The organism is Kitasatospora sp. NPDC053057, assembly GCF_044546945.1.
GTDB lineage: Bacteria > Actinomycetota > Actinomycetes > Streptomycetales > Streptomycetaceae > Kitasatospora.
Genome location: NZ_JBITZP010000013.1, coordinates 1 through 197294, shown reverse-complemented (window position 1 = coordinate 197294; position 197294 = coordinate 1). Strand labels below are relative to the sequence as shown.

Sequence of the window (197294 nt, the reverse complement as noted above, 5' to 3'; positions counted from 1 at the left end):
TGGACCGCATGCGCCGCTTCGACGCCAAGGGCCGCACCAGCTGACACCCGGCCCACGAGCCCGACGCCCACGAACCTCCCCAGGACACCTCATGTATCGCACCGCACTGCGCAATGTGCTGGCCCACAAGGGCCGACTGCTGATGACGGCGCTGGCCGTCATGCTCGGCACCGCGTTCGTCGCCGGCACCATGGTCTTCTCCGACACCTTCGGCAAGGCCCTGCGGGACAGCAACTCCAAGAGCTACTCGGACGTCGCCGTCCAGGTCGTCGACCGCTCGGCCGGCTCCGGGGCCTCCGCCAAGCAGAAGAGCGAGGGCGGCTCCGCCACGCTCACCGACGACACCGTCCAGCAGCTGGCCTCGCTGCCGGGCGCGGCCGGTGCCCGCGGCGTGGCCGGCGGCTTCACCGGGGTCGCCGACAAGAAGGGCAACCTGATCGGCCAGGTCTGGGCCGCCAAGGGCGCCAACTTCGCGCCGGGCCAGGACGGCCGGGACCCGCGCTACCCGATGGCCGAGGGCCAGGGCCCGAAGAACGCCCAGGAGATCGCCCTCGACCGCAAGACCGCCGACAAGGGTGGCTACAAGGTCGGTGACACGGTGCGGGTGGCTGCCAACGGGCCGGTGATCGAGGCGAAGCTCACCGGCGTCTTCACCACCGACGACCCGGTGGTGAACACCGGCGGCACGCTCACCCTGTTCGACAAGGCCACCGCCCAGCAGACGCTGCTGGAGCCCGGCCGCTACAGCAGCATCGTGCTCACCGCGAAGCCCGGCACCTCCCAGGACGCGCTGCTCGCCGAGGTCCAGCCCAAGGTGTCCGGCCACCAGTTCGACGTCGAGACCGGCGCCCAGCTGCAGGCTGACGAGCAGGCACAGATCACCAAGGGCACCGACAGCATGCGCACCATGCTGCTGGTCTTCGCCTTCATCTCGCTCTTCGTCGGCATCTTCATCATCGCCAACACCTTCACCATGCTGGTCGCCCAGCGCACCAGGGAGCTCGCGCTGCTGCGGGCGATCGGCGCCAGCCGCAAGCAGGTGACCCGCTCGGTGCTGATCGAGGCGCTGGTGATCGGCACCGTCTCCGCGGCGGCCGGTCTGCTGGCGGGCGTCGGGATCGGCGCCGGGATGCAGTCCCTGATCGGCTCGCTGGACGAGAACATGCCGAACGGCTCGCTTGTGGTCAAGCCGCTCACCATCGTGGTGACCCTCGTGGTCGGCGTCCTGGTGACGGTCATGTCCGCCCTGCTGCCGGCGATGCGCGCCGCCCGGATCGCGCCGGTGGCGGCGATGAGCAGCGGCGACCAGCCGGCCAGTCAGAAGAGCCTGGTGGTCCGCAACACCATCGGCTCGGTGCTCGCCGGCGGCGGCCTGGCGCTGATCGGCTACGGCGCCTCCACCGGCGACGACAGCGGCCGGCTGCCGGTCGGCGCGGGTGCCTTCCTGGCCCTGATCGGCGTGTTCGTCCTGCTGCCGCTGCTCTCCCGCCCGGTGGTCGCCCTGGTCGGCCCGCTGCTGCGGCTGCTGGGCGGCACCCCGGGCAAGCTCGCCCAGCAGAACGCGGTGCGCAACCCGCGCCGCACCGCGGCCACCGCCGCCGCGCTCACCATCGGGCTGACCCTGGTCACCGGCCTGACCGTGATCGGCACCTCGGTCGGCGACACCATCGACCGGGCCGTCACCAAGTCGATGAAGGCCGACTACATCGTCTCGACCGCCGACGGCATGAACCTGTCCGGGCAGGTGCCCGCCCAGATCGCCAAGACCCCCGGGGTGGCGGCCTCCTCGCCGATGGTCGCCGCCTACTGGAAGCTCGACGGCACCTCCAAGGCGATCACCGGCCTGGACCCGGCCGCCTTCGAGCAGATCGCCGAGATCAAGCTGACCAGCGGTTCCGTCGACGCGCTCGGCAAGGGCCAGCTGCTGGTGGACCAGGACGTCGCCACGAAGTTCAACGTCACCACCGGCTCGACGATGACCGCGACCTTCCCGGACGGGTCCACCGGCCCGCTCGCCGTGGGCGGGGTGTACGAGAAGGGCGGCATGCTCGGCCCGGTCCTGCTGGCCAACAGCGAGATCACCAAGCACGACCCGAAGCCGTACGTCGCCGACGTCCTGGTCAAGGGCAAGGACGGCGCCACCGCCGAGCTCAAGCAGGCGCTCAAGGACGCCACCGGCGCCAACCCGGTGATCGAGGTCAAGTCCAAGCAGGACGTCCGGGACGACTTCAGCCAGGTCATCACCTTCGCGCTGAACCTGATGTACGGCCTGCTGGGCATGGCGGTCCTGATCGCCGTCCTCGGCGTGATCAACACGCTGGCCATGTCGGTCTTCGAGCGCAAGCGCGAGATCGGGATGCTGCGGGCGATCGGCCTGGACCGCAGGGGCATCAAGCGGATGGTCCGGCTGGAGTCGGTGGTGATCTCGCTCTTCGGCGCCGGGATCGGCCTGCTGCTCGGCTGCTTCATCGCCTGGGCGATCAACGGGACGCTGAAGTCCAGCCTGGCCGGGCTGACCACCGTCCTGCCGTACGGCCAGCTGGCGCTGTTCCTGGGCCTGGCCGGGCTGGTCGGCCTGGTGGCCGCGATCTGGCCGGCCCGCCGAGCGGCCAAGCTGGACATCCTGGCGAGCATCAAGACGGACTGACGTCCCGACACAGCGAGAGCCCCTGCCGGAGGGTTTCGGCAGGGGCTCTTCTACTGCTGTACTCCGCCCGGTCGCACGGCCGGCTGAGCACCACGGAGGTCGTGGTCCGGCGACACTGCCGGGCGGAGGGCCTCCGACTCATACCCCGGCGCTCCCACACCGGGGTCCAGTCGCTTACTTGCTGGCGAGCTCCTTGTCGGCGGCCGGCTTGGCGGCCTCGACGGGCTTGGTGGGCGGCGTGACCTCCTGGATCGGGAGCTGCGGCTTCTCCATCTGGGAGAGGCCGACCATCTCGCGCTTCAGGAACATCGCGAGGGTCCAGTCGGTGAAGACCCGGACCTTGCGGTTGAAGGTCGGCACCATCGCGCCGTGGTACAGGCGGTGGAACCACCAGGCCGGACGGCCCTTCAGCTTGTACTTGCCGAAGAGGATCGCCACGCCCTTGTGCAGGCCGAGACCGGCGACCGCACCCAGGTTCTTGTGCTTGTACTCCTTCTGCGGGAAGCCCCGCATGCCGGAGATGACGTTGTCACCGAGGACGACGGCCTGACGGCAGGCGTGCTGGGCGTTCGGCGGGCACCAGGCGCCCTCGCCGGCGGCGAGGTCCGGAACCTGGGCGTTGTCGCCGGCGGACCAGACGTAGTCGAAGCCCTGGACCTGCAGGGTCGGCGCGGTGTCGACGTGGCCGCGCGGGCCCAGCGGCAGGCCGAAGTCGGCCAGCACCGGGTTCGGCTTCACGCCGGCCGTCCACACGATGGTGGCGGCGTCCATCTCCATGCCGTTCTTCAGCATGACGTGGCCGTCGATGCAGGAGTCCATCGAGGTCTCGATGTAGACCTCGATCTTCCGCTCCTCGAGCTTCTCCTTGGTCCACAGACCGAGGTCCGGGCCCATCTCGGGGAGGATGCGGTTGGCGGCCTCGACCACGACGAAGCGCATGTCGTCGCGGCTGACGGTCTTGTACAGCTTCGACGCGTCGCGCGCCATGTCCTCGATCTCGGCGATCGTCTCGATGCCGGCGAAGCCACCGCCGATGACGACGAAGGTCAGGGCCTTGCGGCGGACCTCCGCGTCCGTGGTGGACTCGGCCTTGTCGAGCTGGGCCATGACGTGGTTGCGGAGGCCGATGGCCTCCTCGACCGTCTTCATGCCGATGCCGTTCTCCGCCAGACCCGGGATCGGGAAGGTGCGGGAGACCGAGCCGGTCGCGACGACCAGGTACTCGAAGGGCAGCTCGTAGCTGTCGCCGGCCGCCGGCTGGATGGTGGCGACCTTGCGGGCGTGGTCGATGCCGGTGACGGACCCGGTCAGCACCTCCGCCTGCTTGAGGGTCTTGCGCAGCGGCGCGACGAGGTTGCGAGGCGCGACGTTGCCGCCGGCCGCCTCGGGAAGGAAGGGCAGGTACGTCATGTACGACCGCGGGTCCACGACCGTGACGGTCGCTTCGCCGTAGCGCATCTTCTTGAGGATGCGCATCGCGGCATACAGGCCGACGTAACCACCGCCGACAATGAGGATGCGAGGACGCTCCGTGGTGCTCATATCCGAAAGTATCCAGCACCGTCCGGAGCAGCCTCCGTGAGCCCGGTCACAAGCTCATGGACACCCCGTGCTACACTCCGCGGCCACAAAAACGGCACCGGCGCACCGGCTCACGGGCGCCGGCAGCCCCTCCTGAACGCACGCCGGAGCACTACCCGGCTGAGCAGCAACGATCCGTACAGTGCCCGGGTTCCCGCTTGTGATTTCGATTTTCAAACCTCAGTGGAGGCCTGGCCTGCGATCCAGCGGGCCGCACCGGCGGCGGGCCTTCGGTCCCACATTTCGGACGTAGCGGGCGGCGGGGTGGGGCGAATGACTGGATCGCCATGTGAAGAAATTCACGAACTTTTCCGCCCGCGCCCGGGCGCGCCCCGGCCCCGGCGCCCGGAACGGGGCGCCGGGGCCGGTGAGGTAAGCCGTGCGGACCGTCAGGAGGCCGTACTCCAGGCGATGCCGTCCAGGATGTCGTGCTCGCTCACGACCAGCTCGGTGGCGCCGGTCCGGTCCATGATCTCCAGCAGCTCCAGCGCGCCGGCCGCGATCACGTCCACCCGACCCGGGTGCATCGACGGGATGGCCGCGCGCTCGGCGTGGGTGGCGGCCAGCAGCTCGCGGGCGATCTCCGCGACCCGCTCGCGGCTGAGCCGGGAGTGGTGGATCCGCGCCGAGTCGTACTCGGGCAGGTCCTGGGCGATCGCGGACACCGTGGTGACCGTCCCCGCCAGGCCGACCAGGGTGGCCGCGCCGGTCAGCGGGACGACCTCCTCGGCCTTGTCCAGCTCGGCCCGCACATGCGCCCGGGCCTCCGCGATCTGCTCCTCGGAGGGCAGCTCGGCGCCGCCGAAGTGCCGTTCGGTCAGCCGCACGCAGCCGATGTCCACCGAGCGCGCCGCCTGCACGTCCGCCCCGCCGAGCACGAACTCGGTGGAGCCGCCGCCGAGGTCGAAGACCAGGTAGGGGGCGGGGAACTGGCCGCCGGTCAGCTCCTTGGTGGCGCCCACGAAGGACAGGTGCGCCTCCTCCTCGCCGCTCACCACCTCCGGCTCGACGCCCAGGATGTCGCGCACGCCCTTGACGTACTCGTCGCTGTTCTCGGCGTCCCGGGAGGCGCTGGTGGCGACGAAGCGGGTGCGCTCCGGGCCGACGCCGAAGCCGGTGATGATCTCCCGGTACTCCCGGCAGGCCGCGAAGGTGCGGGCCAGCGCGTCCGGGTGCAGCCGGCCGGTCCGGTCCACGCCCTGGCCCAGCCGGTTGATGATCATCCGGCGGTCGAGGTCGGTGATCTCACCGGTCTCCGGGTCGAGGTCGGCGACCAGCAGCCGGATCGAGTTGGTGCCGCAGTCGATCGCGGCCACGCGGGTCGTGGTCACTCGGACTCCTGCTCCGCCGCGGACTCCGCGGACTCCTCGGCGGCGCGCTTGGCGGCCCGCTCCGCGGTCTTCTGCCGCTTGGCCGCGATCACGGCCTCGTGGTCCTGCTCCTTGGCGCGGTTGCGGGCGACCCGCTCACCGGCCGCCTGGACCTCGGCCGGGGAGACGCACGGGCCCTTGGCCCACCAGTCCTCCAGCATGCCGATCGCCTCGTCACCGAGCGGGTTGACGCCCTCGCCGGCCGCCAGCGAGTGGCCGACCAGCACGTGCAGGCACTTCACCCGGTCCGGCATGCCGCCGGCGCTCGGGAAGCCCTCCAGCACCTCGATCGCGTCGCGCCGGGCGATGTAGTCCTCGTGCGCCTTCTGGTAGGCGGCGGCCAGCTCCGGGTCCTCGGCGAGCCGGGCGGTCTGGTCCTTCATCACGCCCTCCGCCTCCAGGGTGCCGATCAGCGAGGCGGCCTTGGGGCAGGTCAGGTAGTACAGCGTCGGGAACGGCGTGCCGTCCGGCAGGCGGGGGGCCGTCTCCACGACGTCGGGGTTGCCGCAGGGGCAGCGGTGCGCCACACCGCGCAGGCCGCGCGGCACCCGGCCGAGCTGGGCGGCGATGGCCGCGACGTCGGCGTCGGAGACGGCGGGGTGGTTCTCAGTGGTCATGGGGGGTGGGGTCTCCAACGGGGGACGGTGGGAGCGGACGGGGGGTCGCGGGGGCCAGCGCGGCGGTGTCGGCGGCGTCCACCGAGTCCCAGATGCTGGCGTACCAGGGCTTGGCGGCCTTCGGCCGGTCGGCCGCCGCGTCGGCGGACGGGGTGGCCGGGGTGGCGGAGGCGGAGGCGGACGGCTGGGCGGGCGCACCGGACGGGTCCGCCGCGATGTACGGGGTCTCCCCCGGCACCGCGTAGTGCAGCCGGGCGCGGGCCTGCGCCTTGACGTACTCCGGATCCTGCCAGCGGGCCTTGTCCCGGCGCAGCTGCTCGACCTGCTGGCGCGCGTGGTCGGCCTTCGCCCGCTGGGCGGAGATCTCGGCGCGCTGGGAGATGAACTGCCGCGTCGGGTAGGCCAGGATCGCCACCAGCGAGCAGAGCACCAGGACGAGGACGGTCGCCCGGCTCGTGAACCGAGGCCGGGCCGCCAAGCCCGGGATCCTCCAGCCAGCCATCTCCCGTATCCCCTCCTGGTCGCGACGGTGCCCCGCCGTCCACCCTACGGGGTGTGCGGCGGGGCACCGGTCAGGCGTGCGCTACCGGGGACCTCCGGCCCCCGGGTTTTCGGCCCGCGTGTTCTCAGCCCTCGTGCTTGCCGTGCTCACCGGTCCGCGGAGCGACCGTGCTCATCACTCCGCAGCGCGGAAGCGCGGGAAGGCGCCGCGGCCGGCGTACTCGGCGGCGTCGTCGAGGATCTCCTCGATGCGCAGCAGCTGGTTGTACTTGGCGACGCGCTCGGAGCGGGCCGGGGCACCGGTCTTGATCTGGCCGCAGTTGGTGGCGACGGCCAGGTCGGCGATGGTGACGTCCTCGGTCTCGCCGGAGCGGTGCGACATCATGCAGCGGTAGCCGTTGCGCTGGGCCAGCTCGACGGCGTCCAGGGTCTCGGTCAGCGAGCCGATCTGGTTCACCTTCACCAGCAGCGCGTTGGCGGTGCCGGTCTCGATGCCCTTGGCCAGGCGGGCCGGGTTGGTGACGAACAGGTCGTCGCCGACCAGCTGGACCTTGTCGCCCAGCTTGACGGTCATGGCCTTCCAGCCGTCCCAGTCCGACTCGTCCAGCGGGTCCTCGATGGAGACCAGCGGGTAGGCGTCGACCAGCTCGGCGTAGTACTCGATGAGCTCGGCGGCCGAGAGGGCCTTGCCCTCGAACTGGTAGGCGCCGTCCTTGTAGAACTCGGAGGCGGCGACGTCCAGGGCGAGCGCGACGTCGCGGCCGGGCACGTAGCCGGCCTTCTGGATGGCCTCGGTGATGAGGTCCAGGGCCTCGCGGTTGCTGTCCAGGTTCGGCGCGAAGCCGCCCTCGTCGCCGAGGCCGGTGGACAGACCGCGCTCCTTCAGCACGCCCTTGAGGGTGTGGTAGACCTCGACGCCCCAGCGGACGGCCTCGGAGAAGGACTCCGCGCCGATCGGGGCGATCATGAACTCCTGGATGTCGACGTTGGAGTCCGCGTGCGAGCCGCCGTTGAGGATGTTCATCATCGGGACGGGCAGGACGTGCGCGTTCGGGCCGCCCAGGTAGCGGAACAGCGGCAGGTCGCTGGCCTCGGAGGCGGCGTGCGCGACGGCCAGCGAGACGCCCAGGATGGCGTTGGCGCCGAGCGAGGACTTGTCCGGGGTGGCGTCCAGGTCGAGCATGGCCTGGTCGATCAGGCGCTGCTCGGTGGCGTCGTAGCCGACCAGCTCCGGGCCGATCTGCTCGATGACGGCCAGGACGGCCTTCTCCACGCCCTTGCCGAAGTAGCGGTTCTTGTCACCGTCGCGCAGCTCCAGCGCCTCGAAGGCACCGGTCGAGGCACCCGACGGAACAGCGGCACGACCCGTGCTGCCGTCGTCGAGGCCGACCTCGACCTCGACCGTGGGGTTGCCGCGGGAGTCGAGGATCTCACGGGCTACGACGACATCGATGGACGGCACGAGGCATCTCCTTGCGGAAGCAGGGTCCGGCTGACGGTGGTGCTGTCGGCCGGAGGATTGCGGAGTCGTTACGACCAGAGCCTAACCGCCCGGGCTCCCGGGACCACGTCGACCTCGGCTCCGTCTCAGCGTGTGGCCCCACTACCCACCGGTAGTTCACCTGCTTGTCCCAGCTTGTCCCACCGGGATGGGCGAAGGCGGACGAAGGGGGCCGACCGGTCGGTCGGCCCCTCGTCAGGTCTCAGCCGTCAGGGTCCCAGCCGTCAGGTCTCAGCCGAGGTGCAGGACCTGGCCGGGCACGATCAGGTTCGGGTCGCCGCCGACGGTGCCGCGGTTGCCGTCGTACAGCGCCTGCCAGCCGCCGGACACGCCCTGGGTGGCGGCGATGCCCGACAGGGTGTCACCGGAGCGGACGGTGTAGTCGTGGCCGGTCTGCGCGGCCGGGGCCGGCTGGGCGGCGCGCGGGGCGGCGTGCTTCGGGGTGTACTGCTGGGCGGCCGGCTGCTCGGCGGGCTGCTCGGCCCGCTTCGGGGCGGCGTGCTTCGGCGCGTACTGCTGGACCGGCTTCGCGGCGGCCTTGGGGGCCTGCTGCTTCGGGGCCTGCTGCTTGGGGGCGGACTGCGCCCTGGTGTCCGTGGAGGTGTCCACGGCCGCCGGGGCGCCGCCCTTGCTCAGGCCGGCCTTCTGGGAGCAGACCGGCCAGGCGCCCGGGCCCTGCGAGGCGAGCACCTTCTCGGCGACCGAGATCTGCTGCGCCCGGCTGGCCTGGTTGGCCTGCGGCGCGAAGGCGGTGCCGCCGTACGCCTTCCAGGTGCTGGAGGTGAACTGCAGGCCGCCGTAGAAGCCGTTGCCGGTGTTGATGCCCCAGTCGCCGCCGCTCTCGCACTGGGCGACGGAGTCCCAGGAGGAGGCCGGCGCGGCGGAGGCGCCGGTGGCGGTGAGGAGCGGCAGCGCGAGTCCGACGCCGGCCACACCGGCGACGGCGATGGCCTTCTCGGCCTGGGTGCGACGACGATGACGGCCAGTTCCAACGAGCAGCATGAAGAGGTCCCTCTCCGCACGCCTGCGAGGTGAGCTGTCGGGTTCGGACCGGGAGGTGGCCCGGCCGCCGTCGGCGGAAACGGTTCCGCTTGGGCGGCTTCACCCCAAGCCGTGGAGGAACGGCAACAAACCTGGTTCCCCCGCCCCTGCCCAGGGTCTGGTCGGTTTCCCGTGGCGCGGCGGGCAGGACTCGGCGTTCCGCGCACGGGGTCCGCAGCTGCGAACTCCAGGGAGACTAGACAGATCCTCAGACTAATCACAAGCTCATATCGCCGACATCACACAGAAATTACGGCGCGTGTTCGATCGCCCACCGACGGCGGGGCTTTGTCCGGTTTGATGGGCGTTCACACCACCGTCAGAGGCCGAAAGACGACGCCAAGTCAGTGTGCCGATGGCTCAGTACGGGCGTGCGGCGACCGGATCTCCGGACTGAATTCGACCGGAAGTTCGCGCAATCCACGCATGATCAGACCGCCTCGCCAGCGCAGATTCTCCGGACTTTCGGCCAGCCGGAGATCGGGCAGCCGGGACAGCAGCGTGGCCAGCGCGGACCGCCCTTCGAGCCGGGCCAACGGGGCGCCGATGCAGTAGTGGATGCCGTGCCCGAAGCCCAGATGGGGGTTGTCGCTCCGGGCCAGGTCCAGGGTGTTCTCGTCGGCGAACCGGGCCGGGTCGCGGTCCGCCGCCGCCAGCACCACCAGCACCGGGTCGCCGACCGGGATCTCCACCCCGCCGATGGTCAGCGGCGCGGTCGCGAACCGCCAGGTCGCCAGCTCCACCGGCCCGTCGTAGCGCAGGAGTTCCTCGATCCCGGTCTCCAGCAGCGCCGTCTCGCCGCGGACCACCGACTCCTGCAGCCGCGCCCGCTGGTCCGGGTTGCGCAGCAGCGCGTACGTCCCGTTGCCGATCAGGTTGACCGTCGTCTCGAACCCGGCGAAGAGCAGGATGAAGGCCATCGCGGCGGCCTCGTTCTCGGTCAGGTGCTCGCCGTGGTCGCTCGCCCGGATCAGACCGGAGATCAGGTCGTCGCCGAGGTCCGCCCGCTTGCGGTGGATCAGCTCCAGCAGGTAGGCCCGCATCCGCTTCACGGCCCGCCCCACGCCGCCGCGTTGGCTGCCGCCCTGGCCCGGCTTCGTGTGTCGCAGCATCATTCCGGCCCAGTCGCGAAAGTCGTCCTGATCCTCGGCCGGCACGCCCAGCATGTCGCAGATCGCGTAGATGGGGAGCGGGAAGGCGAACTCGTGGATGAGGTCCGCCGAACCGCGCTGCGCGAAGCCGTCGATCAGCCGGTCGGTCAGCTGCTGCACCCGCGGCTCGAACTCGGCCACCCGGCGCGGGGTGAACGCCTTCGACACCAGCCGGCGCAGCCGGGTGTGGTCCGGCGGGTCGATGTTCAGCAGGTGGGTCATCAGGTCGGCCTGCCGCTCCCCCGGGATGCCCACCCGGCCGGTGCGGTGCGCCTGCTCGCTGTGGTGCGCCGGGTTCTTCGACAGCCGGCTGTCCGCGAGCGCCTGCCGGGCGTCCGCGTACCTGGTCACCAGCCAGGCCTCCACGCCGCTCGGCAGCTTGGTGCGGTGCACCGGGGCGTGCTCGCGCAGCCAGGCGTAGGCGGGGTACGGGTCGGCCGCGAACTCCCAGGTGAAGAGCTGCGGGGCGGGCTGGGCGGCGGGCTGGGCGCCGTCGGGCTGAGCTGGCATGGGTCGACCGTAACCGCTGGACCGGACGCGCCCGGACGGCCTCCGGGGCGCCGCCGCCGCGTCACCGGCTCGCGAACCGTTCGTGAGCGGCACGCGAGCAGCACACCAACACTCCGTGGACGCCCCGTGGACGGTCCGTGGACAGCCCTTGGACAGCTCTTGGCCGGGTGGCAGGCGTGAGCCTGGTCACCTGCGGGGTAATCCCTGTTGCGGAGGGTCAGGACGTGCCTACGATCCTCCGCAGTACGCGTGGGCGCCGGTGCGGTGTCGCCCACAGGGAGGAGCAGGCCATGCGGGTCAGCGGAGCAGTCGTCGTCATCGCGGTACTCGACGGCGGTTCGGGAGCCGACCTCGCCCGCCGGTTCACCGCGGCCGGCGCCGCCGGGATGCTGATCGCCGACCAGCACGTCGGGATCGCCGAGGACCTCGCCGCCGAACTCGACCAGCCGGGCTGCCCCGTGGTGGGCGTCTGCGGCGACATCCGCCGGCCCAGCGACGTCGCCGCCCTGGTCGACACCGCCGAGAAGCACCTCGGGCCGATCGACCTCTTCTGCGTCGCCGGCCCGAAGGGCGAGCGGATCGTCTCCCTCGCCGACCTGCCCGACCACCTCGACCTGGAGCGCCTCGCCGAACTGGTCGCCCTGATCGGCGAGGCCATCGGCGAACTCGTGCCGCCGCAGCGGCGTCCCGTCGAGAGCACCGCCACGGCCGCCTGAGCCGCTACTCGGACTTGAGCCCCTCGGCCGCGCGCACCGCGTCCCGGTAACCGCGCGCGGCCGAGCGCAGCGCCGCGTCCACGTCCACCCCGGCGTCGTGCGCCCGCTGCGCCACCGCGAGCAGCAGCCGGCCCGCCGACTCCGCGGTCAGCTCGGCCGGCAGCTCGTACGGCTCGTCCGGCACCTCCGCGAAGCCCGCCCGGCGCACCCGGGACACCAGCTTCGCCGCGTACGCCAGCGCGGGCAGCCCGGCCGGCACGCCGTCCAGGACGGACTCCCGGTCCGCCTTCTCGGCCGCCTTCAGCTGCTCCCAGTTCGCCTCCACCTCGGCGGCGCCCTCGGCCTCGACGTCCCCGAACACGTGCGGGTGCCGGTACACCAGCTTCTCCACGATGTCCCCGGCCACGTCGTCGATGGTGAACGGCTCGGTGGGGTGCTCCTCGGCGATCCGGGAGTGGAAGAACACCTGCAGCAGCACGTCGCCCAACTCCTCGCGCAGCGTGTCCCGGTCCCCCTCCTCGATCGCCTCGACCAGCTCGTAGGCCTCCTCGACCAGGTACTTCACCAGGCTCTCGTGGGTCTGCTCGGCGTCCCACGGGCAGCCGCCGGGCGAGCGCAGCCGGTCCATCACCGAGGCGAGGTCCAGCAGCCGGGCCCCCGGCAGGTCGTACGAGCCCGGCAGCACCTCGATCTCCGGCACCTCGCCGGCGTGCTCCACCGCGAGGCGGGCCAGCGCGTCCGTCAGCCCCGGGTCCCCGTCCGGGCTACCCAGCCACACCGTCGGCCCGGCCTCGGCCGGCTGCCCGGTCAGCAGCCGCGCCAGGGCCGGCGCCGACCCGGCCGGCACCGCCTCGACCGTCACCCCGGCCTGCCGCACCGCCGCCACCTGCGGATGCCCCTCGTCGGCCACCAGCACCCGCCCCGCGGAGCGCAACGCCTCCCAGGCCGGCCACGCCAGCAGCCCGGGGGCCACCCGGTGGGTGGTGGTGAGCAGGATCAGCTTCGCGCCCGGAGCGTTCGTCGGCACAGCATTCGTCGTCACACCCCGAACCTACCCGCCGCGCCCGCCCCCGGCCCTGCCGATCCCGGTACGGCAACGGCGGCCCCGGGCCGCAGCCCGGGACCGCCGATCGACGGGTGTTACTTCTTCGCCCCCGCCAGGTCGTCGAACATCGCCGACAGGAACTCGGTGCACCAGCCCAGCAGCTCCCGCCCGACCAGCGGCTTGCCGCCGATCCGCCCGGTGCTCGGCCGCGGTACCAGCAGCTGCTGGGCCGCCGCCTTGACCTGGCTGCGCGGGTAGAGCCGGTTCAGCCGCAGCTGCTGGGACTCGCGCAGCTCCACCGGGCCGAAGCGGACGTTCGAGCCCTGCAGGGTGATGTCCGAGATCCCGCACCTGCGGGCGTACAGCCGCAGTGCGGCGACCATCAGCAGGTTCTCCACCGGCTCGGGCAGCTTCCCGTAGCGGTCCACGAGCTCGTCCCGGACCTGCTGGATGTCCGCCTCCGAGTTGACCGCCGCGATCGAACGGTAGGCCTGCAGCCGCAGCCGCTCGCCGGGCGCGTAGTCGTGCGGCACGTGGGCGTCGACCGGCAGCTCGATCTTCACCTCCAGCGGCTCCTCCTCCGGCTCCGCGCCGCCGTTGGCCAGCGACTCGCGGAACTCGGCCACCGCCTCGCCGACCATCCGCATGTAGAGGTCGAAGCCGACCCCCGCGATGTGCCCGGACTGCTCGCCGCCGAGCAGGTTGCCGGCGCCGCGGATCTCCAGGTCCTTCATCGCGACGTACATGCCGGCGCCCATCTCGGTGTGCTGGGCGATGGTGGCCAGGCGCTCGTGCGCGGTCTCGGTGAGCGGCTTCTCCGGCGGGTACAGCATGTACGCGTAGCCGCGCTCGCGGCCACGGCCGACCCGGCCGCGCAGCTGGTGCAGCTGGGAGAGGCCGAAGGTGTCGCCGCGCTCGACGATCAGGGTGTTGGCGTTGGAGATGTCGATGCCGGACTCCACGATCGTGGTCGACACCAGGACGTCGAACTCCTTCTCCCAGAAGTCGACGACGACCTTCTCCAGCTGGGTCTCCCCCATCTGCCCGTGCGCGGTGGCGATCCGCGCCTCGGGCACCAGGTCCTTCAGCCGGGCGGCCGCCTTGTCGATCGACTCCACCCGGTTGTGGATGTAGAACACCTGGCCCTCGCGCAGGAGTTCACGCCGGATCGCGGCCGAGATCTGCTTCTCGTCGTACGGGCCGACGAAGGTCAGCACCGGGTGCCGCTCCTCCGGCGGGGTGGTGATGGTGGACATCTCGCGGATGCCGGTGACGGCCATCTCCAGGGTGCGCGGGATCGGGGTCGCGGACATGGTGAGCACGTCCACGTTGGCGCGCAGCTTCTTCAGCTGCTCCTTGTGCTCGACGCCGAAGCGCTGCTCCTCGTCGACGATGACCAGGCCGAGGTCCTTGAACCTGGTCTCGGAGGAGAACAGCCGGTGGGTGCCGATGACGACGTCCACCGAGCCCTCGAACAGCCCCTCCAGGACGGCCTTGGCCTCGCTGTCGGTCTGGAAGCGGGACAGCGCCTTCACGGTGACCGGGAAGTTGGCGTAGCGCTCGGCGAAGGTGGAGAAGTGCTGCTGCACCAGCAGCGTGGTCGGCACCAGCACCGCCACCTGCTTGCCGTCCTGCACGGCCTTGAACGCCGCGCGCACCGCGATCTCGGTCTTGCCGTAGCCGACGTCGCCGCAGATCAGCCGGTCCATCGGGACGGACTTCTCCATGTCGGACTTGACCTCGGCGATGGTGGTCAGCTGGTCCGGCGTCTCCGCGTACGGGAAGGCGTCCTCCAGCTCGCGCTGCCACGGGGTGTCCGGGCCGAAGGTGTGGCCGGGCGCGGCCATCCGCGCCGAGTACAGCCTGATCAGGTCGGCGGCGATCTCCTTGACCGCCTTCTTGGCCCGCTGCTTGGTCTTCGCCCAGTCCGCGCCGCCGAGCCGGTGCAGCGTCGGGGCCTCGCCGCCGACGTACTTGGTGACCTGGTCGAGCTGGTCGGTCGGCACGAACAGCCGGTCGCCGGGGTGGCCGCGCTTGGCGGGGGCGTACTCCAGCACCAGGTACTCGCGGGTGGCGCCCTGGACGGTGCGCTGCACCATCTCCACGTACCGGCCGACACCGTGCGCCTCGTGCACCACGTAGTCGCCGGCCACCAGGGCCAGCGGGTCGATCGCGTTGCGGCGCCGGGACGGCATCCGGCGCATGTCCTTGGTGGAGGACTTCTGGCCGGACAGATCGGTCTCGGTGATGACGGTGAGCTTGAGGGCCTCGTCGACGAAGCCGTGCTCGATGGAGCCGCAGGAGACGTAGACGACGTCCCGGGTGGGCGCCTCGGCGAGGTCGGCGACCAGCCGGGCCGGGATGCCCTCGTTGCCGAGCACCTCGGCCAGGCGGGAGGCGGGCCCGTGGCCCTCCGTCACCATGACGACCCGCCAGTCGGCGGCCAGCCGCTCCTTGGCGTCGGCGATCGCCCGGGCGGTGTCTCCCCGGTAGGCCTCGACGGCGTGCATGCCGAGGGTCAGCGTGTTGGCGTCGAACTCCAGCACCTCGTTCACCGAGGACTCGCTGGTCGCGAACGGGCTGACGGACCACCAGGGCAGCCCGATCTCGGCGGCGTGCTCGCGCACCTCGGCGAGCGAGCGCAGCGAGGCGGCGGAGACGTCGATGGTCTCCAGGTCGATCGGCCGGTCACCGCCGGCCGCCGCGGCGACCCAGGAGGCCTGCAGGAACTCCTGGCTGGTCGCCACCAGGTCGGCGGCCCGGGTGCGGACCCGCTCCGGGTCGCAGACCACCGCGACCGAGCCGAGCGGCAGCACGTCGAGCAGCAGCTCCATGTCGTCCACCAGCACCGGCGCCAGCGACTCCATGCCCTCGACCGCGATGCCCTGGGCGATCTTGTCCAGGATCTCGGCCAACCCGGGCTGCTCGGCGGACAGTTCGGCGGCCCGGGCGCGCACCTCGTCGGTCAGCAGCAGCTCGCGGCAGGGCGGCGCCCACAGGCCGTGCTCGGCGATCTCCAGCGAGCGCTGATCGGCGACCTTGAAGTAGCGGACCTCCTCGACGTCGTCGCCCCAGAACTCCACCCGCAGCGGGTGCTCCTCGGTCGGCGGGAAGACGTCCAGGATGCCGCCGCGGACGGCGAACTCGCCGCGCTTCTCGACCAGTTCGACCCGCGCGTAGGCGGCCGCGGCGAGCCGGCGGGCCACCTCCTCCAGGTCGTGCGACTCCCCGCGCCGAACGGCCACCGGCTCCAGCTCGGCCAGCCCCTTGACCTGTGGCTGGAGCACCGAGCGGACCGGGGCCACGATCACCTGCACCGGCCCGGCCGCCGGGTCGTCGGCCCGCGGGTGCACGATCCGGCGCAGCACGGCCAGCCGGCGGCCGACGGTGTCCGAACGGGGCGACAGCCGCTCGTGCGGCAGGGTCTCCCACGCCGGGTACTCGGCGACCGCGTCGGGGGGCAGCAGCGAGCGCAGCGAGGCGGCCAGGTCCTCGGCCTCCCGCCCGGTGGCGGTGACGGCGAGCACCGGGCGGCCCCGGTCGCCGGCGGCCCGCCCGGCCAGCGCGCGGGCCAGCGCGGCGATCGCGAACGGCCGGGCGGCGGGCGGTCCGACCAGGTCAAGGTGGCGGCGGCCGCCGGCCGCGGCTCCGGTGGCGGTGGCCGCCTCGATCGCCTCGGCGAGCGCCGCGTCCCGCGCGACGACATCGAGAAGTCCGGTCAGGCTCATCTGGGTCTCTTCTTCGTCCCGTGGCTGGTGCTGCCTCCGGGCGGCGAGAAGCCCGCCGGGGCAACGCGAACGGCCCGGCGCGCCGAGCGGCCGGGGGTCTCCAGCCTACGCCGCGGCACGGACGGGCACGCGGCGTACGAGCCCGGCGGGGCCACGCCGTCCGGGCGGCGGACCGCGCGGGGACGAACCGACGGGAGGGCCCGCCGCGCTGTCAGGGACGCGACCGCAGGCGAACCACTGGACGGAACACCGGCCGGCCGGTGGACGAACCGGTCGGGCACCGGTCCGGGCCCGGCTCCGCCATCCGCCACGAACTGGCCATACTCCTGTCACTGGCCGTCCATGGAGATCGCGCACCATGGTGAACGTGCCCGCCGCACCCAACCGTGGGGGATGGCTGTGGCGGCACTGTCGCACCCCCGATGGGGGTCGGAGGTGCGAGGCCGGGCGACCCTGGGTGGGGGCGCCCGCCCAAGCGCCGGGAACCGTGGCGCCCTTTCCTGGAGGGCGCCACGGGTCTCGGCCTCTTCGCTTCGTCCACCCGCTCCGCCAGCCGGTCGGGGTCTAGCGGCGGCGGTAGGTCACCGTGTTGGGGGCCGCGTAACCGGCGCCGTCGTCGACGATGACGATCTTCGGGATGATCCGGGTCTCCTCGACGCCGTCCGCGCCCTCCGCGCCGTTCCCGTTCTCCGCGCCGTCCCGCTCGGCCACGCCGTCCCGCTCGGCCACGCCGTCCCGCTCGGCCGCCGGCAGGGGCGGCGCGGCCGGCCTCGGCGGCACCACGGCCGGGGCGACCGGGCCGGTCACCACCTCGGTGTCCTCGGAGCCCTTGGCGTCCTTCAGCTCAGCGACCCTGGAGGCCGAGGACCCGCCGAGCACCGGCTGCCGCACCGCCGTCGTCCTCTCCCGCGCCGGGGCGTCCGCCTCGGTGTCGGCCGGCACCGCCTTCCGCAGGTTCGCCACCGGGATCTCCCCGGTGTCCGCCTCCGGGTCCGCCGGCGCCGCGTCGGACACCGCGTCCGCCGGAGCGGCCGCGGCACCGGCGGAGGCGAGCACCTCCGGCTCGATCTGCCCGACCGCCGCGCCGGTGAGCGAGGCCAGGGTGGCCTTGATGTGGTCCAGGTGGTGTTGCACGGTCTCCAGCCGGGCGTCGAACGCTTGCTGCTCGCGCTCGCTCTCCGCGTTGATCTTCTCGGCCTCCCGGCGGGCCTGCTCGATCAGCTGGTCGGCCTTGGCCTGGGCGTCCGTCTCCAGCTGCTTGATCCGGTTCAGCACCGTCTCCCGGTGCTGCTCGGCCTCCTTGACCCGGCGCTCGGCGGTCGCGGAGACCTCGGCCTCCTCGGTGTCGGCCTTGGCCTGGGCCGCGGCGAAGGCCTCGTCGGCCTGGCGCCGCTTGGCGGCGAGCTCGGCCTCGGCGTGCTCGCTGGCCTCGGCGGCGGCCACCCGGACCTTGGCGGCGTAGGCGGTGGCCGCGTCGCGGGCGGCGCGGCTCTCCCGGTCGGCGTCCGAGCGGATGCCCTCGGCCTCGGCGCGGGTGCGCTCGTCGATGCGGCGGGCGGCCGCGTCGGCCTCGGCGCGGGTGGTGGCGGCGTACTCCTTGGCCGCCTTGTCGAGCGCCTGCCCCTGCTCGTAGACCTCGTCCCGGAGGTCCTCGGCGAAGCGCTCGGCCTTCTCCTTGACGGCGCGCGCCTCGTTCCGGGCCATCTCGGCCAGTCCGGCGGCCTGCTCGCTGAGCACCTGGTAGTCCGGCTCCGGGGCCTCGTCGGCGGCTCGGCGGATGTCGTCCAGCCGGGTCTCCATCTGCCGGATCCCGGCTCCCAGGACGCTCAACCGTTCCCACGCCTCGTCGCGCTGGGCGGTCAGGGCGGCGAGCGCCCGGTCGACCTGCTCGGGCGCGTAGCCGCGCCGGGCCTGGGTGAAGCCGTACTGGGGGACGGCGTCGCTCATGGGCTCTTCCCCTCGTTCGCGGGCTGCGGAGCCCATGATCGGACGGAACGGCCGGATCCGGAACCGGTTGGGAGACCGGGGCCGGATTCGGCCGTCGTGCGGACCGGAATACGTCGAGGACCGGACGAATAGACCCATCCTCTTGACCTATTTTGCGCAGATCCGGACGAAACCCCAACGAGGCACAGCTACCGGGGCATGCCGAAGGGGTCGTTCCGGACACCGGAACGACCCCTCCCCACCTGCGAGGATCCGCGACGGTCCGCTACAGCAGACCGTCCCAGAACTGCTCCAGCAGCACGGCCCACCAAGTGTCCGTGGACTGCAGGGCCGCCGGGTCGATCGCGGCGAGCTCCGCCTGGAAGTCGGTCGTCCAGCGACCGGCCTGCTCCGGCGTCAGCCCGTACCGCAGCCGCCACATCCGGCCCAGCAGGGCCAGCGCGCGGACGAACTCCGGTACACCGCTGTTGACGAAGCGCGGCGGCTGGCCGGTTCCGTCGACGTCCACGGCGACCACGTTCGCGGTGCCGTACTGGACGCACAGCTGACGGCCGTAGTCGTTGCCGAGCACCAGGTAGCCGCCGAAGTCCGCGGCCGTGGGCAGGCCGCGCTCGGCGGCCAGCTCGGCCAGCGTCGGGATCGGCCGGCCCTCCTGCGCCTGGGCCCAGAAGAACGGCCCGAAGTCGCGCGGCAGCCCGGCCCACATCAGCGTCTGCGACACCGGCTCGGGCACACCCTGGCGGGAGACGGCGCGCTGCTCGTAGCGGAACAGGTTCTGCCCGAAGGCCGTCCCGAGCTCCTGGGCGAGCTGCTGGGGCGGCAGCGGGGGCAGCGGCTGGACCGATCCGGGCGCGGGCAGCGGGGCCCGGAACGGGCGGACCCGCTGGGCGCCGGAGGCCAGCTGGTGCAGCTCGTCCAGGTGGTCCAGCAGCTCCGCCATCCCGGCCTGCCGGGAGGCGTGGTCACGGCCGTACGGGGCGGTGTGGGTCAGCCGCACGTTCGGCCAGGAGGCCGCGATCATGCGGTTGCAGTAGCCGCCGGGCAGATCGCAGGACTCCAGCTCGGTGTAGAGCTCCAGCACCTGCTCCGGGGGCACGTTCAGCCGGCGCAGGTCCTGCAGGATCTTCCACTCCGGGTGCGGGGTGCCGGGCTCGCTGCGGTGCAGCAGCTTCTGCTCCGAACCGTCCGGGCCCCGGTAGCTGAGCGCGGCGAAGTAGCCCGGGCCGACCGCGGGCACCCCGGGCGGCACCGGCGCGCCCGGCGGCGGGCCGGTGACCGGAGTCGGCGGGACGACCCCGGGCGCGGCGCCGGCGTTCGGGTAGCCGTACCCGGCCGCGGGCGCGGCGGGGGCGGCCGGTCCGCCGGGCGGCGGCGGGACGGCGGGGCCGCCGGACGGCGGCGTGCCCGGGTCCGCCGGGCCGCCGAGCAGCGCCGGGTCGATCGCGCTCGCCAGCTGGGTCGCCTCGTACGCCATCCCGGCGGCGGCCGGGGCGGGCGCGCCCTGCGGGGCCGGGGCCGGGGCGGCACCGGCGCGCAGGCCGGCCGGGGGCGGAGGCGGCGGGGTCGAACCGGCCGAACGGCCGCCGGAGCCGGCGGCGGGCGTGCCGGAGCCCGGCGTGTGCCGCAGCTCGGCGGGCGCGGGCGGCGGCGGGACGGACCCGGCGGTGCGGCCCAGCCCGCCCGCGCCGGACGAACCGGACGGGCCGGCCGAACCGCCGCGCAGCGCACCCGGTGGGGGCGGCGGCGGGGCCGAGCCCGGGGCGCGGCCGAGGCCGCCCTGGCCCGTGGCGGAGGGCGGGGCGGCCGGGCCCGGGGCACCGGGCAGGCCGGCCAGCCCGCCGGGCGAGGCCAGCATGGTGGGCGCCTGCTCCACCGGGGCTCCGCCGACCGGCGGACCGGGCGGGATGCCGGGCGTGGCGAGCATGGTCGGTGCCTGCTCCACCGGAGCGCCGGGCGGGGTCGCCGGGGCACCGGGCAGGCCCATCAGGCCGGGCATGGCGTCCGGCGGCGCGAGCAGCGTCGGCGCCGGTTCGACGGCCGCGGCGGGAGCCGGGGCCGGCGGGGCGACGGGCGGCGCGGCCGGGGGCTGGGCGGCCGGGGGCTGGGCGGCCGGGGGCTGGGCGCCGATCGGCGGGACCGGGGGCATGCCGTAGCCGCCGCTGCCCGGGGGCATCAGCATGGTCGCGGCCTCGGCCCCGGCGGGGGCGGGCGCGTCGGGCAGGTCCGAACCGGAGGTGCGCAGGCCCTCGGACATCAGGACGGTCGCCGCCTCGGCACCGACCGGGGCGGCCGGCGGCACGGGGGCGGCCGGCGGGATCGGCGCGACCGGTGCCGGCGCCGGCACCGGTGCGGCGGCCGGCGGCTGCGCGGCGCCGAGCGGCTCCTCGCCGGGCGGCGGGGCCAGCATGGTCGGCGCGTCCCCGGCGGGCCGGTCGGAGACCGGCGGCTCGGTCAGCACGGCGGGCGCGGACGGCACGGCGGGCGCGGGCACCGGCGCGGGCGGCTCGTCGGCGGGCACCGGAGCAGGCACGGCGGGAGCCGGAGCAGGCGCAGCGGCCGGAGCGGCGGCAGCGCCACCCAGCTTCTCCGCCTCCGCCGCGATCGCCGCCGCCCCCGCCTCCTGCAGCCACTGCGGCGGGCTGAGCAGGAAGGAGGTGGCCTCCACCGGCCCCGGAGCGGGCTTGGCCGCCCCGGCCGGGTTGGCCGCGACCGGCCGCCCGTACACCTCCTCGTACTGTCGGACCACCTCGTTGACGGGCAGCGCGGGCCACAGCGTGCTGGCGCCCGAGTCGCGGGCGATCACCAGCCGCGCCTCGCCCGAACCCGAGCCCGACCCCGACCCGCCGTCGCCGTCGGCACCGGCGCCCGCGGGGCCGGCCGCCGCCTCCGCGGGCGACACCGCCCAGCAGACGAAGCCGAGGTCGAACTCCCGGACCCGCACCTCGCGCTGCTGCGCGTGCGGCACGCCGCCGTTGATCCACTCCTCGGCGAGCTCCTGCGCCTGCGCGTACGTCACCACGCCCGGTTCACCCCTGTCCCCGTCGTCCCCACTCGTTCCCTCAACGCCGTTCCCGCGGTCACGTCAGTCCACCGGGACGGCCCGGGCGAACCCGCCGTCCACCATCAGCTCCGCCACCGTCTCCAGCTCCGGCGGGCTGCCGGCCAGCCGCAGCAGGAAGGCGTCGAAGTCGTCCCCGCAGGGCAGCAGCAGCCGGGCGCAACGCTCCTCCGGGGACTCCGGCGCGCCGGAGTCCCGGGCGTCGTCGTACAGGTGGAACCAGACCGAGCCGGTCCGGTCGCCGCGCACCTTGAGCGCGATGATGCCGCCCTGCGCGTAGGCGATGCCCAGGTAGTCCTTGGTGAAGTGGTCGCGCAGGCACTTGTTGGCGTACACGACGTCCTCGGTGCCGTACTCCTCGGTGAGGGTCAGGAACGGCTGGTCGAGCAGCATGCCGAGCTCGGTGTCCAGCGCCACCCCGACCGGGCCGCGGCCGCCGCCCAGCTTGAGGAAGGTGCGGTAGGCGCCGGGCAGCCGGTAGCCGAGGCGCTCCTCGGCGCGCTGCACCAGGTCCTCGGGGACACCGATCGGGTCCCCGCCGTCCTTGGCCAGCGAGAAGTGGACGGGCCGGCGCTCCTGCAGCGGGCGGGTGCCGCGGCGGGAGTGGTCGGCGGGCGAGGTGGCCAGGCCGCCGTGGTGCCGCAGCAGGGCCTTGACCTCGACCGGGACGAGCTCCATCCGGCGCCAGCCGGGGGCGGCCCGGCCGACCGCGTGGTGCCAGGTCCAGCCGGGCGGGGTGGCCACCGCGGTCTCCAGGTCGGCCCAGAGCGGGTGGCCCTGGGTGAACAGCGCGACGTTGGCCGAGACGTAGTCGGTCAGCCGCAGTTCGTCCACGCCGAAGCCCTCCGGCGGGTCGGCGACCTCGGCCGCCGCGGCGGCGTAGGGGCCGAAGTCCGGGTAGCCGGACTCGTCCACCTGGACCCCGGCCGGGTGCCGCTCCGCGCGGACCGGATCCGGGAACTGCACCACCTGACCTGCGTACGCCGCGTTCGGTGCGGCGGCGACGCCGGGCCGACCTGTCGTCATCTGGGAGCCCCCACTGGCTGCTGCAAATTCTTCGGTGCGCTTGCTGGGCACCAGCCTATTGGTTCACCCGCCCGGCCGATCCCCCGCACCCAGAGCCCGTTCCAACACCTCCACGACCCGCAGCTGCTGTGCCTCCGTGAGGTGCGGATGCAGCGGCAGGCCGAGCAGTTCGCGGGCGGCCCGCTCGGCGACCGGGAAGGAGCCTCGCCGTGACCGAGCGGACGCGACGCCGGCTGCAGGGCGTCCATCGGCGCGAACTGGCCGAACAGGTGGACGGGCAGCAGCGCCACGGCTCCGGCGCCGAAGGGGCCGCGCCCGCCTCGGTGGCCTCAACGTCCGGCGCTGGCAACGGAGTCGGCCGGGCCGGTACGCGTCCCCTTCGGCTCGCCGCCGGAACGGTACCGGCCGGCGTCCGGACCCGGGGACGGTTTCGGTAGATCGGTGGACAAGTCATGACGACGCTGTGCGGATCCGGCCCGGGTGCGGCCAGGATGCGGGTGGGGCGCGGTCGCGATCCGCCGGGAACCGCACGGGTGTTCGCCTGGCCCGCACCCCGGTTGTGCGGTTGTCGGTGTCAAATGACAGGCTTGCCCCGGACCCCACGGGGACCTACAGGAACCGGACCGCCAGGAACGAGGAGGAGGACGCCGCATGACCACCGGTGAGCCGGCGGGCCCGCCCGTGCTGCGCCACCACCGCGACAGCCTGCTGCCCGCCGTCGCCGCCGCGCTGTCGCTCAAGGGAGGCGAGGTGCACACCCTGGCGGGCGACAAGGACGACCGGCGCCCGGTCCTCCACCCGCTGGTCGGCGAGTTCCTGGACACCCTGCCGGTCGAGGCCCGCGAGCGGTTCACCGGCCGCTGCCCGGAGGCCGTCCTGCTCTCCCAGTACCTGACCACGGTCGACGGGAAGCGCTCCAAGCGCGCGGCCCGCAAGCCGATGAGCCTCCACGAGGCCCGCAAGGCGCTCAAGGGAGCCCGGATGACGACCCTCCGGATACGCGAGGAGGGCGACCCGGCGCACGGCACCCACGCCCCGCCGTGCCGCTCCTGCGCCCCGATGCTGGAGCACTTCACTGTGCTGAGCGTCGCCGTCGGGCCGCCGGCGCGCTGAGCCGTCCGCACGCCGGACTCCCGCCCTGCCGCCCCTCGTACGCCCCCGTCCCCGAGCCTCCGGAGCACGCCCTGAATCCGCCCAGCCCGCCCCCGCCCGCACCGGCCACGCTCGCCCCGGGCACGCTCGCCCCGGGCACCCGGCCCCCGGCCGGCGCCGGGCGGACCCGCCCACGCTTCCCCGCCGACGTCGCCGCCGAGCTCAAGGCCTCCGGCTGGCACCCCGGCCGCTGGCAGATCCGGCAGGCCGAGGAGTGGGCCGACGCCTTGGTCGGGCACGGCGGTCCCGGCGGCGTCCCGCACGCGGTGTTCCCGGCGGCCGTGGAGGCCTGGGCCGAGTTCGGCGGCCTCGCCTTCGACCTGTCCGGGCCGGGCCGCCAGCTGGCCCGCACCCCCTTCCTGATCGACCCGATGTGCGGCCTGCACCAGCCGCGCACCCTGTTCGACCTCGGCCGGGCGCTGGGCACCCAGCTCGCCCCGCTCGGCGAGGAGGCGTACGGGCAGGCGCTGCTGGCAATCGACGAGGAGGGCCGGGTCTACAGCCTGGACCACACCGGCGAGTGGTTCCTCGGCCACGGCATCGACCAGGCGATCAGCGCCCTCGTCCTGGGCACCGCCCCCGAACGGCTGCGCACCGACGAGGGGTAGGACTGAACCCCTACCCGAGCCGGTCGCTCCGGACGGCCAGCCGGGACGGCAGCACCGCCTCCACCCGGAACCCGCCGTCCGCCTCCGGCCCGGACGAGAAGGTGCCGCCCAGCGCGATCACCCGCTCCCGCATCCCGACCAGCCCGTTGCCACCGCTGGGCAGCTTCGCCGCGCCCCGCTCCCCGCCCGGACAGGCGTTCACCACGCTCACCCGCACCCCGTTCGGCGCGTACGCCAGCAGCACCGACACCTGGGCGCCGTCCGCGTGCTTGTGGGCGTTGGTCAGCCCCTCCTGGACGACCCGGTAGGCGGTCTGCTCGGCCTCGCCGGTGAACTCCTGCCGGCTGCCGCTGACCGTCAGCGTCACCGCCATCCCGGCCGCCCGAGACTGGTCCACCAGCCGGGGCAGCCCGGCCAGCGAGTCCGGCTCCGGCTGCCGCTCGTCGTCCATCCGCAGCACGCCGAGGATCTCGCGCAGCTCGTTGAGCGCCTGCCGGCCCACCTCACCCATCAGCCTGGCGCTCTGCGCGGCCTTCTCCGGGTCCTTGACGACTATTCGCTCCAGCGCCCCGGCGTGCACCACCATCAGCGAGACCCGGTGCGCCACCACGTCGTGCATCTCCCGGGCGATCCGGGTGCGCTCCTCCAGCCGGGCCCGGCGGGCGCGCTCCTGGGCCTGCTCGGCCAGCAGGTCCAGTTCGGTCTCCAGGCCGTGCGCGCGGTCCTTGAGCGACTCGATCAGCCGCCGCCGCGCCCCCACGTACAGGCCGGTCACCACCGGGGCGACGGTCAGCCCGACCGCCACCAGCAACGAGAACAGGATCTGGATCCACAGCGGCGGCTGCTCCACCGGCGAGTCTCCTGGCACGATCAGCGTCACCGCGATCACGGCCGCCGCCTCGGCGAAGGCCAGCCCGGCCAGCGCCACCACCCGGCGGCGCCGGGAGGGCCACTCCCAGGTTTCCGCCAGCGTGTACAGCGACACCACCAGCAGCACCACGCCCAGCATCCCGGGCGTCACCAGCAGGGTCGCCAGCACCGGTACGGCCGGCCAGCGCCGGCGCACCACCAGCGAACCGCCGGCCAGCGTGCCGAGCAGCGCGATCCCGACCGCACCCACGGTGCTCACATGGATCCGGGCGGACAGGAAGGCGATCGTGCTGGCCGAGCACTCGACCGCGGCGAGCAGCGCCAGCCCGATGTCGAGGAGGGCGCTGCGCCGCCGCTTCCACCACCAGAACGACCGGACCGGCACGCGCTCCCCAGGCGACTTGCTCATGCCTGACAGAGTAAGCGGCAACCCCTTCCCTTCCCCACCGGGATTGGCCGGTACGCCCCCCGCACCCCTTAAGTGGTCCAGACCACAGGTGGTTTTCGGCGGCTCTGTCCGCCATCCGGCCAGGTCTCGGACAGCAACCGCCCCGACACCTATGCTGGTCGCGTCGGACAGCGCGGTCCGCACGCGTCACACCCGCCACACTGCGCGTGGACCTGTGACGATGAGCCGTTGCCGAACCCCACCACCACAGGGAGCCAGCCGTGACCGCTCCGGTCCCCACCCCGGCGGACAGCCCCACCGTTCTCGCCGCCGGCGCAGCCGCAGACAACTCGGCCCTGCGCGCGGACATCCGCCGCCTCGGCGACCTGCTCGGCGAGACGCTGGTCCGCCAGGAGGGCCCCCAGCTGCTGGGCCTGGTCGAACAGGTCCGCCTGCTCAGCCGCACCGACGGCGAGGCCACCGCCGAACTCCTCTCCGACATCGACCTGGACACCGCGGCGAAGCTGGTCCGCGCCTTCTCCACCTACTTCCACCTCGCCAACGTCACCGAGCAGGTGCACCGCGGCCGGGAGTTCGCCACCCGTCGCGCCCGCGAGGGCTCGCTGCTCGCGCAGACCGCCGACCAGCTCGCCGACGCCGACCCCAAGCACCTCGAGGACACCCTGGCCCACCTCGCGGTCCGCCCGGTCTTCACCGCCCACCCCACCGAGGCCGCCCGCCGCAGCGTGCTCAACAAGCTGCGCCGGATCGGCGAACTCCTCGACCGCATCCACCGCGAGGAGCTCACCTCCGGCCTGGCCGCCGCCGACCCGGCCCGCACCAGCAGCGCCAAGCGCTCGGCCGACCGCCGCCTCGCCGAGGTCATCGACCTGCTCTGGCAGACCGACGAACTGCGCATCGCCCGCCCCGAGCCCACCGACGAGGCCCGCAACGCCGTCTACTACCTGGACGAGCTCTACCGCGAGGCCGTCCCCGAGGTCCTGGAGGAGCTGCACGAGGAGCTCGCCCGGGTCGGCCTCGGCCTGCCCGACGGCGTGCGCCCGCTCACCTTCGGCACCTGGATCGGCGGCGACCGCGACGGCAACCCCAACGTCACCCCGCAGGTCACCTGGGACGTCCTCAACCTCCAGCACGAGTACGGCATCAAGGACGCCCTCGCCGCGATCGACGAGCTGCGCAACACCCTCTCCACCTCCGAGCGGCTGGCCGGCGCCTCGGTCGAACTGCTCGCCTCGCTCAACACCGACCTGCACCTGCTCCCCGAACTCAGCCCCCGCTACAAGCGGATGAACGCCGAGGAGCCCTACCGCCTCAAGGCCACCTGCATCCGGCTCAAGCTGGAGAACACCCGCGAGCGCCTGGCCGGCGGCACCCCGCACGTCGAGGGCCGCGACTACGTCGGCACCCGCGAGCTGATCGCCGACCTGCGGCTGATCCAGGACTCGCTGCGCGCCCACCGCGGCGAGCTGATCGCCGACGGCCGCCTCGCCCGCGCCATCCGCACCATCGAGGCCTTCGGCCTCCAGCTCGCCACCATGGACGTGCGCGAGCACGCCGAGGCCCACCACCACGCCCTCGGCCAGCTCTTCGACCGGCTCGGCGAGGAGGCCTGGCGCTACGCCGACATGCCCCGCGAGTACCGGCAGAAGCTGCTCGCCAAGGAGCTGCGCTCGCGCCGCCCGCTCGCCCCCACCCCGGCCCCGCTGGACGAGGCCGGCACCAAGACCCTGGGCGTCTTCAACACCATCCGCGAGGGCTTCGAGCGCTTCGGCGACGAGATCGTCGAGAGCTACATCATCTCGATGTGCCAGGGCGCCGACGACGTCTTCGCCGCCACGGTGCTGGCCCGCGAGGCCGGCCTGATCGACCTGCACTCCGGGATCGCCAAGATCGGCATCGTGCCGCTGCTGGAGACCACCGAGGAGCTCCAGCAGGCCGACCGCATCCTGGACGAGATGCTCTCCGACCCCTCCTACCGGCTGCTCGTCTCGCTGCGCGGCGACATCCAGGAGGTCATGCTCGGCTACTCCGACTCCTCCAAGTTCGGCGGCATCACCACCTCCCAGTGGGAGATCCACCGCGCCCAGCGCCGGCTGCGCGACGTCGCCCACCGCTACGGCATCCGGCTGCGCCTGTTCCACGGCCGCGGCGGCACCGTCGGCCGCGGCGGCGGCCCCTCGCACGAGGCCATCCTGGCCCAGCCCTGGGGCACCCTGGAGGGCGAGATCAAGGTCACCGAGCAGGGCGAGGTCATCTCCGACAAGTACCTGCTCCCCTCCCTCGCCCGGGAGAACCTGGAGCTGACCATCTCCGCCACCCTCGCCGCCTCCGCGCTGCACACCGCCCCGCGCCAGGCCCCCGAGGAACTGGCCCGCTGGGACGCCGCGATGGACCGGGTCTCCGAGGCCGCCCACACCTCCTACCGCGCCCTGGTCGACCAGGAGGACCTGCCGAAGTACTTCTTCGCCGCCACCCCGGTCGACCAGCTCGCCTCGCTGCACCTGGGCTCCCGCCCGTCCCGCCGCCCCGACTCCGGCGCCGGGCTGGACGGCCTGCGGGCCATCCCGTGGGTGTTCGGCTGGACCCAGTCCCGCCAGATCGTCCCCGGCTGGTACGGCGTCGGCTCCGGCCTCGCCGCCGCCCGCGCGGCCGGCCTCGGCGACGTGCTGGACGAGATGTACGGCCAGTGGCACTTCTTCCGCAACTTCCTGTCCAACGTCGCCATGACGCTGGCCAAGACCGACCTGCGGATCGCCCGCCACTACGTCGAGCAGCTGGTGCCCGCCGAGCTGCGGCACATCTTCGACCAGATCGTCACCGAGCACGAGCTCACCCTGCGCGAGGTGCTGCGGCTCACCGGCGAGAGCGAACTGCTGGAGCACAACCCGGTGCTGAAGCAGACCTTCACCGTCCGCGACGCCTACCTCGACCCGATCTCCTACCTCCAGGTCGCGCTGCTGCGCCGCCAGCGCGAGGAGGTCGCGGCCGGCCGCCACGAGGACCCGCTGCGCGCCCGCGCGCTGCTGCTCACCGTCAACGGCATCGCCGCCGGCCTGCGCAACACCGGCTGACGACCGCTCGGACACGCGTCGGGGCCGGTGCTCTCCACGAGCACCGGCCCCACGCCGTTTCAGAGGCTGACCGAGACCAGGTTCCCGTACTCCCGGACGATCTCCGCCCGGGCGGTCTCCGGCTCCGGGGTGTGGACGATCACCCCCTTGCCGTCCAGGGCGATCTCCACCCACGCGATGTACACGCCCTTCGACGCCGCCCAGTCCCCGGCCTCCGCGCGGATCTCCTTGGCGAGGGTCAGCTGCGAGGGGTACGAGGGCGCGGCGACGAACCGCGGCTTCACCTCGGGCCACTGGGACACGGCCCGCGACACGGCGGCGTCCAGGCCCGTCGGGCCCGGGCTGCGCATCACGACCAGCGTGGCCGCGGCCGTGTCCAGGCAGGTCGCGAAGTAGTGGTCCCCGTACTCCTGCCGCGCCATCCGCTCGACCGCCTGGCCCGCCGCCACCAGGTCCGCCCTCCCCTGCTGGTACGACGCCGGTGCCGAGGACGGCCCGCTCTGGCAGCTCAGGACGGTCTTCACCCGCTCGTCGGTCTCCGCCCCCCGCGACGACGACGACGTCCTGCTCTGGGTCACGGACGGCTTCACGATCGGGGCCCCCGCCGGCCCGGTACCCGAACCCGCACCCCCTCCGCCGCCCAGCTGTGTCAGCGCCCCCGCGCCGACCGCCAGCACCGCCACCGCCGTGACCGCCCGTACGACTCCCTGCCGCCGCGCCCGCCGGCGCCCCGCCTCGCGCAGCTCGGCCAGCGGCGGGCTGCCGCCGATCCCCGCCGCACGTGCCCCGAGCCGGACGGTCAGCTCCTCCTCGAACCCGTCCTCAGCGCTCACGCCCCACCAACTCCCTCGCCGGTTCCAGTTCCTGTCGAAGCGCCTTGATCCCCCGCGCCAGGTGGGTCTTCGCCGTGGTCACCGAGCACCCCAGCTCCACCGCCACCTGGGCGACGGACAGGTCCAGGTAGTAGCGCAGCACCACCGCCGCCCGCTGCCGCCGCGGCAGCCCGGCCAGCGCCGCCACCAACTGCCCGTCCCGCTCGGCCTCCTGGACCGCGGGCCCGTCCGGCAGGGCGGCCGTCAGCACCTCGCGCCTGGTCCGGCGCCACCGCGAGACGTGGGTGCGGACCATCGTCCTGCGGACGTACCCCTCGGCCGCCCCGGGCTCCCGGATCGCCGACCGTTTCGGGTACACCCGTGCCAGGGCGTCGTGCAACAGGTCCCGGGCGTCGTGAACATCCCCGGTGATCAGGTACGCCCCCCGCAGGAGGGCCTGGTACCGCGCCGCGACGAACTCGTCGAACGGGTCGGATCCGGAACCCCCCGGGCGCATCGATTCGCGCTTCATACCCTCATGACGCCCCACCCGCCAGAAACGGATGACAAGACGGCGAGGGGCCGGTGCCCACTCCCGTGGACACCGGCCCCTCACCTCACGTTCCTACTCCGCGGGCTCGCCCGTGCGCCGGCGCTTCAGCCACAGCGCCGCTCCGCCGGCCGCGACCACCAGGCCCCCGCCGACCGCCAGCAGCCCGGCGTCCGGGCCGACCGGATCGCCCAGCACCGGCCCGAACTGCGCCGCCGCGGGCTCCGGCGTGACCCCCGGATCCGGCTCGGCCACCGGATCGGCGTGTGCCACCGCACCGCTGGACAGCAGCATCCCGGCCGCCCCCAGCGCACCGGCGGTGCCCACCCGTCGTCCGAGCTGCTTCAGCCGGACCACCCGGAGCCGCCGAAGTCGGCGGACCGGACGCAATCTCCGCATCGAGAACTCCCCAGGACCCGTTCGCGTACCAGGCCGACGCTATCCGATCCCGCACAGGCTTCTCACACGGATTCAGGTTTGGCGGGGCAAGCGTTGTACGACTGTTGTGTACCCGGCACACCGTGCACATGACGAGACGTCAGGAGTTGTACGTGCCCTGCGCCCGCTCCAGCCCCTCGGACAGCAGCGCCTCCACGGCGTCCGCCGAGCGGTCCACGAACCACTCCAGCTCCTTGCGCTCGGTCGAGGAGAAGTCCTTCAGCACGAAGTCCGCGACCTCCATCCGGCCCGGCGGACGGCCGATCCCGCAGCGCACCCGGTGGTAGTCCGGGCCCAGCGACTTGGTGATCGACTTCAGCCCGTTGTGGCCGTTGTCCCCGCCGCCCAGCTTCAGCCGCAGCGCCGCGTAGTCGATGTCCAGCTCGTCGTGGACGGCGATCAGCGCCGAGGCCGGCACCTTGTAGAAGTCCCGCAGCGCCGTCACCGGCCCGCCCGAGAGGTTCATGAAGGACATCGGCTTGGCCAGCACCACCCGCTTGCCCGCCAGCCGGCCCTCGGCCACCTGCGCCCGGCTCTTGTGCGCCTTGAACTTGGCGCCCATCCGCTGCGCCAGCAGGTCCACCACCATGAAGCCGATGTTGTGCCGGTTCCTGGCGTACTGCTCCCCCGGGTTGCCCAGCCCGACCACCAGCCAGGGCCCGTCGTAATCCTCGGCCATGCCTCTCTCCTTCGCGCTCGAATCCGCGCTCGACGTCATCATCCCGGACACACCGCTGCCCCGGCCGCTCCAGGGGAGCGACCGGGGCAGCGGTCAAAAGCCGTGAAGGCTACGAGGCTCAGGCCTCGGCGCCCTCGGCCTCGGCGCCCTCTTCCTCGGCCGGGGCGGCCTGGGCGGCGATGACCTGCAGCACGACGGCGTCGGCGTCGACGGCCAGCGAGACGTTGGCCGGCAGGACGATGTCCTTGGCGAGAACGGAGGCACCGGCCTCCAGGCCCTCGACGGAGACGGTGACGGCCTCGGGCAGGTGGGTGGCCTCGGCCTCGATCGGCAGGGCCTGCAGGACGTGCTCCAGCAGGTTGCCACCGGCGGCCAGCTCGCCCTCGGTGTGGACCGGAATCTCGACGGTGACCTTCTCGCCACGCTTGACCAGCAGCAGGTCGACGTGCTCGATGGTGCGCTTGATGGCCTCGCGCTGGACGGCCTTCGGCAGGACGTACTCGTCCTTGCCCTCGATCGGAACGACCAGCAGGGCGTTCGGGGTCTTGAGGGCCATCATCAGGTCGTGGCCGGGCAGGTTCAGGTGAACCGGGGTGTGGCCGTGGCCGTAGACGACACCGGGGACGAAGCCGGCGCGGCGGGCGCGACGGGCGGCACCCTTGCCGAACTCGGTACGGGTCTCAGCGGCAAGGCGGATCTCGGACACGACTGCACTCCTCGGGAAGACTGGCGCGGGGGTGCAGGCAACGCGAAAAACCGCCGGGACCACACCCTCAGTACGTTCGGGGGTCACTCGGCGGTAACGGCCTCTGCCGGCGGACGGAATCCGCTACCGGCAGCGCGTCGATCACGGTGTCGGTGCCCGTCGAGCAGGCACACGGCATCCCTCGCCGAGCAGTTTCACGAGTCTAACCGCACCGACCCCCTCCCGCGAAATCGGCGCCCTCCCGCGAAACGGCGGCGGCCCCGGACCGTCGATGGTCCGGGGCCGCCTGCGCGGGGCTTCGTCAGTGCACGCCCTCGAAGAGGCTGGTGACCGAGCCCTCCTCGAACACCTCGCGGATGGCGGCGGCGATCGACGGGGCGATGGACAGCGTGGTGATCTTGTCCAGCTGGAGCTCCGCCGGGGTGGGCAGCGTGTTGGTGAAGACGAACTCGCTCACCCGCGAGTTCTTCAGCCGGTCCGCGGCCGGGCCGGAGAGCACGCCGTGGGTGGCGGCGACCAGGACGTCCGCGGCGCCGTTCTCGAACAGCGCGTCGGCGGCGGCGCAGATCGTGCCGGCGGTGTCGATCATGTCGTCGACCAGGACGCAGACCCGGTCCTTGACGTCACCGACGACGTCGGCCGACAGGATGGTGTTGGCCTGGGTGATGTCGCGGCGCTTGTGGATGATCGCCAGCGGGGCGTCCAGCCGGTCGCACCACTGGTCGGCGACCTTGACCCGGCCGGCGTCCGGCGAGACGACGGTCAGCTTCGAGCGGTCCACCTTCTCGCCGATGTAGTCGGCCAGCAGCGGCAGCGCGAACAGGTGGTCCACCGGGCCCTCGAAGAAGCCCTGGATCTGCGCGGTGTGCAGGTCCACGGCCATCAGGCGGTCGGCACCGGCCTGGCGCAGCAGGTCGGCGATCAGGCGGGCCGAGATCGGCTCGCGGCCCAGGTGCTTCTTGTCCTGGCGGGCATAGCCGTAGAACGGCAGGATCGCGGTGATGCTCCGGGCGGAGGCCCGCTTCAGAGCATCGATCATGATCAGCTGCTCCATGATCCACTGGTTGATGGGAGCCGTGTGGCTCTGCATCACGAAGCAGTCCGCGCCGCGGGCCGACTCCAGGAAGCGGACGTAGATCTCGCCGTTGGCGAAGTCCAGGGCCTTGGTCGGGACCAGCTCGGTCCCCAGCGCCTCGGCAACCTCCCTCGCCAGTTCCGGGTGGGCACGGCCGGAGAAGAGCTTGAGCTTCTTCTCACCCGACGTCGTGATCCCGCTCACTGCACCGTCTCCTCGCGTTGCGGACGCTGAATCCCACTCCCGAGGAGGGCAGGCGCAGCCGGCACCCACGGGGGATCAGGGAATTGTCGGTACGCCTGGACACGGGCGGTAGGCCCAGTGGCGCACGTATGTCCCCAAGGTTACGCGCCCGCGCGGAAACCGTCCGCCCCGGGACCGTCCGGCCGGCCCGCGGCCGGACGGTCAGACCTCCCCGGCGCCGTCCACCGCGGCCTTCGCGGCCTGCGCGGACACCGTCCCGGGGCGCTTGCGCTCGACCCAGCCCTCGATGTTGCGCTGCTGCGCGCGGTTCACGCCGAGTGCGCCGGGCGGAACGTCGGTGGTGATCACCGAGCCCGCGCCGGTGTAAGCACCGTCACCGACGGTGACCGGGGCGATGAACATGTTGTCCGAGCCGGTGCGGCAGTGCGCGCCGATGACCGTGCGGTGCTTGTTGACCCCGTCGTAGTTCACGGTGACCGAGGCCGCGCCGACGTTGGTGCCCTCGCCGATGGTGGCGTCGCCGATGTAGGAGAGGTGCGGCACCTTGGCGCCCTCGCCCAGTTCGGAGTTCTTGATCTCGACGTAGGTGCCGACCTTCGCCTTGCGGGCCAGCTTGGCCCCCGGCCGCAGGTAGGCGTACGGGCCGGTGGCGGCCAGCTCGCCGATCTCGGCGCGGTCGGCCGTGGTGTTGCTCACACGGGCGCCGGCGCCGACCAGGGTGTCCTTCAGGGTGGAGTTCGGGCCCACCTCGCAGCCCTCGCCCAGGTGGGTCGCGCCCTGCAGCTGGGTGTTCGGCAGCACGACGGCGTCCGGCTCGTACGTCACCTGGACGTCGACCCAGGTGGTGGCCGGGTCCACCACGGTGACGCCGGCGCGCATCGCCCGCTCCAGCAGGCGGTCGTTCAGCAGCCGGCGGGCCTGCGCCAGCTGGACCCGGTCGTTGATGCCCAGGATGTCCCGGTGGTCCTCGGCGACCACGGCGCCGACCCGGTGCCCGGCCTTGCGCAGGATCTCCAGGGTGTCGGTCAGGTACTCCTCGCCCTGCGAGTTGTCCGTGGTGAGCTCGGCCAGCGCCTCGGCGAGCAGCTTGGCGTCGAAGGCGAAGACGCCCGAGTTGATCTCGGCGATCGCGCGCTGGGTGTCGGTGGCGTCCCGCTCCTCGACGATCGCGGCGACCGTGCCGTCCTCGTCGCGCAGGATCCGGCCGTAGCCGAAGGGCTCCGGGACGACGGCGGTCAGCACGGTGACGCCGTTCTGCTGCGCCTCGTGCGACTTCGCCAGCCGGCGCAGGGTGTCGCCGGTCAGCAGCGGGGAGTCCCCGGCGGTGACGATCACCGTGCCGTCCAGCGTCACGCCGTCGGCGGCCAGCGCCTCCAGCGCGGTGCGCACCGCGTGGCCGGTGCCGTTCTGCTCCTCCTGCACCACCGGGCGCACGCCCGGGTAGTGCGCCGCCAGGTGCTCCTCGACCTGCTCGCGCTGGTGCCCGACGACCACGACGAGCTGCCCCGGCATCAGTTCCCCGGCCGCCGACACCGCGTGCCCCACCAGCGAGCGCCCGCACACCTCGTGCAGCACCTTGGGCAGCTTGTTCGACTTCATCCGGGTCCCACCACCGGCGGCGAGCACGACAACGGCGGCAAGCGAATTGGCACCCATGCGGGGAGGCTCCTCATTAAGGTTCGCGAGAGAGGGCAGAGCAGGCCCGGCCCGGACCCAGGCCGGTCACCAACCGCACAGTCCGCCGAGCAGCACCGACAATACCGGCGCCCAGTCGATAGGCCCGGCTCAGAGGGGCCGCTGGCTCCGCCGCTAGGATTCGAACCCAGACAAAGGCCTCCAAAGGGCCCTGTGCTGCCATTACACCACGGCGGATAGTTGCTCAGACACTACCCGAGTGACCCCCGCTCTGGGTATCGGCTATACCGATCCACCATCCCTCAATTCGGCGGTACAGGTCCGCTCCGCCGAGCACGCCGACCACCAGACAGCCGCGATACCCGTCGCCGGTGTTCCGCCGGGCGGTCTTGGCCGAGTGGCGCTTGAGAGTCATGCGCCCGAAGCGCTCCGCCGCGATGCCCGTGACCTCCACCCAGTGGCGCTGGGCTGCGGCAACGTCCGCACTGTCATGGATCATGATCCTCAACCGCCACCGCTCGCGGGGGACCCCTCTGTGACTGCTCTCGGCGAGTGACCGGCCGCGGCAGATCCCGCACCCAAAGGGAGATCGAGCTCTTCGACACCCCTAGCTCGGCCTGGATCTCGTCGTAGGTCCGTCCCTCGCAGCAGAGGCGGCGGGCGGCTTCGCGCTGTTCGATCTTCGGTCGCATGCGATGAGTCTGTGTGCGAGTCGTCCCATCGTGGGACGGATCCAGGGTTCATCCATCCGGTCGGGTGAATTCACCCGAGCGCCGCGCTGCGGTGTGTTCCCCTGGACACGGAGCGCAACCTACGATGCCGTAGGTTACGCAAACGTAGGCTCCGCCTGTCCCGGGTCCGGGACGCCGCGAAGGGACGCCCATGACCATCCAGGCCGGCGAGGAGCGCTCGGGGGCCACCGCGCTTCCCGATCCTTCCTCCGATCCCTCCGCCGACGCCGCCACCCGGCTATCCGCCACCCGCGGCGGCGAGAAACAGGGCCTCGCCGAACGGATCGCGCTCGCCCTGTTCATCCTCGTGCCGTTCGCCGCCCTGGTCGCCGCGGTACCCGTGGCCTGGGGGTGGGGGCTCGGCTGGACGGACGCGGCGGTCACCGTCGCCATGTACTTCCTCACCTGTCACGGCATCACCGTCGGCTACCACCGCTACTTCACCCACGGTGCCTTCAAGGCCTCCCGCCCGATGCGGCTGGTCCTGGCGGTCGTCGGCAGCCTGGCGGTCGAGGGCCCGCTGGTGCGCTGGGTGGCCGACCACCGCAAGCACCACCGGTTCAGCGACAAGGACGGCGACCCGCACTCGCCGTGGCGCTACGGCGAGAGCGTCCCCGCACTGATCAAGGGCCTGTGGTGGGCGCACATGGGCTGGATGTTCGACGAGGAGCAGACCTCGCAGCTCAAGTACGCGCCGGACCTGGTCGGCGATCCGGCCATGCGGCGGATCTCCCGGCTGTTCTGGCTCTGGACCACCATCTCGCTGCTGCTGCCCGCGCTGGTCGGCGGCCTGGTGAGCCTGGACTGGGAGGGCGCGCTGTCCGCCTTCTTCTGGGGTTCGCTGGTCCGGGTCGCGCTGCTGCACCACGTCACCTGGTCGATCAACTCGATCTGCCACGCGATCGGCCGGCGCCCGTTCCGCTCCCGGGACCGCTCCGGCAACGTCTGGTGGCTCGCGGTGCTCTCCTGCGGCGAGTCCTGGCACAACCTGCACCACGCCGACCCGACCTCGGCCCGGCACGGGGTGCTGCGCGGACAGATCGACTCCTCGGCCCGGCTGATCCGCTGGTTCGAGCTGGCCGGCTGGGTCCGGGACGTCCGCTGGCCTGACGCGCAGCGGATCGCCGCCCGCCGCGCAGCATGAGGCGGCGCTTCCAGCATGATGTAGGGGTGAACGGGAGCAGCGCAGACAGCACAGGCGGTCACCACAGCACGCGGACGGACGCGGCGCCCGGAACGGCGTCGGCCCGTCCGCTGGCCGCCGCTGCGGCGGGCGCGGCCTCCGTCGGCGGCGGTGAAGGCCCCGCGGACGCGGTGCCCGGAACGGCGCCCGCCCCGCGCCGGCGGGGCGGCCGCGTCCGGATGACCGGCAAGCAGCGCCGGGAACAGCTGCTGGAGATCGGCCGGACGGTCTTCGCGGAGCGCGGCTACGACGGCACCTCGGTGGAGGAGATCGCCGAGCGCGCCGGCGTCTCCAAGCCCGTGGTGTACGAGCACTTCGGGGGCAAGGAGGGGCTCTACGCGGTGGTGGTGGACCGCGAGATGCAGCTGCTGCTGGACATGGTGACGGGGGCGCTCACCGGCGGGCACTCGCGCGAGTTGCTGGAGCAAGCGGCGTTCGCGCTGATGGACTACATCGACACCTCGACGGACGGCTTCCGGATCCTGGTCCGGGACTCGCCGGTGGCCCAGTCGACCGGCACCTTCGCCTCGCTGATCAGCGACATCGCGACCCAGGTCGAGGACATCCTCGGCCTGGAGTTCAAGTCCCGGGGCTTCGACGCCCGGCTGGCCCCGATGTACTCGCAGATGCTGGTCGGGATGGTCGCGCTGACCGGCCAGTGGTGGCTGGAGGTCCGCAAGCCGGACAAGGCGACGGTGGCGGCGCACCTGGTGAACCTGGCCTGGCACGGGCTGGAGGGCCTGGAGCGGCACCCGAGGCTGGTCGGCGACCGCAAGGCCTGAGCCCGGCTGCTGTCGTTCCCCCCGCTGCTCCGTTCTTGCTGCTCCGCCTTTGCCGCTCCGTCCTTACTGCTCCGTCCTTACTGTTCCGCTTTTACTGCTTCACCCCGACCGCGAAGATCCGCCGGAACGGGAAGACCGTCCCGTACGGCCCGGCCGGGTAGGCCTCGCGCAGCAGCTGCCCGTACTCGGCGAGGAAGGCGGCCCGGTCGGCGGGGTCGGTGAGCCGGCCGAGGACCGGGCGCAGCGCGGTCCCCTTGACCCACTCCAGCACCGGGTCCGGCCCGGGCAGCAGGGTGCTGTAGGTGGTCTCCCAGACGTCGACGGCGCAGCCGGCCCCGGCGAGGGCGTCCAGGTACTGCCCCGGCTGGTGGACGCCGCCCCGGACGGCGTCGGTGCCGAGGGCGTCACGCCAGCGGGGGCTGCGGCGCAGTTCGGCGAGCAGGGTGTGGCTGGGGGCCTCGAAGTTGCCGGGCACCTGGAAGGCGACGACCCCGCCGGGCTTGAGGGCGTCCGCCCAGCGCGCCAGCACCGCCAGGTGCCCGTCCACCCACTGGAGGGTCGCGTTCGAGGCGATCAGGTCGGGCCCGGCCGGGGCCGGGTCGTAGTCGCGGGCGTCGGCGAGCAGGTAGTCGGCGGTGGGCTCGCCCTCGGTGCGGGCGGTCTCCAGCATCGGTGCGGAGTTGTCGACTCCGGTGATCCGGGCCTGCGGCCAGCGTTCGCGCAGGACGGCGGTGGAGTTGCCGGGGCCGCAGCCGATGTCGAGGATCGTCGCGGCGGGCTCGTTCGGCAGGGCGGGGACGCGGGCGAGCAGGTCGCGCAGCGGGCGGGTGCGTTCGTCGGCGAAGCGCAGGTACTGCGCCGGGTCCCAGACGGGGCTGGTCATGATTCACCTCGCAGGTATCTCGACATCAAGATATCTCCTGTAGCCTCGCTTGCACATTTCTCGATGTCAAGAGACTTCACATCGACACATCCACCGATACACTGATCGTCATGGAGGACGAGGTCGACAGGCTGGTCGCAGCATGGCGCCGGGAGCGCCCCGACCTCGACGTGGAGCCGCTGGAGGTGCTCAGCCGGGTCAGCCGGCTCGCCCGCCATCTCGACCGCGCCCGCCGCACCGCCTTCGCCGAGCACGGCCTGGAGCCCTGGGAGTTCGACGTCCTGACCGCCCTGCGGCGGGCCGGCTCCCCCTACCAGCTCTCCCCCGGCCAGCTGCTCACCCAGACGCTGGTCACCTCCGGCACCATGACCAACCGGATCGACCGCCTCACCGGCAAGGGCCTGGTCAAGCGCCTGCCCGACCCGGACGACCGCCGCGGCGTGCTCGTCCGGCTCACCGACGACGGCCGCGACCGCGCCGACCAGGCGCTGGCCGGCCTGCTGACGCACGAGCGCGAACTGCTGGCCCAGCTCAGCTCCGGCCAGCAGGGCGAACTCGCCGCCCTGCTGCGGCTGCTGGTCGCACCGTTCGACAACATCCCGGGCTGAGTTCCCTCGGACTGAGTTCCCTCGGACTGAGTTCCCTCGGGCTGAGTTCCCCCGGGCTCCGGCTACGGGGCGGAGGCGATGGACGGCGGCACGGCCGGCTCCGCGGGACTGACCCCGGCCCGGCGGGCCACCGCGACGGCGGCCAGCGTGGAGTGCACCCCCAGCTTCCCCAGCACGTTCTGCATGTGGGTGCGAACGGTGTGCGGCGACAGGTACAGCCGCTCCGCGACCGCCTGCCGGCCCAGGCCCGCCACCATGCAGCGCAGGATCTGCCTCTCCCGCGGCGTCAGGGTGTCGACCAACCGCTCGCTCTCCGTACGGTCCCGCCGGGCGGTGGTGAGCTCGCGGATCACCCCGGTGAGCAGCGCGGGCGGCAGGTGCGTCTCGTCCCGCAGCACCCCCCGGACCACCGCGAGCAGCCGGGCCAGCGAACTCTCCTTCGCCACCCAGCCGGTGGCACCCGCGTGCAGCGCCCGGGCGGCGCGGTGCGGGTCGTCGGCGGTGGCCAGCACCACCGCGCGCAGCCCCGGGTGGGCCCGGCGGAGCCGGCCGAGCAGGGTGATGCCGTCCGGCGGCGGGGCGGCGGGCCTGAGCTGGTCGGCACGGAGCTGGTCGGCGCGCATCTGCTCGGTGGGGCGGGCGCCGGCCGCCGGGACCGCGGGCGCGGCGCCCGGTCGTCGCGGCGGCGGTACGGCCGGGGGCGGGCGGCGCCGGACCTCCTCGGCCGGTTCGCCACCGGGCCTGGCCCGGGCACCCGGCCCGGCGGCCTCGGCCCCCAGGTCGGCGTCGATCAGAGCCACGTCGTAGGCCCGGCCCTCGGCGGCGGCGCGCTCCAGCGCCCGCTCGGCGGCGGCCGCGCTGCCGGCCGCGCCCACCTCCACGTCGGGCTCGGCGGCCAGGGCCGCGGCCAGCGCCTCGGCGAAGATCCGGTGGCCGTCGACCACCAGGACCCGGATCCGCCCCATCGTCACTACCCCCTGCTCAGAGCACCCCGAGCCCGGGAGGCGGGGACCGGTCCGGCGTCCGCGTTCCGGACCCTCCGCTCCGCCCGCCCACCGGTGGCCGGTGAGGCCGAAAGGGCGCCGGCCCCCACCGGTACCGCACTCAGCGTACGGGCCGGGAAACGCTCCCGTGGCGGTTCGGTGAGTTTCGCCAGGAGTGGCGCGAGTGGCGGGCCGGGCAGTCGGGCGGCTCGGGGAACCGTCCAACTGACCGGCCGCGACGGGCGGTTGGCCGCTGCAGGCCGACCGGCCCTAGTTGCCGCTCTTCTCCAGGGCGAACTTCCAGGCGTCGGCGACGATGTCGTCCAGGTTCGGGCGGCGCGGCGTCCAGCCCAGCGCCTCGTGGGCGCGCTCGGCGGAGGCCACCAGCACGGCCGGGTCGCCGGCCCGGCGACCGGCGACCTGCACCGGGATCTCCCGGCCGGTGACGCGCTTGACCGACTCGATCACCTCGCGCACCGAGAAACCGCTGCCGTTGCCCAGGTTGCAGATCAGGTGCTCGCCCGGCTTGGCGGCGTCCAGCGCCAGCAGGTGGGCGTCGGCCAGGTCGGCGACGTGGATGTAGTCGCGGATGCAGGTGCCGTCCGGGGTCGGGTAGTCGTCGCCGAACACCGCGATGTGCGGGCGCTGCCCGAGCGCGGCCTGGAAGACCAGCGGGATCAGGTGCGACTCGGGGTCGTGGCGCTCGCCGTAGGCGCCGTACGCGCCGGCCACGTTGAAGTAGCGCAGCGAGACGGCGGCCAGGCCGTGCGCGACGGCCTCGCTGGTGATCATGTGGTCCATGGCGAGCTTGCTGGCGCCGTAGGTGTTGGTCGGCGAGGTCCGGGCGGTCTCGGCGATCGGCACGACCTCCGGCTCGCCGTACACGGCGGCGGTGGAGGAGAACACCAGCTTGCGCACGCCCGCCGCGCGCATCGCGGTGATCAGCTCCAGCGAACCGGCCACGTTGTTGCGCCAGTACTTCTCCGGGTCCACGACCGACTCGCCGACCTGCGAGGAGGCGGCGAAGTGCAGCACGCCGTCGAAGGAGCCGTCCAGCACCTTGTCGGCCTCCTGGATCCGGCCCTCGACGAACTCGGCACCCGTCGGGACGCCCTCGCGGAAGCCGGTCGAGAGGTCGTCCAGGACGGTCACCTGGTGACCCGCCTCCAGCAGGTGGGCGGCCACCACACTGCCGACGTAGCCGGCGCCACCCGTGACCAGGTACTTACTCATGATGAGACCTCCAGCGGGCGATGGTCCGCCCGGTCGGCGGCGCCATCGACGGAATGCGAACGACTGGGGTCAATTGTCCCTGCCCGGCGGTGTGCTCCCGACCACCCGGGCGGTCGCTCCCGCGCATTCTCACCCAGTCCTCAGCCGACCTCCACAGGCGCCCGCGGCCGTCCTCGCGGGCCGCTCTCCTCGGCGATCTTCCCGGCGCTCTTCGCGGCTGCTCTTCCCGGCTGCTCTTCCTGGTCGCTCTGCTCAGCCGCTCTTCCCCGCCGCTCTGCTCAGCCGCCGGCCATCCGCTCCAGCAGACCGGTGCGCGCGGCCACCGCGGCCGCCTCCAGCCGGGTGCGCGCGCCGAGCTTCATCAGCACGCGCTGCACGTGGGTCCGGGCGGTGCTCGCGGCGATCCGCATCCCGGCGGCGATCGCCGCGGTGTCCTCGCCGTCCGCGATCCGGGCCAGCACCTGCACCTCACGGCGGGTCAGCAGCCGCAGCAACCGGACCGCCTCGTCGTCCGGTTCGGCCACCGGGCGCAGCAGTTGGTCGAAGGCCCCGCGCAGGACGTCCACCGCCACCGCGGCCTCGCCCGCCCGGGCCCGTCCGATCGCCCGCTCGACCACCTCGATCCGCTCGTCGCTCGGCACGTACCCCGCCGCTCCGGCCGCGAACGCGCAGGCCACACCGCGGAGTTCGCCGACCGGCCCGAGAACGATCACGGCCACCTCGGGGCGCTCCCGGCGGATCCGGCGCAGCCCGTCGAAGGCGCCCGGCTCCCCCGGCGCGGACACCCCCAGCAGGCACACCTCGGGCCGCCGCCCGGCGACCAGGTCGGCGGCGACGCCGGCCGGGGAGCCGACCGCGAGCACCCGGTGGCCGCGCAGTTGGAGCGCGGTGGCCAGCGCCTCGGCCAGCAGCCGGTGGTCGTCGACCACCACGAGTCGAACACCCATGACGCCCTCCCGGTCGGGGCCCGGCTCGCGCCCGCACCCCTTGGGCGGACGGCCGATGACGCACCATCACAGCGCATTCCGTACCCGACTCGCTAGGCCACCGCGTGTCGCCGGTCCCGGGGCGGGCCTGGGGGCGGACCTGGTGCGGGTCCGAGCCGGGGGAACGCGAAAGACCCCCGCCGAGAGGCGAGGGTCTTTCAGTGGAGCCCCCATGCGGAATCGAACCGCAGACCTTCTCCTTACCATGGAGACGCTCTACCGACTGAGCTATAGGGGCTTGCCGGGTTTGTTTTCCCGGGCCGGTCGAACAAGGAAGACATTACACGGCCGTCGACCCGAAAGGGAAATCGGCTCCGAGCCGCCCCGCGGCCGCCACCTGCCCGCCCGCTACCGGCCCCCTTCGGCGCGCGCCGCGTCGAACTCCTCGCGGGCCGCGAGCATCTGCCGGGCGCGCCGCTCCGTCCAGTGGCCGAGCGGGGAGACCAGCTCGGCCAGCTCCCGGCCGAGCGGGCGCAGGTCGTAGACCACCCGGGGCGGCGTCTCCGGGAAGACCGTACGGAGCACCAGCCCGCTGCGCTCCAGGTTGCGCAGCGACTGAGTGAGCATCTTGCGGCTGACCCCGCCGATCCCGCGCTGGAGTTCGGAGAAGCGCTGGGGTCCGCAGGCGGAGAGGCTCATCAGGATCAGCAACGACCACTTGTCGGCGAGCTCGGCGAACATCTCGCGGCTGGGGCAGAGCTGGGCGAAGACGTCGAGCTCCTGCTCCCCCTGCCCCCCGGTCCCGGTCAGGGCCGTTTCCTCCGTCGTCATGCCGTCCAGGGTAGTCCCGCGGTCTCCGATCCATCCCTGGTCTCGAATTCACTCTTGGTCTCCAGTAGAGACCTGGTCTATATTGGAGACCGTTCGACCGGCCGTACCCCCGCCCGGGCCTCGACCCGTTCCACCGCCCTTCCTCCGCCCGTTCCTCGCCCGCACAGGAGTGCCCCGCATGACCGCCATCCGCCCGACCGTCGCCCTCGCCTACCACTCCGGCTACGGCCACACCGCCGTGATAGCCGAGGCCGTCGCCCGCGGCGCCGCCGCCGCAGGTGCCGAGGTCGTCTCGATCGCCGTCGACACCATCACCGAGGAGCAGTGGGCCCAGCTGGACGCCGCCGACGCGATCGTCTTCGGCTCCCCCACCTACATGGGCACCGCCTCCGGCGCCTTCCACGTCTTCGCCGAGGCCACCAGCAAGCGCTGGTTCACCGACGCCTGGAAGGACAAGGTCGCGGCTGGCTTCACCAACTCCGCCTCCAAGAGCGGCGACAAGGCCAGCACCCTTAGCTACTTCCAGACTCTCGCCGCCCAGCACGGCATGAACTGGGTCAACCTCGGCCTCAAGCCGGGCTGGAACGCCACCACCGCCAGCGAGAACGACCTCAACCGCCTCGGCTTCTTCAGCGGCGCCGCCGCCTCCTCCCCGTCCGACGCCGGCGCCGAGGCCGTCCACAAGGCCGACATCGCCACCGCCGAGCACCTGGGCGAGCGCGTCGCCCGGCACACCGCGATCGTGCTGGCCGGCCGCGCCGCCCTGGCCGGCTGACCGCCCGGCCCACACGTACGTCTACGCCGCCGGGTCCGCCCCCAGAACGGGCGCCCGGCGGCGTCCGCCGTCCACCGCCGCCAACTCCGCACCCGTGGTGTCCGGCAGCAGCCACAGACAGCCCAGGGCCAGCACGCCCAGGGCCGCCAGGTACCAGCCGACCGGCTGTGCCGTCCCGTACACCGCGGTCAGCCTGGTCGCCACCAGCGGCGTCGTCGCCCCGCCGACCACCCCGCCCAGGTTGTACGTCAGCGCGGCACCCGTGTAGCGCACCCGGGTCGGGAACAGCTCCGGCAGGAACGCCGCCAACGGGCCCATCAGACAGCCCAGCACCACCATCGCCCCGGCCAGCCCCAGGAACATCAGCGGCCGGCGCACCGTCTCCAGCAGCGGGAACAGCACCAGCGACCACCCCGTCGCCAGGCCCGCCGCCCACCGCAACGTCCGCCGCCGGCCCCACCGGTCACTGTGCGAGGCGCTCAACCACACCGTCCCGGCGCCACCCACCGCCCCGACCAGCAGCATCGCCAGCACCAGCGTGCTCGCCACCCCGAGGCCGGACGTCGCGTACGCCAGCGCGTACGTGGTGGTCAGGTAGAACAGTGCGTACCCGACCGTGATCGCCCCACCCCCCGCCAGCACCGGCCGCCAGTGCTCGCGCAACACCTCCACCACCGGCGGACGGTCCCGCCGCACGTCCGCCCGGAACAGCGGCGACTCCGCCAGCCGCAACCGCACGAACAGCCCCACCGCCACCAGCGCCAGCGAGGCCAGGAACGGCACCCGCCAGCCCCACTCCCGGAACGACCGCTCGTCCAGCCCCAGTTGGAGCGCCAGGAACCCCCCGTTCGCCAGCACGAACCCCGCCGACGGCCCCAACTGCAGGAACCCCCCGTACCGCCCGCGCCGCCCGGCCGGCGCGTTCTCCGCGATCAGCAGCGCCGCCCCACCCCACTCCCCGCCCAACCCGACGCCCTGGCACACCCGCAACACCACCAGCAGCACCGGCGACCACCACCCCCACACCGCGAACCCCGGCAACAACCCGACGGCCGCCGTCGCCAACCCCATCAACAGCAACGACACCACCAGCGTCGCCTTCCGGCCCACCCGGTCCCCGAAGTGCCCGAACACCACCGCCCCCAACGGCCGGGCCAGGAACGCCACCGCATACACCGAGAACGCCGCCAACAGCGCCCCCACCGTGCCCAGTTCGGGAAAGAACACCGGCCCGAACACCAACGCGGCCGCCGTCCCGTACAGGAAGAAGTCGTAGAACTCGATCGCCGTCCCGAGCAACGCCGCAGCCGCCGCCCGCCGCAACTGCCCAACCCGCCAAGCACCCTCCGCATCCATACCACCCACCCTCACCACGGGCCGGGCCCCCCACCAGCCCCCACCCGAGTGACCCCGGCGCACACCCCTAACCCCCACGCCCCGGAGCGCGCCGGTCCACCAACGACCTGGGCATGCGTTCTCAGTGAAGACATTCCCGAGCCCAGCCAGCGCACCGCCGGCCGGGCTCCGCGATTCTTCGAGGTCGGAGGCCGAGTTCAGCCCCCGTAGCGCGACGCGTACGCGTCGTCGTACAGGGAGGGCGGGAACTCGGGGCGGTTCACCCAGACCGAGATGCCCTCGACCACGATGGCCCATGACTGCGCGGCTTGCTCGAGGTCGCCGTTGCTCATCGCCACCCAGGTTCGGGCCAGGTTCTTGTCCATGAGCTGAGACCACGCGTCGAACGCCGCAGCGACATCGGCGGCGCATGATGCCAGCCCGGAATGATTACGCCGCTGGCATTTGATGACGAATGCCCGCGCGTCATGATATTGCTCCTCCGTGGGAATTCTTTCAGCGGTATTCAATTTCCATTCCCATCGCTTACCGTGGATTCCATGATCTCCCGCAGGCTTTCCATGGGAATGGTCACGGTTACCCGACTGCCGGGATTGATGCGCAAGTCTATTGGGCCCGGGACCTCGGCCAGCAGGCGCACTGGCATCGGCACGGCGCCTGGCCAGTTCCGTGGAACATATTCGAGTGATGTGCAGCCGTCAATGATGTTTCTGCCGTCTTCTCCGGGTACGGCGGCGGGCCCCTTCCAGGTTGATCCGGTATAGACGAGCAGCTCCGCGTCGAGGAGTGTCGCCGCGAACCGCTTCTCGCTATAGTATCCAGTTGCCGTCAGTTGCAGCTTGTTCTCCAGATCGTTAGTGGGTCGGGTCAATCCGAGCGCCATCGGCGAGGGCCTGTAGTTCGGATTATGTACAAATTCAGCCACGTCGCCGGTGCGGTCGATCTGCCAGGCCCCAACGATTCCCTGTGAGGGCACGTCCTCGTTCGGGTCGAATCCAGGGTCTACCGAGTAGAGCCACTGGCCCGGACGTTTCCGCGCCTCGACACGCATGGCACTGGTCAGGGTTGGTTCCTTGCCGCCAGCCATCACCCGCCACCTACCTTTTCAGAGATTCTTGCGCCATATTATCGCAATGGTCTGATCGCTAGGGTGCGTGACTGCCCGGGTTTCTACCCGCCTCGGGTCTGTAGTACGGGTTCTCTACGTACTGGACCGGTTCGCCGTCCTTCATTTGCCAGGCGCCCTTGATGTTCTCGAGGTTGACCCCGCCCGGAAAGGCTACTTCCACCTCTTCTGGATAAGGACTGTTCTTGCGGAGGGACGCGTTGACATCAACGCCGCCCTCGGCATCGATGTCATAGCGCCAAGGTTTGCTCGCCCCGATGTCGTTCACCGGGTCGCGAGTCGTCCCGACAAAGATGGAATGCCTGTTACTGTCCGCGTAGCCGTAGAGATTGTTGTAGTTCTCGTCCCGCGGATGGAATCCCCCATCGGGGGTGAATATTTCGCTAGGGCTCCTGTTGTCGAAGCGATAGAGATCCTCATGTGTCGTTCGCCATTTCGGGGCATACTGCATGTCGGAAAGATCGACATCCTTATTGGCCGCCGATTTCAAGGGATCGTTCGGCCATTCGGCGACGCTCTGACCCTCAAGCTCCCGGAGCTTCCGCGCCTCCGGCGGGAGATCTGCCAACTCCTTTTCCCAGTCGGCCTTCTCGGCCGCGTCCTTAGCCGCCTTCTCGGCAGCCTCCTTCGCTGCCTTCTCGGCCGCTTCCTTGGCCGCCTTCTCGGCAGCCTCCTTCGCAGCGTTTTCAGCGGCTTCCTTGGCGGTGTTCTTGGCCGCGTCTTCGGCTACAGCAGTGGCTCCGCGTTCGGCGGCGGTGGCGGCGACGCCGCTGCCTCCGGTTTCGGGGACGAGCAACAGGTTGCCGAAGAGTTTGCCGCCGGCCTCGGCGGGGTCGGAGCCCCAGCCGCTGCCGACGAGACCCTTGACTGCCTCGGTCGGGTTGTTGGCGGTGCTGGACAGGCCGGCCAGGAGGCCGGAGAGGCCGGTTGCGTACTCCGCGGGGTGCGTGGCGTTGTAGGGGTCGATCGGGTTCACGCTGCGCAGGAGCTTGTTCAGGTCGACGGCGCTCTTGATGACGCCGCCGCCGAAGTGGACGGCGAGCTGCGGGACGGACGTGGCGGTGTCCATCAGGTCGGCCTTGAGGATCTCCGTCTGGCTCGGCATCGCCGGGGCGGACTCCACGAGCGCCTTGACCGTCGCGAGTGCCGTTCGGGCGGCTGAGTCCCGCTGGGTGCGGGCGGCGCTCAGCTTGTCCTCGGCCTCCTTGAACTGGGCTACCGCGTCCGCGGGAGGCGTGAACTCGCCGGGCTTGGCCGGCGGGTCGCCCTGGCGCTGGTCGGCCGGCGTCGCGTTGTACGCCTTGAGCCGCAGGTCGTACGTCATCGCGTCGTTCATGTAGGTCTTGGCGGCGGCGTCCGTCTTCTTCTGCGCCTCCTTCCAGATCCTGACGGCCTCCTTCGCCTGGTCCTGCGCCCAGCTGACGGTGTGGGCGTAGGCGGTCAGAGCGGTGCCGGCCTTCGCGAAGGCGTCCGCCGCCGCCAGCCACTGCTTGGGCTGGGGGTCGAACTCCCCGCGGAACTTCTCGGCGGCCTCTCCGGTCCAGTGGTCGGTGTCCAGGCGGGTCAGGCCCTGGCCGGCCTTGTCGAACGCGTCGTGGAACTTCTGCAGATGGCCGGCGACCTCGTTCAGCTTCTTGGCGTCGCCGTGCAGCAGTTCCTTCGGGTCGTCGCTCTGGTCGAGGTTGCGTTCGGCGACCTTGACGCCGGCGTCGTCGGCGATGTCGTCGCCCCAACCGCTGACGGTCTGTCCGGCGCCGTGCAGACCGGCTGCGTCGAGTGCCTCCCCGGCCAGGTGCCCGCCCTTGCGCAGGCCCTTGGCGACGAACTTCGTCCCGCTGTCGACGGCATCGTCGACGAAGTCCAGGGCGTCTCCGAGAAATCCCATGCCGTCACTTCTCCGGGGCCGGCGGGACGGGGCCGACCGTCGCGGTCAGCGTCATGTTGACCATGCCGGGTTTCTGGACCGCGTCCTGGGCCGCCTTCTGCCACTGCTGCTTGATGTCGCCTTCGGCCTTGTCGAAGGACTTGCCGGAGTAGTCGGGGTGCATGACGTCGTTGATCGGGTTGTCGGCCCACACCTGCGACCACGACTCGTGTTCGACCTGTTCCTCGGTCAGGTGGGGATTGCCGATGATGCCGGCCACGACGTCCTTCGTCAGCCCGCTCGCGTACTGCTCCTGCTCGTGGTAGGTGCCGGCCGCCAGACCGATCTTGCTTGCCATGTTCGAGCCCTTCACCACCAGCGACCTGACCGCCCAGCTCCAGCGCTCGCAGAACTCCCCGAACGACGTGGACAGTTCGAAGTCACCGGCGTCCATCCCGCCCAGTTCCAGCTCGGTGAAGCCGCGCCCGCCCTCCGCGATCCCGGCTATGCCGATCGACTTCAACTCGGCGATCACTCCGTTGAGGCCGTCCGCCACCAGCTTCAACGCCTCCGGATCCGCCTGATAGCCCTCACCCAACGCCCAAACCCCCCATGCTTCCTGGCCCGTCCAGAGCCACCTCGTCCGGCACGATCCCCCGCACCGGAGGAAAGAGCATCGGCTCCTTCCCCACCACATCCAGCGCGATCCCCCCGGGCACACCCAGACCCGGCACCGCGACATCCAGCAACCGGCTCCCCAGCACCGTCATGTACGGAAACCCGTCCAACGACAGCCCCTTCGACCGCACGAACGCCGCCAACTCCTCCTCGGACGAGAACGCGAAGATCCACCGCAGACCCCCCTCGTCCCCCGTCCACACCGCCTCGTCGCCCCACAACGGCACCAACACCGCGCTCAATCGAAACTGCGCCAGCATCACCGACGGATCCCCGACCCCAGCCCGCAGCATCCGCACCTGGTGCACCAGGCCCGCGTTACCCACCGTTACCCCCCATTTACGCCCACTTGGCACCTTAGCGCAAATGCGTTCGAACGGAGCGTCACCGGCCCAGGCGGGCTCCTCGGGCCGCCCCGCCTCCCTCACCCGGTTCGGCTTCGCCCGCCGGCCGCTCTCGCTGTTCCGGTCCGTGCCCGTATGCCGCGTAGGTAGCGTGCTGACCCTCTGCCGGAGAGAGGTTCATGTACCAAGGTTCACAGGGGACGCTCTGTCGTTCTCGACGCGGCAAGCGGAGGGGCCGTTGTCGATCGGAAGTCTGGAAGGGCCGGACAGCCGCCGCTGAGTCGCCGCCCACTTGCTGCGCCCCTAGTCAGCGCCGCGCTGCGCTTGGAGGCACTTACCTGCAGGAGTACGGCTCGGGGCGGCCGGTTGGCGGACGCTCCCTCGCTTCCGCGAAAAACCTTCGAGGTGCGATCACGCGTTGAGTTCGCCGCGGTAGTCGAATTCACCTGCCTTGATGCCCCGGATGAACATCGCGAACTTGGCGGGAGTAGTGCGCATGACTATGTCGCCGTCATCGGACTCGCGCAATTCAACGACGCCATCCACCGTCCGCACCTCGACGCACTCGTTTGTCGCGCCACTCGACTTCTGCCACTTGGGCGCAGGCATACCTGTCCTCAACTTCCTTCTTGACGGACCAGATCAGGTCTCGCGACGCATCCTCGGACAGCGCCATGGAGTCCATCCGGGCGAAGACGGCCCGATGCTTGGCCAGGTTTGCCGGGGCGTCGAAGAACAGTCCGCCATGGGCAACGTCCAGCTGGACGGTGCCCAGCTCAGGGACGGGCCCCTCAGCGAAGGTGAGGTTCTCGGAGGCGCCAGGGAACGTATCGACGGCGAAACGGATCAGTCGGACGGAGATGCTGGCCTGCTCCGCGTCTTCGATGAGGGGATCGAGCTGATCGACAAGCACCTTGGGGCCGCCGAACTGCATCCGCAGTGCGGCCTCATGGATGAAGGCCCGGAGAGGCGTCTTGCCCGAGCGGACGAGCTGTTGGCGTTGCGACACGGCCCTCGACGGGCGAGTCCTCGTCCGCTTCAACACCACCCTGGTCACAACTCTGCTCAACCTTCTCAACCTCCTCCTCGACGCCGAGCGAGGTGACCCGTGCGAACCGTGACCGAGCGAACCACCGTCCACTACCTCACTGCCGAGTCCGTTCCCGACGCGGCTCTCCAACTGCGGCTCGCCGTCGACTTCGGCATCTACGCCGCGCCCGGCGACCACCTCGCCTTCCCCCTCACCCGCAGCCAGGCGGAAGAGCTTCCTCTTCTTCCTCTCCGCCCACCTCGGGGCCCACCGATGAGACCCGGAACCGCCAACTTCCTGATCGGCACCGCGTTCGCGGTCCTCATCGCCCTTCGCGATCGCCACCGTCGCCCTTGGCGTCCTCACGGCCCTCAGGACGCCGCCCCGCGACGACCGGGCCGCCGACGCGGTCACGAATCCACCCGAGGCGTAACCATCCGCGCACCGACTCACGCTGAACCGCTTCGCCTCAGCCGAAGCGGTTCAGACCAGAACGCGACTGCCCGACCGCCAGGCACACACCTGCGGCCGGGCAGCCAACCGACTTCCGACTACCGCGCGTACGGGTTGTCCTCCGGCGGCGCTGGCGGCTCATACGACGGTGGAAGCGGCGGGGTCCCCGCGCTCATCGGCTGCTGTGGAATCACCGGCGGCACGGCCACCTTCCGCCGCCTCACCACGGCGAACACCAGCCCAGCCACCACCAACAGACCGGCCACCACTCCACCAACGATCGGCAGTGCGCTGCTCGACCCGGACGACGCCTCAGCCTTCGGCTGCGCAGACGGCGCGCCTACCGCCACGTCGCTGGGGATTCCAATAGGGCTCGGCGCCGACGAAGCGGGAGCGGACGAACTTGCAGGCGCAGACGGACTCGCCGTCGGCACTGGATTTGCCGCCGGAACAGGAGACACATCCGCCGGGCCAGGGTCCCCCGGGTCCGTCAACGCAACCCGGGGGCGCACGGAGCCGTAGCCGCCGAGATCATTACGAACAGTCCCGTCATGCGGCTTCCCCGCCGTATTGATGAGAACTCGCAAGACCTGATTCGCAGTCCATTCCTTGTGCACCGACCACACCAACGCAGCCGAAGCAGAAACCAGAGCAGCCGCATCGGATGTGCCGTGGCTCTTGCAATATCCAGTATCAGCAGCACAGGCCGCGACGATGTCCATGCCCGGCGCAGTAAGGATCACCTGCGGCCCCTGCTCGGATTCCGATGTCACTACAGCGTCCTGATCGAGCGCTCCGACGCCTACAACGTTTGGCAAACCTCCCGGGTAGGAGACGGGGTTTCCCGACTGCGCCTGGTTCCCGACGCTTGCCACGACCAGCGCCCCCTTGACCCTCGCCTGCGCGAGGACACCACTCAGCTTTACCACATCATCCGATGCGAATCTGGCCGCATCCATACCTTGCGAGATATTGATGACCTTTGCACCGTGATCGACCGCATAATTCACCGCCTGGCCGATCTGGTCAAGAAAGTCGGTTGGAGAAGCCCCAGAAACTGAACCATTATTGATCTTGAGTGGAAGGATCTTGGCGCCAGGCGCCAGGCCGTAAGCTCCCGTCCCTCCGACACTCTCGCCGGTCCCGGCAATCAGGCTCGCCATTTCCGTACCGTGTCCGTCGCCATAGGACCCCACGCCACCAGAGCTGCCACTGAAGTCTTTGCCCGGCAGGAACTGCCCCACCAGGTCTGGATGATCCAGCTTGAATCCACCATCGATCACCGCAACAGTGATCCCCTGCCCCTTGGACACTTTCCACATCTCCGACGCATGCATGGCGTCCAGGTGCCACTGCTTCTCTCGAATCGACCCGTCCGCAGCCGCCGACGCTGCAATCGGGCCGACTACGACTCCCGCCGCCAGAAGTGCCGCAATTGCAGCCCGCCAACGCATTCGCACGTTTGTCCGCCCCATCACAACTCCTCCTCGTCCTCCCCCGCGACCAGGGAAGCATGCCCGAACAGGTCTGCCCGGCCACTGGGCGAGCCAGTGGCCGGGCAGACATTGCCGTCTTACTCAACCACGTCCGGGTTGCTGTGCGGCGTACCGCTGGTCCAGGTCTCCTCGTCCTCGTGGAGGTAGTCCGCGCGGTTTCGGCGGTCGCGGTCCTTCTTGCCGCCGTGGCCGCCCGCGCCCGGGGCCATCATGCCGTTCTGCCCGGACCGGGAACCGCCTTCGGCGGCTTCGGCGGCAACCGCACGGTTGCGCAGGCCCGTACCGCCCGGGGTGAACTCCCCACCTGCGGCAGGGCCCTTGCGGCCGCCGACCGTTCCACCGGCGGTGGAGGTCAGGCCCCGACCACGCGAGCCGCCGACACCTTGGCCGCCACCCATGCCGGGGTGCATGCCCATTCCGCTGCCCATCGACGATCCGCTGACCCGGCCGCCGCTCGCGGCGCCCTCCCGGCCGATAACCGTTCCACTGGGCAGGCCCGGGGTGCCGGCCTTGCCGGGAATCGAGCCGCCGCTGAACGGGCCGGTGCGGAGGGGAACCGAGCCGCCGCTCTTGCCGGGGATGCTGCCGATGCCCTTGGTCGGGACGGAGCCACCGCTGGTCCCGCCGGGGAAGCCGCCGATGGGCCCGCCGCCCGGCAGGCCGGGCACGCTTCCGGGGCCACCGGGCCCGCCCGGGTAGGCGGGCGTTCCGCCCGGGCCGCTCGGCAGCACGGGGCCGCTACCGGGGCCGACCGGGGCGGTCTGGTCCGGCAGGGTCGGGAGACTGTCCAGACCGGTACCCGGGCGGGTGACCGGGTCCGACGGGTGGGACGGCGGAGTGGGCGTGCCCGGGTCCTGCGGCGGCGGAGGCAGCTGGCCGTGGTCGTACGGGGGGACCGGTCCGGGGTGGGTCGGGTTGGACGGGTCCTGCCAGCTCGTTGACGGATCGCGGGGCCTCATGGTGGCGCCGCCGTAGTCTCCAGCGGACGGGCTGTAGCTCCCGCCGGTGCTGCCGCCGCTCGTTCGCGAAGCACGCTGGGAACCGCCGTAGGCACCGCCGCTATCCCCGCCGCGGGAAATCGCCGTGGAATTGTTCTGGTTCGTATCAGGCGTCCCCGGAAGCACCACGTTGTCGCCGAGCCCGTTCAGCGTCGTCGTAGCCGCCGCATATGCCTGCGCCAGGTTCTCCATCTGATGGACGGCTTCCTGGTGCGCCTGGTAGGCCCGCTGCGACGCGGCCTGGAACTCGGCTTGGGTAACCCAGCCCGGCTTACGCTTCTGCATGATCGAATCGAGGTTCGCGGGGGTTGCCCCCTCGGGCATGAAGCTGGCCGTCGTGTAGGCCGCCTGGTCAACCGTCTGACCCGCGTGCCTGCTGACCGTGTCTATGTCAGTCGTCGGTACCTCTGGCATGGCGACCTTTGCAGTGCTGAGTGCTTCGCCTGCTTGGTGCATGGCGTTGCCCGCGCCGGTGGAGTAGGCACCCAACTTCTCCGCGGACTGCTGCAGATTCCCGGCCCACGTCTTGAAGTTCTCTGCAGCCTGACCTTCCCAGTTGACGTTACTGAGATGCGACTTGAGCGCTGCGCTGAGTTCTGTCAGAACACGTCCAGCCGCCTGCAGCTGGGTGCCGCGACTAAGCACCGTCTGGGGGCTGGTGCCGTTGACCATGCCATGAAGGACGGAATGGTCCAGACCTTCAAAGTTCGTTTCGCCTGCCACTACTTCCTCCCCGTTCCCCGTGAACCGTCTCCGCCCGCCATCAGAAGTCGTACTTGCCGGCAGCTCCGTTCGTCCCGGCAACACCAGCGCTGCGCGCGACCGCGTTCTGGGCGGCAGTCGCACTGTCTTCGTTGGTCCGGTAGTTGCCTTCCGTGGTCGTGACCGCCTTCTGCATGGCACTGATCTGCGACACGAAGTCCTTGTGCAGCTTGACGAGCTGGGAGTGAACCTTGCCGTAGGTGCTGGACAGGGAGACCGCTTCCGGGAAGCTACCAGGGGTACTGCCACTGACGAAGCTCTGCTGAGTCAAGGTCTGTGCTTCGAGCTTGTACGGCGCTGCCTCCGAACCCTCCATCGCTGCGAGCAGAGCCTCGATCTTCTTCGCGAACACGGTAAGGGTGTCGATCTCGACCTTGACGTCCTGCTTGCCGAAGGCCGCCACCAGGTCACTGGCGCTGACGTTCGTCTGCGCTGCGCTGACGACGGGGGCGATGTTAAAGCCGTGCCCCCAGGGCAGCGGGATCGTCGGTCCGTCCAGCATGAACGGCGTTGCGTCCGGCGTGGCCGGCGGGGTTGTCCCCGCGCCCGTCCCCGCGCCTGATGTAGTCGTCGGCTCTCCCACAGCAATCCACCTCTCCCCCGTACGGCCGGCGCCCGGCGACTCCCGGGCCCTTCCGTCCGCAACACTCCGTCAACTTCTGCGTCTTACCGTCGTGGTCGGTTCGACCGCCCGCCCTGGGGACGGTCTGCCGCCTCCGTCATGGTAGCCATCGCCCCTGTCGGACCGGCAGGGACCTTGGCCCGCCCGGGCTCGATCGGTACGAACTTGACACGTACAGCCGCCGTCCGGCCGCTGGGTAGACTGACCCGGTACGCCCCATCTGCCGCGCAATGTCGCACAGCAGCGACCCGAGGCCGCAGAACGGACGTGACGACATGCCTTCCCCCGAACAGGTTCAGACCCCCTGGTGGGCCCGTGCCGTGCGGCCGGCGCGGCCGCCGGTGCCGGTGGTGTTGATGGTGCGGGCGGCGGTCGGGATGGTGGTGCCGCTGGCGGCGGGGTTGTCGGCGCACCGGCTGGATCTGGGGGTGTTCGCCGGGCTGGGGGCGATGCACGCGACGATGAACGACCGGGTCGAGCCGGCGCTGTTGCGGGCGGGCCGGATCGGGTCCGCAGTGGTGGCTTCGGCGTTCGGGATGCTGGTCGGTACGGCGTTGCAGCACGCGCACGTGGGTGCGGCCGTGCTCGGTGTGGGGCTGACGCTGACGGCGTTCGTGTCGGGTGCGCTGAGTGCGACCGGTCCGCGCGGGTCGGCGGCGGGGATGCTGCTGTTGGTGTCGGCCGCGTTGGGCAGTGGGATGCCGTTGCCGGGGCCGTGGTGGGCGGCGGCGCCGATGATGCTGGTGGGTGCCGCGTTCGTCGTGTTGTTGGGTCTGCCGGCCACCACGCACCACGATCCGCGCAACCGGGCGTTGGCCGCCGTGTACGAGGCGCTCGGCCGTACGCTCGCCGATCTGGGCACCGCGCGGGGTGCTGACTCACGCCGGGTGTTGACGGCCCGGCTGAACCAGCTGCAGGACCTGCTCCCGAACCGCCGTCGAGTGGAACGGACCGGCCTGCGCCGGATGTACGAGGCGGCCCTGGCCGCGACGGAGGCGGCGACCGGACTGCTGTGGGCCTGGCGGCCCGTCCCGCCGGAGGTGGCCGCGGTGCCGGGGCTGCTGGCGGAGGCGGTGCGGCAGGGCGGTGGCGAGGTGGTGGTGCCGGACTGGCGGCCGGACACCCCGGCCCGGCAGGCGCTGGACGTGGCGTTGCGGGCCGCCGCCGAGGCCGTGGCGGGCCGCGACGCGCGGATCGGCACCGCTCCGGCGCCCCCGCCGGATCCGTGGCGGCTGCGGGCCGGGCTGTTGTCCGGGCCGTCGGTCCGGTACGGCCTGCGGGTCGCGTTGTGCATCGCGGCGGGTTCGGTGGTGACGGCCAACTTCCCGCTGAACAAGAGCTACTGGGTGCCGATGACGATCGCCTTCGTGTTGAAGCCGGATCTCGGTTCGGTGTTCCTGCGCGCGGTGAGCCGCGCGGTCGGCACGGTGCTCGGCGTGGTGGTGACGGCGGCGCTGCTGTCGCTGACCACCGAGGAGTGGGCGCTGACCGCGATGGCGGCGCTCTGCGTCGCCCTGCTGCCGTACGCCACGGCGGCGCACTACGGGCTGAACACCGTGGTGATGACGCCGATGGCGCTGGTCCTGCTCCAGTTGGGCGGGCAGAGCAGCGCGGCCGAGTTCTGGCCCCGGGTGCTGGACAGCGTGCTGGCGAGCGCGGTGGTGCTGCTCTTCGGCTACCTGTTGTGGCCGGAGCGTCCGCGCCACCGGATCGAGCCCCGGCTGGTCACCGCGACGACCGCGCTGCGCGCCTACCTGGACGCGGTGACCGACCACCGGAGGACGGGCGAGGTGTGGCTGCGCCGTACGGCCTACCGGTCGTTGGCGGACGCCCGGCACGAGGTGCGGCAGGGCTTGGCCGAGCCGCCGCCGACCGGGCGGCTGGCCGAGCAGTGGCTGCCGGCCACGGCCGCGCTGGAGCGGCTCGGCGGCGCGGTGGCGGCGTTCGCCGCGCAGGTCCGGTACGGCGGCCGGGTGCCGGACCCGGCCGAGACGGAGCGGGTCCGCCGGGCGCTGGACGAACTGACCGCCGCGGCCCGCGAGCACCGGCCGCCGACCAGGCCGGCGGCCCGGCCGAGTGCGCCGCACGACCCGGCGCTCAGTGCGCTGGGCCGTGCGGCGGACGAACTCGAAGTGCTGCTCAGGAGGCCGTAGTTCAGACCTGCTCGGCCAGCTCCAGCCAGCTCATCTCCAGCTCCTCCTTCTCGTCCCGGACGGCGCGCAGCTGCCCGTCCAGTTCGGCGACCTTGGAGAAGTCGGCGGCGTGCTCGGCGAGTTGGGCGTGCAGCTTGGACTCCTTCTCGTCCAGCTTGGCGATCTGCCGCTCGATCTTCTGCATCTCTTTCTTGGCGGCGCGCAGGTCCCCGCCGGACAGCCCTGCGGCGGCGGCCTCAACAGCCGGAGCAGCGACGGCAGATGCGGCAGCAGAGGCCGCGGCGGCGGCCATCCGGGCCCGCCGCTCCAGGTACTCGTCCACGCCACCCGGCAGCATCCGCATCTTCTTGTCGCCGAGCAGCGCGTGGACGACGTCCGTGGTCCGCTCGATGAAGAACCGGTCGTGGCTGATGACGACCATCGAGCCGGGCCAGCCGTCGAGCAGGTCCTCCAGCTGGTTGAGGGTCTCGATGTCCAGGTCGTTGGTCGGCTCGTCGAGGAACAGCACGTTGGGCTCGTCCATCAGCAGCCGCAGCAGCTGGAGCCGCCGCCGCTCGCCGCCGGACAGGTCGCCGACCGGCGTCCACTGCTTGTCCTTGCCGAAGCCGAACTGCTCGCACAGCTGCCCGGCGCTCATCTCCCGGCCCTTGCCGAGGTCGACCCGCGAGCGCACCTGCTCGACGGCCTGCAGCACCCGGATCTCCGGGTCCAGTTCGGCGACCTCCTGCGACAGGTAGGCCAGCCGCACGGTCTTGCCGACCTTGATCACGCCGGAGGTCGGCTGCACGTCGCCCTCGGAGGCGTACGCGTCCCGCATGGCGCGCAGCAGCGAGGTCTTGCCGGCGCCGTTGACGCCGAGCAGGCCGATCCGGTCGCCGGGGCCGAGCTGCCAGGTGAGGTTCTCCAGCAGCAGCTTGGGGCCGGCCTTGACGGTGACGTTCTCCAGGTCGAAGACGGTCCTGCCGAGCCGGGCGTTGGCGAACTTCATCAGCTCGCTCTTGTCCCGCGGATCCGGCACGTCCGCGATCAGGGCGTTGGCCGCCTCGATCCGGTAGCGCGGCTTGGAGGTGCGGGCGGGGGCGCCGCGACGCAGCCAGGCGAGCTCCTTGCGGGCCAGGTTCTGGCGCTTCTGCTCCTCGACGGCCTCGATCCGGGAGCGCTCGGCGCGGGCGAAGACGTAGTCGGAGTAGCCGCCCTCGTACTCGTGCACCTCGCCGTGCTGGACGTCCCACATCCGGGTGCAGACCTGGTCGAGGAACCAGCGGTCGTGGGTGACGCAGACCAGCGCGGAGCGGCGCTTCTGCAGGTGCTGGGCGAGCCAGTTGATGCCCTCGACGTCGAGGTGGTTGGTGGGCTCGTCGAGGATGATCAGCTCCGGGGCGCCGAGCAGCAGCTTGGCGAGGGCGATCCGGCGGCGCTCGCCACCGGAGAGCGGGCCGATGACGGTGTCCAGACCGTCGGCGAAACCGGGCAGGTCGAGGCCGCCGAAGAGGCCTTCGATGATGTCGCGGATCCGGGCGTCGCCGAGCCACTCGTGGTCGGCGCGGTCGGCGATGACCTCGTGGCGGATGGTCGCCTTCGGGTCGAGCGAGTCGTGCTGGGTGAGGACGGCCGGTTCGAGGCCGCCGCTCCAGGTGATCCGGCCGCCGTCGGGCTCCTCCAGCTTGGCGAGCATCCGGATCAGGGTGGTCTTGCCGTCGCCGTTGCGGCCGACGACGCCGATCCGGTCGCCCTCGCTCACGCCCAGGCTCACCGCGTCCAGCAGGGTGCGGGTGCCGTAGACCTTCGTGACGGACTCGATGGTGGCGAGGTTGACGGCCACGTGTGCTGCGCTCCTGGGTTCGGCGGTCGCGGGGCGGCCCGCCCTCAGCGGTCGGACGCCCCCTCTCGGGGAATCCCCGATCACCCCAGCCTAATGGGCTGGCCGTAACCCGAACGCCGAAGCTCGGACCGCCCCGACCTAGGGACCGCCCCGACCTCGGACCGCCCCGACCTCGGACCGCCCTACCCCGGGACCACCGAAGCTCACACCGCCGAGGCCCCCGGCACCGGCCCGTACGTGGCGTGCGCGGCCCGGCAGGTGCCGGAGGCCAGCAGGGCCGCGGCGACGGCGGTGGCCGCCTCGGCGTCCTTGGCCAGGAAGGCGCAGGTCGGCCCGGAGCCGGAGACCAGGGCGCCGAGCGCGCCGGCCTCGGTGCCGGCCCGCAGGGTGGCGGCCAGCGCGGGGCGCAGCGAGAGCGCCGCGGGCTGGAGGTCGTTGACGAGCGCGGCGGCCAGGGCGACGGCGTCGCCGTCGGCGAGGGCGGCGAGCAGGGCCGGGTCGGCGTCTGGGGTGCGGACGTCGGTGTCGCTGGAGCCGGTGCCGGCCTCCTCGCGCAGCCGGTCGCACTCGCGGAAGACGGCGGGGGTGGACAGCCCGCCGTCGGCGACCGCGAAGACCCAGTGGAAGGTGCCGGAGACGGCGAGCGGCTCCAGGATCTCGCCCCGGCCGCGGCCCAGCGCGACGCCGCCGAGCAGGGCGAACGGCACGTCGGAGCCCAGTTCGGCGGCCAGCTCCAGCAGCGTCTCGAAGGGCGTGTCGAGCTTCCAGAACGCGTCGCAGGCGACCAGCGCGGCGGCGCAGTCGGCGCTGCCGCCGGCCATGCCGCCGGCCACCGGGATGGCCTTGGCGATGTGCAGGTGCACGCCCGGGTCGGCGATCCCGTGGTGGGCGGCGAGCAGCCGGGCGGCGCGGGCGGCGAGGTTGCCGTCGTCGAGCGGGACGGCGCCGGCGTCGGGCCCGGAGCAGGACAGCGTCACGCCCTCGCCCTGGGTCGCGGTGACCTCGTCGCCCAGCGCGACCGCGAAGAAGACGTTGGCCAGGTCGTGGAACCCGTCGGCGCGCAGTCCGCCGACCCCGAGCTGGACGTTGACCTTGGCCGGCACTCGTACGGTGATCACACGGCGTCCTTGGGCTTGTGCTCGGCGATCGCGGCGAACTGCTCCACCGTCAGCATCTCGCCGCGCAGCTTGTGGTCGATGCCGGCGGCCGCGAGCGCCTGCTCGGCCCCGGCGGCGGAGCCGGCCCAGCCGGCCAGCGCGGCGCGCAGGGTCTTGCGGCGCTGGGCGAACGCGGCGTCGACCACCGCGAACACCTCGGTGCGGCTGGCGGTGGTCTTCGGCGGCTCGCGGCGGATCAGCGAGACCAGCCCGGAGTCCACGTTGGGGGCGGGCCAGAACACGTTGCGCCCGATCGCGCCGGCCCGCTTCACCTCGGCGTACCAGTTGGCCTTGACCGACGGGACGCCGTACACCTTGTTGCCGGGCTTGGCGGCGAGCCGGTCGGCGACCTCGCTCTGCACCATCACCAGGGTCCGCTCGATGCTGGGGAAGGTCGCCAGCATGTGCAGCAGGACGGGCACGGCCACGTTGTACGGCAGGTTGGCGACCAGCGCGGTGGGCGCCGGGCCGGGCAGCTCGGTGACCTCCATGGCGTCGCTGAACACCAGGTCGAAGCAGTCCGCCTTGCCGGGCATCCGGGCCGCGACGGTGTCCGGCAGGTGCTGGGCGAGCACCGGGTCGATCTCGACCGCCGTGACGTGCCGCGCCACCTCCAGCAGCGCCAGCGTCAGCGAGCCGAGCCCGGGCCCGACCTCCACCACCGCGTCCTGCTCCGTCACCTCGGCGGCCCGGACGATCCGCCGCACGGTGTTGCCGTCGATGACGAAGTTCTGCCCGCGCTGCTTGGTCGGCTTCACGCCGAACGCGGCCGCCAGCTCCCGGATGTCGGCGGCGCCCAGCAGGTGGCTGTCAGGGGTGGGGTCGGTGGTGCTCACGCGCCAAGGATACGGGCGTACGGGCCGGCGCCCGGACGCACCGATCCCGGGGGCGCGTCTCAGTACCCGAAGGCCCGGGCGGTGTTCTCCGCGATGGCCGTCGACAGCTCGTCCTCGTGCAGCCCCAGGGTGGCGGCCATCGAGCGGACCGTGACCGGGATGAGGTACGGGGCGTTCGGGCGGCCGCGGTAGGGGTGCGGGGTGAGGAAGGGGGCGTCGGTCTCGACCAGGATCCGGTCGAGCGGGGTGGCCAGCAGGGCGTCGCGCAGCGGCTGGTTGGCCTTGAAGGTGACCGGGCCGGCGAAGGAGAGGTACCAGCCGTGCTCGGCGCAGACCTTGGCCATCTCGGGGTCGCCCGAGTAGCAGTGGAAGACCGTCCGCTCCGGGGCGCCCTCCGCCAGCAGGACGGCGATGACGTCCTCGTGGGCGTCGCGGTCGTGGATGACCAGCGCCTTGCCGTGCCGCTTGGCCATCTCGATGTGACGGCGGAACGACTCCTTCTGGATCTCCACGCCCTCCGGCCCGGTGCGGAAGTAGTCGAGGCCGGTCTCGCCCACGGCGAGCACCTGGGGCAGGGCGGCCAGCGCGTCTATCTCGGCGAGCGCCTCCTCCAGCGCCGCCCGGCCGCCCGCGGGGCGCTGCTGCCCGGACCACCCGTCCGGGTCGCCGAGGAAGATCCGCGGCGCCTCGTTGGGGTGCAGGGCGACGGCCGCGTGCACCTGCTCGTACCGGGCCGCCAGTTCGGCGGCCCAGCGCGAGCCGGGCACGTCGCAGCCCACCTGGACCACGGTGGTGACCCCGACCGAGGCGGCCCGGGCGAGCCCCTCGGCCGGGGTGCCGGCCTGCATGTCGAGGTGGGTGTGCGAGTCGGCCACCGCCACGGCCAGGGGTTCCGGCGGCGGCGGCGGGGTCGACCGGTCGTCGTCCTTGGCGGGCATCAGGAGGCCGGCTTCTCTTCGAGGCGCGGGAACAGGATCTCGCCCTTGGTGACGGTGGCACCGGCGGGCAGCCGGCCCCAGTCACCGGCGGTGGCGACGGTCTGCGCGGCGAGCGCGCCGAGGCCCTCGGCGGCGCCCAGCGAGGCCCACAGCTTCTCGGCGGTGGACGGCATCACCGGGTTGAGCAGCACCGCGGTGCCGCGCAGCGCCTCGGCGGCGGTGTAGAGGATGGTGGCCAGGCGGGCCTGCCCCTCGGCCGACTCGTCCTTGGCGACCTTCCACGGCTCCTGCTCGGTGAGGTAGCCGTTGACCTGCTTGACGAACTCGAAGATCGCCGCGAGGCCGCCGGCGAAGTCCAGCTCCTCGCCGATCTTCCGGTCGGCGACCTCGACGGCCGTGCGCAGCCCGTCCGCGACGACCTGCTCGGCGGCACCGTGCGCGGTGGCGGCCGGCAGCGCCCCGCCGAAGTACTTGCCGACCATCGCGGCGACCCGGGAGGCCAGGTTGCCGAAGTCGTTGGCGAGCTCGGAGGTGTACCGGGCGGTGAAGTCCTCCCAGGAGAACGAGCCGTCCGTGCCGAACGGGATCGCCCGCAGGAAGTAGTAGCGGTACGCGTCCACGCCGAAGTGCGTGGTGAGGTCGGTGGGAGCGATGCCGGTCAGGTTGGACTTGGACATCTTCTCGCCGCCGACCATCAGCCAGCCGTTGGCGACGACCCGCTTGGGCAGCGGCAGGCCCGCGGCCATCAGCATGGCCGGCCAGATCACCGCGTGGAAGCGCAGGATGTCCTTGCCGACCAGGTGGACGGAGGCCGGCCACAGCTCGGCGAAGCGCTCCGGGTCGCTGCCGTAGCCGGCCGCGGTGATGTAGTTCTGCAGCGCGTCCACCCAGACGTAGAGGACGTGCTTCTCGTCCCAGGGCAGCGGGACGCCCCAGTTGAAGGTGGAGCGGGAGATCGAGAGGTCCTTGAGGTCCTGCTCGACGAAGCGCAGCACCTCGTTGCGGGCCGAGGCCGGCTGGATGAAGTCGGGGTTGGCCGCGTAGAACTCCAGCAGCCGCTCGGCGTAGGCGGAGAGCCGGAAGAAGTAGTTCTCCTCCTCCAGCCACTCGACCGGCCGCTTGTGCACGGCACAGAGCTTCTCGTCCGCGTCGGCGCCGTCGAGCAGCTCGGAGGGGAGCTTGAACTCCTCACAGCCGACGCAGTACGGGCCGGAGTAGCCGCCCTTGTAGATCTCGCCCTTGTCGTACAGGTCCTGGACGAACTCCTGCACCCGGGCGGTGTGCCGCTCCTCGGTGGTGCGGATGAAGTCGTCGTTGGCGATCTCCAGGTGCTGCCAGAGCGGCTTCCAGGCCTCCTCGACCAGCTTGTCGCACCACTCCTGCGGGCTGACGCCGTTGGCCTCGGCGGTCCGCATGATCTTCTGACCGTGCTCGTCGGTGCCGGTCAGGTACCACACCTTCTCGCCGCGCTGGCGGTGCCAGCGGGTGAGGACGTCGCCCGCCACGGTGGTGTACGCGTGGCCCAGGTGGGGACGGTCGTTGACGTAGTAGATCGGAGTGGAAACGTAGTACGCCGGGGCGCTCGCCCCGGTGGTGCTGTGGTCTGCAGTGGCCGCCATGGTCGGAAAGCTTAGTCGGGCCCGAACGCACCCCTCGACCGCATTACGGCCGGGTGCGGCGGGGCCGCCCGCCGCACTGCTCGCGGCGGGCGGCCCCGGGGTGCGCTCCCCGGACCGGCGGTCAGCCCAGCAGCCGCGACCAGAACCGGGCCCAGCGTCCGCGCGGCTTCACGGGCGCGGGCACCGCGGGCGCCCCGGCCGGCTCGGCGTGCGCCGGGTAGCCCGGAGCGTGCTGCCAGGGCTGGTCGGCGACGGCCACCCGGCCCTCGCGCATGATCCGGACGGTGTGGCCACCGCATCCCGGGCAGGTCGGCTTGAGCAGAGGGGACGGCACCCGGACACCGTTGGCGTGGTACTCGAACACGATGTGGCCGTCCTTGGCCAGGTGGTGCTCGATGTCGTACGCCTGCTCCCAGCCGTACCCGCATCGCAGGCAGGCGAAGGAGTAGGCCTCCCGCACGGTCTCGACGGGAGTGTGCGCCCGCCCCGCCAGGCCGGGGACGTTCAGCGCGTTGCCACTACTGCGGGGGCTACCGATCATCTCGCTCATAGCCGTCTCCCACTGCCCGTCGGGCGCTCGCCCGGCTGGGTCTTTCCATTCCAGGAAATGCCCGGACCGCCCCGGCCGACGCCCTTCTTGTAAAAGCTTGGAGGCAGGTTGGGAAGTCCTATACGAAGGGCCTCCCGGAGCCCGTCCACCACGACCGAAACTTCAGCTCAGCGGGCGTTTACCGGGGCCTTCTCTCCAAGGTACGACTCCCCGCCCGCCTCGCAACCCCCGGAATTCACCCCTTTTTCAAGGCCCCTTCCGAAGCCTCCTTCTTGGCCGCCACCACCGCGTCGAAGACCTCCCGCTTGGGCACGGAGAGTTCGACCGCGACCGCCGCGATGGCCTCCTTGCGCCGCTCCCCGGCCTCCTCCCGGACGGCCACCAGCCGGGCCAGCTCGGCCGGGGTCAGCTCCTGGGGCGCGGCCGGCGGGGCACCCGCGACCACGACGGTGATCTCGCCCTTGACGCCCTCCGCCGCCCAGGCCGCCAGCTCGCCGATCGGCCCGCGCTTGACCTCCTCGTAGGTCTTGGTGAGCTCGCGGCACACCGCGGCCGGCCGCTCCGGCCCGAAGGCCTCGGCCATCGCGGCGAGCGCCTCGGCGATCCGGTGCGGCGCCTCGAAGAAGACCATGGTGCGCGGCTCGGCGGCGACCGAGGCCAGCTGCCGGGCCCGGTCGCCGGTCTTGCGCGGCAGGAAGCCCTCGAAGGTGAAGCGGTCGACCGGCAGGCCGGACAGCGCCAGCGCGGTGAGCACCGCGGACGGCCCGGGCACGGCGGTGACCTTGACGTCCGCCGCCACGGCCGCCGCCACCAGCCGGTAGCCGGGGTCGGAGACCGAGGGCATCCCGGCGTCGGTGACCAGCAGCACCCGGGCGCCGCCGAGCAGCGCCTCGACCAGTTCGGGGGTGCGGCCGGCCTCGTTGCCCTCGAAGTAGGAGACGACCCGCCCGGCCGGGGTCACCCCGAGCGCCTGGGTGAGCCGGCGCAACCGCCGGGTGTCCTCGGCCGCGATCACGTCCGCCGTGGCCAGCTCGGCGAGCAGCCGGGGCGGGGCGTCCGAGACGTCGCCGATGGGGGTGCCTGCGAGAACGAGTACTCCTGTCACGGGCCCCATCCTTTCACCCACCGGGCCGCCGGGGCTTTTGGTGACGATTCGGGCAGCTTCCGAGGGACCGCTCACGCGTACGAGGAGCGCCCCTACGATGTGGCGGATGAACGGCGACACGGCGGCGCAGGCGCCCACTGGTACGGACCACTCCGCGCAGAGCGGTGCCGGCCTGCCGTCCCCCCGCACCCCCGGGTCCCCCGGGTCCCCCGGGTCCCCCGTGGGCTGGCGGGAGCGCCTGGCCGGGCACGGCTACCGGGCCCGCCCGACCGGCACGCTCACCGAGCGCCTGGTCCCGCCGATGCCGGACGGCCCCGGGGTGACGAGGCCCGACGTCCCGCAGTCCCCGCTGCTGCTGCGCCTGGGGATCTCGCTGCCGCAGGGCCTCTGGTACTTCCTGTGCCGCTGGTCCGGCTGGCTGGGCCCGATCGCGGTGGCGGTGTTCGCCGGGCTGCTGCGGTTCACCGACCTCGGCCGGCCGCACGCGATCATCTTCGACGAGACGTACTACGCCAAGGACGCCTACGCGCTCTGGCACGGCGGCTACGAGATCAACTGGCCGGAGGACGCCAACACGACGATCATGACGCCGGGCGCGGCCGTCCCGTACCGCCCGATGGCGTCGTACGTGGTGCACCCGCCGGTCGGCAAGTGGATCATCGGCGCGGGCGAGCAGCTGTTCGGCATGAACCCCTTCGGCTGGCGGTTCGCGGTGGCCCTGCTCGGCACCCTGTCGGTGCTGATGCTGGCCCGGATCGCCCGCCGGATGTTCCGCTCCACCCTGCTGGGCTGCGTGGCCGGCCTGCTGCTCTCGGTGGACGGCCTGCACCTGGTGCTCAGCCGGACCGCGCTGCTCGACCTCGTGGTGATGTTCTGGATGCTCGCCGCCTTCGGCTTCCTGCTGCTGGACCGGGACCGCACCCGGGCCCGGCTGGCGGCGCGCCTGGGCGGGGTGGCGGACCCGGGCCTGGCCCAGCGGCTCAACCTGGGCTGGCGCCCGTACCGGATCGCGGCCGGCGTCTGCGTCGGCCTGACCTGCGCCACCAAGTGGAGCGGGCTGTACGTCGCGGCGGCCTTCGGCGTGCTGACCGTGCTGTGGGACGTCGGCGCCCGCCGGCTGGCGGGGGCCCCGCGCCCGTATCTGGCGGTGCTGGCCCGGGACGTGGTGCCGGCCTTCGTGTCGATCGTCGTGGTCTCGGTGGCCGTCTACCTGGCCTCCTGGTGGGGCTGGTTCGCCAGCAGCAACGCGCCCGGCCAGGGCGGCTGGGGCCGGGACTGGGCAGTCGGCCGCTCCACCGACTACCCGTGGATACCGGAGGGCCTGCGCGCCCTGTGGCACTACCACTCGACGGTCTACGAGTTCCACACCCACCTGACCGACCCGCACACCTACCAGTCCAACCCGTGGTCCTGGCTGGTGCTGGGCCGCCCGGTGTCCTTCTACTACGAGTCCCCCAAGTTCGGCCAGGACGGCTGCACCGTCACCGACTGCGCCCGCGAGGTGCTGGGCATCGGTACCCCGCTGCTGTGGTGGACGGCGGTGCTGGCGCTGGTCTACTGCCTGTGGCGCTGGGCGTTCCGGCGGGACTGGCGGGCTGGCGCCCTGCTGTGCGGCCTGGCCGCCGGGTACCTGCCGTGGTTCCTGTACCAGCAGCGGACGATCTTCCTCTTCTACGCGGTGGTCTTCGTCCCGTTCCTGGTGCTCGCCGTGACGATGCTGATCGGTGCGCTGATCGGGCCGGCCGGCGCCTCCCGGGACCGCCGGATCATCGGCTCGGCGACGGCCGGCCTGCTGGTGCTGCTGATCATGTGGAACTTCCTGTACTTCTTCCCGCTGTTCACCGGGCAGACCATCCCGCTGGAGGACTGGCGCAGCCGGATGTGGTTCAACAGCTGGATCTGAGCCGGCGGCCCGGCCCGGAGGCCGTCGACACACCGTTCCCCCGGAACGTCCTTACCCGGTCCACGACACGTACCAGATCCGTCACAAGTCCCCGTCGATTCGTCGGCGTCCTCATCAGCGCTGCCTAGGGTGGGGTACGTACCGCGTTTCCGGCGCCGCCGGTTGCGCCCGGCCGCGATACCCCTGGGGGATTTGCACCATGCGCAGTGGCGCGAAGATCGGCATCATCACCGGCGTGTCCATCGTCGTCCTCGCGGGCGGCGGTTACGGGGCGTACAGCCTGATGGGCGGCTCGGACTCCGGGTCGTCCGGCGACAAGAAGGCCCGCACGGTGGTCGCCGACCCGCCCTCGGCCGACCAGGCGGCGAACGGTGCGAAGGACTTCCTGGCGGCCTGGGCCTCCGGCGACATCGCGAAGGCGGCCTCGCTGACGGACGACCCCGCGACCGCCACCACCGCGCTGACGGCCTTCAAGACCCAGGTGAAGCCGAGCGCGCTGACCCTCACCCCGGCCGGCCCGGCCACCCCGCAGGCCTTCGCCTCGGCCACCGGCACGCCCGCCCCGGCCAAGCCCACCGGCGCCGCCTCCGCCACCCCGTCCGCCACCGGCACCCCCAGCGCGAGCGACTCGCCGTCCGCCACCCCCGGGCCGACCGGCGTGCTGATGGGCTTCAAGGCCCGCGCCGAGTTCGAGGGCACCAGCCGGGTCTGGGACTACAACGGCTTCCTCAGCGTCGTGAAGATGAGCGACAACACCCCGGCCGTGCACTGGACGCCCTCGGTGATCCACCCGCACCTGTCCGGCAACGAGACGATCGCCACCCAGCAGGTCTTCTCCCCGCCGTCCACCGTGGTGGACCGCAACGGCAAGGTGCTGCAGGGCGCCTCGCTCACCCCGGCGCTGATGGCCAGCCTGCAGGACAACGCCCGCAAGCTGCTGCCGCCGGACCCGAACAAGGACCAGGACGCGGGCAGCGCGGTGGTGATCACCGACCCGGCCGGCAAGACCGCCGCGGACAAGCTGTTCACCATCGTCGAGCCGAAGCCCGGCAAGCCGTTCAAGGTGACCATCGACAACACCCTCCAGGCCGCCGCCGAGAAGGCGATGACCGACCTGGGCGGCAAGCAGGGCTCCATCGTCGCGATCGAGCCGAGCACCGGCCAGGTGCTGGCCTTCGCCAACGCGCCGGCCACCGGCCAGAACCGGGCCTTCACCGGCCTGCTCGCCCCCGGCTCGACGATGAAGATCGTCACCTCGACGGCCCTGCTGGAGGCCGGGCTCAACCCTGACAGCCCGGTGGCCTGCCCGGAGAAGAGCAGCAACGCGGTGGCGATCCCGAACGACTTCCCGGGCGCCTTCCCGAACAACACGCTCCAGCAGGACTTCATGGTGTCCTGCAACACCGCCTTCATCAACCAGGGCCTGACCAGCCTCAAGCCCGAGACGCTCTCCGGCACCGCCAAGGACGTCTACGGCATCGGCCTGGAGTGGAAGACCGGCCTGCCGAACGCCGACGGCAAGATCCCGGCGACCCCGGGCAGCAAGGACGAGCAGGCCATGAACTACATCGGCCAGGGCAAGGTCCAGATGAACCCGCTGGCCATCGCCTCGATCACGGCGACCGTCCAGAGCGGCTCGTTCAAGCAGCCGATCCTGGTCGCCGGCCTGCCGCAGCAGCAGGCGGCCCGGCAGATCTCGCCCGACGTCGCCGCCAAGCTGCGCGCGATGATGAACGCCACCGCCGTCGGCGGCACGGCCAGCCAGGTGATGGCCGGGATCACCGACAACGCGGGCGCCAAGACCGGCTCCGCCGAGGTCCAGGGCGCGTCCACCACCAACAGCTGGTTCACCGCCTTCCGCGGCAACCTCGCGGTCGCCGCCGAGGTCCAGGGCGGCGGCCATGGCGTGGACGCGGCCGGCCCGGCGGTCGCCTCGCTGCTCAAGTCCGTCGGCCACTAGTCCCGGAACGTACGGAGCCCGCTCTGCCGTCCTGGCGGAGCGGGCTCCGTCGCGTCGCGGCCCGCCGGTGGGCCGGATCAGCCCCGCGGCACGGCGGGCGTCGGCGCGTCCGGCACCGGGCGCGGCGGCACCGGGCGGCGGCTGCTCCAGCGCCGGGCCGCCAGCCGGGGCCAGATCACCAGCACGGCGGGCAGCGCCAGGTACCCGAACCGCCCGGCCGGGGCGAGTGTGAAGGCGATCGCCAGCCCGGCGGCCAGCAGGTCGGCGGCGGCTATCGCGGAGACCGGCGGCCGGGCCAGCAGCCAGATCGCCACCCCGACCAGGGCCATGGTCATCAGCGCCAGGGAGACGGAGTGCCCGGTCGGCCCGAAGCCGGCCAGCACCTTGCCGGGCAGCGGGCTGCCGGCCGGGGTGCGGATCGCGGTCATCCCGAGCGGGAAGCGCACCACCTGGTCGCGCAGCGCCTGCGGCTGGGTCAGCACCGACGGCAGCAGCACCGCCGTGCTCACCCCGACCCCGATCAGCGCGGTGCGGGCGGCGGGCCGCCGGCCGTACAGCCGCCACAGCAGCAGGACGGCCACCGGCAGGGCGGGCCAGGCGGTCCACTTGAGGCTGCAGGCGAGGGCGAGCACCAGCCCGGCGCTGATCGTGCGGTCCCGCTCGGCGAGCGCCATGGCCAGGCAGCAGACCCCGATCAGCGGCAGGTCCACCCCGCCGACGACGAGGGCGAGCGCTATCAGCGGCGAGGCGGTGAGGACGGCCAGCGGCAGCAGCGGCGCCCGGTCCCTGGACGGCCGCAGCAGCCGCCAGGCTCCCAGCAGGCAGACGATGAAGGTGAGCGCGAACCAGATCCGGGCGTCCCCGGCGACCCGGGCGAAGGCGGTGGAGGTGCCGAGCAGCTGGCGCGGCAGCCCGAACAGGGACATCGCGGGCAGGTACGGGTTGTAGTCGGTGACCACCACCGGGTGCGGGAGGTAGACGTCGCCGGTGGTGAGCAGCAGGTGGGCCGAGCGTTCGACCACCATGACCTCGGACTGGTGCCGGCCGGTCACGGCGAGTAGCCCGAGTGGGGCCAGCACGGCTCCGAGCAGGGCGACCACGGCGGCGGCCTCGGCCGCGAACCGGCGCGGCAGGGTGAGGCACAGGAGCCCGGCCACGACGTAGGCGGGGGCCGCGACGAGGCCCCACAGCCGCTGGTTGGCCAGGTCGGAGACGAGCGGGAAGGCCGCGGCCCAGCCGGCCGCGATCAGGCAGCCGAGCAACTGGACCCAGCGCAGCGAGGCGAGGTGCGCGGGATTCCACCGATCGGGCGTGGGCGGAAAGGTGCTCTCGCCACGCTGCCGGGGGAACGGCCGGGTGGAGAAGCCCCTCGGCGGCCGCCCCGGTCTGGACGGCAGTTCGGCGCTGATGGACTGGGCCGGCGTTCTGGCGCGGCCGGTGAAGCGGCCGCGCGGGCGGGAGAAGCCGGGCGTGCGGGTGCTCACCATGGTGGAAGGTTATGGGTGCGAGCCGGGCCCTGTCGCCATCGCGTCGGGCGGTTGGTGGTGGTTTACGCGCGTAGGGCCGCCCGGTGTCGTGCCTGGCGGCGGCCCTTCACGATTGGGTAACGGCACGGTCAGCCGGCGTTGGTGTCGACCGGGACCGGCTGCGCGGCCCGCTCCAGCCGGGAGTGCTTGATGCTGTAGCCGAAGTAGACGGCCACGGCGACGCCGAGGGCGATCGCCCCGGCCCGGAAGGTGTCGGCGTGCAGGCCGGTGATCAGGTAGACGCAGAAGCCGACACTGAGCAGCGGCACGACCGGGTAGCCGGGGACCTTGAAGCCGCGCGGCAGGTCGGGCTGGGTGCGGCGCAGGACGATCACGCCGATCGAGACCACCGAGAAGGCGATCAGGGTGCCGAGGCTGGTGATGTCCGCCAGGACGTCCAGCGGGATGAACGCGGCCAGCGCGCCCACGCCGACGCCGACCACCAGGGTGTTCCAGACCGGGGTACCGGTGCGCGGGGAGAGCTCGGCGAAGCGCTTGGGCAGCATGCCGTCGCGGCCCATCGAGTACAGGATGCGGGTCTGGCCGTAGATCACCACGAGGGTGACGCTGAAGATCGAGATGATCGCGCCGACCGCGAAGATCATCGCGGGCCAGCTCTGGCCGGTGATGTTCTGCATGATCTGGGCGAGCCCGGCCTCCTGGCCGCCGAACTCGGTCCACGGCTGGGCACCGATGCCGGCCAGGGCGACCAGGATGTAGAGCAGGGTCACCACGACCAGCGAGATGATGATCGCCATCGGCAGGGTGCGGCGCGGGTTCTTGACCTCCTCACCGGCGGTGGACACGGCGTCCATGCCGATGAAGGAGAAGAAGATGCTGGAGGCGGCCATCTGCACGCCGCCGATGCCGAGCGGCATGAACGGGGTCAGGTTGCCGGACTTGAAGCCGGTGACGGCGACGCCGACGAACAGCAGCAGGATGAGGATCTTGATCCCGACCATGGCCGCGTTGACCTTCGCCGACTCGCTGACGCCGCGGACCAGCAGGAAGCAGACCATGGCGACCAGCAGCAGCGCCGGCAGGTTGAACCAGTGGCCGCCGCCGGGGGCGCCGGAGAGCTGCTCGGGGATCCTGAACCCGAAGGCCAGGTCGAGGAACTTGTTCAGGTACTCGGCCCAGCTCACCGCGATCGCGGAGGCCGAGACGCCGTATTCCATCAGCAGGCAGATGCCGACGCCGAAGGCGACGCCCTCGCCGAGGGTGGCGTAGGCGTAGGAGTACGAGGAGCCGGAGACCGGGATCGCGGAGGCCATCTCGGCGTAGCAGAGCGCGGTGAGCCCGGCGGTGACCGCCGCGATCACGAAGGACAGGATGACGGCCGGTCCGGCCTCCGGGACCGCACTGCCGAGCACGAAGAAGATGCCGGTGCCGATGGTGGCGCCGATGCCGATCGCGGACAGCTGCCAGAGGCCGATCGAGCGACGCAGGTGGATGCCGGAGCGTCCGCCCTCCTCGGGTGCGCCGGCCGGAAGGCCGTGGCCCTCACTCTCCGCGATCAGGGTCGAGACGGGCTTGCGTCGCAGCAGACGCGCACCAAGGGTGTTGCTGGCCAAAACTGCGGTCCTTCTAGGCGGGGGAGGGTGTCCTAGTGGCCGGTCACCCGAGGCACTGGGGGGTGTCATCGGGGACCAACCGAACAAACATGGGACAGTACCCCGCGAAGACACCAGTGTCGCAAACAAACAATACTGATCGGCGCATTGTACGAATCGTCGCATCAGACATAACAAACGGGACACTTCGCACACGCTACACCTCCAGCCGTTCCGCTAAACGTCCAGCTCAACGCGCCTGATTGGCCTCAGCGGCCCAATACCGCCCGCATCACCGAGCGGGCGATCGGGGCGGCCAGGGCGCCACCCGTGACGTCCGTGGCGTCACTGTCCGCGACCACGACGGCCACCGCGACCGGCGGCACCGCGGCCGAGCCGGCCGGCTTCGCCCAGGAGATGAACCAGGCGTACGGCGTCCCGCTGTTGTCCACCCCGTGCTGGGCGGTGCCGGTCTTCCCGCCGACCACCGCTCCGGCGATCCGGGCGTTGCCGCCGGTGCCGTTCTCCACCACGTCGGTCATCAGCTTCCGCACCTGCCCGGCCACCGCCGGGGTCATCGCCCGCCGGTAGACCTCCGGCTTCATCAGCTCCACCTCGGTGCCGTCGCTCCTGGTCAGTTTGTCCACAAGCTGTGGACGCATCACCGTCCCGTCGTTGGCGACCCCGGCCGCGACCATCGCCATCACCAGCGGGGTGGCCGCGGTGTCGAACTGCCCGATCGAGGAGAGCGCCAGCTGGGACCGGTCCATCGAGGTGTCCACATTGGACCGGGCCGGGCGCACCGGCACGTCCAGCTTCGGGTCGTTGAAGCCGAAGGCCTCGGCCGTCGCCACCACCTTCGACAGCCCGGTCCGCACCCCGAGGTACCCCAGCACGCTGTTGCAGCTGGCGGTCATCGCGGCGTCCAGCGACAGCCCCGGCCGGTCGCAGTCGGCACTGTCGTTGACCAGCGGCGTGGTCGTCCCGGGCAGCACGTACGGGAAGGGCGCCCCGGTCGGCGCGCCCGGGTCGGTGACCACCCCGGAGGACAGCGCCGCGGCGGCGGTGACCACCTTGAAGGTCGAGCCCGGCGGGTAGGTCTGGCGCAGCGCCCGGTTGAGCATCGGCTGGTCGGTGTCGGTCTGCAACCGGTTCCAGGCCGTCTGGTCCGCGCCGGAGGAGCCGGCGAAGCCGCCCGGGTCGTAGGAGGGGGTGCTGGCCAGCGCCAGGATCCGCCCGGTGGCCGGCTCGATCGCGGCCACCGCGCCCTTCTGGTCGCCGAGCCCGCTCATCGCGGCCTGCTGGGCCGCCGGGTCGATCGTGGTGTACACGTCCCCGCCGGGGTTCTGCCGGCGGGCGACCGCGTCCCACAGCGACCAGCCGGTCAGCCGGCCGTCGGTGCCGGTCAGCAGGTCGTCCTCGGTGCCCTCCAGCTGGCTGTTGCCGTACGCCTGGGAGGCGAAGCCGGTGACGGCGGCGTACGTCGGGCCGTCGGTGTAGGTGCGCTTGTACGCGTACCGGCCGCCGGTCGGCCGGGAGCCGGTCACCGCCCGGCCGCCGACCAGGATGTCGCCGCGCGGCCGGGCGTAGCGCTCGACGGTGAGCCGCTGGTTGGCCTGGTTGCGGTCGAGATCCCCGGACTCGAAGACCTGCACCCGAGTGGCCTGCACGCACAGCGCCCCGACCAGCAGCAGGCAGAAGGTGGCCGCCCGGCGCCCGGTGACCGAGATCCCGGGCAGCCCCTGCGGGCCGTTGCCCCGCGCACGGGTCGAGGCCATCAGCCCTCCTCCGGCGCCGGCCGCCGGGCGTCGTCGCTCATGCGCACCAGCAGCGCGACGACGATCCAGTTGGTGACCACCGAGGAGCCGCCCTGGGCGATGAACGGCATGGTCATCCCGGTCAGCGGGATCAGCGCGAGCACCCCGCCCGCCACCACGAACACCTGCAGGCCGACGGTCGACGCCAGCCCGATCGCCAGCAGCCGCCCGAACGGGTCGCGCAGCGCGAGTCCGGTCCGGAAGCCGCGCGAGACCAGCACCGCGTACAGCAGGAACACCGCGATCAGCCCGGTCAGGCCGAGCTCCTCGCCGATGGTGGCGAGGATGAAGTCCGACTTGGCGGCGAAGCCGATCAGCACCGAGTGCCCGTTGCCCAGCCCGGTGCCCAGCTCCCCGCCCCAGGCGAAGGCGAACAGCGACTGGGCGATCTGGTTGGCGCCCTTGCCCTCCGCGATCGAGCCCAGCGGGTCCAGCCAGTCCACCACCCGGCTGTGCACGTGCGGCGAGAGCCAGCCCACCGTCACCGCGCCGACCGCCGCCAGGCCCAGCCCGATCGCGATCCAGCCGGTGCGCGCGGTGGCCACGTAGAGCATCACCACGAACAGGCCGAAGTACAGCAGGGACATCCCGAGGTCCGTCTCCAGCACCAGCACCCCGACGAAGGCCGCCCAGATCATCAGCACCGGCCCGAGCACCCGCCCGCGCGGCAGCTGCCAGCGCCAGACCCGGCGCCCGGTGAGCGCCAGCGCGTCCCGGTGCACCGCCAGGTAGGCGGCGAAGAAGACCGCCAGCAGGATCTTGGCGAACTCCCCGGGCTGGAAGGAGAGCGGCCCGACGACGATCCAGATCCGGGAGCCGTACACCGGCGGGAAGAGGATCGGCACCACCAGCAGGACCAGCGCCACCAGCGCCCCGAGGTAGGCGTAGCGCCGCAGCCGCCGGTGGTCGCGCACCAGCAGCAGCACGGCGATGAACAGCGCCACCCCCAGGCTCGACCAGAGCAGCTGGGTGGAGGCCGCCTCGCGGCCCGGGGTGGCCCGATCGAGACGGTGGATCACCACCAGTCCGATCCCGTTGAGCAGCACCGCGATCGGCAGCAGCAGCGGATCCGCGTACCGGGCCCGGCGGCGGACCACGCCGTGCGCCGCCAGGGCGAGCACGCCGAGCGCGGCCCCGTACTGGGCGGCGGCGGCCGGCACCTCGCCGTCGAGGTTGACGCCCACCTCGACGTAGCCGAACACGGCGGTCAGGGCGGCGGCCAGCACCAGCACCAGCTCGGTGGTGCGCCCGCTCGGCACCGGCCGGTTCGGCCGGGCGGCGGATCTCGTCACGGCGGAGGGTGTCGCCACGGACCGTCCTGGGGGAGGCGGGGGGGTCGAAGAGGCCGGCCGGGTCCGGGCGCCGACGCCTGGTTCGTCACCCTAACGAGCGCTATCCATGTGGATGTGTTCTTCACTGCGGTGTGTCCGCAATTGCGGACACCGCCCTCACTCCGGCCGCCGCCCGGCCAGCGCCGCCACCCCGGCCCCGACCGCGACGAACAGGGCGACGGCCAGCAGCAGCTCCCCCCAGGGCACGACCGGCCGCCCGGTCCGGGCCGCCGCCACCACCCCGCGCACCGCCGCGTTGGCCGGCGAGACCGGCACCACCAGCGCCGCCGCGGCCAGGCCCAGCGCCGCCAGGATGCCGTACGGCGCGCGGACCAGTACCGGACGGTTGCCCAGCGCCCCGGCCAGCACCCCCAGCAGCACGCAGACCACCGAGGTGGTCAGCCCGGCCAGCAGCGCCGGCCCGACCCCCGGGTCCCGCTGCGCCCCCGGGTTGGCCACCGCCCCGCTGATCCACCACAGCGCCGCCACCTCGCCCACCGCCAGCAGCAGGGCTGCCGTCAGCGCCGCCAGCAGCGCGCCCAGGTGCACCCGCGCCGGTCCCGCCACCGCGACCAGGCAGGCCCGCGAGGCCGGCGGCTCGGCGGTCAACGCGCTGCGCACGTACCAGGCGCTCACCGGCACCAGCAGCCCCGCGCCGTAGCCGAGCCCGCCCAGCAGCGGGTCCCCCGCCGTCACCCCGATCACCAGCAGCAGTGCGAACACCAGGAACGGCGGCAGCCAGGCGTGCGAGCGCACCAGCAGCTCCAGGTGGTACCGGGTCAGCGCCCCGACCTGCCTCATCGCTCCTCCTCCCGCCGACGCACCGCCAGCACCCGTACGGCCGGGCGGCCGAGCAGCAGGCTGCGCAGCAGCGCGTCCGAGTGCGCGGCCGGCACCGTCAGCCGCACCGCCGTCCCGCCCAGCGCGGTCGACTCCGGCGCGCCGGGCAGCCGCTCCGGCAGCGGGGTGCCCTCCGGGGCGTCCACCTCGATCTCCATCACCGGCCCGCCCCCGTCCGCCGCCCGCGGCTCCTCCTCCGCCGGGCGAAGCCCGCCGTCCGCGCCGACGCGGTAGGCGGCGCTGGTCCGCCCGGCCAGCCGGGCCGGGTCGTGGTCCACGAACAGCACCGTGCCGCCCGCCGCCGCCCGCTCGGCGGCCGCCTCGTCCAGCACCGCCCTGGCCCCCGGGTCCAGCCCGGTCCAGGCCTCGTCCAGCAGCAGCACCCGGGCCTCGGCGATCAGCGCCTGCGCCACCGCGACCTTCTGGCAGGTGCCCTTGGACAGCCGGCTCAGCGGGGTGCCCGCCCGGTCCGCGATGCCGAACCGGTCCAGCCACTCCCCGGACCGCCGCCGCGCCACCGCCGCCGACAGCCCGTGCACCCGGCCCACCCGCAGCAGGTACGAGGCGGCGTCGAACGGCAGCGCCGGCGGGAAGCGCTCCGGCACGTACGCCGCCGCACCAGGCCGCACCACCCGGCCGGTGCTCGGCCGCTCGATCCCGGCCACCAGCCGCAGCAGGGTCGACTTGCCGCTCCCGTTCGCCCCGGCGATCCGCACCAACTCCCCCGGCCCGACCGCCAGCTGGACATCACGCAGGATCCACCGGCCGCCCCGCCCGTACCGCTTGCCGACCGCGGTCAGCTCCATCCGCACCCCCGCCTCCCTCCGAACCGCAGGAAGGCTATCCACCGCGGGTAAGGCCGGCGTGAGTACCGCGACCGGCAATCGCCCTCCCGTGCGCCGGAGTTCACGCCGGGGCCGGCGAGTGCACCGTCCGGTCTCGTTTGGCCTTGACGAACTGATGATCCCTAGGATCGCCGGGTGAATACCGGACGACGACCGAAGACCAGGCTCGGCAGCCTGCTGGCCGCCCTGGCGATAACGGGCGCCTCGCTGCTCCTCGGCCTGCCCGCCCACGCCGACGAACCCTCAGCCGGCGCCTCCCCCGCGACCCAGGAGGCCCCCAAGGTCGACCTGATCCTGGATGTCAGCGGCTCCATGAACACCGCTGACATCCAGGGCAAGAGCCGCATCTCGGTGGCCCAGAACTCGCTGAACGAGGTGATCGACGCCCTGCCCGCGGAAGCCGAGTTCGGCATCCGGACCCTCGGCGCCACCTACCCCGGCAACGACAAGGCCGTCGGCTGCCAGGACACCAAGCAGCTCTTCCCGGTCGGCAAGACCAACAAGGTCGAGGCCAAGACCGCGGTCGCCACCCTGCGCCCCACCGGCTGGACCCCGATCGGCCTGGCCCTGCGCGGCGCGGCCCAGGACCTCGGCAAGGGCGACGCGACCCGCCGGATCGTCCTGATCACCGACGGCGAGGACGACTGCTCCCCGCCGGACCCGTGCGACGTGGCCCGCGAACTCGCCGCCCAGGGCGTCCACCTGGTGGTCGACACCCTTGGCCTGGCGCACGACGACAAGACCCGCCAGCAGCTGATCTGCATCGCCAACGCGACCGGCGGCACCTACACCGACGTCCGCACCCCGGAGCAGCTCACCGGCAAGGTGAAGCAGCTGATCGACCGCAACGACGACACCTACACCGTCAACCCGGTCAAGACCACCGGCACCGACAAGTGCGAGAGCGCCCCGGTGCTCACCCCCGGCGTCTACAGCGACCGGGAGAAGTTCTCCGAGCACCGCGTCTACAAGGTCCCGGTCAAGTCCGGCCAGGAGCTTCGTGCCTCGGTCAGCGTGGGCCTCGACCGTGCGATGGCCCGGGACTACGGCGTCCTGCTCCAGGCCACCAGCGCCACCGGCCAGGAACTCGTCCGCGGCACCGACGCCGGCAGCACCCGCACCGACGTGATCTCCACCGGCCTGCGCTGGTCCACCAACGACTCCAAGGGCTACGTCACCGCGAGCCCGACCGCCTCGGCCAAGGACAAGCCGGACACCACCGTCTGCCTGGTCGTCAGCAACTCGCTCGCCCCGCAGGCCGGCGTCCACACCGACCCCGGCATGCCGCTGGAGCTGACCGTGGACCTGGCCTCCGCCTCGCCCGCCCCCGAGGGCGCCGCGATGGGCCTCGGCCGCGGCTGGATCCTGCTGCTCACCCTCACCCTGGCCGGCCTGGCCTTCGGCCTGGTCTCCGGCTGGATCGCACGCTGGCGGATCGCCGTCTGGCGGGAGAACTGACCATGCGTACCACGATCCGCGGCGCCCTCGCCGCCCTCGCCCTGCTGCCCGCCCTCGCGCTGGGCGCCCCGGCCGCCTCCGCCGCCTCGCCGTCACCCTCGGCGACCGCGAGCGGCACCCCGGCCCCGGTCACCAAGGCCGGCACCTCCTTCCTGACCGCGGTCAACCTCTCCCCCGGCCAGGACGCCAACGTCGCCGCCTCCACCGGCGACTACCTGTACTGGGCGTTCGGCGCCTCCGAGGGCCAGACCCCGACGGTCAACCTGACCGTCAACCTGGCCCCGGCGGGCGACCGGCACGGCCCGCAGACCTGGACCGTCGAGGTCTTCGACGGGCTGCGCCGCCGCCAGGCCTGCACCGCCGGCACCCAGAACGCCACCGGCGACCAGAGCGTCACCACCCTGGCGCTGAACTGCACCCTGCGAGAGGTCCGCACCTGGGCCGAGCCGTGGTCCGGCGACCCGCTGCCCGGCACCTACTACGTCCGGCTGTCGGTCACCGACGCCCCGCAGCCCGACCTCGGCCTGGCCGCCACGGCCCAGCTGCACGTCGCCGCCAAGGGCAACGCCGACAACGCCCAGCCCGAGGGCGGCGAGCTCAAGGCCCCGCTGGTCCCGCCGGTCGGCGGCGGTGCGAGCACCGCCAAGGCCGCGGCCCCGGTCGCGGAGAAGGAGCACTGGTACACCGGCTGGTTCTCCGGCTGGAACAGCCGCTGGTACTGGACCATCGGCGGCGGCTTCCTGGCCGCCCTGGCCGGCGTCCTCGGCTACCACCTGACCAGGCACCCGCGCGGCCGCCGCCCCGGCCACTACGGCGCCGTCCCGCCCCAGGGCTCGCACCAGCACGGCTCCTACGCCGAGCGCCCGTAACGGACCCGCTCCATCGAGGGCCGGCCGGACACCCTCCGGCCGGCCCTCCGGCGTGTCCGGACACGCCCACGTGTCTACGCTCGAACCATGCAACCGCACGGCCGAATCGTGGTCGGCGTGGACGGCTCCGCGCCGGCCCGCGCCGCCGTGCGCTGGGCGGCCCGCCTGGCCGGCCTCACCGGCGGCCCGCTGGAGGCGGTGGCCGTCTGGGACTTCCCCTGCCTGCTCGGCGAGCACGGCCTCGTCCCGCCCGCGCTGGACGGCTTCGAGCCCGAGCGCCGCGCCGCGGAGATCCTCGCCGAGACGGCCGGCGCCTGCGCCGTCCCGCTCCGCCGCCGGCTCAAGGCCGGTCCGCCCGGCCCCGCCCTGGTCGCCGCCGCGACCGGCGCCGCCCTGCTCGTCCTCGGCAACCGCGGTCACAGCACCCCGCCGGACGCCCCGCTGGGCACTGTCGCCCAGTACTGCCTGCACCACGCGCCCTGCCCGGTGGTGATCGTCCGGGGAGTCTGAGGGCGGGCCCGGATCAGCCCTTGAACAGGTTGTGGCCCACGTCGGACGGCACCTCGTCCTGGACCGGCTTGCTGCCCGGCCCCGGCACGTGCTCGCCGGGCACCGGCTCGGTGCTCTCCCGGTGCAGCAGCACCACGCCGTCCTCGGCCCAGAGCTGCCGGTAGCCGTGCGCCAGCAGCAGCTTGATCCGGTCGGCCTGCTCCTTGTCCGTCTTGAACGGGAAGGACCGCTTGTCGGACCGGGTCAGCACGTACTCGCGTCCGCGCGGCGTCCCGTCCACCAGCACCACGTCGGTCCGGGCGGTCAGCCGCGGCGCGATCTGGTTGTCCGCCTCCACCGAGGCGCCGTCCGGGATCAGCTTGGCCGCCCGGACCAGCGCGGCCTCGCTCGCCCTGGGCTCCCAGGAGGACGGCACCGCCAGCTGCAGCAGCCCGATCGGCACCGCCGCGATCAGCGCCACCCCGACCGTGCCCAGGCCCAGCAGCCGGGCCCGCCGCCGGGTCCGCTCGGGCCGTTCGACGCTGCTCAGCCGCCCCAGCACCTCGACGGTGGCGGTCAGCAGGACGGGCCAGAGCATCGAGTCGTAGTGCCGGGCGATCGACCAGTGGTTGGGGTTGCTGGAGAGGATCCGCTCGGCCAGCAGCGGCAGCATGCACAGCACGGTGGCCGAGCGCAGCGGCAGCAGGAACAGCGTGCCGAACAGCCACAGCAGCAGCAGTGGCTTCAGCGGCTGGTCGAAGGCGGTCTGCACCAGCAGGAACGGGTCGTGCAGCAGGTTCCGCAGCGCGTCACCGCCGTCGTCGCCGAGCGCCTTGTAGTTCCAGTAGTAGCCCGGCTCGCCGCCCATCGCCGGGATCAGCCACTTGATCGCCACCGCCGAGGCGATCGGCCCGCCCAGCAGCAGGCCGAGCCCGGTGAACCGCCCGGCCCGGTCCCCGGTGCGGCGGGTGCGCAGCAGCAGCACCAGACCGTACGCCCCGACCAGCAGGCCGAGGTCCTCCTTGGTGCAGCACAGCAGCACCGCGGCGAGCACCACCGTGCCGTAGCGGCGGGCCTGGCCGCGCTCCAGCATCAGCAGGGTCAGCGGGACGGCGAAGGAAACCTCGTGGAAGCCCACCCGGGAGGCGACCAGCAGCGGCCAGCCGAGCGCGTAGACCAGCCCGGCCAGGTCGGCGGCCCGGCGGGCGGTGCTCGGCTCGGCGGCGGCGAAGGCGTGCGCGGCGATCCGCCGGATCAGCGGCACCCCGAGCGCGAACAGCAGAGCCTGCCCGATGATCAGCGAGCGCGGGTCGTCCCAGATCCAGTACAGCGGCGCGAGCAGCGCCAGCACCGGGGAGAAGTGGTCGCCCAGCAGCGAGAACCCGGGCGGGAACTCGTGGTGGTAGTACTTCAGCGTCGAGACCGGCAGTTGGAAGTGGGAGTAGCCGCGCACGCCCTGGTCGAAGATGCCGAGGTCGAAGCCGCCGAGCGAGACGGAGACCCAGCCCTGCAGGCCGATGGCGCACATCACCGCGAAGCACAGCGCGCTGAGCAGCACGGTGCGCCGGGCGGGCGAGCCCAGGACGGCCGCGGCCCTGCGGGCGGCGGGCGCGGCGGCCAGGGGCGGCGACGGGGTCGCGGTCTGGGTGGTCACGTCGGCTCCGGTCCGTCTCTGGTCCGTCAGGTCCGATTGGTCAGGGCGGGGTCACGGGCGGGGTCGTGCTCGGGGTCCCGGTCGCGATCGGGGTCGAGCCTGGCGCCGAGCCGCGCCCAGGCCCCGGCCGAGGCGTCGACCTCCTGCCGCCGGGCGCGGTACAGCCGCAGGCCGATGACGGCCAGCACGGCGATGCCCAGCGGCGGGTAGATCGAGCCGGGCAGCTGCCAGTACCAGGCGACCCCGCGGCCCCAGCGGTGCGGCACGGCCCACATCACGTGGGAGAGGAACACCACCAGCGTCGCGCCCAGCAGCACCCTGCGGCCGGTGCTCCGGGCCTCCGCGGCCAGCAGGGCGATCAGCGGGATGCACCAGACCCAGTGGTGGGTCCAGCTGATCGGGGAGACCAGCAGTGCGGTGAGGGCGGTGCAGACGGCGCCCCAGGCGTCGGCCCGGCGCAGCACCCGGGCGGAGCGCCCGGCGAGCACGGCCACCCCGAGCCCGAGCGTGGCGACCAGCCCGGTGGCGATCAGCCCGACCGTGCCGGGGTCGTTGGCGTCGAGCAGCCGGCAGACGGCCCCGCGCAGCGACTGGTTGTCCACCAGCACGGTGACGCCGACCCGGCTCGGGTCCCACAGGTACTTGATCCAGAACCCGTACGAGCCGGCCGGCAGGACGATCCAGCCGATCAGGCCGGCCGCCAGGAAGGTGCCGATGGAGACCAGGGCGGCCCGGATCCGGCCGGTGAGGAGCAGGTAGACGGTGAACAGACCCGGGGTGATCTTGATCGCGGTGGCCAGGCCGATGCCCACGCCCTTGAACCGGCTGCGGTCCGGGCGGGTCAGGTCCCACAGCACCAGGCAGAGGATGGCGAGGTTGACCTGGCCGTACTGGAAGGTGGTGTACACCGGCTCCAGCCAGACCCCGAGGCCGGTCGCGAGGATCGTGGCGGCCGGGCGGTAGCGCCGGGCGGGCCAGCCGGCCAGCTTGAGCGACAGGTGCACGGCCAGGCCGAGCAGCGCGTAGTTGCCGAGCATCACCAGGATGCGCAGCGGGCTCACGTCGAACCAGGTGCTCGGCACGAACAGCATCGCGGCGAACGGCGGGTAGGTGGCCGGCAGGTCCCAGCCGGGCAGCCGCATCGCGTACAGGTCGTCGCCGTTGACGACGGCCTGGCCCTCGGCCCGGTAGACGAGCATGTCGACCATGTTCGCCCCGTGCAGGTGCCGCTGGACCACGAAGGCCGCCAACGACACCGCCGCGACGCAGACCGCCGCGATGGTCCAGGAATTCGGTCTTCCGCTTGCCGGGCCACCCTCGGGCCCCGCCGGTTCCGCCTGCCGCGTCCACCGTTTCAGACCGAACTCGCGCACCGCGATGGCACCCCGTTGAGATAGACCAGATCGTTCCCTCGTCAGCGTCTGGGCCCACCCACCATAACCGACCCCCCTGAGACTCCCCTGAGTCCCAAAGGGCGTCAGATTCCCCCTGGTGAAGGCGGTGTGAGCTCCGTCACCGGAGTGAGTGCCCGCTCCCCGCGGGGGCCGCAAAACGCGAAATCCCGCCGGGAGTTGACTCCCGGCGGGATTTGGTGGACCGGTCGGAACCGGTCCGTTGGGTGGAGCTGAGGGGATTCGAACCCCTGACCCCCTCGATGCGAACGAGGTGCGCTACCGGACTGCGCCACAGCCCCAACGAGAAGAAACTCTAGCACCTTTCGGAGGGCGTCCGTGACCACCCCCCTGGTCGGGGGTGGTCACGGCGGTCATTCGTTGGCCGCGCGGGGGCGGGACTCCGGAGCCGGGGCTTCGGCGTATTGGTCGAAGAGCGGGGTGCTGCGGGACTCGGTCGGGCGGCCGGCGGTCCAGGTGCCGGGGGCCGACAGATCGAGGCCGCGGGACACCCGGGGGGCGACCGGCGCGGTGACGTAGGTCGGCAGCGGGACGGGCACCGGCTCCCAGGAGTCCGGGCCGGCCGCACCGCGCTCGCGCATGCCGTCGACCCACTCCTCGTGCTCGGTCGCCTCAGCCACCGCGGAGGCGGAGGACGCCGGGGCGGTGGCCTCCCCGGCGTCGGTGGCCAGCCGCAGGTGCGGGCGGCGGCCCGACCGGTGCTCGGCGGGCGCGGCCGGGGCCGGCTCCACCGGGACGGGGGCCTCGACCGTCGGCCGGTCGTCCGTCGGGGCCTCGGCGCGCTGCCGCTCGCGCTGGCGCAGCCGCTCGGCCGCCTGGGCGGCCCGGACCCGGTCGAGCTTCACCTCGTACCGCTGGCGCTCCAGCTTGCGCAGGTGGCCGATGTAGAGGGTGAGGAGGAGCGCCGGGACCGCCGGGACCCAGAGGAAGGCGAGACCGGCCACCGCGGCGACCACCGCGCCGAGGGCGAAGGCGAGGAAGAGGGCGGTGACCATCCGGCGCCGGCGGGCCAGCAGCCGCGCCCGGCGCTCTCCACCGGCCGCCCGCGCGGGGGCGGGCCGTTCGGCCGGGTGCTCCACCGGGGGTTCGGGCTCCGGCGCGACGGGGTCGCCGAAGGCGGCCTCGTCCCGTTCGGGAGGACCATCGTTGCTCTGCTCGTCGTCACGCGGTTCGTCGCCCAGGGCCCGGGCTGCCCGCCGCTCCAGCGCCGAACGCCCGGCCAGCAGGCGGATGGCGGTGCTGAAGCGTTCCGTCGGGCGCGCCTCGTTGAGTTCGTCCTGCCTGCGGAGCCACATCGGCACCAGATAGGCGGCCCAGGCCCCTACGATGACGGCGTAGATAAGGCCGCTACTGCTCACGATTCACACCGTACGGGCGCCGGGGAAGGCCTGGCAGCAATTTGGCGCGGCGTGTCGTGTGATCAAGCTGATTCTCCGACTATTTTGCCGGCATTTGTGACGGTCCGCCACCGCTCCGATGCCATATCGATATTTCATTCGAACATATATTCAATTATGTGATTCCCGGCCGGAACTGATCGCCCGCCAGCGCTCCAGCATCCCCTCCGGGACCTCCTCGGCGGTCAGGGCGTAGACCAGGTGGTCCCGCCAGTCCCCGTCGATGTGGAGATAGCGCGGGCGGATTCCCTCCGAGCGGAAGCCGAGCTTTTCCACCACCCGGCGGCTGGGGCCGTTCTCCGGGCGGATGCAGACCTCGATCCGGTGCAGCCCGAGGGTGTGGAAGCAGTAGTGCACCGAAAGCGCCACGGCCGTCGGCATGATGCCCCGGCCGGCCACCGCCTCGTCGATCCAGTAGCCGATGTTGGCCGAGCACATCGAGCCCCAGGTGATTCCGCCGACGGTCAACTGGCCGACCAGCTGGCCCTTGTAGAGCACCACGAAGGGCAGCATCCGGCCGGCCGAGGCCTCGCCGCGCAGGAAGCGGACCATCTGCCGGTACGTCGGGCGGGGGCCGACGGCCTGGCCCGCCGGGCCGGGCGGCACGGTGGCCTCCCAGCGGCGCAGCCAGTCCCGGTTGCGGCGGCTCACCTCCTGCCACTCGCGCTGGTCGCGGGCCCGGATCGGGCGCAGCACGACCTCCCCCTCCTGGAGTTCTACCGGCCAACCGGCGTTCAGTGCGCTCTCCCGGAAGCTGGTGCGTCGGGCCGGGGGTGGTCCCCGCCGCCGAGCTGGTCGACGGCGTGGGCGAGCAGCGGCTCCAGGACGGCCAGGCCGTCCTTGACGCCGCCGGTCGAGCCCGGCAGGTTGACGATCAGGGTACGTCCGGCGAGCCCGGCGAGCCCGCGGGAGAGCGCCGCGGTCGGCACCTTGTCGCGGCCGTACGCGCGGATCGCCTCGGCGATGCCGGGGATCTGCCGGTCGATGACCCGGGCGGTCATCTCGGGGGTGAGGTCCATCGGCGAGATGCCGGTGCCGCCGGTGGTCAGCACCACGTCGTACCCGGCGGCGACGGCCTCGCGCAGCACGGCCTCGACCGGCTCGCCGTCCGGGACGACCCGGGGGCCGTCGACGGTGAAGCCCATCGCGGTCAGTCCGGCCACCAGCAGCGGGCCGCCCTTGTCCTCGTACACCCCGGCCGAGGCCCGGTTGGAGACCGTCACGGCGAGCGCCTTCATGCGTCGACCTCCGGCGCGAACCAGTCGCCGCTCTTGCCGCCGGTCTTGCTGAGCACCCGGACGGACTCGATGGCGGCGCCCTTGTCCACCGCCTTGACCATGTCGATCACGGTCAGCGCGGCGACCGTCACCGAGGTCAGCGCCTCCATCTCGACGCCGGTGCGGTCGGCGGTCTTCACGGTGGCGGTGATCTCGACGGCGTCGTCCGCGACGGCGAGGTCGACCTTGACGCCGGAGACCGCGATCGGGTGGCAGAGCGGGATCAGGTCCGGGGTCTTCTTGGCGCCCATGATCCCGGCGATCCGGGCCACCGCGAGGGCGTCCCCCTTGGGCACGCCCTCGCCGCGCAGCAGCTCCACCACCTGCGGGGAGACCCGGACCCGGCCGGCGGCGACGGCGGTGCGCGCGGTGGTGGGCTTCCCGGACACGTCGACCATCCGGGCGGCGCCCTGCTCGTCGACGTGGGTGAGGCGGTCGCCGGGGTTCGGTGTCGTCACGGGTAACTCCAGGGGCGCGCAGGTCGAATACCGCGCTACCGTACCCCTCTCCGACCCGCCCGCTCGCCTCCGGGCGCTCTTGACCCGGCGGCTCGGGGCGGGTGCCGCCCGCGGCTCAGGAGTCCAGCAACACCACGTCGACCTCGCTGCCGGCCGGCAGCTCGGTGGTCTCCTCGGGGACGGTGATCAGGCAGTTCGCCCGGGCCAGCGCCCCGACCAGGTGCGAGTCGGCGCCGCCCACCGGCTCCACGGTGCCGTCGGCCGCCGAGTAGCGGCCGCGCAGGAACTGCCGACGGCCGGCCGGGGAGCGCAGCGCGGACTGGCAGAGCGCGCGCACCACCGGGCGGTGGACGTCGGCCGCGCCCAGCATGGTGCGGATGACCGGGCGGACGAAGAGCTCGAAGGAGATGTAGGCGCTCACCGGGTTGCCCGGCAGGGCGAGCAGCGGCACCCCGGCCGCGCCGCCGATCCGGCCGAAGCCCTGGGGCTTGCCGGGCTGCATCCGCAGCTTGCGGAAGTCCACGCCCCCGTAGGACTCGAAGACCTCCTTGACCACGTCGTACGCGCCGACGCTGACCCCGCCGCTGGTGACGATCAGGTCGGCCCGGCCGAGCTGGTCCTCCAGGACAGTGCGCAGCCGGTCCGCGTCGTCGGGGACGGCGCCGACCCGGTAGGCGATGGCGCCGGCCTCCTGGGCGGCCGCGGTGAGGGTGAAGCTGTTGGAGTCGGCGATCTGCCCGGGCCCGACCGGCTCTCCGGGCTGGACCAGCTCGCTGCCGGTGGAGAGCACCACCACCCGGGGGCGCGGGCGGACCTTCACGGTGGCCCGGCCGACCGCGGCGAGCAGGCCGAGCTGGGCGGGGCCGAGCCGGGTGCCGGCCTCCAGCACGGTGGTGCCGGCCGCGACGTCACTGCCGCGGCGGCGGATGTGGGCGCCCTCGGCGACCGGGCGCAGCACCCGGACCTCCTCGCCGGCGACCGGCGCGGTCATCGCGGCGGCGGCCGTCCCGGTACCGGTGCCGCCGTCGGTCCACTCGACCGGGGCGACGGCCTGGGCGCCGGGCGGCAGGGGCGCTCCGGTCATGATCCGGGCGGCCTGGCCGGGGCCGACCTTGGGCAGTTCGCCCGCGCCGGCGGCGATGTCGCCGATCACGGTGAGCACCGAGGGGTAGATGTCGGTGGCGCCCTCGGTGTCGGCGGTGCGGAGCGCGTAGCCGTCCATCGAGCTGTTGTCGAAGGACGGCAGGTCGCCGTCGGCGACCACGTCCTCCTCCAGCCGGCAGCCCTGGGCGTCGAGCAGTTGGAGCTCGATCGCGGGCAGCGGGCCGACCGCGGCCAGCACGTCGGCGCGGTGCTCGTCCACCGTCCAGAGACGAGGAGCCGCCGGTGCCCGGTCCGCGGACCCGTCGCAGCAGGCTGCGGGGGTGGTGCTGTGCTCCGTGGACCGGGTCATCGGCGGCTCGCTCTCTGTGTCGTGTGTCAGTCCTGCAGCTCGGAGCCGACGAACTCCCGCAGCCAGGAGCGGAACTCCGGGCCCAGGTCCTCGCGCTCGGCGGCCAGTCGGACGATAGCGCGCAGGTAGTCCGCGCGGTCACCGGTGTCGTAGCGGCGGCCCTTGAAGAGCACGCCGTGCACCTGGCCGCCGGCCTCGGCGTCGCGGGTGGTCAGCTCGCGCAGGGCGTCGGTGAGCTGGATCTCGCCGCCGCGGCCGGGCGGGGTCTCGCGCAGCACGTCGAAGACCAGCGGGTCGAGGACGTAGCGGCCGATGACGGCGTAGTTGGACGGGGCCTCGCCGGGCTCGGGCTTCTCGACCAGGTCGGTCACCTGGAAGACGTCCTCGCCGAAGCCGTTGGCCTTGACGGCGGCGCAGCCGTAGAGGTGGATCTGGGAGGGGTCGACCTCCATGAGGGCGACGACCGAGCCGCCGAGCTCCTGCTGCACCTCGATCATGCGGGCGAGCAGCGGGTCGCGCGGGTCGATCAGGTCGTCGCCGAGCAGGACGGCGAAGGGCTGGCCGGCGACGTGCTGCTCCGCGACGGAGACGGCGTGGCCGAGGCCCTTCGGGTCACCCTGGCGGACGTAGTGCATGTTGGCCAGCTCGACGGACTCGCGGACCCGGCGCAGGCGGTCCTCGTCGCCCTTGCGGACGAGCAGCTCCTCCAGCTCGTAGGCGCGGTCGAAGTGGTCCTCCAGCGCGCGCTTGTTGCGGCCGGTGACCATCAGTATGTCGGACAGGCCCGCGGCGGAGGCCTCCTCGACGACGTACTGGATGGCCGGCTTGTCGACGACGGGCAGCATCTCCTTAGGGGTGGCCTTGGTCGCCGGAAGGAAGCGGGTGCCCAGTCCGGCCGCGGGTACCACGGCCTTGGTTACCGGAATTCGGGAGGTGGTCGTCGTCATGCGTTTACCTTACTCAGGCACGTTTTCGCCCGGCCGAGCACGGTCGGACGGCTAGGACAGCACGTCCCGGGGCACGGCCACAGTGGCAGTCGTATGGGAAGCGACCGGCTGGGTCAGGGGGTCCCCTCCGGTACAGGCCGACAGACTACCCGGCTTTCCCGAACGGTCACGTTCGGCAGTCGACGGCCGCTCCGCAGCCGGAGCCGGCTGCTCACGGGGACCGCCGGAAGGCTGTCCGGGGCGCGGTGCGATCCGCCAGCAGTCGCCGCCGGCCGCCCGCGCCGCGGCCAGCGCGGCGTCCGCGGAGCGCAGCAGGACGGCCGCGTGGGTGCCGTCCTCGGGCAGCACGGCGATGCCGACGGCGGCGGTCAGGCCGTTGCCCCCGGCCGGGCGTGGCGCCCGGGTGCCGGAGGACCAGTCGAGCAGCAGGTGCCGGCGGACCGACCAGACCAGCCGCTCGGCGACCTGCACGGCGCCCTCGGCGCCGGTGTCCGGCAGCACCACCAGGAACTCCTCGCCGCTGTAGCGGCCCAGGGTGTCGGCCCGGCGGATCTCCATCGCGAGCCGCTGGGCGAGGTCGCGCAGTATGGCGTTGCCGCGGGCGCGGCCGTGTTCGGCGATGACCGCGTCGAAGCCGGCGATCTCCAGCAGCAGCACGGCCAGCGGGCGCGGGCCGTCGGCCTGGTCGGTGTGTTCGGCGCGGCGGGCCCGTTCGATCTCCCGGTCCAGGGTGAGCTGGAGGTGGCGGTAGTTCCAGACGCCGGTGAGCGAGTCGCAGGAGGCGGTGCGCTCCAGCTCGGCGCAACGTTCCTCCAGTTCGGCGATCCGGCCGTTGAGCCGCTCCCGGTCCTCGGCGGCCTCGGTCCGCTCCCGGCGCACGCGCAGGCCGAGCACGGTGGCGCCGGCCAGCGCGGGGGCGCTCAGCGCGGCCAGGGCGTGGACCAGCAACGGGGTGGACAATCGGGGCCGCCCTTTCGCGTGTCAGGCTCTGCGCGTCACGGTTTTCGGACGTGGAGGATCCGGTGCACAACGAGAAGAGCGACCTGAGGACACGGCTGTTGACGCGGCGCCGCGCACTCACCGCCGAGGGGCGCGCGGAGGCGGCTCACGCGCTGGCCGGACACGCCTGGGAGCTGGCCGCGCCCGGCTCCACGGTGGCCGCCTACGTCTCGGTGGGCGCGGAGCCCGGGACCAGGCCGCTGCTGGACGCGCTGCGGGAGAGCGGCGTGCGGGTGCTGCTGCCCGTGCTGCTGCCCGACAACGACCTGGACTGGGCCGAGTACGCGGGGCCGCAGGCGCTGGCCCCGGCCGGACGCGGGCTGCTGGAGCCGGTCGGGCCGCGACTCGGGCCGGAGGCCGTCACGGGGGCCTCGGTGGTGCTGCTGCCGGGCCTGGCGGTGGACCGGGGCGGACTGCGGCTGGGCCGGGGCGGCGGCAGCTACGACCGGGTGCTGGCCCGGCTGGGGCGGGCGGGGGTGCGGCCGGTGCTGGCCGTGCTGCTGTACGAGCACGAGCTGCTGGAGCGGGTGCCGGCCGAGCCGCACGACCTGCCGGTCGATCTGGCGGTCACGCCCTCGGGGGTGCGAGCGCTCGGCTGAGACGGCGGCGGCCCCGCCCCCTCGGAGGGGAGCTGGGCCGCTCTGGGTGCCGTACGGGCGTCAGCCGGTGGTGAGCACCAGCTTGTGCTTGGTGGCCTTCTCGACCGCGTCCGGCGTGAACGCCCAGGTCAGCAGCTTGCCCTTGAGCCAGAGATCGGTCTGGTCGTTGTAGTTCGCGTGGAAGGCGTGGCCGGATTCGCCGCCGACGTTGATCCAGCGCGAGGAGTCGAGGTCGTTCAGGTCGACCACCATCCGCATCGACGGGATCCAGTCCACCTGGTAGCCGGCCGCCGCGTTCCAGCCCGCCGCGTCGACCGCCGCCGAGCCGCCGGAGAGGCGGTACGGGCCGCGGTTGAGCAGCTTGTGGACGGCGCCGGAGGCGATCGAGGAGTTGTCGGTGCCGAGGGTCTGCTCACGCAGCTCCAGCTTGTGCAGGCGGCCCCAGCTCCAGGTGGAGATGTCCTTGCCGAGCAGCGAGGTCAGGTCCTGCCGGGCGTTCTTCATCGCCTCCTTGAGCAGGTTGTCCAGGCCCTTCTGCTCCTTGTGCTGGGAGTCGATGTACGTCCACCACGAGCTGTCGGGCTTGTCCAGCTGGGCGCGCACCACCTCGGTCCAGCGGTCGCCGCCGTCCGGCTGGGCCTTGCCCGGGTCGCGGGTGCCGCACTGGGTGACGATCTTGCTGGAGCTGTCCGGCTTGGTCGGATCGTCCTGCTGGCGCACCAGCAGGCAGTTGTCCTTGGCCCGGATGTCGGCCGGGAACTTCTGGCCGAAGGCGAGGATGAGCAGGTTGCGCCAGACGCCGTTGTAGTAGGCGGCGGCGGCCGAGTCGGCGTCCTGGTGGAAGTTCCAGTCCTTCAGAAGGTCCTGGGCCTGGCGCACGTACGGGTCGTCGATCTGCTGCTTGAGCAGCAGCGGGACCAGCGTCTTGGCCATGATGCTGGTGTTGTCCAGCTGCAGGGTCTGCATGTCGTCCGGCGAGATCTTGCCGTTGTTCTTGAGCAGGCCCTCGATCTGTTCGGTGATCTCCTTGGCCCGGGTGCCGTACTCCCAGTCCTTGGTGAGGTTGTACTTGTAGCCGGGGTCGACCACGGCCTGGTTGGCGGTGACGATGTAGCCGGAGGCCGGGTTGAAGCTGTACGGCAGGGCGGTGAAGGGGACCGGGTCCGGCTTCCACTGGTAGGACGAGTCCCAGCCCGGGGCGGGCATGGAGCCGTCGCCCTTGCCGCGCACCGGGATGACGCCCGGCGCCTGGTAGCCGATGTTCTTGGCGTCGGCGTAGATCAGGTTCTGCGCGGGGACGGCGAAGTCCTTGGCGGCGGCCCTGAAGTCGTCCCAGTTGCGGGCCTTGTCCAGCTCGAGGACGGCGTCCATGGTCTTGCCCGGGCTGAGCGCCGTCCACTGCAGGGCGACGCCGTAGCCGCCGGTGCCGCGGTCGGGGGCGGAGCTGCCGTTGGGGGCGTACTTGCCGACGTTCTGCTGCTCGGTGCTCTGGTCGGAGATGAGCGGGGCGCCGGTCTGGGTGGTGCGGACGGTGATGGTGCGGTCCTCGCCGCCGGCGACCTTGATGGTCTCCTTGCGGAGGTCGAACTTCACGTCCTTGCCGTCCACCTGGTAGGTGTCCGGGCCGGTCACCTTCTCCAGGTAGAGGTCGGTGACGTCGGCGCCGAGGTTGGTGAAGCCCCAGGCGATGTCCTTGTTGTGACCGATCACGACGCCCGGCATGCCGGCGAAGGTGAAGCCGGAGGCGTCGAACTGGCAGGCCGGCGAGGCGGTCCGGCAGTGCAGACCCATCTGGTACCAGACCGAGGGCAGGCCGGGGCCGAGGTGCGGGTCGTTGGCCAGCAGGGGCTTGCCGGTGGTGGTGTGCGAGCCGGCCACCACCCAGGAGTTGGAGCCGATGCCCTGGCCGGGGCGGCCGAGCAGCTGCGGCATCCCGTCGATCCGGTCGGTGAGGCCCTGGACCAGCGCCTTGGTGGTGGCGGCGCCCTGGGCGGTGCTGCCGCCGGAGGCCGTACCGGGCTGGGCGGAGCCGTCGGCCGGGCGGTAGGTGTCACCGCTGACGGTGCCGGTCTTCACGATCGTGCCGTTGCGGGAGTACGGGTACTCCGGGTACAGCTCGGCGATCTTGTCCGGGCCGAAGTCCTGGGCGAGCAGCGAGCGGTCGATCTCCTCCTGGAGGTTCCCGGAGAGGTTCCAGGCCATCGCCTTGAGCCAGGCCACCGAGTCCACCGGGGTCCACTGCTCGGGCTTGTAGCCGCTGTTGACGGCGCCGAGCATGGCGTACTCCAGCGAGGCCTTCTCCCCGCCGGGGTGCTCGGCGAGCCAGGCGTTCACGCCGTCCGCGTAGGCCTGCAGGTACTTCTTGGTCTCGGGCGACAGCTTGGTGTCGTACTCCTTCTGCGCCACCTGGCGCCAGCCCATGGTGCGGATGAAGGAGTCGGTGTCGACCTGGCTGTCGCCGAACATCTCGGAGAGCCGGCCCGCGGTGATGTGCCGGCGGACGTCCATCTCCCAGAAGCGGTCCTGGGCCTGGACGTAGCCCTGGGCGCGGAACAGGTCCTCGGAGGTGTCCGCGTACAGCTGCGGGATGCCGTTGGCGTCGCGCTTGACGTCGACCGGCGCGCTCAGGCCCGCCACCTTGACCGTGCCATCCACCTCCGGGAAGGACGCACGGACCGCGGTGACCCCGCGGTAGCCGCCGTAGCCGACGCCGGCCACCAGCAGCACGACCAGCACGATCACGATCAGACGGGCGCGCCGGAACTTCTTCGAGCGGGGCATCTGGGTCCTTGCGGTCCTGACTTCGGGGCGGGCGGGCGTGTCCAGGGCCTGGGGCCGTGACAGGGAACCACATTAGGCCGAGTCGGCGGAGCGCTGTGACCGGGGGACCAAACTAAAGATATGGCAAAATGTTAGACTGAGTAACGATCCGCAACAGGAGCATTGACGACTTCTTGGCGGACCGGTGCTCGACAGCACCCCTCTCTGTACACACGGAACACCCCTGCACCACCTGACACCCCGCCCGCCCATGCCTGCCCGAGGTGCCACTGCGTGAACGTCGCCCATCTGAACCAGCTCCTGCTCGAAGCCTCCGTGATCCTGCTCTTCGCGGTGGTCGCCGTCCGGTTCTCGACCCGATCAGGACTGCCCAGTCTGCTGATCTACCTCGGGATCGGCGTCGCACTGGGCCAGAACGGGATCGGCGTCACCTTCAACAACGCCGAACTGACCCAGGTGCTCGGCTACGCGGCACTCGTGGTGATCCTGGCCGAGGGCGGCCTCAAGACCAGCTGGCGCGAGGTCAGACCGGCGATGCCGGCGGCCACCGTACTGGCCACCGTCGGCGTCGGGATAAGCGTCTTCGTCACCGCGGCCGGCGCCCACTGGCTGGTCGGCCTGGACTGGCGGACCTCGCTGCTGCTCGGCGCGATCGTCTCCTCCACCGACGCCGCGGCCGTCTTCTCGGTGCTGCGGATGGTCCCGCTGCCTCACCGGCTCACCGGTCTGCTGGAGGCCGAGTCCGGCTTCAACGACGCGCCCGTGGTCATCCTGGTCGTCGCCTTCGCCTCCACCGGCGAACTGGACACCTGGTACGTGCTGCTCGGCACGATAGTCGCCGAGCTGGCGATCGGCGCGGCGGTCGGCCTGGCCGTCGGCAAGCTCGGCGCGTACGCGATCAAGCACGTCGCGCTGCCCTCCTCGGGCCTGTACCCGATCGCCGTGGTGGCGCTGACCGTGCTCGCCTACGCCGGCGGCTCGCTGCTGCACGGCTCCGGCTTCCTCGCCGTCTACATCAGCGCGGTGATCCTCGGGAACTCCAAGCTCCCGCACGGACCGGCCGTGCGCGGCTTCGCCGACGGGCTGGCCTGGATCGGGCAGATCGGCATGTTCGTGCTGCTCGGACTGCTCGCCGCGCCCGAGAGCATGGGCGACGCCGTGGTGCCCGCGCTGGTGATCGGCGGGGTGCTGGTCTTCCTGGCCCGGCCGCTGTCCGTGGTGCTCACGCTGACCCCGTTCAAGGTGCCCGGCCGCGAGCAGGCCCTGCTGAGCTGGGCCGGGCTGCGCGGCGCGGTGCCCATCGTGCTGGCCACCATCCCGGTGGTCTCCGGCGCCCACGAGGCCGAGGACGTGTTCAACATCGTCTTCATCCTGGTCGTCGTCTTCACCCTGCTCCAGGGGCCGACCCTGCCCTGGATGGCCAAGCGGCTGAAGATCGGCGAGGGCGCGATGGGCCAGGACCTCGACATCGAGTCCGCGCCGCTGGAGAAGCTGCGCGGGCACCTGCTGTCGATCACGCTCTCGCCGACCTCGCGGATGTCCGGCGTGGAGATCAGCGAGCTGCGGCTGCCCAAGGGGGCGGCGGTCACCCTGGTCGTGCGGGAGGGCAACTCCTTCGTGCCGGACAAGGCGACGATGCTGCGCGGCGGGGACGAGCTGCTGGTGGTCACCACGGACGAGGTGAGCGAGGCGGCGGAGCGGCGGCTGCGGGCCGTGGACAAGGGCGGCAAGCTGGCGGGGTGGCTGAACGCACGGTGACGGCCGGGGCTGCTCGGGCGGTGACGGCCGGATAGCTGAACGCACGGTGACGGCCGGGACTGCTGTGCCATGGGTGGCCTGGCGGAATCTACGCGCGTAACTGTATGCTGGTTCGACTACGCCGTATAACTACCGTTAGACCACCCCCAGCATCTGCCTGACGCAGAGTTGGCGCGACCGCTCGGCGGCCGCGGTCCGGCCCCGGCCCACCAGGCCCGGCCGGCCCGGTATCTACCCCGGTCGACGCGCGAGAGGACGACTCTCGGCGCCGTCGGGGCCACCCCATGCCCTGCCGCGCTACCAGGCAGCAGGAAGGACCGACCGTGACGGCCCGCCGAACGGTCGAGATCACCGCGGACTCCACGTCGCTCACCGCGGACAGCACCCCCGACAGCGCGACCACCCCCACGACCGCACCCGCCAAGGTCGGGTACGGCGCGCTGCTGCGCACGCCCGGTGCCTGGACGTTCCTGGCCCCCGCCTTCATCGCGCGGCTGCCCTACGCGATGCTCAGCATGGGCATCCTGCTGCTGGTCAAGGACACCCACGGCTCGTACGGCACCGCCGGCACCGTCACGGCGATCGCCGCCGTCGCGCAGGCCCTGATCGGCCCGCAGACCGGGCGGCTCGCCGACCGGTACGGGCAGGCCGCCGTCCTGGTCCCGACCGTCGCGGTGCACGCGGCCTCGGTCGGCCTGCTGATCGCGCTGGCGCTCGGCCACGCGCCGGCCTGGTGCCTGTTCCTGGCCGCCGTTCCGGCCGGCGCGAGCGTCCCGCAGATCGGCGCGATGGTCCGGGCGCGCTGGATCGCCACCATCGGCGCCGAGGGTGCCTCCGCCCACTCGGCGGCCAAGGTGAGCACCGCGTTCGCCTTCGAGTCCGTGACGGACGAGTTCACCTTCGTGATCGGCCCCATCCTGGCCGCCAAGATCGCCACCTCGGTCAGTCCGTCCACCGCGCTGATCACGGAGGCCGCGCTGACCTTCGTCGGCGGACTGGTCTTCGCCGCCCAGCGCCGCACCGCACCGGCCCGGACCGCCCCGCAGCCCGGAACGCGACGCGCCTCCGCGCTGACCTCGCCCGGCGTCCGGCTGCTGGCCGGCGTGATCCTCGGGGTGGGGGCCGTGTTCGGCGGGATGCAGGTCTCGGTGAACGCCTTCGCCGACTCGGTCGGCCAGCACGACGCCGCCGGCACCGTGTACGGGATCTTCGCGGGCGGCTCGATGGTGGCGGGCGTGCTCTACGGCGTCATCGCCTGGCGGCGGGCCGTCCAGCACCGGATGGTCATCAGCTACGCGCTGCTGGTGGTCGGCTGCTCGACGCTGTGGGCGATGCCCAACCTGGTCACGCTGTCGATCGCCGGGCTGGTCTGCGGCCTGGCCATCGCCCCGACCCTCATCAGTGGCTACACCCTGGTCGAGACCCTGGTCGAGGACGGGGCCAAGACCGAGGCGTTCACCTGGCTGACCGGCGCCATCGGCCTGGGCCTGGCCGTCGGCTCGATGGTGGCCGGGCGACTGATCGACGGCCACGGTCCGTCCGCCGGGTTCCTGGTGCCGCTGGTCGGCGCGGGCCTCGGGCTGGTCGCGCTGGTGTCGATGCGGCACCTGCTGGTCGCACCGAGCCGGACCAGCCAGGTGGTGGCGGGGTCCGCCGAGCGGGCCGGCGCGGGGCAGCTGGTCGGCGCGGCCAAGGGCTGAGCGAGCGGTCGAACGCGGCCCGTACCGGCTCATCTCACACCGGATTCGCTGGACTGATCCAACGGAATACCGCATCATTGACCATCGTTAGCACTCATCAGGCGAGAGTGCCAGGAGGAAGACAAGTGCCCACGTACCAGTACCAGTGCACCGAGTGCGGCAGCGGCCTGGAGGCGGTGCAGAAGTTCACCGACGAGGCGCTGACCACGTGCCCCGACTGCCAGGGACGGCTCCGCAAGGTCTTCTCGGCCGTGGGTGTCGTGTTCAAGGGCTCGGGCTTCTACCGGACCGACAGCCGCTCGTCCTCCAGCAGCTCGGTGGGCGCGGGTTCGTCCGCCGGATCCTCGACGTCGTCGTCGACGTCGGGTTCGTCCGGCTCGTCGAGCACTTCGGGCTCGTCCGGTTCGTCGAGCTCGTCCAACTCGTCCAGCTCGTCCAGCAGCCCGGCTCCGGCCGCGAGCTGAGCTCGGCTCCCGGGGCTCCCGGGAGCTCCTGAGGCTTCACGGGAAGGCCCGTCGGCCCCGCTTCGCGCGGGGGCGGCGGGCCTTTTCGCGTTGCTCTTCGTGCTCTCGCGCGTCGTCCGTCAGTTTTCGGAGGTCGGACTCACTCGTGTGAGTGTACGAAGTTGTCCACAGGGGCGGGGTTGTCCACAGGCTGTGGGAATCGGCTTTCCGGCGGCGGCGGGAGCGAGCATCGTGTGGGTCACCGAGCGGTGACCGACCGCATGGTGACCGACCGAATCCGGAGGTGCCCGATGACGACCATGAGCCTGTCCGTTCCGCTGCCCGCGCCCACCGTGCCGCCCCGGCAGGAGGTGCCGAGCTTCCCGCCGATCCGGCGTGGGTGCGGCGGGTGGCACCGCTGGCGCCGGGCCGTCCGACGGCGGGCCGGGGTGCCCGCGCTGGTGCTGCTCGCGGTGGCCGCGGCGCTCGCGTTCGGGCCCGCACGGGCCGCGCTGCCGCCGTCCTCGGGGGGCGCGGTGGGCCGTACGGGTTGTCAATCCGGGCTTCCGGAAGATCACCCGTAACCGTGGAACGACTTCGTCGTTCGAGGCGGCATGAAAGGCTTCAAGGAATTCCTGCTGCGTGGAAATGTCGTCGAACTCGCCGTCGCCGTCGTCATCGGCGCGGCCTTCACCAACATCGTCAACGCCTTCGTCAAGGGCGTGATCAATCCGATCGTCGGTGTGTTCGGGACGAAGGACCTGGCGTCCTACAGTTCCTGCCTCAAGGGGCCCTGCGAGGTGAGCGGCACCGGTGAGGTCACGTCCGGAATCCTCATCCTGTGGGGGTCGGTGCTCAGCGCCGCCCTGCAGTTCCTGATCACCGCCGCCGTCGTCTACTTCGTCCTGATCGTGCCGATGAACCGGATGGCGGCCAGGCGCAAGAGCGTCGCCGAGGAGGCGGCCGAGGCCGAGGCCAAGGAGGTCCAACTGCTGACCGAGATCCGCGACGCGCTGCTCACGGCGCGCTGATCCCCGGTTCCGGTCCCCGTTCCCTAGTCCCCCGTTCCCTAGTCCCTCGCTCCCTAGCCCCTCGCTCCCTAGCCCCCGTGGTGCGGCGGGCGCTGGCTCAGGTACCAGTCCAGCCCCCGCCCACCGCTCTCCCCAGCCCCGGGTCGGTCGCCCCAGCCGGCGTCGGTGTCGTCCCGGGACTGCTGGTCCAGCGGGTCGCGGAAGACCAGGCGGGCCTTGACCTTGGCCGAGGCCGCGTCCTGACCGCCCTCGGCCTTCGGCTGCCGCTGGTCCTGCTCCTCCTGCCCCTGCTCTCCCTGCCCTTGCCCCTGTTCCTGTCGTTGCTCGCTCACTCTGTCCACTCCCCTGCCGATCCCCTGTTCACGGTCTGACCTGTCCCTCCAGCCTAAGAGGCCCGCGACGCGCCACGGGCCCTGGTGCGGAGCGCTCCGCACCAGGGCCCGGGTGGTCGACCTCGGCCGTCAACCGTCAGGCGGCTTCGAAGCCCGCGTGGTCGGCGATCTTCTTCAGTTCGGCCAGGGCGTGCTTCTCGATCTGGCGGATCCGCTCGCGAGTGAGGCCGTGCTGCTTGCCCACCTCGGTGAGGGTGCGCTCGCGGCCGTCCTCCATGCCGTAGCGGGAGCGGATGATCGAGGCCGTGCGGTCGTCCAGCCGCCCGATCAGGTCGTCCAGCTCCTCGCGGCGGAGCATGACCATCACGGCGTCCTCGGGGGACGTCGCCCCGGTGTCCTCCACCAGGTCGCCGAACTGGGTCTCGCCCTCGTCGTCGACCGACATGTTGAGGCTGACCGGGTCCCGCGCCCAGTCCAGCACGTCCTTGATCCGGGCCTCGGTGGTGTCCAGCTCGGCCGCGATCTCGGCCGGCTCCGCCTCGCGGCCCAGCTCCTTGGACTTCTCGCGCTGCACCCGGCGGATCCGGCCGAGCTCCTCGACCAGGTGCACGGGCAGCCGGATCGTGCGGGACTGGTCGGCGATCGAGCGGGTGATCGCCTGCCGGATCCACCACGTCGCGTAGGTGGAGAACTTGAAGCCCTTGGCGTAGTCGAACTTCTCGACGGCGCGCACCAGGCCGGCATTGCCCTCCTGGATGAGGTCCAGCAGCGGCAGCCCGCTGCGCGGGTAGCGGCGGGCGACCGCCACGACCAGACGGAGGTTCGAGCGGATGAAGACGTCCTTGGCGCGCTCGGCGTCGGCGGCTATCGCCTCCAGCTCCTCGCGCGTGACGCCGTCGGGGAGTTCACCCTCGTCCAGCATGTGCTGGGCGTACACGCCGGCCTCGATCCGCAGCGAGAGCTCGACCTCCTCGGCGGCATCGAGCAGGGGCGTCCTGGCGATCTCGTCGAGGTACATACCGACCAAGTCACGGTCGGCCTCAAGGTTGGTCGGGCGGGCCGCGCGAGTCCGGTCGGCCCTGTCGCGAACGACGGCACGGGTGGCCATGCTTGCTCCCTTTGCTGGAATTGCCGAGGTCTGCCTGCCTGCCCCGAGAGGGCAAGAAGTGCGGGCCCAAAAGGGCTCACACGTAACGATCCAACGAACAGATTCCGGACAACATTCCCAAGTCGCTCAGATTCTTCCCGGCAATGCAGTATCCTGCCGGTTTTCACCCCGGATCTGGACACTCAGTGACCGATCAGGCACCTCATGTGCCCGTCCGCGACCGCCCGTAGAGCACTTCTTCACAGGCCGCACACGCAACCGTCGCCCATTCGTTGAACAGCCGGGCGATCGCACACGTTCCCGCGCGCCCCCGTATTCCACCCGCGCTCGCATCCCGGCGCACGCAGGTCCTCCGCACAAAAGATGCCGAATCGCTATCACCTCAGCTCCCGATCGGCGCAGGGCGCTGGGAAGGTACCAGGCATGCACCTGACCAACAGCACGACCTCCGTCACTGTGCGTCAGCGTCGCCTCCTTCGGGACGCGTCGCTCGCGCTGGGCTGCGCCGCGCTGTTCTGCCTCCTGGCGACGCTGGTGACGGGCCACTGGCACCCCCTGCACCAGTTCGACCAGGACTGGATCAGCGGACTCCACGATTACGCACGGGACCACCGGATCTGGACCGCCGCGGTGCAGACCCTCTCCGACATCGGCGGCCCCGTCACGATGCGTGCACTACTCGGCATCGCGGCCGCCTGGCTCTGGCTGATCGGCGCCCGGGTGCTGGCCGGCTGGGTGGCCGCCCAGGCACTGGTCGGCTGGGGCACCCAGTGGGCGCTCAAGCTGGCCGTCGACCGGCAGCGGCCCGCCTTCTCCGACCCGGTCTCGCACGCCGGCGGCCCGGCGTTCCCCTCCGGGCACGCGATGGCCTCGGCGATCACCTGCGCCGTCCTGGTCGGCCTGCTCTGGTACCGGGTCGACCGCCGGGGCCGAACCGCCGCCTGCGCGGTGGCCGCGGCGACGGTGCTGACCATCGGCTGGACCCGGACCGCCCTCGGGGTGCACTGGCCCAGCGACGTGGTGGCGGGCTGGCTGGCCGCCGGCGTCGTGCTGGGCGTCGTGACGGCCGTGATCGAACTCTGGCGGCCGGGAGCGCTGGCCCGGGACGTACGGCGGGTCAACTGGCGGACCAGGCCACGGGTCCAGCGGGTCATCGTGTCGTCCGCCAGGGCGCCGCGCACCGATGAACCGCACGCCGACGGTCCGCTGGGCGGCGACCCACTGGGCGGCGGCCTGATGGACGGCGGCCTGATGGACGGCGACCCGCTGGGCGGCGCCGAGTCGGGCGTGCCCGGCCGGGACGGTCCGGCCGACCGCCCGGACGCGCCGGTCCGCTGAGGCCGCGGGCCCCGGGGAGCCGCCCCGGGAACGCCGAAGGCCCTCCGCCGGATCCGGCGAAGGGCCCGAGAGCGGGCGGCAGCGGTCAGGCCTTGCCCGGGATGGTCCGCACGGTGTGCCAGGCGTAGGCGAGCAGGGCGGCGGTCAGCACCAGGAAGACCGCACTGGAGATCAGTTGGGCCTCCCAGAAGTAGCCGTTCGGCTGGTACTCGACCGCCACGCCGCCGTCCGCGAGCCGGGTCAGCGAGGTCTGGTGCCAGTACAGGATCGCCATCTGGTAGTCCGTCACACCGCGTCCGAAGGTGGTGGTGGGCGCGACCATGGTCGCCAGCTTCGGCATCACCAGGGTGAGCACGATCTGGGCGGACCATGGGTGCACTGCCTTTCGGGAGTCGTGCGGCCTTGCGCGGGTCAGCCGGCGTGCCGCGACGCGGACGCCCCGGCCTGGGCGCCGCGGAGGGTGCCGAGCACGATCTCGGCGAGCGTGGCCGAGGCCGGCACCCGCTCCGCCATCCCGCCCGGACTGCTGCGGTCCAGGCCGGCGATCAGCCGCAGCAGCGTGGACTTCCCCGCGCCGACCAGGCCGACCAGCGCCGTGATGGACCCCTCCGGCAGTTCGAACCCGCAGTCCTGGAGGACCTACTTGTCCCCGTAGCTCTTCCCTACGCCTCTGGCCTGAAGGGCCATCATGCGCGCGCCCACCCCATGAGCTTTCTCCCCCTGTCGCGCGTGCACCGGGATTCCCCGACATCGCCAATGTGGACATGTGCACGACATTCAGCTAATACCCACGGGTCCGACCCGTGGTGAATTCTCCGGCGAACCCGCCCGGGAAGACCGACGGCGAACCATCGGAGGTTCGATTACCGCAGGGCCACAAGAAGAATGCGTGATTCCGGAATTCCCACGGACCCGCTCGACCGGCGAACCGGGGGCCCGACCTCGCCGTTCCTCCGGATCCGGCGGCTCCGGGTCCGCCGGCCCTCCGGCGGACCTGCCGGTACCCGCTCTCGACCGAGCCATGGCGGGCGGGCCGGTGAGGGGTGGAAATGCCGCAGGCCCTCCGGCCCGTGGTGGGCGGAGGGCCTGCGAGCTGCGGTTCTGTTGTGCCCCAGACAGGAATCGAACCTGCGACACCGGCTTTAGGAGAGCCGTGCTCTATCCCCTGAGCTACTGAGGCGTGGCCGGTCGGTGACCAGGCCGTTCACAGCGTACCGGATCGGGGGTGAGCCGGGGGTGGCGGACCGGGGAACGGCGAAGGGGGAGCCGGATGGGCCGGCTCCCCCTTCGGGGGTCGGGGAGGGGTCAGAGGAGGCGCAGCAGGCGGGACTGGATGGACGGCGGGTTGAGGTCGGCCTGGAGGGCCACCGGGACCTCCGACTTGCCGTCGCCCGCGCCCACCCGCAGGGTGCCGATCTCCTTGCCCGCCTTCTCGTTGTGGTGGAGCGCGGCCGGGTCCAGGGTGATCGTGCCGGTGACGCCCGGGAAGCCGGCCACCACGAGGTCCTTGGTCGCGACGACCGGGACCTTGCCGCCGAGCCCGTCGTCCACGGTGCCGACGACATCGCCCTTCTTCACCACGGTCTGGCCGCTCAGCCCGTTCTGCGCGGCCTGGATCTGCTTGCCGCTGACCTTGAGCACGGTGGGCAGGATGCCGTCGCCCGGGTTGGGCGAGGTGGCCTGCTGGCCCAGGGTGACGCCGAGGATCATCCGCTTCACGCCGCCGATGTCCTTGTAGGCGGCCCACATCAGGCAGCCGCCGGCCGGGGTGCTGGAGCCGGTCTTGACGCCGATGACGCCGGTCTTCGGGTTGATCAGGTTGTTGGTGTTGGAGATCTTCACGTTGTTGAACGTGGTGTCCGGGGTGGAGACGATCTGCCGGAAGATGTCGTCCTGCATGACCTGCTCGGCCAGCTTCAGCTGGTCCTTCGCGGTGGACTTGGTGTCCGCGTTGAAGCCCGCCGGGTCGGCGTAGGTGGTGTTGGTCATGCCGAGCTTGGCCGCGGTGTCGTTCATCAGTTTGACGAACGCCTCCTCGGAGCCGGAGTGGAAGCGGGCGAGCAGCCGGGCCACGTTGTTGGCGGACGGCAGCATCAGCAGCTCCAGCGCCTGGTACTCGGTGAGCTCCTGGTTCTCGACGAGGGTCACCCGGGACTCGTCGGCGTTGCCGGACTCCTGCGCGGCCTGCTTGTCGACCTTGATCTTGGGGCCGCCCTCCCCCTTCTTCAGCGGGTACTTCTGCAGGATCAGATAGGCGTTCATCACCTTGGTGACGCTGGCGATCGAGGCCGGCGTCTCCTGACCCGAGCTGCCGAGGCTGCCGACGCCGACCACCTCGGCGGCGGACTGACCCTTGGTCGGCCAGGCGAGGTCGAGCTGGTCGCCGGAGAAACTGAAGCTGCCCGCGGTCGTCATCCGCACCTTCGGGTCCGGCAGCGGGCGCAGCAGCTGGGCCACCACCACCGCGCCGAGCACCACGGCCAGGAACGCCGTCCAGATGGTGATCCGCTTGAGCGCGCGCCGCAGCGGCGAGACCGGGCGGGCGTTGAGGGTGGCCAGGACCTCCATCGCCTCGGCCGTGTTCTCGGGCGAGGGCTGCGGCTGGGGCTCCGGCTGCGGAGCCGGCTGCCGGGAGGGCAGCGGCTCCGGCCGGGGCAGCGGCGGGACGGGCGGCACCGGCCGCGGGTCCGGCTCGGGCAGCGGCGGCGGCGTGGGGGCGGGGCCCGGCACGGGCTTCGGGGGCGGGCCGGGCAGCGGTGCGGGGCCCGGGGTCGGCTCGGGTTCGGGGAGGGGCTTGGGCTCCGGGGTCGGCTCGGGCACCGGCTCCGGGACGGGGGTCGGCTCGGGCGTCGGAGCGGGCTCCGGGGGCTCGGGCACGGTCCCGGCGGCAGGGGCGACAGCGGGGGCCGCGGGGGCGCGCAGCGGCTCGGGCTTCTCCAGCTTCCCGGTCCGGCCCGACTCGCCCGCCTCGCCCGACTGGCCCGACTCGTCCGCCTGCTGACCGGGCTGCCCGTTCTTGGTCAGTGCGACGGTGGTGGTGGCGGTGGCGGGAGAGTCGGCCTCGGTGGAGGAGTCCTCGGAGGACTCGGCGGCGGCATCAGCGTCCGCGTCCGCGTCCGTGTCCGCATCCGTGTCGGAGTCGGAGTCGGAGTCGGTGTCAGTGGAGGAGTCGGCGTCGGGCGCGTCGGCGTCGCGGCCGGTCTTCTCCGCTGCCTTCTCGACGGCCTTCTCGACGGCCTTCTCGACGGCCTTCTCCGCTGCCGCCGAGGCCGTCCGCATGGCGAGACGCGGGTCGGCGACCGGCGGCCGCTCGGCGGCCTCCTTCGCCCCGTCAGCCTTCGGCGAGTCCTTCTTCTCCTCCGCCGCACCATCGGAACTGTCGTCGCCCGCAGGCTTCACCAGCTCCTCGGGCAGCCGCAGCGCGGTGGTCTTGTTGTCCACCGGCAGTCGCAGCATCGTCGTCCGACTGTCCACATCCCGGACACGGAGCTGTACGGTCGAACCGCCCTTGGCGCCCGCCTTCGGCGCGTCGGCGGATGCCTCAGCGGACGCCTCGGCGGATGCCCCGGCCGCGGTCTCCGCCGAGGCGTCAGCCGTGGTCTCCGCCGACGCGCCGGCCGTGGTCTCCGCCGAAGCTTCGGCCGACGTGTCGGCCGAGCTCTCCGCGGACGCATCCGCAGGGACCCCATCGACGGCCTCGGCTGACGCCCCGGCAGCCGGCGCACCGGTCCGTTCGCGCTCGCGGCCCTGCTCCCGCTCGCCGTCCCTCAGCACCCTGTCGGGGGACTCGCCCACGTATCCCAGCCTCCTCAACGCCCGGCGGGGCACCGGCAGACCCGATTTCGGGAAGCCGACGCCCCGCCCCGTGTACCTGTACAGTCTCCGGCACCGACGGCCGATCCAGCCGCGCACACCCCGCCCGACCGGCGCTTATTGCCGTCGCACGGCCGCACCGTGGCCTGTTCAAGAGTCAGACGCCGGGCCCGAGGCCGCCGGTTCCGCGCCTTCACCGCAAGGTCACGATTCGGAGGCGTACTCGACAAGCCCGTGTGAGAGGCGTCACCCTGTCTCTCATCCACGCGGGGAGGCTTGGATGGGCAAGAGCCGCAGAACTGTTCCCGAGGAACTCTTGCTGCTCGCTTTGGACCCGACCACGGGTACCACGGCGCAGCCGCAGACCCTCGACCTCGGACTCGCCGGGGCGCAGCTCGTCGAGCTGTCCCTGGCCGGACGGATCGTACCGGAGGGCGACCGGATCGCCGTCGTGCTCGCACGGCCGACCGGCGACCCGACCCTTGACCACGCACTGGAGCTGCTGCGACGACGCGGCAGTCCGGTCCGCGCGGCGCACTGGATCGGCGGGCCCCGGCTGGGGCTGCGGCAGACGTACCTGGCGCACCTGGAACGCTGCGGCATGGTCACGGCCGTGCCGGGGCAGATGTGCGGGGTGCTGCCGACGACCCGGTACCAGGCGTCCGACGACTGCACCAACGCCGCGATCAAGCAACGGCTGGACACCGCGATCCGCACCGGCGTGCCGCCGGACCCGCGGACGGCCGCGCTCGCGGCCCTCGCCCACTCGGTGGGGCTGGGCAAGCACCTGTACCCGGGCAACGAGGGCCGGTCCTCACGATCGCGGCTGCGCGACCTGATCCGGTACGACCCGCTGGGCGGGATGGTCGCGCACGCCGTGATGGACGTGCAGAACGGCCTGCCGACGCAGCAGAACCGTTCATCCCAGAGTTCCGGAGCCGGCACCGGCCGCTCCGGCGCCCGCGCCGCGGGGCGGACCTCGGGCGGGCGGGTCACCGCTCCGCGGGTCGCCGTCCGCTGATCCGGACCGCCGACGGCGCGCACCACACCGTTCACGCCCCTCGAAGGCGCTGAACCACCGGCCGCGCGACTCCGCACGACCAGCCGCACCACCGGCCGCGCAACTCCGCACCACCAGCCGCACCACCAGCCGCACCACCGGCACCACCGGCACCACCCCGCACCACGAGTAGCACCGAGGGGCGGTCGCCCCGCGACGCAAGTCGCCCGGCGACCGCCCCTCCGCCGTTCCCGGAGGCCCGTCGAGGCCCACCGCTCACTACCGGTCCGAGTCACCGAGCCGCATTACCACCTGGGAGCTTTCGCTGTCTCACAGACGCGCTTTTCCGATGATCTGTTCTACTGCGCTGCTGTGATTCCCCGGCGCCGAGCTGGCCCAAGGTGACATGCTGCTCCAAGTCAGGGGGGTTGGTCCCAATGTCCGAAGTGTTCCGAGGGCTGCCGTTCCAACGATCACCAGAGGTTCGGCCGGAGGTCGACGTGTCCGCGAACATCAATCCCACCGTGCGCCGCCGACGGCTCGGCTCGGAGCTGCGCAAGCTCCGCGAGGGCCTCGGGATGACGGCGGAGGAGGTGGCCGGCCGCCTGATGGTCTCCCAGTCGAAGATCAGCCGACTGGAGAACGGCCGCCGCAGCATCAGCCAGCGCGACGTGCGCGACCTCTGCGACGTGTACAACGTGGCCGACGAGCAGATGCGCAACAGCCTGATGGAGATGGCCAAGGAGTCCCGCCAGCGCGGCTGGTGGCACGACTTCAACGACATGCCGACGCCGTACAGCGTCTACATCGGCCTGGAGGCCGAGGCCTCCTCGATCCGCGCGTACGAGTCCTCCTTCGTCCCCGGCCTGCTGCAGACCGAGCAGTACGCCCAGGCGGTGGTGGAGGGCACCCAGCCGGACACCGACGCGAACGCGGTGCAGCGCCGGGTGCAGGTGCGGATGAAGCGCCAGGAGCGCGTCCACGGCGACAACCAGCTCGGCAGCCTGTGGACCGTCATAGACGAGGCGGCGCTGCGCCGCGAGGTGGGCAGCCGCGAGATCATGGCCCGGCAGCTGCGGCAGATGCTGGAGCTGAGCCTGCGCCCGAACATCACCATCCAGGTGATCCCGTTCTCGCACGGAGCCCATCCCGGCATGACCGGGACATTCTCCCTGCTGGAGTTCCCGGAGTCAGCCGATTCCACGGTTGTCTACTTCGAAGGTGTGACGAGCGATCTCTACCTGGAGAAGGACGCCGATGTGCGCCGCTATACCGGTCTCTACGACTACCTGAGAGCGGCCGCGCTCGGTGTCGCGGAGAGCCGGTCGCTGATAGCCGACATCGAAAAGGGATACCACGAATGATCACCCCCGCCGAGCACGGAACCCGTTGGCGCAAGAGCAGTCACAGTGGAGGCCAGGGCGCCTGCGTGGAGATCGCCGGACCGGCCGCGGGAGCGGTCGCGGTCCGGGACTCAAAGGATCCGGCCGGCCCGCAACTGCGCTTCTCCACCGAGGCCTGGAACGCGTTCGCGTCGGCCGTGGCGGCGGGGGCCTTCGGCGAGGTCTGAACCGGATCCGTGCTCGGCCCAGTTGCCCGTAGCGGTGTCCGTCGCCCCGAGCGGCGGTCGGCGCTACGGGCAACTGCCGTGTCGGGGGCTCCCCTTCACAGCGCGATCCCTTCACAGCGCGACCGTTCAGTGCGCCACCGGGTAGCGGGCGGCCCAGTCGGCCCCCTCCGGGCTCTGCCGGTCGTGCAGTTCGGTGCCGTGCATCAGCTCCAGCGCGAAGTCGTCGGCGAGTTCGAGGATCGCCCCGCGCCCCTCCAGGCCCGCCACCAGGCCCGGCGGCAGCGCGGTGTCCCCGTGCAGCACCCCGAGCAGGTTGCCGCAGATCGCGCCGGTGGAGTCGCTGTCCCCGGAGTGGTTGACGGCCAGCAGCAGCCCCGAGCGCACGTCGTGGGCGACCAGCGCGCAGTAGACCGCGATGGCCAGCGCCTCCTCGGCGACCCAGCCCTCCCCCAGCGCCTCGACCCGCTCGGCGGACGGTTCGCCGGCCCGCACCGCGTCCAGCGCGGCCCGCAGGGCGGCGGTGGTCTCCTCGTGCGCCTGCCGCTCGGAGAGCAGGGCCAGCGCCAGGTGGACGCCCTCCTCCAGGGTGCCGCCGCGGGCCACGGACTGGACGATCACCGCGAGCGCGCCCGCCGCGAGGTAGCCGGTGGGGTGGCCGTGGGTGAGCACCGAGCACTCCACCGCGAGCTGGAACACCAGCCCCGGCTCCCAGGTGGTGAGCAGCCCGAACGGCGCCGCCCGCACCACCGTGCCGCAGGCCTTGGAGTGCGGGTTCTTGGGCCGTTCCAGGGTGCCGAGCCGCTCGCCGTCCGGCCCGGCGAGGCCGGTCAGGCAGCCCTGGCCGGGGGCGCGCTGGGCGTACAGCCACTCCTCGCGGCCGAGCCAGCCGAGGTCGGGGCGGCGCTCGTCCGGGCCCCAGTCGCGCTGGGTGGCGGCCCAGCGCAGGTAGGCCAGGTGGAGGTCGGTGGGCGGGTGCCAGCTGCCGGTGTCGCGCCGGATGTGGGCACGGATCAGGCCGTCCACCGTGAACAGGCTGAGCTGGGTGTCGTCGGTGACGGCGCCGGTGCGCCCGTACGCCGGGACGTAGCCGGTGACGCCCTGCGGGCCGTGCTGGGCCCGGATCTTCTCCAGCGGATCGAACTCGACACCTGCGCCGAGCGCGTCACCGATGGCACCGCCGAGCAGGCAGCCGCGCACCCGGCTGCGGAAGTCCTGCTGCTGGGCTCGTGACCACAGTGGCATCACGACGGGGCGCCTTTCGTCGGGGTGGGGGCCGGTCCGCGCGACGCACGGCCGTGGCGCGCGCCCTGGCACTGTATTCGAAGGCGCGAGCGAAACGACGGCGTCCCTCGTACTTCGGTTCCCCGCCCCGGCCGCTCTTCCCGGAGCGGCCGGGGCCCCGCGGCCGGTCTCAGTCCAGGACGGGCAGCAGCTCCGGCAGGTGCCCGTCCGAGGCCAGTGCCGCCGCCCGGCGCTCGGCCGGGACCTCGCCGTAGAGGGTGGTGCGCTGGCGGTGCGGCCGGCCCGCGGCCTCGGCGATCGCCTGGAGGTCACGCACCGACTTGTAGCTGCCGTACGCAGAGCCGGCCATCCGCGAGATGGTCTCCTCCATCAGCGTGCCGCCCAGGTCGTTGGCGCCCGAGCGGAGCATCTCGGCCGCGCCCTCCGCGCCGAGCTTGACCCAGCTGGTCTGGATGTTGGGGATGTGCGGGTGCAGCAGCAGCCGGGCCATCGCGACCACCGCGCGGTTGTCCCGGGCGGTCGGGCCGGGGCGGGCGATGCCGGCCAGGTAGACCGGGGCGTTGGTGTGGATGAACGGGAGGGTGACGAACTCGGTGAAACCGCCCGTGCGTTGCTGGATCCCGGCGAGCAGCCGCAGGTGGCCGAGCCAGTGCGCGGGGGTGTCCACGTGCCCGTACATCATCGTGGACGAGGAGCGGATGCCCAGCTCGTGCGCGGTGGTGACCACCTCGACCCAGGTCGCGGCCGGCAGCTTGCCCTTGGTGAGCACCCAGCGGACCTCGTCGTCGAGGATCTCGGCGGCGGTGCCCGGGATGGTGTCCAGGCCGGACTCCTTGGCCTTCTGCAGCCAGTCGCGGATCGAGAGGCCGGTCCTGGTCGCGCCGTTGACCACCTCCATCGGGGAGAAGGCGTGCACGTGGATGCCGGGGACGCGCTCCTTCACCGCGCGGGCGATGTCGAAGTAGGCGGTGCCGGGCAGGTCCGGGTGGATGCCGCCCTGCATGCACACCTCGGTGGCGCCCACCTCCCAGGCCTGGGCGGCCCGTTCGGCGACCTGCTCCAGGGAGAGGGTGTAGGCGTCGGCGTCGGTGCGGCGTTGCGCGAAGGCGCAGAAGCGGCAGCCGGTGTAGCAGACGTTGGTGAAGTTGATGTTCCGGGTGACGCAGTAGGTGACGTCGTCGCCGACCGCGTCGCGGCGGACGTCGTCGGCGATCCGGCACAGGGCGTCCAGGGCCGGGCCGTCCGCGTGGAACAGCGCCAGCGCGTGGTCGTCGGTGAGCCCGGTCGGGTCGTCGGCGGCCACCGCCAACGCCTCGCGCAGGTCCCCGGCGAGGCGTTCGGGCGCGCCCTTCGCCAGTACCTGTTCGCGCAGCACCTCCCAGTCGCCGTACACGTCCTCGAAGTCGGCCCGGCGGTCGCCGGTGCGGCCCTCGGTGTCGACGGCGGTGTGCAGGTCGGTCCGGCCGTACGCCTCCGGCAGGTCCTCGGGCTCCTGCCAGGGGTGGCCCTGGACCACGGCGTCCGGGTTCGCCAGGCCGGTGGCCGGGTCGGCCAGGGCGCGGACGTGCGGCAGCACCCGCGGGTCCAGCCAGGGTTCGCCGCGCAGCACGTACTCGGGGTAGACGGCCAGGCGCTCGCGCAGCTCGAAGCCGGCCGCGGCGGAACGTTCGGCCAGGCGGTCGATCTGCGGCCAGGGGCGCTCGGGGTTGACGTGGTCCGGGGTGAGCGGGGAGACGCCGCCCCAGTCGTCGATGCCGGCCGCGATCAGCCGCTCGTACTCGCCGTCCACCAGGTTCGGCGGCGCCTGGAGGCAGGCGGTGGGGCCCAGCAGGTGCCGGGCGACCGCCACCGTGGCCACCAGCTCGCCGAGTTCGGCGTCGGGCATGCCGCGCATGGCCGTGTCCGGCTTGGCGCGGAAGTTCTGCAGGATCAGCTCCTGGACGCCGTGGTAGGCCCGGGAGACCCTGCGCAGCGCGAACAGCGACTCGGCGCGCTCCTGGTGGGTCTCGCCGATGCCGATCAGCAGGCCGCTGGTGAACGGGACGGAGCTGCGGCCCGCGTCCTCCAGGACCCGCAGCCGGACGGCCGGTTCCTTGTCCGGGGAGCCGTGGTGCGGGCCGCCGGGCTCGCTCCACAGCCGGGTGGCGGTGGTCTCCAGCATCATGCCCATCGAGGCGGAGACCGGCTTGAGCCGCTGGAAGTCCGTCCAGCTCAGCACCCCGGGGTTGAGGTGCGGGAGCAGGCCCGTCTCCTCCAGGATGCGGATGGACATCGCCCGGACGTAGGCGATGGTGTCGTCGTAGCCGTGCGCGTCCAGCCACTCGCGGGCCTCGGGCCAGCGGTCCTCGGGCTTGTCGCCGAGCGTGATCAGGGCTTCCTTGCAGCCGAGTTCGGCCCCGCGCCGGGCCACCTCCAGCACCTCGTCCGGGGACATGAACATCCCGTGTCCGGCCCGGCGCAGCTTGCCGGGGACGGTGGCGAAGGTGCAGTAGTGGCACTTGTCGCGGCAGAGCCGGGTGAGCGGGATGAAGACGCTCTTGGAGTAGGTGATGACGCCGGGGCGGCCGGCCGCCTCCAGGCCGGCGTCGCGCACCCGGGCGGCACTGGCACACAGGTCGCGCAGGTCCTCGCCTCTGGCCTGGAGCAGCACGGCGGCCTCGGTCAGGTCGAGGGCGACGCCGTCCCGGGCGCGGCGCAGGGCGCGCCGCATCGCGTTAGCGGTCGGGGGGTTGCTTGCGTCCATGGCGGTTCCGTCCATGGCGCGACCCTACGTCAGGGTGGTACGCCGGGAGGACGCAACCCTGAGAGCGTCTCAGGGTCGACGTACCCATCAGGTTCACCTCGAAGTGCCCCTGCAGGGCGATGACGTGCCGCCGGTACCGGCCTCTAATGGAGGGGCAGTGCCAATCGCACCGGTTCGCAGAGGAGTTGAGTACGCCATGACCAATGAGACGGCAGTGGACGACCAGTTGGACGGCGGGGTGCCGTACCGCTCACGGCGGCGCGTCCTGGTGCGGGCCGGGGTGCCGCTGGTGGTGGGCGCGGTGATCGCCGCCGGGGTCGGGCTGGTACCGGCGCTGGCCGCCGACTCGCCGCCGGACCTGCCGCAGCTGTCCGCCGAGCAGGTGGTGACCAAGGTGCTCGGCTCGGACGCCCAGGCCCTGTCCGGGACGGTCTCCGTCTCCACCGACCTCGGGGTGCCCAGCCAGCTGCTGGGCGCCGCGGCCGGCGGGCTCGGTGCGGCGGCCGGGCACGGCGGCGACCAGGGCCAGGCCTCGGCGGACCCGCAGTCCAAGCTGCTCGGTCTGCTCGGCGGCGACCAGACCCTGCGGGTCGCGGTGGACGGCCCGGACCGCCAGCGGGTGGACCTGATGGAGAACATGGCGGGCTACACCCTGGTCCGCAACGGCGACCAGAGCTGGGCCTGGGACAGCTCGACCAACACCGCCCTGCACATGACCGGGCGTCCGGCCGAGCACGCCGCGGCCAAGGCCCCGAAGGCACCGCTGACCGGGGTGCCGACCACCCCGCAGGAGGCCGCCAAGCAGTTCCTCACCGGCAGCGCCGGCACCACCTCCGTCACCGTGGCCGGGACGGCCAACGTGGCCGGGCAGAAGGCGTACCAGCTGAGCGTCAAGCCGACCCAGTCCGGCTCGACCGTCTCCGAGGTGCGGATCGCGGTGGCCGCCGACAACGGGGTGCCGCTCGCGGTGGTGGTGAAGTCCACCGACGGCTCCACCGTGCTGGACGTCCACTTCACCGACGTGTCCTTCGCCAAGCCGGCCGCCAAAACCTTCGACTTCACGGCGCCCAAGGGGGCCAAGGTGACGGAGAAGAAGGCGGACGAGGCGGCCAAGGGCGCCCGGGATGAGCAGGGCAAGCAGGGCGAGCAGGGCAAGGGCCACGACGGTGTGAACGTGATCGGCGAGGGCTGGACGGCCGTGGTCTCCACCCAGCTGCCCACCAGCGTCGAGGCACCGCAGGGCGAGGACAACGGCAAGCAGGGCAAGCACCACGGCCGGCCGATGAACCCGCAGGCCCTGGTGAAGTCGCTCGGCAAGCCGGTCGGCGGCGGCACCCTGATCAGCACCAAGGTCGTCAACGTCCTGCTCACCGACGACGGCCGGGTCTTCGCCGGCGCGGTGACCCTGCCGGTCCTCCAGCACGCCGCCGGGGTGAACTGACGGATGACCGAGACTCCCGTAACGGGGGACGTTACGGAGTCGGCCGGGGGCCGGGGCGCGGCGTCGCGCCCGGCCCCCGTGCCTTCCGCCTCCCCGACTCCCCGTACCTCCGCCTCCCCGGCCCCCCGTACCTCCCGTGCCGACTCCCCCGCCGACGACGTGATCAGGACCCGCGGCCTGACCAAGCGCTTCCGCGGCGGCCAGCTCGCCGTCGACGGCCTGGACCTGACCGTGCCGCGCGGCTCCGTCTTCGGCTTCCTCGGCCCCAACGGCTCCGGCAAGACCACCACCATCCGGATGCTGATGGGCCTGATCGCCCCCACCTCCGGCGTGGCCACCGTGCTCGGCGAGTCGATGCCGCAGTCCGTCGCCACCGTGCTGCCCCGGGTGGGCGCGCTGATCGAGGGCCCGGCGCTGTACGGCTTCCTGTCCGGCCGGGACAACCTGGTCCGCTTCGACGCCGCCGACCCGACCGCCGACCCGCGCACCCGCCGGCAGCGGGTCGAGACCGCGTTGGAGCGGGTCGGCCTGAGCGCCGCCGCGGGCAAGAAGGCGCGTGCCTACTCGCTGGGCATGAAGCAGCGCCTGGGCCTGGCCTCCGCGCTGCTGCAGCCGCGCGAGCTGCTGGTGCTGGACGAGCCGACCAACGGGCTGGACCCGCAGGGCATGCGGGAGATCCGGGCGCTGGTCCGGGAGGTCGCGGCGGAGGGCACCACGGTGTTCCTCTCCTCGCACCTGCTGGACGAGATCGAGCAGGTCTGCACCCACGCGGCGGTGATGTCCCGGGGCCGGCTGGTGGTGCAGGGCACCGTCGCCGAGCTGGCCGCCCGGGCGCAGGGCCGGCTGGTGGTCCGCACCCCCGACGTGGCGCAGGCCGCCGAGGTGCTGGCGGCCCACCAGGTGGGCGCGCTGGTGCCCGGCGAGGGCCGGGTGGACGGCGAGCTGGGCGCGAACGGCGACGAGACGCTGCCCAAGCTGTGCGCGGCGCTGGTCGAGGCCGGGGTCCGGGTGCACGGGTTCGGGCTGGAGCGGGGCACGTTGGAGGACGCCTTCGTGGCGCTGACCGGGGAGGGCTTCGATGTCGCAGGCTGAGACGGTGCTGGTGATCGGCCGTCGGCCGCAGACCGCGTCCGGGTTCCTGGCGCTGTTCCGCAACGAGCTGCACCTGACCTTCCGCCGGATGCGGACCAAGGTGCTGCTGGGCATCCTGGCGGCGCTGCCGATCCTGATCGGGGTGATCGTCAAGCTCAACACGGACAGTCCGCGCGGCGGTGGCGGCGGGGCACCGAGCTTCATCGCGCAGACCACGCAGAACGGCCTGTTCCTGGTGTTCACCGCGCTGGCGGTGGCCCTGCCCGTCTTCCTGCCGATGACGGTCGGCGTGGTCGCCGGGGACTCGGTGGCGGGCGAGGCGGCCACCGGGACGCTGCGCTACCTGCTGGTCGCCCCGGCCGGGCGGACCAGACTGCTGGCCGCCAAGTTCACCGCCGGGCTGGTGTTCTGCCTGGCCGCCACCGCGGCGGTCGCGGTGACGGCGCTGGCCACCGGCGCCACTCTGTTCCCGCTCGGCGAGGTCACGCTGATCTCCGGGGACACCATCGGCTTCACCGACGCGCTGCTGCGGGCGGTGCTGGTGGCCGGGGTGGTCGCGGTCTCGCTGGCCGGGCTGGTGGCGATCGGGCTGTTCGTCTCCACCCTCACCGGCAGCGGCATCGCGGCGATGGCCGCGACCGTCGGGCTGGTGATCACGGTGCAGATCCTGGACGCCTTCCCGCAGCTGGACGCGGTCCGGCCGTTCCTGTTCACCCACTACTGGATGAGCTTCTCGGACCTGCTGCGCGAGCCGATGTACTGGGACGGCGTGTGGAAGGACCTCGGGCTGCAGGCCGTCTACGTCGCGGTGTTCGGCTCGGCGGCCTGGGCCCGGTTCACCAGCCGCGACATCAGCGCGTGAGCGACATCAGCGCGTGAGCGACATCAGCGCGTGAGCGGCGTCAGCTGGTGACGGCTTCCCTGGCCGGTTCCGTCGGGACGGGCTGCGGCACGGCCGCGGCCCGCCCGGCGCGGTCGGCCCGCACCTGGCGCAGCGCGTCCCTGGTGAGCACCGCGAGCGCGGCCCACACCAGGGCGAAGCCGGCCCAGCGCGCCGGCGGCATCGACTCGTGGAACACCGCGACGCCGATCAGGAACTGGAAGACCGGCGCCAGGTACTGCAGCAGGCCCAGCACGGTCAGCGGCACCCGGACGGCGGCCGCGCCGAAGAACAGCAGCGGGATCGCGGTGATCACCCCGCTGAGCATCAGCAGCCCGGAGTGCCCCCAGCCGTACGAGCCGGCCACCGTGTGCCCGAAGGTGCCGCGCCCGCTGACCTCCAGGGAGACCAGGTAGCCGAGGGCGAAGGGGAACATGAAGGCGCTCTCGGCGGCCAGGCTCTCCAGCCCGCTCAGCCCGACCTGCTTCTTCAGCAGGCCGTAGGTGGCGAAGGAGAGCGCCAGGGTGAGCGCGATCCACGGCAGCTGCCCATAGGCGATGCTCAGCACCGCGACGGCGGCGGCGCCGACGCCGACGGCCGTCCACTGCGCGCCGCGCAGCTTCTCCTTGAGCACCAGGACGCCGAAGCCGATGGTGACCAGCGGGTTGATGAAGTAGCCGAGGCTGGTCTCCACCACGTGGCCGCTGTTGACGGCCCAGATGTAGACGCCCCAGTTGACGGAGATCACCGTCGCCGCGCCGGCCAGCATGGCGAGCCGGCGGGGCTGGCGCAGCAGCGGGCGTATCCAGCTCCAGTGCCGTTGGGCGACCAGCATCAGCACCACCGCGACCAGGGACCAGACCATCCGGTTGGCCAGGATGTCGTCGGCGGCTCCGGGCTCCAGCAGCGGCCAGAAGAGGGGGAAGAGCCCCCAGATCCCGTAGGCCGCCATGCCGTACCAGAGGCCTCGGCCGCTGTCCTGCTGGGTCGTGTGTGGCATGACCGAGTGCCCTCCCGCGCGCGTGTCGTCCTGGCGACGGTAGCGGGCGGGAGGGCAGGCTGTCATCTCCGTTTCCGGATTTTGGTCATGACAGTGCCTGAATGCTGGACGGACCCGGCGTTCTCGCAGGTCAGGTGGTCGCCTCAGGCACCCAGCGCCGCACGGACGGACTCCGCCAGCGGGACGGTCGGACGGCCGATCAGCCGGGCCAGGTCGCCGGTGCGCAGCGCCAGCTCGCCGCGCGCGATGCCCGCGTCCACGTCGACCAGGGCCTCGGCGAAGCCCTGCGGCAGGCCCGCGCCGACCAGGACGTCCAGGTGCTCGGCCGGAGTGACGTCGCGGTGCCCGACCGGCTCGCCGGAGGCCTTCGCCAGCTCGGCGGCCAGCTCGGGCAGGCTCCAGGCGACGTCGCCGCTCAGCTCGTAGGCCCGGTTCTGCTCGCTCCCGTCGAGCAGGACGGCGACCGCCGCGTCGGCGTAGTCCCGGCGAGCGGCGGTGGCCACCCGGCCGTCCCCGGCACTGCCGAGCACCACACCGCGCGCCACCGTGCCGGCCGCGTCACCCAGGTAGTTCTCGGTGTACCAGCCGTTGCGCAGGAAGGCGTACGGCAGGCCGGAGGCGAGGATCAGCTCCTCGGTCGCCTTGTGCTCGTCGGCCAGCCGGAAGGTCGCCGCGCCGAGGATGCTCGTGTAGGCGAGCAGGGCGACCCCGGCCGTCCGGGCGGCCTCGACCACGGCCCGGTGCTGCGGGATGCGGCGGCCGACCTCGCTGCCCGAGATCAGCAGCACCCGGTCGCCGGTGGCGAAGGCTCCGGCCAGGGTCTGCGGGTCGTCGTAGTCGACCACGCGGACGTCGACCCCGCGCGCGGCCAGGTCGGCCGCCTTCCCGGCGGAACGGACGGCGACCGCGACCTCGCTCGCGGGGACCTTGGCCAGCAGGCCTTCGACGACGAGCCGGCCGAGTTGGCCGGTGGCTCCGGTGACGACGTACATAGGGTGCTCCTTCTCGCGGGTGGTTCTCTGGCCTCGAAACTCACCTTAGGGATGGCACTAACCTTTCGAAAGTGCGCACTTAAAAGTAGGGTACTGACATGAAGGTAAGTGGAATGCGGGTGAGTGAGCTGCCCCCGGCGAACGTCTTCGACCGGATGTGCCCGTCCCGGGGCGTGCTGGAGCACGTCACCAGCCGCTGGGGCGTGCTTGTCCTCGGTGCGCTGCGCGAGCGCGGTTACCGGTTCAGCGAGCTGCGGCGGCGGGTGTCGGGGGTCAGCGAGAAGATGCTCGCGCAGACCCTGCAGACGCTGGAGCGGGACGGCTTCGTGCTGCGCGAGGCACACCCGGTGATTCCGCCCAGGGTCGACTACAGCCTCACCCCGCTCGGACGGGAAGCGGCGGAGCTGGTCGCGGCGCTCGCGCACTGGTCCGAGCAGCGGGTGGACTCGGTGGTCGCGGCCCGCGAGGAGTACGACGGGCGGCCTACCGCTCCTTGATCAGTGCCGCCAGCCCGTCCAGGACGCGGGCCAGGCCGAACGCGTAGGCGTGGTCCGGGCTGTACGCGCCGCCGTGCGCCTGGCCGGCGGCGGCGCCGACGCGGGCGGCGACCGGGTAGCGCTCGGGGTCGAAGACCCGGGCCAGCAGGTCGGCGTTGGCCTGCCACCACTGGGCGTCGGTCAGCGCGCTGTCCTGCTGGGCGGCCCGCTCGTCGGCGGCCATCCGGGCGCAGGTCTGGACGAAGCCCAGCAGGTGGGTCAGCGCGGCGTCCAGCTCGACGTCGGGCAGGCCGGTGCCTTCCAGGGCGCTCAGCTCGTACTCGTACTTGGCCATCAGGCCGGGGCCGAGCGGCGGGCGGCTGGTGGACACGGCGCCGACCCACGGGTGGGCGCGGAACAGCGCCCGGTTGTCGTCGGCGACGGCGGTGACCCGGGCCCGCCAGCCGTCGTCGGCCGGCGTGCTGCGGGGCATGGTGGCGTAGACGGTGTCCAGCATCAGGTCGAGCAGCTCGGCCTTGCCGGGCACGTAGGTGTAGAGCGCCATCGGGGACAGCCCGAGCTCCTGGGCGACCCGGCGCATGGTGACGGCGTCCACGCCCTCGGCGTCGGCCAGGGCGATGGCGACGGCGGCGATCTCGCCGGTCGAGCGGGCCTGCTTCGGGCCGCGCCGGCCGGGCTTCTCCTCGGCGGTCAGCCCCCAGAGCAGGGCGAGGGTGCGCGCCGGGTCTCCTGCGCTGCTGCGGTCCGTGGCCATGCGCAGGATCCTTTCACGGACGCGGGCCGCTACCGTCTCCACCATGACCAGCCCTGAGCCACTGCCCGGCACGGACACCAACAGGGCCCTCCGCCCCCGGGTGACCTGCCGGCGCTGCCACCGGCCGCTGCACGACCCGGAGTCGCGGATGCTGCGGCTGGGGCCGGAGTGCCGCGATCCGGCGGAGCGGGTCGCGCGGTTCGACGTGGAGCAGGAGACGCTGCCGGGGGTGTAGCCCGGGGCCCCGGGGCCTAGGAGCGGCCGAAGAGACGGCGGATCAGGCCGGGGCGGCGGGGCTGCTGCGGGAGTTCGGTCGCGGCGGGCTCGGTCGCGGCGGGCTCGTCGCCCGGGCCCTCCGGGTCCGCGCCGTCCCGGGCATCCTGGGCGTCCTGGGTGTCTTCGGCGTCCTCGGAGTCCTGGGCGTCCTGGGCGTCCTGGGCGTCCGCCTCGTCCAGCAGGTGCCGGGCGATCTCGCGGTCGTCCGGCTCCGTCCACGGTGCGGCGAGCACCAGGGCGCAGTACGAGCGGAGGATGGTCACCACCCGGCTGCGGCTCGCCCGGGCGCTGTAGTGCAGCCGCTGCCGCAACAGTTCGGCGATGTCGGCGCGGGCGGACGGGTGCGTCCAGCCGATCGCGACCAGGGCGAAGCCGGCCGCCTCGACCACCCAGTCCTCCGGCCCGAGTAGCAGGTCGCGCAGCACCCGGCGGCGCTCGGAGCCCTCCCACGGCTGGTCGGTGCGGTGGTGAGCGATGCCGAGGCAGGCGAAGGCCTGGACGGCGCGCACCCACAGCTCGGGCTGGTGGGCGAGCAGTGCGCGGCCGAGGTCGTCCTCGCGGGGCAGCGGCGGGTGGACGAGCGCGCCGAGCAGTTCGTCCAGCGGCAGCCCGGCGAGCCGGACGGCGTGGTCGTAGGCGGCGGGGATGGTCGGCCAGACGATTTCGGCGGTGGCGCGGACGAGTTCGGCGCTCGACGGCGCGGGCGCGGCGACGGCCGGGCGCGGGTCGGTGCCGTCCCAGGACCAGATCCGGGTGGTGGGTTCGGTCAGCGGCAGCCGGGGGTCGGGCTCGCCGACGGACCGGTAGGAGACCGTGGAGCGCGGCAGCGCGAGGTGGAGGGCCAGCACCGAGCTGGGCGGCTCGACGGCGGAGGCGCTGCAGTCGATCCCGGTGTCGCGGCTGGTGCCGTCCGAACCGAGCACCTGGTGCAGCACGTTGACGGTCGCCTCGGTGGCGCCGGAGACCATGCCGAGCCAGGACTCGCGGTGGCTGAGCCGCTCCAGCAGGTCCTGGGCGTACTCGTGGTCGGGGTGGTCGCGGTGGTGGTCGGCGAGGGCGAGCAGGTGAACGGCGTCGCCGTCGACGGCGTGGCGAAGCCCGTGCAGGGCCGGGGCGGCCTTGGGGTGGTCGGGCTCGGCGGCGAGGACGCGCTCCAGCCAGGGCAGGCCCTCGGCGGGGCGGCCGAGGGAGCCGTACAGCTCGGCGACGTCGACGGCGAGGTAGCTGCTGGACTTGCCCTCGTCCGGCGCGACCCGGGCGAGTTCGGCCTCCCAGACGGTGAGCGCCTCCTCGGGGCGGCCGTCGGCGCGTAGGGCGTTGCCGAGCATCACGGAGGGCAGGTAGCCGGGGGCCAGGCGGTGGGCCCGCTCGGCGAGTTCGACGGCGCGGGCGGTGGCGCCGAAGCGGCGGGTCAGGCCGGAGGCCATCGCCAGCAGCAGCGGGTGCTCGGGGTGGCGCTCCGTCGCGGCCCGCAGGAACCGCTCGAAGGGCCGTACGGCGTCGGCGAGTTCGGCGGGCAGCGGGTCGGGCAGCGCGCCGGCGGCGCGGGCCACCGCCTGGGCGACGGCGTCCGGGTCGACCAGGGCGGGCAGGTCCTCGCGGGCGAGCCAGGCGGTGTGCGCCCAGGGGCGGGCCGGCTCGTACTGGATCGCCGAGGCGAGCAGGCCGACGGCGGTGTCCCAGTCCCCGGCGGCGGCCTCCACGTGGGCGCGGCAGACGACGGTGCCGAGGTAGACCTCGCCGTCCATCGGGAACAGGTCGCGGGCCGCGGCGGGGCCGCCGGCGGCGGCGCACAACTCGGCCAGTGCCTCGTGCAGTTCGGGCAGCTGGGGGTCGGCGAGGATCGCGTCGGAGAGGTGATCGGCGGCGTGGGCGAGGTCCCCGGAGTCGATCGCCAGCCGGGCGACGGCCACCTCGCCCTCGGCCGCCAGCCGCTCGTCGCCCTCGTCGTCGGTGTGCGCCATGCCCTGCCCCCCCGGGTCCGCTCTCGGCTCGTGCGCGGATGAGGCTATCCGGTGCACACGACAGTCGGATGATCACCCTGCGGTCGATGGCACCCCAACTCCTGGATCGGATACGACCCGTACGAGTGGTTTAGACCTCGGAAAGGCTCGACTCGCGAGTGTCGCCGACCACGATGAGTCCCGGTCCTTCGAGAGCGAAGCACCGCCCATCGACCTGCTGCACGACCCGTTCAAGGTGGAGAAGGACCCGGCTGTCGCCTGGAAGACCGCGCTCTGGTTCTGGGACAGCCAGAAGGGCGCCGGGACGGTGACGCCGCACGACGCCATCGTCGGCAACAGGGGCTTCGGCGAGACCATCCGCAGCATCAACGGCGACCTGGAGTGCAACGGCAAGAACCCGGACGAGCGCAACGACCGGATCAACCTGTTCAAGAAGTTCGTCGGCGTGCTGGGCACGAACGTGGGCGGCGGCAACATCTCCTGCTGAGCCCGGTGGCGCCGCTGGAGCGGGAAGTCGGCCCGGCCGACTTCCCGCTCCGGGACGGCCGAAAAAAATCGGTGGGCGCCCGCACAGCGCTCGGCTATGGTGGCGGTGTTGGCGGCTCCGCGACGCGCTTCCTTCTCTTCTTCCTCTGAAACCAGTAGCGCGCCCCCTCTCCGCCCCCTTCTTCGTTTCCGCCTCCGTGGGGGGATCTCTCCGCATGCCCCGAGCCATCGCGGCTCCCTTCGACGTCAGCGTCGATCTCGATCTCGGTTCCTTCCTGCTCCGCCGTCGCGCGGCCGTCGCCGTGGCCCCCGGCGAGCTGCTGCCCTCCGCCGATCCGTGGAGCGTCGAGGGCCTGGTGGCCCTGGACGCCGACCTGGTCCGGCGCGGCTACGTCCTCACCACTCAACTGCGCTCCGTGCTCGCCAGGTTGGCCCCGGTCCGGCTGGCCGAGCTGGGCGACGGGCTGCTCGCCCGGATCGACCACCTGCTGGGCGCGGACCGCGAGCACCTGCCGCTGTTCCGCCGCTTCCCGGACGCCGTGCCGGACCACGCGCACGTCTTCTACACCCGGCAGGTCAGGGCGTTCCTGCTCAACCAGCCGAACCAGCCGTGCGCGCACTGCGGCCGGCGCGGCGCCGAGGTCGGCGTCGGCGCGCTCGCGCCCTGCGCCCACCTGATCTGCGCGCCCTGCCTGGACGGGCTGACCGCCGACGGCCGGGGCGGGCGATGCCCGCTGTGCGGTGCGCAGTTGAAGAGCGGGACGTACCTCGGCGAGGACAGTTCGGCCGGGCGCAAGGCGGCCGAGGACTTCGGCGGGCAGCAGTCGCTGCGCCCGCTGCGGCTGATCGCGGCCGACCAGGTGACCGCCGCCATGGGCGAGTTGGGCCGGCTGCTGGCCCGCCGCACCCCGCTCTCCCCGCAGGACCGGGAGGACCTCGCCGCGCTGCTCGCCCACGCCCCGGAGGACCTGCCGGGGCGCCTGCCCGCGCAGATCCCGCTGCGCGAGTCCAAGGCCACCGTGCTCGCCGCGCTGCTGAAGCGCGACGGCGCGGCCGCCCTGCCCGTACTGGCCGAGCGGGTCGACACCGCGACGGACGTGCTGCGGCTGCTCTGGGCGTGGTCCGGCGCCGAGCCCGACCTGCTGCCCGCCACCGCGCGGGGCCTGCGGCTGCGCAATCTGCCGCGGCCGCTGCGCCGGGGCCTACTGGAGGTCCTGGAGGGCCTCTCCCCCACCGCCCTCGTGGAGGACCTGCGCCGTCACCGTTCGGCCTGGCTGCGCGCGGGCGAACTGCTGCACCCGTACGAGCGCCGGCGGCGCTTCCCGCGGGTGACGGCCGCGTTCGTGCTGCTGCGGGAGACGGACCTGCGCACCCACGAGGTGGGCCGGGAGTTCGCCGAGCCGCCCGCGCAGCTGCGGGTGGTCACCAGCGGCGATCGCGCCCGCCTCGCGTTCACGGGCTTCGCCGGGCGCGTGGAATCGCTGCTGGCCGCCGGGGACGCCCACGGCGCGGTGCGGGTGCTGGCCGGGCGGCCGGGTGAACTGGTCCGCCGGTTGCACCACGTGCTGCGGGTGCACGCCACCACCGCCCCCGGCACCGAACTGCCGCCGGACCTGCTGACCGCCGTAGAGGGCGCCCTCGGCCGGGTGGCCCCCGGGCCGCTGCTGGGCGCGTACGGACGGCTGCGCGGAGCGCGCACCCAGGGTGAGCGGCGGCTGTACTTCCCCCGGGGGACGGTCTCGCTGGCGCACGCCCGGGCGGACCACGGCACCGTGGTGCCCGCCGAACTCAGCGCCCCCGTCTGCGCGTTGATCGAGGCCGAGTTGCTGCGGCGGGGCGCCGCCGACGGGGAGCGGTACGACCGCGCGCTGCTGGACGAGGGACTGGTCGACCTGGTCGCGCCGTTCGCCGAACGGGCCGCCGCCAAGACCCTGGTGTGCGTGCCGCGCGGCAGTCGGCAGCCGCTGCCGGCGGGCGAGCGGCTGCGGCTGTTCGTGCACTGGATGCAGCCGGAGCACCTGCGGGTGGACCTGGACCTGTCGGTGGCGCTGTACGACGAGCGGTGGCGCTTCAGCGGCTTGTGCGACTACACCAACCTGGTGCACGGGGACCGGGCGGCCGTGCACTCGGGCGACTACGTCTCCGCGCCGCCGCCGGACGGGGCCACCGAGTTCGCCGACCTGGACCTCGCCAAGCTGGCGGCCGGCGGGGCGCGGTACGCCGTGGTGATCGTGTTCAGCTACAACGACGTCGCCTTCGAGCAGCTGACCGAGGCCTTCGCCGGGTTCATGGACCTCGGCGCGACACCGTCCGGCGGGCAGCACTACCACCCGAGGGCGGTGCGGCAGCGGCTGGACCTGGTCGGGGACGCCAAGGTGTCCGTCCCGATGATCGTCGACCTCGCGGAGCGGCAGTACACCTGGACCGACCTCAACACGGGCGCCGACGGCGGCTTCCACAGCGTCTACCGGCACCAGGCCGAGGTCGGCTCGCTCAGCCGCGACGTGCTCGCCCACTTCGGCCCGGAGAACCGGGCCACCCTGTGGGACGTCGCCTGCGCCCGGGCGGCGGCCACCACCGACGAGGTGCACATGCGCGGCCGGGACGGCGTACGGCGCTGGCGGCGGCGGGGCGAGGCGGAGAGCGTCGGGGCGTTCGCGGCCCGGCTGCGGGCCCGGCAGGACGACGACGGCCCGGGAGAGGCCGGGCTTCCGGACGGTGCGAAGGCGTTCGTCGCCCTGGTGGACGGGGACGTACCGGCGCCGGAGAAGGCCGCGGGCACCCTGTACCGGCTGTACCCGGGGCCGGTGGACGCGGCGCCCGAGGAACTGGAACGCTGGACGGCGGGGGATCTCGTGTCGGCCTTCGCACCGCAACGGTAGGAACGCGAGGGCCCCGTCCTCTGGATGAGCCGCTGCGAACGGCCGGTCGCCGACTCTCGGACCTGAATATTTCAGGACAAGAAATATTCAGGTGGACACCGGCGTTCCGGAAGGCGTCGGCGCGGAAGGACCGCGCAAGGCTGGAAGGAGTACAGCGCCGTGCGCGTCGAGATCTGGAGCGACATCAACTGCCCGTGGTGCTACATCGGCAAGGCCCGGTTCGAACAGGCCCTGGCCGCGTTCCCGCACCGCGCGGAGGTCGAGGTCGTCCACCGCTCCTTCGAGCTGGACCCGCACGCGCCGCGCGCGGCCCGTCCGGTGATCCCGCTGCTCGCCACCAAGTACGGGATGAGCCTGGAGCAGGCCGAGGCGGCCGAGGCCCGGATCGCCGAGAACGCCCGCGGCGAGGGGCTGCCCTACCTGGACGCCGGCCGGGACGCGGCGAACTCCTTCGACATGCACCGGCTGCTGCACTTCGCCAAGGCGCACGACCGGCAGGCCGAACTGCTGGACGCGCTGTACCGGGCCAACTTCGCCGAGGAGCGCTCGGCCTTCGACGCCGGGCGCCTGCTGGAGCTCGCCGTCGAGGCCGGACTCGACGGCGAGGCGGCCGCCGCCGTGCTGGCCGATCCGGAGGCGTACGCGGCGGCGGTGCGCGAGGACGAGGCGACGGCGAGCGCCATGGGGGCGACGGGCGTGCCGTTCTTCGTCCTCGACCGGCGGCTCGGGGTGTCCGGCGCCCAGCCCGCCGAGACCTTCACCCGGGCGCTGGAGCAGGCCTGGGAGAGCCGGGTGCCCTCGCCGCTGATCCAGGCCTGCGCGCCGGGCGACGCGCAGGCCTGCGGGCCGGACGGCTGCGAGCTGCCGCAGCGGTGACGGTCAGCCCTTCCCGACGGTCTGGGTGAGCCAGGTGAACACCTGCGGGACGAGCGGCTCCCAGGTGGACGTCAGGTGCGGGCCGTTGACCTCCACCGGGGTGACGGCCGTCGGCGCCTTGGCGTTCTTCTGCAGCGCCAGGGCGTCCTCGAAGCCGTCGCCCTTCTTGCCCGTCACGTACAGGGCGACGTTGGGCGGCGTCTGGGCGTGCTGGAGCAGGTAGACCGGGTTGGAGACCTCGCGCAGGTGCGGGTCCTTGGCGGTGAGGGAGTCCGACTCGCCCGCCGGGTCGTTGTACCCGGAGAGGCTCACCCCGGCGTGGTACCGGTTCGCGTGCGCGATCGCGAGCCGGGCGGCGCAGTGCCCGCCCGCCGAGTAGCCGGCCACGGCCCAGCGCTCGGGGCCCGGCTCGGCGCGGAAGTTGTCCAGCACCATCTGCGGCACGTCGCGCGCGAGCCAGGTCTCGGCGTTGACCTTGCCAGGGACGTCCGCGCAGCCCGTGTCGACGTGCCCTTCGAGCAGCACGACGCGCGGCGAGACCAGGATGAACGGCGCGATCTGCCCGGACTTCATCAGCGGCGCCAGCTGCTTGGAGACGTTCATGCTGCCGAACCAGGCGCTGGACGAGCCGGGGAAGCCCGCGAGCAGCTCGACCACCGGGAACTTCTTGTCCTTGTAGGCCGGGTCGTCGTACTGCGGCGGCGTCCAGACCAGCACCTCGCCGTCCACCCCGGAGACCCGGCCCTTCAGCTCGGTCGTCTTCACGTCCTTCGGCACGGCCTTGTCGTCCACCGAGGTGAACTGCTGGGTCACCTTGGGCTGGTCGGGCCCGTTCGCGGCCGCCGTCGCATCCGCCGGGGGCGGGACGGGCACGGCGCGGACGTGGCTTCCGGTGCCGAGCAGGTCGTCCCAGCTGCTGTAGAGCTGGTTGTCGTTGTTGACCACGACGAAGACCAGCGTCACGGCGGTGAGTTGGGCGAACGCCACCATGAGCAGCCGCGATCCGAAGCGCAGGGCCTGCGGACCGCGCACCCGGTTCCACAGGTACATCAGGAGGCCCATGGAGAGCGGGACGAGGAGGACGGAGAGGACGAAGAACGGGGTGCCGGTCAGCTTCACATCAGCTGATACGGCCGGACACGGCGTTCGGTTGCGTCCGACCCGGCGGTACCTGCGGAGCAGGACGTCGAACGGGCCGACTTCCTGTGCCGCAGGCCCGTCAACGCCTGCGGACGCGCTCGGCCCCGCGCCTGTCGCGGTCAGTCGTAGAAGAACTGGCGGAGGTCCTCGACGGAACCCGGCCCGAAGAGGAAGGACTCCGCCTTGACGACCCGGGCGACCGGCGGCGGGCCCTCCGCGCGGAGAGCGTCGAGCCAGATCTCGCCCTGCTCACCGACCGCGTACACGGCGGAGAGCAGGGTCGCCATACCGGCGGGCCGGGGCGGGGCCGCACCGGTGACGGGCGTCAGCTCCCAGCCGCCGGCCTGCGCGGCGAGCCGCAGCACGGCGGCCCAGCGAACGATGCGGGCGAGCCGGGCCCGCCAGGGGAGTTCACCGGGCGCGGGCGGGCAGCCGACGGTCGCGGCGGCGATGTCGTCGATCATCCGGCGCTCGGCGTCGGTGCGGATCCACCGGCCCTCCTGGGAGTCCTCGATGGCGGCGCTCCACCACTCCCAGGCGCCGTCCATGCGGTACGTGAACTCGTCCATGCGGCGAGGGTTTCACATTCGGGTGGAACCGAGACCGTTGACAGGCTCCCGTCACCGCAGCTTGACTGACGATCCCGACCGACCCACCATCAGGGGGACTTCACCATGCGCAAGATGCTGATCGCAGCCGCCAGCGGCCTCGCACTGACCGCCACCCTCCTCTTCGCCACCTCCCCCGGCAACGCCGCCCCGGCACCCGCCCCCGCGCCGCACGCCCAGCCCGCCATGGGCAACAGCGGCTCCTGCTGCTGACCCCACGCCGCCCACCACCACCGCGCCCGCTCGTCGGAGTCCGACGAGCGGGCGCGGCGCATTTCCCTCCCGCCGCCGTTTACGCGACGAGGCGGAATCGCACAACCGGCGATCCACCGAGGTGACGGACGGTTCGGGCACGTGTGATCACGACTCGGCATCCCTTGTCACGGACCCGCGTGGGAGTCGTCACGGCCCGGTCAAGACGGCATCAAAGTCGTGGCGTGCACGTTGACCACTGCGCTATGAACGTCCATCAGAAGGACCGCCGTCACGGCAGTCCGCACCGATCCGCAGCGATCCGCAGTGATCCGCAACAACGGGGGACGTCACGTGAAGACCATCCGCAACAGTCGCACCATGGCCCTGGCCGGGCTGGCCGTGGTGGGCGCGCTCACCATGACCGCCTGCAACGACGACGCGGCGTCGTCCGACACCGCCAGCACCCCGCCGGCCACCCAGGCTCCGGCCACGCCGTCCGCCGCGCCCACCACCCCGGCGGCCTCCGCCTCGGCGGCCGCGCCGACCGGTGACGCCACCGGTGCGGCACCGGGCGGCTCCACCGGCGGGGCCCCGGCCCAGGCCGGCCCGACCGCGGCGCCCGGGACCACGCTGAAGATCGGCGACGCCGCCACCATCCCGTTCGTCTCGGGCAGCACCAAGGGCACCGTCTCGCTCGCGGTGACCTCGATCGACAAGGGCGACCCGGCCGACCTCGCCTCGCTCAAGCTGGGCGACAAGGTCACCGGCATGGTGCCGTACTACGTCCGGTTCAAGGTCACCAACACCGGCAGCACCGACCTGTCCTTCGCCAGCCTGACCCAGATGAAGGGCACGCTGCCGGACGGCTCGGAGGCCTCCGAGGTGATGCTGATCGGCACCTTCGACAAGTGCCCGCACCCGTCCTTCCCGAAGGGCTTCACCAACGGCCAGTCCGTCACCTCCTGCGTGCTGGCGCTGGCGCCCACGGCGACCAAGGTGGCCGGCGCCGAGTACTGGGGCGAGCCCTACACCCTGGGCAAGGGCGTCAACTGGAAGTGACGCGGGACGGCCGGTGGGCGGGGCGGCGTCGGGCCGCCCCGCCCACCGGTCACTTCGCCGCGGCGGCGGGCCCGCCGTGGATCCGCAGGAAGGCGTCCACGCCCACCGCCGCGATCCGCTCGACCTCCTCCCCGGCCACCGGCAGGGCGCCCCAGAAGGAGCGCTCGGCCACGCCGTGGAAGGTCAGCAGGGTGAACTGCTCGGCGGCCAGCTCCCCGTCCTCGACGGCCAGCAGCCCGCGTTCGGTGAGCGCCGCGAAGTGCTCCGCGAGGTCCCGCTGGGAGGCCACCGGACCGGCCTCCAGCCAGGCTTCCAGCACGTCCGCCGGGATGTTGGCCACCTCGGCGCGGATCGCCCGGCCGAGCGCCCCGTGCTCGCCCGCGGAGAGGACGGCGTTCGCCCGCTCGACCGCGAAGTCGACCAGGTCGCGGCGCACGTCCACCACCCGGTCGAGGTACTTCGCCATCAACTCCCGGATCCGCTCGGTCAGTTCGGCCGAGTTCTGGAGCGCCACCGACAGGAAGAGGGTCTCCTTGTCGGCGAAGTGGTTGTATACCGTGCGCTTGGACACCCCGGCCTCGGCCGCGATCGCGTCCATGCTGGCCCGGACGTAGCCCTCGCGCCCGAAGACCGTCGTCGCGGCCCGGGTGATCGCCTTGCGCTTCTCCGGTCGTCCCGCTCCGCCTGTGGTCGCCACGGCCCTCCTCCTTCTCCGTCGGCGCCCCCGCCGACCCTCAGAAACTGCCCGGTGTAGTGTATGCAGGCCCGTTCACGAGCGGACTTGCCACCGAACAGACGTGCTCTATGCTGCGTACGATCTCTACACCTCTGTAGAGCAAATCCGAAAACGTGCCTGCCCCCGAGCAGCAACGGGAAACCGAGAACGGGAACCGGCCGGCCGAACACCAGCGTCCCGTACTGGCAGCGCCGTTACCGCTCTCCCATAGCAGACCCGGCGCAGCGCCGAGGTGGCGCGCGAAGCACGGGAACACCGGGGGTGAGTGAGTGGCGGGGCAGCGAGGACGGTCGTCCGACCAGGGTTCACGGCGGCGGGCGGCGAGCCGCCCCACCGGCCCCGCGCGTCCCTTCTCCGGCGGGCCGGCCCTGCCCGGGGTGGTGGCCGTCGGGCTGCCACTGGTGGGCGCGGTGGTCGACGAGCTCTCCGGACCGGGCATGGGCGTCGCCTTCGCGGTGTGCGCGGTGCTCGGCACCGGCCTGGCGGCCGCGCTCAGCACCCGCCGCGGCTGGTGGTGGGTGCTCGCCGCCTCCCCGCTGGTCGTCCTCGGCGTGACGGCCGCGGTCGAATTCTCGGCGAACTCCGGGAAGTACCAGGGCAACGCCCTGGCAACGGGCTCCGCGAAGTGGGTGGTGCACGGCTTCCCGGTGATGGCGCAGGCCGCGGCCGCGGCCGTGCTGGTGATCGTGGCCCGGGTGGTCCTGGAGCGGAGGAGGCAGCAGCATGGCTGACGACCGTGAGCGGCAGGAGGGCGGCCGGGCCGCCGCCCGCAGGAGCGCGGACGCCCCGGCGGGCCGCCGCAGCTCCCCGCTGCTGATCGCCACCCGGGTGGCGGCCACCACGGTGGGCTTCGCGGTGTTCGCGGCGAGCGGTGTGGTCTGGTACGAGTACACGTCCCTCACGGACGGGATGACCACCTCCAACGCCATCTCGGAGACCAAGAAGGACGCCCCCAAGCACCTGGACAACTCGGTCAACCTGCTGCTGATCGGCCTGGACAGCCGCAAGAACATGGACGGCTCCGACCTGCCCCCGCAGTTCGTCCAGGACGAACTGCACGCCGGCCACAGCTCGGACGTCGGCGGCTACAACACCAACTCGCTGATCCTGCTGCACATACCGGCGGGCGGCGGCAAGGTGCAGGCGATCTCCATCCCGCGCGACGACTACGTCATGACCTACAACGGGGACGGCTCCCAGCAGGGCATGCACAAGATCAAGGAGGCGTACGGGATCGCCAAGGAGAAGGTGAACCCGGGCCTGCAGGCCAAGGGCCTCAAGGGCGCCGACCTGGAGAAGGCCGGCCGCGACGCCGGCCGCGCGGCCACCATCCGCACCGTGCAGAAGTTCCTCGACCAGCCGGTGGACCACATCGCCGAGGTCAACCTGATGGGCTTCTACGACATCGCCAAGGCCGTCGAGCCGATCCAGGTCTGCCTGACCCACGACACCAAGGACCCGGCCATGGAGGGCCAGGGCTCCGGCGCCGACTTCAAGAAGGGCATCAACACCCTCAACGCCTCCCAGGCGCTCGCCTTCGTCCGCCAGCGCCACAACCTGGACGACGGCAAGGGCAACACCGGCGACTTCGCCCGCACCCACCGCCAGCAGGCCTTCATCTCCTCCGTCGTGCACAAGCTCAAGCAGGACGGCATCATCAGCGACATCGGCAAGCTCAAGGACCTGTTCGGCGTCGTCCAGAAGGACCTGGTGATCGACAACGAGTGGAACGTCCTGGACTTCGCCCAGCAGGCCCCGGCGCTGACCGGCGGCAACGTCGAGTTCAACACCCTGACCTTCGACGGCTTCGGCACCAGGAACGGCCAGGACGTCAACCTGGTCACCCCGGCGAAGATCCAGAAGGTGGTCAAGCAGGTGTTCGGCTACGCCGACGCCGCCGCCCCCGCCGCCCCGGCCGACGGCGCCACCGACGCCCCGACCACCGAGGCCGCCTCCCCCTCGCCGACCGCGACCACCCCGGCCAAGGCGGCCGCCCCGGCCACCGTCGATGTGCTCAACGGCTCCTCGGCCGCCGGGGTCTCCTCCGCCACCGAGGCCAAGGCCCTGGTCGCGATGGGGTTCAAGGAGGGCAAGACCGGCCCGGCCGCCGGCAAGCCGAAGACCACCACGGTGACCTACGGCAAGGGCAGCAAGGACGCCGCCGACCAGATCGCGGCCCGCTACGGCGTCACCGCCACCGAGTCCGCCTCCGTCGCCGCGGACCACGTCGTGGTCACCCTCGGCAGTTCCTTCACCGGCGTCGCGGGCGACAAGCCCGCCGCCCCCAGCGGCCCCGCCCCCACCGGCGACCCGGCCGCCAACCTGCCGATGCAGGGCCCCGGTGTCGACGCCGAGTCCGACGGCGGCATCCCCTGCGTCTTCTGACGCGAACGGCACCGCACTGAGGGAGGTCCCCGACCGGGGGCCTCCCTCAGGTCTTTCCCGAGCCCTCTTCCCGGCAGACCCCTGGCCGGATTCTCCGTACTGTGTATAGTGTACTGCGTACGGGATAACCGTGCGCCATGACGAGAGGGCTCCGCCATGCAGATCACCGAAACCGCCGTCTCCCTGACCGTCGAGGACGTCGACGCCTCCGCCGCCTTCCTCCAGCGGCACTTCGGCTACACCGAGCAGATGTCCGCCGACGGCTTCGTCTCGCTCGTCCACCCCGGCGGCGGGGTCGCCGTCGTCTACCTGCGGCGCGGCCTGGAGGTGCTGCCCGAGGACCAGCGGCACCGGACGGCGGACGGGGTGATCCTGGCGTTCGTGGTCGAGGACATCGCCGCCGAGGAGCGGCGGCTGCGCGAGGAGGGGGTCGCGATCACCCTGCCGCTGCGCGAGGAGCCGTGGGGCGAGAAGCTGTTCCAGGTCGCCGACCCGAACGGGGTCGTGGTCGAGCTGGTCGAGTGGGTGAAGCAGTAGCACCCGGGCGAACGAAAGGCGCCCCCGCCCCGGGAAACCGGGACGGGGGCGCCGAACTCGCCTTTCCGGACGGTCAGTCCACCGTCCAGGTGTCGCTGCCCGCCAGCAGCGTCGCCAGGTCGCCCGAGCCGCGCTGGGCGACGGCGGCGGCCAGCTGGCCCTCCATCAGCTCGTCGTAGACCGGCCGCCGGACGTCGCGCAGCACGCCGATCGGCGTGTGGTGCAGGGTGTCCGCGTCGGCGATCCGGGAGAGCGCGAAGGCCGTGGCGGGGCTGGCCGCGTGGGCGTCGTGCACCAGGAGCCGCGCCTCGTTCTCCGCCGTGACCGGGGCGGTGAACAGCTCGCCGTCCGGGCCCCGGAACACGCCGTTGGCGCCCTCCGCGCCGAAGCGGACGGGCTGACCGTGCTCCAGCCGGATCAGCGCCTCGTCCCGGGTACCGGCCTCCTTCAGCACCTCGAAGGCGCCGTCGTTGAAGATGTTGCAGTTCTGGTAGATCTCCACCAGGGCCGTGCCCTCGTGCTCGGCCGCCGCCCGCAGTACCGACTGGAGGTGCTGGCGGTCCGAGTCGATGGTGCGGGCCACGAACGAGGCCTCGGCGCCGATCGCCAGCGACAGCGGGTTGAACGGCGCGTCCAGCGAGCCCATCGGGGTGGACTTGGTGACCTTGCCGAGCTCGCTGGTCGGCGAGTACTGGCCCTTGGTCAGGCCGTAGATCCGGTTGTTGAACAGCAGGATCTTCAGATTGACGTTCCGTCGCAGGGCGTGGATCAGGTGGTTTCCGCCGATCGACAGCGCGTCGCCGTCCCCGGTCACCACCCACACGCTCAGGTCCCGCCGGGAGGCGGCCAGCCCGGTCGCGATCGCCGGCGCCCGGCCGTGGATCGAGTGCACCCCGTAGGTGTTCATGTAGTACGGGAAGCGCGAGGAGCAGCCGATGCCGGAGACGAACACGGTGTTCTCGCGCCTGACGCCCAGCTCCGGCATGAAGCCCTGCACCGCGGCCAGGATCGCGTAGTCCCCGCAGCCGGGGCACCAGCGCACCTCCTGGTCGGTCTTGAAGTCCCGGGCGCTCTGCGGCCCTTCGGCCTTCGGCACCAGGCGCAGCGACGGGAAGCCACGCTTCTCGGAGTCAACGTCGCTCATCGGTGGTCCTCCTCGTCCAGGCTGCCGATCGCCGCCCGCAGCACATCCGCCAACTGGGCCGCCTTGAACGGCAGTCCGCGCACCTGGTTGTAGGACTCCGCGTCCACCAGGTACTTCGCCCGCAGCAGCAGCGCGAGCTGCCCGAGGTTCATCTCGGGCACGATGACCTTCTCGTAACTGCGCAGCACCGCACCCAGGTTGGCCGGGAACGGGTTGAGGTTGCGCAGGTGCGCCTGGGCCACCTCGCCGCCGTCCGCGCGCACCCGGCGCACCGCCGCGGTGATCGGGCCGTACGTCGAGCCCCAGCCGAGCACCAGCACCCGGGCGTCGCCGGTCGGGTCGTCGACCTCCACCGGCTTGACCGTGATGCCGTCGACCTTGGCCTGCCGGGTGCGGACCATGAAGTCGTGGTTGGCCGGGTCGTAGGAGATGTTCCCGGTGCCGTCCTGCTTCTCGATGCCGCCGATCCGGTGCTCCAGGCCCGCCGTGCCGGGCAACGCCCAGGGCCGGGCCAGGGTGTGCGGGTCCCGCAGGTACGGCCAGAAGGCGCCGTCCTCGCGGTTCGGCTCCGTCGCGAACTTCGGGTCGATCTCCGGCAGTTCACCGATCTCCGGGATCCGCCACGGCTCCGAGCCGTTCGCCAGGTAGCCGTCCGAGAGCAGGAACACCGGGGTGCGGTAGGTCACCGCGATCCGGGCCGCCTCCAGCGCCGCGTCGAAGCACTCGGCGGGCGTGGCCGGGGCCACGATCGGCACCGGCGCCTCGCCGTTGCGCCCGAACATCGCCTGCAGCAGGTCCGCCTGCTCGGTCTTGGTCGGCAGACCGGTGGACGGGCCGCCGCGCTGGATGTCCACCACCAGCAGCGGCAGTTCCAGCGACACCGCCAGGCCGATCGTCTCGGACTTCAGCGCCACGCCCGGCCCGGAGGTGGTGGTCACGCCGAGCGCCCCGCCGAAGGCCGCGCCGAGCGCCGCGCCGATGCCGGCGATCTCGTCCTCGGCCTGGAAGGTGCGCACCCCGAAGTTCTTGTGCTTGGACAGCTCGTGCAGGATGTCCGAGGCCGGGGTGATCGGGTACGAGCCCAGGTAGAGCGGCAGGCCCGAGCGCTCGGCGGCGGCGATCAGCCCGTAGGACAGCGCCAGGTTGCCGGAGATGTTGCGGTAGCGCCCGGCCGGGAGCTTGGCCGGCGACACCTCGTAGGAGACCGCGAAGGACTCGGTGGTCTCGCCGAAGTTCCAGCCCGCCCGGAAGGCGCTGATGTTCGCCTCGGCGATCTGCGGCTTCTTGGCGAACTTGCCGCGCAGGAACGCCTCGGTGCCGTGGGTGGGGCGGTGGTACATCCAGGACAGCAGCCCCAGGGCGAACATGTTCTTCGCCCGCTCGGCGTCCTTGCGGGCCAGCCCGCTGTCCTTGAGCGCCTCCAGGGTCAGCGTGGTGAGCGGCACCTTGTGCAGGTGGAAACCGTCCAGCGAGCCGTCGCCCAGCGGATCCGCCGGGTAACCGACCTTCGCCAGCGCGCGCTTGGTGAACTCGTCGGTGTTGACGATGATCTCCGCGCCGCGCGGCAGGTCCGGCACGTTCGCCTTCAGCGCGGCCGGGTTCATCGCCACCAGCACGTTCGGGGCGTCGCCCGGGGTGAGGATGTCGTGGTCGGCGAAGTGCAGTTGGAAGGACGAGACACCCGGCAACGTGCCGGCGGGCGCCCGGATCTCGGCCGGGAAGTTCGGCAGCGTGGAGAGGTCGTTGCCGAACGCGGCCGTCTCCGAGGTGAACCGGTCACCGGTGAGCTGCATGCCGTCACCGGAGTCGCCGGCGAACCGAATGATCACCCGGTCGAGTCTGCGAACGGGCTTGGCACGCTTGGGCGGCGGGCTGCCCGGGGCGTGCGGACCGGCGGGCCCGGCCGCGCCGGGGTGTTCCGCACCGCTGCCGGTGCGGCCCTCGTCGCCGTCCGATCCGTCCACTGCCTCTGACTGATCGACCTGACTGGTCACTGCCGCGGACCTCCTCGTGGGCACACCACCGCGGGCGCGGCCCCGTGCCCCGTCCGCCTGGTGCACCGCTCGCATCCTATGCGCGCGCGCTCGAGCCCGGTCGGAACTCCGGCAGGAATTTCCACCCGCCCACGGCTCGTACCGCACTTAGCGACAACGCACGGCCGCCGGAGATCATTCCGCACACGGACCACTGCGCCGCGGCGGGGCCGGAAAGGCTCCCCGGGCGGGCCCGGGGAGCCTTCGCGGTCAGGAGTTGAGGTAGGTGAGCACCGCGAGCACCCGGCGGTGGTCCTCCGGGCTCTGCGCCAGGCCGAGCTTGAGGAAGATGTTGCTGACGTGCTTCTCCACCGCGCCGTCGGAGACCACCAGCTGCTTGGCCACCGCCGCGTTGGTGCGCCCCTCCGCCATCAGCCCGAGCACCTCGCGCTCGCGCGGCGTGAGATTGGCCAGGACGTCGCCCTTGCGGCTGCGGCTGAGCAACTGCTGCACCACCTCCGGGTCCAGCGCGGTGCCGCCCTCGGCGACCCGCACCACCGCGTCGGCGAACTCCCGCACCTCGGCGACCCGGTCCTTCAGCAGGTAGCCGACGCCCCGGGTGGAGCCCGCCAGCAGCTCGGAGGCGTAGCGCTCCTCCACGAACTGCGACAGCACCAGCACGCCCAGCTGCGGGTAGCGACCGCGCAGCTCCACGCAGGCGCGCAGGCCCTCGTCGGTGTGGGTCGGCGGCATCCGCACGTCCGAGACCACCACGTCCGGCAGGGCGTCGGAGGCCGCCAGGTCGTGGATGGTCTTCACCAGGGCGGCGCCGTCCCCGACGCCCGCCACGACCTCCAGGCCGCGGTCGGTGAGCAGCCGGGTCAGACCTTCCCGCAGCAGTACGGAGTCCTCGGCGATGACGACGCGACGCATGGCGACCTTCCGGGCAGGCGTGAGCTGACGGGAGCCAGTCTCCCCCATCCCGGCGCGCCGCCGTGGGCTCGGGCCCGGTCTTGTGGGTCCTCGCCGGGCAGCGGATCGCCCGGGCGGTCACATCGTGCGGATCGCCACCGCGTCGCACAGCCCGTCCAGGGCCGCCTTCGCCGCGCAGTCCGGCAGCGGGGCCAGCAGCGCCCGGGCCTCCTCGGCGTGCCGCAGGGTCTCCCGGCGGGCGCGCTCCAGCGCGGGGTGGGCGCGCAGCAGGCGCAGCGCCTCGGCGTGCAGGTCGTCGTCGGAGAGGTCCTGGGTGAGCAGTTCGCGCAGCCGGGTGTCGTCCGGGTCGGACGGGTCGGCCGGCATCTGCTGCAGCAGCAGGGTCGGCAGGGTGGGCACGCCCTCGCGCAGGTCGGTGCCGGGGGTCTTGCCGGACTCGTGGCCGTCGCTGGCGATGTCCAGCACGTCGTCGGCCAGCTGGAAGGCGATGCCGATCCGCTCGCCGAACTCGCCGAGGGTGTCCACCAGCCACGGCTCGGCGCCGGCCACCAGCGCTCCTATCCGGCAGGAGACGGCGATCAGCGAGCCGGTCTTGCCCTCCAGCACGTCCAGGTAGTGCAGCAACGGGTCCCCGTCCGGGCCGGGCCCGCGGGTCTCCAGGATCTGGCCGGTGACCAGCCGCTCGAAGGCCTCGGCCTGCATCCGCACCGCCTCCGGGCCGAGGTCGGCCAGCACCTGGGAGGCGCGGGAGAACAGGAAGTCGCCGGTGAGGATGGCCACCGAGTTGTCCCAGCGGGAGTTGGCGCTCTCCGTCCCGCGGCGCACCGGGGCCTCGTCCATCACGTCGTCGTGGTACAGCGTGGCCAGGTGGGTCAGCTCGACCACCACCGCGGCCGGCACCACGCCGGGCGCCCCCGGGTCACCGAACTGGGCGGCGAGCAGCAGGAGCAGCGGGCGGAAGCGCTTGCCGCCGGCCTCGAGCAGGTGGCTGGCGGTGACGGTGATGAAGGGGACGTCGCACTTGACGGCCTCGGAGAGCGCCGCCTCCACCGCGTCCAGTCCGATCTGGACGTCCCGGGTCAGGTCGCGGTCCTGCACGCTGAGCCCGAAGGGTCCCACGACGGTCACGAAGACCACTCCTCTGTCCCTGGTCGTTCTAGCGGCCTGGTCCCTGAGTGCCGCCGCTGGCCATACAGGCAGGGTATCCGGTCGTGAGTGGATCACTGCACGGGCGTGCGGATCCCGTCGTGCCGGAGCCGGAACGCCTGGTCAGGAGCGCTTCGCGGGCAAAGCGGCGGTGGGGGCGAATTCGTCTGCGAATAAAGGCCGGAGATCGGCCCGGACATCCGGACCGATCTCCAGCAAACCGAACGGTGACGGTCAGTACGCGAACAGCGAGGCCTTGGAGGCGAGGTCCAGGAAGTACTGCGGCAGCAGGCCCAGGCCCAGCGTCACCAGCACCCCCACCCCGATCGCGGTCGCCGTGAAGGCGCTCGGAATCGCCACCGTCGGGCCGCCCGGCTTCGGGTCGGAGAAGAACATCAGCACGATCACCCGGATGTAGAAGAACGCGGCCACCGCCGAGCTCAGCACACCGACGATCACCAGCGGCGTCGCCCCGCCGGCCGCCGCCGCCTGGAACACCGCGAACTTCCCGGTGAAACCGGAGGTCAGCGGGATCCCGGCGAAGGCCAGCAGGAACAGCGCGAACACCGCCGCCACCAGCGGCGAGCGCCGCCCCAGCCCGGCCCAGCTGGACAGGTGGGTCGCCTCGCCCTTGGAGTCCCGCACCAGGGTGACCACGGCGAAGGCGCCCAGCGTCACGAAGGAGTACGCCGCCAGGTAGAACAGCACCGAGGACAGGCCCTGCTTGTTGACGGCGATCACCCCGGTCAGGATGAACCCGGCGTGCGCGATCGAGGAGTACGCCAACAGCCGCTTGACGTCCTGCTGGGTCACCGCCAGCACCGCGCCCACCACCATGGTCAGGATCGCCACGCCCCACAGCACCGGCCGCCAGTCCAGCCGCAGCCCGGGGAAGGCCACGTAGAACAGCCGCAGGAACGCCCCGAAGGCCGCGACCTTGGTGGCCGAGGCCATGAAGCCGGTCACCGGGGTCGGCGCGCCCTGGTAGACGTCCGGGGTCCAGGAGTGGAACGGCACCGCGCCGACCTTGAACAGCAGGCCCACCGCCAGCATCGCCAGGCCCATCAGCAGCAGCACGTCGCTCTGGGTGCTGCTCAGCTGCGCCGGGGTGGTCATCGCCTTGCCGGAGATGACGTCCGCGATGTCGCCGAGCTTCACGCTGCCGGCGTAGCCGTACAGCAGCGCCGTGCCGAACAGGAAGAACGCCGAGGCGAAGGCGCCCAGCAGGAAGTACTTGACCGCCGCCTCCTGGGACAGCAGCCGGCGGCGCCGGGCCAGCGCGCAGAGCAGGTACAGCGGCAGGGAGAAGACCTCCAGCGCCACGAACATGGTCAGCAGGTCGTTGGCGGCCGGGAAGAGCAGCATGCCGCCGACCGCGAACATGGTCAGCGGGAACACCTCGGTGGTGGTGAAGCCGGCCCGGACCGCGGCCCGCTCCTGCTCCCCGCCCGGGGTGGCGGCCGCCTGGGCGGCGAAGGCGTCGGCGGGCTCGCCGCCGGCCTTCGGCTCCAGCTTCCGCTCGGCGTAGGTGAGCACCGTGACGGCCGCGACCAGCAGGATCACGCCCTGCAGGAACAGCGCCGGGCCGTCCAGCGCGACCGACTCCATGGCCAGCAGGTCGAGGGGCGCGCCGTGGCCCTGCACGGCCAGCACCACCACTGCGACGAAGGCGCCGACCAGCGCGACCAGGGCGAGCGAGACCTGGGTCCAGTACCGCAGCCGCCGGGGGACGAACGCCTCGACCAGGATGCCGGCCACGGCGGCGCCGAACACCACCAGCATCGGGGAGAGTTGGCCGTACTCGATGTGCGGTGCGGGAATGCTCGGGGTGTTGCCGCCGGCGGCGGCGAGCACTGCGCTGGCACTCACTTCTGCTCACCTCCTGAGGTGGCGGCGACCGGGTGGGCCGGCGCCGGGTCGGTCCGGTGGACCTGCGAGAGCGTCGCGTTCACCGAGGGGTTCACCAGGTCGGTGAGCGGCTTGGGGTAGACGCCGAGCAGGATCGTCAGCGCCACCAGCGGTGCCACCACGGCCAGTTCGCGGACCTTGAGGTCGGGCATCGACCGCACGCCCTCCTTCACCGGGCCGGTCATGGTGCGCTGGTACAGCAGCAGCGCGTACAGCGCGGCCAGCACGATGCCGACGGTGGCGATGACGCCGATCGCCGGGTAGCGGGTGAAGGTGCCCACCAGCACCAGGAACTCGCTGACGAACGGGGCCAGCCCCGGCAGCGACAGGGTCGCCAGGCTGCCGATCAGGAACGTCCCGGCGAGCACCGGGGCCACCTTCTGCACCCCGCCGTAGTCGGCGATCAGCCGCGAGCCGCGGCGGGAGATCAGGAAGCCGGCCACCAGCATCCACGCGGCGGTGGAGAGGCCGTGGTTGACCATGTAGAGGGTCGCGCCGCTCTGGCCCTGGCTGGTCAGGGCGAAGATGCCCATGATGATGAAGCCGAAGTGCGAGATCGAGGCGTAGGCGACCAGCCGCTTGATGTCCTTCTGGCCGATCGCCAGCAGCGCGCCGTAGACGATCCCGATCAGCGACAGCACCAGGATCGCCGGGGCGAAGGTCTTCGAGGCGTCCGGGAACAGCCCGAGGCAGAAGCGCAGCATCGCGAAGGTGCCGACCTTGTCCACCACGGCGGTGATCAGCACGGCGGTACCGGCCGTGGCCTCGCCCATCGCGTTCGGCAGCCAGGTGTGCAGCGGCCACAGCGGGGCCTTCACCGCGAAGGCGAAGAAGAAGCCCAGGAACAGCGCGTTCTGGGCGGTGCCGGACAGCTTCAGGCTCCCGTCGGCGACCGCGTTGGTCAGGGCGGGCAGGTCGAAGGTGCCGAAGCCCTGGTCCTGGGCGACCACGTACAGGCCGATCACGGCGGCCAGCATCACCAGGCCGCCGAGCAGGTTGTACAGCAGGAACTTGACGGCCGCGTAGGAGCGCTGGCGCGCCGAGTCGGGGCCGCCCGCCCGGTCGCCGAAGCCGCCGATCAGGAAGTACATCGGGATCAGCATGGCTTCGAAGAACACGTAGAACAGGAAGACGTCGGTGGCGTAGAAGGAGACGATCACCATCGCCTCCACCGCCAGGATCAGGGCGAAGAAGCCCTGGGTCCTGCGGCGGCGCTCGAAGGTGTCGGGGTCCACGGTGCCGTCCGGGGCCGCCGGGCTGGACCCCTCCTGCCCGTTGGCGGGCGAGGAGGGCGGGTCGGCGTCGTGCCAGGAGGCCAGCATCACCATCGGCACCAGGACCGCCGTGAGCAGGGCGAGCACCGCGCCGATGCCGTCCACGCCGAGCGAGAAGGTGATGCCGAAGGAACGGATCCAGCTGTACGACTCGGTCAGCTGGTAGCGGGCGCCGTGCGGGTCGAAGCGCAGCGCCACCACGGCGGCCAGCGCCAGGGTGACGGCCGAGACGGCCAGCGCGACGGTCTTGGTGGTGCGGCGCCGGGCCTCGGTCGCCCCGGCGGGCAGGGCGGCGGTCAGCACCGCACCGGCCGCCGGGACGGCGCAGGTGGCGGTCAGCAGAGCACTCATGCGTCCACCTCGCTGTGCCGTGTGGAATCTGCGCGATTCATCAGACGGACCTCATCAGGAGAGTCGAGGCGACCAGCACCAGCGTGCCGCCGAACATGGAGAGCGCGTACGAGCGGACGAATCCGTTCTGGATCCGCCGCAGCCGGCCGGACAGGCCCCCGATGACGGCGGCCAGGCCGTTGACGAAGCCGTCCAGGCCGCGGCTGTCGAAGAAGACCAGGGTCGCGGTGAGCGCCGAGCCCGGCCGCACCAGCACGGCGTGGTTGAAGTCGTCCTGCAGCAGGTCGCGGCGGGCGGCCCGGGTGAGCGGGGAGCCCACCGGCGGCACCACCGGGACGGGCGAGCGCCCGTACATCACGTACGCGAGGCCCAGGCCGGCCAGCATGCAGACCGTGGTCAGCCCGGTGACGGTCCACGAGCCGAGCGGCGAGTTGCCCTCGCTGTGCCCGGTGACCGGCTCCAGCCACTTCAGGAAGGAGTCGTTGACGTCGAACAGCGCGCCCGCGAAGACCGAGCCGACGGACAGCAGCACCATCGGGATGACCATGGTCTTCGGCGGGTCGTGCGGGTGCGGGAGGTTGCCCTCGCCCGCGGCGGAGCCGCTGATGTCACCAGTCGGCTGCCAGCGCTTCTCGCCGAAGAAGGTCAGCAGCATCACCCGGGTCATGTAGAACGCGGTGACGGCCGCGCCGACCAGCGCGCACAGGCCGAGGATCCAGCCCTCGGTGCCGCCCTTGGCGAAGGCCGCCTCGATGATCCGGTCCTTGGAGAAGAAGCCAGACAGGCCCGGGAAGCCGATGATGGCGAGGTAGCCGAGGCCGAAGGTGGCGAAGGTCCAGGGCATGTGCTTGCGCAGGCCGCCGTAGTGACGCATGTCCACCTCGTCGTCCATGCCGTGCATGACCGACCCGGCGCCGAGGAACAGCCCGGCCTTGAAGAAGCCGTGGGTCACCAGGTGCATGATCGCGAAGACGTAGCCGATCGGGCCCAGCCCGGCCGCCAGCACCATGTAGCCGATCTGCGACATGGTCGAGCCGGCCAGCGCCTTCTTGATGTCGTCCTTGGCGCAACCGACGATCGCACCGAACAGCAGCGTCACCGCTCCGACCACCACCACGGCGGTCCGGGCGTCCGGCGCCAGGTCGAAGATCGTCGCGGAGCGGGTGATCAGGTAGACCCCGGCGGTCACCATGGTGGCCGCGTGGATCAGGGCCGAGACCGGGGTCGGGCCCTCCATCGCGTCCCCGAGCCAGGACTGCAGCGGCACCTGTGCCGACTTGCCGCAGGCCGCCAGCAGCAGCATCAGGCCGATCGCCGTCAGCTTGCCCTCGCTCGCCTGGTGCGCCGCCCCGACCGTGCCTTCCGAACCGAGGATCGGCGTGAAGGCGAAGGAGCCGAACTCCGCGAACATCAGCATGATCGCGATCGACAGGCCCATGTCGCCGACCCGGTTGACGATGAAGGCCTTCTTCGCCGCCGTCGCCGCGCTCGGCTTGTGCTGCCAGAAGCCGATCAGCAGGTACGAGGCCAGGCCCACGCCCTCCCAACCGGCGTACAGCAGCAGGTAGTTGTCCGCCACCACCAGCAGCAGCATGGCGGCCAGGAACAGGTTCAGGTACGCGAAGAAGCGGCGCCGGCGCTCATCGTGCGCCATGTAACCCACCGAGTAGAGGTGGATCAGCGTGCCCACCCCGGTGATCAGCAGCACGAAGGTCATCGACAACTGGTCCAGCCGGAACGAGACGTCTGCCTGGAAGGCGTTCACCGGTACCCAGCTGAACAGGTGCTCGGTCACCGCCCGGTGCTCGGCGTCACGGCCGAGCATGTCCGAGAACAGCGCCAGGCCGAAGCCGAACGAGAGCGCGGCGAGCGCGGTGGCCAGCCAGTGGCCGAACCGGTCGAGTGCCCGGCCGCCGAGCAGCAGCAGGGCGGCGCCGGCCAGCGGGGCCGCCACCAGCAGCGGAATGAGAGAGTTCACCGAAGGCCCTCCGCCTACAGCTTCATCAGATTGCTGTCGTCGACCGAAGCGGAGTGCCTGGTCCGGAAGATGGAGACGATGATGGCGAGGCCGACCACGACCTCGGCCGCCGCGACCACCATCGTGAAGAAGGCGATGATCTGGCCGTCCAGGGTCCCGTGCAGCCGGGAGAACGTCACCAGCGCCAGGTTCGAGGCGTTCAGCATCAGCTCGACGCACATGAACAGCACGATCGCGTTGCGCCGGATCAGCACCCCGGACGCCCCGATGGTGAACAACAGGGCCGACAGGTACAGGTAGTTGACCGGATTCACTGCGCGTCCTCCTCGCCGGTCTCGTGGTTGGGCACCGGTTCCAGGGACTTGCGCGGACCGGGCGCCGCGGGCCGCTCCGAGGACGGACGGCCCAGCCAGTCCGCCGTGCTGTTCTCCAGCTCCGCCATCCGCCGCAACATCGCCTGGCTGACGTCCCGGACCTGGCCGCGCTCGCGCAGCGTCGCCATCACCGAGTCCTCGGCGACCGTGCCGTCCGGCAGCAGTGCCGGGACGTCCACCGCGTTGTGCCGCGCGTACACGCCCGGCGCCGGCATCGGCGGCACCTGGATGTTGTCCCTGACCCGCTGCGCCGCCAGCTCGCGCTGGGTCTTCGGCGCCTTCACGTGCTCGCGGTGGGTCAGCACCATCGCGCCGATCGCCGCCGTGATCAGCAGCGCGCCGGTGACCTCGAAGGCCCACACGTACCGGGTGAAGATCAGCCGGGCCAGGCCCGGCACGTTGCCCTCGGCGTTCGCCTCGGCCAGCCCGGTGAAGTGGTTCAGCTTCGCGTTGGCGATCCCCGCGATCAGCAGCACCCCGAAGCCCAGCCCGCACAGCACCGCCGCGAACCGCTGGCCCTTCAGCTGCTCCTTCAGGGAGTCCTCGCTGGTCACGCCGACCAGCATCACCACGAACAGGAACAGCATCATGATCGCGCCGGTGTAGACCACGATCTGCACCACACCCAGGAACACCGCGCCCTGGGCCATGTAACAGACCGCCAGCGCCAGCATGGTGGCCGCCAGGCACAGCGCGCTGTGCACGGCCCTGCGCATCAGCAGCATGCCCAGCGCGCCGCCGACCGCGATCACCGCGAGCACCCAGAACTGGACGGCCTCACCCGTGGAGGTCGTCCCGCTCGCCGCCGCCAGATGTGCGATCACGGCCGCACCTCCTTCTCCCGGTCGGTGCGCTCCTGCTGGACCGTCCCCGGCGCCGCCGCGGTGACCTCGCCGCGGTAGTAGGCGCCCTCGTCGGCGCCCGGGAAGATCGCGTGCGGGGTGTCGACCATGCCCTCGGACAGCCCCACCAGCAGCTGCTCCTTGGTGAAGATCAGGTCCTTGCGGGAGGAGTCGGCCAGCTCGTACTCGTTGGTCATGGTCAGCGCCCGGGTCGGGCAGGCCTCGATGCACAGCCCGCACAGGATGCAGCGGGCGTAGTTGATCTGGTACACCACGCCGTAGCGCTCACCCGGCGAGTAGCGCTCCTCGTCCCGGTTGTCCGCGCCCTCCACGTAGATCGCGTCGGCCGGGCAGGCCCACGCGCACAGCTCGCAGCCGACGCACTTCTCCAGGCCGTCCGGATGCCGGTTCAGCTGGTGGCGGCCGTGGAAGCGCGGAGCGGTGGGCTTCTTCTGCTCCGGGTACTGCTCGGTGAGCCGCTTCTTGAACATGGCCTTGAAGGTCACGCCGAAACCGGCGGCCGGGCCGAGGATCGACGGCCGGTCGGCCCGCTCGGGCCGGCCCGTCTGGTCGGACGACATCGCGGATCAGCTCCCTTCGGAATGGTCGGCCCCGTTGAGGGCGTCCTGGAGTTGCTTCGGGGCGCGGCTGGGCCGGCGCGGCACCGGCGGGAGCACCTGCCCGGGCAGCGGCGGCACCGGGTACCCGCCCGCCATCGGGTCGAACTCGCCCTCGGCCGGCCCGTTCTCGGCCGTCGCAGCCTCCTCGGGCTGCTTCCTCAGGAAGTCCCGCACCAGCGCCAGCAGCAGGACCGCACCGACCGGCGCGCCCACGTACAGCACCACCTGGCCGAAGCCGTACCCCTCGTTGCGCAGCGCCCGCACGCTGGCGATCAGCACCAGCCACACCAGCGAGACCGGGATCAGCACCTTCCAGCCCAGCTTCATGAACTGGTCGTAGCGGAACCGGGGCAGCGTGCCGCGCAGCCAGATGAAGAAGAACAGCAGCAGCTGGATCTTCAGCGTGATCCACAGCATCGGCCACCAGCCGTGGTTGGCGCCCTCCCAGAAGGTCGACACCGGCCACGGGGCCCGCCAGCCGCCCAGGAACAGGGTCGAGGCCACCGCCGAGACCGTCACCATGTTGACGTACTCGGCCAGCATGAACATCGCGAACTTCAGCGAGGAGTACTCGGTGTTGAAACCGCCCACCAGCTCGCCCTCGGCCTCCGGGAGGTCGAACGGCGCCCGGTTGGTCTCGCCCACCATCGCGATGATGTAGACGATGAACGACACCGGCAGCAGCGCCGCGAACCAGGTCGGCTGCTGGTGCGCCACGATCTCCGAGGTCGACATCGAACCCGAGTAGACGAACACCGCCGCGAAGGACAGGCCCATCGCGATCTCGTAGCTGATCATCTGCGCGGCCGAGCGCACCCCGCCCAGCAGCGGGTACGTCGAACCCGACGACCAGCCCGCCAGCACGATCCCGTAGATGCCGATCGAGGCCGTCGCCAGGATGTACAGCAGCGCCACCGGGAAGTCCGTCAGCTGCATCGCCGTCCGGGTGCCGAAGACCGACACCTCGTTGCCGGCCGGACCGAACGGGATCACCGCGAAGGCCATGAACGCCGGGACGGCGCAGACGATCGGGGCCAGGACGTAGACCACCTTGTCCGAGCCCTTGACCACCAGGTCTTCCTTCAGCGCCAGCTTCACGCCGTCCGCCAGCGACTGCAGCAGGCCCCACGGCCCGTGCCGGTTCGGCCCGATGCGCAACTGCATCCAGGCCACCACCTTGCGCTCCCAGACGATCGCGACCAGCACCGTCAGCACCAGGAACGCGAAGCAGAACACCGCCTTCAACAGCACCAGCCACCACGGGTCCTGGCCGAAGAAGTGGAGCGTCTCGTACGGCTGCGAAGTCATCGGACCTCCCCCTCCCGGGCCTCGCCCGCGACGTCCTCGACACCCTCGACGCCCTTGGGGGCGGCGACCGGCGCGAGTTCGGCCGCGGCGATCGTCACCAGGTGGCCGACGGTGGTGCCGAGCGCGCGATGGGCGCCGCCCGGCGTGGAGTTGAGCGGGATCCAGACCGTGCGGTCCGGGACGGACTCGGTGACCTCCAGCGGCAGGACCAGCGAACCGGCCGGGCCGGTCAGCCGCAGCGCCCCGGCCGCCTGCGCACCGGCCTCCTTCGCGGTGGCCGCCGAGACCCGGGCCACCGCCCGGTGCCGGGTGCCCGCCAGGTGCGGATCACCCTGCTGCAGCGAGCCCTCGTCCAGCAGCAGGCGCCAACCCGCCAGCACCGCCTGGCCGGTGGCCGGCCGCGGCAGCACACCCGGGTGCGCCGCCGGAGCGGCCGCGCGGTCGCCCCGCCACGGCTCGAAGCGGTCCAGCTCCAGCCGGGCCGCCCGCACGTCCGCCAGACCCAGCCGGTGCCCCAGCGCGTCCGCCAGCATCGCCAGCACCCGCAGGTCCGACTGGAGGTGCCGGCCCATCTGCTGGTCCGGCTTGAGCGCGGCCTCGAACATCCGCACCCGGCCCTCCCAGTCCAGGAAGGTGCCCGCCTTCTCCGCCACCGCCGCCACCGGCAGCACCACGTCGGCGCGCTCGGTCACCGCCGACGGCCGCAGCTCCAGCGACACCACGAACGCCGCCGCCGCCAACGCCTCCCCGGCCAGCGCCGGATCCGGCAGGTCGTCCGGATCCACCCCGCCGACCAGCAGCGCGTCCAAGTCGCCCTGCACCGCCGCGGTCAGGATCTGGCCGGTGTCCCGGCCCGGACGCGACGGCAGCTCCGCCACCCCCCACACCGCGGCCGCCTCCGCCCGCGCCGCCGCGGCGGCCACCGGACGGCCACCCGGCAGCAGGCCCGGCAGCGCACCCGCCTCCACCGCCCCGCGCTCGCCCGCCCGGCGCGGCACCCAGGCCAGTTCCGCCCCGGTCGCGTGCGCCAGCCGCAGCACCGCCGTCAGCGCACCCGGCACCGCCGCCAGCCGCTCACCCGCCAGGATCACCGCACCCGGCCGGCGCAGCAGCTCCGCCGCCCGGCCCGCGTCGTCGTTCAACGGCTCGTCCGCGGCCAGCGCCGCGAACCACTCCGGCTCGGTGCCCGGAGCCGCCGGCAGCAGCCCACCGCGCAGCTTCGCCAGCCCCCGGGAGGCGAAGGCCGCCACCGAGAACACCTTCAGGCCCTTCGCCCGGCTCGCCTTCCGCAGCCGCAGGAAGACGATCGGCGACTCCTCCTCCGGCTCGAAACCCGCCAGCAGCACCGCCGGAGCCTGCTCCAGCCGCTCGTAGCTCAGCCCGGTGCCGTCCACGTCCACCCCGCGCCCGGCGACCGCCGCGGCCAGGAAGTCCGCCTCCTCACCGCTGTGCGGGCGGGCCCGGAAGTCCACGTCGTTGGTGCCCAGCACCACCCGGGCGAACTTCGCGTACGCGTACGCGTCCTCCACCGTCACCCGGCCGCCCGCCAGCACACCCGTACGGGCCCCGCGCAGCCCCTCCGCCGCCCGGGCCAGCGCCTCCGGCCAGGACGCCGGCACCAGCTCGCCGTCCACCCGCACCAGCGGCGTCGTCAGCCGGTCACGCTGCTGGGCGTAGCGGAAGGCGAACCGGCCCTTGTCGCAGTTCCACTCCTCGTTCACCGCCGGGTCCTCGCCCGCCAGCCGGCGCAGCACCTTGCCCCGCCGGTGGTCGGTGCGCTGGGCGCAGCCCGCCGAACAGTGCTCGCACACGCTCGGCGAGGAGGTCAGGTCGAAGGGACGCGAGCGGAAACGATAAGCCGCCGAGGTCAGCGCACCGACCGGGCAGATCTGGATGGTGTTCCCGGAGAAGTACGACTCGAAGTCGTCCCCCTCACCCGTGCCCACCTGCTGCAGCGCCCCGCGCTCCACCAGGTCGATGAACGGGTCCCCGGCGATCTGCTGCGAGAACCGGGTGCAGCGCGCGCACAGCACGCAGCGCTCCCGGTCCAGCAGCACCTGGCTGCTGATCGGCACCGGCTTCTCGTAGGTGCGCTTCATGCCCTCGAAGCGGGAGTCCGCGTCGCCCGTGGACATCGCCTGGTTCTGCAGCGGGCACTCGCCGCCCTTGTCGCAGACCGGGCAGTCCAGCGGGTGGTTGATCAGCAGCAGCTCCATCACGCCGCGCTGCGCCTTCTCGGCCACCGGCGAACTCAGCTGGGTGCGCACCACCATGCCCTCGGCGACCGGGATGGTGCAGGAGGCCACCGGCTTGCGCTGGCCCTCGATCTCCACGATGCACTGCCGGCAGGCGCCGGCCGGATCCAGCAGCGGGTGGTCGCAGAAGCGCGGGATCTGGGTGCCGATGGTCTCGGCGGCCCGGATCACCAAGGTGCCCTTGGGGACCTTCACTTCGACGCCGTCGATGGTGAGCGTGACCAGTTCGACCGCGGTGTCGGAGGCGGTTGGCTCAGTGATCGTCACGCGTGCACCTCCCTTTCGGTGGCGGACTGGTGGCCGGGGCGGGGGCCGTCGGCCCAGACGGTGGAGGCGGCCGGGTCGAACGGGCAGCGGCGCTCGGCCAGGTGCTGCTCGTACTCGGCCCGGAAGTGCTTGAGCGAGGAGACGATCGGGCTGGCCGCGCCGTCGCCCAGCGCGCAGAAGGACTTGCCGTTGATGTTGTCAGCGATGTCGAGGAGCTTCTCCAGGTCCCCCTCGACGCCCTCGCCCGCCTCGATCCGCTTCAGCAGCTGGACCAGCCAGTAGGTGCCCTCCCGGCAGGGGGTGCACTTGCCGCAGGACTCGTGGGCGTAGAACTCGGTCCAGCGGGTGACCGCCCGCACCACGCAGGTGGTCTCGTCGAAGACCTGCAGCGCCTTGGTGCCGAGCATCGAACCGGCCGCGCCGACGCCCTCGTAGTCCAGTGGGACGTCGAGGTGCTCGTCGGTGAACATCGGGGTCGAGGAGCCGCCCGGGGTCCAGAACTTCAGCCGGTGCCCGGCCCGGACGCCGCCGCTGAGGTCCAGCAGCTGGCGCAGGGTGACGCCCAGCGGCGCCTCGTACTGGCCCGGGTTGGTGACGTGGCCGGAGAGCGAGTACAGCGTGAAGCCCGGGGACTTCTCGGTGCCCAGGCCCTTGAACCAATCCTTGCCGCGGGCCAGGATCGCCGGCACCGAGGCGATCGACTCGACGTTGTTCACCACCGTCGGGCAGGCGTACAGGCCGGCGATCGCCGGGAACGGCGGCCGCAGCCTCGGCTGGCCGCGCCGGCCCTCCAGCGAGTCCAGCAGCGCCGTCTCCTCGCCGCAGATGTACGCGCCGGCGCCGGCGTGCACGGTGATGTCGAGGTTCACGCCGGAGCCGAGGACGTCGCGGCCCAGCAGCCCGGCCTCGTACGCCTCGGCCACGGCCGCGTGCAGGCGGCGCAGCACCGGGACGACCTCGCCGCGCAGGTAGATGAAGGCGTGGTCACAGCGGATCGCGTAGGAGGCGATCACCATGCCCTCGATCAGCGAGTGCGGGTTGGCGAACAGCAGCGGGATGTCCTTGCAGGTGCCCGGCTCGGACTCGTCGGCGTTGACCACCAGGTAGTGCGGCTTGCCGTCGTTCTGCGGGATGAACTGCCACTTCATCCCGGTGGGGAAGCCCGCACCGCCGCGGCCGCGCAGTCCGGAGTCCTTGACCAGGGCGATCACGTCGTCCGGGGGCATGGCGAGGGCCGCCTTGAGGCCCTCGTAGCCGTGGTGGCGGCGGTAGGTGGCGAGGGTCCAGGGTCGGCTGTCGTCCCAGGGGTCCGACAGGACGGGGGTGAGCAGCTTCTCGGCCGGCTCGGCGGAGGTCATCACGCTTCGGTCCCTTCCTGGCCGTCGGCCTTGCCCTCTTGGCCCGGCTCCTCGTGGCGGGGGGAGACGACCTTGGTGCCCGGGGTGCCGGGCAGGGTCTCACCGCGGGCCAGCCGCAGGCCGGCCAGCGAGGGGGCGCCGCCGGCGCCGGACTCGTCGTTGGCGCCGGGGCGCTCGTCGGGGAAGCCGGCCAGGATCCGGGCGGTCTCCTTGAAGCCGCACAGCCGGGCGCCGCGGGTGGGCCGCACCTCGCGGCCGGCCCGCAGGTCGTCCACCAGCTGCCGAGCGCTCTCCGGGGTCTGGTCGTCGAAGAACTCCCAGTTGACCATCACCACGGGGGCGTAGTCGCAGGCGGCGTTGCACTCGATGTGCTCGATCGAGATCTCGCCGTCCTCGGTGGTCTCGTTGTTGCCGATCCCCAGGTGCTGCTGGAGCTCGGCGAAGATCTGGTCGCCGCCGAGCACCGCGCACAGGGTGTTGGTGCAGACCCCGACGTGGTACTTCCCCGCCGGGCGCCGCCGGTACATCGTGTAGAAGGTGGCGACGGCGGTGACCTCGGCGGTGGTGAGGTCCAACTGCTCGGCGCAGAACCGGATCCCGGTCGGGCTGACGAAGCCCTCCTCGGCCTGCACCAGGTGCAGCAGCGGCAGCAGCGCCGAACGGGCCTGGGGGTAGCGGCCGATCAGCTCGGCGGCGTCGGCGGCCAGCCGGGTGCGCACCTCCTCGGGATAGGGCGGGGCCGGCAGCGCCGGCAGTCCGAGTTCGACGTTGGTCACCGGTCCACGCCTCCCATCACCGGGTCGATCCCGGCCACCGCGACGATCACGTCGGCCACCTGGCCGCCCTCGCACATCGCCGCCATCGTCTGCAGATTGGTGAACGACGGATCCCGGAAGTGGACCCGGTACGGGCGCGTCCCGCCGTCGCTGACCACGTGCACGCCTAGCTCGCCCTTGGGCGACTCGACCGCCGCGTACGCCTGGCCGACCGGGACCCGGAAGCCCTCGGTGACCAGCTTGAAGTGGTGGATCAGGGCCTCCATCGAGGTGCCCATGATCTTGCGGATGTGGTCGAGCGAGTTGCCCAGGCCGTCCGGCCCGACGGCCAGTTGGGCGGGCCAGGCGATCTTCTTGTCGGCCACCATGACCGGGCCCGGGCGCAGCCGGTCCAGGCACTGCTCGACGATCCCCAGCGACTGCTTCATCTCCTCCAGGCGGATCAGGAAGCGGCCGTAGGAGTCGGCGCTGTCCGCGGTGGCGACCTCGAAGTCGTAGTCCTGGTAGCCGCAGTACGGGTCGGTCTTGCGCAGGTCGTGCGGCAGGCCGGCGGCGCGCAGGATCGGGCCGGTGGCACCGAGGGCCAGGCAGCCGGCCAGGTCCAGGAAGCCGACGTCGACCAGGCGGGCCTTGAACACCGGGTTGGTGGTGGCGAGTTTGTCGTACTCGTGCATCCGGGAGCGGAAGGTGCGGACCGCCTCCCGGATCTGGTCCACCGCGCCCGGGGGCAGGTCCTGGGCGAGGCCGCCGGGGCGTACGTACGCGTGGTTCATGCGCAGGCCGGTGACCAGCTCGAAGACGTCCAGGATCAGTTCGCGGTCCCGGAAGCCGTAGATCATCAGGGTGGTGGAACCGATCTCCATGCCACCGGTGGCCAGGCAGACCAGGTGCGAGGCGATCCGGTTGAGCTCCATCATCATCACGCGGATGACGCTGGCCCGGTCCGGGACGTCGTCGGTGATGCCGAGCAGCTTCTCGACCGCCAGGCAGTAGGCGGTCTCGTTGAACAGCGGGGTCAGGTAGTCCATGCGGGTCACGAAGGTGGTGCCCTGGACCCAGCTGCGGAACTCCATGTTCTTCTCGATGCCGGTGTGGAGGTAGCCGATGCCGCAGCGGGCCTCCTTCACCGTCTCGCCGTCGATCTCCAGGATCAGCCGCAGCACGCCGTGGGTGGACGGGTGCTGGGGGCCCATGTTGACGATGATGCGTTCGTCGTCGGCCCGGCCGACCGCCTCGACCACCTCGCCCCAGTCGCCGCCGGTGACGGTGAAGACCCGGCCCTCGGTGGTCTCGCGGGCGTCTGCTTCCTCGTAGTGCTGAGTACTCATCAGCTGTACGACCTCCGCTGGTCGGGTGCCGGGATCTGGGCGCCCTTGTACTCGACGGGGATGCCGCCGAGCGGGTAGTCCTTGCGCTGCGGGTGGCCCAGCCAGTCGTCCGGCATCATGATCCGGGTGAGCGCCGGGTGGCCGTCGAAGACCAGGCCGAAGAAGTCGTAGGCCTCGCGCTCGTGCCAGTCGTTGGTCGGGTAGACGCTCACCACGGAGGGAATATGCGGGTCGGCGTCCGGCGCGGTGACCTCCAGCCGGATCAGCCGGCCGTGGGTGATCGAGCGCAGGTGGTAGACCGCGTGCAGCTCGCGGCCCTTGTCGCCGGGGTAGTGCACTCCGCTGACGCCCAGGCACAGCTCGAAGCGCAGCGCCGGGTCGTCGCGCAGGATGCGCACGGCCTTCAGGAGGTGGGCGCGGTCGAGGTGGAAGGTCAGCTCGCCGCGGTCGACCACGGTCTTCTCGATCACCTCGGCCGGGTCCAGGCCCTGCTCCTCCAGGGCGCCCTCGAACTCGTCGGCCACCTCGTCGAACCAGCCGCCGTACGGGCGTTCGCTCGGACCGGGCAGCACGATCGGGGCGGCGAGGCCGCCGAAGCCGGAGGTGTCGCCGCTGCCCCGGGTGCCGAACATGCCCTGGCGGCTGCCGACCACCTCGACCGGGATCTCACGCACCGGCCGCTCGCGGCGGGTCTCGGGTACCTGCTCGTTCATCGCAGCTGCCCCCGCATCTCGCTGACCGGGGTGGCCTTGAGGGCCAGGGCCTCGCCGAGTTCCTCGGCGCGGCGCCGGTTCACGCCCAGCGGCTCGTGCTGGATCTTGTCGTGCAGCTTCAGGATGGCGTCCATCAGCATCTCCGGGCGGGGCGGGCAACCGGGCAGGTAGATGTCCACCGGGACGATGTGGTCGACGCCCTGGACGATCGCGTAGTTGTTGAACATCCCGCCGGAGGAGGCGCAGACGCCCATCGAGATGACCCACTTCGGGTTGGCCATCTGGTCGTACACCTGGCGCAGCACCGGGGCCATCTTCTGACTCACCCGGCCCGCCACGATCATCAGATCGGCCTGCCGGGGGGAGCCCCGGAAGACCTCCATCCCGAACCGGGCCAGGTCGTAGCGGCCGGCGCCGGTGGTCATCATCTCGATCGCGCAGCAGGCCAGACCGAAGGTGGCCGGGAAGAGTGACGCCTTGCGCACCCAGCCGGCGGCCGTCTCCACGGTCGTGAGCAGAAAGCCGCTCGGCAGCTTCTCCTCGATTCCCATCAGATCCCTCTCAATGCCCTCAAGTCCTCTGGTACGTCCGGCGATACGCCCGGGGAGCATCCGGGAGAACGTCCGGCCCGTTCGAGCTTGTCCACTCGTTCACAAGGGCGGCGGCGCCACCCCTGACTCAGTCCCGCTCCAGGGCTCCGTCCACTCCGGGGCTCAGTCCCACTCCGGGGCTCAGTCCCGCTCCGGGGCTCAGTCCCACTCCAGGCCGCCGCGGCGCCAGACGTAGGCGTAGGCGACGAAGACGGTGGCGATGAACAGGAGCATCTCGACCAACCCGAAGATCCCCAGGGCGTCGAAGGTCACTGCCCAGGGGTAGAGGAAGACGATCTCGATGTCGAAGACGATGAAGAGCATCGCCGTCAGGTAGTACTTGATCGGGAACCGACCGCCGCCCACGGGCTGCGGGGTCGGCTCGATGCCGCACTCGTACGCCTCCAACTTGGCCCGGTTGTAGCGCTTGGGGCCGGTGAGTGAGGCCATCACGACGGAACCGACCGCGAACGCCGCCGCGATGGCACCGAGTACGAGGATCGGCGCGTAGGCATTCATAGCCCCGCTCCCTCCGTCCAGTCGTCCTTGACTGCAGATCGGAACCGGCGGGTCACGCTGTGGTGAACCCGCGTTCCAGTTCCCGAGATCCACCTCATGTGAGGCAGTTCACAAAGCCTGGGACGAGCGCATCCTATGCCCGGTGACTTGTGATCTGCGACACGCAGTTCGTCGTCATCTTTGTGATCTACGACACCATGTGAATGGTGGCGAATGTGAACATGCCCAGAGTTGTCAACGCAAAGGAGTCAAATGGTCACAAGCGGTCGCATTCACCTTTGAAGCGGCTGGTCAAGGACGGGTTCCTATATCAACTATGCGTCGGGGACGGCAAATTTCCGGGCGTCAGGTTGACGTGTTATGGGGGCTCACTCGGAGGGGTGGTGGGGGGAGGAACGCTTGCTTGACCTTTCGTTCACAAGCGCGCGAAGTTGTCGTGGGGGGGTTCCCCTCCCCCTCCCCCTCCCTCCCCCATCCGCCCGCCGCCCGCCGCCCGCCGCCCGCCGCCCGCCGCCCGCCGCCCGCCGCCCGCCGCCCGCGCCAGGGTTGCCCACCTGCTGCCGCGTGTCACCTGCGCTGAGCCGGCCGGTCTCAGCGCGGAGCTGCTGCGCGCTCGCAGCTCCGGCAGCCTGTGGGCCCCTGGGGGCCTGCCCTCGCCCTCCTCCTCCGCCTCCGCTATCGCGGCTCTGCCTCCCATTGCGGGCAGGCCCCACTTCCTGGTGCGGCCCTCAGATCGCTGGGCCCGCCTCCACCTCCGGCCTTGCCTCCCTCTCGTTCTCGGGGCTCGCCCTCGTGCGGGCCTCCTCCACTGATCCGCTTTCGCCCTGCGGGCCGGGCAGCCGGTTACCGGTTACTGGCTGCCTGTTCCCACACCCAGGCCGCGACGCCCACCCGGTTGCGGGCGCCGAGCTTGCGCTGGATGTTGGCGAGGTGGTTCTTCACCGTGCCCGGTGAGATGAAGAGCCCGGCGCCGATCTCGGCGTTGGTCGCTCCGTCGGCCACCAGCTCAGCGATCTCCCTTTCCCTCTCGGTCAGTTCCTCCACCGGGCCGGCTATCAACGGGCCCGGCACGCCTACCGCGGCCGCAGCCCCCGGCGCCGGGCTGGATCCCGGCAGCGCCATGTGCTGCAGCAGCCGGACCGTGATCTGTGGGCTGATCAACGCGTCCCCGGCCATCGCGGCCCGGATCGCCTCGATCAGCAGTACCGGCCCGGAACGCTTCAGAAGGAAGCCCGCCGCACCGTGCCGCAAGGCCGTGTGCACGTACTCGTCCAGGTCGAAGGTGGTCACCACGATCACCTTGCACTGGCCGGCCAGCTGCCGCGTGACCTCCAGGCCGTCGAGCTTCGGCATCCGGATGTCCGCGAGCACCACGTGCGGCCGCAGCCTCTTCGCCTCCGCCACCGCCGCGGCACCGTCTGCCGCCTCGGCCACCACCGTCATGTCCGGCTGGACGTCCAGGATCATCCGGAACGCGCTGCGGACATCCGCCTGGTCGTCGGCGACCAGGATCCGAATCGGTCCTGCGCTGCTGCTCATCTGCTCTTCTCCCCTGCACCCGCACTGGTCCTCATCGGGGTCTCCGGCCGCTCCGGTTCCGCCTGCCCTGCCAACGGCAGCCTCGCTGTCACGCGCCAGGCCTCCTGCTCGTGCGCACCTGCCTCGAACGTGCCGCCCAAGGCCTCCACTCGCGCCGCCAGCCCTGCCAAGCCGCTGCCGCCGCCACGGCGGGGGCGGGCGACCGGGCCCGGCGCCCGGCCGTCGTTCGTCACGGTCAGCTCCAGCCACTCGCCGGCGCAGCGGGCCCGGATGTCGATCCGGCGGGCGCCCCGGGCGTGCCGCCGGACGTTGGTCAGCGCCTCGACGACGATCCGGTGGACCGTCCCGCCCACCTCCCTCGGAACCGGCTGCTCCGGCAGCTCCAGCCGGACCTCCGTGCCGCCGGTGGCAGTGAACTGCTCTGCCACCTGAGCCAGTTCGGCGAGACCGGGCTGTGGACTGCGGCCACCGGCCTCCTCACTGCGAAGCAGCTGCACGGTCCGGTCCAGCGAGGCCAGGGCCCGCTGCCCTGCCTGCTCTATCCGCTCGAACATCTCGGCCGTCCGCGCCGGGTCGATGGAGGCCAGGTACGCCCCCGCCTGCGCCTGGGCGACCATGCCGCTGACGTCGTGCGCGACGAAGTCGTGGAGGTCGTGGGCCAGTTCGATCCGCTGTGCCCGCCTGGCCTCGTCCACCGCCTGGGCCCGGCCCTGGTCCAGACCGCGCAGGTAGAGCCCGATCAGCACCGTCGGCAGGGACAGCATCGATCCGAACCCGAAGAGCGTGAGCGCGTCGGCGGGGCCGTCGAACCGGGACGGCCAAAGCGCGACCGCTCCGCACGCCGTCCAGGCGGCCGCCGCACACCGCGGGCCGTCCTCGGCGCGCAGGCTGAGGACCACCGCCAGCAGCAGGGCGGCCAGTTCGGCCAGGCCGACCAGCCCGGTCCAGCGGTCCGCCTCCGCCCAGCGGCCGGCGAACCAGACGGTGACCGAGACCGCCGCCGACACCGCGCCCAGCACGGTGGTCACCGCCGCCGATCCGTGCCGCCCGCGGAGTAGCCAAGCCGGCAGCAGCAGGGCCGGGACGGCCAGGGACAGGAGCTGAGTCATCGTCACCACCTCTCACGGACTCTTCGACTGCCGTCACATTACGACGGGCCACAGCGGGTCCGCCTGTGCCGATCGGCATATTTCACAGGCCGGTTGAGCAGCGAGAACAGCCCGATCGGCACTGCCGCTGGCCCCTGGCGGACCTCCAGTCTTGAGTCACCGCACCGGCCGACGGGGCCGGACCGAAAGGAGCCCACCGTGTCGAAGCTCGTGATCAACGCCCGCATCGCCACCACCCACCGAGCCCATGCGGTCGGGGCGGCAAGCACGGCCGCCGAGGCCGCCCCCGTTGCCCCGACCGTCCCGCCCGCACCCCGTTGGGCTCAGCTGGCCGCCAAGGCCGCCGTTTTGAGCACCGTCCCCTCAGGGTTGTGGCGGATCGTCTTCGGCTTCGGCGTCCAGGTCGGCTTCACCGGTGCGACGGCCGCGGAATACGGAGCGCACCAGCCGGGTTGGGGCACGGTCTACTGCGTGGTGCTGAGCGCCCTGACCGAGGCCCTGGCCTTCCTGACCCTGGGACTGGTCCGGCCCTGGGGGCTGGTAGCGCCCCGGTGGATCCCGCTGATCGGCGGCCGCCGGGTTCAGCCGCTCGCCGCGATCGTCCCGGCCCTGCTGGGTTCGGTGATACTCACCGTCCTCGGAATGGAGGGGCTGTTCGGCGGCTGGGCCCACAACCTGGCCGAGCCGGATTCGCCGCACGGCTTCGCCGGCCTGGTGATGACTGCCGCGTACCTGCCCCTGGTGGCCTGGGGCCCGCTGCTCGGCGCGGTCACGGTCGACTACGCCCGTCGGACGCTGTGGCGGCGCCGGTGACCACGACGACGGATCACGCCGGGGTCGGCTCCCGTGTCTGCTCCCCGGTCCTCGCATCCGCCGCAGCGCCTGTCCCGTCCTCGCCCCTGGCCGGGCGCGGCGCGGGGGCGGTGCGCCGGCCCCACTCGGTCGCGACCAGCACCAGGGCTCCGCCGAGCAGGGCGAGCGGGCCCATCCGGTTCCCGGCGACGGTGATGCCGAGGATCGCGGCCCACAGGGGTTCGGTACCGAGGAGCAGGCTCACCCGGGACGGCGAGGTGGCCCGGACGGCCCACATCTGAACGAAGAAGGCGAAGAGCGTGCAGAACAAGGACAGGTGTAGCAGCCAGGCCCACTGGCCGGCTCCGTACGAGAGCGCGACGGTCCACGGCGCGGGCCCGACGGCGAGTGCGACGACCGAGAACACTGCGGTGGCAACGGCGAGTTGGACCCAGGTGACGGCGAGCATGTCGGTGTCGCGAACGGCCCGGGTGCGGGCCATCGCAAGGACGTACGCGGAGCGGACGAGGGCGGCGCACAGCACGAGCAGGTCACCGAGCGTCGGAGGGCGCAGCCCCCCGTCGCCGGTGAGCAGGGCGACGCCGAGGACGGCCAGCCCGGCGGCCGCGAGGAAGGCCCGCGATGGTGCGGTCCGGCCGAGGGCGCTCTCGCCGAGGGGGGTGAGCACCATGGCGAGGCTGATGATCAGCCCGGCATTGGTGGCGGAGGTGTGCACGGCGCCGTAGGTCTCCAGCAGGAAGATCCCACTGAGGACGAGGCCAAGAGCGGCGCCGCCGAGCCACTCGGCTCGGGTCAGTTTTCGCAGGGCCCGCCACGCGGCCAGCCCGAGCAGCGGCAGCACCAGCCCGAAGCGCAGGACAAGCATCGCCACGACCGTCCCGGGCTCGGCCACCCGTTGGACGGCGAGGAAGCTCGACCCCCAGACCACTGCCACGAGCAGGACCGGCAGATCACGAAGAACCGATGAGGACGAGGACAGGGAGGCACGCATGAGGAGGATCCCTCCGAGCGAACGGAACCGGCGGGTGCGAGGACCGTACGGCGGCGGACGGACCCAGGAGCTGGGCGTGTGGCTCAGCGGCGGACGGGGTGAGGGATGGAGCAAGGGGGCGCCATCTTCGCGCACCGGCCCACCGGTGATCAATGCCCCTGCCGGGTGCCGGCGGGTCAGGAGGCGAGCAAGCCGTTCGTCTCGGCGATGGCCTCGATGTCGGCTGGGGTGCCGGACATGATGGCGCGGACGTGCTCGGTGACGAGCTCGACCGGCCAGTCCCACCAGGCGGCGCGGAGCAGGCGTTCGATGTCGGCGTCGTCGAAGCGGCGCCGAATCGGGCGGGCGGGGTTGCCGCCGACGATCGTGTAGGGCTCGACATCGGCGGTGACCATCGCACCGGCCGCGATGATCGCTCCGTCGCCGATCCGGACACCGGGCAGAACGGTGGCGCCGAAGCCGAACCAGACGTCGTTGCCGACCACGGTGTCGCCCCGGCTGGGAAGGCCCGTGACGATGTCGAGGGTCTGCTCCGTCCAACTGCCGCCGAACATCGTGAAGGGAAAGGTGGACACACCGATGGTCGGGTGGGCGGCCCCGGCCATCAGGAAGCGGGTGCCGGTGGCGATCGCGCAGTACTTGCCGATCACCAGCCGTTCGGGGCCGTAGGCGTAGAGGACGTTGCGCTCCTCGAAGCGGGTGGCTCCGTCGGGGTCGTCGAAGTAGGTGTACTCGCCGACCTCGACCCTCGGGTCGGTGACGAGCGGGCGCAGCAGGACCACCCGGTCGTGGCCGGCGAGCGGGTGGAGGGCGGTCGGGTCGGGGATGGCGGTGGCGGTCACGCAGGCTCCTCTCGTAATGCGACTTCAGTCGCATTACGATGAGCATGGCACGATCACCACCCCGCAGCAAGCCTTAATGCGACTGGAGTCGACTTTGAGCGAGCCCATCCACCCCGATCAGCAACTCCGCACGCCGTCCTCGCGCCCGGGCGGCCGCAGCGCCCGGGTCCGTGCGGACGTGGTCGCCGCCACGCTCGCCGAGGTCACGGAGAAGGGCTACGACGGACTCACCGCCGAGGCGGTCGCGGCCCGGTCCGGCGTCCACAAGGCGACCCTCTACCGGCGGTGGGGCGGGGTCGACGGCCTGGTCGCGGACGCCCTGACCGCCTCGGCCGACCAGCCCTGGCCGCTGCCCGACACCGGAGACCTCCAGGAGGACCTCCGCCGAATCACCCAGGAGGTGTTCAACGTCTTCACCGACCCCGAGCAAAGCCCCACGCCCACCGCGCTGATCTCCGCCGCCCAGCGCTCCGACACCGGCGCGGCAGCCCTCCGCGAGTTCTTCGCGGCCCGCCACCGCCAAGCCGCCGAGGTCGCCGAACGGGCCGTCGCCCGAGGCGAGTTGCCAGCCGGAACGGACGGCGCCGAGGTCATCAGGGCCGCGACCGCGCCGCTCTACTACCGACTGTTCGTCACCGGCGAGCCGCTGGACGCCCGCACCGCCGAGCGAGCCGCCGATGCCGCCGCCCTGGCCGCCCGCGCCGGGCTGTTCACCGCCACCCCGACGGCCCCGGTGGCCCCACCCGCTCCGACCGCTCCGACCGGCCCGACCACTCCGACCGACCCGACCACCCCGACGACCCCGGAGGCTGACGCCACCCCGAACGCCCCCACCCCGTAGCCGCAGCCCGACACTCAGAGCCACCCCCGCAACCTGACTGACTGCCCATCACCACCACTCAGCCAAAGGAGCCCCAGCCGTCCCGACCCCTACCGGAGACCCATCGGGCCGTGGATGATGCCTGCATGACAATCATGCCGTCCACCACCCCCCGGAAGGCCCGTCACGTGAAGCGCAAGCACTGGGCGCTGGTCGCCGCCGCCACCGTCCTCCCGCTCGCGGCGAGCACCGGCACCGCCGTCGCGGCGCCCTCCGGCGCCACCCCCGCCCAGAGCGCGGCCTGCACCTACACACCCGCCGTCCCGGCCGACAACTTCAAGGGCATCCCGGTCTTCGACGCCCAGAAGGCCGCCCGCCCCTACCACGCGACCCTGCGGACCAGCCAGGGCCCGATCACCTTCGAGGCCTTGACCGACAAGGCGCCCTGCACCACCTTCTCGTTCCGTTACCTCGCCGAACACGACTACTTCGACCGCAGCCACTGCCACCGCCTCACCACCCAGCGGATCTACGTCCTGCAGTGCGGCGACCCGACCGGAACGGGCAGCGGCGGTCCGGGCTACTCCTTCCCGGACGAGAACCTGACCGGCGCCACCTATCCGGCGGGCACCGTGGCCATGGCCAACGCCGGTCCGAACACCAATGGCAGCCAGTTCTTCATCGTCTGGAAGGACACCAAGCTCTCCCCCGCCTACACCCCGTTCGGCCGGGTCACGGCCGGCCTGGACGTCCTGCAGAAGATCGCCGCCGCCGGCGAGGACGACCAGAACGGCCCCGGCGACGGCTACCCCAACGTCCCCGTGAACATCCACCACGTGAAGATCAGCAAGCACTGACCGGTGGCCGACCGGCGGGAGGGCCGGGCATCCCCGCCCGGCCCCACCCCCCGTCGCCGCTCCCGTACGGTGGCTGGCAGCACCAACGACACCGCAGGGAGCAGCACCGCATGGACAGCCGGATCTGGGAGAGCGTCGACCACCTGGTCGCATGGCTGGACGAGCACAGCACGCAGTCGCCGCAGGAGGAGCGTCTGCTGCGGCTGCTCAAGCTCTCCGAGGAGGTCGGCGAGGTCGGCGCGGCGGTGATCGGCGCCACCGGTCAGAACCCGCGCAAGGGCGTCACCCACACCTGGGAGGACGTCCAGCACGAGCTCTGCGATGTCGTCTTCAGCGCCCTCGTCGCCCTCCGGACGCTCACCCCCGACGCGGCCCGGGTGTTCGCCGATCGCCTCGCCTACGTCGAACAGCGCTCCGCCGCCTCCCGGCGCCCGGTCGACGGGCCTGAGAAGACGGCGGAGGAGAAAGCCTGAGGCGAAACCCAGCGAAACCCAGCGAAACCCAGCGCAGCCTGGCCGAAGCCTGGCCGAAGGCCCAACGAAGCCTGAGGCGAGGCCTAACGAACCCCATCGGCCCCGCCCCGGCGTCAGGCGTTGGGCGCGACCTTCGCCAGCCCGTTGATCACGCGGTCCATCGCATCGCCGCCCTTCGGGTCGGTGAGGTTGGCGAGCAGCTTGAGGGTGAAGCGCATCAACAGCGGCCGGGGCAGGCCGTGCTGGGCGGCGAGCTGCATCACCTTGGGGTTGCCGATCATCTTCACGAAGGCGCGGCCGAGCGTGTAGTAGCCACCGTACACGTCCTTGAGGATGCGCGGGTAGGCCTGTAGGGCGCGCTCGCGGCCGCCGTCGGTGAGGCGTGCGTGGGCCTGCACGATGACGCCGGCGGCGATCTGGCCGGATTCCATCGCGTAGGCGATGCCCTCGCCGTTGAACGGGTTGACCATGCCCCCCGCGTCGCCGACGAGCAGCAGGCCGCGGGTGTAGTGCGGCTGCCGGTTGAAGGCCATCGGCAGCGCGGCGCCGCGGATCGGTTCGGTCATGTTCTCGGGGGTGTAGCCCCACTCCTCCGGCATGCCGGCGCACCAGGCCTTGAGGACCTCGCGCCAGTCGAGTTCGCCGAACGCGGGCGAGGAGTTGAGGATGCCGAGGCCGACGTTGGAGGTGCCGTCGCCCATGCCGAAGACCCAGCCGTAGCCGGGCAGCAGCTTGCGCTCGCCGCCGCGGGTGTCCCACAGCTCCAGCCAGGACTCCAGGTAGTCGTCGTCGTGGCGCGGCGAGTTGAAGTAGGTGCGGTAGGCGACGCCCATCGGGCGGTCCTCGCGGCGGTGCAGGCCCATGGCGAGCGAGAGCCGGGTGGAGTTGCCGTCGGCGGCGACCACCAGCGGGGCCCGGAAGGTGACCGGCCGCTTCTCCTCGCCGAGCTTGGCGGTGACGCCGACGATCCGGCCGGTGCGGTCGTCCAGGACCGGCCCGCTGACGTTGCAGCGCTCGTAGAGCCGGGCGCCGGCCTTCTCGGCCTGACGGGCCAGCAGCTCGTCGAAGTCGGCGCGCTTGCGGACCAGGCCGTAGTCCGGGAAGGAGGCCAGCTCGGGCCAGTCCAACTCCAGCCGGACGCCGCCGCCGATGATGCGCAGGCCCTTGTTGTGCAGCCAGCCGTTCTCGGTGGAGACGTCGATGCCCATGTCCACGAGCTGCTTGGTGGCGCGCGGGGTGAGGCCGTCGCCGCAGACCTTCTCGCGCGGGAAGGCGGTCTTCTCCAGCAGCAGCACGTCCAGCCCGGCCTGGGCGAGGTAGTACGCGGTCGTGGAGCCAGCCGGGCCCGCGCCGACCACGATGACGTCGGCGGTGCTCTCGACCGTGCTGTCCGGCTTCGTCAGATCGGCTGCGGTCTCGGACACGTGGACACACTCCTGGAGCTGCGGCGGGGGATGGCGGCTTTTGTCTCCGGCAGTCTAGTTCCGCTCACGCCGCCGGAGACGCCTGCGCCCCGACGGAGGCAGCGCGCCCCGACGGGGGGCGGCCCGGCCCGACAGTGCGCAGCGCGGGCCCGCTTGCCCACCCCACCCCCGTCGCCCCACTACGCCGACTTGTACCCGCGGTGCAGCGCGACGATCCCGCCGGTCAGGTTCCGCCAGGCGACCTTCGACCAGCCGCTCTCCTGCATCCGGGCGGCCAGCGAGGGCTGGTCCGGCCAGACCCGGATGGACTCGGCGAGGTAGACGTACGCGTCCGGGTTGCTGCTGACGGCGGTGGCGACCGGCGGCAGCGCGCGCATCAGGTACTCGGTGTAGACGGTCCGGAACGGCGTCCAGGTCGGCGTGGAGAACTCGCAGATCACGAGCTTGCCGCCGGGCTTGGTGACCCGGTGCATCTCGCGCAGCGCCGCGTCGGTCTCCTGGACGTTGCGCAGCGCGAAGGAGATCGTCACCGAGTCGAAGGTGTCGTCCGCGAACGGCAGCCGGGTGGCGTCGCCGGCGGTGAGCGGCAGCTCGGGGTGGCGGCGCTTGCCCTCGGTGAGCATGCCGACCGAGAAGTCGCACGGAACGACCTTGGCCCCGGCCTCGGCGAAGGGCAGCGAGGAGGTGCCGGTGCCGGCCCCGAGGTCGAGCACGAGGTCCCCCGGTCCGGCGGCGACCGCCTCGGCCACCGCCCGGCGCCAGGCGCGGGCCTGGCCGAGGGAGAGCACGTCGTTGGTGAGGTCGTACTTGGCCGCGACGTCGTCGAACATGGCGGCGACTTCGTGCGGCTGCTTGTCCAGGGAGGCTCGGGTCACGCCCCCATTCTTCACCCTCTGACGGACACACCGACCAACGGGGCACACGGGACGAAGCCACGAGCCGACCGGCACGGGCCGACCACCACCGGTCACCCACCCTGGTTCGCCCCCCGGTCACCCACCCTGGTTCGCCCCCCGCCGCCCGCCGGAGCGCCGCCGGCGCCGGGAGCGCTTGCCCTGGGTGATCGCGGGCATCCCCTCGGCCAGTGCCCCGGTCGCCAGGGCGAGGTTGGCGGCGAGCCGGCCCTGCCCGCTTCGGACGGCCACGGCCCGACGGTGGCGCCGGATGCGCAGCATGCAGATCACGAACAGCACGACGGCGACCGGCACGCTGAACCGGGCCAGTCCCACGCCGACCGGCTGGGGGTAGGTGTCGCCGCAGATCCGCACGGCGCCCGGATCGTCGGCCGCGTGCTCCAGGCAGACCGCGTCGCCGACCTTGGTGCCGTCGGCGAGCGGCAGCGCGGCTGCGGTGTGCGGCTGGCCGCTCACCTTGTAGCTGACGGCGCTGTACGTGCCGCCGCCGGTCGGCAGCTGGGTGACGACACCCTCGACTCTCACCGGGTGGGCGGCGATCCGGTCGGCCTGGTCGGCCTGGCGCCAACCGAGCAGGCACATCCCGACGGCCAGCACGGCGCTGAGCACGGCGGCGAGGTACCAACCACGGCCCAACCGCAGGGATCGCGGCGGGGGGACGGTCGCGGTTCGCATGGTTCCTGTCCTGGCTTGCCTCCGGGGCCTGGGACACGGCCCCGCCGCCCGCGGGCGCGGGTGGTGGTGTGGTGAGGGTACGGAGTGAGCTGTCCGGGATCGTATCCGCTGGCGGGCCCTCAGGTCACGGCGAAGGAGCAATCACCCCCCTGGAAGGGCACGGCAGTTCGGGTGCACACGAAGGAAATACCGTACACGGCAAGGCAATCCGACTACTGATGAGTACGTCACACCGGCCGGGTCGCCGGCCCTCGTCGCCGTCACCGCCGCCGGTACACCAACCGCCCGCCCAGCACGGTCGCCAGGCACCCCCCGGGCGCCGGCCGCACCCCGCCCTCCCCCTCAACCGGGAGCACCGGGAGAGCCGTCAGCGCCGAAAGCACCGGGAACACCGCGAAGTCCGCCCGCCCACCGGCCGCCACCCGCCCGTGCACGGCCGGCGCCAACGGCAGCACCGCCAGCGGATCCAACGACCCACCCTCCGCACCGGCACCGGAAGCCCCCGGTAGCACCCCCAGCCCCGAACGCGCCACCGCCGTCCGCACAGCGGCCCGTTCGAACGGCCCGGCCACCGCCGTCACCCCGAACCCGAGCATCCGCTGCAGCCCGCGCCGCGCGCTCGCCCCGTACCGGGTCTCGTCGGTGCAGCCCACCAGCCCGTCCGCCACCGGCTCGACGCCGATCTCCTCGCGCGGGTCCGGGTGGTAGTCCCGCTCCAACAGCCGCTGCCCCCAGGGGTTGCGCAGCCCGGGCGTGAGCACGGACGCCGCTCCCCAGTCCCGCACCCGCGCCGACGGATGCGCCGCCGCCAGTTCCCCGTACGGCCCGACGGCCTCGACCAGTTCACCGCGCACCACCACCGCCCCGTCGGCGAAGGACGGGGCGGTGGGATCGGCCGGGTCGGGCAGCACGAGGGCCGCCCGGTGGAGGGTCAGCACAAGTTCGGACTCAACGGCCTCAGTTGTCCAGGATCTTCAGCTCGGGGTGCGCCGTGCCGCCCTCGATCGCCGTGGAGGCGATGTGCGAGGCGACCCGCGGGTCGACCGGGTCGTTCGCCGGGTCGTCCAGCACCCGCAGGTGCTCGTACGTGGTCGAGCGCTGCGCCGGGACGCGGTCGGCGGCGCGGATGAGGTGGATCAGCTCGGTCAGGTTGGAGCGGTGCTTGGCACCGGCCGCCGAGACGACGTTCTCCTCCAGCATCACGGAGCCGAGGTCGTCCGCGCCGTAGTGCAGCGACAGCTGGCCCGCCTCCTTGCCGGTGGTGAGCCAGGAGCCCTGGATGTGGGCGACGTTGTCGAGGAACAGGCGGGCGATCGCGATCATCCGCAGGTACTCGAAGACGGTGGCCTGGGTCGAGCCCTTGAGGTGGTTGTTCTGCGGCTGGTAGGTGTACGGGATGAAGGCGCGGAAGCCGCCGGTGCGGTCCTGCACGTCGCGGATCATCCGCAGGTGCTCGATCCGCTCGGCGTTGGTCTCGCCGGTGCCCATCAGCATGGTGGAGGTGGACTCCACGCCGAGGCCGTGCGCGGTCTCCATGATCTCCAGCCAGCGCTCGCCGGACTCCTTGAGCGGGGCGATCGCCTTGCGCGGCCGCTCCGGGAGCAGCTCGGCGCCGGCGCCGGCGAAGGAGTCCAGGCCCGCCTTGTGGATCCGGGTGATGGCCTCCTCGATGGAGACGCCCGAGATCCGGGACATGTGCTCGACCTCGGAGGCGCCCAGCGAGTGGATCACCAGCTGCGGGAAGTCGGCCTTGATCGCCGAGAACGCGCGCTCGTAGTACTCCACGCCGTAGTCCGGGTGGTGGCCGCCCTGGAACATGATCTGGGTGCCGCCCAGCTCGACCGTCTCCGCGCAGCGGCGCAGGATCTCGTCGAGCTCGCGGGACCAGCCCTTGTCGCTCTTCGGCGGCACGTAGAAGGCGCAGAACTTGCACGCCGTCACGCACACGTTGGTGTAGTTGATGTTGCGCTCGATGATGTACGTCGCGATGTGCTCGGTACCCGCGTAGCGGCGGCGGCGCACCGCGTCGGCGGCGGAGCCGAGCGCGTGCAGCGGCGCGGAGCGGTAGAGCTCGAGCGCCTCCTCCGGGGTGATCCGGCCGCCGGCGGCGGCCCGGTCGAGCACGGCCTGCAGGTCGGTGCTGGACGCATCGAGGGTGGTCGCTGCGAGCTCGGTCACCTGGCGGCCTTCTCTCTCTCAAGTGCTACTGGGGTACGGCCGAACCAGCCTACGCCAGGCGTTTCGGGCGCCCGCGTCAGCCCGCTGAACTGCGCCGCGGCCGACCGGGGCGCAGCCTCCGCGGGCACGCCCCCGCACAACGCCTCACCCCGTCGCCCCGCCCACCCTGTGCATCGTGCCGGCCGGGTTCCCGGCCGCCGGGTCGGCGGAGGTGAAGCGGATCGTCCCGTCGGCCTGGAGGGTGAGCGTCTCGGCGTTGGAGCCGCCGGTGCAGGCGCCGGGGATCGACGACTTCACCAGCCGGGACTGGAACACCAACTTGCTGTCGGAGACCGACCGGAGCGTCCAGGCGCCCTCGCAGCTGATCGAGATCAACCCGGAGAGGGCGTTGCGGCTGGTGGTGGCCTCCTGACCGACCGCCGCCTGGCGGACGGTGAGCGTGGTGGTGCCGCCGGGCAGTCCCTTGTCGGTGACCATGTCGCCGCTCCAGGTGCCCAGGAACGCGGCCGGCACCGCGTTCGGTCCGCCCGTCGCGGACGGCGGCGCCGGAGTGGCGGCCGAAGCGGAAGCCGAAGCGGAAGCCGAGGCCGACGGCCCGTCCGTTTCGGCCGTCCCGCTGGGGTCGCCGGACGGAAGCGGCGTCGGCCCCGCCGACGCCGACGCCACCGGATCCGGCCGATGGGTCATCGCGTACAGCCCGTACCCGCCGCCCCCGAGCAGCGCGGCCACCAGCACCGCCGCCCCCGCGAGCCCGGCCCGACGCTTCCACGGATCGGCCTCGGTCCGCCGCACCGGCTCCGGCGCGGCACGGCCCCCGGGCACGAAGGTCGGAGTCGGCACCACCCCGGCCCCACGCTCGGCCCCACTCCCGGAGCCACGCTCGGCCCCGCTCCCGGACCCACTCCCGGAGCCTCCGTCGGCCCCCGCCTCCGCCCCCTCCAGGTCCAGCAGCTCCACCGCGCTGCGCCCGACCCCCGCCGCCAGCGCCGGCGGCAGCCAGTCGCCCCGCGCCAGCCGGGCGGCGGCCGCGCCGTCCGGATCGAGCCGGGCCGCCAGTTGCTGCGGGGTGGGCCGGACGGCCGGGTCCTTGGCCAGGCAGTCGAGAACGGTCGCCCGCAGCGGTCCGGGCAGCCCGGCCACGTCCGGTTCCTCGTGCAGCACCCGGTAGAGCAGGACGGCCGCGCTGACGCCTTCGCCGAAGGGGTGGACGCCGCTGGCGGCGAAGGCCAGGACGGCGCCGAGCGAGAAGACGTCCCCTGCCGGTCCGGCCGTCTGCCCGTTCGCCTGTTCGGGCGACATGAAGCCGGGCGAACCCACCACATAACCCGAACGAGTGAACCCGCTGGTCGCGTCCAGGGCCCGGGCGATCCCGAAGTCGATCAACCGCGGCCCGTCCAGGGTGAGCAGCACGTTGGAGGGCTTGACGTCGCGGTGCACCAGGCCGAGCCCATGCACGTGGGCGAGCGCCCCGGCGAGCCCGACGCCGAGGGAGCGGACGGAGGCCTCGGGCAGCGGCCCGTGCTGCTGGACGGCGTCGGCGAGCGCGGGGCCCGCGACGTAGCCGGTGGCGACCCAAGGATGCTCGCCCTCGGTGTCGGCGTCCAGGACGGGCGCGGTCCAGGTGCTCCCGACCCGGCGGGCGGCGGCCACCTCCTGCCGGAACCGGGCGCGGAACTCGGGGTCGTCCGCGAGTTCGGTCCGCACCACCTTGACGGCGACGGTGCGGCCGCCGGCCGTCCGGCCGAGGTAGACCCGGCCCATCCCGCCCGAGCCGAGCCGCCGCAGCAGCCGGTAGGCGCCCACCCGGCGCGGATCGTCCGACCCCAGTGCCTGCATGCCCCGCACGCTCCCCTCGCACGCGCACGCGCGGCCCCGGGCGGGTGCCCGGCCGCGTACGCCGCTCCCGAACCGCACCCCGCGCAACACCGCCGGACGCGCCTCGGGAGCAGACCGTACCGGGCCGGACGGATCGCCCGGCCCGTCGGCGGGGCCATCGAGCGAACCCGGCGGCCGGACCAGCCCGAAGACCGCCCAACCGACTCGACCGACCCGACCCCCGACCGACCCCCTATCCCCCGACCGACCCGACCGACCCGACCGACCCGACCGACCCGACCGACCCGACCGACCCGACCAAACCCCGCCCCCGACCGACCCCTACCCCCCGACCGGCAGCGCCGCCGGCTCCAGCAGCCGCACCGCCACGTCCGGCGCGAAGCCGCTGTCGTACGCGACCCGCCGGGCGAACTCGGCGACCCCGGCCAGCTGCCGCTCGCCGAGCGAGAAATCGAGCGCCTCACTGAAGTACCGCTCCAGCACGTCCGCCCCGAAGGCCTCCCAGCGGGCGGCCTGCTCGGCAACCTTGGCGGCCTCCACCAGCGACAGGTCCCGGGACTCCAGGAAGGCCCGGTGGACGGCCGCCGTCAGCTCGGGGCGGCGCTCGGCGAACTCGCGGCGCACGGCCCAGACGGCGAAGACGAACGGCAGCCCGGTCCACTCCTTCCACATCTCGCCGAGGTCGTGGACGGTCAGCCCGAGGTCGGCGGCCTGCCCGAGGTAGGCGCGCAGGGCCGGGTCGCCGATCAGGACGGCGGCGTCGGCCTCGGCGAGCATCGCGCTGAGGTCCGGCGGGCAGCTGAAGTAGTCCGGGCGCACGCCTTCGCGCTCCTCCAGGAGGAGTCGGGCGAGCCGGACGGAGGTGCGGCTGGTGGAGCCGAGGGCGACCCGGCGGCCGTCGAGGTCGCCGAGCGGCACCTTGCTCACGATCAGGCAGGACATCACCGGCCCGTCGCTGCCGACCGCGATGTCGGGCAGGACCAGCAGGTCGTCGGCGTTGCGCAGGTACTCCACGCAGGTGATCGGTCCGATGTCGAGGGAGCCGCCGACGAGCTGGTCGCTCAGCTTCTCGGGGGTGTCCTTGGTGAGGTCCAGGTCGAGCAGGTTGCCGGTCCTGGCGAGGCCCCAGTAGAGGGGGACGCAGTTCAGGAACTGAATATGGCCGACCCGCGGCCTGACCGGGGTGTTCTCGTCGGGCTCCCGCGTTTGCGCGTCCGGTGCTGCCACTGCGCCGCTCCCTTGCTGTTCGTGCGCTTCCCCGCAGCGTATGCCCGCTGTTCGCGACGGCTCGCACCGGCCACCCGACACGCGCGGGAGCGCCCCTCGTCAGAGCGGTGCGTGCCCCCAACACGCCTTCCCCCGCCCGCTCCCAGCCCTCTCGGGGGGCCCACGACACGCGCCGTCCGGAGGGCAAGTGACCCCTGGTCGTCACAGCGACCGCATGCTAGCGTTGCCCTCAGTTGCAGTTTGATTCCCCTTGCAGTACTTGAAGCCTGCGGAGCATGTAACCGCAGGCTTTTTGTAGTTTTTCAGCAATATCGAAAAACTTCGGACTCGTCCGGAGGCAGGGCGATCAGCGCAGCGGACCGGGGACCACACGGTGTGGCCCCCGACACGCATCGCAAGGAGAACGGCATGGCTCAGGGAACCGTCAAGTGGTTCAACGCTGAGAAGGGCTTCGGCTTCATCGCCCAGGAGGGCGGCGGCCCCGACGTCTTCGTCCACTACTCCGCCATCAACGCGAACGGCTTCCGTTCGCTGGAGGAGAACCAGGCGGTCACCTTCGACGTCACCCAGGGTCCGAAGGGCCCGCAGGCGGAGAACGTCACCGCCGTCTGACCATCCTCTGATGTTCTGATCGCTCGGGACCCCTTCGGGTCCGCCGGCGGCTCCCGACAGCCGTCACCATGAGCACAAGAGCAGCACCCAAGGGGGCCTGCCCATCGCGGCGGGCCCCCTGCCTTTTCGGGCCGTGCCCGGGGAGGCGACGAGGAACGCCGAAGGGTCCTCCCCCGTGATCGGGGGAGGACCCTTCGCGCACCGTCGCAGAACCGGAGATCAGGCCGCAGCCGCGCCCTTCGCGTCGGCCCGCACCGGGATGACGGCCGAAGTCAGGCCGTTGGAGACCGAACGACAGATGGGCCCTCCCCCGGAATCTCAAGCCACAGCGACAGCCTTTTCAGTGGCCTGAGCCGGATTGGTGGCGGACTCATTCAGCAGGTCACCACTCGGATTGTTGTAGGCCTCCCGGTCGAGGATGCCCTCGCGGGCGGCGACGACGATCGGCGTTACAACTTGACCGGCGACGTTGGTCGCGGTCCGCATCATGTCCAGGATCGGGTCGATGGCCAGCAGCAGGCCCACGCCCTCCAGCGGCAGGCCCAGGGTGGACAGGGTCAGCGTCAGCATGACGATCGCACCGGTGAGGCCCGCGGTGGCGGCCGAGCCGACCACCGAGACGAAGGCGATCAGGATGTAGTCCTTGATGCCCAGCTCGATGTTGTAGACCTGGGCGACGAAGATCGCGGCGACCGCCGGGTAGACCGCGGCGCAGCCGTCCATCTTGGTGGTGGCGCCGAACGGCACGGAGAAGGACGCGTACTCGCTCGGGACGCCGAGACGCTCGGTGACGCGGCGGGTGACCGGCAGGGTGCCGACCGAGGAGCGGGAGACGAAGGCCAGCTGGATGGCGGGCCAGGCGCCCTTGAAGAAGTGCAGCGGGTTGAGGCCCGCGGCGAAGCGCAGCACCAGCGAGTAGACGACGAACAGCACCAGCGCGCAGCCGACGTAGATGTCGAGGGTCAGCGTGGCGAAGGGCTTGAGCAGGTCCCAGCCGTACTTGGCGACGGACTTGCCGATCAGGCCGAGGGTGCCGAGCGGGGAGAGCCGGATGACCCACCACAGGGCGGTCTGGGTCAGCTCCAGCACGGTCTCGCTGAGCTTGAGGACCGGGTCGGCCTTGGTGCCGAGCTTGATGATCGCGGCGCCGACCACGACCGCCATGAAGACGATCTGCAGGACGTTCACCTTGACGAAGGCGTCGACGATGTTGGTCGGGAAGATCCCGGTCAGGAAGTCGATCCAGGTGCCCTTGGAGTCGAGCGCCTTGAGGCCCTCGGTCTTGAGGTTGGTGCCCTGGCCGGGGTTGGTGAGCAGGCCCAGGCCCAGGCCGATGCCGACCGCGATCAGCGAGGTGACCATGAACCAGAGCAGCGTGCGGGTGGCCAGGCGGGCCGCGTTGGCGACGTTGCGCAGGTTGGCGACGCTCACCACGATCGCGGTGAAGACCAGCGGGGGCACGGCCAGCTTGAGCAGCTGGACGAAGATCTTGCCGATGGTCTCCAGGGTGGTGGCCAGCCAGGAGATGTCGGCGGCACGGGCCAGGTAGCCGAGGCCGACGCCGAGCACGAGGCCGGCGACGATCTGCACCCAGAACGGTGTCTTGCGGATGCGGGCGAGCACGGACGGCGACGAGGTCGCCTCGGGCGCTGTGGACATGGGGGTGCGACTCCGGGGGAGGGCGTTGCTGACGGTGGGGTGTGGGGCGGAGGAGGCGGCACGGCACGGGGCCGGAGGCGAGAAGGGCTCGGGCCCCGGTTCAGGGGCGTGCCGCCGCGATACAGCTCATGGCCGTACAGCCCATGGCGCGACAACGGCGCGGGCTGTCCACAGCACCGGTCAGAGCACACGGGCGGGCGGCGCCGGGCAGCGGGCCCGGGCCGTGCATCCGCAGTGCGTCTGAGGTGGTCACGGCCGATACGTTAGCAGTAAAGGTTTGAGATGTTCAAAGTAGTTGTTTGAGATCGGGTTGGACTCCAAGGCCCCCTTGGGGTGAGTTCCGGACACGAACGATACTGACGCCCCATCAGCTCCACCTCCAAGTCGGATTGACCGACCAGCAGTTATACGTATAACTTTGACGGCGTCCCCGCCCTCCCCTGCCCAGACCGGAGAAGACCACCGATGGGCTACCTCGCCCTGCTCCGCGCCCCGCACGTCACCCGACTCCTGCTCGGCACCCTGCTCGGCCGCCTGCCCGCCGGTATGACCGCCCTGGTGATCGCCCTCGCCCTGCGCGAGGCCGGCGTCCCGTACGGCCGGATCGGACTGGCCACCTCCGTCTACGCGCTCGCCGCCGCCGTCGGCGGCCCGGTGCTCGGGCGGATCGTCGACCGCACCGGACAGCCCCGCGTCCTGCTCGCCTCCGCCGTGGTCGCCGGCGGCGGGTACGCGCTGCTCGCCCTCGCCCCCGGCTCCCCCGTCGCCGCGCCCCTCGGCGCCGCCGTCGCCGGCCTCGCGATGCCCCCGCTGGAGCCCTGCCTGCGCTCGCTCTGGCCGGACGTGGTCGAGGACGAACAGCTCGACACCGCGTACGCCTTCGACTCCGCCTCCCAGCAGATCCTCTACGTGGCCGGGCCGCTGGCCGTCGCCGGGATCGCCGGACTGTTCAGCCCCGTCGCCGCGCTCTGGGTGGCCGCCGGACTCGGGCTGGCCGGCGCCCTGGTCGTCGCCACCGCTGCCCCCGCCCGGGCCTGGCGCGCCCCCGCCCGCGAGAAGTCCGCCGGACTGCTCGGTCCACTGCGCTCCCCCGGCCTGGTTCTGCTCCTGATCGGACTGGCCGGGGCCGGCTGGGCGGTCGGCGCGCAGAACGTGCTCTTCATCGCCTACGCCGAGCGGCACGCCGGCGGACTGCCCGGCGGCGGGGGCACCCTGCTGGCGCTGGCCGCGCTCGGCGGACTGCTCGGCGCACTGGCCTACGGCATGGTCGACTGGCGCCGGACCACAGCGACCCGCACCTGGCTGATGGCCCTCACGATGGCCGCCTCCTACCTCCCGCTGGTGACGCTGCCCGGCCCGTACCCGATGGCCGCCCTGGCCTTCCTCTCCGGCATCGTGCTGGCCCCGCTGCTCGCGGCCGCCTTCGTGCTGGTCGCCGAACTCGCCCCGACCGGGACGGTCACCGAGGCCTTCGCCTGGCTGGTGACCCTGTTCGCCACCGGCAACTCGCTCGGCTACGCCGTCTCCGGCCGCCTCGCCGAGGGCTCCTCGCTCCGCCCGGTCGCGGTGTGCGCGGCGGGCGGGATCGCGCTCGGCGCACTGGTGCTGTTCGGCGCCCGCCGCTGGTTCCGCTCCGCACCGGCGGCGCCGCGAGTCGAGCCCGTCCCGGTGGGCTGACCGGCCCGCCCCCACAGACGACTGCGCCCGCCGGGGGTCTGGCCGGCGGGCGCAGTCCTTCTCCTCGGATCCGCGGGCCGGCGGCGCGTCAGGGCCGCGCCGGGGCCGTCGAGGAGCGCTGCACCAGCGCGGTGGCCAGCGGCGCCACCGGCTCCACCCGCTCGCCGCGCAGCAGTCCGGCCAGCGCGGCCGCGCCCGCCCGGCCGAGGTCTTCGCCGGGCAGGTCGACGGTGGTCAGCGGCGGGGCGAGCAGCCCGGAGACGGCGACGTTGTCCATGCCGACCACCGACAGGTCGTCCGGCACCCGCAACCCCCGCTCGGCGGCGGCCTGGTAGACCCCGGAGGCGACCACGTCGTCGTCGCAGATCACCGCGCGCGGACGGTCCGCCCGCTCCAGCAGCTCTCCCGCAACGCTCCGCGCCGCCGCGTACCCCTCGTTCAGGCTCACGCCCAACTCCACGACGTCCAGGCCGAGTTCGCGTACGGCCTGCTCGAAGGCGGCCTGCCGGACCCGGAAGGTGTACGCGGCGTGGGTGGAGCGCAGGTGCCCGATCCGGCGATGCCCGAGGGCGGCCAGGTGCTCGACGGCGGCCCGCATCCCGCCGGCCACGTCGAGCTCGACGGTCGGGCGCGCCCGGTCGGTGCCGGGGTCGGCGTCCAGGAAGACGGCGGGGGTGTCGGGCGGCAGTTCGCCGAGCTGGCTGTCGTCCGGGGAGCAGATCAGCAGGCCGTCGAAGCGGCCCGCGGTGGCGGCCTCGGCGAGGGTGGCGCTGCCCCAGCCGGAGCTGACCACGACCGCCAGACCGTGCCGGCCGGCCTCGTGGTGGACGCCCTCCAGCACCCGGCCGAAGAACGGGCCCTGCAGGTTCGGCACAGCCAGCATGATCATCCCGCTGCGGCCCAGCCGCAGTTGGCGGCCGGCCGCCTGCGGGCGGTAGCCGAGGCTGCGGGCGGCCTCGCGGACCCGCTGCCGGGTCGCCTCGGAGACCCGGCGGCCGGCCTCGGCGCCGGAGAAGACCAGCGACACGGTGGCCTGGGACACCCCGGCGAGCCGGGCCACGTCCCGCCCGGTGGGCCGGCGCACGGGGGCCGGCCACGTCCCGGCGGGCCGGTCGGCACCGGCGGGCTGGTCGGCCTCGACGGACCGGTCGGCACCGACGGACCGGTCAGCACCGACGGCAGGATCGGCCTCGGCGCGCCTGCGAGGCTCAGCAGGATCGGCAGACTCGGCAGGGTCAGCAGCCACGGCGGGCAGCGCCCGGCGTCAGCTCTGCCCGGAGGTGGCCGCGCGGGCGGCGTCGTCCGCGGCGTCCTCCTCGGCGTTCTGGGTGGCGATCCGCTCGGCGGTGCGGCTGCGCATCCCGGCGACCTTGGTGGTGATCTGGGAGGACATCTCGTCGCGCTGCTTGCTCAGCAGCACGTAGCTGAGCGGCGCGGAGGCGACCGCGGCCAGCAGGACCAGGAAGATCACCCCGGCCTCGCCGCTCACCGGGATGATCCCGAAGTGCCCGAGCAGCAGGGCCACCAGGAGGCAGCCGAGGAAGATGCTGGCCCGCATGGAGGTGTAGCGGAGCGTGGCGTGCGACTTCTGCGGGCCGTTGCTGCTCACTGGGACACATCCTTCTGGTTCGAGCCGGGGCGGGACTTCCAGTCAAGCATGCCTGACACCCGGCGCGGGCCAGGGGTGTCCCGTCCCTCCCCCGGCGGGGTTCAGCGCAGGTCGAGCCACATGGTGATGTCGTCGCGGTCGTCCCCGGGGGCGACCCGGATCGCGGCCGGCACCCGGCCGACCTCCCGGTAGCCGCAGCGGGCGTAGAAGCGCTCCAGGCCCAGGCCGCCGCGCGCGGTGAGCCGCAGCGACTCCAGGCCCCAGTCGCGGGCGACCCGTTCGGCCTCGGCGAGCAGTTCGGCGCCGTAGCCGAGGCCCTGGAAGTCGGGGTGCACCATGACCCGCTTGAGCATCCGCCAGTGCTCCATCGGTTCGAAGCGCATCGACGCGAAGAACAGCACCCCGACCAGCCGGCCGGTCGCGCTCTCGTGCGCGACCAGCAGCCGGTCGGGGCCGTCCGGGGCGACCCCGGCGAACTGGTGATCGGCGGTGTCCCAGACCTCGTCCTCGGTGACCGGGGCCACGAAGCCGACCGCGCCGCCCGCGTTGGTCACGTCCGTCCAGAGCCGTACGACGGCGGTGCGCAGGTCGGGGTCGGGCTTCGGGTCCAGGGTGAAGGTGAGCGCCATGAAGCGGAGCCTAGACCTCCGCTCGAACGCGCTTACGACAGGGCGGGCACCGCCCGGTCGGTGGGCCGGCCGGTGCGCAGCGCCAGGCAGAGTCCGACCGCGATCGCGCACAGCGCACCGGCGCCGTACCAGGTCAGGTCGTAGTTGCCGAGCGCGTCGCGGGCCAGTCCGGCCAGTCCGGCGACGACGGCCGCGCCGATCTGGTGGGCGGCGAGCACCCAGCCGAAGACGATCGGGGCGTCCTCACCGAAGTGGCGGCGGCACAGGGCGACGGTCGGCGGCACGGTGGCCACCCAGTCCAGGCCGTAGAAGACCACGAAGGCGAGGATCGGCGGCTGCAGCGAGCCGGCGAGCAGCTGCGGCAGCAGGAGCAGGGACACGCCGCGCAGTCCGTAGTAGACGGTGAGCAGCAGCCGGGAGTCGACCCGGTCGGTGAGCCAGCCGCTGAACACGGTGCCGACCACGTCGAACAGGCCGATCAGGGCCAGCAGGCTCGCGGCGGTGGTGACGGGCATGCCGTGGTCGTGCGCGGCCGGGATGAAGTGGGTGCCGACCAGGCCGGCGGTGGTGGCGCCGCAGATCGCGAAGGAGCTCGCCAGCAGCCAGAACGGCCGGGTGTGGGCGGCGTCGCGCAGCACCCGCAGGGTGCGGGCCAGGGCGCGGGCGTCCCGCACCGGCTCGGGCGGGGCCTCGGTGGCGCCGTACGGGAGCAGGCCGAGGTCGGCGGGGCGCTCGCGCATCAGCAGCAGGACGGGCACGGCGACGGCGCTGGCGGCGAGCGAGACCACGACCACGGCCGAGCGCCAGCCGTGCTGCTCGACCAGCCAGGCGCCGACCGGGAGGAAGACCAGGTTGCCGGCTGCTCCGGCGGCGGTGAGCACGCCGGTGACCAGTCCCTGGCGGGCCTGGAACCAGCGGCCGGTGATGGTGGTGGCGAAGGCGCCGGCCATCGAGCCGCTGCCGAGGCCGACCAGCACTCCCCAGCACAGGATCAGCTGCCAGGGCTGGCGCATCAGCATGGTGAGGCCGGCGCCGACCGAGATGGTCAGCAGCGCGCAGACGACCACCAGGCGCACGCCGAAACGGTCCATCAGGGCAGCGGCGAAGGGGGCGGTGAGGCCGTAGAGGGTGAGGTTGACGGAGGTGGCGCCGGCAATCGTCCCGAGCGACCAGCCGAACTCGTTGTGCAGGGCGTCCATCATCAGGCTGGGCGTGGAGCGGAAGCCGGCCGAGCCGAGCAGGACGAGCAGGGCGACGGCGGCGACCACCCAGGCGTAGTGCACCCGGGGGCGCTGACCGGGGGCGGGCGCGGGGCTGGTGGTCGTGGCGGCATCGGGGGCGGCGGCATCGGGGGCGGCGGGTGCGGAGGCGGCGAGGGCACTGCGTTCGGTCACGTGGACGAGTCTCCCGAGCGCGCGCCGCCGGGACGAGTGGCCTGAATGACAGCTTTCGCAAGTATCAGGCCACGCCCTCGCGTACCCTGGCCCGGACCCGCCCCGCTCCGGTCGGGGAGGCTGGGGAGGGAACGGCATGGCGCACCTGGTCGCGGTACTCGCCCTGGAGGGCGCGATCGCCTTCGAACTCGGCATCCCCGCACGGATCTTCGGCAACGCCAGGGACGACGCCGGCCGGCCGCTGTACGAGGTGGCTACCTGCACCCTGGACGGCGGCCCGGTCGCCACCAGCGCCGACTTCCGGATCGCGGTCGACCACGGGCCCGAACTGCTGGAGCGGGCCGACACCGTGGTGCTCCCGGCCTCCCGCGACTCCGACCCGGACAGCGTGGACGCCCCCTTCACCCCCGAACTCGCCGCCGCACTGCGGCGGATCCGGCCCGGCGCCCGGCTGATGTCGATCTGCACCGGCTCGTTCCTGCTGGCCGCCGCCGGCCTGCTGGACGGCCGCCCGGCCACCACCCACTGGCGCTACACCGAGCTCTTCGCCCGGACCTTCCCGAAGGTCCTGCTGGACCCGGACGTGCTCTACACCGACGACGGCGACATCCTCACCTCCGGCGGGGTGGCCGCCGGGGTGGACCTGTGCCTGCACGTGGTGCGCCGCGACCACGGCAGCGCGGTGGCCAACGCGGTGGCCCGCAACTGCCTGGTGCCGCCGTGGCGCGACGGCGGCCAGAAGCAGTACGTGGAGGCGCCGAGCCCGCTGGCCGCCGGCGGCTCCGGCACGGCGGCCGTCCGCGCCTGGGCGCTGGAGCACCTGGACGAGCCGCTGCCGCTGCGCCAGCTCGCCGACCGGGCGGGCATGAGCGTGCGGACCTTCACCCGGCGCTTCCGCGAGGAGACCGGCGCCAGCCCCGGCCAGTGGATCACCACCCAGCGCACCGAGCGGGCCCGCCAGTTGCTGGAGCGCACCGATCTGACCATCGACCAGGTCGCCCGGCAGTCCGGTTTCGGCACCGCCGCCTCCCTGCGGCTGCAGTTGCGCGGACGGCTGGACGTGGCGCCGAGCGCCTACCGGCGCACCTTCCGAACCACCCCGGCGTAGCACCGGAACCCGCTTCCGGAGTGAGGCCGAGTGAGGCCGAGTGAAGCCGGGTGAAGCCGGGTGAAGGTGAAGCCGAGTGAAGCTGAGTGAACCCTGGGAAAAGACTGACGGTTGGCCGGAATCCGCCCGCCGGGAGCGACGCGACGGACGGCGGCCGACCGCGTGCGCGCCGAGCGCAGCGTGGCGGGCCGCCATCCGACCACGGCGCACGGGCCCTGAACCCGCGCCGCGCCCTCCGCACTCGCCGAGGAGCGGGCCGCGCCCGGCAGCCCACGATCCCCCCTGCTGACGCGATCCCCCTGGACAGCAGCACCGTGGCGGCGGACGGACGTCCCCTCGGCGTCCCCTCGCAACGGAGAGCCGCACCCAAGCGTGATCAGTCGGATACGTCACGTCAATGGGTAGTCCGAAATTCGGAATGGTTGCGTCAGCTTTCGGCCGGTGATCGCCGCCGTGATCCACACCGCCCGCCGGACGGCCCGACAGCGGTGCCGAAGGCGGTCGAAAGCCGGTGCCGGAAGCCGCTATTGAGCCAAAGCCGCCCAGTCCACCCCGGCCATCGGATCCGCCGGCCGGGCCTGGGTGTCGATCTCGCACCAGACCCGCTTGCCCGGTCCGTCCGGGTACCAGCCCCAGCGTTCGCAGAGCAGCTCGACCAGTTCCAGCCCGCGCCCGTTGGTCGCGTCCTCGTCCGCGCCGGCGTGCCGGGGGGCCGGGGCGGTCTGGCTCGCGTCGGCCACCTCCACCCGCAGCAGGCCGGACGGAGCGGCCTGCGCGGAGCCGTCGCCCACCGGCAGGCAGAGTCTCAGCACGGCCGGACAACCGGTGTGCACCACGGCGTTGGTGACCAGTTCCGAGACCACCAGCACCACCGTCTCGGCCATCGGCGCGTCCGGGTCCACTCCGTGGTTCAGCAGCCGCGAGCGCACCCACCGGCGGGCCCGGCCGACCTCCGAGGGGTCCGCCTGCACCGCAAGCTGTACCTGAAGAACCTGCACCGCTCCACCACCCGCACTCGCAGTTCGGCCAACGTCCCGATCGGACCGGATCAGCCGGCCGGCGGGACCCTCGCTCTTCGCCCGGTGCCACCCGGGGCTCGCCCGGGCGCTCGCCGACCCGTCCGCCCGCGCCACTCGCCCGCGCCACTCGTCCGCGCCAACTCGTCAGTCGCGCACAGGCCTCGACACGAATACGCCTCAGGATGGGTGGGCGGGCGGGCGGCAGCAAGCGCTTCGGGCATATTCCGGCGATCGGGGGACAGGGCAGTGCATACTGTCCCGTTCACTCTCGCGAGTCTCGCACCGGCACTCGTCCGGCCCGGGCCGACGCCGGTCCCGCTCAGCGCGTGTCGGACACGCCCTGGCGGGAACCTACCGCCGGACACCCCCGGCACCCGGCCCGCCACTCGCGAACCACCCGTGCGACATATGTCCAGCTGTCCTCGAACAGCGGCCCCGGCGGACCGTCCCACGGACGGACGGTCCCACCAGGCGACGGTCCACCACCGGCCTCCCAGGAGCGGCCACCGAGCCACGGGGCCGCCGTAACACGAGGTGAGGGACCGTACTTGCCCGAATCCCTCCCCCCGCCGCCCGGCCACGGGATACCGTTGGGTAACGCCAAGCGAACCGGGCAGGAGGGTGGTTCTTGATGGCCGCCCCGGACCGGATCCCGCGCTGGGACGAGCAGTTGCAGCGGCGCCTCGCCCGCGGCGAGGAGACCGCGCTCGGCGAACTCTACGACCGGCTCTCGCCGATGGTGCACGGCCTGGCCGGGCGGATACTCGCCGACCAGGCGGCCGCCGCCCAGCTCACCCGGGAGGTCTTCGCCCACGTCTGGGAGCACCCCGAGGACTTCGACCCCGCCCAGGGCTCGCTGCGCTCCTGGCTCGGCGCGCTCACCCACCGCCGCGCGGTCGAACGGCTGCGGGCGCGGCGCGGTGCCGAGCGGGCGCCGGAGCGCGGCGCCGGCGCGGCCGAGGAGGAGGAGATCCGCGCCGTGGCCACCGCCGCGCGCATGCAGTACGTGGTCGACTCCCTGCCCCAACCCCTGCGTGAGACCATCGCGGTGACGTACTACGACGGCCGCACCTACCAGGAGACGGCCCGGCTGCTCGGCATCAGCGAGCAGGCCGCCAAGCAGCGGATGCGGCTCGGCCTGGAGCTGCTGGCCACCGAACTGGCCGACGAACTGGCCGACGAACGCACCCGCCGGGAGCCCCGCGCGGAGCACCGGAACGGGAACGGCGACCGGGACGGGGGCAGGTGGACATGAACGAGGAGCGGCACGACGCCCTGCGCTCGCTGCTCGGTGCCTGGTCCCTCGGTGCCTGCCCGCCGCGCGAGGCCGCCGAGTTGGAGCAGCACCTGCGCGACTGCGCGGAGTGCGCCGAGGAGGCGGCCCGGCTGCGCGACGCGGCCGGCTGGCTCTCCCTGGACGAGCCGCTGGACCAGCCCGGTTCGCTGCGCCAGCAGGTGCTGGACTGGTGCCTGGCCCGCCGCCCGGCCGAACTGCCCGTGCCCGCCTGGGGGATGCCGTACACCGCGGAGACCGCCAAGCTCGACGCGCTGCTGCGCGACCTCGGCCCGGAGGAGTGGCAGGAGGTGGCCGAACTGCCGTGGCACGGCGGCGCCGAGTGGCTGCGCCCGGCCGAGGTGCTGGGCCGGCTGACCGCGGCGGACGGCTTCCTGGCGCTCGCCCTCGGCCTGCCCGACCCGGTCCCGGCGGCCGTCCCGTCCGCCCCGGCGCCGACAGCGGTGGTGGAGCGCCGGGTGCCAGCGCAGGAGACGGCCGTCCCGGTGCCTCGGGTACCGCCGCAGGGCGGCCCGTACGCCGCGGTCACCGCGCGCACCGCCCGGCTGCTCGCCGACCAGGCCGGGCTGCCGCCGCAGTCGGTGCGCGCCCGGTGGCGCCAGCAGACCCACGACCTGGTGCGCGGCGCCGCGCTGGCCCCGCACGGCAGCACCCCGGTCGACCTGGGCCACGCGGTGTTCCCGCTGCGCGACGCCTTCGTGGACCGCGCCCTGGAGTGCTTCGTGCACGGCGAGGACGTGGCCCGGGCGGTCGCCTATCCGTACGCCCCGCCGGCGCCGCAGCACCTGCGGCAGATGGTGGAGCTGGTGGTCCGGCTGCTGCCGCGGGCGCTGGCCGGGCTGCGGGCGGCGCGCCCAGAGCTCGCCGGGGTGCCGGGTGCGCCGGCCGTGCGGGAGGCGAGGCGGCTGCGGCTGGTGGTGGACGGTCCGGCGGCCGGCGAGTGGCTGGTGCCGCTGGACGGCGAGGAGGCGGGGCCGCCCGGCGGGGAGCCGGTGGCCTCGATGGTGCTGGACGGCCTGGAGCTGTGCCAGTTGGCCGCCGCGCACCGCGATCCGGACCGGCTGCCGGTGGGCGAGCACGGCGACCGGGCCGCGGTGCGCGAGGTGCTGCACGCGCTGCCGCTGCTGTCGCGGCGCTGAGGGATCAGGCGAAGACGACGGTCCGGCTGCCGTCGAGCAGCACCCGGTGCTCGCTGTGCCACTTGACCGCGCGGGCCAGCGCCTGGCACTCGACGTCCCGGCCGAGCGCGACCAGCTGGTCCGGGCTGACGTCGTGGGTGACCCGGGCCACCTCCTGCTCGATGATCGGGCCCTCGTCGAGGTCGGCGGTGACGTAGTGCGCGGTGGCGCCGATCAGCTTCACGCCGCGGGCGTGCGCCTGGTGGTACGGCTTGGCGCCCTTGAAGCTCGGCAGGAAGGAGTGGTGGATGTTGATCACGCGGCCGGACAGCTCGGTGCACAGCTGGTCGGAGAGCACCTGCATGTAGCGGGCGAGCACGACCAGTTCGACGTTCTCCTTCTCGACCAGGTCGAGCAGCTGCCGCTCGGCGTCGGCCTTGGTGTCCCTGGTGACCGGGATGTGGTGGAAGGGGACGCCGTAGCTCTCGGTCAGGTCCCGCAGGTCGGTGTGGTTGGAGACCACCGCGGCGATCTCGACCGGCAGGGCGCCGATCCGGGTGCGGTAGAGCAGGTCGTTCAGGCAGTGCCCGAACTTGCTGACCATGAGGACGATCCGCATCCGCTGCTCGGTCGGATGGATCTGCCAGTCCATCCCGAAGGAGGCGCCGATCGCGGCGAAGCTGGCCCGCAACTTGTCGGCGGTGACCGGCTCGGGGGCGGAGAAGTGCACCCGCATGAAGAACAGTCCGGTGTCCCCGTCCCCGAACTGCTGGCTGTCGATGATGTTGCAGCCGGTCATGAAGAGGTAGCTGGAGACAGCGTGGACGATGCCCTGCTTGTCGGGGCAGGACAGCGTGAGGACGTACTGGGCGCTGGCCGGCTGCTGTTCCACTGGGGGTATCCCGTCCTGAGGTCGTGCGAGTTCGTGAATGGTCCAGCGTGTCACATCCTGGACAGTGGCCGCCCCGCTGCCCGTACTGCGGGACGGCACCGCCCGGCGGACGAGCCTCAGACCTGGGTCAGGATGCGCAGCACGTCCAGTGACCTGGGGGCCGCGTCCGGGTCCTCCCCGTCGCCGACGGCCAGGGCGACGTGCGCCTCGCGGGCGGCCCGGACGGTCTCCGGCCAGCCGGGGTGGCCGAGGTAGGCGGAGGCCGGGGCGTCCGCGCCGACCTCGTGCAGCATCTGCACGGCGCGCAGCACCGCGACGTCGACCAGGGCGGCCTCGGCGGAGTCGCGGAACATCGTGCCCACGTACTTCTCGGCGGACCAGCGGTCCAGCCAGGTGTCCTCGACCAGCCGGTAGACGGCGTCGGTCACGTCCCCGTAGCCCTCCCGTCCGGCCAGCCAGGCCTCCTGCTGGAAACCGGGGTCGGACAGCATGTGCAGCGCCGAGCGCAGTCGGGCTCGCCAGCGCCACCAGGGCAGGTCGTTGAGCGGCATGCCGCCCATCGTGCTGGAGCGGTGGCCCGGACGAGAAGGGTTTCGGGCGGACCGGTGCGAAGAATCTGTGCTGGCGGACATGGTGAACGATCGTACGTTCCCCTTCTGTTCGTGCTCCACTCGCGATCTACACGCGTACCCCTTCGGATTTCAGCCGTCGTTTGCCGAGCGTTCGCATTTCGGCCCTCTCGGCTTGCGGCTCCGGGTCTTGGCTGTTTCCGGTGCGCCGGATGGCGCCCAGAGAGGGAAGACCGATGACCAGCCGAAGGGAATCCTTCCAGGCCCGTCCCACGATCGCCCGGCGCCGCCGCCGGCGTCCGATCGCCGCCGCGGTGACCGCCGCGGCGCTGCTCCCCACCCTCTTCTCGGCCTCCGCGTGCGGCGGACCGGCCGATGCCTCCACCCACGCCGACGACCTGACCGTGATGACCTGGGCGCCGTCCGGCACCGGCTCCGCGGACCGCCCCGGCATGACCGCGCTGGCCGACTCGATCGGCCAGGACGTCAACCTCAAGGGCGGGTTGAACGGCCACAAGCTGCACGTGATCACCTGCAACGAGCACAACACCGCCGACGGCGCCAGGGCCTGCGCCCAGCAGGCGGTGGACGCCAAGGCGGCCGCGGTGATCGGCTCCTACAGCCAGTGGGGCGACGCCTTCATGCCGGTGCTGGAGCGCGCCGGCATCCCGCTGATCGGAGGTTACGGCCTGTCCCAGCCCGAGTTCTCCAGCCCGCTGTCCTACCCGGTGGACGGCGGGATGCCCGCGCTGATCGCGGGCAGCGGCCGCCAGCTGGTCGAGGCCGGCTGCAAGTCCGTCGCGCTGATCCGCCCGGACACCCCGGCCGGCGACAGCCTGCTCGGCTACCTGGGCAACGCGCTCAAGCCGGCCGGGATGAAGCTGCTGGACGTCAAGGCGCCCGAGCAGTCCTCCGACTACTCCCAGGTGGCCCGCAAGGCGATCGGCAGGGACGAGCCGGGCAACTGCGTCACCAGCGCGATGGCCCCCGAGCCGACCGGCAACCTGCTGGACGCCTACCGGCGGCTGACCCCGAAGAACACCCGGATCGCCTCGGTGATCGGCAGCGTCCAGCAGTCGGTGGTCGACTCCACCGGCGGCGACTCCGGCCCGCTGGCCGGCGCGTTCGTCACCAGCTGGTACCCGCCGGAGTCGGCCAAGACCTGGGACGGGCTGCGCGCGGTGGTGCGCTCCGACACCACCGGCGGGCGCACCATCGACGTCTCCGACCCGGGCGTGCAGACCACCTGGGTCGCGTACGAGGTGTTCCGGGTGGTGTCGGAGAAGCTCTCGGCGGCCGGCAAGCCGGTCGACTCGAAGGCCATCACCGCGCTGCTGGACAGCGGCGAGGGCATCGATGTCGGCCTCACCCCGCCGCTGAACTGGGGCACCACCAACATGCTGCCCAGCACCGAGTCGCCGCGGCTGGTGAACACCTGGGTCACCTACCAGGTGGTCAAGAACGGGCGGATGACCCTGCAGCAGCCGGGCTTCGTGGACGTCCGCTGGGTGCTCACCGGCGGCCGGCCCCCGGCCTGAGCCGCAGCTCCGGCACGGGCGGGCCAATTCCCGGGCCCGCCCTTGCCGGCTGCTACAGGTCGCCGTCGCCGCGGTTGGGCAGGCCGGTCTGGGTGGCGATCGTGTTCCACAGGGACGAGGCCTGCTTCTTCGCGGTGGTCGCCGTGCCGCTGGCCTGCACGGCGTTCTTGTAGTGCTGGTTGCCGGTGTCCGGCTTCTTCGGGTCGCAGGAGGACTGGGCGTCGGTCGCCCAGGCCGCGTACTCGTCGTCGGCCTGGGCCGAGGCCGTCCAAGCGGCGTTGAGCTGCTCGATCAGCTGCTGACCGCCGGGCAGCTTGTCGGTCTTCAGCTGGCCGAGCTTGGTCTGCAGCTCGCGCCGCTTGCCGGCCGCGGCGGACAGGGCCTGCTGCGAGTCGGGGAGCTTGTCGCACTTCTGCACCGAGGCGACCGCGGAGACCACCGAGCTGCGGCTGTCGCTCGCGGTGCCCAGTAGGTCGGACAGCGGCTGGGCCTGCGCCTTGACCTCCGGGTCGGCGGCGGCGCCGGAGCCGCTCGCGCTCGCCGTGCCGGGGCCGGTGCTGCCGGTTGCGGCGACCGGGGCGGTCTTCCGGCCGGTCTTGCCGGTGTCGTCGCTGCCGCTCATCAGGACGGCGACCAGGATGCCGGCCGCCGCGCAGCCCGCCACCACGCCGCCGATGATCAGCTTGCTGGAGGAGCGGCCGCCGCGGCCCGGGCGGCCCGCCTCGGTCGCGTCCGGGCCCTGGCCGTAGCCGCCCTGCCCGTAGCCGTCGGTGCCGTAGCCGCTCTGCCCGTAGCCGTCGGTGCCGTGGCCGGCCTGGAGGTGCGCCGGGTCCTGCCCGTAGCCCTGCCCCGGGTAGCCCTGCTGCTGCGGCTGCGCGGCCTGCGGGTACCCCTGGTAGCCGGGCGCGGCCTGCTGCGGGACGCCGTAACCGGGCTGCGGCGCCGGGTAGCCGCCACCCTGCGGGTCGCCGGCCGGGTACGGCGGCAGGTGCTGGGTGGCCGGCGCCGGGTCGGCCTGCGGCGGGACGCCGTAGCCGGGCTGCGGCGCGGCACCCCACTGCTGCTGGGCGTGCGCGCCGTCGCCCAGGTACTCCGGCTGACCGGACGGCTGGCCCACCGGCGGCACGGCCGTGGGGCCCTGCGGCTGGCCCGGCTGGCCCTGGGGCTGGCCGGGCTCGGGGCGGAACAGGTCGTCCAGGTTGAAGTCACCGGAGTTGGGGTACGAGCGGCGCTGACTCAACGCGATTCCTCACCTGTGCAGGACCGCGCACAGGCGGCGGACCACATCTCGTCGGTTCTTGGGAGCATCACAGTTCCTTGGACGTCGCGCCCACGCTACCGGTTCGCCTCACCGGGTGACCACGTGGGCGGGACAACCCACCCGCTCCCAGCGCAGACGCTCAGGCCGCCTCCGCGTCCGCCCTGGCGTGGAACTCGCGCACCACCCGCTGCTCCCGGTAGGGCTCCAGCCTGCGCCGGAACTCGTCCAGGTACTCCACGCCCCGATTGGAGCGCAGCCCGCTCAGCAGCCGCACCGCCTGGGTGCCCGTCTCGCAGGCGCGTTCCAGCTCGCGCTGCTGGAGCTGGGCGGTGGCGAGCAGCACGAGGTCCACCGCGCGGCGGCGCACCCGGGTCGGCGGGTGCAGGTCGAGCGCCCGGCGGGCGTAGTGCTCGGCCGGGCCGGCCTGTTCCAGGTCCCGGTGGCAGTGAGCGAGCTCGTCGGCGAGGTAGGCGTCGTCGAAGTGGGCGATCCAGTCCGGGTCGTCCTCCGGGCGGCGCTTCTCCATCATCTCCAGCGCCTTGGCCGACACCGCCTCGCAGGAGCGGGCGTCGCCGAGCAGGGCGTGGCCGCGGGCCTCGGCGGCGTAGAACATCGCCATCGCCGTCGGGGTGGCGACCGTCCGGGCGCCCTCCTGCGCGGCGCGGGCGAGTTGGGCGATCTCCCGCGGGTTGCCGAGGGTGGCCGCCAGGTGGCTCATCGAGGCGGCGAGGACGTAGCCGCCGTAGCCGCGGTCGTCGGCGGCCTGGGCGAGCCGCAGGGCCTGGATGTAGTAGCGCTGGGCCAGCCCGGGCTGCCCGGTGTCCACCGCCATGTACCCCGCGAGCTCGGTCAACCGGGCCACCGCGGCGAAGAGTTGGCGGCCGGTCTCCTCCCGGTAGGCGCCGCCGAGCAGGCCGGAGACCACCGAGTTGAGGTAGTGCACGACGACCGGGCGCACGTGCCCGCTGCCGAAGCGGTGGTCCAGGTCGACCAGCATCGCGGTGGTCGCCTTGATCGCGGCCACGTCCGTCGGGCCGACCCGGGGGCCGCCGGTGCGGGCCACCACCGGGTCGGGCGGGGTGATCAGCCAGTCCCGGCTGGGCTCGACCAGCGCGGAGGCGGCGACCGTCGCCCCGGTCAGGAAGTCGCGCCGGCCGACGTCGCTGCGCCACAGCTCGCACACCTGCTCCAGGGCGGCGCCCAGGGTCGGCGCGAACTGCAGCCCGATGCCGGAGCTGAGGTTCTTGCCGTCGGCCATGCCGATCTCCTCGACCGACACGCCGCGGCCGAGCTTGCGCCCGAGGGCCTCGGCGATCACCGCCGGCGCCTGACCGCGCGGCTGCTGCCCGCGCAGCCAGCGGGCGACGGAGGTCTTGTCGTAGCGCAGGTCCAGTCCGTGCTCCGCGCCGCACAGGTTGACCCTGCGGGCCAGGCCGGCGTTGGAGCAGCTGGCCTCCTGGATCAGCTGCTGCAGGCGCTCGTTGGGCTGTCGTGCGACGAGTGGTCTCGCGGCCATTGGGCTTCGCCTCCCCACACCCTCCGGTCCCGGCCGGCGGGCGACGATGTGCTGATCTGTTGCCGACTGTCCGACCGTCCAAGGAATCTGACACCAGGTTAGCGATCAGCAACGTCAGCGGGATACCCACGGTGACGAACCGCACCCCCCGCGCGCCCTGGGGAATGCTTCCGTGCGCCCCCGCTGCGCCTGCCTCCGCCCGCCCCAACTCGCGTGAGTCACCGGTTCGGGTGACATTGCCGGGATGCGGCCGACCGGGGCCATCCGAGCCGTAACCAGCCTCACGCACGGTAGTTGAGCAGCCCGTGGAAGACATCCCCGACGCCCCCGGCCAGGACGAGAACGCCGGCCTGCCCCCGCTGCTGATCGAAGCCGTCGGCTACGCCGAGAACCGCCACTGGGAGGTGACCCCGGGCGCCTGGCTGATCGACGGCGACGGGCCCGCCCGCTGCTCCTGCGGCGACCCGCGCTGCGCGCTGCCGGGCGCGCACCCGATGGACGCGGACTGGGCCCGCAAGGCGAGCGCCGGGCCGGGCGCGGTGCGGCGCTGGTGGACCGAACGGCCCAGGGCGTCGATCCTGCTGCCCACCGGCCGGTCCTTCGACGTGCTGGACGTGCCGGAGACGGCCGGGTGCCTGGCGCTGGCCCGGATGGAGCGGATGGACCTCCAGCTCGGCCCGGTCGTGGTGCTGCCCGGCTCGCCCGGGCGGATCGGGCGGCGGCTGCACTTCCTGGTGCTGCCCGGGGTCGCGGCCAAGCTCCCGGAGATGCTCCGCAAGCTGGGCTGGGCGCCCGGGCGGCTGGACCTGGTCGCCCGCGGCGAGGGGGACTGGACGGTCGCCCCGCCGTCGCGGATCGGCTCCACCGGTTACGCCCAGTGGGCCCGCTCCCCCTCCGAGTCCAACCGCTGGCTGCCGGACGCCGCCGAACTGATCAGCCCGCTCGCGTACGCCTGCGGCCGCGAGGCGCCCGCCCAGCAGCTCCAGGCCGCCCAGCCGGCCGGGGTCTGACCCCCGGCACCGGCCCCCGAAGTCTGCCGCCCTGCGCCGATCGGGTGAGGGCGAGCACCGCGCGACACAACGCGCGCGAGTGACGGGCCTTGTCCCCCACCGGGGACGGGGCCCGTCATACGCATGTGCGGATAAGGCCTGGGTCTACCCGCTGGTCACCCGGGAAAGCCCCTCGTACGAGTGACAGCGCTCAAGGATTGCCATGATCGGCCGAGGGGAGGAATTGCGGTGCGAGGGGACGCCGGAAGGGTCGCTCGGACGGGGAAGCCGGGCGAGGCGGTGGAGGGGAGCGGGAGGGAGCGGGAGGGGCGGAGGGGATCGGGAGGGAGCCGGGGAGGACGGGAAGGGCCCGCTGCACGGGGAGCAGCGGGCCCTGATCGTCGGAGCGGGAGGGGCGGAGGAAGCGGCGGGGCCGGAGGCCTCAGGCCTGGGCGACGAACACGTGCTGGGCGATGTCCTTGCCCAGCTCCGCCGCGTTCTCGCCGGTGCCGACCAGCACGCCGCCGACACCGGTGGTCACCTTGACCGTGGAGCCCGGCCGGATGCCGGCCCGGCGCAGGGTGCTCATCAGCGCACTGTCGGTCTGGATCGGCTCGCCGATCCGGCGGACCACCACGTCCGCCCCGGTCTCGCCCGGCTTGACGGAGTCCAGCGGGACGAGCGCGGCGTCGAAGCCCTCGCCCTCGGCCTTGGTGTCGCCCAGCTCGTCCAGACCCGGGATCGGGTTGCCGTACGGGGACTGGGTCGGGTGGCCGAGCATGGCGAGCACCTTGCGCTCGACCGTCTCGCTCATCACGTGCTCCCAGCGGCAGGCCTCCTCGTGCACCTGCTCCCACTCCAGGCCGATCACGTCGACGAGCAGGCACTCGGCGATGCGGTGCTTGCGCATGACGCGCACGGCGAGCCGGCGGCCCTCCTCGGTGAGTTCGAGGTGGCGGTCCCCGGCGACCTGGAGCAGCCCGTCGCGCTCCATCCGGCCGACCGTCTGGCTGACCGTGGGGCCGCTCTGTTCCAGGCGCTCCGCGATCCGGGCGCGCATCGGGACGATGCCCTCTTCCTCCAACTCCAGGATGGTGCGAAGGTACATCTCAGTGGTGTCGATCAGCCCAGACATCGCCGCTGGCTCCGTTCTTCGGTGTCCTCACCGCCAATTCTGACGTACCGCACCGACAACCGGGCCCGCCCGGGGCGTTCCGGTACCGGTTTTCGTTCCTGTTGACAGCGGTGCCACCGGGGCGCGACCGTGCTCGCCGTAGCTTTCTCCACTGGCGGTCTGGACCACCCCGGCCGCCCCACCCGGCCGGCGCCCCCACCGGCAGAGAGCGAAGGCAACCGATGAACGACCTGGTCGGCAGGTACTTCGACGCCGCGATCGCCCACCTGAACCGGGTCCGCGAGGAGGAGGCCGAGACCATCGAGGCGGCGGCCGCCCTGCTGGCCGAGGCGATCACCGAGGGCCGCCGGGTCTTCACCTTCGGCGCCGGGCACTCCTCGCTGCCGGCCCAGGACGTGGTCTACCGGGCCGGCGGGCTGGTCCCGATGAACCTGCTGAACGTGCCGGGGATGGCCGGGGTGACGATGATGCCCGCGCCGCTGTCCAGCGCGCTGGAGCGGGTCTCCGGGCTCGCCACCTCGACCCTGGACCTGACCCCGGCGACCAGCGGGGACCTGCTGTTCCTGATCTCGCTGTCCGGCCGCCAGGTGATGCCGGTCGAGCTGGCCCGGTACGCCCGGGACCGCGGACTGAAGGTGATCGGGGTGACCTCGCTGGCCTACCCGGGCGAGGTGCCCTCGGCGCACCCCTCCGGCACCTACCTGAAGGACCACTGCGACGTGGTGCTGGACAACAAGATCGCGATCGGCGACGGCGAGCTGACCCACCCCGGCGCCGAGACCTCCTTCGGCCCGGTCTCCACCATCGTCACCAGCGCGCTGATGCAGGCCGTGGTCGCCTCGGCGGTCGGCCGGCTGGCGGACCGGGCGGCCGCCGGTGACGCCGCCGCGCCGCCGCTGTTCCGCTCCGGGAACGTCCCGGGCGGCACCGAGTGGAACGCCAAGCAGATGGCCGAGAACGCCGAGCGCATCCTCTACACCTACTGACACCCGCCATGACGGCGAGTGCCGGCACGACTACGGAACGTACCGGACAATCCACCGGGGCTTCCCGGCCATTGCCGACCGCCCCGGCCCGCGCCAGGCGTACCGGGAAGCCGCCCGGGGCAGGAGAGCGGAGGGACCGGAGCGACGGGTGGGGGCCGAGCATGGCGTCTGGTGCGGGACGGACCGGGTGGGTGCGCGAGCGGGAGCTGCTGCCCGAGTTCTTCTGGGCCGCCGACGCGGCCTCGCTGCGCGGCCAGCGCCGCTCCGTACTGCTCTCCGCGTGGGAGCTGGCGCTGCTGCTGGTCGCCGCCGCGACCGGCTCGGCCGACGGCGAGCCGTGGGCCTGGCCGGCCGCCGCGGGCTACCTGGGTGCGATGGCGCTGGCGGTGGTGATCAGCCGGCAGAACCCGCAGGGCCTGTGGTACGAGGGCCGGGCGGCCGCCGAGTCGGTGAAGACGCTGGCCTGGAAGTTCGCCGTCCGGGCGGACGCCTACCAGCCGCCGCCGCGCAGCCTGCCGGACGCCGAGGGGCTCTACCGCTTCCAGCTCACCCGGGTGCTCGGCGCCTTCCGGGACGGTCCGGTGGCCGTGCCGGCGAGCGGGGTCGAGATCACCGAGGCCATGCGCGACCTGCGCGGGCAGCCGCTGGCGGTGCGCCGCGAGGTGTACCTGAACGAGCGGATCCAGGTGCAGCACGACTGGTACCGCGGCAAGGCCCGCTACTGCGCCCGCGCCGGGTACTGGACCGGCGTGCTGGGCGTGCTGCTGCCGGCGCTGGGCCTGGCGCTGGCGGTGCTGCGGGCGCTCGGCGCGTTCACCTACGACGCGCTGGGCACGGTCTCGGCGGTGGCCGCCTCGGTGACGGCCTGGGCGCAGCTGCGCCAGTACCGCCCGCTGGCCGCCGCGTACGGCCTGGCGGCCGAGGAGCTGGAGCTGATCCGCCTCCAACTCGCCCGGCTGGACCTGGAGTCGATGGACGCCGAGGAGATCTGGGCCCGGCTGGCCCGGGACGCCGAGGACGCGGTGTCCCGCGAGCACACCACCTGGCAGGCCCGCCGGGAGGTGCGCACCACCACCGACCGGGAGCACTGAGGAGGAACGCGTGGCGTTACGGATGGTCAAAACGGCGGACGGCCGGGCCCTCGCCGTCGAGTCCCTCGGCGACCCGCGCGGCCGTCCGGTGTTCCTGCTGCACGGCATGCCCGGCAGCAGGGTCGGCCCGCACCCGCGCAGCACCGTGCTGTACCGGCTGGGGGTACGGCTGATCTCCTACGACCGGCCCGGCTACGGCGACTCGACCCGGCTGTTCGGCCGCCGGGTGTCGCACGCGGCGGCCGATGTGCGCACCATCGCCGACGAGTTGGGGCTGGACGGCTTCGCGGTGCTGGGCCGTTCCGGCGGCGGCCCGCACGCGCTGGCCTGCGCGGCGATGCTGCCGGAGCGGGTCAGCCGGGTGGCGGTGCTGGTGGGCCTGGCGCCGCGCGACGCCACCGGTCTGGACTGGTACGCGGGGATGACCCCGTCCAACGTCCGCGCCTACCGGGAGGCGGAGCGCGGGCACGGCCGGATCGCCGACGCGATGGAGTTCCGCTCCCGGCAGATCAAGGACGACCCGGTCCGGCTGCTGAACGGGCTGCGCACCGAACTCTCCCCCGCCGACCGGGAGGTGGTGGCGGACAGCGGGCTGCGGCGGATGCTGCAGAGCAACTACCGGGAGGCGTTCCGGCACGGCGCGGACGGCTGGATCGACGACGTGCTGGCCTTCACGGCCGACTGGGGCTTCGAGGTCGGGTCGATCGGGGTGCCGACCTGGCTGTGGCACGGCGCGGACGACCAGTTCTCGCCGGTCGACCACTCCCGCTGGCTGGCCGACCACATCCCGGGCGCCGAGCTCTTCCTGGAGCCCGGCGCCGCGCACTTCGGAGCGTTCCGGGTGATGACCACGGCCCTGGCCTGGGCGGCGGGCTAGGCCTTCACCGGGGTCAAGGGTTCGCCCCCGTCCAGTACGGCCACGATGTTGTCCACCGCCAGGCCGCCCATCGCCTGCCGGGTGCGGACGGTGGCGCTGCCCAGGTGCGGGACCAGCACCGCGCGTTCCTGGGCGAGCAGCGCGGACGGGACGTTCGGCTCGTGCTCGAAGTTGTCCACGGCGGCGGCGAACAGCGCCCCGGACTCCAGCGCGGCGGCCAGCGCCTCCTCGTCCACCACGCCGGCGGTCATGCTGATCACCACCGCTCCGGGCGGCAGCATGGCCAGTCGGCGGGCGTCCAGCAGGTGCCGGGTCTCGTCGGTGCACGGGCAGGTGACGACCAGCACGGTGGAGGTGGCGAGCAGTTCCTCCAGCGGCTTCCACTCGGCGCCGTCGGCCTGCTCGGGCGGCAGTTCGCGGCGGTTGTAGTAGCTGACCGGCATGTCGAAGGCCCGGGCCCGGCGGGCCACCGACTGCCCGATCCGGCCCATGCCGAGCACGCCGAGCGGGGTGCCGGCCAGTTCCAGGCCGAGCAGGAAGTTCGGGCTCCAGGTCCAGGGCTTGCCGGAGCGCAGCAGCCGCTCGCCCTCGCCGAGCCGGCGGGTGGCGGCCAGCAGCAGCGCCCAGGCGGTCTCGGCGGTGGCGTTGGTGAGCACGCCCGGGGTGTTGGTGACCACCACGCCGCGCTCGGCGCAGGCCGCGAGGTCGATGTTGTGGTAGCCGACCGCGTGGTTGGCGACGATCTCCAGCTGCGGGCCCGCCGCGTCCAGGAACTCAGCGTCGACCCGGGTGTTCAGGGTGGTGAGCACGGCCCGGCGGCCGCGTACGGCGTCGAGCAGTTCGGCCCGTTCCAGCTCCCGGTCGTCCTCGCGGCAGGTGGCGGCGTACCGGGCGGTGAGCCGTTCGAGGACGCCGGGGACGGGGCGCCGGGTGACCAGGACCGGGGGCGGAGTATCGCTCATGCGCACCTTCCGTGAATCGCTCGCTGCGCTCGCAGGGCGCAGCGTACCCCGCCCCCTCCCCCGGTCACACCGGCTGCGGCTCCAGGTCTCGGTTGATCCGCTTCCAGCCGCGCGCGGACACCGTGTTGGGGTGCTCCTCGCCGAACTGCCGGATCAGCTCGGAGATCGCCCGGGCGCGCAGTTCGGCGGCCTGGGTGTGTCGGCCGGCCGCGCGCAGGGTGACCGCCAGGTTGGCCTCGCAGGCCACCGCGTCCGGGTGCTGCGAGGAGTAGCGCGCGCACAGGCCCGCGTACGCGGCCCGGCCGAGCTCCTCGGCGACGTCGGTCTGCCCGTCGTCGCCGTAGGCGTTGGCCAGGTTGATCACCGCGTTGAGGGTGTACGGGTGTTCCGCCCCGACCGAGCGGGTCAGTCCGTCGACGGTGAGCCGGCCGCGTTCGATGGCGCCCTGGACGTCGCCGCTGCCGCGCAGGTAGATGCCGAGGTTGTTGGCGCAGGCCAGGGTGAACGGGTGCTCGTCGCCGAACAGCCGCCGGTGGCCCTCGAAGACGGTGGCGCAGAGGTCGCGGGCGGCCTCCTTGTCGCCGGAGGCGCTGTGGTCGGCGGCCAGGTTGAGCGCGCAGGCCAGCGCGTCGGGGGCGTCGGCGCCGTAGCGCTCCAGGTAGCGCTCGTAGGTCTCCCTGGTGATCCGGCGGGCCTCGGCGAGCTGGCCGATCCGGCGCAGTGAGACCGCCAGCGACTTGGCGTTGCGCAGGTTCTCCGGCAGGTCCGGGTCGAGCACGTCGCCGAGGTCGGAGGTGACCTCCTGGAGGAGGTCCACCGAGCCGCGGTAGTCGCCGAGTTCGCGCAGGTCGCGGGCCAGGTTGGACTTGGTGGACAGGGTGTAGGGGTGCTTGGGGCCGAGGACGGCGGTGCGCCGGTCCAGGGTCTCCTGGTCGAGTTCGCGGGCGGCCTCGCTGTTGCCGACCAGCCGGTAGTCGATGGCCAGGTTGTTCGCCATCGACAGGGTGCGCGGGTTGTCGTCGCCGAACAGCTCGCGGAACTGCTCCAGGATCTCCTGGTCGAGGTCGAGCGCGGCCTGGAAGCGGCCGAGTGCCCGGCGGTCGGCGCCGAGCGAGCCGGCCGTCATCAGGGTGTAGGGGTGGTGCTCGCCGAGCAGCGCCCGCTGGCGCTCCAGGGTGGATTCGTCCAGGGCCAGCGCCTCGGCGTAGTTGCCCTGGGAGCGCAGGACGTTGGCGAGTTGGAAGCGCAGCAGCAGGGTCTGCCGGTCGTCCTCGCCGAGCTTGCTGGTCCATTCGCTGTCCAGGGCGTGGCCGAGGTCGCGGGCGCGGTCGAGTTCGCCGCGCTTCCACAGGTAGCGGACCCGGTCGATGAGCAGCTGGCGGGTGTCGGCCTCGTCGCAGTTGTGGGCCTTGGAGGGCGACAGGTGGGGCCAGATCTCGTCGAAGGCGGGCCAGTTGGCCGGGTCGTCGGTGTCGCCGAGGACGGGCCGGGCGCCGGTGAGGATGCGGTGCACCTCGTGGACGGCGATCTCCTGCTCGTCGTCGCTCATCCCGGCCCGGATCACCGCCTGGACGAGCCGGTGCACCTGGAAGCTGTTGCTGCCGGCGTCGACCTTGGCCAGGGCGTACCGGCCGATCGCCTGGATGACCTTGCCGAGCATGAACTTGTCGCTGAGGTCGGCGTCGTACTTCACCAGCGCCCGGATCATCTGGTCGCTGTAGAAGAGGTTCATGGAGATCGGCTCGGGCGCGAAGAAGGCGCACAGCTGCAGCAGCCGCACGGCGGCCGGGGACTGCTGGCGCAGCCGTCCGATCGAGACGTTCCAGGTCGCGGCGACCGGGGTCGGGTAGTCGGTGGGGTGGTCGACGGCGAGGGCGCGGGCGGCCTCGGCGTGCAGCTGGGTGACGTAGGCCTCCACCGGGGTGCCGGTGGTGTCCAGCCAGGCGGCGGCCACCTCGACGGCCAGCGGCAGGTCGCCGACGGCCTCGGCGACCCGGTCGGCGTCCGGCCGGGAGAGGCTGCGGGCGCGCCGGCACAGGTGCTCGACGCTCTCGCCGCGGGTGAAGACGTCGACCTCCAGCGCCTCGGCGTGCCCGGTCCAGGCTTGGTTGCGGGAGGTGACCAGGATGTGGCCGGAGCCGCCGGGGAAGAAGCGGCGGATCTCGCTGGGCTCGTCGGCGTTGTCGAAGATCAGCAGCCAGCGCGAGGTGGGCACGCCGCGGCGCAGCGCCTCCCGGGCGGCCTCGGCGGCCTCGGTGACGGAGTCTCCGACCCGCAGGCCGAGGCGGCGGGCGAGTTCGGCGAGCGCGGGGGCGACCAGCTCGGTCTGCTCGGCGTCGATCCACCAGACCAGGTCGTAGTCGGACATGAAGCGGTGGGCGTACTCCAGCGCGACCTGGGTCTTGCCGACGCCGCCGAGCCCGTACAGGGTCTGCGGGGTGGGCAGTACGGCCGCCATGCCGCCGCGCAGCTGGTTGCGCAGCTGCTCCAGGACGGCGGCGCGGCCGGTGAAGGACGGGTTGCGCGGCGGCACGTCCCACACCGAGGGCTTGCTGCCGGGGAAGCGCGGGCCGCCAGTGGGGGCGTCGCCGAGCAGGGCCTCGCCGCGGCCCAGCGCCCGCAGCAGGCTCTGGACGGACTGCGCCTCGTCGCGGCCGACCAGGTCGACCGGGTTGCGGTTGCTGAACGGCGCGGTGAGCCGGACGTCGCCGACGCGCACCGGCAGCAGCTGGCGCCGGGTGCCGGAGGGGTCGGAGTTGACCACCGACTCCCACAGCGCCCGAGCCTGCGGGGAGCGCTGGTAGGCGGGCGAGAGCACGGCGACGGTGCGGTAGGCGGAGTCGATGCCGCGCTCGGTCTCCTCGCGCGGGTCGGTGCCGGCGCTGAGGTCGCGCGGCAGCACCCGGAAGCCGGCCCGGGTCAGCACGGACTCGATCCAGTCCGCCCACATCCGGTCCTCGGGCACGTAGGAGAGGTACAGGTCGGCGGGGACGGACGGGCGGCGGCGGGTGAAGGCGTCGACGTAGCGCAGCCGCACCTCCTCGTCGACCGCCGGCAGGCCGGTGACCCGCCCCTCGGTGATCACCGAGGTGAGCCGCTCGCAGGCGGCCAGCATCGAGGTGGGGGTGCCGGTCTGGTCGCCGAAGGTGGCGAGGATCTCCTCGTAGGCGTAGAACGGCCGGTACGGGATCTCCACCGAGCCCCAGTAGCCCGCGAGTTCCTCGCCGCTCAGGCCGGCGGGCAGGCCGTCGAAGCGGACCCGGGCGAGGGCGCGGCCGGCGTCCGCCTTCTCCTTCTCGCCCTCGTCGATGCGCATCGGGACGGGCAGGATGCGGATGCCGCGGTCGCGGTAGCGGTCGTGGATGTGCTGGGCGATCCGGGAGGCGCCGTCGATGGACTGGTCGCTGAGGGTGAAGCAGACCACCAGGTCGTCGGGCATCTGGACGGTGCAGATCTCGGCGATGTCGGACAGGCCGGTGCGGGAGTCGATCAGCACGTAGTCGTAGCGCTTGGACATGTCGGCCTTGAGCGCGTCGAAGAACTGCCCGCCGTCGAAGCGGTCGTAGAAGATGTCCCAGTCGAGGTGGGTGACGGCCTCGGAGTAGTCGCGGTTGAACTGGCCCGCGGAGAGGAAGTCCAGGCTGCCGCCGGACGGGAAGTGCGGCCAGGACAGCGACAGCGCGTGCGGGTGCACCCGGGCGAAGTCCAGGTGCCAGCCCTCGGCGTGCTCGACCGGGCGCAGCGCCTCCTCGCGGTACTCGGCGATGAGGTCCATCATCCCGGTGGTGCCGGCCAGCGAGGCCGGGTCGAGGAAGGGGTGGAAGAACTTGGCGAGGCCGGGGGCCTCCAGGTCCCAGTCCACGGTGAGCACCCGGAAGCCGTTGGCGGCCAGGATCCAGGCGGTGTTGGCGAGGGCCATGGTGCGGCCGGTGCCGCCCTTGTAGGAGTAGAAGGTGATGATCCGGCCCTGGCGGTCCTGTTCCGCGGCCTGCCGGGCGGCCTCGCGCGCGGCGGCCAGCTCGGCGGCGCCGATGCGGAAGTTCCTGGTGGTGTTGTCACTCATCGGTACGGTCCTCCCAAGGGCGCCATCCCAGCATCGGGGTCATCGCCGTCGTCACGGTCGTCGCGGGTGTCGCGGTGGTCGTTGTTACGGGCGTTGCGGTTGGTGCTTCCGTTGTCGCGACCGTTGCTTCGGTCGTCGGGAACGGCACTTCGGTCGTCGGCGCCCCGGTCGTCGGGGTCGCGGTCGTCGGGGTCGCGGTCGAAGGGGTCCGGTCCGTAGGGCTCCGGCCGGTGTCCGCCGAAGCCGTCCGGCCCGTACGCCCCCGGTCCGTGCCGGAAGGCCTCCCGCAGGCTCGGCCGGGGCGCCGGCGGTTCCTCCGGTTCGGCCCTGGTACGGCCCTCGAAGGCGTACTTGGCCTTCATCGCCGCCCGGGGCAGTGCGTCGTCGAAATCCTCCAGGGTGTTCAGCCCGGTCGGGCCGGTCACCCCGAGGAAGCTCGGGCGGCCGGCCCGCCGGGTGATCCGCAGTATCTGGTCGCTGAGCTCGACCAGTTCGCGGCCGCCGCCGTCGCACTCCGGGTCGTCGCTGTTCCACGGCTCCAGCACGCTCACCCAGGTGGCGTCACAGCGGTCGAAGCGGCGGACCAGCTCGCGCCGGTGCGGGTCGCGCAGCGCCCACCGGTCCAGTAGCAGCAGTCCGGGGGCCTCGGCGTTGCCCTCGATGATCGACTCGACCTCGTCGTCGAACTCGTGCACAGTCGGCTGGAACCCCAACTGCCGGGCCAGGCGCACCGCGTGCTGTGCGATCGGCGACCCGGCCGGGCGGTAGGGGTGCCAGTCGGTGCGCCGGGCACCGTAGAAGTCGGGGTTGCGGTCGGGTGGCAACTCGCCCTGGTGGTAGGTGAGTACGGAGATCCGCAGCTGCTTGGTCGGGGCGGTCACGTTGAAGGCGCTGGGCAGCGTGTTGAAGTCCAGCCGGCGCCCGACCGGGATCACCGTCTCCTCCGCCACCTGCACGATCCGGGCGGCCAGCCGGTGCACGGCCAGCTCGTACGCGGCGCGGAAGTAGCTGAGCTTCATCAGCGCGTACAGGCCCTCGGTGGCGTAGTCGGGCCCGAACCCCGCGTGGTTGAACTGGAGTTCACTGGCCACCTTGGGCAGCCGGTAGCGGCTCATCGGCGCCCACAGCACCGGGACGATGCCGCTGGTGCGCTCCGCGTCGATGGTCGCCGGGTACACCGGGCGACGGGTGAAGGCATGCCACTCCTGGCCGCACGGAACGCTGTTGAAGTACCGGGGCGAGTACAGCGGCACGAACACCCGGCAGCTCGCCAGTTCCTCGGACAGCCGATCCGCCCACAACTCGCCCTGGTGCATGGACTCGTCCATGAAACCGACCGGCACCCCGGCCGGGACGGTGGTGAGTTGCAGCACCGCCTCGCAGAGGTCCCGGTAGAGCTGCCGGACCCAGTGGTTCGGGTCACCGGCACCGCGCGCACCGGACTTGGGGGTGTGCGCGTAGGAGAGGAAGAAGTACGGCCGGGCCTCGTCCTCGTCCCAGCCACGGTCGTTCACACGCGCCTCCCCCGGGCCCGTCGGCAACCTGGTTCCCGCAGCCCCCGTGCGGCGGAGTCTCAGTGTAGGAACGACTGACACCCCAATGGAATAGCACAACGACCCGTACGAATTGACATGACCGAAACGATGCCGCTGTGCCCTTTCGTTGAGCAGTACCCTCGTTGCGGCCGTCGTGAACGATCAGGAGGGGTACGCATGGAGCAGCTCAACTGGCAGAGGTCGAGCTTCAGCACCGACCAGGCCAACTACCTGGAGATCGCCTCCGAGGGCGAGTTCGTCTACATCCGCGAGTCCGACAAGCCCGAGCTGGTCGTCACCACCACCCGCACCAAGCTCAACGCCTGGATCCTGGGCGCCAAGGACGGCGAGTTCGACCACTTCGTCGACCTCTGACCCGAATCCGCAGGTAGTGGCCGACGGCCAGTCAGTTGATATCTGGGCTGGCCGTCGGTGCGGGTGAGAGGTGCGCGGGCATGGCGGCGGCCC

Annotated in this window: 171 protein-coding genes, 4 tRNA genes and 1 riboswitch; of the genes, 53 read left to right on the top strand and 122 right to left on the bottom strand. The window is 72.5% G+C overall.

Annotated elements, in window-relative coordinates; genetic code table 11:
• Positions 1-91: 91 nt before the first annotated feature.
• The gene (locus ACIG5E_RS16765; protein WP_396534152.1) at positions 92-2647 is read left to right on the top strand and encodes an ABC transporter permease; all 2556 of its coding nucleotides are present in this window, start codon (positions 92-94) and stop codon (positions 2645-2647) included.
• Between the two features lie 174 nt (positions 2648-2821).
• Here ACIG5E_RS16765 and ACIG5E_RS16760 read toward each other — a convergent pair whose 3' ends face one another.
• The 7 genes from ACIG5E_RS16760 to ACIG5E_RS16730 all read right to left on the bottom strand — a co-directional run bounded on the left by ACIG5E_RS16760 (position 2822) and on the right by ACIG5E_RS16730 (position 10919).
• Entirely contained in the window at positions 2822-4189 is a 1368-nt protein-coding gene (locus ACIG5E_RS16760) for an NAD(P)/FAD-dependent oxidoreductase (protein ID WP_396534151.1), read from the bottom strand.
• Between the two features lie 428 nt (positions 4190-4617).
• Positions 4618-5559 carry an exopolyphosphatase gene (locus ACIG5E_RS16755; protein WP_396534150.1) on the bottom strand — a complete coding sequence of 314 codons (942 nt, stop codon included), beginning with the start codon at positions 5557-5559 and terminating at the stop codon, positions 4618-4620.
• Positions 5556-6233 (bottom strand): DUF501 domain-containing protein, encoded by a 678-nt coding sequence (locus ACIG5E_RS16750; protein WP_396534149.1) that lies wholly within the window; start codon positions 6231-6233, stop codon positions 5556-5558. The genes ACIG5E_RS16755 and ACIG5E_RS16750 overlap by 4 nt, the downstream gene beginning before the upstream one ends.
• Positions 6205-6693 (bottom strand): septum formation initiator family protein, encoded by a 489-nt coding sequence (locus ACIG5E_RS16745; protein WP_396534148.1) that lies wholly within the window; start codon positions 6691-6693, stop codon positions 6205-6207. The genes ACIG5E_RS16750 and ACIG5E_RS16745 overlap by 29 nt, the downstream gene beginning before the upstream one ends.
• Before the next feature lie 198 nt (positions 6694-6891).
• On the bottom strand, positions 6892-8178 hold the full coding sequence (gene eno, locus ACIG5E_RS16740) for a phosphopyruvate hydratase (protein ID WP_396534147.1): 1287 nt from the start codon (positions 8176-8178) through the stop codon (positions 6892-6894).
• A gap of 270 nt (positions 8179-8448) precedes the next feature.
• Positions 8449-9219 (bottom strand): transglycosylase family protein, encoded by a 771-nt coding sequence (locus ACIG5E_RS16735; RefSeq protein WP_396534146.1) that lies wholly within the window; start codon positions 9217-9219, stop codon positions 8449-8451.
• Positions 9220-9224: 5 nt separating this feature from the next.
• A riboswitch (cyclic di-AMP (ydaO/yuaA leader) is annotated at positions 9225-9392 on the bottom strand.
• Positions 9393-9602: 210 nt separating this feature from the next.
• Positions 9603-10919, bottom strand: a complete 1317-nt coding sequence (locus tag ACIG5E_RS16730) for a cytochrome P450 (RefSeq protein WP_396534145.1) — start codon at positions 10917-10919, stop codon at positions 9603-9605.
• Between the two features lie 290 nt (positions 10920-11209).
• On the opposite strand from ACIG5E_RS16730, the gene ACIG5E_RS16725 reads away from it, so the two are divergent.
• Entirely contained in the window at positions 11210-11635 is a 426-nt protein-coding gene (locus ACIG5E_RS16725) for an SDR family NAD(P)-dependent oxidoreductase (RefSeq protein ID WP_396534144.1), read from the top strand.
• Between the two features lie 4 nt (positions 11636-11639).
• Here the strand turns inward: ACIG5E_RS16725 and ACIG5E_RS16720 are convergent, their stop codons facing one another.
• The 5 genes from ACIG5E_RS16720 to ACIG5E_RS16700 form a co-directional block, all read right to left on the bottom strand.
• On the bottom strand, positions 11640-12677 hold the full coding sequence (locus ACIG5E_RS16720) for a MazG family protein (RefSeq protein WP_396534143.1): 1038 nt from the start codon (positions 12675-12677) through the stop codon (positions 11640-11642).
• Between the two features lie 98 nt (positions 12678-12775).
• On the bottom strand, positions 12776-16408 hold the full coding sequence (gene mfd, locus ACIG5E_RS16715) for a transcription-repair coupling factor (protein ID WP_396534142.1): 3633 nt from the start codon (positions 16406-16408) through the stop codon (positions 12776-12778).
• 564 nt (positions 16409-16972) lie between these two features.
• Positions 16973-18355, bottom strand: a complete 1383-nt coding sequence (locus tag ACIG5E_RS16710) for a hypothetical protein (RefSeq protein WP_396534141.1) — start codon at positions 18353-18355, stop codon at positions 16973-16975.
• 265 nt (positions 18356-18620) lie between these two features.
• Positions 18621-21374: an SUKH-4 family immunity protein gene (locus ACIG5E_RS16705; RefSeq protein ID WP_396534140.1), complete on the bottom strand. Its 2754-nt coding sequence runs from the start codon at positions 21372-21374 to the stop codon at positions 18621-18623.
• Positions 21375-21437: 63 nt separating this feature from the next.
• On the bottom strand, positions 21438-22439 hold the full coding sequence (locus ACIG5E_RS16700; RefSeq protein WP_396534139.1) for an SMI1/KNR4 family protein: 1002 nt from the start codon (positions 22437-22439) through the stop codon (positions 21438-21440).
• Between the two features lie 651 nt (positions 22440-23090).
• On the opposite strand from ACIG5E_RS16700, the gene ACIG5E_RS16695 reads away from it, so the two are divergent.
• On the top strand, positions 23091-23552 hold the full coding sequence (locus ACIG5E_RS16695; RefSeq protein ID WP_396534138.1) for a YwqJ-related putative deaminase: 462 nt from the start codon (positions 23091-23093) through the stop codon (positions 23550-23552).
• Between the two features lie 71 nt (positions 23553-23623).
• Positions 23624-24199, top strand: coding sequence for an SUKH-3 domain-containing protein (locus ACIG5E_RS16690; RefSeq protein WP_396534163.1), 576 nt, complete (start codon positions 23624-23626; stop codon positions 24197-24199).
• A 10-nt stretch (positions 24200-24209) separates the two neighbouring features.
• Here the strand turns inward: ACIG5E_RS16690 and ACIG5E_RS16685 are convergent, their stop codons facing one another.
• Positions 24210-25478 (bottom strand): sensor histidine kinase, encoded by a 1269-nt coding sequence (locus ACIG5E_RS16685; RefSeq protein WP_396534137.1) that lies wholly within the window; start codon positions 25476-25478, stop codon positions 24210-24212.
• A gap of 335 nt (positions 25479-25813) precedes the next feature.
• Here ACIG5E_RS16685 and ppc point away from each other — a divergent pair, with 335 nt between their 5' ends.
• Complete coding sequence (gene ppc / locus ACIG5E_RS16680) at positions 25814-28549, top strand: phosphoenolpyruvate carboxylase (protein WP_396534162.1); 2736 nt, start codon at positions 25814-25816, stop codon at positions 28547-28549.
• A gap of 59 nt (positions 28550-28608) precedes the next feature.
• Here ppc and ACIG5E_RS16675 read toward each other — a convergent pair whose 3' ends face one another.
• From ACIG5E_RS16675 to ACIG5E_RS16635, 9 genes are all read right to left on the bottom strand, one after another.
• A complete protein-coding gene (locus ACIG5E_RS16675) occupies positions 28609-29382 on the bottom strand; it encodes a hypothetical protein (protein ID WP_396534136.1) in 774 nt (257 codons plus the stop codon).
• Entirely contained in the window at positions 29372-29893 is a 522-nt protein-coding gene (locus ACIG5E_RS16670; protein WP_396534135.1) for a SigE family RNA polymerase sigma factor, read from the bottom strand. Before ACIG5E_RS16670 ends, ACIG5E_RS16675 begins: the two co-directional genes overlap by 11 nt.
• Before the next feature lie 93 nt (positions 29894-29986).
• A complete protein-coding gene (locus tag ACIG5E_RS16665) occupies positions 29987-30310 on the bottom strand; it encodes a hypothetical protein (protein ID WP_396534134.1) in 324 nt (107 codons plus the stop codon).
• Positions 30311-30449: 139 nt separating this feature from the next.
• The gene (pth, locus tag ACIG5E_RS16660) at positions 30450-31028 is read right to left on the bottom strand and encodes an aminoacyl-tRNA hydrolase (protein ID WP_396534133.1); all 579 of its coding nucleotides are present in this window, start codon (positions 31026-31028) and stop codon (positions 30450-30452) included.
• Positions 31029-31146: 118 nt separating this feature from the next.
• On the bottom strand, positions 31147-31734 hold the full coding sequence (locus ACIG5E_RS16655) for a 50S ribosomal protein L25/general stress protein Ctc (RefSeq protein ID WP_396534132.1): 588 nt from the start codon (positions 31732-31734) through the stop codon (positions 31147-31149).
• A 301-nt stretch (positions 31735-32035) separates the two neighbouring features.
• Positions 32036-33013 (bottom strand): ribose-phosphate diphosphokinase, encoded by a 978-nt coding sequence (locus ACIG5E_RS16650; RefSeq protein WP_396534131.1) that lies wholly within the window; start codon positions 33011-33013, stop codon positions 32036-32038.
• Between the two features lie 201 nt (positions 33014-33214).
• Positions 33215-34669, bottom strand: a complete 1455-nt coding sequence (gene glmU / locus ACIG5E_RS16645) for a bifunctional UDP-N-acetylglucosamine diphosphorylase/glucosamine-1-phosphate N-acetyltransferase GlmU (protein WP_396534130.1) — start codon at positions 34667-34669, stop codon at positions 33215-33217.
• A gap of 142 nt (positions 34670-34811) precedes the next feature.
• A tRNA-Gln gene (locus ACIG5E_RS16640) sits at positions 34812-34885 on the bottom strand.
• Between the two features lie 7 nt (positions 34886-34892).
• Positions 34893-35147, bottom strand: a complete 255-nt coding sequence (locus ACIG5E_RS16635; RefSeq protein ID WP_396534129.1) for a hypothetical protein — start codon at positions 35145-35147, stop codon at positions 34893-34895.
• A gap of 383 nt (positions 35148-35530) precedes the next feature.
• On the opposite strand from ACIG5E_RS16635, the gene ACIG5E_RS16630 reads away from it, so the two are divergent.
• Positions 35531-36523, top strand: a complete 993-nt coding sequence (locus ACIG5E_RS16630; protein ID WP_396534128.1) for an acyl-CoA desaturase — start codon at positions 35531-35533, stop codon at positions 36521-36523.
• A gap of 218 nt (positions 36524-36741) precedes the next feature.
• Entirely contained in the window at positions 36742-37344 is a 603-nt protein-coding gene (locus tag ACIG5E_RS16625) for a TetR/AcrR family transcriptional regulator (protein ID WP_396534161.1), read from the top strand.
• 91 nt (positions 37345-37435) lie between these two features.
• Here ACIG5E_RS16625 and ACIG5E_RS16620 read toward each other — a convergent pair whose 3' ends face one another.
• Positions 37436-38227, bottom strand: a complete 792-nt coding sequence (locus ACIG5E_RS16620; protein ID WP_396534127.1) for a methyltransferase domain-containing protein — start codon at positions 38225-38227, stop codon at positions 37436-37438.
• Between the two features lie 110 nt (positions 38228-38337).
• Here ACIG5E_RS16620 and ACIG5E_RS16615 point away from each other — a divergent pair, with 110 nt between their 5' ends.
• Entirely contained in the window at positions 38338-38835 is a 498-nt protein-coding gene (locus ACIG5E_RS16615) for a MarR family winged helix-turn-helix transcriptional regulator (protein ID WP_030290689.1), read from the top strand.
• Positions 38836-38897: 62 nt separating this feature from the next.
• Here ACIG5E_RS16615 and ACIG5E_RS16610 read toward each other — a convergent pair whose 3' ends face one another.
• From ACIG5E_RS16610 to ACIG5E_RS16590, 5 genes are all read right to left on the bottom strand, one after another.
• A complete protein-coding gene (locus tag ACIG5E_RS16610) occupies positions 38898-39800 on the bottom strand; it encodes a LuxR C-terminal-related transcriptional regulator (protein ID WP_396534126.1) in 903 nt (300 codons plus the stop codon).
• Between the two features lie 288 nt (positions 39801-40088).
• On the bottom strand, positions 40089-41051 hold the full coding sequence (gene galE / locus ACIG5E_RS16605) for a UDP-glucose 4-epimerase GalE (RefSeq protein ID WP_396534125.1): 963 nt from the start codon (positions 41049-41051) through the stop codon (positions 40089-40091).
• A gap of 278 nt (positions 41052-41329) precedes the next feature.
• Positions 41330-41998, bottom strand: coding sequence for a LuxR C-terminal-related transcriptional regulator (locus ACIG5E_RS16600; protein ID WP_396534124.1), 669 nt, complete (start codon positions 41996-41998; stop codon positions 41330-41332).
• A 201-nt stretch (positions 41999-42199) separates the two neighbouring features.
• A tRNA-Thr gene (locus ACIG5E_RS16595) sits at positions 42200-42275 on the bottom strand.
• Positions 42276-42385: 110 nt separating this feature from the next.
• The gene (locus ACIG5E_RS16590) at positions 42386-42808 is read right to left on the bottom strand and encodes a winged helix-turn-helix transcriptional regulator (RefSeq protein WP_396534123.1); all 423 of its coding nucleotides are present in this window, start codon (positions 42806-42808) and stop codon (positions 42386-42388) included.
• Positions 42809-42986: 178 nt separating this feature from the next.
• On the opposite strand from ACIG5E_RS16590, the gene ACIG5E_RS16585 reads away from it, so the two are divergent.
• Complete coding sequence (locus tag ACIG5E_RS16585; RefSeq protein WP_396534122.1) at positions 42987-43583, top strand: flavodoxin family protein; 597 nt, start codon at positions 42987-42989, stop codon at positions 43581-43583.
• 21 nt (positions 43584-43604) lie between these two features.
• On the opposite strand, the gene ACIG5E_RS16580 is transcribed toward ACIG5E_RS16585, so the two are convergent.
• The 12 genes from ACIG5E_RS16580 to ACIG5E_RS16525 form a co-directional block, all read right to left on the bottom strand.
• Positions 43605-44939 carry an MFS transporter gene (locus ACIG5E_RS16580; RefSeq protein ID WP_396534121.1) on the bottom strand — a complete coding sequence of 445 codons (1335 nt, stop codon included), beginning with the start codon at positions 44937-44939 and terminating at the stop codon, positions 43605-43607.
• A 197-nt stretch (positions 44940-45136) separates the two neighbouring features.
• Positions 45137-45448: a hypothetical protein gene (locus tag ACIG5E_RS16575; RefSeq protein WP_396534120.1), complete on the bottom strand. Its 312-nt coding sequence runs from the start codon at positions 45446-45448 to the stop codon at positions 45137-45139.
• Positions 45445-46026, bottom strand: a complete 582-nt coding sequence (locus ACIG5E_RS16570; RefSeq protein ID WP_396534119.1) for a type VII secretion system-associated protein — start codon at positions 46024-46026, stop codon at positions 45445-45447. The genes ACIG5E_RS16575 and ACIG5E_RS16570 overlap by 4 nt, the downstream gene beginning before the upstream one ends.
• 58 nt (positions 46027-46084) lie before the next feature.
• Positions 46085-47950 (bottom strand): putative T7SS-secreted protein, encoded by a 1866-nt coding sequence (locus ACIG5E_RS16565; protein WP_396534118.1) that lies wholly within the window; start codon positions 47948-47950, stop codon positions 46085-46087.
• 4 nt (positions 47951-47954) lie between these two features.
• Positions 47955-48527 carry a hypothetical protein gene (locus tag ACIG5E_RS16560; RefSeq protein WP_396534117.1) on the bottom strand — a complete coding sequence of 191 codons (573 nt, stop codon included), beginning with the start codon at positions 48525-48527 and terminating at the stop codon, positions 47955-47957.
• Positions 48520-48915, bottom strand: coding sequence for a hypothetical protein (locus tag ACIG5E_RS16555; RefSeq protein ID WP_396534116.1), 396 nt, complete (start codon positions 48913-48915; stop codon positions 48520-48522). The genes ACIG5E_RS16560 and ACIG5E_RS16555 overlap by 8 nt, the downstream gene beginning before the upstream one ends.
• A gap of 447 nt (positions 48916-49362) precedes the next feature.
• On the bottom strand, positions 49363-49497 hold the full coding sequence (locus ACIG5E_RS16550) for a DUF397 domain-containing protein (protein ID WP_396534115.1): 135 nt from the start codon (positions 49495-49497) through the stop codon (positions 49363-49365).
• A complete protein-coding gene (locus ACIG5E_RS16545; RefSeq protein ID WP_396534114.1) occupies positions 49481-50395 on the bottom strand; it encodes a Scr1 family TA system antitoxin-like transcriptional regulator in 915 nt (304 codons plus the stop codon). Before ACIG5E_RS16545 ends, ACIG5E_RS16550 begins: the two co-directional genes overlap by 17 nt.
• A 137-nt stretch (positions 50396-50532) precedes the next feature.
• On the bottom strand, positions 50533-51909 hold the full coding sequence (locus ACIG5E_RS16540) for a S8 family serine peptidase (protein ID WP_396534113.1): 1377 nt from the start codon (positions 51907-51909) through the stop codon (positions 50533-50535).
• 98 nt (positions 51910-52007) lie between these two features.
• On the bottom strand, positions 52008-53651 hold the full coding sequence (locus tag ACIG5E_RS16535; protein ID WP_396534112.1) for a WXG100 family type VII secretion target: 1644 nt from the start codon (positions 53649-53651) through the stop codon (positions 52008-52010).
• A gap of 40 nt (positions 53652-53691) precedes the next feature.
• Positions 53692-54273, bottom strand: a complete 582-nt coding sequence (locus ACIG5E_RS16530) for a hypothetical protein (RefSeq protein WP_396534111.1) — start codon at positions 54271-54273, stop codon at positions 53692-53694.
• Positions 54274-54607: 334 nt separating this feature from the next.
• On the bottom strand, positions 54608-55096 hold the full coding sequence (locus ACIG5E_RS16525; protein WP_396534110.1) for a hypothetical protein: 489 nt from the start codon (positions 55094-55096) through the stop codon (positions 54608-54610).
• On the opposite strand from ACIG5E_RS16525, the gene ACIG5E_RS16520 reads away from it, so the two are divergent.
• Positions 55074-56465, top strand: coding sequence for an FUSC family protein (locus tag ACIG5E_RS16520; RefSeq protein ID WP_396534109.1), 1392 nt, complete (start codon positions 55074-55076; stop codon positions 56463-56465). The two genes, ACIG5E_RS16525 and ACIG5E_RS16520, sit on opposite strands and share 23 nt — an antisense overlap.
• Position 56466: 1 nt before the next feature.
• On the opposite strand, the gene ACIG5E_RS16515 is transcribed toward ACIG5E_RS16520, so the two are convergent.
• The 7 genes from ACIG5E_RS16515 to rsmI all read right to left on the bottom strand — a co-directional run bounded on the left by ACIG5E_RS16515 (position 56467) and on the right by rsmI (position 64492).
• On the bottom strand, positions 56467-58287 hold the full coding sequence (locus tag ACIG5E_RS16515; protein ID WP_396534108.1) for an ABC-F family ATP-binding cassette domain-containing protein: 1821 nt from the start codon (positions 58285-58287) through the stop codon (positions 56467-56469).
• Between the two features lie 203 nt (positions 58288-58490).
• Positions 58491-59405 carry a 4-(cytidine 5'-diphospho)-2-C-methyl-D-erythritol kinase gene (locus tag ACIG5E_RS16510; protein WP_396534107.1) on the bottom strand — a complete coding sequence of 305 codons (915 nt, stop codon included), beginning with the start codon at positions 59403-59405 and terminating at the stop codon, positions 58491-58493.
• Positions 59402-60280, bottom strand: a complete 879-nt coding sequence (gene rsmA, locus ACIG5E_RS16505) for a 16S rRNA (adenine(1518)-N(6)/adenine(1519)-N(6))-dimethyltransferase RsmA (protein ID WP_396534106.1) — start codon at positions 60278-60280, stop codon at positions 59402-59404. Before rsmA ends, ACIG5E_RS16510 begins: the two co-directional genes overlap by 4 nt.
• Before the next feature lie 59 nt (positions 60281-60339).
• On the bottom strand, positions 60340-61218 hold the full coding sequence (locus ACIG5E_RS16500) for a TatD family hydrolase (RefSeq protein WP_396534105.1): 879 nt from the start codon (positions 61216-61218) through the stop codon (positions 60340-60342).
• Positions 61218-62837: a methionine--tRNA ligase gene (gene metG / locus ACIG5E_RS16495; RefSeq protein WP_396534104.1), complete on the bottom strand. Its 1620-nt coding sequence runs from the start codon at positions 62835-62837 to the stop codon at positions 61218-61220. The genes ACIG5E_RS16500 and metG overlap by 1 nt, the downstream gene beginning before the upstream one ends.
• 121 nt (positions 62838-62958) lie before the next feature.
• A complete protein-coding gene (locus ACIG5E_RS16490; RefSeq protein ID WP_396534103.1) occupies positions 62959-63387 on the bottom strand; it encodes a hypothetical protein in 429 nt (142 codons plus the stop codon).
• A 235-nt stretch (positions 63388-63622) separates the two neighbouring features.
• Positions 63623-64492: a 16S rRNA (cytidine(1402)-2'-O)-methyltransferase gene (gene rsmI / locus ACIG5E_RS16485; RefSeq protein ID WP_396534102.1), complete on the bottom strand. Its 870-nt coding sequence runs from the start codon at positions 64490-64492 to the stop codon at positions 63623-63625.
• Positions 64493-64598: 106 nt separating this feature from the next.
• Here rsmI and ACIG5E_RS16480 point away from each other — a divergent pair, with 106 nt between their 5' ends.
• Positions 64599-66395, top strand: coding sequence for a dolichyl-phosphate-mannose--protein mannosyltransferase (locus tag ACIG5E_RS16480; RefSeq protein ID WP_396534101.1), 1797 nt, complete (start codon positions 64599-64601; stop codon positions 66393-66395).
• Between the two features lie 199 nt (positions 66396-66594).
• On the top strand, positions 66595-68355 hold the full coding sequence (locus ACIG5E_RS16475; protein WP_396534100.1) for a penicillin-binding transpeptidase domain-containing protein: 1761 nt from the start codon (positions 66595-66597) through the stop codon (positions 68353-68355).
• Positions 68356-68432: 77 nt separating this feature from the next.
• On the opposite strand, the gene ACIG5E_RS16470 is transcribed toward ACIG5E_RS16475, so the two are convergent.
• The 6 genes from ACIG5E_RS16470 to ACIG5E_RS16445 form a co-directional block, all read right to left on the bottom strand.
• A complete protein-coding gene (locus ACIG5E_RS16470) occupies positions 68433-69842 on the bottom strand; it encodes a glycosyltransferase 87 family protein (protein ID WP_396534099.1) in 1410 nt (469 codons plus the stop codon).
• A gap of 128 nt (positions 69843-69970) precedes the next feature.
• Positions 69971-71524 carry an amino acid permease gene (locus ACIG5E_RS16465; protein WP_396534098.1) on the bottom strand — a complete coding sequence of 518 codons (1554 nt, stop codon included), beginning with the start codon at positions 71522-71524 and terminating at the stop codon, positions 69971-69973.
• Between the two features lie 179 nt (positions 71525-71703).
• Positions 71704-73212, bottom strand: a complete 1509-nt coding sequence (locus ACIG5E_RS16460; protein ID WP_396534097.1) for a penicillin-binding transpeptidase domain-containing protein — start codon at positions 73210-73212, stop codon at positions 71704-71706.
• Positions 73212-74543: an FtsW/RodA/SpoVE family cell cycle protein gene (locus ACIG5E_RS16455; protein WP_396534096.1), complete on the bottom strand. Its 1332-nt coding sequence runs from the start codon at positions 74541-74543 to the stop codon at positions 73212-73214. Before ACIG5E_RS16455 ends, ACIG5E_RS16460 begins: the two co-directional genes overlap by 1 nt.
• 156 nt (positions 74544-74699) lie before the next feature.
• Positions 74700-75383: an ABC transporter gene (locus tag ACIG5E_RS16450; RefSeq protein WP_396534095.1), complete on the bottom strand. Its 684-nt coding sequence runs from the start codon at positions 75381-75383 to the stop codon at positions 74700-74702.
• Entirely contained in the window at positions 75380-76228 is an 849-nt protein-coding gene (locus ACIG5E_RS16445; protein ID WP_396534094.1) for an ATP-binding cassette domain-containing protein, read from the bottom strand. Before ACIG5E_RS16445 ends, ACIG5E_RS16450 begins: the two co-directional genes overlap by 4 nt.
• 174 nt (positions 76229-76402) lie before the next feature.
• Here ACIG5E_RS16445 and ACIG5E_RS16440 point away from each other — a divergent pair, with 174 nt between their 5' ends.
• The 3 genes from ACIG5E_RS16440 to ACIG5E_RS16430 all read left to right on the top strand — a co-directional run bounded on the left by ACIG5E_RS16440 (position 76403) and on the right by ACIG5E_RS16430 (position 79104).
• Positions 76403-77725 carry a VWA domain-containing protein gene (locus ACIG5E_RS16440; RefSeq protein ID WP_396534093.1) on the top strand — a complete coding sequence of 441 codons (1323 nt, stop codon included), beginning with the start codon at positions 76403-76405 and terminating at the stop codon, positions 77723-77725.
• Between the two features lie 2 nt (positions 77726-77727).
• Positions 77728-78594 (top strand): peptidase, encoded by an 867-nt coding sequence (locus tag ACIG5E_RS16435; protein ID WP_396534092.1) that lies wholly within the window; start codon positions 77728-77730, stop codon positions 78592-78594.
• A gap of 87 nt (positions 78595-78681) precedes the next feature.
• A complete protein-coding gene (locus ACIG5E_RS16430) occupies positions 78682-79104 on the top strand; it encodes a universal stress protein (protein ID WP_396534091.1) in 423 nt (140 codons plus the stop codon).
• 13 nt (positions 79105-79117) lie between these two features.
• Here ACIG5E_RS16430 and ACIG5E_RS16425 read toward each other — a convergent pair whose 3' ends face one another.
• From ACIG5E_RS16425 to ACIG5E_RS16380, 10 genes are all read right to left on the bottom strand, one after another.
• Positions 79118-80737, bottom strand: coding sequence for a DUF2079 domain-containing protein (locus ACIG5E_RS16425; RefSeq protein WP_396534090.1), 1620 nt, complete (start codon positions 80735-80737; stop codon positions 79118-79120).
• Between the two features lie 26 nt (positions 80738-80763).
• Positions 80764-81993: a glycosyltransferase 87 family protein gene (locus tag ACIG5E_RS16420; RefSeq protein WP_396534089.1), complete on the bottom strand. Its 1230-nt coding sequence runs from the start codon at positions 81991-81993 to the stop codon at positions 80764-80766.
• A gap of 363 nt (positions 81994-82356) precedes the next feature.
• Positions 82357-82430 (bottom strand) — tRNA-Ala (locus ACIG5E_RS16415).
• 72 nt (positions 82431-82502) lie between these two features.
• Positions 82503-83507 carry a hypothetical protein gene (locus tag ACIG5E_RS16410; RefSeq protein WP_396534088.1) on the bottom strand — a complete coding sequence of 335 codons (1005 nt, stop codon included), beginning with the start codon at positions 83505-83507 and terminating at the stop codon, positions 82503-82505.
• Between the two features lie 150 nt (positions 83508-83657).
• The gene (locus tag ACIG5E_RS16405; RefSeq protein WP_396534087.1) at positions 83658-84242 is read right to left on the bottom strand and encodes a GNAT family N-acetyltransferase; all 585 of its coding nucleotides are present in this window, start codon (positions 84240-84242) and stop codon (positions 83658-83660) included.
• Positions 84243-84280: 38 nt separating this feature from the next.
• Positions 84281-84784 carry a molybdenum cofactor biosynthesis protein B gene (locus ACIG5E_RS16400; protein ID WP_396534086.1) on the bottom strand — a complete coding sequence of 168 codons (504 nt, stop codon included), beginning with the start codon at positions 84782-84784 and terminating at the stop codon, positions 84281-84283.
• A complete protein-coding gene (moaC, locus tag ACIG5E_RS16395) occupies positions 84781-85221 on the bottom strand; it encodes a cyclic pyranopterin monophosphate synthase MoaC (protein WP_396534160.1) in 441 nt (146 codons plus the stop codon). The genes ACIG5E_RS16400 and moaC overlap by 4 nt, the downstream gene beginning before the upstream one ends.
• A 175-nt stretch (positions 85222-85396) precedes the next feature.
• Positions 85397-86734 (bottom strand): gephyrin-like molybdotransferase Glp, encoded by a 1338-nt coding sequence (gene glp / locus ACIG5E_RS16390; protein WP_396534085.1) that lies wholly within the window; start codon positions 86732-86734, stop codon positions 85397-85399.
• Between the two features lie 26 nt (positions 86735-86760).
• Entirely contained in the window at positions 86761-87681 is a 921-nt protein-coding gene (galU, locus tag ACIG5E_RS16385; RefSeq protein ID WP_270144670.1) for a UTP--glucose-1-phosphate uridylyltransferase GalU, read from the bottom strand.
• A gap of 51 nt (positions 87682-87732) precedes the next feature.
• Positions 87733-88641 (bottom strand): GGDEF domain-containing protein, encoded by a 909-nt coding sequence (locus ACIG5E_RS16380; protein WP_396534084.1) that lies wholly within the window; start codon positions 88639-88641, stop codon positions 87733-87735.
• Between the two features lie 62 nt (positions 88642-88703).
• Here ACIG5E_RS16380 and ACIG5E_RS16375 point away from each other — a divergent pair, with 62 nt between their 5' ends.
• Positions 88704-89279, top strand: a complete 576-nt coding sequence (locus tag ACIG5E_RS16375) for a 5-formyltetrahydrofolate cyclo-ligase (protein ID WP_396534083.1) — start codon at positions 88704-88706, stop codon at positions 89277-89279.
• Positions 89280-89339: 60 nt separating this feature from the next.
• Here ACIG5E_RS16375 and ACIG5E_RS16370 read toward each other — a convergent pair whose 3' ends face one another.
• Positions 89340-92060 carry a penicillin acylase family protein gene (locus ACIG5E_RS16370; RefSeq protein WP_396534082.1) on the bottom strand — a complete coding sequence of 907 codons (2721 nt, stop codon included), beginning with the start codon at positions 92058-92060 and terminating at the stop codon, positions 89340-89342.
• Between the two features lie 273 nt (positions 92061-92333).
• On the opposite strand from ACIG5E_RS16370, the gene ACIG5E_RS16365 reads away from it, so the two are divergent.
• The 5 genes from ACIG5E_RS16365 (at position 92334) to mscL (ending at position 96992) form a co-directional block, all read left to right on the top strand.
• Entirely contained in the window at positions 92334-93818 is a 1485-nt protein-coding gene (locus ACIG5E_RS16365) for a potassium/proton antiporter (protein WP_396534081.1), read from the top strand.
• Positions 93819-94258: 440 nt separating this feature from the next.
• Entirely contained in the window at positions 94259-95518 is a 1260-nt protein-coding gene (locus ACIG5E_RS16360; RefSeq protein WP_396534159.1) for an MFS transporter, read from the top strand.
• 125 nt (positions 95519-95643) lie between these two features.
• A complete protein-coding gene (locus ACIG5E_RS16355) occupies positions 95644-95982 on the top strand; it encodes an FmdB family zinc ribbon protein (RefSeq protein ID WP_396534080.1) in 339 nt (112 codons plus the stop codon).
• A gap of 290 nt (positions 95983-96272) precedes the next feature.
• Positions 96273-96545 carry a hypothetical protein gene (locus ACIG5E_RS16350; protein ID WP_396534079.1) on the top strand — a complete coding sequence of 91 codons (273 nt, stop codon included), beginning with the start codon at positions 96273-96275 and terminating at the stop codon, positions 96543-96545.
• 30 nt (positions 96546-96575) lie between these two features.
• Positions 96576-96992, top strand: coding sequence for a large conductance mechanosensitive channel protein MscL (gene mscL, locus ACIG5E_RS16345; protein ID WP_396534078.1), 417 nt, complete (start codon positions 96576-96578; stop codon positions 96990-96992).
• Positions 96993-97060: 68 nt separating this feature from the next.
• Here mscL and ACIG5E_RS16340 read toward each other — a convergent pair whose 3' ends face one another.
• Both ACIG5E_RS16340 and ACIG5E_RS16335 read right to left on the bottom strand, forming a co-directional pair.
• Entirely contained in the window at positions 97061-97324 is a 264-nt protein-coding gene (locus ACIG5E_RS16340) for a hypothetical protein (RefSeq protein ID WP_396534077.1), read from the bottom strand.
• Positions 97325-97460: 136 nt separating this feature from the next.
• Positions 97461-98432, bottom strand: a complete 972-nt coding sequence (locus ACIG5E_RS16335; RefSeq protein WP_030286482.1) for a sigma-70 family RNA polymerase sigma factor — start codon at positions 98430-98432, stop codon at positions 97461-97463.
• 423 nt (positions 98433-98855) lie between these two features.
• Between ACIG5E_RS16335 and ACIG5E_RS16330 the strand changes: the two genes are divergently transcribed.
• Positions 98856-99770: a phosphatase PAP2 family protein gene (locus ACIG5E_RS16330; protein ID WP_396534076.1), complete on the top strand. Its 915-nt coding sequence runs from the start codon at positions 98856-98858 to the stop codon at positions 99768-99770.
• A gap of 85 nt (positions 99771-99855) precedes the next feature.
• Here ACIG5E_RS16330 and ACIG5E_RS16325 read toward each other — a convergent pair whose 3' ends face one another.
• From ACIG5E_RS16325 to ACIG5E_RS16310, 4 genes are all read right to left on the bottom strand, one after another.
• On the bottom strand, positions 99856-100149 hold the full coding sequence (locus ACIG5E_RS16325; protein WP_396534075.1) for a hypothetical protein: 294 nt from the start codon (positions 100147-100149) through the stop codon (positions 99856-99858).
• A 32-nt stretch (positions 100150-100181) separates the two neighbouring features.
• Positions 100182-100352 (bottom strand): hypothetical protein, encoded by a 171-nt coding sequence (locus ACIG5E_RS16320; protein ID WP_396534158.1) that lies wholly within the window; start codon positions 100350-100352, stop codon positions 100182-100184.
• Positions 100353-100877: 525 nt separating this feature from the next.
• Positions 100878-100950 (bottom strand) — tRNA-Arg (locus tag ACIG5E_RS16315).
• 125 nt (positions 100951-101075) lie between these two features.
• Complete coding sequence (locus ACIG5E_RS16310) at positions 101076-103226, bottom strand: D-alanyl-D-alanine carboxypeptidase (protein WP_396534074.1); 2151 nt, start codon at positions 103224-103226, stop codon at positions 101076-101078.
• Positions 103227-103863: 637 nt separating this feature from the next.
• Between ACIG5E_RS16310 and ACIG5E_RS16305 the strand changes: the two genes are divergently transcribed.
• From ACIG5E_RS16305 to ACIG5E_RS16295, 3 genes are all read left to right on the top strand, one after another.
• On the top strand, positions 103864-104604 hold the full coding sequence (locus ACIG5E_RS16305; RefSeq protein ID WP_396534073.1) for a GPP34 family phosphoprotein: 741 nt from the start codon (positions 103864-103866) through the stop codon (positions 104602-104604).
• 479 nt (positions 104605-105083) lie between these two features.
• Positions 105084-105947 carry a helix-turn-helix domain-containing protein gene (locus ACIG5E_RS16300; RefSeq protein ID WP_396534072.1) on the top strand — a complete coding sequence of 288 codons (864 nt, stop codon included), beginning with the start codon at positions 105084-105086 and terminating at the stop codon, positions 105945-105947.
• Positions 105944-106153 carry a DUF397 domain-containing protein gene (locus ACIG5E_RS16295; protein ID WP_396534071.1) on the top strand — a complete coding sequence of 70 codons (210 nt, stop codon included), beginning with the start codon at positions 105944-105946 and terminating at the stop codon, positions 106151-106153. Before ACIG5E_RS16300 ends, ACIG5E_RS16295 begins: the two co-directional genes overlap by 4 nt.
• A gap of 126 nt (positions 106154-106279) precedes the next feature.
• Here the strand turns inward: ACIG5E_RS16295 and ACIG5E_RS16290 are convergent, their stop codons facing one another.
• Together ACIG5E_RS16290 and ACIG5E_RS16285 are read right to left on the bottom strand one after the other, a co-directional pair.
• Positions 106280-107395: an ADP-ribosylglycohydrolase family protein gene (locus ACIG5E_RS16290; RefSeq protein WP_396534070.1), complete on the bottom strand. Its 1116-nt coding sequence runs from the start codon at positions 107393-107395 to the stop codon at positions 106280-106282.
• A 169-nt stretch (positions 107396-107564) separates the two neighbouring features.
• Positions 107565-110153: a bifunctional FO biosynthesis protein CofGH gene (locus ACIG5E_RS16285; protein ID WP_396534069.1), complete on the bottom strand. Its 2589-nt coding sequence runs from the start codon at positions 110151-110153 to the stop codon at positions 107565-107567.
• 181 nt (positions 110154-110334) lie between these two features.
• Here ACIG5E_RS16285 and ACIG5E_RS16280 point away from each other — a divergent pair, with 181 nt between their 5' ends.
• Genes ACIG5E_RS16280 through ACIG5E_RS16270 form a run of 3 tightly spaced genes read left to right on the top strand, consistent with a single transcriptional unit; the run spans position 110335 to position 113533 of the window.
• Positions 110335-111579: an outer membrane lipoprotein carrier protein LolA gene (locus ACIG5E_RS16280; RefSeq protein WP_396534068.1), complete on the top strand. Its 1245-nt coding sequence runs from the start codon at positions 110335-110337 to the stop codon at positions 111577-111579.
• Between the two features lie 3 nt (positions 111580-111582).
• Positions 111583-112671, top strand: a complete 1089-nt coding sequence (locus ACIG5E_RS16275; protein ID WP_396534067.1) for an ATP-binding cassette domain-containing protein — start codon at positions 111583-111585, stop codon at positions 112669-112671.
• Positions 112658-113533 carry an ABC transporter permease gene (locus ACIG5E_RS16270; protein ID WP_396534066.1) on the top strand — a complete coding sequence of 292 codons (876 nt, stop codon included), beginning with the start codon at positions 112658-112660 and terminating at the stop codon, positions 113531-113533. The genes ACIG5E_RS16275 and ACIG5E_RS16270 overlap by 14 nt, the downstream gene beginning before the upstream one ends.
• A 40-nt stretch (positions 113534-113573) precedes the next feature.
• Here ACIG5E_RS16270 and rarD read toward each other — a convergent pair whose 3' ends face one another.
• A complete protein-coding gene (rarD, locus tag ACIG5E_RS16265) occupies positions 113574-114551 on the bottom strand; it encodes an EamA family transporter RarD (protein WP_396534065.1) in 978 nt (325 codons plus the stop codon).
• Positions 114552-114694: 143 nt separating this feature from the next.
• Positions 114695-115543, bottom strand: coding sequence for an SDR family oxidoreductase (locus ACIG5E_RS16260; RefSeq protein WP_396534064.1), 849 nt, complete (start codon positions 115541-115543; stop codon positions 114695-114697).
• Positions 115544-115698: 155 nt separating this feature from the next.
• Here ACIG5E_RS16260 and ACIG5E_RS16255 point away from each other — a divergent pair, with 155 nt between their 5' ends.
• On the top strand, positions 115699-116040 hold the full coding sequence (locus ACIG5E_RS16255) for a winged helix-turn-helix transcriptional regulator (RefSeq protein ID WP_396534157.1): 342 nt from the start codon (positions 115699-115701) through the stop codon (positions 116038-116040).
• Here the strand turns inward: ACIG5E_RS16255 and ACIG5E_RS16250 are convergent.
• Positions 116027-116794, bottom strand: coding sequence for a TetR/AcrR family transcriptional regulator (locus ACIG5E_RS16250; RefSeq protein ID WP_396534063.1), 768 nt, complete (start codon positions 116792-116794; stop codon positions 116027-116029). The two genes, ACIG5E_RS16255 and ACIG5E_RS16250, sit on opposite strands and share 14 nt — an antisense overlap.
• A 43-nt stretch (positions 116795-116837) precedes the next feature.
• Here ACIG5E_RS16250 and ACIG5E_RS16245 point away from each other — a divergent pair, with 43 nt between their 5' ends.
• Positions 116838-117029: a DUF6011 domain-containing protein gene (locus tag ACIG5E_RS16245; protein ID WP_396534062.1), complete on the top strand. Its 192-nt coding sequence runs from the start codon at positions 116838-116840 to the stop codon at positions 117027-117029.
• Between the two features lie 16 nt (positions 117030-117045).
• Here the strand turns inward: ACIG5E_RS16245 and ACIG5E_RS16240 are convergent, their stop codons facing one another.
• Positions 117046-119034 carry a hypothetical protein gene (locus ACIG5E_RS16240; RefSeq protein ID WP_396534061.1) on the bottom strand — a complete coding sequence of 663 codons (1989 nt, stop codon included), beginning with the start codon at positions 119032-119034 and terminating at the stop codon, positions 117046-117048.
• Here ACIG5E_RS16240 and ACIG5E_RS16235 point away from each other — a divergent pair.
• From ACIG5E_RS16235 to ACIG5E_RS16225, 3 genes are all read left to right on the top strand, one after another.
• Entirely contained in the window at positions 119033-119521 is a 489-nt protein-coding gene (locus tag ACIG5E_RS16235) for a chitinase (RefSeq protein ID WP_396534060.1), read from the top strand. The two genes, ACIG5E_RS16240 and ACIG5E_RS16235, sit on opposite strands and share 2 nt — an antisense overlap.
• 214 nt (positions 119522-119735) lie before the next feature.
• Positions 119736-122402, top strand: a complete 2667-nt coding sequence (locus ACIG5E_RS16230) for an MXAN_6230/SCO0854 family RING domain-containing protein (RefSeq protein WP_396534059.1) — start codon at positions 119736-119738, stop codon at positions 122400-122402.
• A gap of 159 nt (positions 122403-122561) precedes the next feature.
• Positions 122562-123278, top strand: a complete 717-nt coding sequence (locus tag ACIG5E_RS16225) for a DsbA family oxidoreductase (protein WP_396534058.1) — start codon at positions 122562-122564, stop codon at positions 123276-123278.
• 3 nt (positions 123279-123281) lie between these two features.
• Here ACIG5E_RS16225 and ACIG5E_RS16220 read toward each other — a convergent pair whose 3' ends face one another.
• Entirely contained in the window at positions 123282-124397 is a 1116-nt protein-coding gene (locus ACIG5E_RS16220; RefSeq protein WP_396534057.1) for an alpha/beta hydrolase, read from the bottom strand.
• 140 nt (positions 124398-124537) lie between these two features.
• Positions 124538-124987, bottom strand: coding sequence for a hypothetical protein (locus ACIG5E_RS16215; protein WP_396534056.1), 450 nt, complete (start codon positions 124985-124987; stop codon positions 124538-124540).
• Positions 124988-125101: 114 nt separating this feature from the next.
• Between ACIG5E_RS16215 and ACIG5E_RS16210 the strand changes: the two genes are divergently transcribed.
• Together ACIG5E_RS16210 and ACIG5E_RS16205 are read left to right on the top strand one after the other, a co-directional pair.
• A complete protein-coding gene (locus ACIG5E_RS16210; RefSeq protein ID WP_396534055.1) occupies positions 125102-125239 on the top strand; it encodes a hypothetical protein in 138 nt (45 codons plus the stop codon).
• A 333-nt stretch (positions 125240-125572) separates the two neighbouring features.
• Entirely contained in the window at positions 125573-126280 is a 708-nt protein-coding gene (locus tag ACIG5E_RS16205; protein ID WP_396534054.1) for a hypothetical protein, read from the top strand.
• A gap of 49 nt (positions 126281-126329) precedes the next feature.
• Here ACIG5E_RS16205 and ACIG5E_RS16200 read toward each other — a convergent pair whose 3' ends face one another.
• On the bottom strand, positions 126330-126977 hold the full coding sequence (locus ACIG5E_RS16200) for a TetR/AcrR family transcriptional regulator (protein WP_396534053.1): 648 nt from the start codon (positions 126975-126977) through the stop codon (positions 126330-126332).
• A gap of 308 nt (positions 126978-127285) precedes the next feature.
• Between ACIG5E_RS16200 and ACIG5E_RS16195 the strand changes: the two genes are divergently transcribed.
• The 3 genes from ACIG5E_RS16195 to ACIG5E_RS16185 all read left to right on the top strand — a co-directional run bounded on the left by ACIG5E_RS16195 (position 127286) and on the right by ACIG5E_RS16185 (position 129938).
• Positions 127286-127747, top strand: a complete 462-nt coding sequence (locus tag ACIG5E_RS16195) for a DUF6542 domain-containing protein (protein WP_396534052.1) — start codon at positions 127286-127288, stop codon at positions 127745-127747.
• The gene (locus ACIG5E_RS16190) at positions 127740-129401 is read left to right on the top strand and encodes an LCP family protein (RefSeq protein WP_396534051.1); all 1662 of its coding nucleotides are present in this window, start codon (positions 127740-127742) and stop codon (positions 129399-129401) included. Before ACIG5E_RS16195 ends, ACIG5E_RS16190 begins: the two co-directional genes overlap by 8 nt.
• 156 nt (positions 129402-129557) lie before the next feature.
• A complete protein-coding gene (locus tag ACIG5E_RS16185; protein WP_396534050.1) occupies positions 129558-129938 on the top strand; it encodes a VOC family protein in 381 nt (126 codons plus the stop codon).
• A gap of 73 nt (positions 129939-130011) precedes the next feature.
• Here ACIG5E_RS16185 and ACIG5E_RS16180 read toward each other — a convergent pair whose 3' ends face one another.
• From ACIG5E_RS16180 to ACIG5E_RS16085, 20 genes are all read right to left on the bottom strand, one after another.
• Positions 130012-131082, bottom strand: coding sequence for a 2-oxoacid:ferredoxin oxidoreductase subunit beta (locus ACIG5E_RS16180; protein WP_396534049.1), 1071 nt, complete (start codon positions 131080-131082; stop codon positions 130012-130014).
• Positions 131079-133076: a 2-oxoacid:acceptor oxidoreductase subunit alpha gene (locus tag ACIG5E_RS16175; protein WP_396534048.1), complete on the bottom strand. Its 1998-nt coding sequence runs from the start codon at positions 133074-133076 to the stop codon at positions 131079-131081. The genes ACIG5E_RS16180 and ACIG5E_RS16175 overlap by 4 nt, the downstream gene beginning before the upstream one ends.
• 249 nt (positions 133077-133325) lie before the next feature.
• Positions 133326-133988: a LuxR C-terminal-related transcriptional regulator gene (locus ACIG5E_RS16170; protein WP_396534047.1), complete on the bottom strand. Its 663-nt coding sequence runs from the start codon at positions 133986-133988 to the stop codon at positions 133326-133328.
• Between the two features lie 117 nt (positions 133989-134105).
• On the bottom strand, positions 134106-135116 hold the full coding sequence (locus ACIG5E_RS16165) for a polyprenyl synthetase family protein (RefSeq protein ID WP_396534046.1): 1011 nt from the start codon (positions 135114-135116) through the stop codon (positions 134106-134108).
• Positions 135117-135368: 252 nt separating this feature from the next.
• Positions 135369-137003: an NADH-quinone oxidoreductase subunit NuoN gene (gene nuoN / locus ACIG5E_RS16160; RefSeq protein ID WP_396534045.1), complete on the bottom strand. Its 1635-nt coding sequence runs from the start codon at positions 137001-137003 to the stop codon at positions 135369-135371.
• The gene (locus ACIG5E_RS16155; RefSeq protein WP_396534044.1) at positions 137000-138667 is read right to left on the bottom strand and encodes an NADH-quinone oxidoreductase subunit M; all 1668 of its coding nucleotides are present in this window, start codon (positions 138665-138667) and stop codon (positions 137000-137002) included. The genes nuoN and ACIG5E_RS16155 overlap by 4 nt, the downstream gene beginning before the upstream one ends.
• Positions 138668-138707: 40 nt before the next feature.
• Positions 138708-140645 carry an NADH-quinone oxidoreductase subunit L gene (nuoL, locus tag ACIG5E_RS16150; protein ID WP_396534043.1) on the bottom strand — a complete coding sequence of 646 codons (1938 nt, stop codon included), beginning with the start codon at positions 140643-140645 and terminating at the stop codon, positions 138708-138710.
• Positions 140646-140659: 14 nt separating this feature from the next.
• Positions 140660-140959 (bottom strand): NADH-quinone oxidoreductase subunit NuoK, encoded by a 300-nt coding sequence (gene nuoK / locus ACIG5E_RS16145; protein ID WP_188309222.1) that lies wholly within the window; start codon positions 140957-140959, stop codon positions 140660-140662.
• Positions 140956-141840, bottom strand: a complete 885-nt coding sequence (locus tag ACIG5E_RS16140; protein WP_396534156.1) for an NADH-quinone oxidoreductase subunit J — start codon at positions 141838-141840, stop codon at positions 140956-140958. Before ACIG5E_RS16140 ends, nuoK begins: the two co-directional genes overlap by 4 nt.
• Positions 141840-142442 carry an NADH-quinone oxidoreductase subunit NuoI gene (gene nuoI / locus ACIG5E_RS16135; RefSeq protein WP_396534042.1) on the bottom strand — a complete coding sequence of 201 codons (603 nt, stop codon included), beginning with the start codon at positions 142440-142442 and terminating at the stop codon, positions 141840-141842. The genes ACIG5E_RS16140 and nuoI overlap by 1 nt, the downstream gene beginning before the upstream one ends.
• A gap of 6 nt (positions 142443-142448) precedes the next feature.
• The gene (gene nuoH / locus ACIG5E_RS16130; RefSeq protein WP_396534041.1) at positions 142449-143789 is read right to left on the bottom strand and encodes an NADH-quinone oxidoreductase subunit NuoH; all 1341 of its coding nucleotides are present in this window, start codon (positions 143787-143789) and stop codon (positions 142449-142451) included.
• Positions 143786-146311, bottom strand: a complete 2526-nt coding sequence (locus ACIG5E_RS16125) for an NADH-quinone oxidoreductase subunit G (RefSeq protein WP_396534040.1) — start codon at positions 146309-146311, stop codon at positions 143786-143788. The genes nuoH and ACIG5E_RS16125 overlap by 4 nt, the downstream gene beginning before the upstream one ends.
• The gene (nuoF, locus tag ACIG5E_RS16120) at positions 146308-147669 is read right to left on the bottom strand and encodes an NADH-quinone oxidoreductase subunit NuoF (RefSeq protein ID WP_396534039.1); all 1362 of its coding nucleotides are present in this window, start codon (positions 147667-147669) and stop codon (positions 146308-146310) included. The genes ACIG5E_RS16125 and nuoF overlap by 4 nt, the downstream gene beginning before the upstream one ends.
• Positions 147669-148445, bottom strand: coding sequence for an NADH-quinone oxidoreductase subunit NuoE (gene nuoE / locus ACIG5E_RS16115; RefSeq protein ID WP_396534038.1), 777 nt, complete (start codon positions 148443-148445; stop codon positions 147669-147671). Before nuoE ends, nuoF begins: the two co-directional genes overlap by 1 nt.
• On the bottom strand, positions 148442-149773 hold the full coding sequence (locus ACIG5E_RS16110; RefSeq protein WP_396534037.1) for an NADH-quinone oxidoreductase subunit D: 1332 nt from the start codon (positions 149771-149773) through the stop codon (positions 148442-148444). The genes nuoE and ACIG5E_RS16110 overlap by 4 nt, the downstream gene beginning before the upstream one ends.
• A complete protein-coding gene (locus ACIG5E_RS16105) occupies positions 149773-150486 on the bottom strand; it encodes an NADH-quinone oxidoreductase subunit C (protein ID WP_396534036.1) in 714 nt (237 codons plus the stop codon). The genes ACIG5E_RS16110 and ACIG5E_RS16105 overlap by 1 nt, the downstream gene beginning before the upstream one ends.
• Complete coding sequence (locus tag ACIG5E_RS16100; protein WP_030286559.1) at positions 150483-151037, bottom strand: NADH-quinone oxidoreductase subunit B family protein; 555 nt, start codon at positions 151035-151037, stop codon at positions 150483-150485. Before ACIG5E_RS16100 ends, ACIG5E_RS16105 begins: the two co-directional genes overlap by 4 nt.
• Positions 151038-151235: 198 nt before the next feature.
• The gene (locus tag ACIG5E_RS16095; protein ID WP_030060100.1) at positions 151236-151595 is read right to left on the bottom strand and encodes an NADH-quinone oxidoreductase subunit A; all 360 of its coding nucleotides are present in this window, start codon (positions 151593-151595) and stop codon (positions 151236-151238) included.
• Positions 151596-152438: 843 nt separating this feature from the next.
• Positions 152439-153134, bottom strand: coding sequence for a response regulator (locus tag ACIG5E_RS16090; protein ID WP_396534035.1), 696 nt, complete (start codon positions 153132-153134; stop codon positions 152439-152441).
• Complete coding sequence (locus ACIG5E_RS16085) at positions 153131-154243, bottom strand: sensor histidine kinase (protein WP_396534034.1); 1113 nt, start codon at positions 154241-154243, stop codon at positions 153131-153133. Before ACIG5E_RS16085 ends, ACIG5E_RS16090 begins: the two co-directional genes overlap by 4 nt.
• 198 nt (positions 154244-154441) lie before the next feature.
• Here ACIG5E_RS16085 and ACIG5E_RS16080 point away from each other — a divergent pair, with 198 nt between their 5' ends.
• The gene (locus ACIG5E_RS16080) at positions 154442-155056 is read left to right on the top strand and encodes a hypothetical protein (protein WP_396534033.1); all 615 of its coding nucleotides are present in this window, start codon (positions 154442-154444) and stop codon (positions 155054-155056) included.
• A gap of 13 nt (positions 155057-155069) precedes the next feature.
• On the opposite strand, the gene ACIG5E_RS16075 is transcribed toward ACIG5E_RS16080, so the two are convergent.
• Together ACIG5E_RS16075 and ACIG5E_RS16070 are read right to left on the bottom strand one after the other, a co-directional pair.
• Positions 155070-156047 carry a DMT family transporter gene (locus ACIG5E_RS16075; RefSeq protein ID WP_396534032.1) on the bottom strand — a complete coding sequence of 326 codons (978 nt, stop codon included), beginning with the start codon at positions 156045-156047 and terminating at the stop codon, positions 155070-155072.
• Between the two features lie 176 nt (positions 156048-156223).
• Positions 156224-156889 carry a CatB-related O-acetyltransferase gene (locus ACIG5E_RS16070; RefSeq protein ID WP_396534031.1) on the bottom strand — a complete coding sequence of 222 codons (666 nt, stop codon included), beginning with the start codon at positions 156887-156889 and terminating at the stop codon, positions 156224-156226.
• A 94-nt stretch (positions 156890-156983) separates the two neighbouring features.
• Here ACIG5E_RS16070 and ACIG5E_RS16065 point away from each other — a divergent pair, with 94 nt between their 5' ends.
• The 3 genes from ACIG5E_RS16065 to ACIG5E_RS16055 all read left to right on the top strand — a co-directional run bounded on the left by ACIG5E_RS16065 (position 156984) and on the right by ACIG5E_RS16055 (position 159039).
• Positions 156984-157730, top strand: coding sequence for a TetR/AcrR family transcriptional regulator (locus ACIG5E_RS16065; protein WP_396534030.1), 747 nt, complete (start codon positions 156984-156986; stop codon positions 157728-157730).
• A gap of 125 nt (positions 157731-157855) precedes the next feature.
• The gene (locus ACIG5E_RS16060) at positions 157856-158566 is read left to right on the top strand and encodes a peptidylprolyl isomerase (protein ID WP_396534029.1); all 711 of its coding nucleotides are present in this window, start codon (positions 157856-157858) and stop codon (positions 158564-158566) included.
• Between the two features lie 110 nt (positions 158567-158676).
• On the top strand, positions 158677-159039 hold the full coding sequence (locus tag ACIG5E_RS16055; protein WP_396534028.1) for a MazG-like family protein: 363 nt from the start codon (positions 158677-158679) through the stop codon (positions 159037-159039).
• 113 nt (positions 159040-159152) lie between these two features.
• Here ACIG5E_RS16055 and ACIG5E_RS16050 read toward each other — a convergent pair whose 3' ends face one another.
• The 7 genes from ACIG5E_RS16050 to ACIG5E_RS16020 all read right to left on the bottom strand — a co-directional run bounded on the left by ACIG5E_RS16050 (position 159153) and on the right by ACIG5E_RS16020 (position 167293).
• Positions 159153-160442 carry a geranylgeranyl reductase family protein gene (locus tag ACIG5E_RS16050; protein ID WP_396534155.1) on the bottom strand — a complete coding sequence of 430 codons (1290 nt, stop codon included), beginning with the start codon at positions 160440-160442 and terminating at the stop codon, positions 159153-159155.
• Between the two features lie 200 nt (positions 160443-160642).
• Positions 160643-161338 (bottom strand): demethylmenaquinone methyltransferase, encoded by a 696-nt coding sequence (locus ACIG5E_RS16045; RefSeq protein ID WP_396534027.1) that lies wholly within the window; start codon positions 161336-161338, stop codon positions 160643-160645.
• 117 nt (positions 161339-161455) lie between these two features.
• Entirely contained in the window at positions 161456-162052 is a 597-nt protein-coding gene (locus ACIG5E_RS16040; protein WP_396534026.1) for a hypothetical protein, read from the bottom strand.
• Between the two features lie 260 nt (positions 162053-162312).
• A complete protein-coding gene (locus ACIG5E_RS16035; protein ID WP_396534025.1) occupies positions 162313-162990 on the bottom strand; it encodes an imidazolonepropionase-like domain-containing protein in 678 nt (225 codons plus the stop codon).
• Positions 162991-163009: 19 nt separating this feature from the next.
• Positions 163010-164230: a cyclic dehypoxanthinyl futalosine synthase gene (gene mqnC, locus ACIG5E_RS16030; protein WP_396534024.1), complete on the bottom strand. Its 1221-nt coding sequence runs from the start codon at positions 164228-164230 to the stop codon at positions 163010-163012.
• 144 nt (positions 164231-164374) lie between these two features.
• The gene (locus ACIG5E_RS16025; RefSeq protein ID WP_396534023.1) at positions 164375-166066 is read right to left on the bottom strand and encodes a serine/threonine-protein kinase; all 1692 of its coding nucleotides are present in this window, start codon (positions 166064-166066) and stop codon (positions 164375-164377) included.
• A 321-nt stretch (positions 166067-166387) separates the two neighbouring features.
• Positions 166388-167293 (bottom strand): menaquinone biosynthetic enzyme MqnA/MqnD family protein, encoded by a 906-nt coding sequence (locus ACIG5E_RS16020; protein WP_396534022.1) that lies wholly within the window; start codon positions 167291-167293, stop codon positions 166388-166390.
• Positions 167294-167701: 408 nt separating this feature from the next.
• Here ACIG5E_RS16020 and ACIG5E_RS16015 point away from each other — a divergent pair, with 408 nt between their 5' ends.
• Entirely contained in the window at positions 167702-167905 is a 204-nt protein-coding gene (locus tag ACIG5E_RS16015; protein WP_030287184.1) for a cold-shock protein, read from the top strand.
• A gap of 318 nt (positions 167906-168223) precedes the next feature.
• On the opposite strand, the gene ACIG5E_RS16010 is transcribed toward ACIG5E_RS16015, so the two are convergent.
• Entirely contained in the window at positions 168224-169564 is a 1341-nt protein-coding gene (locus ACIG5E_RS16010; RefSeq protein ID WP_396534021.1) for a dicarboxylate/amino acid:cation symporter, read from the bottom strand.
• Between the two features lie 465 nt (positions 169565-170029).
• Between ACIG5E_RS16010 and ACIG5E_RS16005 the strand changes: the two genes are divergently transcribed.
• A complete protein-coding gene (locus tag ACIG5E_RS16005; RefSeq protein WP_396534020.1) occupies positions 170030-171241 on the top strand; it encodes an MFS transporter in 1212 nt (403 codons plus the stop codon).
• 88 nt (positions 171242-171329) lie between these two features.
• Here the strand turns inward: ACIG5E_RS16005 and ACIG5E_RS16000 are convergent, their stop codons facing one another.
• From ACIG5E_RS16000 to ACIG5E_RS15985, 4 genes are all read right to left on the bottom strand, one after another.
• Positions 171330-172325: a LacI family DNA-binding transcriptional regulator gene (locus ACIG5E_RS16000; RefSeq protein ID WP_396534019.1), complete on the bottom strand. Its 996-nt coding sequence runs from the start codon at positions 172323-172325 to the stop codon at positions 171330-171332.
• A gap of 180 nt (positions 172326-172505) precedes the next feature.
• Complete coding sequence (locus tag ACIG5E_RS15995) at positions 172506-172850, bottom strand: DUF4229 domain-containing protein (protein ID WP_396534018.1); 345 nt, start codon at positions 172848-172850, stop codon at positions 172506-172508.
• A gap of 101 nt (positions 172851-172951) precedes the next feature.
• The gene (locus ACIG5E_RS15990; RefSeq protein ID WP_396534017.1) at positions 172952-173479 is read right to left on the bottom strand and encodes a GNAT family N-acetyltransferase; all 528 of its coding nucleotides are present in this window, start codon (positions 173477-173479) and stop codon (positions 172952-172954) included.
• Positions 173480-173511: 32 nt separating this feature from the next.
• Complete coding sequence (locus ACIG5E_RS15985; RefSeq protein ID WP_396534016.1) at positions 173512-174873, bottom strand: MFS transporter; 1362 nt, start codon at positions 174871-174873, stop codon at positions 173512-173514.
• A 136-nt stretch (positions 174874-175009) separates the two neighbouring features.
• On the opposite strand from ACIG5E_RS15985, the gene ACIG5E_RS15980 reads away from it, so the two are divergent.
• Positions 175010-175981, top strand: coding sequence for a GlxA family transcriptional regulator (locus ACIG5E_RS15980; protein ID WP_396534015.1), 972 nt, complete (start codon positions 175010-175012; stop codon positions 175979-175981).
• A 524-nt stretch (positions 175982-176505) separates the two neighbouring features.
• Here ACIG5E_RS15980 and ACIG5E_RS15975 read toward each other — a convergent pair.
• Entirely contained in the window at positions 176506-176979 is a 474-nt protein-coding gene (locus ACIG5E_RS15975) for an ATP-binding protein (RefSeq protein WP_396534014.1), read from the bottom strand.
• Between the two features lie 652 nt (positions 176980-177631).
• Between ACIG5E_RS15975 and ACIG5E_RS15970 the strand changes: the two genes are divergently transcribed.
• Positions 177632-178255, top strand: coding sequence for a sigma-70 family RNA polymerase sigma factor (locus ACIG5E_RS15970; RefSeq protein ID WP_396534013.1), 624 nt, complete (start codon positions 177632-177634; stop codon positions 178253-178255).
• Positions 178252-179433, top strand: a complete 1182-nt coding sequence (locus ACIG5E_RS15965; protein ID WP_396534154.1) for a zf-HC2 domain-containing protein — start codon at positions 178252-178254, stop codon at positions 179431-179433. The genes ACIG5E_RS15970 and ACIG5E_RS15965 overlap by 4 nt, the downstream gene beginning before the upstream one ends.
• Positions 179434-179437: 4 nt before the next feature.
• Here ACIG5E_RS15965 and purU read toward each other — a convergent pair whose 3' ends face one another.
• Positions 179438-180304: a formyltetrahydrofolate deformylase gene (gene purU, locus ACIG5E_RS15960; RefSeq protein ID WP_396534012.1), complete on the bottom strand. Its 867-nt coding sequence runs from the start codon at positions 180302-180304 to the stop codon at positions 179438-179440.
• Between the two features lie 116 nt (positions 180305-180420).
• Positions 180421-180936, bottom strand: a complete 516-nt coding sequence (locus tag ACIG5E_RS15955) for a hypothetical protein (protein ID WP_396534011.1) — start codon at positions 180934-180936, stop codon at positions 180421-180423.
• A gap of 173 nt (positions 180937-181109) precedes the next feature.
• Between ACIG5E_RS15955 and ACIG5E_RS15950 the strand changes: the two genes are divergently transcribed.
• Positions 181110-182411 (top strand): ABC transporter substrate-binding protein, encoded by a 1302-nt coding sequence (locus ACIG5E_RS15950; RefSeq protein WP_396534010.1) that lies wholly within the window; start codon positions 181110-181112, stop codon positions 182409-182411.
• A 52-nt stretch (positions 182412-182463) separates the two neighbouring features.
• Here the strand turns inward: ACIG5E_RS15950 and ACIG5E_RS15945 are convergent, their stop codons facing one another.
• Together ACIG5E_RS15945 and ACIG5E_RS15940 are read right to left on the bottom strand one after the other, a co-directional pair.
• Positions 182464-183651 (bottom strand): hypothetical protein, encoded by a 1188-nt coding sequence (locus tag ACIG5E_RS15945; RefSeq protein WP_396534009.1) that lies wholly within the window; start codon positions 183649-183651, stop codon positions 182464-182466.
• Between the two features lie 160 nt (positions 183652-183811).
• Positions 183812-185188: a transcriptional regulator gene (locus ACIG5E_RS15940; RefSeq protein WP_396534008.1), complete on the bottom strand. Its 1377-nt coding sequence runs from the start codon at positions 185186-185188 to the stop codon at positions 183812-183814.
• A 305-nt stretch (positions 185189-185493) separates the two neighbouring features.
• Here ACIG5E_RS15940 and ACIG5E_RS15935 point away from each other — a divergent pair, with 305 nt between their 5' ends.
• Positions 185494-186198, top strand: coding sequence for a bifunctional DNA primase/polymerase (locus tag ACIG5E_RS15935; RefSeq protein WP_396534007.1), 705 nt, complete (start codon positions 185494-185496; stop codon positions 186196-186198).
• 421 nt (positions 186199-186619) lie between these two features.
• Here ACIG5E_RS15935 and ACIG5E_RS15930 read toward each other — a convergent pair whose 3' ends face one another.
• On the bottom strand, positions 186620-187312 hold the full coding sequence (locus ACIG5E_RS15930) for a metal-dependent transcriptional regulator (RefSeq protein ID WP_396534006.1): 693 nt from the start codon (positions 187310-187312) through the stop codon (positions 186620-186622).
• Between the two features lie 221 nt (positions 187313-187533).
• On the opposite strand from ACIG5E_RS15930, the gene ACIG5E_RS15925 reads away from it, so the two are divergent.
• The 3 genes from ACIG5E_RS15925 to ACIG5E_RS15915 all read left to right on the top strand — a co-directional run bounded on the left by ACIG5E_RS15925 (position 187534) and on the right by ACIG5E_RS15915 (position 190266).
• Positions 187534-188298, top strand: a complete 765-nt coding sequence (locus ACIG5E_RS15925) for an SIS domain-containing protein (protein ID WP_396534005.1) — start codon at positions 187534-187536, stop codon at positions 188296-188298.
• Between the two features lie 191 nt (positions 188299-188489).
• Positions 188490-189389, top strand: coding sequence for a DUF4231 domain-containing protein (locus tag ACIG5E_RS15920; RefSeq protein WP_396534004.1), 900 nt, complete (start codon positions 188490-188492; stop codon positions 189387-189389).
• A gap of 22 nt (positions 189390-189411) precedes the next feature.
• Positions 189412-190266: an alpha/beta fold hydrolase gene (locus tag ACIG5E_RS15915; RefSeq protein WP_396534153.1), complete on the top strand. Its 855-nt coding sequence runs from the start codon at positions 189412-189414 to the stop codon at positions 190264-190266.
• Here ACIG5E_RS15915 and ACIG5E_RS15910 read toward each other — a convergent pair.
• The 3 genes from ACIG5E_RS15910 to ACIG5E_RS15900 form a co-directional block, all read right to left on the bottom strand.
• Entirely contained in the window at positions 190263-191228 is a 966-nt protein-coding gene (locus ACIG5E_RS15910; RefSeq protein ID WP_396534003.1) for a 2-hydroxyacid dehydrogenase, read from the bottom strand. The genes ACIG5E_RS15915 and ACIG5E_RS15910 overlap by 4 nt on opposite strands.
• A 64-nt stretch (positions 191229-191292) precedes the next feature.
• Complete coding sequence (gene fxsT, locus ACIG5E_RS15905; RefSeq protein WP_396534002.1) at positions 191293-195291, bottom strand: FxSxx-COOH system tetratricopeptide repeat protein; 3999 nt, start codon at positions 195289-195291, stop codon at positions 191293-191295.
• Positions 195288-196805 (bottom strand): TIR-like protein FxsC, encoded by a 1518-nt coding sequence (locus ACIG5E_RS15900; RefSeq protein WP_396534001.1) that lies wholly within the window; start codon positions 196803-196805, stop codon positions 195288-195290. Before ACIG5E_RS15900 ends, fxsT begins: the two co-directional genes overlap by 4 nt.
• A 198-nt stretch (positions 196806-197003) precedes the next feature.
• On the opposite strand from ACIG5E_RS15900, the gene ACIG5E_RS15895 reads away from it, so the two are divergent.
• A complete protein-coding gene (locus ACIG5E_RS15895; protein ID WP_396534000.1) occupies positions 197004-197201 on the top strand; it encodes a DUF397 domain-containing protein in 198 nt (65 codons plus the stop codon).
• Positions 197202-197294 lie beyond the last annotated feature (93 nt).

Excerpts from the sequence above, each read along its gene's own strand:
- ACIG5E_RS16725 (WP_396534144.1), top strand. The coding sequence starts at position 11,210 with ATGCGGGTCAGCGGAGCAGTCGTCGTCATCGCGGTACTCGACGGCGGT.
- ACIG5E_RS16615 (WP_030290689.1), top strand. The coding sequence starts at position 38,338 with ATGGAGGACGAGGTCGACAGGCTGGTCGCAGCATGGCGCCGGGAGCGC.
- ACIG5E_RS16190 (WP_396534051.1), top strand. The coding sequence starts at position 127,740 with ATGGCTGACGACCGTGAGCGGCAGGAGGGCGGCCGGGCCGCCGCCCGC.
- ACIG5E_RS16570 (WP_396534119.1), bottom strand. The coding sequence starts at position 46,026 with ATGGCTGGCGGCAAGGAACCAACCCTGACCAGTGCCATGCGTGTCGAG.
- ACIG5E_RS16700 (WP_396534139.1), bottom strand. The coding sequence starts at position 22,439 with ATGACGACAGGTCGGCCCGGCGTCGCCGCCGCACCGAACGCGGCGTAC.
- ACIG5E_RS16370 (WP_396534082.1), bottom strand. The coding sequence starts at position 92,060 with ATGCCCCGCTCGAAGAAGTTCCGGCGCGCCCGTCTGATCGTGATCGTG.
- ACIG5E_RS16330 (WP_396534076.1), top strand. The coding sequence starts at position 98,856 with ATGCACCTGACCAACAGCACGACCTCCGTCACTGTGCGTCAGCGTCGC.
- ACIG5E_RS15965 (WP_396534154.1), top strand. The coding sequence starts at position 178,252 with ATGAACGAGGAGCGGCACGACGCCCTGCGCTCGCTGCTCGGTGCCTGG.
- ACIG5E_RS16565 (WP_396534118.1), bottom strand. The coding sequence starts at position 47,950 with ATGGGATTTCTCGGAGACGCCCTGGACTTCGTCGACGATGCCGTCGAC.
- ACIG5E_RS16430 (WP_396534091.1), top strand. The coding sequence starts at position 78,682 with ATGCAACCGCACGGCCGAATCGTGGTCGGCGTGGACGGCTCCGCGCCG.
- ACIG5E_RS16685 (WP_396534137.1), bottom strand. The coding sequence starts at position 25,478 with ATGAGCAAGTCGCCTGGGGAGCGCGTGCCGGTCCGGTCGTTCTGGTGG.
- ACIG5E_RS16710 (WP_396534141.1), bottom strand. The coding sequence starts at position 18,355 with ATGAGCGACGCCGTCCCCCAGTACGGCTTCACCCAGGCCCGGCGCGGC.
- ACIG5E_RS16635 (WP_396534129.1), bottom strand. The coding sequence starts at position 35,147 with ATGATCCATGACAGTGCGGACGTTGCCGCAGCCCAGCGCCACTGGGTG.
- ACIG5E_RS16100 (WP_030286559.1), bottom strand. The coding sequence starts at position 151,037 with ATGGGAATCGAGGAGAAGCTGCCGAGCGGCTTTCTGCTCACGACCGTG.
- mscL (WP_396534078.1), top strand. The coding sequence starts at position 96,576 with ATGAAAGGCTTCAAGGAATTCCTGCTGCGTGGAAATGTCGTCGAACTC.
- ACIG5E_RS16460 (WP_396534097.1), bottom strand. The coding sequence starts at position 73,212 with ATGGCCTCGACCCGTGCGCGGGGCAACGGCCCGCAGGGGCTGCCCGGG.
- ACIG5E_RS16085 (WP_396534034.1), bottom strand. The coding sequence starts at position 154,243 with ATGACTCAGCTCCTGTCCCTGGCCGTCCCGGCCCTGCTGCTGCCGGCT.
- ACIG5E_RS16665 (WP_396534134.1), bottom strand. The coding sequence starts at position 30,310 with ATGCGGAGATTGCGTCCGGTCCGCCGACTTCGGCGGCTCCGGGTGGTC.
- ACIG5E_RS16350 (WP_396534079.1), top strand. The coding sequence starts at position 96,273 with ATGACGACCATGAGCCTGTCCGTTCCGCTGCCCGCGCCCACCGTGCCG.
- ACIG5E_RS16620 (WP_396534127.1), bottom strand. The coding sequence starts at position 38,227 with ATGACCAGCCCCGTCTGGGACCCGGCGCAGTACCTGCGCTTCGCCGAC.
- ACIG5E_RS16255 (WP_396534157.1), top strand. The coding sequence starts at position 115,699 with ATGTGCCCGTCCCGGGGCGTGCTGGAGCACGTCACCAGCCGCTGGGGC.
- nuoF (WP_396534039.1), bottom strand. The coding sequence starts at position 147,669 with ATGACCTCCGCCGAGCCGGCCGAGAAGCTGCTCACCCCCGTCCTGTCG.
- nuoI (WP_396534042.1), bottom strand. The coding sequence starts at position 142,442 with ATGTCGTCCGACCAGACGGGCCGGCCCGAGCGGGCCGACCGGCCGTCG.
- ACIG5E_RS16095 (WP_030060100.1), bottom strand. The coding sequence starts at position 151,595 with ATGAATGCCTACGCGCCGATCCTCGTACTCGGTGCCATCGCGGCGGCG.
- fxsT (WP_396534002.1), bottom strand. The coding sequence starts at position 195,291 with ATGAGTGACAACACCACCAGGAACTTCCGCATCGGCGCCGCCGAGCTG.
- ACIG5E_RS16185 (WP_396534050.1), top strand. The coding sequence starts at position 129,558 with ATGCAGATCACCGAAACCGCCGTCTCCCTGACCGTCGAGGACGTCGAC.
- ACIG5E_RS16335 (WP_030286482.1), bottom strand. The coding sequence starts at position 98,432 with ATGGCCACCCGTGCCGTCGTTCGCGACAGGGCCGACCGGACTCGCGCG.
- ACIG5E_RS16480 (WP_396534101.1), top strand. The coding sequence starts at position 64,599 with ATGAACGGCGACACGGCGGCGCAGGCGCCCACTGGTACGGACCACTCC.
- galE (WP_396534125.1), bottom strand. The coding sequence starts at position 41,051 with ATGAGTAAGTACCTGGTCACGGGTGGCGCCGGCTACGTCGGCAGTGTG.
- ACIG5E_RS16025 (WP_396534023.1), bottom strand. The coding sequence starts at position 166,066 with ATGCAGGCACTGGGGTCGGACGATCCGCGCCGGGTGGGCGCCTACCGG.
- ACIG5E_RS16490 (WP_396534103.1), bottom strand. The coding sequence starts at position 63,387 with ATGAGCGAGATGATCGGTAGCCCCCGCAGTAGTGGCAACGCGCTGAAC.
- ACIG5E_RS16280 (WP_396534068.1), top strand. The coding sequence starts at position 110,335 with ATGACCAATGAGACGGCAGTGGACGACCAGTTGGACGGCGGGGTGCCG.
- ACIG5E_RS16475 (WP_396534100.1), top strand. The coding sequence starts at position 66,595 with ATGCGCAGTGGCGCGAAGATCGGCATCATCACCGGCGTGTCCATCGTC.
- ACIG5E_RS15950 (WP_396534010.1), top strand. The coding sequence starts at position 181,110 with ATGACCAGCCGAAGGGAATCCTTCCAGGCCCGTCCCACGATCGCCCGG.
- galU (WP_270144670.1), bottom strand. The coding sequence starts at position 87,681 with ATGACGACGACCACCTCCCGAATTCCGGTAACCAAGGCCGTGGTACCC.
- ACIG5E_RS16540 (WP_396534113.1), bottom strand. The coding sequence starts at position 51,909 with ATGGGGCGGACAAACGTGCGAATGCGTTGGCGGGCTGCAATTGCGGCA.
- ACIG5E_RS16110 (WP_396534037.1), bottom strand. The coding sequence starts at position 149,773 with ATGAGTACTCAGCACTACGAGGAAGCAGACGCCCGCGAGACCACCGAG.
- ACIG5E_RS16730 (WP_396534145.1), bottom strand. The coding sequence starts at position 10,919 with ATGCCAGCTCAGCCCGACGGCGCCCAGCCCGCCGCCCAGCCCGCCCCG.
- ACIG5E_RS15915 (WP_396534153.1), top strand. The coding sequence starts at position 189,412 with ATGGTCAAAACGGCGGACGGCCGGGCCCTCGCCGTCGAGTCCCTCGGC.
- mfd (WP_396534142.1), bottom strand. The coding sequence starts at position 16,408 with ATGAGCCTGACCGGACTTCTCGATGTCGTCGCGCGGGACGCGGCGCTC.
- nuoH (WP_396534041.1), bottom strand. The coding sequence starts at position 143,789 with ATGACTTCGCAGCCGTACGAGACGCTCCACTTCTTCGGCCAGGACCCG.
- ACIG5E_RS15895 (WP_396534000.1), top strand. The coding sequence starts at position 197,004 with ATGGAGCAGCTCAACTGGCAGAGGTCGAGCTTCAGCACCGACCAGGCC.
- ACIG5E_RS16500 (WP_396534105.1), bottom strand. The coding sequence starts at position 61,218 with ATGCCCGCCAAGGACGACGACCGGTCGACCCCGCCGCCGCCGCCGGAA.
- ACIG5E_RS16400 (WP_396534086.1), bottom strand. The coding sequence starts at position 84,784 with ATGAAGGCGCTCGCCGTGACGGTCTCCAACCGGGCCTCGGCCGGGGTG.
- ACIG5E_RS16090 (WP_396534035.1), bottom strand. The coding sequence starts at position 153,134 with ATGAGCAGCAGCGCAGGACCGATTCGGATCCTGGTCGCCGACGACCAG.
- glp (WP_396534085.1), bottom strand. The coding sequence starts at position 86,734 with ATGACCCGGTCCACGGAGCACAGCACCACCCCCGCAGCCTGCTGCGAC.
- ACIG5E_RS16295 (WP_396534071.1), top strand. The coding sequence starts at position 105,944 with ATGATCACCCCCGCCGAGCACGGAACCCGTTGGCGCAAGAGCAGTCAC.
- ACIG5E_RS15910 (WP_396534003.1), bottom strand. The coding sequence starts at position 191,228 with ATGAGCGATACTCCGCCCCCGGTCCTGGTCACCCGGCGCCCCGTCCCC.
- ACIG5E_RS16060 (WP_396534029.1), top strand. The coding sequence starts at position 157,856 with ATGACAATCATGCCGTCCACCACCCCCCGGAAGGCCCGTCACGTGAAG.
- ACIG5E_RS15930 (WP_396534006.1), bottom strand. The coding sequence starts at position 187,312 with ATGTCTGGGCTGATCGACACCACTGAGATGTACCTTCGCACCATCCTG.
- ACIG5E_RS16600 (WP_396534124.1), bottom strand. The coding sequence starts at position 41,998 with ATGGGTGTTCGACTCGTGGTGGTCGACGACCACCGGCTGCTGGCCGAG.
- ACIG5E_RS16585 (WP_396534122.1), top strand. The coding sequence starts at position 42,987 with ATGACCGCCATCCGCCCGACCGTCGCCCTCGCCTACCACTCCGGCTAC.
- ACIG5E_RS15990 (WP_396534017.1), bottom strand. The coding sequence starts at position 173,479 with ATGGCGCTCACCTTCACCCTGGACCCGAAGCCCGACCCCGACCTGCGC.
- ACIG5E_RS16250 (WP_396534063.1), bottom strand. The coding sequence starts at position 116,794 with ATGGCCACGGACCGCAGCAGCGCAGGAGACCCGGCGCGCACCCTCGCC.
- rarD (WP_396534065.1), bottom strand. The coding sequence starts at position 114,551 with ATGCCACACACGACCCAGCAGGACAGCGGCCGAGGCCTCTGGTACGGC.
- ACIG5E_RS16005 (WP_396534020.1), top strand. The coding sequence starts at position 170,030 with ATGGGCTACCTCGCCCTGCTCCGCGCCCCGCACGTCACCCGACTCCTG.
- ACIG5E_RS16590 (WP_396534123.1), bottom strand. The coding sequence starts at position 42,808 with ATGACGACGGAGGAAACGGCCCTGACCGGGACCGGGGGGCAGGGGGAG.
- ACIG5E_RS16435 (WP_396534092.1), top strand. The coding sequence starts at position 77,728 with ATGCGTACCACGATCCGCGGCGCCCTCGCCGCCCTCGCCCTGCTGCCC.
- ACIG5E_RS16625 (WP_396534161.1), top strand. The coding sequence starts at position 36,742 with ATGACCGGCAAGCAGCGCCGGGAACAGCTGCTGGAGATCGGCCGGACG.
- ACIG5E_RS16670 (WP_396534135.1), bottom strand. The coding sequence starts at position 29,893 with ATGAAGCGCGAATCGATGCGCCCGGGGGGTTCCGGATCCGACCCGTTC.
- ACIG5E_RS16470 (WP_396534099.1), bottom strand. The coding sequence starts at position 69,842 with ATGGTGAGCACCCGCACGCCCGGCTTCTCCCGCCCGCGCGGCCGCTTC.
- ACIG5E_RS16010 (WP_396534021.1), bottom strand. The coding sequence starts at position 169,564 with ATGTCCACAGCGCCCGAGGCGACCTCGTCGCCGTCCGTGCTCGCCCGC.
- ACIG5E_RS16245 (WP_396534062.1), top strand. The coding sequence starts at position 116,838 with ATGACCAGCCCTGAGCCACTGCCCGGCACGGACACCAACAGGGCCCTC.
- ACIG5E_RS16450 (WP_396534095.1), bottom strand. The coding sequence starts at position 75,383 with ATGAGGCAGGTCGGGGCGCTGACCCGGTACCACCTGGAGCTGCTGGTG.
- ACIG5E_RS16465 (WP_396534098.1), bottom strand. The coding sequence starts at position 71,524 with ATGACACCCCCCAGTGCCTCGGGTGACCGGCCACTAGGACACCCTCCC.
- moaC (WP_396534160.1), bottom strand. The coding sequence starts at position 85,221 with ATGGTCGACGTGTCCGGGAAGCCCACCACCGCGCGCACCGCCGTCGCC.
- pth (WP_396534133.1), bottom strand. The coding sequence starts at position 31,028 with ATGGCCGAGGATTACGACGGGCCCTGGCTGGTGGTCGGGCTGGGCAAC.
- ACIG5E_RS15980 (WP_396534015.1), top strand. The coding sequence starts at position 175,010 with ATGGCGCACCTGGTCGCGGTACTCGCCCTGGAGGGCGCGATCGCCTTC.
- ACIG5E_RS16260 (WP_396534064.1), bottom strand. The coding sequence starts at position 115,543 with ATGTACGTCGTCACCGGAGCCACCGGCCAACTCGGCCGGCTCGTCGTC.
- ACIG5E_RS16275 (WP_396534067.1), top strand. The coding sequence starts at position 111,583 with ATGACCGAGACTCCCGTAACGGGGGACGTTACGGAGTCGGCCGGGGGC.
- ACIG5E_RS16235 (WP_396534060.1), top strand. The coding sequence starts at position 119,033 with ATGCCCTGCCCCCCCGGGTCCGCTCTCGGCTCGTGCGCGGATGAGGCT.
- ACIG5E_RS16230 (WP_396534059.1), top strand. The coding sequence starts at position 119,736 with ATGCCCCGAGCCATCGCGGCTCCCTTCGACGTCAGCGTCGATCTCGAT.
- ACIG5E_RS15940 (WP_396534008.1), bottom strand. The coding sequence starts at position 185,188 with ATGGCCGCGAGACCACTCGTCGCACGACAGCCCAACGAGCGCCTGCAG.
- ACIG5E_RS16270 (WP_396534066.1), top strand. The coding sequence starts at position 112,658 with ATGTCGCAGGCTGAGACGGTGCTGGTGATCGGCCGTCGGCCGCAGACC.
- ACIG5E_RS16610 (WP_396534126.1), bottom strand. The coding sequence starts at position 39,800 with ATGGGGCGGATCCGGGTCCTGGTGGTCGACGGCCACCGGATCTTCGCC.
- metG (WP_396534104.1), bottom strand. The coding sequence starts at position 62,837 with ATGGCGGCCACTGCAGACCACAGCACCACCGGGGCGAGCGCCCCGGCG.
- ACIG5E_RS16215 (WP_396534056.1), bottom strand. The coding sequence starts at position 124,987 with ATGGACGAGTTCACGTACCGCATGGACGGCGCCTGGGAGTGGTGGAGC.
- ACIG5E_RS16735 (WP_396534146.1), bottom strand. The coding sequence starts at position 9,219 with ATGCTGCTCGTTGGAACTGGCCGTCATCGTCGTCGCACCCAGGCCGAG.
- ACIG5E_RS16310 (WP_396534074.1), bottom strand. The coding sequence starts at position 103,226 with ATGCTGCGACTGCCGGTGGACAACAAGACCACCGCGCTGCGGCTGCCC.
- ACIG5E_RS16240 (WP_396534061.1), bottom strand. The coding sequence starts at position 119,034 with ATGGCGCACACCGACGACGAGGGCGACGAGCGGCTGGCGGCCGAGGGC.
- ACIG5E_RS16170 (WP_396534047.1), bottom strand. The coding sequence starts at position 133,988 with ATGCGTCGCGTCGTCATCGCCGAGGACTCCGTACTGCTGCGGGAAGGT.
- ACIG5E_RS16040 (WP_396534026.1), bottom strand. The coding sequence starts at position 162,052 with ATGCGAACCGCGACCGTCCCCCCGCCGCGATCCCTGCGGTTGGGCCGT.
- ACIG5E_RS16015 (WP_030287184.1), top strand. The coding sequence starts at position 167,702 with ATGGCTCAGGGAACCGTCAAGTGGTTCAACGCTGAGAAGGGCTTCGGC.
- ACIG5E_RS16305 (WP_396534073.1), top strand. The coding sequence starts at position 103,864 with ATGGGCAAGAGCCGCAGAACTGTTCCCGAGGAACTCTTGCTGCTCGCT.
- ACIG5E_RS16285 (WP_396534069.1), bottom strand. The coding sequence starts at position 110,153 with ATGGACGGAACCGCCATGGACGCAAGCAACCCCCCGACCGCTAACGCG.
- ACIG5E_RS16695 (WP_396534138.1), top strand. The coding sequence starts at position 23,091 with ATGACCACCGGTGAGCCGGCGGGCCCGCCCGTGCTGCGCCACCACCGC.
- glmU (WP_396534130.1), bottom strand. The coding sequence starts at position 34,669 with ATGGGTGCCAATTCGCTTGCCGCCGTTGTCGTGCTCGCCGCCGGTGGT.
- ACIG5E_RS16445 (WP_396534094.1), bottom strand. The coding sequence starts at position 76,228 with ATGGAGCTGACCGCGGTCGGCAAGCGGTACGGGCGGGGCGGCCGGTGG.
- ACIG5E_RS15955 (WP_396534011.1), bottom strand. The coding sequence starts at position 180,936 with ATGTCCGCCAGCACAGATTCTTCGCACCGGTCCGCCCGAAACCCTTCT.
- ACIG5E_RS16075 (WP_396534032.1), bottom strand. The coding sequence starts at position 156,047 with ATGCGTGCCTCCCTGTCCTCGTCCTCATCGGTTCTTCGTGATCTGCCG.
- ACIG5E_RS16765 (WP_396534152.1), top strand. The coding sequence starts at position 92 with ATGTATCGCACCGCACTGCGCAATGTGCTGGCCCACAAGGGCCGACTG.
- ACIG5E_RS16290 (WP_396534070.1), bottom strand. The coding sequence starts at position 107,395 with ATGCCACTGTGGTCACGAGCCCAGCAGCAGGACTTCCGCAGCCGGGTG.
- ACIG5E_RS15970 (WP_396534013.1), top strand. The coding sequence starts at position 177,632 with ATGGCCGCCCCGGACCGGATCCCGCGCTGGGACGAGCAGTTGCAGCGG.
- ACIG5E_RS16155 (WP_396534044.1), bottom strand. The coding sequence starts at position 138,667 with ATGAGTGCTCTGCTGACCGCCACCTGCGCCGTCCCGGCGGCCGGTGCG.
- ACIG5E_RS15925 (WP_396534005.1), top strand. The coding sequence starts at position 187,534 with ATGAACGACCTGGTCGGCAGGTACTTCGACGCCGCGATCGCCCACCTG.
- ACIG5E_RS16210 (WP_396534055.1), top strand. The coding sequence starts at position 125,102 with ATGCTGATCGCAGCCGCCAGCGGCCTCGCACTGACCGCCACCCTCCTC.
- ACIG5E_RS16055 (WP_396534028.1), top strand. The coding sequence starts at position 158,677 with ATGGACAGCCGGATCTGGGAGAGCGTCGACCACCTGGTCGCATGGCTG.
- ACIG5E_RS16105 (WP_396534036.1), bottom strand. The coding sequence starts at position 150,486 with ATGAACGAGCAGGTACCCGAGACCCGCCGCGAGCGGCCGGTGCGTGAG.
- ACIG5E_RS16580 (WP_396534121.1), bottom strand. The coding sequence starts at position 44,939 with ATGGATGCGGAGGGTGCTTGGCGGGTTGGGCAGTTGCGGCGGGCGGCG.
- ACIG5E_RS16760 (WP_396534151.1), bottom strand. The coding sequence starts at position 4,189 with ATGAGCACCACGGAGCGTCCTCGCATCCTCATTGTCGGCGGTGGTTAC.
- ACIG5E_RS16180 (WP_396534049.1), bottom strand. The coding sequence starts at position 131,082 with ATGAGCGACGTTGACTCCGAGAAGCGTGGCTTCCCGTCGCTGCGCCTG.
- ACIG5E_RS16630 (WP_396534128.1), top strand. The coding sequence starts at position 35,531 with ATGACCATCCAGGCCGGCGAGGAGCGCTCGGGGGCCACCGCGCTTCCC.